Consider the following 229,106-nt stretch of genomic DNA (forward strand, 5'->3'; position numbering starts at 1 on the left):
ACCCTGTGGGAGAGTAGGACGCCGCCGAACAATCATTGTGGGAAAGCCCCGCACCCTTCAGGGTGCGGGGCTTTTCTGCGTTCCGGACCAAATCGGTTCCCGAGGACCGCGGTGCCGGCCGCACTCGACACCCGGATGCCCGGCATGGGCTCGGGAGAGAACCATGCCGGCGGCTCGTAGTGTGAAGGTATGGGCTATGACCTCGTGATCTTCGACAACGACGGCGTGCTGGTGGACAGTGAGCCGATCTCCAACCGCGTCCTCGCCGGGTACCTGACGGAACTGGGGCACCCCACCTCCTATGACGAGTCGCTGCGCGACTACATGGGGGCCGCCGTGCACCGGGTGCACGATCTCGTGCAGGAGCGGACCGGGCAGCGGCTGCCCGAGGACTTCGACGAGACGTTGCACGTGCGGACCACCACCGCCTTCGAACGCGAGCTGCGGCCCGTCGAGGGGATCGAGGACGTGCTCGGCGCTTTGACCGCGCACGGAGTCGCGTACTGCCTGGCCTCCTCCGGGAGTCACGAGAAGATCCGGGCCGGCCATCAGGCGGCCGGGATCGACGGATGGTTCGAGGAGGAGTGGCTCTTCAGCTCGCAGGACGTGGGCCGCGGAAAGCCCGCCCCCGATCTCTTCCTGCACGCGGCCGACCAGATGGGTGTCGCCCCCGCGCGGTGCGTGGTCGTCGAGGACAGCCCCCTCGGGGTGCAGGCCGCGGCGGCGGCCGGCATGGACGTGCTCGGATTCACCGGGATGATGCCGGCCGACCGGCTCCCCGGCGCGACCAGCTGCTTCGGCGACATGAAGGAGCTCATCGGGCTGCTCGGCCTGGACGCCCACTGACCGTCCGGGCAGCGCCCGCCCCCGCCGGTTCCTCGTTCGATCACTGTTCCGAATCGGTATGTGATCTCTCTACCCACGGGTAGTCCGCGCCCCTACGCTGTGCCGCCATGACAGAAGACGTGCGGCTGCGCCGTGGGCGCGGGTCCCTGGGGTTCAGCTTCTTCGTGCAGGGCGTGACCTTCGCGCTCCTCGTGACGCGCATCCCCGCGATCCAGGACCAGTACGGGATATCCGACGGGCTGTTGCCCGCCTTCCTCGCCGCCGTGCCGATCCTCGCCGGCGTCGCCAGCGTCGCCACCGAGCACCTGGTGAAGCGGGTCGCGCCGAGCGTGGTGCTGCGGTGGGCCCAACCCCTGGTGCTGTTGGCGCTGCTCGGCGTCGGGGCCGGCGACCAGATGTGGCACGTGGCCCTGGCCCTGGGGGCGTTCGGGTTCTCCGTCGGGGCGCTCGACGCCTCGATGAACATGCTCGGAGTCAGCCTGCAGCGGACGTACGGGCGCAGCATCATGTTGGGCTTCCACGCCTCGTACAGCCTGGGCGGGATCGTCGGCGCCTCGGCCGCCTGGGCGGGGGCGCACTGGCACCTGGGGCTGTTCAGCAGCTATCTGCCGGCGGTGGTGGTGCTGCTGCCGCTCGTGGTGCTCGGGAGCCGGTACTACGTGGACCGGCCGCAGGAGGCCCCGGCCGAGGCGGGGGCCGAGAAGGGGCTGGGGGTCGGCGGGTTCAAGCTGCTGCTGCCGCTCTGCCTGGTGATGGCGTGCGCGTACATCGGGGACTCGACGGTGTCGAACTGGAGCGCCAAGTACCTCCAGGACGTGCTGGGCAGTTCGGAGCAGCTCGCCACCGTCCCCTACAACGTGTACATGGTGACCACCCTGATCGGTCGGTCGGTCGGTGACCTGGGAGTGCGGCGCCTCGGGGCGGTGGCCGTCGTCCGGGGCGGGACGCTGGTGGCGGCGCTCGGGTTCGGGGTGGTGGCCGTCGCGCCGGGGGCGTGGACGGGGATGCTCGGCTTCACGTTGTTGGGGATCGGGCTGTGCGTGATCGTGCCGCAGACCTTCGCGGCGGCGGGCCGGCTGTTCCCCGGGGCCTCGGCCGACACGGCCATCGCGCGGCTGAACATCTTCAACTACGTGGGATTCCTCGTCGGGGCGCCGCTCGTGGGCGGCATCGGGGACGCCTGGAGCTATCGGGGCGCGATGCTGGTGCCGATGGTGTTGGTGTTGGTGACGTTGTTCCATGCCCGCTCGTTCGGCTCGGACGGTGCCCGATACGGTGTCGGGCATGAGCGGCCGCGGGTTGTTGATGTGGGACGAGGCGGTAACGAGGTATGACTTCGGACCGAGCCATCCGATGGATCCGGTGCGTCTGGCGCTGACCATGGGCCTGGTGCGTGCCTTCGGGCTGGACCGGGAGATGGAGGTACGGGCGGCGCGCGCGGCCGGTGATTCGACGTTGCGGCTCGTCCACCGGGAGGACTACGTCGCCGCGGTGCGCGAGGTGTCGGCGGACCCGGGGGTGGCGGACGGTTCGTACGGGCTCGGGACCGTGGACGATCCGGCGTTCCACGGGATGCACGAGGCGTCCGCGTTGATCGCCGGGCAGTCGGTGGCGGCGGCGGAGGCGATCTGGCGCGGTGAGGCCGGGCACGCGGTGAACTTCGCGGGCGGGCTGCATCACGCGATGCCCGGCGGGGCGGCCGGTTTCTGTGTGTACAACGACGCGGCGCTCGCCGTCGCGAGGCTGTTGGAGCTGGGCGCCGAGCGGGTCGCGTACGTGGATGTGGACGTGCATCACGGCGACGGGGTGCAGACGGCGTTCTGGGACGACCCTCGGGTGCTGACGATCTCGCTCCACGAGCATCCCCGGACCCTGTTCCCCCAGACCGGGTGGCCCGAGGAGACGGGTGGGCCGGACGCCGAGGGGTCGGCGGTGAACGTGGCGCTGCCGGCCGGGACCGGGGACGAGGGCTGGTTGCGGGCCTTCCACGCCAGCGTGCCGGAGCTGTTGGCGGACTTCCGGCCACAGGTGCTGGTGAGCCAGCACGGGGCGGACACGCACTTCGAGGACCCGTTGGCGCACCTCGCGGTGTCGCTGGACGCGCAGCGTGCCGTCCAGGAGGCCTGTCACGCGTTGGCGCACGAGCACGCGGACGGCCGGTGGCTGGCGTTGGGCGGTGGCGGGTACGCGGTGGTGGACGTCGTGCCGCGGTCTTGGACGCACCTGGTGGGGATCGCGGCGCACCGGCCCGTGGATCCCGCGGCGGCGGTGCCGGACGCGTGGCGCGACGAGGTGTACGCGCGGACCCGGCAGCCCGCGCCGCGCCGGATGACGGACGGGCGGACGGTCTCCTGGCAGGACTGGGAGGCGGGCTACGATCCGGCCGACCGGATCGATCAGGCCGTGCTGGCCATGCGGAAGGCGGTCTTCCCGCTGCGCGGGATGCTGACGTAGCGGGCGGGCCAAGGGATGCATCGTTACGCCAACTGTGGGGCTGTTCGCCGGAATTGAGGCTCCGCCAGGTTCGGTGCGGCAGCATCGGCGGGGTGTTGAGCACCGGAGCGTTGCGTGCACATCTGCTGGCTTCCCGGTTGGCCGGGCCGGTCGCCACGTCGCGGGAGGAGAGCCTGCGCAGTTACCGGCTGTTCGCGGCGCGGGATCCGCGGCTGCTGCTGGGGCTGGACCCCGAACGGGGTTGGGGCGAGAGTGATCTCCTGGGGCTGATGGCGGACAAGTGCGGGGTCTCGGCGGACCCGGCGCACGTCAGCGGGCCGGACGTGATCGATCCGGAGCGGACGGTGGCCGCGCTGGAGGCCTTCGCGGGGCGGTTGGGCGAGGCGGCCGGTGCGCGGTCGCCCGTGTTGTTCGCGACCGGTCACCCGCACCGTCTCCTGGGGTTCTACGCCAGTTTGGCCGAGGCCCTGTCGGCGGTGGGATGTGTTGTCCTCACTCCGGCGCGGGGGGTGCGCATCGACATGGCGACCCGGTTCGGCGTACGCCCGCACTGCATCGATTACGTACGGGGAGTCGCATTGGTGCGGGAACCCGGCGCGCGGCCGGCGGGGAGTGCGACCGGCGCGCACACCCATTCTCCGCTGCCGGTTCGGGTCGCGCTGGGGGCGCTCGCGGAGGCCGGCGAGCCACTCCCGGAGCTGGTGGTCGGGGACCACGGGTGGGTCTGCGGTGCAGGTCAGCTGGGTGTGGACGCGATCGGGTTGGCCGATACGGACGATCCGGCGCTGTTCGTCGGCGAGGCCGAGGGGCGGGTCTCGGTGGCCGTTCCGCTTGATGACGCGGTGCGCTCGGACTACTACCGACCGCTCACGCGCTACGTGTTGGGTCGGGCGGGGCTGCCTATGCGCCAGGAGTGGCTGTAGCTCCTCTTCCCCACTCGTATCACACGCCCCTACTCTGGTGAGTGAGCGTGCGACGACGGGGCGTAACCGGAGGGGAAGCCGGTGCCCGTCATGCGCGGAAGGTCAAGGTGTGTCATGGCTGCTGGCGAGAGGCCTCTCAGTGAGGTTCAGTTCCTGACCGTGGCGGAGGTCGCCTCGGTGATGCGAGTGTCGAAGATGACCGTGTACCGCCTGGTGCACAACGGTCATCTGCCCGCCATCCGGGTGGGCCGGTCCTTCCGGGTCCCCGAGAACGCGGTTCACGAGTACCTCCGAGAGTCCTATGTGGGGGTGGAGTCGGCCTGAGAATGACCGGCGATCGCCCTCGGATTACAGGCTCAGAGTTTGGGCGGGTAGGCTAGGCCGACGTAGGTCGTGTGGGCCCAGACGCCCCGCACCGTTCTCCGTCAACGCGGGGATGTTCCGAGAAGTGAGCGAGGGTAGTCGTGGGCTCTGTTATCAAGAAGCGGCGCAAGCGGATGGCTAAGAAGAAGCACCGCAAGCTGCTCAAGCGCACCCGCGTCCAGCGCCGTAACAAGAAGTAAACGGCAGCTGTACGTGTTCTCCGCAGCCCCTCCACCATCCTGGTGGAGGGGCTGCGGTGCAGCCGGGGTACTTCTTCGAGGGAGGCGCTGAGCTCGTGGGGAAGGTCGTGCTCGTCACCGGGGCTGCCCGGCAGCTGGGAGGCCGCTTCGTGCGGCGCATCCAGCACGAACCGGACGTCGAGCGGGTGATCGCGGTGGATGCCGTGAGCCCGCCGCACCGGCTCGGTTCGGCCGAGTTCGTGCGGACGGACATCAGACAGTCGGCCATCGTCCGGGTGCTCGCGGAGCACGCCGTCGACACGGTGGTCCACCTGGCCGTCACCGGGGGCGCCGCGGGGTCGGGCGGTGCGCGCAGCGCCGTCAAGGAAACGAACGTCATCGGGACGATGCAGCTCCTCGGGGCCTGCCAGAAGTCGCCGACGGTCCGCCGGCTCGTGGTGAAGTCCAGTACCAGCGTGTACGGGGGCACCTCGCGGGATCCGGCGGTCTTCACCGAGACCACGCAGCCGAAGTCGCTGCCCGCGGTCGGCTTCGCGAAGGACGCCGCCGAGGTCGAGGGGTACGTGCGGGGCTTCGCGCGAAGACGACCGGACGTGGCCGTGTGCGTGCTGCGTTTCGCGAACATCCTGGGTCCGTACGCGGATTCCGCGCTCGCCGAGTACTTCTCGATCCCCGTGATGCCGACCGTGTTGGGTTACGACCCGAGGTTGCAGTTCGTCCACGAGGACGACGTGGTGGACGTGTTGCGGTTGGCCGCGGGCGAGCCCCGGCGCGGGACGCTGAACAGCGGGACGTTCAACATCGCGGGCGACGGGGTGCTGTTGCTGTCGCAGTGCGCGCGCCGGCTGGGGCGGCCGACGGTGCCGCTGCTGCTGCCCGCGGTGACATGGGTGGGTTCGGCGTTGCGGGCGGTCGGGGTGACGGACTTCTCGCCCGAACAGATAAGGCTGTTGACGCACGGGCGGGTCGTGGAGACCACGCAGATGCGGGACACCCTCGGGTTCGCGCCCCTGTACACGACGGCGGAGACCTTCGCGGACTTCGCCCGGAGTCGGGGGAACGGGCTGCTGCCGCCGGAGCGGGTCGGTCGCACCGTGGACCGGGTGGCGGGCATGCTGAACGCTGACCTGTCGAGTGTGGAGCCGGTGGCCGAGGGAGCGAAGAGATAGTGGCGGACGCGAAAGTCATCCCGTTCGACGAGGACCGGCCGCGTCGGCGGCCGCCGCGGCGGGTGCGCGTCGCGCCACCGGTCGAGCCCGAGCCCGTGGTGGAGCCGGCTCCGGCCGAGCCCGCGACGGGCGGGGCGGGGTGGGACCGGCGGATCGCCGGCGGGCTGGCGTTCCTGCGGCGGCGGATCACCGGGGAGTACGAGGTCGACGACTTCGGCTACGACAAGGAACTGACGGACCAGGTCCTGATGTCCTTGATGCGGCCGTTGTTCGACAAGTACTTCCGGGTCGAGGTCAAGGGCGTCGAGAACATCCCGAAGGAGGGTGGCGCGCTGATCGTGGCGAACCACTCCGGGACGCTGCCGCTGGACGGCCTGATGCTCCAGGTCGCGGTGCACGACCACCACCCGGCGCAGCGGCACCTGCGCCTCCTGGCGGCGGATCTGGTGTTCATGCTGCCGGTGGTGAACGAACTCGCCCGCAAGGCCGGTCACACGCTCGCCTGCGCGGAGGACGCGCAACGGCTGCTGGAGGCCGGGGAACTGGTCGGGGTGATGCCGGAGGGCTTCAAGGGGCTGGGCAAGCCCTTCGGGGACCGGTACAAGCTCCAACGCTTCGGTCGGGGCGGGTTCGTGTCGACGGCGCTGCGCGCGGGAACTCCGATCGTGCCCTGTTCGATCGTGGGGGCGGAGGAGATCTACCCGATGGTCGGCAACGCGAAGACGTTGGCGCGGCTGCTGGGGATCCCCTACTTCCCGATCACGCCGACGTTCCCGTTGTTGGGGCCGCTCGGCGCGGTGCCGTTGCCGACGAAGTGGACGATCCAGTTCGGGGAGCCGATTCCCACGGACGGGTACTCGGCGGAGGCCGCCGAGGATCCCATGTTGATGTTCAACCTGACGGACCAGGTGCGGGAGCAGATCCAGCACACGCTGTACCGGCTGCTGGTGCAGCGGAGGTCCGTGTTCTTCTGAGCGGTTCGAGAGAAGGCCGGAGGGGACTGTCGAGCAGTCCCCTCCGGCCTTTCACTCGGTGTCCTCCGCCTGGATGCCCAGCCCCGGCAGCAGGCCGGGGAGGAGCGGCGGGAGGGTGATGTCCGGCTGCGGGAGATCCGGAGTGGTGGACGGGGGCGGGGTGGACTGGCCTTGCGACGGCGGGTGGAGCAGATCGCCCGTACCGCCGAGGAGTCCGCCGGCGGGGGGCGGGGGCTTGCTGGTACCCGGTGCCGGCGTGCTCGGGGGAGACGCCGCCGGGGCACCCGACGGGGGTGCGGACTTCTGTTTGCCCGCGGGCGTGCTCGGCTTGGCCGAGGTGCCCGGGGTGGAGCCGCGGGTCTGTGCCGGTGGCTTCGGCAGCAGGCCCTGGAGCGGCGCCACGTCCTCGTCTATGGCCTGGAAGACCGACTCCACCTCTCCGCCCACGTCGGTGAGCTGCGCCGGGAGCTTCTCCCGGAGCCGGCCCCACGCGTCGCGGTGGGAGCGGGAGAACGACGAGAGCGTCTGGATCGGTCCGAGGGAACCGTCCCGTTCGTACGCCGCCTGGAGGAGCCGGTGGCCCTCCGCCGCATCGTGTTTCATTCCCGCCAGCGCTCGGCGGATCTCGCCCAGGGACTCGTGGTCCAGTACGCCCGTCCGGCCCCGCTCCATCAGCCTGCGGGCCTCCGACAGCCGGTTCGAGGCCTGGTCCAGGTAGAGCTCGCCCCGGTCCGAATCCTCGTCGGCCATCCCCAGCTTCAGATCCTCCATGCCCCGTTTGACCGGGTAGAGGGAGTCACCCGGTAGGGCGTCCGTGCTGGCAGCGGCCACGCCGCTGAAGGCCCCTGCGGCCACACCCACGGTGAGGCCACCTGCTGCGATGCCCTTGGACCAGCGGGAGCGGGGCCGCAATTTCCGGAGCGAGGTCGCCCGGTGGGCGCCGCGGCCGGTCCGCTGTTCGGGCACCAGAGGGTCGGCGGCGGCGCCTCCGGCCCTCTCCTCCATCACCATGGCCTCCATGGCTGCGACGAGCTGGGCTCGTTGCACCACTTTGACCTCGGGGTCCAGCGTTGGGCGCGGCATTTCGCCGAGCACGCTCGCCAGGGCCAACAACCGGTCGTGGTCGGCAGGTTCGGCAGGTGCCTCGGACTGCTCGGCCGCCGGGTCCGGTTCCGAAAGGTCGGATGGGGTCCGATCCTCCAGGGCCTGGGCGAAGGCGTTCGCCCGCCGGTGCGGAGTCACGTTCGCGATCACTGGCGGCACCTCCTCTCGTCATGACGATCGACTCCCCAAGGTGTCCGGAAGGTTGCCTTCCTTGAGCACATCCACACTTTCGAGTGAGCGGCTTCGGGCAGGGCGTGTCCACAGGGAGCCTGCATTCCGCACAACGAGCGGCGCGGCACTTGGGTTACGGACGAAGGATGATCGGACCACAGCGTCATCAGAGTCATCGGCAGGGTTACGGGGTGTGAGTAGGGCCGCGGTCAGCGGGCGTCGTCCGGGAGCAGGCGGGCCAGGGTGCGGACCGCCCGGTACTGGAGCGTCTTGATGGCGCCCTCGTTCTTCCCCATGACCCTGGCCGTCTCGGCGACGGACAGGCCTTGGAGGAAGCGCAGGGTCACGCATTCCTGCTGTTGCGGGTTGAGTTTCCGTACGGCCTCCAGGAGGGCCGCGTTGGAGAGGGACTCGAGGACGGAGTCCTCGGGGCTGCGCTCCACCTCGTTGGCGTCGAGCATCTCGCCGGTGGTGACCTCCAGCCGGAAGCGGCTGGACTTGAAGTGGTCGGCCACCAGGTTGCGCGCGATCGTCACGAGCCAGGCCCCGAAGTCGCGGCCCTGCCAGGTGAAGGTGGAGATGCGGCGCAGCGCGCGCAGGAAGGTCTCACTGGTGAGATCCTCCGCGGTCGCCTTGCCGCCGACGCGGTAGTAGATGTAGCGGTACACCGTGTCGCTGTACTGGTCGTAGAGCCGGCCGAAGGCCTCGGCCTCGCCGGCCTGGGCTCGTTCGACCAGGTCCATCATGCGGGCCTGGTCGCTGTCCGCCGTGGGGCGGCGGGCGGCGGGCGCGCCGGCGGCGGTGCCGCTTGAGCTTCCGCCCGAGCGGCCGCGTCTGCCCACCGTCGCTCCGCCGTCGGTCAGGGCATAGCAGGGACCGGCCGGGCCGAGGCCGGCAGGGATCGCGGCGAAGGCGGGGACGGCGTACGCGGTGGGGACGAAGCCACGCAGGTGGTCGAGGACCGTTGCGCGCAGCGTAGCCAGGCCCGAGGCGTCAACCCCGACAGGTGGGTACACGGGACTCCCAGAGGCAGAGCTTCCATCACGTGCAGTGCGGGACCGTTCACCCGTCGTGGCGACAGATGGGCGGTGGCATGCGTTTGAGGAGAATAACGCTTCGTACAGGCAGCGCTACACCCAGTTGCTCAAATCACCGGTTACGACACTTCTGTTGCGTGTCGAGGGCATATTCGGTCGCAGATGGTGATCGATTCTTGATCGGTTGGATGCGCGGAATGGAAGCTTCCACAGAGGCTCGCGACCGAGTCGGGTGGGCGGGAGTGCCTCGCCGGGCGCGGGGGTAGGGCTGGGGGAATGGCCGTCGGCCGGGCCGCGCCGGGGCGACGAAAAGCCGCCGGGCACGGGCCGGGCGGCTTTTCGCAGGCGGGGTGAGGGGGCCGGGGCGGGGCGGCTACCTGCGGCGGCGGTGCAGGGCGATGGCGGCGGCGGTGCCGCCCGCGATCGCGCCGACGCCGGCGGCCGCCGGGACGCCGACCTTCACGGCCTTGCGGCCGGTCCGATAGTCGCGCAGCCGCCAGTCGTGGGCGCGGGCATGCTTGCGCAGTTTTGTGTCGGGATTGATCGCGTACGGATGTCCGACGAGTGACAGCATCGGGATGTCGTTGTGTGAATCGCTGTACGCGGCGCAGCGGTCGAGGTCCAGGCCCTCGGCGCCGGCCAGGGCGCGCACGGCCTCGGCCTTGGCGGGGCCGTGCAGCGGTTCGCCGACGAGCCGGCCGGTGTAGACGCCGTCCACGGATTCGGCGACGGTGCCCAGGGCCCCGGTCAGGCCGAGGCGGCGGGCGATGATCGTGGCGGTCTCGACGGGGGCGGCGGTCACCAGCCAGACCTTCTGGCCGGCGTCGAGGTGGGCCTGGGCCAGGGCGCGGGTGCCCGGCCAGATCCGCTCGGCCATGTACTCGTCGTAGATCTCCTCGCCGATGGACATGAGCTCGGACACCCGGTGGCCCTTGACGATGGACAGCGCGCTGTCGCGGGCGTCCTGCATGTGCTCGGGGTCCTCGACGCCGGCGAGCCGGAACCAGGCCTGCTGCCAGGCGAAGCGGGCGAGCTCGCGGCGCTGGAAGAACTCGCGCTTGTAGAGGCCGCGTCCGAAGTGGAAGATCGCGGCGCCCTGCATGACGGTGTTGTCGAGGTCGAAGAAGGCGGCGGCGAGATCGTCGCCCGGCACCGGGAACTCGGGCTCGGCGGGAGCCTGCGGCGCTTCGGCGGCTTCCGCCCGCGCGGCTTCCGCTTGCGCGATCGAGCGGGCGGCGTCCGGCCCGTCCGACGTCGGATCCGGAGCCTCTGCGAAAGGTGGCGCCTCGGCCTGAGCGGTCTTGCGCGCTGCCTCGGCAGAGGCCTCGCCTGCCAGCACGCTCCGCGCGGTCGCGGAGCGCCTACGGGGGGTGAGCCATCCCAGAGCGGCCATGACGCGAGCATAGCCATTGTGTTCGGGAGTTCCCGAACCGATGGGAAACGGAGGCGTGAACTCTGTGGGGCGCGCGGTCGGGTCGCGGGGGCGGTGCGCGGCGGGCGTCGTTCCATACCGGCATGCCGGCGGGCGCCGCCGAGGGGTCCCGGCGGGCGAGGGGGCGCGGGACAATGAGGACATGAGTCCTCTGCTGCGTCGTAAGGAAAAGAAGCGTCCCGAGGAGCGGCTGGTCACGCTGGTCGGGAAGCCGGGGTGCCATCTGTGCGACGACGCCCAGTCGGTGATCGAGGCGGTCTGCGCGCAGACCGGGGCGCGGTGGGAGAAGAAGGACATCTCGCAGGACGAGGAGCTCTACCGGCGCCATTGGGAGCAGATTCCAGTGGTGCTGGTGGATGGTGAACAGCACACCTTCTGGAGGGTGAACCCTGAGCGGCTGCGTCGGGCATTGGAGGGCTGACCCTCCGGGCGGTTACCATCATGGGCGATTTATGGGGACTCGGGGGCGTATCGATGAGGAGTGTGTACCGTTTTGCCCCCCTCGGGATTTGAACGGGTTCGGCCTGTTCCGGGTTCCCGCACCACAGGGTCGACCCGCGTGACCCCGGTCACTTTGCTCGGACAAAGCGGACACAATCTTTGTGCACGCGTTCACAAAGACATAGCCTGCATTCGACGGGGCGGTCCTGGGACAAGTGGCCGCCTGCAGCCCCGCTCATCCCGCAGGAGCATCGTGGCAACTGGCCGAACTCACCGACCGGCGACCCGCAGCCGAGGTATTCCCGAGGCCACTGTCGCCCGGCTTCCGCTGTACTTGCGCGCCCTCACCGCGCTCTCCGAGCGATCGGTGCCCACGGTGTCCTCCGAGGAGCTGGCGGCCGCCGCCGGAGTCAACTCCGCGAAGCTGCGCAAGGACTTCTCCTACCTCGGCTCCTACGGCACCCGCGGTGTCGGGTACGACGTCGAGTACCTCGTCTACCAGATCTCCCGCGAGCTCGGCCTGACGCAGGACTGGCCCGTCGTCATCGTCGGCATCGGCAACCTGGGCGCGGCCCTGGCCAACTACGGCGGCTTCGCCTCGCGCGGGTTCCGCGTCGCGGCGCTGATCGACGCCGACCCGGCCATGGCCGGAAAGCCGGTCGCCGGGATGCCCGTGCAGCACACCGACGAGCTGGAGAAGATCATCGAGGACAACGGCGTCTCGATCGGGGTCATCGCGACCCCGGCCGGCGCCGCGCAGCAGGTGAGCGAGCGGCTCATCGCCGCCGGGGTCACCTCCATCCTGAACTTCGCGCCGACCGTGCTGTCGGTGCCCGAGGGCGTGGACGTGCGCAAGGTCGACCTGTCGATCGAGCTGCAGATCCTCGCCTTCCACGAGCAGCGCAAGGCCGGTGAGGGGGCTGCCGCCGCCGCTGCGGCCGGATCCCTGGCGGACGCCGAGGACACCGCAGCGGGCGCCGCTCCCGCAGCCGCCGTGGTCCCGCCCGCGGGACGCGCCGCCGCCGCCTCGCGCAAGGGCAACCCCGAGGGTGACGTGCCGGCGGTGATGCCGGCATGAGTCTGCTCGTCGTAGGGCTGAGCCACCGCAGCGCGCCGGTCAGCGTGCTGGAACGGGCCTCCCTGTCCGCCGATGCCAAGGTGAAGCTGCTGCACGACACGCTCGCCGCCGAACCGGCGACCGAGGCGGCCGTGCTCGCCACCTGCAACCGGATCGAGCTGTACGCGGACGTGGACAAGTTCCACGCCGGTGTCGCCGAGCTGTCGACGCTGCTCGCGCAGCACAGCGGGGTGGCCCTGGAGGAGCTCACGCCCTATCTCTACGTGCACTACGAGGACCGGGCGGTGCACCACCTGTTCTCGGTGGCGTGCGGGCTGGACTCGATGGTCGTCGGCGAGGGGCAGATCCTCGGCCAGATCAAGGACGCGCTGGCGCTGGGGCAGGAGCAGCACACCGCCGGTCGGCTGATCAACGATCTGTTCCAGCAGGCGCTGCGGGTCGGCAAGCGGGCGCACTCGGAGACCGGGATCGACCGGGCCGGGCAGTCGCTGGTGACCTTCGGGCTGGAGCAGCTGGCCGTCCACGAGCCGGTGGACCGCTGGGCCGCGGGCAAGCGGGCGCTGGTGATCGGCGCCGGCTCGATGTCCTCGCTGGCCGCCGCGACGCTGGCGCGGGTCGGGGTCGCCGAGATCATGGTGGCGAACCGGACCGTCGAGCGGGCGGAGCGTTTGGCCGAGATTCTGGTTGCCTCGGGCACCGGGGTGGCGGCTCGCGCGGTGCCGATGACGCGTGTGGCGGACGAGCTGACACGTGTTGACGTGGTCGTGTCCTGTACCGGGGCCACCGGGCTGGTGCTGACCGGCGACGACGTCGCGGACGCGCTGTCCAAGGGCTCCGCCCCGATCCCCGCGCCGCAGGCGCCGGCGGATCAGGGAGGTTCCCCGGCGGGGTCCGGTGGGCGGGGCTCCGCCCCGGCGCCGGTCTCCGCGCCCCGTACGACGACGGGCTCGGGCACCGTCCCGGGTCCCGCGCGGGACGGGCTCCCCGGCGCCGAGGTCCTGGCGCGGCTGGTGGCCGCCGCCGAGGGCGGGCGCCGACTGGCCGATGCCGGGGCCGCGCGGACCCTGACGGCCGTCGCCGAACGCGACGAGTGCCCGTTGGGGCTGGACACGCCGACGTCCGACGGGCGTTCCGCGCTCACGGGGGTCGACGCCAACGCCCTGGAACTGCACGGCACCTGGGCCGATCAGGGGGAGGCGGCCGCCCAGCGGCAGCCCCGCCGGAGCCGGCCGGCCGTCGTGAACGGCGCGACCGTACGGCTCGCGCTCCTCGACCTGGCCATGCCGCGTGACATCGACGCCGCCGTGCACCGCGTCCCCGGGGTGCGCCTCGTGGACATCGAGTCGCTCGCCGAGGCCTCCGCCGACGCGCCGATGGCCGCCGACGTGGACGCCGTGCGCGCGATCGTCGCGGAAGAGGTGGCCGCGTTCGGGGCCGCCCAGCGGGCCGCGCACATCACCCCCACCGTCGTCGCGCTGCGCGCGATGGCCGCCGAGGTGGTGGCGATGGAAGTGGCCCGGCTCGACGGCCGGGTGCCCGACCTCGACGAGCGGCAGCGGGCCGAGGTCACCCAGACCGTGCGCCGCGTCGTCGACAAGCTCCTCCACGCGCCGACCGTGCGCGTCAAGCAGCTCGCCAGTGAGCCCGGCGGCGCCGGGTACGCCGAGGCGCTGCGTGAACTCTTCGACCTCGACCCTCAGACGGTGGCCTCCGTCAGCCGGGCGGACGCGGCCGATCCGAAGAACGACGACCCAGGACGGGCATCATGAACACACGTCCCGACCAGCCCCTCCGGCTTGGCACGCGACGCAGCAAGTTGGCCATGTCCCAGTCCGGGCACGTCGCCGAGGCGGTGCGGGCGGTCACCGGCCGTCCCGTCGAGCTCGTGGAGATCACGACCTACGGTGACGTGTCCCGCGAGCACCTCGCGCAGATCGGCGGCACCGGCGTGTTCGTCACGGCGCTGCGCGACGCCCTCGTGCGGGGCGAGGTCGACTTCGCGGTGCACTCGCTGAAGGACCTGCCGACCGCGCAGCCCGAGGAGCTGGTCATCGCGGCGATGCCGCGGCGGGAGGACGTGCGCGACGCGCTCGTCGCCCGTGACGGCCTGACCTTCGAGCAGCTGCCCGATGGCGCGCGGATCGGTACCGGTTCGCCGCGGCGCACGGCGCTGCTCAACGCGTACGCCCGGAGCCTGGGCAAGGTCGTCGAGGCGGTCCCGATCCGCGGGAACGTCGACACCCGGATCGGCTTCGTGCGCGACGGGGAACTGGACGCCGTGGTCCTCGCCGCCGCCGGGCTGAACCGGATCGGCCGCGGTGACGAGGCGACCGACCTGCTGTCCGTGGACAACGTGCTTCCCGCACCCGGCCAGGGAGCCCTGGCCGTGGAGTGCCTCGCGTCCGCCACGGACCTCATCGCCGCCCTCGGTGAACTCGACGACTCGTACACCCGAGCCGCCGTGACCGCCGAAAGGTCTCTGCTCGCCGCCCTGGAGGCCGGCTGCAGCGCGCCCGTGGGCGCGCTCGCCGACCTGTTGGTTGACGGGCAGATTGTCAATGAAATGCGCCTGCGGGGTGTCGTCGGAACGCTCGACGGCTCGACGCTTGTGCAGCTGTCCACCACCGGTCCCGTGCCCCAGTCTCACGACGAGGCCATGGCGCTCGGACGCGAACTCGCGGACGAGATGCTGGCCAAGGGCGCGGCCGGTCTGATGGGGGAGCGATCCCTTTGAACCCCTCAATCCCCACCTCCGCTCTTCCGGCGGTCGCCGCCCACGGGCGCGTCACCTTCCTCGGTGCCGGCCCCGGCGACCCGGGTCTGCTGACACTGCGCGCCGTCGAGGCGCTCGGCGCCGCGGACGTGCTGATCGCGGAGCCCGAGGTGCTCGAAGTCGTACGCACCCATGCTCGCGCGGGCGTCGACACGCCGCAGCTGACGGTGGCTGACGAAGTGTCAGCAGCCGCCGGTGTCCCGGTGATCCGTGATGCGGCCAATCTTGTCATGGAGGCCGCGCGGTCCGGCAGGCGGGTGGTCCGTGCCGTCACGGGCGACCCCGGGCTCGACGGCAACGCCGCCGAGGAGATGCTGGCCTGCGCGACCGAGGGCATCCCCTTCGAGGTGGTGCCCGGTGTCGCGACCGCCGTCGGCGTGCCCGCGTACGCGGGTGTGCCGCTGAGCGGCGGCCGGGACTCCAAGGGCACGGACGTGCGCTTCGTCGACGCGCGCAACGCCTCGGCGCGCTGCTGGAGCGAGGTCGGCGCGAGCGACGGGATCCTCGTGGTCTCCGCGACCCTGGAGACCGTGTCCGCGGCCGCCGCCGAACTGGTGTCGGCCGGGCGCAAGCCCGACACCCCGCTCACCGTGACGGTGGCGGGCACCACGACGCGCCAGCGGACCTGGAACGCCACCCTGGGGACCATCGCCCAGGTGTTCAAGCAGGGGAAGGTGCTGCCCTCGCCCGAGGGAGCGCGCCCCGTCATAGCCGTGGTCGGTGAGCACGGCGCGGCCGCGCGTCACGAGGACCTGGCCTGGTTCGAGTCGAAGCCGCTGTTCGGCTGGCGGGTGCTCGTGCCGCGCACCAAGGAGCAGGCCGCCTCGCTCTCCGACCAGTTGCGCTCGTACGGCGCGGTGCCGCACGAGGTGCCGACCATCGCCGTGGAGCCGCCGCGCACCCCGCAGCAGATGGAGCGGGCGGTCAAGGGCCTGGTCACGGGCCGCTACGAGTGGATCGCCTTCACCTCGGTGAACGCCGTCAAGGCGGTGCGCGAGAAGTTCGAGGAGTACGGGCTGGACGCGCGGGCCTTCGCGGGCATCAAGGTCGCCGCGGTGGGCGAGCAGACCGCGGCCGCGCTGGTGGAGTTCGGCGTGAAGCCGGACCTGGTGCCGAGCGGTGAGCAGTCGGCCGCCGGGCTGTTGGAGGACTGGCCGCCCTACGACCCGGTCTTCGACCCGATCGACCGTGTCTTCCTGCCGCGGGCCGACATCGCGACGGAGACGCTGGTCGCGGGCCTGATAGAGCTCGGGTGGGAGGTCGACGACGTGACGGCCTACCGGACCGTGCGCGCGTCGCCGCCGCCGGCGGACACGCGTGAGGCGATCAAGGGCGGCGGTTTCGACGCAGTGATGTTCACGTCGTCGAGCACCGTCCGCAACCTGGTCGGGATCGCGGGCAAGCCGCACAACGTGACCGTCATCGCGTGCATCGGGCCGGCGACGGCCAAGACCGCGGAGGAGCACGGGCTGCGCGTGGACGTGCTGTCGCCGGAGCCGTCGGTGTCGAAGCTGGCGGAGGCGCTGGCCGAGTACGGCGCGGCGCGCCGCGACGCGGCCAAGGAGGCCGGCGAGTCGGTGGCGCGGCCGAGCGAGCGGCGGCCGGGGGCGCGGCGTCGGCGTACGACGTGAGTCGGTTAGGTCGGTTGGATGGTCGGGCGGGGCCCGGGTGCGCAGGCACCCGGGCCCCGTTCGTGTGCGGGCGGCCGATCGGGAAGGGCCGGGCCGCGCACCGTCCACAGGGTGTGCGGCCACAGCACTAGGCTTGGGGCGACTGCTGTCGAAGCTCGAAGAGGCGACTGAAGATGAGCGCGTACGGATCCTTCCCCGGTTCGCGGCCCCGCCGGCTGCGTACGACCCCGGCGATGCGGCGGATGGTCGCGGAGACGCGGCTGCACCCCTCGGACCTGATCCTCCCGGCGTTCGTGCGGGAGGGCATCAGCGAGCCGGTCGCGATCGCGGCGATGCCGGGGGTCGTCCAGCACACCCGGGACACGCTGCGGAAGGCGGCCGTCGAGGCGGTTTCGGCGGGGGTCGCGGGGATCATGCTCTTCGGGGTGCCGGCCGACGAGAACAAGGACGCGCGGGGCACGGCGGGCACCGAGCCGGACGGGATCCTCCAGCTCGCGATCCGTGACGTGAGGGCCGAGGTCGGCGACGACCTGGTGATCATGTCGGACCTGTGTCTGGACGAGTACACCGACCACGGACACTGCGGGGTCCTGGACGAGCACGGGCGCGTGGACAACGACGCGACGCTGGAGCGGTACGCGGAGATGGCGCAGGTCCAGGCGGACGCGGGCGTCCACGTGGTGGGGCCGAGCGGGATGATGGACGGCCAGGTCGGCGTGATCCGTGACGCGCTGGACGAGACGGGCCACGAGGACGTCTCGATCCTGGCGTACACGGCGAAGTACTCGTCGGCGTTCTACGGCCCCTTCCGGGAGGCCGTCGGGTCCTCGCTCCAGGGCGACCGCAAGACCTACCAGCAGGATCCGGCGAACGCCCGCGAGTCGCTGCGGGAGCTGGCGCTGGACCTGGACGAGGGCGCCGACATGGTCATGGTCAAGCCGGCGGGCCCCTACCTGGACATCCTGTACCGGGTCGCGCAGGCCGTGGACGTACCGGTCGCGGCGTACCAGATCAGTGGTGAGTACGCGATGATCGAGGCCGCCGCGGAGAAGGGCTGGATCGAGCGCGACCGGGCGATCCTGGAGACGCTGCTCGGCATCAGGCGGGCGGGCGCGGACACGATCCTGACGTACTGGGCCACCGAGGTCGCGGGGTGGCTGCGCGAGGCGCGGTGAGCGGGCGGACGGTTCGGTGAGCCGGCGGGCGGGTGAGGCGGGTCAGCCCTTGCAGGCCCGGTCGAAGCCGGTGGCGGATCCCTGGTTCCAGCCCTTCCAGTAGGAGTCGCCGTGCTGCTGGGACTTGTCGGCCTGCGGGCGGGTGTCGCAGCTCTTGGCGGCGGCCGCCTTGCCGTCGCGGTAGCCGGCCGTGAAGCCCTGCCGGAATTCCTCCTGGCTGTTCTGCGGGACCTTCGGCGTGGACGTGGGCGAGTTCGGGCTCGGCTTCGCGAGGACCTTGCAGTTGACGAAGATGAAGTTCTGGTCCTCGTTGACCGCGAGGACGGTGTAGTTGACGTTCTTCTGGAAGCGGGTCACCCGGAAGTTGCCGCTCGCGTCGACGTTCAGGGGCTGCGTGCTCTCGCCGTCGTTGAGCGAGCGGGGGGCCGTGAAGCCCTCGCCGGCGATGACGACGGAGCCGGTCGGCCCGGGCGTCACGGTGCAGCTCGCGGCGGGGACCGCCGCGCCGGCGGTGGGCGCGAGGAAGGCGGCGCCGCCGAGGGCGAACGAGGACGCGACGAGCGAGGTGACGGCGACGCGTCGGACGCGTCGAGTGGTGCGGAACATGGGCTGCTCCTGTCGAGGAAGTCGAGGAGATCGGGTGGGGTGGGGGAGTGGCGGGCGGCTCTGCCGGTCGCCGGTCCCCGGGTCCCCTCTTCCATCGTGCGTCGCCCGTCGCGAGCCGGCGACCGCGTAGGGCGACGCACGCCGGCCGGGGGTCGCGGCCCGGCGCGCACGGGCGCACCCTGGAAGCAGGGTGATCCTGGAGGTGGTGCAGCATGTCCACGCTCGTCGGATGGCACGTGGAGTTGGAGTTCACCGAAGAGGGGCACCGCACGGGTGCGGCGGCCATGGTGAGGCTCGCGGACGGCTCCGAGATGAGGGCGCACGGCTACGCCATGCGTCACCCGTCGGATCCGGACCAGCTGCGGGTCGGTGAGGAGATCGCCGGGGCCAGGGCGCTGATGGACCTCGCGGGTCAGATGTTGCAGAAGGCGCACGCGGAGATCGACGAGGCCACGGGACGGCACTCGTATCCGCTCAACCGGTGACCGCGCCCAACCCTCGACCGCGACCCCGTCCCGGCACGCGCGCCGGGACGGGGTCGCGGCGCGCGGCGCGCATTCCAGCGGGCCGCGCCGCAGGGCGCTGCCGAGCACCAGTGGAGGGCCGGCGCCGCCAGGCCGGCCCGACGTGGACCGCGAACATGCCGAGGACGGCCGTGCCGCGGGCCGCGTCGAGCCCGGTGAGTTCGACCCGCTCCCACGGGGAGTGGGAGGGCAAAGCGCGGGCCGAGGTTGCGCGGAAGGCCCTACTCCGTGGCGAATTCCTCGACTTCGCCGATCCCGTCGTCCCCGCCGGTTGCCTCGACGCGGGCCGCGAGGCGGGCCATCGCGCGGGCGAGTTCGGAGGCCGCCCCGACGGGGACGATCGCCGCGCGGCCGGGGACCCGTACGCCGCCGGTCAGGGCGACGCGGGTACCACCGCCCGGTTCGGGCGAGGCGGCCATGCCGATGATCAGGAACCGGCTCTGGAGCCAGCACCACCCGGGGCGCAGCACCCCGCGGAAGTGGGCGCGCGGTCCGTACGTGCTGCGGGCCAGCGCCTCGACCCGGTCACCGGTCACCCGCAGCACGCGCAGGCTGCGCATGTCGGGCTGGAAGCGGCCGAACTCGCCCTCCAGGTCGCCCATCACCGCCCACACGGCGGCCGGTTCGGCCGGCAGGACCCGCTCGACGATCCGCGCCCCGGGCACCCCGGCGGCCATGATCCGCAGCCGCCCCACCTCGTCCACCGTCTCGTCCACCGTCATGAGGACCACGCCTTCCGGAAGCTGGTACGGGCCCGGTGCAGCCGGGACTTGGCGGTGCCGGGCGGCACCCCGAGGAGGGCCGCCGCCGATTCCTCGTCCAGGCCCTCCACGTCCCGCAGCACCAGGACGGCCCGGTGGTCCGGGGAGAGCCGGGCCAGGACGTCGTCGATGTCGGCGGCGAGCTGCGGGTCGCCGCGCCCGGGTACGTCGGCCAGTTCGGCGGGGCGCGCACGGGCGGCCCGCCGGGCGATCCGTACGGCCTCGCGCACCGCGATGGCCCGCACCCAGCCGTACAGGGTCTCCGGGTCCCGCAGCGAGCGCAGGGCCTTGAAGACGGCGATCAGCGCCTCCTGGGTGGCGTCGGGGCCGTCGGCGAGGGCGATCGGGACGCAGATCCGGGCGATGTACGGGGTGAGGTGGTCGAGGAGGTCGTGCAGGGCCAGGGTGTTCCCGGCGCGGGCGGCCCGGGCGAGCGCGACCCCCCGATCGCGTTCGGCCGGGGTCACCGGGCGCGCGCCAGGCGGGCGGCGGCCCAGCCGAAGCCGAGGCAGGCGGGGGTGTAAAGGACGAGGTTCAGGGTGCGGAAGGGGCCGTCGGGGCTGTTGAGGAGCCCGGTCGCCCAGCCCAGGCCCGCGAGGCCGCGTACGGCGAGCCCGGCGGCGACGGCGGCGGTGACCAGGCGGGTGGCCGGGCCGCCCCGGCCGCGGGCGTGCGCGAGGACGGCAGCGGCGCCGGTCAGGGTGACGGCGGCCAGCGGCAGCACGACGGGCGGTCCGAAGGACACCTGCGTGCCGAGCACGGCGAGCGAGAGGGCGCGTTCGTCGGCGGCGGGCCAGGTGGCGCCGGTGGCCCAGTACAGGTGTGCCAGGCCGTCGACGGCCAGCAGGGCGGCCAGCGCGGTGCCGGTGCGGTGTCGGGTGGTGACGTTCATGCGTGCTCCCCCGGGGTGGTGAATGCCAACACCCCGAGGAGGAGGCCGAGGAGGGGAACGTTCCTGTGGGCCGCGTCACAGGGTGGCGGCGGCCCGGGGGCGTTCCCGTTCTAGCCGCGGACCCAGTCGGTCAGGCGGGTCCAACTGTGCGGGGCGAGGGACAGGGTGGGTCCGTGCGGCACTTTGGAGTCCCGCACGTGCACCTGGCCGGCGGCGCAGGAGCAGGTGGCCACCTCGACGCAGGCGCCGCCCTCACTGCCGCTGTAGCTGGACTTGCGCCAGGCGACGGCGACTTCGAGGCAGGCGCCGCCCTCGTCGTTGCTGTAGCTGGACTTGAACCACTTCAATGTGGTGCTCATTGCTCTCCTAGCAGCCTGTCCAACAGGCCTCTCGTCTCATCGAAGTTGAGGGCCTGGGATCGCAGCATCGCATACTTCTGGGTGAGGATGCTGACCTCGTTCGGGTCGCGCACGAGGACGCTGCCGCGCTGGGTTTCGGAGTACGCGAGGTGCTGGTGCTCGGGGGTCTCCAGCAGGATGAACGGGCCGTCGAGACCGGCGTGGGCGGTGATGCCCAGGGGCAGGACCTGGAGGGCGATGCCCGGTCGGTCGGCGCAGGCGCGCAGGTGTCGGACCTGCTCGCGGTAGACCCCGTCACCGCCGATCCGGTCGCGCAGGGCCGCCTCCCAGATCACGAAGCTGAGCGTGGGCGGGGCCGGACGGCGCAGTATCGCCTGTCGCTTGATGCGGCGGGCGGTCTGGAGCTCGATCCAGTCCTCGCCGTGGTACGGCACGCGGCAGCCGAGGACGGACCGCGCGTACTCCTCGGTCTGGAGCAGCCCCGGCACGGTCAGCGTGTCGTACCAGGACAGGGCGAGCGCCTCCAGCTCGCGTTCCATGTACTCCTCCGCCCACGGCGGGATGCTGTCGACCTCCGGCATCTTGTTCGCGGCGACCGTCAGTATCCCGGGCAGGCCCAGGATCCGGTCCATGCGCTCCGCGACATCGGGCATCAGGACACGGCGGCCCTGCTCGATGGAGGCCAGCGTCTCGCTGTCCATCGGCACTTCCAGGGCGAGTGCGCGCTGGGTCAGTCCTTTGGCGAGTCGGCCGGCGGCGACCATCTCGCCGACCATCTTCATCGCGGTCGCATTGGGCCGAGGCCTCTTCCTTGGTGGCATGCAACCGAACTCCCCACCTGCGCCCGAGTGATAGCCGTACCAACCCGTACTCATCGAGGAGTACGGGTCGGTCGTCTCCGCCAGGCTAGTCACGCACCGCGACGATCGCCCCGTGAACGTGAATATTCAACCCGCCCTGGTGCGGGAGCGGTTCTATCCGCGTAGTCGTCAAACCGTGCGTTCGGCAAGGGAGTTCCTGGGCGAGACGCTCGACGCGTGGGAGGTGGCGGGCCGCCGGGACGACCTGTTGCTCTGCGTGAGCGAGCTGGCCACCAATGCCCTGCTGCACGGAGTCCCGCCCGGCCGGGGGTACCGCGTGCGGTTGCTGCGCTTCGAGGGCGCGGTCCGGATCGAGGCGCACGACAGCGGTGGCGGACGGCCCCGGATCGAGGACCGGGACGTGCGCGTGGAGCGGGGCCGAGGCCTGCTGTTGGTCGCGGCGATCGCGGACCGGTGGGGGGTGGTGCCGCGCGTGCCCGGGAAGGTGGTGTGGTGCGAGTGTGACGCATGAGGAGCCCCCGCCGCCCGGGCGGGTGGCGGGGGCTCCCCGTACGGCGGGTGCGCGCGGGTCAGGCGGTGGTGCGGCGACGGCGGCCGGTGCCGGCCACGAGGGCCGCGCCCATCGCCAGGGCCACGCCGCCGGCGCCGAGGGCCCAACTGGTGGCGGGGGAGCTGCCGGTGGCGGCGAGTTCGCCGCCGGTGGAGTCGGTGCCGGTGCCGGTGCCGGTGCCGGTGTCGTTGCCGTCGGTGGTCGGGTCGAGCGGCTTGGAGTCGCCGTCGGGGGTGTGCTCGTTCCCGGTCCCGATGCTCGTGCCCGTTCCGGCCTTGTTGATCGTCGTCAGGATGCCGTCGGAGTGGGACTCGGCGAACTCGCCGGTCTCCTCGTCCACCGTGGCCCAGCCGGCGACGCCGAGGGTCAGGTCTCCGGTCGGGGCGTCGGCGGAGAAGCGGACGCGTACCTGTACGTCGAAGCTCTTGCCCGCCTCGACCGCACCGCCGGCGAGTTCGAAGCCGAAGAAGACGCCGTCCTCGTCGTGGAAGTCCGCCTCGTGCCAGCCCTTCTTGCCGTGGGCGTCCTTGCTGTAGACCTCCAGCCGGATCTGGGAGGACTTCATCGAGACCCAGTCGGGGCGCGCCATGATGAGGGCCAGGTCGAACTGTTCGAGGCGCTGCTTGCCGGCGTTGTCGACGTGGATCGAGAGGTTCTGCCAGTCGGCCCCGGCCGTGAAGCCGCCCTTCGGCACGCCGTTCACGGTGAGGGCGGGGCCCTCGGCGGGCATCGGGAACCCCTCGCCGTCCTCGGCGCCGGCGATCTTGGTGGTGTACCAGGAGGCCGGGGAGTGGGCGACGCCGGTGGCGGTCGTGCTGGAGCCGTCCGTGTAGATCTCGAAGGGCAGGACGGCGATGTCCGCGGCGAAGCTGACGCGCACGTCGAGGGAGTACTTCGCGTCGGCGGCGATCGAGGGGGTCCGGCCCAGGTCGTACTGGATGCCGGGGCCCGTCTCCTCGCTCCGGATCGGCGCGGCGGACTGCCAGGTAGCGCCGCTCTGGCCGGCGGCGCGGTACTCGACCTCGACCTGGGAGGCCTTGAAGCGGCCTTCCAGGTCCATGACCGACAGGTGCGGGACGTAGTTCTTGACGGCGATGTGGCCGCTGTTGTCGACCTTGGCGGTCAGCTCGGTCCAGCCGCCCCCGGCCTGGAAGCCGTCCTTCGGGATGCCCTGGACAGTGACCTCGGGGCCCATCAGCATCGAGTCGAGGAGATCGTCCTCCAGCGGGATCCCGGTCTCGCTCGTCCCCTTCTCGGCCTGCGGGGCCTTGGGGGTCTGCGGGGCCTGGGGTGCCTGGGGCGCCTTCGGCGTCCCGGGTGCCTTCGAGGCCGGCTTGGCCTGATTCTGCTGCTGCGCCGCCGGGGCGTCGTCGGCCGCCGGAGCGGCGTCCTCCTTCGGCGCGGTGTCCGGAACGATCACGGCGGGCTGGTCGGCGGCCATGGCCGGCGTGGCCGCGAGAACGGTCGGACCCGCGACGGCGGCAGCCGCCACCAGGGCCATGCGCTTCAGCTTCACTTCGATTCCCCCCATGCCGGTCACGGACGTTCCGGCCCCGACCCCTTGACTGAACGTGCTCAGATTAGGGCGCGGAGGGGTCCCGAGGGTGGCTCCCGGATCACGATTGATCGACATTCAACTTTCTCAATATGGCCGAAAAAAGACCCCGCCCCCGATATCGGACTACCGGGGGCGGGGTCGTGCGCGTACGGCGTGCGTACGGGGGGTGTCAGAGCTTCTCGGGGGTTCGGATCCCGAGGAGGGACATGCCCTTGGAGAGCGTGCGGGCGGTCAGGTCCGACAGGAAGAGACGGTTCTCGCCCACGACGAGTTCCGGCTCCGGCTTCACGACCGGGCACTCGGTGTAGAAGGTCGTGAACAGCGAGGACAGCTGGTAGAGGTACGCGGCCACCTTGTGCGGGGCGTACTCCGCGGCGGCCTCCTCGATCAGCGCGCCGAACTGGTCCAGGTGCAGGCCCAGCGCGCGCTCGGCCGGCGCCAGCGCCAGCTCCGGGTGGGCCGCCGGGGAACGGTCGCCCGCGTTGCGCAGGATGGACTTGATCCGGGCGTACGCGTACTGGAGGTACACGGAGGTGTCACCGGTGAGGGAGACCATCTGGTCGAGGTCGAACTTGTAGTCGCGGGCGGCCGAGGTGGAGAGGTCCGCGTACTTGACCGCGCCGATGCCGACCTGGAGGCCGTTCTCGACGATCTCCTCCTCGGTGAGCAGGCCGCGCTGCTCGTCCTTCTCCCGCACGACGGTCGTCGCCCGCTCGACGGCCTCGTCCAGCAGGTCCACCAGCCGGACCGTCTCGCCCTCCCGGGTCTTGAACGGCTTGCCGTCCTTGCCGAGGACGGTGCCGAAGGCCAGCTGTACGGCCTTGGTGTCCTCGGTCAGCCAGCCGGCGCGGCGGGCCGTCTCGAAGACCATCTTGAAGTGCAGGGACTGCCGCGCGTCCACCACGTAGATCAGGGTGGTCGCGTTCAACTCGCCCACCCGGTCGCGGATCGCGGAGAGGTCGGTGGCGGCGTAGCCGAAGCCGCCGTCCGACTTCTGGACGATCAGCGGGGTGGGGTTGCCGTCCGGGCCCTTGACGTCGTCGAAGAAGACGCAGAGCGCGCCGTTGGAACGGACGGCGACGCCCGACTCCTCCAGCAGCTTGCAGGTCTCCACGAGCATGTCGTTGTAGCCGGACTCGCCGACCACGTCGGGGTCCTGGATGTCCATGTCCAGCTTGTTGAAGACGGAGTAGAAGTAGATCTTCGACTCGTCCACGAACCGCTGCCACAGCGCGAGGGTCTCCGGCTCGCCGGCCTGGAGGTCGACGACCCGGGCGCGGGCGCGCGTCTTGAACTCCTCGTCGGAGTCGAAGAGCGCGCGCGAGGCCTTGTAGAGCCGGTTCAGGTTGGACATGGCCTCCTCGCCGGAGACCTCCTCGTCCGACTTGTGGTCGAGCTCGTGCGGGTGCTCCATCAGGTACTGGATGAGCATGCCGAACTGGGTGCCCCAGTCGCCGATGTGGTGCCGGCGGACGACCTTCTCGCCTGTGAACTCCAGGATCTCGACCATCGCGGCGCCGATCACGGCGGACCGCAGGTGACCGACGTGCATCTCCTTGGCGACGTTCGGCTGGGCGTAGTCGATCACCGTGGTGCCCGGGTGCTCGGCGAGCGGCACGCCGAGGCGGTCGTCGCTCGCCCGCGCCGCGAGGGTCTCGATGATCGCCCGGTCGGTGATCGTGATGTTGAGGAAGCCGGGGCCCGAGACCTCGATCTCCTTGATCAGGTCACCCATGGGGATGCCCTCGACCACGGTCGTCGCCAGCTCGCGCGGGTTGGCCTTGGCCTTCTTCGCGAGCGCCAGGATGCCGTTGGCCTGGAAGTCGGCCCGGTCGCTTCGTCGCAGCATGGGGTCGGCGCCACCGGCCTCCGGCAGGGCCGAGGCGAGGGCGTCCGCGACGCGCTGATTGACGGAAGAAGCGAGGGAAGGGACCGAGGCCATGAGCTGCCGTTCCTGTGAGGTTGTGCCGGTGGGTGCACTTGGTTGTTCCGACAAATGCCGAGTATCCCACGCGCGACCCTTCGCCTTCGCGGGATATCGGGCGTGGGGAGCAACCTCGGAGCGGCCCGTTCCGTCTGGGAGAATGGCGAAGCCAGCATTCGAGTAGAAGGACGTGTCGTGGCTCAGAGCAGCACCGAGACCGACTGGGTCTCCCGTTTCGCGGACGAGGTCATCGCCGAGGCGGAGCGCCGAGCACCCGGCAAACCTGTCGTCGTCGCGTCCGGACTCTCCCCTTCCGGCCCGATCCACCTGGGCAACCTCCGCGAGGTCATGACCCCGCACCTGGTCGCGGACGAGATCCGCCGCCGGGGCATCAAGGTCCGCCACCTGATCTCGTGGGACGACTACGACCGCTACCGGAAGGTGCCGGCCGGCGTCCCAGGCGTCGACGAGACGTGGGCCGCGCACATCGGCAAGCCGCTGACGGCCGTCCCCGCCCCGGCCGGGTCCGCGTACGGCAGCTGGGCCGAGCACTTCAAGGCCGCCATGGTCGAGGCGCTCGCCGAGATGGGCGTCGAGTACGACCCCATCAGCCAGACCGAGCAGTACACCAACGGTGTGTACCGCGAGCAGGTGCTGCACGCGATGAAGCACCGCGGCGACATCGACGCCGTGCTCGACCAGTACCGCACCAAGCAGAAGCCCGGCGGCAAGAAGCCCCAGCAGAAGCAGGTCGACGAGGCCGAGCTGGAGGCCGCCGAGGGCTCCGGCGCGGCCGCCGAGGACGACGGCAGCAGCGCCGAGGGCGGGTACTTCCCGTACAAGCCCTACTGCGCGCAGTGCGGCAAGGACTTCACCAAGGTCACGTCCTACAACGACGAGACCACGGAGCTGACCTACGTCTGCACCGAGGACGAGTTCACCGAGACGGTCAAGCTCAGCGAGTTCAACCGCGGCAAGCTCGTCTGGAAGGTCGACTGGCCGATGCGCTGGGCGTACGAGGGCGTGATCTTCGAGCCCTCGGGCGTCGACCACTCCTCGCCCGGCTCGTCCTTCCAGGTCGGCGGGCAGATCGTGCACATCTTCGGCGGCGAGCAGCCGATCGGCCCGATGTACGCGTTCGTCGGCATCAGCGGCATGGCCAAGATGTCCTCCTCGAAGGGCGGCGTCCCGACCCCGTCCGACGCGCTGAAGATCATGGAACCGCAGCTGCTGCGCTGGCTGTACGCGCGCCGCAAGCCGAACCAGTCCTTCAAGATCGCCTTCGACCAGGAGATCCAGCGGCTCTACGACGAGTGGGACAAGCTGGAGTCCAAGGTCGCCGACGGCTCCGTGCTGCCGGCCGACGCGGCGGCGCACACCCGCGCCGTCCGCACCGCGGAAGGTGAACTGCCGCGCACCCCGCGCCCGATGGCCTACCGGACGCTCGCGTCCGTCGTCGACATCACCGCCGGGCACGACGAGCAGACCCTGCGCATCCTGTCCGACCTGGACCCGACGTCGCCGCTGACCTCCCTCGACGAGGTACGGCCGCGCCTGGACCGGGCCGAGAACTGGATCACCACCCAGGTCCCGGCCGACCAGCGCACGCTGGTCCGCGAGGAGCCCGACGCCGAGCTGCTGTCCTCGCTGGACGAGGAGGGGCGCGAGTCCCTGCGGCTGTTGGTCGACGGGCTCGACGCGCACTGGTCGCTCGACGGGCTCACCACCCTGGTCTACGGCGTGCCCAAGGTCATGGCCGGCCTGGAGCCCGACGCCAAGCCGACGCCGGAGCTCAAGGTCGCGCAGCGCACGTTCTTCGCCCTGCTCTACCGGCTGCTCGTGACCCGGGAGACCGGACCGCGCCTGCCCACGCTGCTGCTGGCGGTCGGGGCGGACCGGGTGCGCAAGCTGCTGGCCGTCTGAGGCGACCGGGCCGGCCGAGGCGCCGCGTACGACGCGCAAGGGCCCGCACCCCGAGGGGTGCGGGCCCTTCCGCGTGCGTGGTGCGGGTGGTGCCGGTGGTTCCGGGCTCCGGGTTACGCGATGTGCTCGTTCTCCAGGTCGCGCTGGTAGCGCTGCTTCAGCTCCGGCATGAGCCGGCGGATCATCGAGGCGCTGCGCGGGTGCACGATGCCGTGCCGGTCCGAGAGGTGTATGTCCACCTGCTCGGGCGTCGGGAACTGGGAGAACTCGTCGAGGTAGGCGCGGAAGACCTCGTACGCCGCCTCCGCGAACTTCGCCTCGTCGACGTGGGCGGCGTCGGCGTCGGCGTCGGTGTCATCGGCGTCGGCGTCGGCGTCGGTGTCATCGGCGTCGGCTCGGGAGGCCGCGGTCTGCCGGGCGCGGGGGCCCGGGATCGGCAGCTCCTGCTGCTCGGGCCGCCGCTGTTCCTCGGGGCCGGCCGGGGGCATCACCGGGATCGGCTCCAGACCCTCCACGTACTGGGGGTTGTAGCCGCCCTCGTACGCGGCCTGCGGGGCCAGCGGCGCGGCGAACCACGCGCTGTTGTGCGCCGCCGGCATGGCCGTCGGCTCCACCGCGAAGGGCGCCGGGCCGTGGAGGACGGCTCCGGCGTCGGCGGGCTCGGGCTGCGCGGGGCCGGGCTGTCCGGACTGCGGCTGTCCGGGCTGCGGCTGTCCGGACTGCGACTGTGCGGACTGCGGCTGCGGCCCCTGTACGGGTGCCGCGGCCTGCCCGGGAGCGGTGGCGGTGGCCTGCTCGGGTGCCGGGGCGGCCACGGGCGTGGCGGGCGGGCCGGTTCGGGCCGTCGAGGCCGTGAGCGCGGGGGTCTCCGTCAGGGCCTGGGCACTGTGGACCCCGGCCTCGGGGAGGGCCGCCGTGCCGGGAGCCGCCGGGGGCAGCAGCACCGGGTCGATGCCCGCCGCCGCCAGCCCCTCCGGGGCGGTCTGCGCCAGCGGCACCCCGATCCGGGCCAGCCTGAGCGGCATCAGCGCCTCGACGGGGGCCTTGCGACGCCAGGCCCGCCCGTACCGGGCCTGGAGCCGCGCCTGGTATATCAACCGGTCCTGCTCCATGGTGACGGCCTGCTCGTAGGAGCGCAGCTCCCACAGCTTCATCCGGCGCCACAGCTTGAAGGTCGGCAGGGGCGACAGCAGCCACCGGGTGATCCGGACGCCCTCCATGTGCCGGTCCGCGGTGATGTCCGCGATCCGGCCCACCGCGTGCCGGGCCGCCTCGACGGTGACCACGAACAGGATCGGGATCACGGCGTGCATGCCCACACCGAGCGGATCCGGCCAGGCCGCCGCGCCGTTGAACGCGATCGTCGCCGCCGTCAGCAGCCACGCGGTCTGACGCAGCAACGGGAACGGGATCCGTATCCACGTCAGCAACAGGTCCAGCGCCAACAGCACGCAGATGCCCATGTCGATGCCGATGGGGAACACGAGCGAGAAGCTGCCGAAGCCCTTCTGCAGCGCCAGTGCGCGCACCGCGGCGTACGAGCCCGCGAAACCGATCCCCGCGATGACCACGGCACCGGCGACCACGACACCGATCAATATCCGGTGCGTGCGAGTCAGCTGCATCGCGGCCACCCGCGATCCCCTCCCCTTGACGAGCTATGGCAGGCACAGAGTACGGGTGGCGCGCGGATGAGCGGCTGTCAGCCCCACGTCCGTCCCCGACCCCGTTCCCACGGTCATCCTCGCGGTCAGCTCTCCTGGGTGGCCTGCGCGGACGGGGACTGCTCGGGCGTCTTGGACGGCTCACCCGACTTCGACGGCTCCGCGGACGGCTTGGCGGGCGCTTCCTTGCCCGCGGCGTCGACCGAGGCCACGATCTCGCGGGCCGCGACGGTCGCGTCCTGGACCAGCTTGGCGCGGTCCGGGGCGGCGGCGCCCTCGTACGCGGCACCGTTGTAGTCGAGGGTGACCACGACGTTCTGGGCGCGGACCAGAATCGTGTTGTTGAGGAACTCGACGTCCTTCTTCAGGTTGTAGGCCACCGAGGTGCCCTCGTCGCCGATCCCGCCGGCGGGCTCCACCTTGACGTCCTGCGCGCCCTCGGCCGCCTTCGCGCCCTCGACCTGCTTCTTGTACTGCTCCTCGGCGCGCTTGTTGCCGCTGCCGAGCGAGGCGTGCGAGTCGTAGCGGACCAGGGAGATCGAGAGCCAGCGGTACTGCGAGCCCTTCAGGCCGTCCTCGTCCAGGCCGTTCCAGGAGCAGCTGGCGCGGGTGGACAGGTCGTTCGACTTGGTCGCCGTGCCGTTCTTGTCCTTCGCCTCCGGGACGAGCGTCTCGATGGTCTTCGCCTGTATCGCCTTGCACGGGTCGGGCAGCGAGAGGTACGCCACCTTCTCCAGGGCGGCCGAGGCCTTCGGGGTCGGCTTCGAGGACGAGGAGGAATCGGACTTCTTCTTGCCGCTGTCCGAGCCCGAGTCCTTGCCCGAATCGGAGGAGCAGCCGGCGACGGTGAGGATCATCGGGACTGCTGCGCAGGCGAGGACTCGGGTGAGGCGCGAGGCTGATCGGTGCATGGTTCCTTCAGTCGTTGAGGCTCTGCTTGGGGGCGCATTGCGGGCGCGGGACCCGAGCAACGGTAGCTCGACCCGGCGCCCGCCTGCTGTGCGCGCCGTCACGCGGGACCCGTACGCGCCCCGCGGCGGGCCGGGTCAGTCGTTGAAACGCTCGACCAGGGCCTGTGCCAACTGGCGCACGCTGTCCTGGGTTTCCACGCTGGGCGGGACGGCGGCGGGGAGGGCGGGCTGCACGCTGTACTCGACGGTCACGATGACGTTCGAGGTACGGAACACGAGGCGTACGGTCCGGGCCCGGGCGGCGGTGGCGTCGGGGGTGCCGAGCTTGTCCTCGACGTACGCCTCGCTGCCGAGGCCCTCCAACACGCGGGAGCCCAGCTCGGGGGGCGCGGTGGGCGACGGGCTGGCGGACGGGCTGGCGGAAGGCGTACCGCCGGGTGTCCCGGAGGGGCTCGTGCCGGGGGTGCTCGGGGTGCTCTGCGGGGCGCTCGGGGCGGTGCTCGGTGCGGCGTTCCCGGTGGCCGGGGGCGCGATGGGGGAATTGGGCGCGGGGGCCGTCGAGGAGCCCGGGGTGGGGCTGCCCGTGGGCCCGGGGAAGGGCAGGTGGGCTTCGGTGAGGCGCCGTACGAACACCTGGCGCGCCTTGTCGTCGTCGCTCGTGGTGGCGCGGTCGTAGGAGACCACGCGCTCGAACCCGACCGACAGCAGCAGCGTTTCCTGCGGCGTCTGGGAGTTCCAACGGCAGCCGACGCGCCGGTCACCGTCGTACGAGGCGTCCGCGACGCCCGCGTACAGCTTCTCGCGCTGCTCGTCGGTGAGGCTGTCGGCGGCGGGCAGCATGGCCTTGAGCCGCTTCCCGTCGATGGCCTTGCAGGGAGCGGGCAGGCTGCGGTACTTCCCCGGTTGGGCGGGCGCCGCGGAGCTGTCGCCGGCCTTGTCGTCGCTGGTGCTCCCGATGCCGTTCCCGTCGGTGCACCCGGCGAGGCCGGTGACGCCGGCCGCGAGTGCGGTGAGCATTGCGATGCCCGACAGGACCGGGCGTCGTACCGCCTTGCGCTGCACGTCCAATGGCTCCCTTCGACCGGCCGGCCGTCCGGCGGTCAGGAAAATGCGTTGCCGCGACTTGGGCGCGGATGGAAACAATGTCTATCGCACACGCTGGTGCCGGCGCCGGTCCCAAGTCTGATTTGGGATGAAGAGCGAGGCTTTTTGCGTATTGATACTTTCCTGTGGTCAACGGGGTTTTGAGGCTGTTATGTCGTATGTAGAGGTGCCCGGGGCGCAGGTCCCGATCCGGATGTGGACGGATCCGGCGTCCGTCGAGGACAGCGCGATGCGTCAACTGCACAACGTCGCCACCCTTCCGTGGATCAAGGGCCTGGCCGTCATGCCCGACGTCCACTACGGCAAGGGCGCCACGGTCGGCTCGGTCATCGCCATGAAGGACGCCGTCTGTCCGGCGGCGGTCGGCGTCGACATCGGCTGCGGCATGTCCGCGGTCAAGACCTCGCTGACGGCGAACGACCTGCCGGGCGACCTGTCGCGGCTGCGGTCGAAGATCGAGCAGGCGATCCCGGTGGGGACGGGCCTGCACCGGGACCCCGTCGACCCGGACCGGCTGTACGGCTTCTCGGTGCCGGGCTACGAAAGCCTCTGGCAGCGCTTCGACCACCTCGCCGACGCCGTCAAGTTCCGTCGGGAACGCGCCGCGAAGCAGATCGGAACACTGGGCGCGGGCAACCACTTCATCGAGTTCTGCCTCGACGAGGAGGGTGCGGTCTGGCTGATGCTGCACTCCGGCTCCCGCAACATCGGCAACGAACTCGCCGCCCACCACATGGGCGTGGCCCGCGACCTCGCGCACAACCAGAACCTGGTCGACCGGGACCTCGCGGTCTTCCTCGCGGCCACCCCGGAGATGGACGCGTACCGCAACGACCTCTTCTGGGCGCAGGAGTACGCGAAGTACAACCGTGCCGCGATGATGAGCCTCTTCAAGGAGGTCGTGCGCAAGGAGTTCCGCAAGGCGAAGGTCTCCTTCGAGCAGGAGATCAGCTGCCACCACAACTACGTGGCGCAGGAGCGGTACGAGGGCATGGACCTGCTGGTCACGCGGAAGGGCGCGATCCGCGCCGGCAGCGGCGACTTCGGGATCATCCCCGGGTCCATGGGAACGGGCTCGTACATCGTGAAGGGACTCGGCAACGAGAAGTCCTTCAACTCCGCCTCGCACGGCGCGGGCCGCAAGATGAGCCGCACCGCGGCGAAGAAGCGGTTCTCGGCGCGTGACCTGGAAGAGCAGACCCGGGGCGTGGAGTGCCGCAAGGACAGCGGGGTCGTGGACGAGATCCCGGGGGCCTACAAGTCGATCGAGCAGGTCATCGACCAGCAGACCGACCTGGTCAAGGTGGTGGCCAAGCTCAAGCAGGTCATCTGCGTGAAGGGCTGAGCACGATGGTCGGGGCCGGTCGTCCGCCGCACGGCGCGAGCGGGGCGGTGGAGATTCGGCGCGCGGGCCCCGGCGACGGGGACGCGCTCGGAGAGATCCACGCGGCCGCCTGGCAGGCGGCCTACGCCCCCTTCTTCGAGCCGGGGTTCGCGGCGCGCGCCGTGGCCGACCGGCGCACGCGGTGGCACCGGCGGGTCGCGGAGGGGGCGGGGCCCGAGGCGCGGGCCGGGGTCGGGGCGGGCGTGGGGTCCGGGGCGGGCGTGGGGTCCGGGGCTGAGGCGGCGACGACGCTGCTCGCCGTGGTCGACGGCCGCCCCCTGGCCCTTTCCGTGACGCTCCCCTCCGCGGACCGGCCCGACTTCGCGGAGATCGTCAGCTTCTACGCCCACCCCGACGGCTGGGGCACCGGAGTGGCCGCCGCGCTGATGGACGAGACGCTGCGCGGCCCGCGCGCGGACGGGTACGCCGGGGCGCACCTGTGGACCCTGCGCGACACCCCGCAATCCCGCCGCTTCTACGTCAAGTGCGGTTTCGCGGAGTGCGGCACCGCGCGCGCCTTCGACTTCGGGGAGGGCAACCTCCTCGACCAGGTGGAGTACGCGCGTCCGTTGGCCGCGGGCTGAGATCGGGGGCCGGGCGGGCGGCTACAGCTCGCGGTGGACCTTCGTGTTCGAGGCCTGGGCGCGGGGGCGGACCACCAGCAGGTCGATGTTGACGTGGCTGGGACGGGTCACCGCCCACGTGATGGTGTCGGCCACGTCATCGGCGGAGAGCGGCTCCGCGACGCCGGCGTAGACCTTCTCCGCCTTGTCGGCGTCGCCGCGGAAACGGGTCTTCGCGAACTCCTCGGTCTTGACCATCCCGGGGGCGACCTCGATGACGCGCACGGGCTGTCCGACGATCTCCAGGCGGAGGGTCTCGGCGAGCACGCGGGCGCCGTTCTTCGCGGCGACGTAGCCCGCGCCACCCTCGTAGGTGGAGTGGCCGGCGGTGGAGGAGAGCACGACGACCGTGCCGTCACCGGAGGCGACGAGGGCGGGGAGCAGCGCCTGGGTGACGTGCAGCGTGCCGATGACGTTGACCTCGTACATCGTGCGCCAGTCGGCGGGGTCGCCGGTGGCGACGGGCTCGGCCCCGAGGGCGCCGCCGGCGTTGTTCACGAGCACGTCGCAGCGCTCCAGCGAGGCGGCGAAGGCGGCGACGGCGGTCCGGTCGGTGACGTCGAGCGCGTACGCGGTGGCCTGGTGGCCCGCTCCGGTCAGCTCGGCGGCGAGGGCCTCGATGCGGTCCTTGCGGCGGGCGGTGAGGACGACGTGGTAGCCGGCTGCGGCGAGCTGCCGGGCGGTGGCCGCACCGATTCCGCTGCTCGCGCCGGTGACTACGGCGGTTCGGGTGGCCGTGCTCATGGGCGGGGCTCCTCGTTCGATCGTGGGTGCTTCGTGCGTGCTTCGCGTTCGTGGGGCGCTTCGTGCGTACGTCGCGTTCGTGGGGCGCTTCGTGCGTTCTTCGTGCGTACGGACGATTCCCCGCCAGCATAGGCGGGCGGCCGGATGCCGCCGGCTGGCCCCGGGAGCGGCGGGGCACGCCCTCTTTCGTGTGATGGTCCGACCGGCCGGGCCGGGGTCCCGCTAGCGTCCGCGCGAGGAGGTGGTGTCGGTGCGCCGTGGTGCCGTACGAAGTGTGGTGATGGCCGGCCTGCTGGTGCTCGCGGGCGTCGGAGGCGCCGGGAGCGCCGGGGCGTCGGCGGGGCCCGAGGCGGATGTCGCGTACCACGGGAGGGTCTCGCTGACCCACTCGCGGCTGCGGGTCTGGCTGGTCCCGGAGAACGAGGGACCGTCGGCGGTGCCCAACGCGACGCTGCGGATTCGGCTCTCGACCGACCTCGCGGACCGGCAGGAACCGGCGGAGGGCTGTGCCCGGGCGGGGCTGCGCGATGTGGTCTGCGAGACGGGCGCGCTGCCGCGGCACGGCCGGGGGCGGCACATCGGGCTGCTGCTGGCGCTGCGCGAGCCGGCGCCGGAAGTGGTGCTGCGGGTCGACACGGTGTGGAACGGCGGCGCGACCGACCGGAACCACATGAACAACGAGCACGTGGTGCTCGCGCTGGACACGGGCGACTCGTACGCCTTCTGACGCCCTGCGAACGGGCTCGGGGGCGGTGTGCGGGGACCCGCCGCCCGGGCCGTGCGCCCGGCGGCGGGTACTCGGGTACGGGCTTCGGGCTACGGCTTCGGCGGTGTGGACCGGGGGAGCAGCCAGCCGGCGGTGGCCGCCGCGATCTCCGGGTCCGAGGCGTGCTCGGCGCTCCAGGCCAGGTAGCCGTCGGGGCGTACGAGGACGCAGGCCGTACGGTCGTCCGCGCGCCAGTGGTGATGGCTCAGGGGGGTGCCGGGCGGCGTGGCCCGGCCCGCCGGCGTGACGAGGACGAAGCCGCCGGCGCGCAGGGCCTCGTACAGCCGCAGGCCCCCGGCGAGCGGCAGGTCCGGAGCGCGCCGACCCGCGAGCGTGGGGCGGCGGGCGCCGGCCGGCGGCGGGTAGGCGATGCCGAGGCCGGAGAGCGTGGCGAGCGCGCGGTCCTGGGCGGGGCCGACCCGGGCGAGGACCCCCGTGGCGAGCCGGCGGGCGGTGCGCAGGACGGGCCCGCCGACCATGACGGTGCGGACGAGGGCGCCGCTGACGCGCAGCACCCGGCGGCCGACGGGGTGGCGCTCGCGGTGGTAGCTGTCGAGGAGGGCCTCGGGGTCGGGGGCCCGCCCCTGGAGGACGGCGGCGAGCTTCCAGGAGAGGTTGGCGGCGTCCTGGAGGCCCGTGTTCATGCCGAGGCCGCCGGCGGGGGAGTGGACGTGGGCGGCGTCGCCGGCGAGGAAGACGCGGCCGACGCGGTACCGGGGGACCTGGCGTTCGTCGCTCTGGAAGCGGGACGTCCAGCGGGCGTCGTGCATGCCGTGGTCGGTGCCGAGGGCGAGGCGGGTGATGGCGCGCACCTCGTCGAGGTCGACGGGGTCGCCGTCCACGACGGGTGCGGCGGGGTCGTCGGGTGCGGTGGGGTCGCTGTTCTCGACGCGTGCGGCGGGGGTGTCGTGCCGCCAGGCGATGGCGCGGTACCAGCCGTCGCCGAAGGGGACGAGGAAGGCGAAGGCGTCGGCGGTGCCGTTGGCGGTGAGGACGTCCTGCGGCGGGTCGGTGAGACGGACGTCGGCCAGCACCATGGAGCGGACGACGGCCGCCCTGCCGGGGAAGGGGAGGCCGAGGGCCGCGCGGACGGTGGAACGGACCCCGTCGGCGCCGATCACGTGGCGGGCGTGGATCACCTGGTCGCCGCCGTTCGGACCGGTGGCGCGGTCCGTCGGGTGGGCGGTCGCGGTGGCGGGCGCGGGAGCGGTCGTGAGGGTGGTCGTGGGGGTGGTCGTGGTGAGGGTGACGGTGTCGCGGTCCTGCCGGACGCCGGTGATCCGACAGTCGTACCGGATGTGCACACCTGTGGACAGAGCGCGACGCTCCAGGAGTTTCTCTGTCTCATATTGGGGGGTGATGAGCACGAAGGGATAGCGGGAGCGCAGGCGTTGGAGGGAGAGGGGCATGCCACCGAAGGGGCGTACGCGGTCGATCCGTCGGCCGGTGGAGACGAGTTGGTCGGCGAGGCCACGCGCGTCGAGGAGTTCGAGGGTGCGCGCGTGGACGGCGAAGGCGCGGGTGAGGTTGGCGGCGGTGCGGGGGCGTTGCTCGACGAGGGTGACGGAGAGTCCGGCGGCGGCGAGGTCGCCGGCGATCAGGAGTCCGGTGGGGCCTGCGCCGACGACGACCACGTCGACGGTGTCCTTGGCGGCAGCGTCAGTCATGCCCCGGCAGTCTGCCGGCCGAGGGCCCCCGCGGAGCCGATCCAGGCCGTCTCGTCCGGATCTTGTCGATGCGCACCGCGATGAGGACCGCAGAGGGCCGGCGCCCTGCCTGGGCGGCGGCGGTGGCGATGGCGGTCCAGGCGGCGCCCTGCCTAGGCGGTGGCGCTGTCGCCGAATTCCGCGACCGCTTCGTCGACGATCCGTTCCAGGCGCGCGTGGTGGGCGCCACGCCAGTAGACGCGCTCGCAGTCGGCGCACTGGGCGAACACGTCGTAGGAACGCTGGGTGCCGTGTTCCAGCCGGTCGCCCACGCTGTCCTTGTCGGCCGCCCGGAGGGGGCCGTTGCAGGCGGTGCAGCGGGTCCAGGGCGTGAGCGTCGGGGCGAAGCGGCCGAGGATGTCGCGGAGTTGCTCGTCGGGGTTGTCGCTGTAGACGTACGCCCCGGCGAAGATCTCGCGGCGGCGGAGCAGGCCGCGGTCGCGGGAGAGCAGCACGCGTCGCTCGGCCGCCGAGCGGGTGGCGAGGGCGGGGTCGCCGATGTCCTCGTTCTCGTAGGCGGTGTCCACGCCGAGGAGGCGCAGCCGGCGGGCGAGGGTGCCGAGGTGCACGTCGAGGAGGAAGCGCAAGGGGGTGTCGGGGTGGCTCTGCGCCACCTGCTGGGGGCGGTCGACGGCGAAGACCTCGACGGACTCGCCTTCCCGGGGCACGTGGGAGACGGGCACTTCTCGCCCGTCGACGAGGATCCGGCCTACCTCGGTGAGCGGGACGCCGGCCGATTCGACGACGTGGCCGAGGCTGGAGGCGCCGTCGGTCGTCGTCGGCACGCGTGCGGCGCGCCGGCTCGGCGAGGCGAAGACGTGCAGTTCAGGGGCGAGGGTGAGCTGAATCCCGGGTCCGTTCACAGGGCCAGCATGCCACCGGCCGGACGGGGTCGCGGCCGAATTACGCGCCGGGCGGGCGACATGGCGGCGCCCTCGCCGAGACCCCGCCCCGGACGGCGACCCGGCCCCGTCAGCCCCGGGCGTATCCGCGCCGCGGACCCGGACCGTCGCGCCGGGCGGCGCTCCGTGACCCTGGCAGGTCACCCCGTCCCGTGCCCCCGTACCCGCGGAGCGGAACCCGCTCCGTGACCTCGGACACAGGCCGGACCGCCGTGGAGCCGCCGTGGGTGGTGTCAGGGCCAGACGAGGCAGTACGGCTGATGGCCGGCTTCGTGGAGGCGGTGGGAGAAGTCCTGCCACTCGTGGAGCAGCTGGTAGACGTTGAACGCGTCGCGCGGGCCGCCCCGGTCCGGGACGGTGGACCAGATGAAGGCGGCGGCGCCGACCGACTCCTCGCCCACCCCGCGCAGCGGGTCGACCACCGTCATGGGGAGCTTGACCACCGCGTAGTCGGGGTGGAGGACGACCAGTTCGAGCGGCGGCACCTTGTGCAGGGGTATGCCCTCGATGCCGGTGAGGACCATCGCCGCGACCGTCTCCGGCTTGATCTTGGTGAACAGCCCGCCCATGCCGAGCTCGTCGCCGCCCAGTTCCTCGGGACGCATGGTCACCGGGACCCGGGCCGCGGTCGCGCCGTCGGGGGCACCGAAGTACTTGTACGTCACGCCCATGCCGCGCCCCCTGGGGAGGCTGTCGGGCGACCGGATGGGGCCCGGTACGGGATCTGCCGCGTCCGCGGCCCGGCGCCGGTGCTTTCCGCGGCGGCGGGCATCACGGGCGCGCTGCGGGTCCAGGCCGTCCGTGCCCTCGCCCGGTCCACCACCGCGTTGCATATCTCCACCCGACTGGTATTGCCTGCCCCGGCCCCGCGGCCCCCGCCACGCAGCCTGATCATCATGGCAGTGACCTCCCCCGGGGCGGCGCGGTGAAACGCCCGTCCGCAAGTCTGTCGCGGCCTCTGAGACCATGGCTGGTGTGAGCTACCCGTATCCGTATGAAGCCCCAGTCTCGCAGAACCTGTTTACGCGCGCGTCCGTTGTGACGCCCGGCGGCGTGAACTCTCCCGTGCGTGCCTTCCGCGCCGTGGGGGGTACGCCCAGGTTCATGGTGTCTGGTACCGGTCCGTATCTGACCGATGCCGACGGCCGCGAGTATGTCGACCTGGTCTGCTCGTGGGGACCGATGATCCTCGGCCATTCCCACCCGGCCGTGATCGAGGCCGTCCAGGCCGCGGTCGCCCGCGGCACGTCCTTCGGTACGCCCGGCGAGGGCGAGGTGGCGCTGGCGGAGGAGATCGTCGCGCGCGTCGAACCCGTCGAGCAGGTCCGTCTGGTCTCCTCGGGCACCGAGGCGACCATGTCGGCGATCCGGCTGGCCCGCGGGTTCACCGGTCGCGCCAAGATCGTGAAGTTCGCCGGTTGCTACCACGGTCACGTCGACGCGCTGCTGGCCGCCGCCGGTTCCGGCCTCGCGACCTTCGCCCTTCCCGACACCCCCGGTGTCACGGGCGCGCAGGCCGGGGACACGATCGTGCTCCCGTACAACGACCTCGACGCGGTGCGGGCGGCCTTCGCCGCGCACCCCGGCGAGATCGCCTGCGTGATCACCGAGGCGGCGCCCGGCAACATGGGCGTGGTGACGCCGGCCGAGGGCTTCAACCAGGGGCTCGCGGACGTGTGCCGGGAGAACGGCGCCCTGTACATCTCCGACGAGGTGATGACCGGATTCCGCACCTCGCGTGCCGGTTGGTACGGCGTGGACGGGGTCAAGCCCGACCTGATGACCTTCGGCAAGGTCATGGGCGGCGGCTTCCCGGCCGCGGCGTTCGGCGGCCGCGCCGACGTCATGGGCCACCTCGCCCCGGCGGGTCCGGTCTACCAGGCGGGGACCCTCTCCGGGAACCCGATCGCGACGGCCGCCGGTCTCGCGCAGCTGCGGCTGTTGGACGAGGCGACCTACGCGAAGGTCGACTCGGTCTCCGCCCAGGTTCAGGCGCTGGTCACCGAGGCCCTGAGCAAGGAGGGTGTGGCGCACCGGTTGCAGACCGCCTCCAACATGTTCTCGGTGTTCTTCACCGAGAACGAGGTGAAGAACTACGACGACGCCAAGAAGCAGGAAGCCTTCCGCTTCAACGGCTTCTTCCACTCGATGCTGGCACAGGGCGTCTACCTGCCGCCGTCGGCCTTCGAGTCCTGGTTCGTGTCCAGCGCCCACGACGAGCGGGCGATCGAGCGGATCGCGGCGGCCCTGCCCGCCGCCGCCCGCGCCGCCGCGGAGGCCACCGCATGAGCGCCGACGAAACCACCGGAGCCGACGGAACCACCGGAGCCGACGGAACCACCGGGACGGCCGGAACCGCCGGCCCCGCCAACCCCGTCGACATCACCGTCGTGCACCTGATGCGCCACGGCGAGGTGCACAACCCGGACGGTGTGCTCTACGGCCGCCGTGACGGCTACCACCTCTCCGAGCTGGGCCGGCAGATGGCCGACCGGGTCGCGGAGCACCTCCAGGGGCGCGACATCACGCACGTCGTGGCGTCCCCGCTGGAGCGTGCGCAGGAGACGGCCGCGCCCGTGGCGAAGGTGCACGGCCTGGACCTGGCGACCGACGGTCGACTGATCGAGGCGGGCAACGTCTTCGAGGGCAAGACCTTCGGCGTGGGGGACGGGGCGCTGCGCAGGCCGGAGAACTGGAAGCACCTGACGAACCCGTTCAAGCCGTCCTGGGGCGAGCCGTACGTGGAGCAGGTGGTGCGGATGATGAGCGCCATCGAGGCCGCGCGCGACGCGGCCCGCGGTCACGAGGCGGTGGCGGTCAGCCATCAGCTGCCGATCTGGATCGTGCGCAGCTTCGCGGAGAAGCGTCGGCTGTGGCACGACCCGAGGCGCCGTCAGTGCACGCTGGCCTCGCTGACCTCGTTCACGTTCCAGGGCGACAAGCTGGTGTCGGTGGGCTACAGCGAGCCGGCCCGGGACCTGGTGCCGCCGCATCTGTTGGCCGGCGCGAAGCCGGTGAAGGGGAAGTCGAAGGCCTTCGGGGCGTAGGCCCGGGCCGGGCGGGTGTGCGGATCGGTCGGCCGGGCTTCGGGCCGGCCGGTCGACCGCCGTACGGGTCGACCGCCGTACGGGTTGCCCCGTTGCCCCGTTGCCCCGTTGCCCCGTCGCCCCGTCGCCCCGTCGCCCCGTCGCCCCGTACAGCGGTCGGCGGGGGCGGCCGGCGGGCCATGACCTGCCCATGGGTTTCTCTAATTTCATACAAGTCGAGCCCGGCGCGCCGTGTTCGGACTTCATTCGCTTCTGATTGTCCGTTTGTATGACATTTCATGAGCGATGTGTGCAGGACACGGGACTTCACCCGACGCGGCGCGCTCGGCCTCGGGCTCGGCGCCGCCGCGCTGGGCGTCGGCGGCTGTGGTGGCGGCTCCGGTTCGAGAGGCTCCGGGGCGCACCCGGATCCGACCGGCTCCGCGAAACCCGGTCCGCCCGCCGCCAGGCCCATCGGGGACGGTTCCACCGCGAACACCGGTCCCCAGCCGCACCAGCCCCCCGCTCCCGTCCCGCTCCAGCCGGGCGAGACGCCGCCCCAGTTCGTCGTCTTCAGTTGGGACGGCGCCGGCGAGGTCGGCAACGGCCTCTTCCCGCGCTTCCTCAAGGTCGCCAGGGACCACGGCGCGGCCATGACCTTCTTCCTCTCCGGCCTCTACCTCCTGCCGGAGTCCAGGAAGGACCTGTACCGACCGCCGAACAACCCCGTCGGAGCCTCCGACATCGGCTACCTCAAGGACGAGAACGTCCGCAACACCCTCACCCACGTCCGGCAGGCGTGGCTCGACGGCCACGAGATCGGGACGCATTTCAACGGGCACTTCTGCGGCGGCTCCGGTTCCGTCGCCAAGTGGTCGCCGCAGGACTGGCACGACGAGATCGACCAGGCCGTGTCGTTCGTCACGAACTGGCGCACCAACACCGGGTTCAAGGACCTCGAACCGCTGCCCTTCGACTACCGCGAGGAACTCGTCGGCGGCCGCACCCCCTGCCTGCTCGGCCAGGACGCCCTGTTGCCCACGGCGCGCGAGCGCGGCTGGCGCTACGACGCCTCCTCGCCCGGCGGCCTCCAGCAGTGGCCGGCGAAGAAGTCGGGCCTGTGGGACCTGCCCCTGCAGTCCCTGCCCTTCCCCGGGCACTCCTTCGAGGTGCTCTCGATGGACTACAACATCCTCGCGAACCAGTCGAAGAACACCACCAGGGGCGTCGCCGCCAACTACCCGGGCTGGCGCACCCAGGCCACCAGCGCCTACCTCGGCGGCTTCCGGCGGGCCTACGAGACCAACCGCGCGCCCCTCTTCATCGGCAACCACTTCGAGGAGTGGAACGGCGGCATCTACATGGACGCCGTCGAGGAGGCCCTGAAGGGCATGGCGGACAAAAAGGACGTACGACTCGTATCCTTCCGGCAGTTCATCGACTGGCTGGACGTCCAGGACCCCAAGGTGCTGGACCGGCTGCGGGGCCTCGGCCCCGGCCGCTCGCCGGCCGGTGGCTGGCGCACGTACCTGACCGGCGCCTGACCGGCTTCCCGGTTCGCCGTCGGGGGGCGTGGAAGATCCGCGAATGGCCCATGCGAAACTTTTCACATGAGCCTTAGCCGCGCCCCCCGTCGCCGCCGCTCGACCAGCGGCCGCGCCCTCCTGCTGACCGCGGTGACCCTCGCGAGCGCCCTCACCCTTTCGGCGTGCGGCGATTCGGGCGGCGGCAGCAAACCCTCCGGTTCCGCCGGCGGCAACTACGTGACGGGCCCCAGCGGCATCTCCACCGTCGCCAAGGGGGACCGCGCCGAGGCCCCCCTGCTGGACGGGCAGACCGTGGACGGCAAGACCCTCGACGTCACCACGCTCAAGGGCAAGGTCGTCGTCCTCAACGTGTGGGGCTCGTGGTGTCCGCCCTGCCGGGCCGAGGCCCCGTACTTCGCGAAGGTGTCCAAGGCCATGTCCGAGAGCGGCAAGGACGTCGCCTTCGTCGGGCTGAACACCCGGGACAACAGCAAGCAGAACGCCGCTTCCTTCGAAGAGACCTACGGGATCACCTACCCGAGCCTCTACGACCCGGACGGCAAGCTGATGCTCCGCTTCCCCAAGGGCACGCTCAACCCGCAGTCGATCCCCTCCACGATCGTCCTCGACAAGGAGGGCAGGATCGCCGCCCGCACCCTGGTCGCGGTCAACGAGGAACAGCTGCGCTCGATGATCGATCCGCTCCTCGCGGAGAAGTGACCTCGTGGTCTCCGAGCTCCCGCACCTCGTCCTCGCCGCCGAGGCGACCGGCGTGAACACCACCGTCCTCAACGGCGCCCTGCTGCTGGCCCTGCCGCTCTCGCTGTTCGCCGGACTGGTCTCGTTCTTCTCGCCGTGCGTGCTGCCGCTGGTCCCGGGCTACCTGTCCTACGTCACCGGCGTGGGCGGGGCCGACCTCGCCGAGGCCCGGCGCGGGCGGATGCTGGCCGGCGCCGGCCTGTTCGTCCTCGGCTTCACGGCCGTCTTCGTCTCGACGGGCGCGCTCTTCGGGTACTTCGGGGCGACCCTCGCGGAGAACAAGGAGGTCATCTCCAGGTGGCTCGGCGCTCTGGTGATACTCCTCGGCTTCTTCTTCATGGGCTGGATCCCCGGCCTGACGATGCGCGAGTTCCGCTTCCACAGGAAGCCGGCCGCCGGCCTGATCGGCGCCCCGCTGCTGGGCGTGCTCTTCGGGGTCGGTTGGACCCCCTGCATGGGCCCCACGCTCGCGGCGGTCAACACGCTCTCCATCGACCAGGCGACCGCGGGCCGCGGCGCGCTGCTGACCGTCGTGTTCTGCCTGGGGCTGGGGCTGCCCTTCATCTTCACCGCGATCGCCTTCCGCAAGGCGCTCGGTGCGTTCGGCTGGGTGAAGAAGCACTATGCATGGGTGATGCGGATCGGCGGCGGCATGCTGATCCTCACCGGCCTGCTGCTCGTCACAGGATGGTGGGGCACGCTCATCACCGACACGCAGGCCTGGACCGACGGCTTCACGGTGGGGATCTGAGGACTACACGGACATGAGTACGACCGACAAGGCGTCCACCGAGACGCCGCACGAGTCCACCGAGCAGGCCGAGGCGAACGCCGACGCCGCCGCGGGCGCCCAATTGTCCACCGCACCCCTGGAGGACAGTCCCACCGCCCCCGTCGGCATCGGCGTGATCGGCTGGGCCCGCTGGTTCTGGCGGCAGCTCACCTCCATGCGGGTGGCGCTGATCCTGCTCTTCCTGCTGTCCCTGGGTTCCATCCCGGGCTCCCTGATCCCGCAGACCCAGGTCGACGCGATGAAGGTCGCGGAGTGGAAGCGGACCCACGACTTCTGGGTGCCCGTCGCCGAGAGGCTCCAGCTGTTCGACGTCTACAGCTCGGTGTGGTTCTCCGCGATCTACATCCTGCTGTTCGTGTCGCTGATCGGCTGCATCATCCCGCGCACCTGGCAGTTCGTCGGCCAGCTCACCGGCCGCCCGCCGGGCGCCCCCAAACGGCTCGACCGGCTTCCCGCGTACGCGACGTGGCGCACGGAGAAGTCCCCGGACGAGGTGCTCTCGTACGCCAAGGACGTGCTCGGCCGGCGCCGCTTCCGCACCGAGGCGGGCGGGAACTCCGTTGCCGCCGAGAAGGGCTACCTGCGCGAGGCCGGCAACCTGGCCTTCCACATCGCCCTGATCTTCATGCTGGTGGCCTTCGCGGTCGGGCAGCTCTACAAGTCCGAGGGCGGCAAGCTCGTCCTGCGCGGCAAGGGCTTCTCGAACACGCTCACCCAGTACGACGACTTCAAGTCCGGCAGCCTCTTCTCCTCGGACAACCTGCCGCCGTTCTCGTTCACCCTGGACAAGTTCGACGCGACGTACGAGAAGACCGGGCCGCAGAAGGGCACCCCGCGCGACTTCAAGGCGTACGTCACCTTCAGCGAGGGGGCGGACGGCAAGCCGGTCAAGTCCGAGATCGAGGTCAACAAGCCGCTGGAGGTCGACGGCTCCAAGATCTTCCTCCTCGGTCACGGCTACGCGCCGGTCATCTCGGTGACCGACCCCACCGGCAAGGTGATCTACAAGGACGCCGTGCCGATGCTGCCCTTCGACGCGAACCTCAGCTCGTCGGGCGCCGTCAAGGTCACCGACGGCTACAAGAACAAGGACGGCAAGGCGGAGCAGCTCGGCTTCAACGCCATGTTCGTGCCCACCTTCGCGGGTGAGGGCAAGGGCACGATGCTCTCGCAGTTCCCCGCCCTGGACTTCCCCGTCCTCGCGCTCAGCGCCTACCACGGCAGCCTCGGCGTGGACTCGGGTCTGCCGCAGAACGTGTACCAGCTGAACACCTCGAAGATGAAGCAGTTCGAGGACGACAAGGGCGAGCTGTTCAAGCAGAAGCTGCTGCCCGGCGAGACGATGACCCTGCCGAACGGTCAGGGCACCGTGAAGTTCGAGGGCGTCGAGCGCTGGGCCACCTTCTCGGTCACCCAGCAGCCGGCCAACGGCCTGGCCCTCGCGGGCGCGGTCGTCGCGATCGGCGGCCTGGCCGCCTCGCTGTTCATCCAGCGCCGCCGGATCTGGGTCCGGGCGGTCACCGGCAAGGACGGCGTCACCGTCGTCGAGATGGCGGGCCTCGGCCGCAGCGAGTCCGCCAAGCTCCCGGAGGAGCTCGCGGTGCTCTCCGCCGCTCTGCACCAGCAGGCGCCCACCGCGCCCGACCAACCTGTCACGGAACCTGTCGAAGGGGAGCGCGGATGATGACGCCGCTCGCAGCCGCAGCCAACGAGAACCTGGCTCAACTCAGCAACTACCTGGTCTATTCGTCGATGGCGGTCTACACGCTCGCCTTCCTCGCGCACATCACCGAGTGGACGTTCGGCAGCCGCAGCAAGGTCGCCCGCACGGCCGCCGCGCTGACCGCCACCAAGCGTGCCGAGGCCCCCGCCGTGCAGGTGCGGTCCCAGGGCGGCACCGCCGTCCTGGACCGGCCGAAGGTCGTCACCCGGTCCGCGTCCGGCGCGCGCGACGTGCCGGACGGTCCGGGCGCGGCCGGCGGCACCGAGCAGGGAGACCTGTACGGGCGGGTCGCGGTCTCGCTGACCGTGCTCGGCTTCCTCATCGAGGCGGCCGGTGTCGTGACCCGCGCCATGTCGGTGCAACGGGCCCCCTGGGGCAACATGTACGAGTTCTCGGTGACCTTCTCCACGGTGGCCGTCGGCGCGTACCTGGTGCTGCTCCTGCTGAAGAAGAACGTGCGCTGGCTCGGTCTGATCCTCGTCACCACCGTGCTGCTGGACCTGGGCATCGCCACCACGTGGCTGTACACCGACAGCGATCAGCTGGTGCCGGCCCTCCACTCGTACTGGCTGTGGATCCACGTCTCGACCGCCATCTTCTGCGGCGCGGTGTTCTACATCGGCGCGGCCGGCGCGGTGTTGTACCTGTTCCGCGACTCCTACGAGGCCCACCTCGAAGCCGGTCGCACGCCGGGCCGCTTCCGCTCCTCGGTGATGGAGCGGCTGCCCTCGGCGGCCTCGCTCGACAAGTTCTCGTACCGGATCAACGCGGCCGTCTTCCCGCTGTGGACCTTCACCATCGTGGCGGGCGCGATCTGGGCCGGCGACGCCTGGGGCCGCTACTGGGGCTGGGACCCCAAGGAGGTCTGGTCCTTCGTGACGTGGGTGGCGTACGCCTGCTACCTGCACGCCCGGGCCACGGCCGGCTGGAAGGGCCGCAAGGCCGCGTACCTCGCGCTCTTCGCCTTCGCCTGCTGGATCTGGAACTACTACGGCGTGAACATCCTGCTCAGCGGAAAGCACTCGTACGCGGGCGTCTGACGCGGACGTTCGACCGTACGGGCAAAGGCCCGTCGGCGTCACGGCTCATCCGAGCCGCGGCCCCGGCGGGCCTTTCGTCTTCGCTGTGCCGCCGCTCGGGGTGCGGCGGGGGGTCAGGGAGCGGCGGGGTTCACCACACCGGTCGCAGGGCCGGGAGCGGGCCGTCCCCGTGCAGGGCGCGGACGACCCGGGTGAGTTCGCGCCGCAGCGCCGGGAGGTCGGCGGCGCCGCCCAGTTCGGCCTCCAGCTCGTGCATGATCGCGCCCGCGACGCGCAGGTGGTCGTAGGCCATGGGGGTCAGGACCACCAGCTTGCGGCGGCCTCCCCCGGGGTGTGGATCGCGCCGCACGTATCCGCGCCGCTCCAGGTCGTCGACCATCTGCCCGGCCGCCTGTTTGGTCACCCCGAGCCGTTCGGCGAGTTCGGTGGCGGTGGCACCGGACCCCTTGAGGACCTGGAAGGCCATGCCGTGCAGAGGGCGCAGGTCGCCTTCGCCGACGGCGGTGAGCCGGCGGGTGAACTCGGCCAGCAGGAGCTGGAACCCCATGCCGACGAGGAGGGTCAGCTCGATGCCGGGATCGTCGGTCCCGTCGCCGCGGTGTCCGGTGTCGCCGTCGCCGGCTTCGGTTCTGGTCACGGAATCCATGGTGACACGGGTGAGTCAACCTGCTTTACTCGGATCAGCGAGTAAAGCAGCTTTACTCATCTTGAGAGGAATCCGCCGTGCGCGTCATCCACCCTTCCCCCGACCACGTCACCGTCACCCCGAACGCCACGATGACCGGCCACGCCGCCCCCAGCCGGGGCAGTGTCGAACTGAGCACCTGGCAGGTCGACATGCCCGCCGGGAGCGCCGGCCCCGAGCACTCCGTCACCCGCGAGCAGGTGTGGACGGTCACCTCGGGCATCCTGGAGGTCACCTCCGAGGGGCGCACGGAGACGGTCGTCGCGGGCCGGACCCTCGTCCTGCCGCCCGACGTGCCCCGTCGCATCAGCGCCCCCGAACGGTTCGAGGCCCACGTCGCCATGCGCGCCGACGGCATCGTGTCCGTCACCGGCGCGGAAGGCACCCGGACCCTGCCCTGGGCCGTGTGACCGGGCGGAGCGCGGCCGGCCGGGCGCCGCGCGGGGCCGACCCCCGCTGGTAAAATGGGGTGATTTCATGCCGGAAGGGGGGCGGCGAACCCAACGGCTGTGGTGATCGCATGAGGACCTCCCGAGCGGCCTGGCTCGCGGCCTGCGTGGCCCTCGTGATCGCGGGAGGCGCCGTTCCCGTCGGCTCGACCGCCCTGGCCGCGACCGGCCCGCCACCCCCGCCCGCGGCGGCGACGAGCACCCCGGCCCCCGCCGCGTCGGCCCTGAAGCCCATCGACCCGGCCGCCTTCCAGACCGCCGTGGACCGCGCGGCGAAGAAGCTCATGGTGCCCGGCGCGGTCGTCCTGTTGCAGACCCCGCAGGGGACCTTCCGGGCGATCGTCGGCACGAGCGAACTCGGGAAGAACACCCCGCCGGACACGCGCGACCACTTCCGCATCGCCTCCAACACCAAGACGATGACGTCCGCACTGATCATGCTCCTGGCCCAGGACGGCGCGCTCCGGCTCACCGACCCGGTCTCCGACCACGTCCCGGGGGTGCCGAACGGCGCGCACATCACCCTCGCCGACCTGCTGAAGATGCGCAGCGGGCTGTACAACTACACCAACGCGCCCGAGCTCGCGGCCACCCTCGACGCCGACCCGGGGAAGGCCTGGACCCCCCGGGAGGTCCTGGACATCGCGTTCAGGCACCCGCCGAACTTCGCGCCCGACGCGTCCTACGAGTACTCCAACACCAACTACGCCCTGCTCGGCCTGGTCGCCGAGCAGGCCGGCGGTCGGCCCCTGGCCGAGCAGTTCCGGAACCGGCTGTTCGCCCCGCTCGCACTGGAGGGCACCGCGCTGCCGGACATCCACGACCGGTCCCTGCCCGACCCCTTCGCGCACGGCTACATGTACGGCGGATCGTCCTACGCACTGGTCGACAAGCCCTACCCCGCCGAGATGCGCGAGGCGGCGACGACGGGCAGACTCCGGCCGAACGACTACACGTTCCAGAACCCGTCCTACGCCACCGCGGCCGGCGGGGTCGTGTCGACGGCGCGGGACCTGGCCACGTGGATCCGGGCACTGGTGTCGGGCAAGGTGCTGAACGCCGCGACCCAGAAGCAGTGGCTGGGCAGCCCGCAGTCCGAGGGCCCGGACGCGCACGGGCAGGAGTACGGCTACGGCATCGCGCACCAGCGGTTCGCCCCGAACGCCGCCATGTACTACCACGGCGGCGAACTCCCGGGGTTCAACTCCTTCATCGGACACGACCCGGACAACGACGTCACGCTCGTGATCTGGACGAACCTGACCGTGGCGCCCGACGGCCGGGCCACGGCCATCGCCCTGCTGCCCACGATCCTCGACCAGGTCTACGCGGGGCTCGACCTGCCGACCGGCTAGCCGCCGTCCGCGGGTGACCCGGGCCCGGGACCTAGTCCTTGTCGCGGTCGCGGTCGCGGTCCCGGTCCCGATCCCGATCCCGGTCCCGGTCCGTGTCCTTCTCGCGGTCCGTGTCCTTGCGCGCGTCCCTCTCCTCGTCCCGCTCCCTGGTGCGGTCCTGCTCCTCGCGCTCCTCGCGCAGCGAGTTCAGGAACTCCGGGTTGTCGTCGGGCGCGACCCACCGCGTGCGGCGGGCCCGACCGGCGGACGCCTGCCGCTTCTTGCCCGAGTACAGCCAGACGATCGCCCCGACGATCGGGAAGACCAGGACGATGAGGACCCAGACCACCTTCTGCAGGTGCTTGACCTCCTCCTCCGGCGTGTTCAGACAGTCGATGAAGGCATAGACGGTCAGCGCGATGAGAAGCAGGAAGGGCAGATAGCGCAGCACGGTGCGGGACCGACTCCCAGGCAGTGGCGGCGAGGCCGCGTCGGGCCCCGGTGACGCTTCCAGGGTAGAGGGTGACGGATACTGGGCCCCATGGCTTACGACGATCTCCGCTCGCTGCTCCGGGCTCTGGAGCGGGAGGGCGACCTCAAGCGCATCAAGGCCGAAGTCGACCCGTATCTGGAGGTCGGGGAGATCGTCGACAGAGTGAACAAGGCGGGCGGGCCCGCGCTGCTCTTCGAGAACGTCAAGGGTTCGGCGATGCCGCTGGCCATGAACGTCTTCGGCACCGACCGCCGGCTCCTGAAGGCCCTCGGTCTGAAGTCCTACGCGGAGATCAGCGAGAAGATCGGCGGTCTCCTCAAGCCCGAGCTGCCGCAGGGCTTCATCGGCGTCCGCGAGGCCTTCGGCAAGCTCGGCTCGATGGTGCACGTACCGCCGAGGAAGGTGAAGGGCGACGCGCCCGTCCAGGAGGTCGTGCTCACCGGCGACGACGTGGACCTGGACCTGCTGCCGGCCCTCTTCACCTGGCCCAAGGACGGCGGGTCCTTCTTCAACCTCGGCCTGACGCACACCAAGCACCCGGAGACGGGCGTGCGCAACCTCGGCCTGTACCGCCTCCAGCGCCACGACAAGCGCACCATCGGCATGCACTGGCAGATCCACAAGGACAGCCGCAACCACTACGCGGTCGCCGCGGCGAAGGGCGAGCGACTGCCCGTCGCCATCGCCTTCGGGTGTCCGCCGGCCGTGACGTACGCGTCCACCGCTCCGCTGCCCGGTGACATCGACGAGTACCTCTTCGCCGGCTTCGTGGCGGGCAAGCGCATCGAGATGGTCGACTGCAAGACGGTCCCGCTCCAGGTGCCGGCCAACGCCGAGGTCGTCATCGAGGGCTGGCTGGAGCCGGGCGAGATGCTGCCCGAGGGCCCCTTCGGCGACCACACCGGCTTCTACACGCCGCAGGAACCGTTCCCGGCGCTCACCATCGACTGCGTGACGATGCGCAAGCGTCCGCTGCTCCAGTCGATCGTCGTCGGTCGCCCGCCCACCGAGGACGGTCCGCTCGGGCGCGCCACCGAACGCTTCTTCCTGCCCCTGCTCAAGATCATCGTGCCGGACATCGTGGACTACCACCTCCCCGAATCGGGTGGCTTCCACAACTGCGCGATCATCTCGATCGACAAGAAGTACCCCAAGCACGCGCAGAAGGTCATGCACGCCGTCTGGGGCGCCCACATGATGTCGCTGACCAAGCTGATCATCGTGGTGGACAAGGACTGCGACGTCCACGACCTGCACGAGGTCTCCTGGCGGGCGCTGGGCAACACCGACTACTCCCGCGACCTGACCGTCGTGGAAGGCCCGGTGGACCACCTCGACCACGCCTCCTACCAGCAGTTCTGGGGCGGCAAGGCGGGGATCGACGCGACGAGGAAGCTGCCCGAGGAGGGCTACACCCGCGACGGCGGCTGGCCCGAGATGGTGGAGTCCGACCCGGTGACGGCGGCCCTGGTGGACCGCCGCTGGAAGGAGTACGGACTGTGAGCCCGATCGCGGTGGGCGGTCCCGAGCTCTTCATCGGCGACGACACCACCTACGTGGCGCTCGTGCGGCCGGAACTCGACGCGGCGGACGAGGGCGTCCGGGCGGCGGCCGAGCAGGCCGGCGTCTCGCCGGAGGAGTTCGCCGGCCCCGGGAACGTCTGGGCGCTGCTCACCGACGTCGAGGACGGCGACGGCGACGGCTTCGAACTGCCGGGCCTGCGCGACATCGAGGCCGAGGACTTCGCCGAGCGACTGCTCGCCGGCCTCGCCGGGGCCGCGCCGTTCACCGTCGAGGCGGGCGACGTGCTGCGCCTGGACGGCCGCCCGGTAGGCGACGACTGGGCCTTCACCGCCCGCGTCACCCCGCCCGAGGGCCACGACGGCCCGGCCCAGACCCTGGAGACCGGGCCGCTGCCCGGCGCGCGGCTGCTGGCCGACATCGAAGCGTTCCGGAGGAGTCTCGTATGACCTCGGCAGCCGAAGGCGTCGTCGGCCCCGGCCCGGCGCCGCAGGCCGGCAACAGGGCGAAGGCCTTCCTGCGGCTCGTGATGATCGAACACTCGGTCTTCGCGCTGCCCTTCGCCTACATCGCTGCCCTGACCGCGATGTTCGAGCTCGACGGGACCGTGCACTGGGGCAAGCTGCTGCTCGTCACCGTCTGCATGGTGGGTCTGCGGACCTTCGCGATGGCCGCCAACCGGATCATCGACCGGGAGATCGACTCCCGGAACCCGCGCACCGCCGGGCGTGAACTCGTCACCGGCGCGGTGTCGGTGCGGACCGCCTGGACGGGCGCCGGGGTCGCGCTGGTCGTGTTCCTCGGGTCGGCGGCGTTGCTGAACCCGCTGTGCCTGATGCTGGCGCCGCTCGCGGTGGTCCCGATGGTGGTCTATCCGTACGGGAAGCGCTTCACGGACTTCCCGCACGCCATCCTGGGCCTGGCCCAGGCGATGGGGCCGATCGGGGCCTGGCTGGCGATCACCGGCGAGTGGTCCTGGGACGCGGTGATCCTGGGCCTCGCGGTCGGCGTGTGGATCGGCGGCTTCGACCTGATCTTCGGCTGCCAGGACGTGGCGGCCGACCGGGCGGAGGGCGTCCGCTCGGTCCCGGCCCGCTTCGGCATCCCGGCGGCCCTGTGGGGCGCGCGCGGGGCGCACGTGGTGACCACCGCCCTGCTGGCCTGGTACGCGGTGGCGACGGACGCGGGCCCGATCTTCTGGTTCGGTCTGCTGATCGTCGTCGCGGCGTTCCTCTACGAGCACACCATCGTGACGCCGCACGACCTGTCCCGCCTGAACCGGGCCTTCTTCACGGTGAACGGCTTCATCGGCATCGCGCTGTTCGTCTGCGCGCTGCTGGACCTCGTGGTGCGGGGCCTGACGCTCTAGGTCCAGGTTTAGGTCCAGGTCCAGGTCTACGTCCTGTCGTCACAGTGGCGGGCGAGCGCCGGCCGGCGGTCGGGGCGGCGGAGGAACAGGGCCGTGACCACCCCCGTCACGAGGCCGCAGAGGTGCCCCTGCCAGCTGACCCCGGGGGTCAGGGGCAGGATGCCGGCGAAGACGGTGGCGCCCCAGTAGAGGCCGATCGCCAGTCCCACCACGATGCCGAGGGCCTTGCGCTCGACGAAGCCGCGGACGACGACGTAGCCGAAGAGCCCGAAGGCCACGCCGGAAGCACCGGCGGTGAGGGTGTTCGGCGGTGAGATCAGCCAGGTGCCCAGGCCGTCGGCCGCGATGATCAGGGCGCAGACGGCCAGGAAGCGCCGGATGCCGCCGAGGGCGGCGACGAAGCCGAAGACCAGCAGCGGGACGCTGTTGGAGGCCACGTGGTCGAAGCCGAAGTGCAGGAACGCCGCCAGGGGGACCCGCGGGAGGCTCCCCGGGTCGCGCGCCTCGATCCCGTACGCGTCGAGCGCGTGGCCGGTGGCGAAGTCAACCGCCTCTATCAGCCACAGCAGGGCCACCCATCCCAGCATCAACTGCGCGGCGGCCTTGGCCCGGTCGGTCCGGGTCCAGGTCTCGTCCACCCTCGTGCTCACCGCTGCCCCCTCGCCCACGCATCCCACCCCCTGGGACGTGCGGACACCTTATCGAGTGCCCGCGTGCCGTGGCCGGATAGTCTCGGAGGTATGACTGAGGGCAAGCGCACCCCGTGGGTGGTCGGGGTTTCCGGTGCGTCCGGGACGCCGTACGCGGCGGCGGTGATCCGGGGACTCCTCGCGGCGGGGGAAAGCGTGGACCTGGTGGTGAGCCGGGCTTCCCGGCTCACCCTGTTGGACGAGACCGGGATCGCCTTCCGCGACGCGCACTGGCGGGCCGACCTGGCCGAGTGGCTGGGGCGCGGGGCGGACGGCAAGCCGGGCGCCTTCACGGGGCTCGACCTGGACGGCGTGCGCCACTGGGCGGCGGGGGACCTGGCGGCCGGGCCGAGTTCGGGTTCGTACCCCGTCAAGGGGATGTTGATCGTGCCGGCGTCGACGGCCTGCGTGGCCGGGGTCGCGCTGGGGCTGTCGAAGGACCTGCTCCAGCGGGTCGCGAGCGTGACGCTCAAGGAGCGGCGCCGGCTGGTGGTCGCGGTACGCGAGACCCCGCTGAGCGGGCAGACGTTGAAGCAGTTGGTGGCGCTGGACGAGGCGGGCGCGATCGTGCTGCCCGCCTCTCCGGCCTTCTACGCGGGTGCGACGCACATCCAGGATCTGGTGGACTTCGTCGCGGGGCGAGTGCTGGACGCGGCAGGGGTGCCGCACCGGCTGTATCGCCGTTGGGAGGGGGAGCTCGGAGGCTCCCGCGCTCCCCAGGGGGCAGGCGGCGGTGACTAGCGCTTCTTGGCGCTGCGCGGCTTGCGGGTCTTGTCCACGCGGTGTGCGGCGGACGGCTGGTCGGTGCGGGATCGGTTGGCCAGCTCCTGGAGCTGTCGCATGTGCGCGTAGGCCATCTCGATCGTGTACACGGTGAAAACCACTCCTGAAGATCGTCATTGATCTGTTGAAAAGATTCACAGGGTGTTGACCCTGTGTGCCTTAGATTCTATACCTAGACTTGCAGGATCGCCGAATAATGGAAGGCTCCATACAAATGGACACGGTGGACAGGCAGCTCATCCAGGCACTCCGGGAAAACGGGCGTGCCTCGTACGCGGAGCTGGGCCGTCTCGTGGGCCTCTCCGGCCCCAGCGTCACCGACCGGATCAACCGCCTTGAGACCGCAGGTGTGATCACGGGCTACCGCGCGACCGTGGACTCGGCCTCGCTCGGTCTCGGCGTCACGGCGCTGATCGGCATCTCCCTCTCCGACGCCGCGGACCACGAGGACGTGGCCCGCCGGCTCAAGGACCTGCCGGAGATCGAGGACTGCTGGTTCATCGCGGGGGACGACTCCTTCATGTTGAAGGCGCGGGCCAGCGACGTGGACGGCCTGGAGAAGATCATCCGGAGGCTGTCCGGCACCAAGGGCGTCTCCCGCACCCGCACCACGATCGTGCTGTCCACGAAGTGGGAGAACCGGGTCGGGGAGCTGCCCGAGGAGGCCTGAGAGTACGGTGGGTCGCGGCGGGTTGCACGCAGTGCGGGGCACCAGTGCAGTGCGGGACACGCAGGGCAGTGCAGGACACGTAGTGCAGGACACGTAGAGGAGACGACCGGGATGGACGCTGGGCTCAAGCGCGAGCTGGAGGAGAAGGTCCGCTCCGGCGAGCGGCTGACGCGTGAGGACGGCGTCGCCCTCTACGAGACGGACGACCTGGCCTGGCTCGGCGGCCTCGCCCACGAGGTGCGCACGCGAAAGAACGGCGACGTCGTCCACTTCAACGTCAACCGTCACCTCAACATGACGAACGTGTGCACCGCCTCCTGCGCCTACTGCTCGTTCCAGCGCAAGCCGGGCGAGAAGGACGCGTACACGATGCGCATCGAGGAAGCCGTCCGCCTGGCCAAGGCCATGGAGAACGACAACCTCACCGAGCTGCACATCGTCAACGGCCTGCACCCGACCCTGCCGTGGCGCTACTACCCGCGCTCGCTCTCCGCGCTCAAGGAGGCGCTGCCGAGCGTCTCGCTGAAGGCGTTCACGGCCACCGAGATCCACCACTTCGAGACGATCTCCGGGATGTCGGCCTCCGACATCCTGGACGAACTGATCGAGGCGGGCCTGGAGTCGCTGACCGGCGGCGGCGCCGAGATCTTCGACTGGGAGGTCCGGCAGCACATCGTCGACCACCGCACCCACTGGGAAGACTGGTCGCGCATCCACCGACTGGCGCACTCCAAGGGGCTGAAGACCCCCGCGACGATGCTCTACGGGCACATCGAGGAGCCGCGCCACCGCGTGGACCACGTGCTGCGGCTGCGCGAGCTCCAGGACGAGACCGGCGGTTTCCAGGTCTTCATCCCGCTGCGCTACCAGCACGACTTCGTGGACATGAAGGACGGCAAGGTCCGCAACAAGCTCCAGGCGCGGACGACGATGGCGACGGGCGCCGAGGCGCTGAAGACCTTCGCCGTCTCCCGGCTGCTCTTCGACAACGTGCCGCACGTCAAGGTGTTCTGGGTGATGCACGGGGTGCAGACCGCCCAGCTCGCGCTCCAGCACGGTGCGGACGACATGGACGGCTCGGTCGTCGAGTACAAGATCACGCACGACGCCGACAACTACGGCACGCCGAACAAGCTGGGCCGCGAGGACCTCCTGGAGCTCATCCGCGAGGCCGGCTTCCGCCCGGTCGAGCGGAACACGCGCTACGAGATCATCCGCGAGTACCCGGGCCCGGAGGCGGACCTGCGCGAGACGCCGCAGGCGATGCGCGTCTGACGCGCCGCACTCCGAGCCGTTCGTCGGCCCCCGTCAGGCCCCGGTCCCGCAAGGGATCGGGGCCTGACGCGTGTGCGGCCGTCAACCCCGTTGCCCGAAACCTAATGTAATGGCTAGGCTCCTCCAATGGCCCTTACCTACACCTTCGATCCCGTGGTGGACGCGGCCCTGCGCGACGGGATCATCGAACTCTGGACCGACGTCACCAACGCCGGCGGCGCGGTGGGGTTCGTGCCGCCCGTGACCGCCGACGTCGTACGGCCCGAACTGGTCAAGCACCTCGGGGCCATCGCCGAAGGCCGCATGCGACTCCTGGTCGGACGCGACGACGACGGCCGGGTCGCCGCCACCGCCTTCCTCGCCTTCAACGCCCACCGGCTCCAGCGGCACTGGGTCTGGGCGTACACCGTGATGGTCGCCCCCGCGCTCCAGGGCCGGGGCGCGGGCCGGGAGCTGATGGGGGCCCTCGCCGACTCCGCGCGCACCCTCGACGGCATCGAGGCCATCCGCCTCGGCGCCCGCGGCGGCCTCGGCCTGGAGCGCTTCTACGCGGCCTGCGGCTACAAGGAGGTCGGACGCGTCCCCGACGCCATCCGTGTCGCACCCGGCGACGACCGCGACGACATCACCTTCCTGCTGCCGCTGCACTGATTCCCGCTGTCGCCGCACTGACCCCGGCGGGCCGGGGCGGGGGCCGGGCGTGCTTCACTGGACGGGCACGTGCCGACGTACGAAGACGAGAGAGAAGGGGTCACCGTGTCCCTCAAGCCGAGCGCGACGATCCGCTACACCGCGATGCGCCTGGGCATCTTCGTCGGATGCCTCGTCCTCGTCGCCGCACTGGTGCGCCTGGGCTGGGTGCCCTCCGGGCTGGGCGACGCCAACGTCGCGTGGCTCGTGCTGCTCGCCCTCGTACTGTCCGCTCCGCTCTCCTTCGTGCTGCTGCGCAAGCAGCGCGACGAGATGTCCGTGCAGATCTCCGGACGCGTCGCGGGTGCGAAGGACAAGCTGGCCGCGAACCGCAGCCAGGAGGACTCGGCCGACGACGCGGCCCGCGTGAGCTAGTCCTCGGGGCCTCGGGCCCCTGTTGGTTTCATCACACACCGAACCGCCCCAGCAACGGGAATACCGCCCGTAACGCTGGGGCGTTGGTGTTTTCCGCAACGGTCGGCGCGAGCCCAGCGCCGGCTTGGCTCAAAGGGCGCCTTTGAGATTCTCAAAGGAGAAGTGTTAGCGTGTTCAACATGTTGACCACAGCTGCGCACCAGATGACCGCGAGCGTCCCGCTCGTGGCGCGCCTGCACGTCGACCTCTGCCGCCGCGTGTCCGCGGCCTGTTGCTGTCGCTGAACCGTTCACACCGAGTTGAGCTGAATCGATACAGCAGCGGTCCCGGCCGGCCCCCTTCTGGCTGCCGCACCGCATCACCGCAGAACCGCCACCCCGTTTCCCCGTGCGTCCCCCGGAGAGTGTCCGTGTCCGAGACCCCCCAGGCCCAGGCTCCTGCCAAGGCCAGGTTCAAGTTCCCCTTCTGGGCACAGATCGTCACCGGTCTCGTGCTCGGTGTCCTGCTGGGTTGGCTCGCCAAGAGCCAGGACGTCAGCTGGCTCAAGACGACCCTGGAGCAGGTCGGCGACATCTTCGTCCAGCTGCTGAAGCTGGCCGTCGCCCCGCTCGTCTTCTTCGCGATCCTGGTGTCCATCACCAACCTGCGGAAGGTGAACAACGCCGCCCGGCTCGCGTCCCGCACGCTGCTCTGGTTCATGATCACGTCGCTGATCGCGGTCGGCATCGGCCTCGCGATCGGCCTGCTGACCAACCCGGGCGCCGGCACCGGCCTCACCCCGCAGGACGGCAAGCTGCCCAAGCACCAGGGCTCCTGGATCGACTTCCTGACCGGCATCGTCCCCACCGACATCATCACGCCGTTCACCGAGCTGAACGTGCTCCAGATCGTCTTCATGGCCGCCGTCGCCGGCATCGCCGCCCTCCAGCTCGGCAGCAAGGCGCAGCCCGTCCTGAGCCTCGCCGAGTCCGTCCTGGAGCTCCTGCAGAAGGCCCTGTGGTGGGTCATCCGCCTCGCGCCCATCGGCACCGTCGGCCTCATCGGCACCGCCATCGCCACCTACGGCTGGGACCTGATCGGCAAGTACGCCACCTTCACCGCCGACGTCTACATCGGCTCGGCGCTCGTGATGTTCGGCGTCTACCCGCTGCTCCTCGCCACGGTCGCCAAGGTCAACCCGATCCAGTTCTTCAAGGGCGCCTGGCCGGCCATCCAGCTGGCCTTCGTCTCCCGCTCCTCGGTCGGCACCATGCCGGTCACCCAGAAGGTCACCGAGCGCCTCGGCGTCCCGAAGGAGTACGCGAGCTTCGCGGTCCCCTTCGGCGCCACCACCAAGATGGACGGCTGCGCCGCGATCTACCCGGCGCTCGCCGCGATCTTCATCGCGCAGATCTTCGACGTGCAGCTGGGCATCAAGGAGTACGTGCTCATCGCCTTCGTGTCGGTGGTCGGCTCCGCCGCCACGGCCGGTCTGACCGGCGCCACGGTCATGCTGACCCTGACCCTCTCCACCCTGGGCCTGCCCCTGGAGGGCGTGGGCCTGCTGATGGCGATCGACCCGATCCTCGACATGATGCGCACCGCCACCAACGTGGCCGGCCAGGCCGTCGTCCCGGTCATCGTCTCGGCCCGCGAGGGGATCCTGGACAAGGAGGCGTACGCCACCGCCTCGTCCTCCCCGCTCGACGAGTCGTCCGAGGAGCGTGCCGACGAGCGCGCCGAGGCGCCGGTTCCGGTCGCCGCCTGATCGTTCGCCGCTCGCAGGACGCGTACTCATCGCGGCCCCCGCCCCCGTCCGGGCGGGGGCCGCGGTGTTTTCCCGTACCCGGGGCCTGTCCGGTGCCGGTGCCGGTGCCGGTGTCGGTGCCGGTGTCGGGGCCGGGTGCGACGGAGCGGGGCCGGGTGCGACGGGGCGGGGCTGTTCGGGCGAGGTTTTGGGTGGGATTGTTCCCCCGAAAGACCAGGTCGGGGCCGGATCCCGGTCGACCGGGATCCGGTGCGTCCAGATCCTGGTATTTCCAGTACGGAGAGAAATGACCCCTGCCAACCCTCCCTGCCCCCCGTCGCTCGGACGGGTGAACCGTGCCAACTGGGCTGGATATCGGTGGGGTTGCCTGGCATATGCTCGCCGCGACAACTCCAGAACACGAGACGGCCCCCGCCGGGACTGGCATCCCGGACGAGGGCCTGACCATCAAGGAAGCAAACCCTTCCCCATGGATACGCGGCAGCTTAACGCGCCCCCGCGCGCGTCGTCCCGGGTTCGCCCGGTGACTCACCGATCCGGCGTCCAACACGTCACCACCCGACACACCTCGCGCTTCACGGTGGTCGGCAACCACCTCGCCCAGCAACGCGGGCTCTCCGGGCTGGCGCGCGGGGTCGGGGTCTACATCCAGTCGGTGCGCTCCGGTTCGCCGGTCGGCATCGACGACCTGTGCGAGGAGTTCCCGGAAGGTGCGACCCGACTCGCCTCCGCCCTGCGGGAGTTGGAGGCGTACGGGTACCTGGAGCGGCGAGTCGTCCGGCTGCCGAACGGGCGGATGGTGACCCTCACGTACTGGTACAACCAGCCGGGCGCGGTAGCCGAGTCCACCGCCCGAGCCGCGCGGCCGGCGCGATCCCCTCGTGCGTCCGGGGTCTCACGGGCGCCTGGGGCGTCCCGTCCGCCTCGGGTGGGGCAGGTACCGGAGCCGGTGGTGTGCGAGCCGGAGCCGGAGTCGGAGTCGGGATCGGGATCGGGTTTCGAGGAGTCGAGCGCGGATTCCGTCGAGCGGGGGCCGGAGACGGAGCCCGAGCCCGAGCCGGAGCCCGAGCCGGAGCCCGAGACGGAGCCCGAGCCGGAGCCCGAGCCGGAGACGGAGCCCGAGCCGGACGTGGTCCTCGACCCGGTCGCCGTCGACCTGTTGGCGGGGCTGCGGCGCGTCGATCCCCGGCTGCTGCTGTCCGAAGAGGACGTACACCGTCTCGCGCCCCGGGTCGCGACCTGGTTCGCGCGCGGGGTCCAACCGGAGGCGGTCGAGCGGGCGTTGACCTCGGACCTCCCGCACCCGCTGCGGCATGCGGCGTCCCTGCTCGCCTTCCGACTGGAGAAGTCCCTGCCGCCCGCGCTCCCACCGGCCCCGCTCCGACCGCGCCACGTCCCGCCGGACCCGTTGATCACCTGTGACGGCTGTGAACGCTGCTTCCGGTCGGCCGACCCCAAGGCGCTCTGCGGCGACTGCAAGCCCGCCCCGGGCGGGGCCGTGCACGACGACGGTGGCGGCTGCGGCGGGGACGGCTGAGGCGCGCAGGGCTGCGGCGGGGGCGGCCGAGGGTGCCCGGCGCGTAATCGAGGCGCGGTGCGGCGGAGGCTGTGGCAGCCTGGCGGGTCATTCGATCGCCCCGGCGCGGGGCGAGCCGTTCACCCACAGGAGCGACCCCGTGAGTCCGTCCCCCGTACCCCCCTCCCGTGTGACGCCCCTGCTGGAGCAGTTCGACTTCGCCCGCGAACGCCTGCTGGGCCGGATGGCCGGGCCCGTCATGGACAGCGGCGACGGGTCGGACACCGAGGTCGGCCCGATGGGCGACGAGGAGTACTTCTGGGAGCCCGTGGCGGACTGCTGGTCGGTGCGCCGGCGCGCGGACGGTCCGGGGTCGCGGGCCACCCACCTCGCCGGCGCCGGCGAGTGGGGCCGGGACGCCGCGCCCTACCCGCACCCCGCGCCGCCGCCGTTCACCACGATCGCCTGGCGCCTGAGCCACCTCACCGAGATGCTGACGCTGCGGGCCGACCACGTGGCCGGCAGCAGGGCGCTGACCCGGGACGACCACCGGGTCAAGGGTGACGTCGCGGCGGCGGTCGCGGACTTCGAGGCGGCGGCCGCGGCCTGGCAGAAGGCGCTGGCGGGCGTGGACGACGCAGCGCTGGACACCGTGGGGTACTGCACCTACCCGCACGGCAGTGACGCGCAGGAGCCGTTCGTCGACATCGTCTGGTGGGTCAACCAGGAACTCCTGCACCACGGGGCGGAGATCGCCCTGCTGCGCGACCTGTACCGCGCCCGGCGGGGTTGAGGGCGCCCCGGACGCGTGGCGGGGCGGCCGGCGCGGGACCGCGGGGGACGGCGCGGCCGCGGTGTGTGCGTGCTGTGTGCGAGGTGGGTCGGTGCCGGTCAGAGCCTGTGCGGGGGGTGGCCGGCAGGGGTTACCCCTGCGTAAATTACCGGCGGTAACTCCTGCCGAACCTAAGGAGCGCGCGCCGTGGGCACTGTCGTGCAGCAGGCCGGGCCGAAACTGGTCGAACCCGTCAAGACCGTGATCGACGGTGTGGTGCGCGAGGTGGTCGTACCCGCGTTGGTGGGGCCGCCCCCGCACGGGTCGCTCGGGGACATCCCCTTCGACAACGCCGCCCAGGCACCCGGCGAGGCCGTGCTCGCCCGCAAGGGGCCGGACGGCGGCTGGCGCGACGTCAGTGCCGCCGAGTTCGCCGCCGAGGTCCTCGCGGTGGCCAAGGGCCTGATCGCGGAGGGGCTGCGGCCCGGGGACCGGCTCGCCATCATGGCGCGGACCACCTACGAGTGGACGCTGCTGGACTTCGCCGGCTGGGCCGCCGGGCTGGTCACCGTGCCGATCTACCCCACCTCCTCCGCCCTCCAGGCGCGCTGGATCATCCACGACTCCGGGGCCGTGGCCTGCGCCGTCGAGGACACCGTGCAGGCGCGGATCATCAGCGGCGAGCGGGGGAACCTGCCCTGGCTGGCGCACCTGTGGGAGTTCGACACCGGGGCCGTCGCCCGGCTCGTCAAAGCGGGGGAACACATCCCCGACGCGCTGGTGCACGAACGCCGAAGAGGCCGCACGCCCCACGACGTGGCCACGCTGGTGTACACGTCCGGGACCACCGGGCAGCCCAAGGGCTGCGTACTGACGCACGGCAACTTCTTCGCCGAGGTCGACAACGCGGTCGAACTCCTCCACCCCGTCTTCCGGGCCGAGACCGAGGAACCCGCGTCCACCCTCCTCTTCCTGCCGCTGTCCCACGTGTTCGGGCGGATGGTGGCCGTCGGATGCCTGCGGGCGCGGGTGAAACTGGGCCACGCGCCGAGCATCGCCACGGAGGACCTGTTGGCGGACCTCGCCGGCTTCCGGCCGACGTTCCTCCTCGCCATCCCCTACGTGCTGGAGAAGGTCTACAACACCGCGCGGGCCACCGCCGAGCGCATGGGCCGCGCCGCCTCCTTCGACCGGGCCGCGCGCATCGCGCAGCGCTTCGGCGAAGCGGTGGAGGGCAACCCCCCGGGCCTCGGACTGCGCACGGCACGCGCCCTGTACGACCCGCTCGTCTACCGGCGGATCCGCGCGGCCCTGGGCGGACGAGTCCGCTACGTCCTGAGCGGCGGCTCACCCCTGGGACGGCGCCTCGCGGCCTTCTACACCGGCGCCGGGGTCGAGGTCTTCGAGGGCTACGGGCTGACCGAGACGACCGCCGCCTCCACGATCACGCCGCCGCTGAGACCCCGACTGGGCACGGTGGGATGGCCGCTCCCGGGAACGGCGGTACGGATCGCCGACGACGGCGAAGTGCTGCTGCGGGGGCGGCACGTCTTCGCCGGGTACTGGAACGTGGCCTGGGCCGAGCCGGGCGCCTGGTTCCCCACCGGGGACATCGGAGAGCTGGACCGGGACGGTTACCTCACCATCACCGGCCGGAAGAAGGACCTGATCATCACCTCCGGCGGCAAGAACGTCGCCCCGGCCGTCCTGGAGGACTGGCTGCGGGCCCACCCGCTGGTCGGCCAGTGCATGGTCGTCGGCGACAACCGGCCGTACGTGGCCGCCCTGGTCACCCTGGAGCCGGAGGGGCTCGCGCACTGGCGACAGATGCGGAAGAAGACCACGATGCCGATGCGGCAGCTCGTCGAGGACGAGGAACTGCGCGCCGACGTACAGCGGGCGGTGGACGAGGCGAACCAGCTGGTGTCGCGCGCGGAGTCGATACGACGCTTCGTCGTGCTGCCGGGGGAGTTCACGGAGGCACGGGGACACCTGACGCCGTCGCTGAAACTGAAGCGGGGCGTGGTGGCGCGAGAGTTCGACCGCGAGATCAACGCCCTCTACCGAGGCCGCGGCTGAGACGGGGGCGGGGCCGGGTTGCCCCGGCTCTGGGGACCGGGTCGGACGGCGTCTCGGTCGGGCGCGAGATTCTGGCGCTCCTTGATCGGCGGGGCGGGTGTTCATCCGCGGCCGGCGGGGTGGCAATCCGCGCGATGCCTAGTCGCTGGTCGTGCTCTCGGAGCCGGCCGGTTCCGCAGACATCGTGTCGCTGCTCTCGCCCGCCTCGATGGGAGCGTGGCGCCGCCGTCGCAGTTCATCGCGTTCGCTGTCCGGGATCGTCATCGACTCGGCGAGCACGGCTGCGAGCGCGTCCACGGGGCCGCTGTCGATGTCGGCGTGGAAGAGCCACCGGATGTTCTCGTCACGCGTGATGAGGTCGATCGCCGGGCGCGTGCTTCTGTCCTGTGTGGTCGCCGCCCGGACGTATCGCACCCGGTCGATCGGGATGTCTTGACGTATCTCGCCTTGCTCCAGAAACGCGTTCGTCTTGGCGGTGATGATGCGGCGATCCGTGACGGCGACCAGTGTCCTTGCGGCGGCCCTGTCCCTCGCTGCGGCCAACTTCTCCTTCGCCCCGCCGAGGATCGCGGACACCGGACCGAGGGCATCGAGCTGGTCGGGGAAGCCGAGGACAAGGAGGGTTTCACCGTCTTCGAGGAACCATCGCAGGATGCGAAGGAACGGTTCGAGATCCAGCGCCTCGGGGGCGCAGACGACGCCCGGAACCCCGAGCGGAGGGGGCGGTGGACGCAAAGCATCGGCAAGAGGCTCGATCGCCTCCAGGAGACGGGCGGAGGTGAGGCGGGCCGCCTTCGCGTCCTTCCGCTTTCCCGTCAGCGACTGTGACAGCGTGTCGCGTCCCGGGAGTTCGGCGATGGTTCGTAGCTCCCGCGCCAGCGAGTCGACGAGGCTCGTCGTCTCGGCGAGAGCGGAGTCGAGCTCCGTGCGAGTGGCGCGCGCGATGACGTCGACGAGCCGTGCCTCACCTGCGTCCTCACGTCCGGCGACTCTCGCCCTTGCGGCGCGGAGCGCCTGATAGCCGGTCCATGCCTTCACGGAGGACAGGAGAGCGGTGGTGTCGAAGAGGATCGTCTCGGCGTTGGTCTGGAGGTACTCACGACGGTTTCGTGTGTCTGGCCGATCGATCTGCCCGACGTGGCCCCGGACGTTCCGGCGGTAGAGGTCCAGTTGCTTGCGCAGCGACGCTTCACTACCCGCAAGGACGTCCCACAACGAGGCGGGGACCGATTCGACCTCCCGCGCCTGGTCGACTGCACGATCGACGGTGGCGACGAGCCCCGTCAGTTCGGCCCACTGCTCGTTGCGGATGGTTGTGAGCGCCTGGCTCGTCAGTGCGATGTTGGTCCTGACAAGGCCCGTGACCTCACTCAACTGCATCTGAAGGGCGACCATCGCCAGCGCCGGCCCGACCGCGGCAGCGGTCTGCGCCGCACTTACCGCGGTCACGGGGATGAAGCGGGCCTGAGCGAGCCCACCGGAGAAGAGCACTGTTCCGAGGTTCGCGCCGTCCTTGACGGCGAGCGTCCCGCCGGCCTTCAGCAGGGCCTGCGTCGCGTCGCTGATCCTGTAGAGCCCTTGTACGCCGGCGAACGCGGTTCCGAGGCTGCCGGCCACGCTCGCCGTGTCTCCGATCGAGGCGAGGACCGTGGAGATCTGCTCGCGGTCGGCGGCCGACACGAGCCCGAAGTCGAGCAGATCAGGCTTGAGTTCCGCCGGGACCTCACCGAAGACGACAGCAACCCCGGGGAGTACCTCCGCCAGGACCGTCGATGCCGTCGTCGCATCGATCTCCGCACGGGATGTCGGATCGTCCCCGACAGGTGAGTCGGCGGTATCGCTCCGGCCGCTCTCCTCGGGCTCGGCGATCTCCATCGCGTCCGGGTCCTGCATGCGATCTCCTCCCCGCGAGGGCGCACAACGGCCAGACGTCGTCGGCGTTCAGTGCCGAAGTCTACGGTTGGATGCCCTGGAGTCCAGTGGCAATCCGTGTTCCGTTCCGGTGCTCCGCGCACGTTGGAGGATGCACCACGCGACGGGGCCTGTGAGGGCGCCCGGCGCCGCCCCGCCCGCGCCTTCGGCCGGCCGAGCGGGTGGGGCGCGGTTAGGGTGGGCTCGCTGGGTCGGGGGGTTGCCCGAGGAGGGCTCGTGCGCCGTACCCGTAGCTGGTTCCGTGCCGCCGTCGCGGCCTGTGGGCTCGTGCTGGTGTCGCTGGGGGCCACCCCGCCGGCCTCCGACGGTCCCGCGCCGCCCCGCATCCGCTGGGGCGACTGCCCCGAACGGCCGGTACCCGACGGGATGCGGTGCGGGACGCTGGACGTGCCGCTCGACCACGCCGCCCCGGCCAAGGGCACGGTCACCCTGGCGGTGGCCCGGATACCCGCGACCCAGGGCGCGTCCCGCGGGCCGGTCGTGCTGAACTTCGGCGGCCCCGGCGGTCCCGGCATCGCCTCGCTCGCCGCCGACCCCACCCTCTTCGCCGACCTCGGCAAGCACCGCGACCTCGTCACCTTCGACCCCCGGGGCGTCGGGCACAGCGAGCCCGTCTCCTGCGGCGGCTCGCAGGAGACCGACCCCGCGATCGCCCCGCACGACGCCGCCGGCCGGCTCGCCGCCCTGCGGGCCGTGGCCCGGCGGTGCGCGCTGCACTCCGGGCCCGTGCTCCCGTACATCGGCACCGTGAACGTCTCCCGCGACATGGACCTCATCCGCCGGGCCCTCGGCGCCGGGAAACTCGACTACCTCGGCTTCTCCTACGGCACCCGGCTCGGCGCCGTGTACGCCGCGCAGTTCCCCCGCACGACCGGCCGCATGGTCCTCGACGGGGTCGACACCCTGACCGAGCCGCTCGCCGAGCAGGCCCTGATGTCGGCCCGCGGACAGCAGCGCGCCCTCGACCACTTCCTCGGCTGGTGCACCCGCCGGAGCGACTGCGTGTACGGCACGAACACGCGTACCGCCAAGCGCAGGGTCGACGCGCTCGTGGCCCGGCTCGACGGGGACCCGCTGGTCGGGCAGGACGGCTCGCACTTCACCGGGCAGGACGTGGTCGCGTCCGTCGGCACCGCCCTGTACTCGCGCACCCTGTGGCCCGCGCTCGCGGACGGCCTCAAGGAGGTGGAGCGCGGCGACCCGACCGGACTGCTCCAACTGGGTGGCCCGATGGAGCCGCCACCACAGGACGAGGAGGGGAGCCAGGGGCAGGGCCAGGTGAAGGTGCCCTTCGACAACGGGCCGGCCGCGCAGACCGCCGTGAACTGCGCCGACGACCCGGACCGGGGCGACGACACGGCCACCCCGGCGGCGGTCCGCGAGGAGGTCGAGGGCCTGCGGGACGAGTTCCTCGCGGCGTCGAGGATCTTCGGGCCGAACCAGCTGCTGACCGTGCTGTCCTGCTACGGCCGCCCGCCCGGCACGGACTTCATCCGGAAGATCGACGACCCCGGAGCCCCGCGCATGCTGCTCGTCGGCACGCGCGGCGACCCGGCGACCCCGTACGAGTGGACCGAGGAGACGGCCCGGCGGCTGGGCTCGGCGGTGATCCTCGACTTCAAGGGCGACGGGCACACCGGCTACGTGGAATCCCCGTGCGTGCGCGAGTACGCGAACCACTTCCTGGTCGACGGCCGGCTCCCCGCCGGGACGCGGTCCTGCCCCGCCGGGCAGTGAGCGCGCCGGCGGGGCGGGAGCCCGGGGTCAGCAGTTCGCGTGCGTGGAGCGCCCCGCGAAGCGGTCGGCGAGCCAGTTCCCGGCGGCCAGGGACTGGGTGATCACGCCGCTGACGTGCTCACCGACCCAGATGGTGTCGAACTCGACGTTCGCGTCCCGCGCACACCAGTCGGAGCGCAGCCGGCGCCCGACGGCGTACGGGATCAGCTCGTCGCCGAGCGCGTGGTACTGGTACACGGGCGCGGCCGGCGCGGTCCGACCGAGCCGGCTCTGGTTCAGCCGCGCCTGCCAGTCGGGCTGCGCCAGGGGGTCGCGGGTGGTGAGGTCGGAGATCCGCTTGAAGGAGCCGGCGATGGCGTCGATGGCCACGCAGCCCTCCTTCATGCCGCCCACCAGCACCTTGCCCGCCGGGTTCAGATAGGAGTCGAGCCGCAGCTCCGGGAAGGCGGCGTCCTGCCCGGCGGCCGCCATGAAGATCAGGCCGGAGCCGAACGACCCGTTGTTGAAGTCGGCCACCTTGAGCAGGTCGGCCGGGACGCCACCCGTCGCGGTGCCCTTGACCTGCAGCTCCGGGGCGTACGAACCGTGCAGTTCGGCCGCCCAACCGCTCGCCTGGCCGCCCTGCGAGTAGCCCATGATGCCGACCGGGGTGTCCGCCGACAGCCCCGCGCCGGGCAGCCGGGTCGCCGCGCGGGCGGCGTCGAGTACGGCGTGGCCGGCGGAGGGGCCCACCGTGTAGGTGTGCGTGCCGGGCGTGCCGAGGCCCTCGTAGTCGGTGACGGCCACGGCCCAGCCGCGCAGCGTGAGTTGCTGGATGAGGTTGGCCTCCATGGAGGTGCCGTACGGGAGGTTGTTGCTCGGCGCGCACCGGTCGGCCATGCCGACGGTACCGACGGCGTACGTGACGAGGGGGCGCGGGCCGGTCCGGCCGTCCTGCGGCACGATGACGGTGCCGGACACGACGTTCGGGGCCCCGGAGGCCGTGGTCGAGCGGTACTGGATCCTCCAGGCCTTGGTGCCGGTGGGCTGACCGGGCAGCGGGTGGAAGGCGGAGGGGGCGGCGGCGACGATGTCGCCGGGGCGGGCGACGGCCGGGGCGTCGGCGTGCGCGGTGGCGGGGACGAGGGCGGCGAGGGCCAGGGTGGCGACCGCGGCGAGCGCGGTGGCCCGCGGGTGGGCCGGGGTCCGGGCGGGGGTGGGGGTTCGCAAGCGCATGGGGCGGCTCTCCCAGGTGTCCGTGCGGGGGTAGGTGAGGAGAAGGTAGTGACCGACCGGTCGGAACGTCGCTGACCGCGCAGCTCAGCTTTCCTGACCCGGCGTCCCATCCGGCGCCCGCCACGCCCGGTCCCACGCCGGGCCGCCGCGCCTCGATCCCGCCACGCCCTGTCCCACCCACGCCGGGCCGCCGCGCCTCGATCCCGCCACGCCCGGTCCCACGCCGGGCCGCCGCGCCTCGATCCCGCCACGCCCGGTCCCACGCCGGGCTGCCGCGCCTCGTTCCCGCCACGCCCGGTCCCACCCACGCCGGGTCGCCGCGCCCGCACGCGCGAGGACTCGGCGCCCGCCACGTCCCGCGCCGCCCTCGTCCCCGCCGCCGCTGGGGTCTCAGCCGCCCGACGCGATCCGGTAGGCGCCCGGCGTGGTTCCCGTCCACCGCCGGAACGCCCGGTGGAAGGCGGTGTCCTCCGAGAACCCCAGCCGGGCCGCCAGTTCCGCGATCGGCTCCCCGCTCTCCGCCAGCCCCGCGATCGCCGCGTCCCGCCGCACGTGGTCCTTCAACTCCTGGAAGGAGGTGCCCTCCCGGCTCAGTCGGCGTCGCAGCGTCGCCGGGGACACCGCGAGTCGCGCCGCCACCTCCCCCAGCTCCGGCAGCCGGGGCGAGCTCCGCAGCCGCTGCGTCAGGGTCCGGCGGACCTGTTCCGCGACCGTGGTCCCGTACTCGGGCCGGGACAGCAGGTCGAAGGGGGCCCGGCGCAGCATCGCGTCGAGTTCCGCCTCCTCCCGCACGAGCGGGGCGGTCAGCCAGCGCGCGTCGAAGGCGGCGCCCGTGCGGTCCGCCCCGAAGCGCACCGAGCAGTCGAAGAGCAGCTCGTACTCGCCCTGGTGCGGCGGCGGGGGATAGGCGAAGGCGGCGTGCGCGAGGGGGATGCGCCGCCCGATCAGCCAGCTGCTCAGCCGGTGCCAGATCGCCAGCACGCACTCCGTGAGGAAACGTTCCTCGTCACCGTCGAAGGCGTTGCGCACGGTGAACCGCGCCTGCGCCCCGTCCACCTCCAGGGCCAGCTCGGGACCGCCCGGGAACAGCCCGTAGAAGGTTGCCGCCCGCTCCACCGCCGCCCCGAGGTCCCGGCAGCCCAGCGAGGCGTGACACATCATCGCGAAGGTGCCCGGCCGGCTCGGGACGGAACTCAGGCCCAGGAACTCGTCCTGCGTGGTCCGGTACAGCGCACGGAACAGCCGGGCGAACTGCGCGGGAGTGATCCGCGCCCGGTCGTCACCGAGCAACAGCGGTGGGATCTGCGCCTCCTGGAGCAGCGGCACGGTGTCGATGCCACCGCGCCGCGCACCCGCGAGCACGGCGCGCACGTGGTGCACGGTGATCGTCCGCCTCCCCATGGGGTCGACGGTAGCCGCATTGAGCGCCGGGGTCAGCGGTGATGACGCGTCCGGTCATGCCGCCCGGGGCCGTGCGCTGCCTAGCGTCGACGGTACGGACCCCAGGGAGGCGAGGACGATGGACGCGTTGCGACCGCGGACACTGGCGCTGTTCACGGAGTGGACGGCCGAACGGTACGGCTCTCAACCCGCGCTCCGCTTCCCCGCGGAGGGCGGTCCGCGCACCGTCTCCCACGAGGAACTGCGGGCCCGGGTCCGGCGGTCCGGGCGGGCCCTGCTGGGGCTGGGGGTGATGCCGGGCGACCGGGTGGCCGTACTGGCGCAGACCCGGCCGCAGTGGACGTACACCCACTTCGCGATCCTGGCCGCGGGCGCCGTCCTGGTGCCGGTCTACCCCACGGCGGGGGAGGAGGAACTGGCCTGGGTGCTGTCGGACTCCGCCGCGGTGGTGGCGGTCTGCGACGACGCGGCCCAGGCGGCCCGGGTGGAGGCGCTGCGGTCCGAGCTCCCCGCGCTGCGGGCGGTGACACCGATGGACGAGCTCCCGGGCCTCGCGCCGGGAGCGGAGTCCGAACTCCTGGCCCGCGCGCGGGCCGTGGAGCCCGATGACGACGCCTCGATCGTCTACACCTCGGGCACGACGGGCCCGCCGAAGGGCTGCCGGCTCACGCACGGGAACCTCGGCGCGATCCAGGACGCCACCCTTCCGCTGATCCGGGGCGGGCCGGGCGACCGGACGTACCTGTACCTGCCGCTGGCGCACCTGCTGGCACAGCTCATCCAGTTCACCACCCTGCTGGAGGGCGGGGAACTGAGCTACTTCGGCGGTCGGATCGAGGACGTCGTCGCCGAGCTGGCCGAGGCCCGCCCCACCCACCTGCCGTCCGTGCCCAGGCTGTTCGAGAAGGTCCACTCGATGGTGCTGTCGGTGGCCGAGTCCCTGGAGGGGGGCCGGGAGCGTTTCGAGGAGGCCGTGCGGCTGGGCGTGCTGGCGGCGGAGGGGCGGTTGCCGGAGGGGTCCCGCACGGCCTGGGAGGCGGCGGACGGTTCGCTGTACGCGCCGGTCCGCGCCGTGTTCGGGGGCCGGTTGACGTGGGCGCTGACCGGCGGCGCCCCGATCGCCCGGGCCACCCTCGACTTCCTGCGGGCCTGCGGGATCCACGTGTACGAGGGGTACGGGATGACCGAGTCCGCCGGGGTGATCAGTCTCAACCACCCCGGCGCGGTCCGGGCCGGCACGGTCGGTCGGCCCGTCGCGGGCTGCGAGGTCCGCATCGCCGGGGACGGCGAGGTGCTGGCCCGGGGTCCGATGATCTTCCCCGGCTACCACGCGAACGAGGCGGCGACTGCGGAGACGGTCGACGCCGCCGGCTGGCTGCACACCGGCGACCTCGGCGAAATCGACGAGGACGGCTTCCTGTCGATCACCGGCCGCAAGAAGGAGCTGATCATCACCTCGGCCGGCAAGAACATCACCCCGACCGAGGTCGAGTTCGCCGTGCAGTCCTGCCGCCTGGTCTCCCGCGCGGTACTGGTCGGCGACCGCCGGCCCCACCCGGTGGCCCTGATCACCCTGGACGCGGAGGAGGTCACCGCCTGGGCGGCGCGGGAGGGCCTGACCCTCACGGACCCGTCGACCCACCCGGCGGTCCGCGCGCTCGTCGCGGAAGCGGTCGAGGCGGCCAACGCGACGGTCTCCCGTCCGGCGCGGATCCGGGCCTTCCACCTCCTCGCCGAGGACTTCTCAATCGAGGCGGGCACCCTCACGCCCACGCTGAAACTGCGCCGCGCGGCGGTGGCGGAGCGGTACGCGCAGCAGATCGGCGCGCTCTACGCCTGAACCGGGTCCGGCGAGCAGTGCTGTGAACACGGCGGCCAACACGACGGTGGACGGCCCCGGTTCGGGCGCGGGGTGCCCGACCTCTCCACAACTGACGCGGCATCAGATAGACCGGTGTCATGACCGCAGAAGAGCAGGAGCACGCACCGGACACCCACGTCGACGACTACGCCGCGCTCGCCGCCGTCGGCCCCTACGGGGTCCGCCCCGGCCACGCGCTGATCACCATGGTGGAGCCGCACCCGGGACACGAGCACGCGTACAACCGCTGGTACGAGGACGACCACTACTACGCCGGCGCCATGGCCATGCCCTGGATGTACGCCGGACGCCGCTGGGTGGCCACCCGGGACCTCCAGGAGCTGCGCTACCCCGAGAAGTCGGCGGTGGCCCAGCCGGTCGGCGCCGGCTGCTACCTCTCCACGTACTGGGTCACCCGGGGCCGCTACGACGAGCACATGAAGTGGACCGTCGGCATCAACAAGCGCCTCAACCGCGACGGACGGGTCTACCAGGACCGCACCCACGTCTTCACGGCCTTCCAGGACCACGCGGCCACGGTCTACCGGGACGGCGCCGCCGGTCCCCGGGACTTCCACGCCCTCGACCACCCGTACGCCGGCCTGGTCCTCCAGGTCATCGACGCCGACGGGCCCGGGCAGCGGGCGGAACTGCTGGAGTGGCTGCGCGCGCGGGCCCTGCCGAAGCGGCTGGCGGGAGGGCCCGCGGCGATGGTGACGGTCTTCCGGCCGACACCGCTGCCCGGCGACCGGATGACGTACGTCAAACAGGTCGAGGGGGTCGACACCCGGCTGACACTGCTGTGGTTCCTGGAGGCCGACCCGCGGACCTGCTGGGACCGGTTCCGGGGCTGGGAGACCGAGGTCGCGGAGGCGGGGCTGGGGCGGGTGGAGTTGGTGGCACCGTTCGTCCCGACGGTGCCGGGCACCGACCGGTACGTGGATCAGCTGCGCTGACCCCGGTCGCGGACACGACGGAGCCCCCTCGGCCAAGACGGCGGGCCGGTCGAGAGGGCTCCGATGGGCGGTGCGGGTGGTGCCGGCGACGCGGCGGTACGGGTGGTCGGGAAGGTCGCCTCGACGTTCAGACGAGGCGCCCCGGCCGACCCTCGGTGACGTCCGCGACGAACGCGGTCCAGGAACCCGGCGCGAAGGTGAGCGACGGCCCGTCCTGCACCTTCGAGTCGCGGACCGCGATGGATTCCATCACGGGGGACTTGACCTCGACGCAGGCACCGTTTCCGCCGGAGTAAGAGGACTTGGTCCAGATTTCCGTGGCGCCCTGACGAATAGCCATGTTTTTCTCCGGTTCGACGAGTAGTTCCGATGGCGTGTCAACCAATTCCCCGGCTGACGTGATCGACGCTACCCGCACCTTCCGACGGCTGAAGAGGCCGTTCACTCGACCGAGTGGCATATTCAGGTCAGGTCTTATGTGGCCGGGGAGGGACGGTGTACCGTACGGCCCGCCTTTCCACCAGGCCTGATTCCTCCCCTTTTTGCCGTTACTTGCCGGCGTAGTGCTTGATGATCTCCGAGATGAACTGCCGGGTCTGTTCGACATTGAGGGCCTGGGCGCGAAGATGCTCGTACATCACGCTGTACTTCTGAACGTCGTTGGCCTTCTCCAGGTACAGATCGCTCGTGACGCCCTCGATGTAGACGACCGTCGAGTCCGAGGCGTCCGGGAATTCCAGAATCGCGTACTGACCGTTCACGCCGGGGTGCGCCCCCATCGAGAACGGCATCACCTGCACGGTGATGTACGGCTCCTCCGACCGCTCTATCAAGTACTCCAGCTGTCGGATCATCAACTGCGCGTCGCCCACGTGCCGGCGCAACGCCGCCTCGTCGATGACCGCCCACAGACGGAGCGGGCCGACGTCCGGGTTGTTGTTGTCCGTCTCGGACAGCCGCTTCTGGCGGTGCATCCGGACCTGGACCCGCTTCTCCACGTCCTGCGGCGCCGTCTCGGGCAGCGCGCCGCGGATCAGGGCCTGGGCGTAGTCCGGGGTCTGGAGCAACCCCGGGACCATCTGGGGCTCGTACGTGCGCAGGCTGGCGGCGTCCGTCTCCAGGCCGATGTAGACGCTGTACGGGATGTCGCCGAAGGCGTGCCACCAGCCCTGCTGGCGCGAGTCCTTGGCCATCTGCATCAGGGAGTCGACGAGTCTGCGGTCCTCGACCTCGTACACGTCGCACAGGTCGCGGACGTCGCGCTGGCTGATCGAGCGGCGACCGTTCTCCAGTCGGCTGATCTTCGACTGGGAGACGAGGAGGCGCTCGGCGACCTGCTCGGCCGTCATGCCCTTGTCCTCGCGCAACTTGCGCAACTCCATGCCCAGTCGGCGGCGTCGGACGGTGGGATTGACATTGGACGCCACGGGAACGGCACCTCCGCCTTCTTCTTCTCGTTCTGGTTCTGTTTCTGTCTCTCTGCGTGCCTGATGTTCAGCAGACTGCCACCGAAGGGCGTGGTGGCGCTGGGGAACGGACGGGAAAGACAGACGCGCGGGGTGGCGGGACCGGGTGGGCCGGCCCCGCCACCCCGCGCGCTGGCGGTTTCCCGAACCGGGTCTTTGGGGGACGGCCGGTTCCGGCGATGGCGTTCGGTGGAGCGGTGCGCGTGTGGGCCGCGGATGGATCAAGGGGTGTCGCGGGTCCCACGGGTGGTACGGGTGGTGCGGGACGTACGGGTGTTGCGGGACGTACGGGTGTTGCCGGTCCTACCGCCGGTGCCGGTCCTGCGTGTCACGCCGGCCCCTGCGGGTGGTGCTGGTGCTGCGGGTCGTGCCGGTGCTGCGGGTCGTACCCGGCCTGCTCGTCGCTCGGCGGTCAGTGCGCGACCGCACGGGCCATCGCACCCGTCCGACGCGGCTGCATCGGGACACCGCCCGCACCGGTCGCGGAGGTGGCCGAAGCCCGCGCGGCGGATGCCGGCGCCGGCGCGCGGTCACGACGTGGTTGCGCCGCCACCCCGTTCTGGACGTCCATGACGGCGTGCGCCACCAGACCGCCCATGGGGTCGTGCCGGATCAGGTCCCGCAACCGGGACCTGGACGACCGCCCCTCGTTGCCGGGGTACAGGTGCTTGCCGAGTCCGACCGCGTGGGCCAGTGCGGCGAGCGCCGCGGTCCGCGGGTCCGGCGGTACACCGGTGCGGATCGCACTGTCGAGCCGGGCACGGATCTCCCGGCTGATCGCCGTGTCGGTCGCCTGGTAGCGAGTCGTCGGCAACACCCCGCACATCTGTCCCGCGACGGCATGGACCATGCCGCAACGCTCCAGATGAGCGAGGTAAATCTGACGGAGCCCCAGCCGGGGTCCGCCGATCCAGTGGACCGCCCGAACCGGACTGCCGCGCCTGCGCAGCAGTTCCAGTGCGGAGTCCAGAGTCGGATCTCCTGTCGGCCGTGGCATCACCACGGCGATACGATCCCCGTCAGGGGCTATCCGTCCTGCCAGAGCCAGCTCCACTAGCTGTGCCCCGGCCAGGCCGAGGTCGAGCGACTGCGGCTGCGCCGTGGTTCCCGTGGTCGGGTCCAAGGCGAGCAACAGAAGCTCCTCCGGAATTGTTCTGCGGCTCCTGCCCATCCATGCCTCCCCGCGTGGATGAGTGACAGGGTGACGCCTCTCACATTCATCTGTCGAGAGCGCCTGGTCGCTTTATGGGGGAACCTGCAGCTATGTCGTTCTCGTCTGGCGGGTGAGCGATGCCCCCGAGACGGGACACTGTTAGACGGTTCGGACAGCGGCCGAACGTCGATCGAGGAGGAACTGGTGGCGGGCGAGTCCCCCGACAAGTCGGTAGATGAAGGTGCGTCGGGGGCGGCGGACGCCGCCGCGTCCTCCGCGGAACGGGACCCGAGGCTCTCGGTCCTGCGACCGCGCGAGCCGGAGTCCGGCGACCGGGACCCTCTGAAGGTGGCCGTCGCGGCCTGGGTGGCGTCCGCGTCGGCCGACGCGGAGCGGACGACCGAGGGCGAGGCCGAGGGCGAGGCTCGTGCCGGTGCCGGTGCCGGTGCCGGTGCCGGTGCCGGTGCCGATGCCGGTGCTGAGGCTGAGGCTGAGGCTCGTGCCGAGGACGAGGTGGTCGAGGCGGCTCCGGAGCCGAAGGCGTCCTCCGCTCGGGTGGACCCTCCCGTCACGAACGATGCCGCGGGCGCCGCGGGCGCCGCGGGCGCCGCGGGCGCCGACTCCGCGTCTGATTCCGACTCCGCGTCTGATTCCAAGTCTGATTCGGGTTCCGCTTCTGGTTCCGAGGCCGGTTCTGGTTCTGGTTCCGAGAATGCCGTCAAGCCCGTTGCCGTGGAGCAGCGGACTACCGCGTTCGGGGTCGTGAAGCCCGCCCCGAACGCACCCGCCGAGAAGTCGGCCGAGGCCGAGGGGCCGGCCGACAGCGAGCGCACCGCCGTGTTCCGGGCGTTCGGGAACGATGCCCGTGGGGTGTCGAAATCGAAGCCCGAGGCGATGCCCGACTCGGCGTCGGACTCCAAGCCCGAGCCCAAGCCCGAGTCCCGGCCGGACTCCAAGCCGGGTTCCGGTTCGGATTCCGGTTCCGGTTCCACCGCCGGGCGGGGTGGGCCCGTGGACCCGCGTTCCGGTTCGGCGGCGAAGCCGGCCGAGGACAGCGAGCGGACGGCCGTGTTCCGGGCCGTCAAGCCCGGTGCGGCTCCGGGTGGTCCTTCCGCGCCGAAGCCTCCGCAGGCGGACCGGCCCGCGCCTGCGAAGCCGGCCGAGGACAGCGAGCGGACGGCCGTGTTCCGGGCCGTCAAGCCCGGTGCGGCTCCGGATGGTCCTTCCACGCCGAAGCCTCCGCAGGCGGACCAGCCCGCGCCTGCGAAGCCGGCCGAGGACAGCGAGCGGACGGCCGTGTTCCGGGCCGTCAAGCCCGGTGCGGCTCCGGATGGTCCTTCCACGCCCAAGCCTCCGCAGGCGGACCGGCCCGCGCCTGCGAAGCCAGGCGAGGACAGCGAGCGTACGGCTGTGTTTCGTGCGGTGAAGCCGGGTGCGGCTCCGGGTGGTCCTTCCGCGCCGAAGCCTCCGCAGGCGGACCGGCCCGCTCCGCCGAGCACCGCCGGCGGGGAGCGCGCGAGCACCTTCGTACCGTTGCGCGGCGACGGGGCCCGGTCCTCGGCGCCCACCGCGCCGAAGCCCGCTCCGACCGCGCCCAGGCCCGCGACCTCGCCCGCCGCGCCCGCCGGCCCCCGGCAGGACAGCGAGCGGACCACGCAGCAGCCGCTGCCGCCCAAGCCGCCGCTCGACATGCTGGCGGACCTCACGAACAACCCGCCCCCGCCGCCGAGCCCCCTGCGCACGTTCGCGCGCCGGTTCAAGATCTACGCCCCGCTCGTCGCGTTGCTGGTGATCATCCTCGCCGTGGTGCAGCTGGTGCGTCCGCTGCCCGAGCCGCAGCTCAAGATGACGGCGCAGGGTTCGTTCACCTTCGAGGGATCCGCCCCGGTCCTGCCCTGGCCGAAGGAGGGCCAGGGCTACATGGCCGCAGCCGGCCTCGGCACCGTGGGCACCTTCGGGGAGCAGAAGCCGATCGCCATCGGCAGCGTCGCCAAGACCATGACGGCGTACGTGATCCTCAAGGACCACCCGATGAAGAAGGGTGAGAAGGGTCAGATGATCCCGGTCGACAAGACGGCCGTGGACGACGGGAAGAAGGACTCCGAGGGGGAGTCCACCGTGAACACCCTGAAGGTGGGCGACCAGATCTCGGAGTACGACGCCCTCGCCGCGATCATGATCCCCTCCGCCAACAACATCGCGCGGCTGCTCGCGCGCTGGGACTCCGGCGGTGACCAGGAGGCGTTCGTCAAGAAGATGAACGACACCGCCAAGGAACTCGGCATGACCAACACGACGTACACGGACCCCTCGGGTCTGGACGCGACGACGGTCAGCACCGCCGAGGACCAGGTCAAGCTGGGGCTCAAGGTCGTCGAGATGCCCGAGCTGATCGCGATCACCAAGCTGCCGAACTGGACCGACCCGTCCGGCAAGACGTGGCGCAACTACAACGACCTGATCCCGTTCAACGACTCGCTGGGGATCAAGACCGGCTCCACCACCAAAGCGGGCGGCAACCTGCTCTTCGCCGCCCAGAAGCAGGTCGGCAAGACGAACCAGCTGATCGTCGGCGCGGTCCTCGGCCAGCACGGCGTGCCCATCCTCGGCACCGCCATCGCGGCCAGCAAGGACGTCATGCTGGCCACGCAGAAGACGCTGACCGGTGCGCCCGTCGTGAAGAAGGGCCAGGTCGTCGGGTACGTGGACGACGGGCTCGGCGGCAGGACCCCGGTCGTGGTCACCGCCGACGTGCAGGCGGTCGGCTGGCCGTCGCTCAAGGTCAACGTCAAGCTGGGCGAGGGTGGCGGCCCGCTGCCGCAGACCGCCAAGGCCGGCACGGAGATCGGCGTCCTGACCATCGGCGAGGGCGCCAGCCAGGTCAAGGTGCCCGTGGCGCTCAAGCAGGACCTCGTCAGCCCGAGCCTGGGCAGCAAGCTGACCCGCGTCGGTTGATCCGGCCCCGCCCCGACGGGATCGATCCGCCGGGACGGGTTCGTCCAGGCGCTCCGGGCAACCCCGGGGCGCCTGCGCACGTCTAGGAAGCGGGAGCGGGACTCGCACAGGTGTCGGGGAGAGAGCGTCGGTAGTGACCACCGCTGAGCAGTACGGGCAGGAGCAGGAGCAGCGCGGGCGGACCGCGGGCTCCGGCACGACCGACGGCGAAACCTCCCCCGCAGACGGTTCAGGTCTCCGTTCCGGCCCGGACGGCCCGCCGGGCACGGCGCGTCTCGCGCTCCGCTGGGCGCAGGGGCATCCGGTGGTCGTCACCACCGCCGTGGCGGCCGTCCTGCACGTCGTCTGGCTCTTCACCTTCGCCAACAGCGGCGGGGACCTGGCCGCGCAGGACGCCTGGGCCGAGTTCGTGGGCCGGCACCCCGACACGGCGTACAACCTCGCCTGGTACGGCGGGATGCACCCGGTCTCGTACAGCGTGGTGTCCCCGTACCTCATGCACATGCTCGGCGTCCGGACCACGATGATGATCGCCGGGACGGTGTCGGCCGGGCTCCTCGCACTGATCCTGACGCGCTGCCGGGGCGTCGTCCGGCAGCCGCTGTGGCCGGCCCTCGCCGGGGTCTACGGGCTGCTGTGCAACGCCCTGTCCGGCCGGGTGACCTTCGGGCTCGGCGCGATGTTCGCGCTGGGCGCGGTCGCCGCCGTCTTCTGCTGGCCGCGCGGCTGGGCCGAGCGGCGGTGGGCCAAGGCCGCCGTCGCGGCCCCGCTCGCCGGGCTCGCCACCGCCGCCAGCCCGGTCGCCGGACTGTTCCTCGGGGTGATCGCGGCCGCCCTGTTCCTGAGCCGGCGGCGACCGGGCGCGTACACGCTGGGGCTGCCCCCGGTGGCCGTGGTCGGGCTGTCGGCGTGGCTGTTCCCCTTCTCGGGAACGCAGCCGATGAAGATCGGCTCCGCCTGGCTGCCGTTCGTGTTCGGCCTGGCCATCGCCTTCCTCGTGCCGAAGCGGTGGAAGACGGTCCGGATCGCCGCCGGCGTGTACGCGCTCGGGGTGGCGCTGACCTGGCTGATCGACTCCCAGGTGGGATCGAACGTCACCCGGCTCGTCATGCTGTTCGGCGGGGCGGTGCTGCTCGCGGCCCTGCCGTACGAGGTCCCGCGCACGCGCCCTTGGTACGCGCTCCTCCTCGCCTTCGTCGGGCTGAACGTCTGGATCACCACCAACAGCGTCACCGACATCATCCGCACCACGCCGCTGGCCTCCTGGAACCGGGAGCTGGCACCGCTGGTCGACCGGCTGCAGAAGGCCGGCGCCGACCGGGGGCGGGTCGAGGTGGTGCCGGCCAGCAGCCACCGCGAGTCCTCCGCCTTCCCCGCGTACGTCAACCTGGCGCGCGGCTGGAACCGGCAGGCGGACCTGGAGCGCAACCCGCTCTTCTACGACGACACGCTCACCGCCGAGAGCTACCGGGCCTGGCTGGGCCGCTGGGCCGTGCACTACGTGGTGCTGCCCGTCGACACACCCGACGAGGGCGGCAAGGACGAGGCGACGCTGGTGCGCGGAGGGCTGCCGTACCTCCAGCAGATCTGGGGCGACGCGAACTGGCAGCTCTTCAAGGTGCAGGACCCCACCGACCTGGTGGCCGGCCCCGCGACGGTGGTGCGCGCGGGCGCCGACCAGCTGGTCATCGACGTGAAGCAGGCCGGACGGGTCACCGTGCGCGTCCCGCACTCGCCGTGGCTGGGGCTGGTGGACGCCCAGGGCAAGGCGGTGGCGCCCCCGCAGGAGACCACCGCGTCCAAGGCGCGCTCCGCGGCGAAGGAACCCGGCCCGAAACGGTTCGCCAATACCGCGGGGTGCCTGTTCAAGGCGGCTCCGGACGGTCTCGGCGACGTGTGGACCGAGCTGCTGGCGCCGGCCCCGGGGGAGTACCGGGTCGCGGCGAAGTACCAGATCCCGCGGGGAACGCCCTGCCCGGAGGAACTGGTCGACGAGGCCCCGGGGCCTCGGGGACCCCGGGCGCCGGCCGACCCGTCCCGGCCATGATCGAGAGTTTTTACGTTCGGTCCGGGTGCGTGGGGCGATATATCTGCATACGATCCCAGTAGTCCGATTGGGTGCTTCCCGAGGGAGTTGACGGCGGGATGAGCAAAGAGCAGAAGCACGACGTCCAGGCAGTGATCGCGAAGACGACGGAGCAGGCACAACTGCCGCACGCGCCGGGTCACGGCTTCGAAGGTCCGGTCCGCAGCAAGGTCAAGGGCGGAGCCCACACGAAGGCGGCCCTCAAGCGGGCCGGCACTCCGCAGGGCGACCGGATCGGCGAACGCAGCAGAGGCCTGAGCTGACCCCCGTCGGTTGATCACACGGCCCTCCCGGCCCCGTCCGGGAGGGCTCTTCCGTGCCGGGCGGGGGGCGGGGCCCGGCGTCGGGCGGTTGCGGGGGGCGGGTGGCGTCGGGGCGGCGTCGGGCGGCGGCGGGCGGGGCGGCCTCCCTCCCGGAGTACGCCGGGCGGCCCCGGCCCCCCGGAAACGACGAAGACCCCCGGCCGTGATCGGCGGGGGTCTCGCGTCCATGTGCCCTCGGCAGGATTCGAACCTGCGACACCGGCTTTAGGAGAGCCGTGCTCTATCCCCTGAGCTACGAAGGCGGGGATCTGTCGGAGAACATGTCTGAAATTCGCCTCAAGGTAGACGAATCCATCCAGTTGACGCCCCGACAGTGGGGTGATGGTGCTGCCTGCGAGGCTGCGCCATCGCTGGACAGTGTAGCGGGTGGAGCAGTCGAGACAGCCGCCTTGACCGGCGGGCTGCCATCCGGAGATCCGCCGCATGCATGCACCTCAGCGCGGGCGTGCGCGGGGCGCCAGGCCCCAGGCGGTCGCGGCGGCGAACAGGGCCACGACGATGGCGAGGGCGGGGATGCTGTCGGCCGGGTAGAGGGGCAGTGCCCACCAGGAGCCGATGCGATGACCGAGTGGGTCAGGAGGCTGTCCGAGCATCACGTTGGCGATGATGTAGAGGAGTCCGGCAGCCACCGCCGTGGCCTCGTTCGCGATCCGGCGCACCACCAAGGCCAGAGCCAGGACGAGAAGGGTGTTGCGGGCCACGTCCAGTCCCACGGCGGGCGAGGCGGCCAGTAGGAGCGCCGCCCCCGCTGACACCGCTGCCCGATCCAGACGGCGGACCGGTACGACTGCGGTCAGCTCTGCTTCCGGCAGTCGTCGGTCCAAGCAGTACATGACGGCGACACTCATGATCACCGGCACGAAATGCTTGATCTGGGCCATTCCCCCGCCGCCCAGAAGGCTGGGAACGGGCACCGGGCTCGCCCCGATCAGCCAGGTGGTGACGATGAGCGCCAGCACTGCGGGTGCCAAGACCCACCAGCGTCTCACCGACAGCGCGTAGAGCTTCACGAGGCCGCTCCACAGTGTTTCTGCGCCCGCGCGGCCTCGGTGAACCACGCGACCTGCTGTTCCTTGGGGAAGGTCCGGATCTTCGTGATCTCCTGCCATGCCGGGGGCGGGAGCGCGCGCCGTACGTTCTCTTCGTTCGCGCCGACGACGAGTGCGGCCCAGGCTGCGGGCGTGGAACCGGGACGGCGGCAGGGAGTGACCCCGGTGCTCACCGCGGTGCCCGTGACGGCGGATTCCGCCAGGTTGGCCCGGAAGGAGTCGGGGTCCGCCTGCCCGTTGGCGAACGGTGGCGACCAGATCAGTGGCCAGACGCCTGGCTTCAGCGGTTCCTTCGAGGAGGCCAGGAGCAGTTCAGCGGGCATGGGCACTCCCGCGGCGTGCAACGTGGCCAGCGGCTCCGTGAGGTCCTTGCGTATTCCGTCCACGTGGGAGGCGTACTCCGGCGGTAGGCACACTCGGGGCGCGTCGCCGGCGCACACCGGGGTGACGACCCGTGCGTCCGAGGGGCGGAAGTAGCCCCAGTCCGCGACCGCGCCCCGCCCGAGCAGGATCGTGCCGATCGCGAGTGCGACGCCGAGGGAGAGCGCGGAGATCCGCCGCCGGGTCAGGGCGGGAAGCCAGAACGCGAGAACCAGACCGCAGAGCACCGCCCAGGGAATCAGGTACGCGAGCGGCGATCGGGTGTCGGTCGGGGAGGAGAACCCGTCGATGAATCCGCCCAGGTGCCGCAGCCACGGGTTCGACATCCCTTGGGGGAAGGACAGGAACATCCAGCCGCCGATGCCCGCGACGGGGGCGGCCAGGCTGCGGGGAAGGATGTGTCCCAGCCGCCATCCGATGGCGGTCCATCCCAGCGGAAGTACGACGGCATGGGCCACACCCAGCCATCCCCCCGCACCGCTCGGCAGCGTCCCGACGGTGTGTGCGGCCAGCAGGAAGGAGACGACAAGCAGCACCGCCTGGAGTACGACAACGGGGCTGACGCCCCAGACGAACCGGCGCAGCGCACCGCGTGCGGCCGTGGTCGGGAACGCGCCCAGCAGCCGGTGTCGTCCGGCCTCCCACGCCGCGACCGCGGCCACGGAACCGACCACGACCGGCAGGGCCTGGGCGACAGCTTCGCCGGCCTCCGCCCCGTAGGCCGTCGGCACGGTGATGCGGTTGGCGGTGATGTAGAGGCCCGAGTACACCAGGGCGGGCAGCGCCACCCAGGGGGCGGCCGAGGCGCGGAGGTTGCCCCAGGTGATCATTCGGCGGCCTCCAGCAGAGACGCGTACGCGCTCTCCATGCGACGGCCGGGCGCGCAGTCGGGTGCGGCGTGGCTGTCGAACAGCGGCACCGGACCCTGGAATCTCACCCTGCCCGACTCGAGGACGATCACCTCGTCGAAGGCCTGGTCGAGGTCGCCGATGTCGTGGGTGGAGACGATGACGTGCATGGCGCCGCGGAGGGACACCAGCAGGTCCAGGAAACGGCGGCGCTGGTGTGGATCGAGGCCCACGGTGGGCTCGTCCAGCAGCAGCACCTCGGCCTCGTGGACGAGGGCGCCGGCGATGGCCACCCGCTGCTGCTGACCGCCGGAGAGCGTCTTGATGCGGTCGTTCAGCTTGTCGGCGAGCCCGACACGATCGATCGCCGCGGGAGCAGCCGCCCAGGCGTCACGCTCCCGCATTCCTTTGAGCCAGCCGATGTACGCCACATGCTCACGGGCCGTCAGTCCCGGCAGGAAGCCGGGTCGCTGCGGCAGCCACGAGACCTTCCGCCGGTAGGCGCGCGCGTCACGAGAACCACCGGCGGACAGACGACCGAGGCCCACCCGCCCCGATCCCGGCCGCAGCGCGCCCGCACCGAGTGCGAGGACCGTGCTCTTCCCGGCGCCGTTCGGTCCCAACAGGACGGTATGGCCCGGGGCGAACGCCAGATCCAGCCCGGTCAGGACAAGGCGGGTGCGGTGGCTGTAGCGAAACGTACAGTCCTCGTAGAGCAAGGGCATCGAAACCTCGAGTGCGTTGTGGAAAGGCCTGTGCGGCCGGCGGCCCCCGCTGCGCGGGGTGTCAGTCCTCGTCGTCCAGGAGGCCGGACGCGGCCAGCAGGTAGCCGAGTTGGGCCCGGCTGCCGCTGCCCAGTTCCAGGGAGACTTTGCGGATGTGTTCGGCGACGCTGCGGCGGCTCATGCCCAGTCGGCGGGCGATGGAGCTGTCCGTCTCGCCGCCGATCACCGCGCGCAGGATGGTCCGTTGCAGGTCGGAGGTGACGATCGGGCCGCGTGACGCGGAGCCTGGGGGGAGGATCGGCGTGGAGCGTTCCCAGGTCTGGTCGAAGTACCGGGTCAGGAAGCGCACCAGCGACGGGTCGGCGATGTGCAGTGCACCCTCGGCCGGTTCGTCGGACAGTTGGATGAACGCCACGTCCTGGTCGCAGACGATGACGCGTTCGATGATCTCCGCCTGGCTGCGGACCTCGGCGCCGGCCGCCGTGACCTGCTCGATGTACCACATGGTCGGTCGGTGCGTCTGAACGGTGTGTTGATAGAGGGTCCGTTGGCGCACCCCCCGCTCCAGTGCGCGCAGGTCCCGTTCCAGGGCCTCGGTGAGGGCCCCTTCGGGGCGCCCGCCCCCGGGCTGGACGGTGCGCAGTTGCTCCCGGCAGCTGCCGACGGCGGCCTCCAGCGTGGCGCTGATGACGTCCTGGCCGACGAGTCGGACCGGGGCGGGGCGCGCCGCGTCCTGCTCCTGCGCGTACACGGCCTCGAAGACGGACAGGCGGGCCTTCGCGGCGCGGACGGACCGGCGTTGCTCCGCCAGGAGGTCCTCCAGCGGGCCCATCGTGGCGAAGCTCGCGGCGGCGGGTGTGACGGGTACGGCGTACCCGGGGTCCTCGCGGTCCTCCATGACGAGATGGAGCCTCCACAGGCAGGACGGCAGTCCCTCGCGGGGCGCCCGGCCCTCCCGCAGCGCCGTGCGGTAGGCGGTCAGGGCCGCCTTGCAGGGCTGGGGGTTTGGGGGCGATTCGTCGCAATCGCATCCGACTGTGCCGAAATGATCTTGCTTCACAACTGTGCACATTACATTCGTGCAACCCGATATCCCTATGAGCACAGGGCCGGCGGTTTATGTTCGCCAGGCACTCTGCGCGGGGGTTCGAGGGGGAAGCCATCCATGTCTGGTTCGGTTCGGGACGACGCCTCAGCGCCACAGGCCCGTCCGTGACCTCCGGCACGGCTCTCAAGGAGCGTCGGTACCGGATCCTGGTGGCCGGTTACGCGATCTCCTCGTACGGCACCTTCCTCAACCTGGTCGCGCTGAACCTGTACGTGTACGCCGTGACCGACCGCGCCCTGGCCGTCGGCGCGTTCATGACCGTGCGGTTCGCCGCCGGGTTCCTGACCGGCCTGGTCGCGGGGCCGCTCCTGGCCCGGTGGTCCGCCAAGGGCGTCATGCTCTGGGCGAACCTGCTCCAGGCGGCGGCGATGCTGCTCCTCGTGGCGGTACCGGACGACCACCACACGGCCGCGCTGTTCACCGTCTCCGCCGTGGTCGGCGCCGCGGGCACCCTGTTCATGGTCGCGTTCCGCAGCTCCATCCCGCTCATGGTCGGCGAGGGCCGCACCACTTGGGCGAACTCGCTGATGGTCAGCCGGCGTTCCATGGCCATGGTGGCCGGCTTCGCCTCCTCGGGCGTCGTGGTCTCCCTGCTGGGCTACACCGCGGCCTTCCTCGCCGACATGGGCACCTTCCTGGTCTGCGCCCTCACCGTCGCCCTGCTGCCGATGGCCCGGAACGCGGCCGACGGCGTGGGCGCGGAGAGCGTTGCGGGCGCGGAGGACGGCGCGGGCGCCGAGGACGGCGGGCGGGGCGCCCGGGACGAGACGGGGAGGATCCGCTCCTCCGCCGCCCTCGCCGCGCTGGGAGCCGCCCCGGCCCTGCTGTTGATGGTGGCGCTGCGCGGGGTCGACGCGTTGGGATCGTCCTCGCACAACGCCGCCCTGCCCGTGTACTCCACCCGCCTCGACGCCGACTCCCCGGCCGTCTTCGTCAGCGTCTTCTGGTGCGTCTGGGCCATCGGCAACGTCCTCGCCCAGCAGGTGCTGAGCCGGTACGCGAAGCGCACCGAACGCGCCGTCGGATCCCTCGGCTTCGGACTCGGCACCATCGTGATGTCGGCCACCTTCATCCTGGCGTTCGCCGGCTTCCCGTGGGTCGCGACCATCGTGATCGCCCTGCTCGCCGGCGCGGCCGACGGGCTCACCGAAGTCTCGTACACCTCACACCTCCAGACCCTGCCGAGCGGCCTGCGCACCCACGCCTTCGGGCTCTCCGCCACCGTCGAGAACCTCGGCTTCGGCATCGGGATGATCGTGGTCGCGACCGCGCTGGACGCCTTTACCCCGCTGTCGGTCGTCGCCGTCGCGCACGGCGCCGCCATCGTCGTGGCCCTGGTCTTCGTGGCACAGGTGCTCCGGCAGCGCAACGCGTCGCGGAAGGCGACGGCGGAAAGCGACGAGGGAGGGAGCGGCGATGCGGGACCGGCGCGTGGCAGTCATCGGGATGGCGCTGAGGTTTCCGGGGGCTGACACGCCCGAGCGGTACTGGGACGACATCCGCTCCGGCGCCTCGCACGTACGCCCCTTCACCGAGGCCGAGTTCGCGGCGGCGGGGTTACCGGAAGTCCTCTACCGGGACCCGGACTTCACCGGCGCGAGCGCGCTGCTGCCCGACATCGACGGCTTCGACGCGCCCTTCTTCGGGATGAGCGGCCGCGAGGCCACCCTGACCGACCCCCAGCAGCGGCTGTTCCTGGAGTGCTGCCACCACGCGCTGGAGGACGGCGGTCACGCCGGCACCACCGAGCGGGTCGGGGTGTACGCGAGCATCGGCTACCGCCTGTACTCCCTGCACAGCTACCTCGCGTCCCAGATCGGCGAGCCGGCCGGCCCGGACGCCGCCCGCGACTGGGCCGAGGTCAAGCAGATCCAGGTCGGCAACTACGCCGACTTCACCGCCAACCGCGCCGCCTTCCGGCTCGGGCTCACCGGCCCCGCCGTCAACGTCGCCACCGCCTGCTCCAGCGCCCTGGTCTCCGTCCACCTGGCCTGCCAGGCGCTGCTGGCCGGCGACGCGGACCTGATGGTGGTGGGCTCCGCCGCGCTGCACCTGCCCCAGGTCACCGGACACCGGCACGTGCGGGGATCGACGATCTCCCGGACCGGCGCCGTACGGGCCTTCGACGCGGCGGCCGACGGCACGGTCGGCGGCAACGGGGTGGCCGCCGTCCTGCTCAAGCCCCTGGCGAAGGCGCTCGCCGACGGGGACACCGTGCACGGGGTCGTCCTGGGCTCCGCGGTGACCAACGACGGCGCGGACAAGGCCGGATTCGCGGCCCCCGGCGTCGCGGGCCAACGGGACGCGGTGCTCGGCGCACTGGCGAACGCCGGGGTGGGCGCCGACACGATCGGCTACGTGGAGGCGCACGGCACCGGCACCTACAAGGGCGACCCGATCGAGTTCGCCGCGCTCACCGAGGCCTACCGGCGGCACACCGACCGCACCGGATTCTGCGCGCTCGGCTCCACCAAGCCCGCCATCGGACACCTGGACAGCGCCGCCGGCCTCGCCGGACTCATCAAGGCCCTCCTCGTCCTGCGGCACGCCACGATCCCCCCGCTGGTGAACCTCACCCGGCCCAACCCCCTGCTGGGCGTCGAGAACAGCCCGTTCACACTGCCCCGGCGGGCCGCCCACTGGCCCGCGGCCGGACCGCGCCGGGCGGGCGTGCACTCCATCGGCATGGGCGGCACCAACGCGCACGTCATCCTCGAAGAGGCCCCGCCCGCCCCCGCCCGCCCCCAGGCCGGCCCGGTGCCCGCCCTGCTGCCCCTGTCGGCGCAGAGCCCCCGGGCGCTGGAGGACAGCGCCCGGGCGCTGCGCGACACCCTGCGCGCGCGCCCGGACCTCGATCCCGCCGACGTACTGACGACGCTGGCCCTCGGCCGCCGCCACCTGCGCCACCGGCTCGTCGTCACCGCGCCCGCCGGACGCCTGGCCGAGGCCCTCGACACGTACCTGGTGGACCCGGCCCTCGTGGACCCGGCCCTCGTGGACCCGGCGCGCCGCGACGGCGGGGCGGCCGGCGCCGCGACCGGTCGGCCGGCCCGGCCCGACCCGGCCGGCGCCCACCACACCGGAACGGTCGAGGCACAGGCACCGGTCGTGCCCGCGTTCGTCTTCAGCGGCCAGGGCAGCGGCCGGCCCGCGATGGCCGGGGCGCTCGCCGCGCGCTTCCCGCCGGCGGCCGAGGTGCTCCGGGAGTGCGCCCGGATCCACCGGGAGGAGACCGGGGAGGACCACTTCCTCGACCGGATCGTCGCCGGCGAGGGCCCGGGCCGGTGGGACACCGACTTCGCCCAACCGGCGATCTTCGCCCTCCAGGTCGCCCAGGCCCGGCTCTGGCGGCACCTGGGCGTCACCCCGTGCGTCGTCGCCGGGCACAGCGTGGGGGAGTACGCCGCGCTGTGCGTCGCCGGCGCGCTCACGGTCGAGGACGGCACGCGGCTGCTGTGCCGGCGCGGCCGGCTCATGCAGGACACCGAGCCCGGCGCCATGCTGGCCGTGTTCAGCCCCCTGGAACGGGTACGGGAACTGCTCGACGCCCTCGGACGGTCGGCGCACGGCCGCCTCGAACTGGCCGTGTCCAACGGGCCCGCGCAACACGTCGTCGCCGGCCGGGCCGCCGCGGTGGAGGCGGCCCGCGCCTGGCTCGCCGAGCGCCGGGAAGCCTGCGAACCACTGCCCGTCGACCGGGCCTTCCACACCGCGCTGCTCGACCCGGTGCTGGACGAGTTCCGGGCCGTCGCCTCCGAGACCGAACTGCGCCCCGTACAGGTGGACTTCGTCAGCGGACTCGATGGTCGGACCCGAGCCGCCGGGTGGCTGCCCGACGCCGAGTACCTGGTCCGCCAGGCCCGGTACACGGCCGACTTCCACGCCGTGCTGCGCACCCTCGCGCCCGTCGGCGTCCTCGTCGAGCTCGGCCACGGCGCACCCCTGACCGGCCTGGCCCGCCGGGCGGTGCCCGACGCCACCTGCGTCCCCACCCTGCCCGTCCGGCCCGGTGGCGGCGACGATCCGGACGACCCGTGGACCGCGGTGGCCCGACTGCACTGCGCCGGCGTCGCCATCGACTGGGCGGCGCTCCTCGACGGCTGCGCGGGCCGGCGGATCCCGCTGCCCGTGTACCCGTTCCAGCACCGCTCGTACTGGACCGGCCCCCCACCGCATTCCGGCCCCCCACCGCATTTCGGTCCCGCGGCGGACCGCGCACCCACGAACCAAGGCTCCATGGAGGACGGCATGACCGAACGGGACGTACTCACACGCGTGCGCGAACTCACCGCGCGCCACCTCGGCCACGACCTCGCCGAGGTGGACCCCGGGCGGACGTTCATCGGTCTCGGCGCGGACTCGCTGCAACTGATCGGCATGCTGAGGCAGTTGGAGGCCGAGTTCGGGGTACGGCTCGCCATCCGCGACGTGCTGGAGGACGCGGGTACACCGGAACTGACGGCCCGCCTGATCACGTCACGTTCGGCGGCCTCGGCGGCCTCGGCGGCCTCGGCGGGCGCGTCGGGTGCCTCGGTGGGCGCCCCATCGGGCGCGGAGTCCGCCCCGCTGACCGTGCTCACACCCGCGCCCACGCCTGTACCCGTACCCGTACCCGTACCCGTACCCGCGCCCGTCGTGGAGACCGCGCGTCCCTCGGTCACCGATCCCGCGGTCACCGAGTACGCGCACCGGGCGGAGATCGCCGAGCTCCGCCGCCAGATGGACCTGCTGGCCGAGACGCAGGCCGCCATGCTGGTGCAGCTGTCCGAGGCACTGGCCCTGCTCGGCGCCGAGCGCGTCCGATGAGCACCACCGCCGCCGACCGGGCCGCCGCACTCTCCCGGCAGCTCACGGCGCAGCTCGCGGCCGCCAGGGCCCGCCTCACGCCACCGCCACCGCCACCGACACCGCCACCGACACCGACGCCGCCACCGCCTCGGCCGGAGCCGACGCCGCCACCGTCGCACGGCCCGCGCGTCGTCCTGCCCATGGGCTCCGGCATGGCCGGCGACGGCGCGGACACCGCCCAGCGCGCCCACGCCGCCGAGCTCGCCCGCCGCCTGGCCGAGCGCACCCGCACGTCGAAGGAGCTGGCCCAGAGCCGACGGGCCGTACTGGCCGACAGCCGGGCCGTCGTCGGCTTCCGCCGCTCCACCAAGGAGACGCTGTACCCGCTCGTGGCCCGGTCGGCGCGCGGTGCACGGCTCACGGACGTGGACGGCAACCAGTACACCGACATCACCATGGGCTTCGGCTCCCTGTTGTTCGGGCACGAGCCGGAGTTCGTCACGGCGGCCGTGCGCGAGCACCTCGACGACGGCCTGCGGTTCGGGCCCCGGCCGGCCGAGGCCGGCGAGGTCGCCCAACTCCTCGCCGACCTCACCGGCCTGGAACGGGTGGCGTTCGCCAACTCCGGCACGGAGGCCAACTCGGCGGCCCTGCGCCTCGCCCGCGCCGCCACCGGGCGCGACCGCGTCGTCATGTTCCGCGGCTCCTACCACGGCCACATCGACTCGGTACTGGGCCGCCCCGGCCCGGACGGCGGGCGCGCCGTGCCCGTCGCCCGTGGCATCCCGGACAGCGCCGTCGCCGAACTCCTCGTCCTCGAATACGGCAGCCGGGAAGCCCTGGAGACCATCGACGCGCTCGGGGACACCATCGCCGCCGTCATCGTCGAACCGGTCCAGTGCCGCAACCCCGCGCTGCGACCCGTCGAGTTCCTGCGCACCCTGCGCGAACTCACCCGGCGGCGCGGCATCGTGCTGCTCTTCGACGAGATGCTCACCGGCCTGCGCCCCCACCCCCGCGGCGCACAACACCACTTCGGCGTCGTCCCCGACCTCGCCACCTACGGCAAGGCGCTGGGCAGCGGCTTCCCCATCGGGGCGATCGCCGGCCGGGCGGACATCCTGGACGGGGTGGACGGCGGGTTCTGGCGGTACGGCGACGACAGCCGGCCCGAGGTCGAGACCACGTTCTTCGGCGGCACGTACATGCAACACCCGCTGTCCATGGCCGCGGCCAAGGCGGTCCTCACCCACCTCACCGCCGAGGGCCCCGCCCTCCAGGAACGGCTCAACACCAGGACCGACGCCCTCGCCGACGACCTGAACGCCTTCTTCCGGGACGAGGAATTCCCCCTGGAACTGGCCCACTTCGGCTCCATGTTCCGGTTCACCCACCGGGCCGACATGGAACTGCTCTACCAGCACCTGCTGACGCGCGGCGTCTACGTCTGGGAGTGGCGCAGCTTCTACCTGTCCACCGCCCACACCGACGGCGACGTCGAGCGGGTCCGTGACGCCGTGAAGGACTCCCTGCGCGCCCTGCGCGCGGGCGGCTACTTCCCCACCATCCGCCCGGGCCTCCGGTCGAAGCCCCGGCCGGTAGAGCGACCCGCCCGCCCCCGGCCCGCCCCCGACTTCGGGATGTACTTCTTCGGCGACCACCCCGACGCCGGCGACCACCCCGACGCTGGCGACGGGGCCGCCGACGACGGCCGGCACGCGCCGCGACCCGCCGACGCGTACGAGCGGATCATCGAGACGGCCCGCTTCGCCGACGAGCGCGGCTTCAGCTCGCTGTGGGTCCCCGAACGGCACTTCCACTCCTTCGGCGGCCTCTTCCCGAACCCGTCCGTTCTCGCGTCCGCGCTGGCCCGGGAGACCGACCGCATCCGGCTGAACGCCGGCTCCGTGGTCCTGCCGCTGCACGACCCGGTCCGGATCGCCGAGGAGTGGTCGGTCGTCGACAACCTCTCCGGCGGGCGGGTCGGCATCGGCTGCGCCACCGGCTGGCACGCCCAGGACTTCGCCCTCCACCCGGACCGCTTCGTGCGCCGCAAGGAGATCGGGTTCGCCCACCTGGACGACGTACGGACCCTGTGGCGCGGCGGAACCCTGCGCCGGACCACGGGGAGCGGCGCGGAGGTCGAGATCCGCGTCCACCCGCGCCCGGTGCAGGCCGACCCCCCGATGTTCCTGGCCACCTCCGGGCGGCGGGAGTCGTACGAGGAGGCGGCGGAACGCGACCTGGGCATCGTCACCCACCTGATGAACCAGACGATCGCCGAGCTGGCGGAGAACGTCCGCCACTACCGCAAGGTGCGCGAGCAGCACGGCCTCGACCCCGACGCGGGCCGCGTGACCGTACTCCTGCACACGTACCTCGGCGAGGACCACGCGACGGCGCGGGCGCAGGCGCTGGAGCCGATGAGCCGCTACCTGCGGTCCTCGCTCCAGATGCGCTCGGCCGCCGGCGCGCTCGCGAGCAGCCCCCAGGACGTGGCGGGCGCGAGTGACGAGGACCTCGACTACCTCTTCCGCCGGGCGTACGACCGGTACTGCGACGAACGCGCCCTGATCGGTACGCCCGAGACCTGCGCCCCGGTGGTGGAAGCACTGCGTCGGGCCGGTGTCGACGAGATCGCCTCGCTGGTCGACTTCGGCATGCCGGCCGACCTGATGCGATCCGGCCTCGAATGGCTCGACTCGCTGCGGGCACGGTTCCACGACCCCGGCGAGGTTGCGCCCGAGGTTGCCCCCGAGGCCGAAGCCACCGACGGGCCCGGCGAGGTGTCCGCGCCCGCGACCGACGCCCAGCGCCGGGTCTGGCTCGCGTCCCAGCTCATCGGTGACCGGGCCGCGTACAACGAGATCCAGGCGGTGCGGCTGAGCGGCGCCCTGGACGCGGCGGCCCTCGGCGAGGCCATCGCGGGTCTCGTGGAACGGCACGCCGCGCTGCGGACCGTCTTCCGCGCGGGCGCCGGGGACGAGACGGTCCGACAGGTCGTCCGGGCGGACACGGACCTCGTGCTGCGGTCGAGCGACCTGCGGGAGCACGCCGACGCGGACGCCGCCGTCGCCGCCGTCCTGACCGAGGAGAGCACGCGGCCGTACGACCTGGCCCAGGGACCGCTGTTCACCCCCCGCCTGCTGACCCTCGCCGACGACGAGCACGTCCTCGTCCTGGGCATGCACCACATCGTCACCGACGGGCACTCCGCCACCCTGCTCGCGGCCGACCTGGAGGAGTTCTACACGGCCGCCGTCGAAGGCCGCGCCGCCCGCTTCGCGGCGCCCGCCGGCACAACGGTCGGCGCCCCCGAGCCCGAGCGGGACCCGGCCGACCTGCGCTGGTGGCGGGACCGGCTCACCCCGCTGCCGCCCGCGCCCGCCCTGCCCACCGACCGGCCCCGGGGCCGCCGGGTGGCCGGGAGCGGGGCCGCCGCCGAGATCCGTCTCGACGCCGCCCGCACCTCCGCGCTCCGGGAATGGAGCGGGCAGCGGGGCGTCACGCTCTTCGCCACGCTCCTGACCGGCTGGCAGCTCGCCCTGCGCGAACGGTCCGGGCAGGACGAGTTCGTCGTCGGCTCCACCTTCGGCGGGCGCACGCCCGAGACCGCCGACACGGTCGGCTTCCACGTCTGCGTGCTGCCCCTGCGGGTGTCCCTGACGGACACGACGCCCCTCACGGACGCCGTGCGCGCCACCCGCGACGCGCTGTTCGACGCCGCCGCCCACCAACACGTCGACCTCGACGCGCTGATGACGGCCGTCCACCCCGACCGGGGCAACCCACGGCCGCTGATCACCGTGTCGGCCGACCTCGACACCGCCCCGCTGACCCGGATCGACCTGCCCGGACTGCGCGCCCGGGAGGTGCCCGGCGGTACGGAGTCGGCGCCGCTGGAGATGGCCCTGATGGCCATCCGCAGCGGCTCCGGCCTGCGGCTGCGCATCCGCTACGACGCCGATCTCTTCGACGCGGTGACGGTGCGCGCCCACCTGGACGACCTCGACCGGATCCTGGCCGCCATGGCGGGCGGCGCCGCCGAACGGGTCCGGGACACCGCGGCCGTCCCCGCCGCCCCCGTGTCCGCCGGCCCGGTGCCGCAGGAGCTGCGGGCCATCTGGAAGACGGTCCTGAAGGTCGAAGAGGTGCCCGACGACGGCGACTTCTTCGACCTTGGCGGCAACTCGATCTCGGCGATCCGCCTGATCAACCGGGTGCGCGAGACGCTGGACGTCGACTTCCCCATGGCGGACTTCTTCGCGGACGCCAACCTGGGCGCGATGGCCCGCCGACTGGCCGCCGAACAGGCCCCGGCCGGCGAACAGGACCCGACGCCGGGCCGGCCGGCGCGAGCCGCCTCCCCGGGCGACGGCGACAACGAGGTCGTCGAGCGGGCGCCGGTCAGCGACCAGCAGGAGCGGATGATCGCGGGCCACCACACCGTGCCGCAGCCGCAGGTCTGGAACATGCCCACCAGGATCCGGTTCCGGGGCGCCCTGAAACCCGACGCCCTGCGCGCCGCGCTCACCGAACTGGTCGCCCGCCACCAGGGCCTGCGCCTGCGCTTCACCCAGAACCCCGCCGCAGGCCAGAACCCCGCCGCAGGCCAGGACCCCGCCGCGGGCCAGAACCCCGGCCAGGACCCCGGCCAGGCCCCCACCCAGGGGACCGGCACCGATCGGGAATGGTGGCAGGAGGTGCTGCCCGCCCGGCCCGTCCACCTCCCGATCGAGGACCTGACCCGGCTGACCCCCGCGAAGCGGGCCGCCCGGGCCGACCGGGTGTGCCGCCGGCTGGCGGACACCCCCATCGACATCACCCGCTCGACGCTGGCCCCGCCGAGGCTGTTGCGGGTCGCCGAGGACGAGTGGCTGCTGATGTTCGTCCTGCACCACATCGCCGCCGACGGCTGGGCCCACTCGATGCTGGTCCGCGAGCTCGCCGAGCTGTACACCGCCGCGGCGGCCGGCAGGGCGCACACCCTGGCCGCGCCCGCGTCGCAGCCGACGGACTACGCCCGCCACCAGAGGGCGACGAAGGACCCCGCGACCGAGGCCCGACGGGCCGCGTACTGCGCCGCGTACCTCGAAGGCGTACCGACCCGTTCCGACATCCCCACGGACCGGCCCCGGCCCGAGGAACCGAGCGGCGACGGCGGCACGATCCGCGGCGCGGTGCCCGCCGCCGTCCGCACGGCCGTCGAGAAGCTCGCGACGGCCCGGCGGGTCACCCCGTTCGCGGTGTCGGCGGCGGCGCTCGGCGTCCACCTCGCCCGGCTCTCCGGCGTGCGGGACATCCTGCTGAGCGTCCCGTACGCCAACCGCGAGCGGGTCGAGTTCGAATCGCTGGTGGCGCTGACGACGACCGCCGTCATGGTCCGGGTCCGCGTCGACCCGGACGAGAGCTTCGCCGAGCTGGTGAGCCGGACCGGCGCGGAGGCCATGGCCGTCATGGCCAACGTCCTGCCCACCGCGCGCATCATGCAGGCGATGAGGGACGCCGGGGCCACGGAGGTGCCCGACCGGGTGCCGTACGTCCTCGGGTTCCAGAACTACCCCGACACCGACATCGAGATCCCCGGCCTCCACGTGGAGGTGGAGGACCTCGCACCGCCGGTGTGCCGGGCGGAGCTCGTCTTCGGTCTCTCGCCCCGCCGGGACCCGTCCCTCGGCTACCGCACCTTCTTGGAGTACTCGGCCGACCTGTGGGACGGGCGGACGGCCGAGGAACTCCTGTCTTCCTACGCAACGCTGCTCGCAGACCTGAGCGCCCAACCCGACCGTCGGATCGCGGCCCTGCTCAGCACTCAACCGACGCCCCGAGAGGCGGAATCCGAATGACTCTGGTCAACGACCCCAGCCACGCCGAGGACCTGCTCGCCTTCCTGAAGGACAGTTCCTCGCCCTACCACGCGGTGGCCGAGTCCGCCCGCCGCCTCGAGAAGGCCGGCTTCACGGAGCTGAGCGAGACCGAGGAGTGGACCGGCGGCACCGGAGGCAGGTTCATCACCCGCGCCGGCGCGCTCATCGCCTGGTACGTCCCCGAGGGGGCTCCCGCGCACGCGCCCTTCCGGATCATCGGCGCGCACACGGACTCGCCCAACCTGCGGGTCAAGCCCACGCCCGACACCTCGTCCGCCGGCTGGCGGCAGATCGCCGTGGAGGTCTACGGAGGCGTCCCGCTCAACACCTGGCTCGACCGGGACCTCGGCATCTCGGGCCGGATCAGCCTGCGCGACGGCGGCTCGGTCCTCGTCAAGATCGACGAACCCCTCTTCCGGGTGCCGCAGTTGGCGATCCACCTGGACCGTTCGGTCAACGACGGCCTCGCCCTCGACCGGCAGCGTCAGACACAGCCCATCTGGGCCCTGGGAGCCTCGGAGCCGGGCGCGCTGCTGCGCCGGGTCGCCCGCGCGGCCGACCGGGACCCGGACCAGATCCTCGGCTGGGACCTGATGCTGCACGACATCCAGCCCCCCGGACACCTGGGCGAGGAACGCGAGTTCCTGGTCTCCTCCCGCCTGGACAACCTGGTGTCCGTCCACGCGGGCGTCACCGCGCTCACGGCCGCCGCCGAGGCGTACGCGAGGAACACCGTCCCGGCGGAGGGCCTGCGGATCCCGGTGCTCGCGGCCTTCGACCACGAGGAGTGCGGCAGCGGCTCCGAGACCGGGGCCCGCAGCCCGCTGCTGGAGCGGATCCTCAACCGATCCGTCAGCGGTCGCGGCGGCGGTGGCGAGGACTGGTCGCGGGCCATCGCCGGCTCGTTCTGCGTGTCCTCGGACATGGCCCACGCCGTGCACCCCAACTACAGCGAGCGCCACGACCCCGACAACCACCCGCTGCCCAACGGCGGCCCCGTGGTGAAGGTCAACGTCAACCAGCGCTACGCCACCGACGGCACCGGGTTCGCGGCCTTCGCGGCGGCCTGCGAGCGGGCCGACGTGCCGTGGCAGCGGTTCGTCTCCAACAACGCGATGGCCTGCGGCACCTCCATCGGTCCGCTCACCGCCGCCCAACTCGGCGTGACCACCGTGGACGTGGGCATCCCCGGCCTGTCCATGCACTCCGCGCGCGAGCTGGTCGGCGCCCACGACCCCGGGTACCTGACGCGGGCCCTCGCCGAGTTCGTCACGACGGGCTGACGTCCCGTACGCGCAGGGGGCCGCGGCCCCCTGCGCCCCGACCCACGCCCCAGGAGAGACCGAGCATGTCCGCACGAAACGTCGTCGTCAAAGGCGCCGACCCGCGGGACGCCGCCCTGCGCGTCCTGATCCTTCCGCACGCCGGCGGCGGCGCGGCGGCCGGTCTGGCCTTCGCGGAGCACGCCCCGGCCGACTGGCTCGTCGCCACGGCCCGGCTGCCCGGCCGGGAGTCCCGCATTCGCGAGAGCGTTCCCGAACTGCCCGGCCTGGTGACCGACGCCGTGGCCACGCTCCGCTCCCTGCCCGGCACGGCCCCCCTGATCGTCGTCGGGGTGTGCTCCGGGGCGGTCATCGCCCTGGAGGCCGTACGCGCCGTACAGGCCGAGGACGCCGACCTCGTCGCCGGACTGGTGGTCGTCTCCCAGTGGGCGGTGACGGAGAAGCCCGACCCCGACCGCCCCTCCCTGCGCGACACCGACGACCCCGCCCGCCTGCTGGAGATCCTCCGGGAGTTCGGCGGGGTGCCGGGATCGCTCGCCGCCAACCCGGAGATGCTCGGCCTGGTGCTGCCGGCCGTCGTCGCCGACATGGCGGCCGTGCAGGACTACACCTCGGGCCCGGACCCGCTGCTCGCCTGCCCGCTGCTGACCGTGTTCGGGGACGAGGACGAGCTGTGCCCCGACGAGCGGACCGAGGACTGGGCCCTGTTCAGCGAGAACGTCCGCGCCGTCTGGGTACCGGGCGGCCACATGCTCCTCGCGGACAGCCCCGACGCGGTGGTGGACGCCCTCGTCGGCAATCTCGACCAGTTCACCCCGGCCGGGGCCTAGTCCCGCCCGCCTCCGGTCCCGCCCGTCTCCGATACGAGGTCCACTTCCATGCCGACCGTCGCAGTCCCTCCCGAACGCCGGATCGACGAACTCCTCCTGGAGCGGTGGGACCGCCACCCCGAGCACCCCGCGCTGGTGTCCGGCGACACCGTCGTCACCACCGGCGAGCTGCGGGACCGGGTCCTGCTCGCCGCCGCCGCGCTGCGCGCCCGCGGGGTGGGGCCCGGGGACATCGTCGCGATCTACCACGAGCGGTCGGTGGAGTTCGTGGTGGCCCTGCTGGGCGCCGTGTTCGCGGGCGCCGCCCACGCGGCCTTCGACGTGCACGAACCGCCGCGCCGCACCCTGGCCGCGTTCGAGGACTGCGCGCCCCGGGCGGTCCTGGCCGGCGCCGCGTTCCGGTCCCGTTTCGCCGAGGTCCCCGACCTCCTCGTCCTGACCGACGAGGAGTACGCCGACGAGGAGTACGCCGCCGAGGAGTACGCCGCCGAGGAGGACCGGGCGCACCACCCCGAGCGGGACCCGTTCCCCGTCACGCGGTCGGTGGACGACCCCGCGGTGGTCCTGTACACCTCAGGCTCCACGGGCCGCCCCAAGGCCTCGCTGATCAGCCACCGGGCCCTCGTCTCCCGACTGCGGGCGCTCCAGGGCACGCACCGCATGGACGAGCGCGACCGGATCATCCACCACACCGCGTGCACCTTCGACATGTACCTCAGCGAGGTGTACTGGCCGCTGCTGGCCGGCGCGGCCGTCGTGCTCGCCGAGCCCGGCCGCCAACGCGACGCGGACCACCTCGCGGAGCTGATCCGGGACCACGGCGTGACCACGTTCTACTGCGTGGTGTCCCTGCTCGACCTCTTCCTGCTGACCCGCGACCCGGCCGAACGCCTCGACGGCCTCCGGCAGGTCCTGACCGGCGGCGAGCCGCTCCCACCCGAGCTGGTGAAACGTTTCCACGCGCGTTCCACCGCCACGCTCACCAATCTCTACGGCCCCAGCGAGTGCACCATCCACTGCACCGCCTGGGTGTGCCCGCGCGACCCGGACCTCGACACGGTGCTCATCGGCACGGCCGTCGCGGACACCGAGCTGTGGATCCTCGACGGGGCGGGCGTCCCGGTCGCCGACGGGGAACCCGGCGAGCTGTACATCGGCGGCGCCGGCCTGGCCCTCGGCTATCTGAACCGGCCCGAACTCACCGCGGAACGCTTCGTCACCCTCCCGGCCCTCGACCCGCGGGGCCGCCTCTACCGCTCCGGCGACCTGGTCAGGGCCCGCCCCGACGGCGCGCTGGAGTTCCTGGGCCGCGTCGACCGGCAGGTGAAGATCCGCGGGGTCCGCCTCGAACCCGGCGAGATCGAGGCCACCGCCCTGCGGTGCCCCGGGGTGCGGCAGGCGGCCGTGGTCGCGTACGGCTCGGGCAGCGCGAAGCAGCTCGCCGCGTACGTGGTGCCGGACGGGGACGGGGCGGCCGAGGGCCTGCCGGCGTCCGTACGGGAGGTCCTGCGGACCTGGCTGCCGCACTCCATGGTGCCCGCGACCGTCGAGGTGATCGGGGAGCTGCCGCTGACCACGAACGGCAAGCTCGACCGGCTCCTGCTGGAGGAGCGGGCGCTCAAGCGCGCCGCCGAAGCCGCCCGCCCCGGCCCCCGCCCCGACCCCGGTGCCGTCGGCGAGGTCGCCGAGGATCCGGGGGCCCTGGTGTCCCGGGTGTGGTGCGAGGTCCTGGGCGTCGCCGAGGTGGGTCCGGACGAGGACTTCTTCGACCTCGGCGGCGACTCCTTCAAGGTGGTCGCGGTCGTGGAGGCACTCCGGGAGCGCCTGGACGCCGACATCCCGCTGGCGGCCCTGCTGACGGAGCCGACCCTCGCGGAGTTCACCGCGGAACTGCGCCGGATCCTCGACGGGCGGACCGCTAGGGGCGTGTGACGCGCACCTGGAAGCTGCCGTCGCGCAACTCGCCCACCACGGAAACGCTGATGCCGGCCTTGTCGTCGCTGAAGGTCTCGCCCGGCCGGAACGGCGCGTCGGACAGTTCCGCGTGCACGTTGGGCCGCCGGGTACAGCCTCCGCTGGCGTCGGCGCTGTCGGACACGGTGACCGGCCCGCGTCCGGTGTCGATGTCCGAGTCCACCTTGTAGATGAGGACGCCCGGCTTGCAGACGGACTCGTCGTTGCCCGCCTGGGTCCGCACCTCGATCGCGTACCCGACGCTCTCCGACAGCGGTACGAAGGCCAGCTTCGTGCCGCCCCGCACCGCCAGCGGGGACAGCACGTGATCGCTCACCCCGGACTTGGCGGCGCAGCTGATCTGGTCCCCGTCGAGCCAGCCCAGCTTCCACTTGTGCCAGCCCAGCAGGTCGTTGTTGGAGCCCCAGTCCTCGCTCATGATGTCCCAGTGCCCGACCGTGCCGCCGCCGTCGGCGGTGTACAGGTCGGGCAGCCCGAAGACGTGCCCGTTCTCGTGCGGGAGCACCCGGTACCCGGTCTCCCGGTAGGTGCCCGAGCCGTCGTCCTGACGGCTGTAGACGAAGGACGTGTTCGCGAGGGGCACGCCGTCGGCGACCGGGGCCTCGCCGTTGCCGGAGAAGGTCACGGACAGGACGGTGTCCAGGGCCGAGGGCCCGGCGTTCGGGGTGACCAGGATGTTGACGAGGTCGTACCGGCTGAAGTCCACCTCGGAGTCGGCGGCCTTCGCGATGTGCTCCACGAGCCGGCGGTACCCGGGCTCGTAGGGGGAGCCGCGCCCGATGCCGTACGCCGCGAACGGCATCGGCATCCGCAGCCACGTCCTTATCGGCGCCTCGGCCAGGTAGGTCAGCCGTCCGTAGGAGCTGGTGCGAAACCAGTCGGAGGTCTGCGGGAAGAACTCCGACAGCCGGTCCAGGGCCGTGCCCTCGCCCTTGGCGTCGGGGAAGTCGATCATCAGGTTCAGGGCCCGGACCTCGCCGGTCGACCGCGAGTACCCGGGGGGCGTCGGCAGCCCTTCGGACATCTGGACGCCCATGGTGCCCGTGATCCGGCAGGGGGCCAGCACCGATTCGGCGCTCGTGGACACGGGCCCGGCCGCCGAGTGGCCGCGGTGGGACGTCCCGTCGCTCGCCGTCGCCGAGACGCCGAGGGCCAGCGCGGTGAGGCCGATGTACGCGCAGGTGCGGCGTGGTGTGCGTATCCGGTGGCGGGTCTGCGGCATGGAGATCGCCTTCGGGTCCGCGGCAGCCGGCCGGGTCCGGACTGCTCTCCGTTGCCTCACCCTCCGACGGCTGCGGCGCGCTCGCGCGTCGGGAGAGGCCAAACGGGATCCCGGGCCGAGGGGGCCGTGACCCAGGTCACACCAAGGAGTGAAATAACCGGGGACGGGATCCCCGTTTGCATCTACGTCCCACGAAGCGGGGACCGCTTCCCCGTTTGGGGGAGCGCAGCGCCGAGGAGGCCCCGGAATGAAGACCCCCGTCGCCGTCGCCGGCATCGAGGCGAAGGTTCCGCGTCCGCGCGCCGACGCGGTCCGCAACCGCGAACGCATCCTGGCCGCGGCCCGCGAGGTGCTCGTCGAACTCGGCTCGACCGCCCCCTTCGACGAGGTCGCCCGCCGGGCCGGCATCGGAAACGCCACGCTCTACCGGCACTTCCCCGACCGGGCCGCCCTGGTCCACCACGTGGTCCTGTACGTCATGGGCCGCGTCACCGTGCACGCGGAGAACGCCCTCGCCGAGGTCGCGTCGGCCGACGAGGGCGACGCGTTCGCCGCGCTGTGCCACTTCACGCACGCGGCCGCCGACGAGCGCATCGGGGCCCTGTGCCCCATGCTCTCCGGGGACTTCGACCAGGAGCACCCCGAACTCCTCGCGTCCCGGGTCGCCCTGGAGGACGCCGTGCAGACGCTCGTGCTCACCGGTCAGGAGTCCGGGCTGCTCCGCGCGGACATCGGCGCGGGTGACCTGATGGTCGCCCTCTCCCAGCTCAGCCGCCCCCTCCCGGGTACCGGCTGCCCCGACATGGACCGCTTCGTCCACCGCCATCTCCAGCTGTTCCTCGACGGGTTGCGCGCTCCGGCGCGTTCCGTGCTGCCGGGAGCCCCGGCCGCCCTGGGGGACCTCAGGCGGAAAAGCATGTGACGCCATCGGGTCGCACCCTTTAGCGTCGTAAATCCTCCCTAAACCTTGATTTCCAGTCATTCCGCACAGTGAGTGGGTACCCCCATGCCGAAAACAGCCGCGACCCTCGCGCCGGCTGCCGACCCCAGCCGCTGGAAGGCACTCGTCTTCATAGCCCTGGCCCAGCTGATGGTCGTCCTCGACGCGACCATCGTGAACATCGCCCTCCCGTCCGCCCAGACCGACCTCGGCATCTCGGACGGCAACCGCCAGTGGGTCATCACCGCCTACGCGCTGGCCTTCGGCGGTCTCCTCCTCTTCGGTGGCCGCATCGCCGACAAGTGGGGCCGCAAGAACGCCTTCGTCGTCGGTCTGATCGGCTTCGCCCTGGCCTCCGCGCTGGGTGGCGCCGCCACCGGCGAGGCCATGATGCTGGGCGCCCGCGCCCTCCAGGGCGCCTTCGGCGCGCTGCTCGCCCCGGCCGCGCTCTCGCTGCTGGCCGTCATGTTCACCGACGCCAAGGAGCGGGCCAAGGCCTTCGGCATCTACGGCGCGATCGCGGGCGGCGGCGGCGCCGTCGGCCTGATCCTCGGCGGCTTCCTCACCGAGTACCTCAACTGGCGCTGGACCTTCTTCGTCAACATCCCGTTCGCGATCGTCGCGGCCGTCGGCGCCTGGTTCGTCATCCGTGAGCCCGCCGGTGCCCGCAACCCCGCGAAGCTCGACGTCCCCGGCGTGATCCTCTCCACCCTCGGCCTGGTCGCGCTGGTCTACGGCTTCACCCGCGCCGAGTCCGCCGGTTGGTCGGACACCGTCACGGTGACCATGTTCGTCGCCTCCGCGGCGCTGCTCGCGGCCTTCGTCTACGTCGAGTCCAAGGTGAAGTCGCCGCTCCTGCCGCTGCGCGTCCTGCTGGAGCGCAACCGCGGCGGCGTCTACCTCTCGCTGGGCCTCGCCGTCATCTCGATGTTCGGCCTGTTCCTCTTCCTCACCTACTACCTCCAGGTCGTGAAGGGCTTCTCGCCCGTCAAGACCGGCTTCGCCTTCCTGCCGATGATCGCGGGCATGATCACGGGCTCCACGCAGATCGGCGCCCGACTGATGACCCGCGTCCCGCCGCGACTGCTGATGGGCCCGGGCTTCCTGCTCGCCGCCACCGGCATGCTGCTGCTGACGCAGCTGGAGGTCGGCTCCTCGTACCCGGCGCTGATCCTGCCGGCGCAGCTGCTGCTCGGCCTCGGCATGGGCACGGCGTTCATGCCCGCCATGTCCCTGGCCACGCACGGGGTGGACCCGGCCGACGCCGGTGTCGCCTCCGCCATGGTCAACACCTCGCAGCAGGTCGGCGGCGCGATCGGCACCGCCCTGCTGAACACCATCGCCGCCTCGGCGACGACCGCGTACCTGACCGACCACGCGGCCGAGGCCGCGGCGGGCGGCCCGGCCGCGAAGCTGATCCAGGCCCAGGCCATGGTCGAGGGCTACTCCTCGGCCATCTGGTGGGCCGTCGGCATCCTGGTGACCAGCTCCCTGATCGCCTTCACCCTGATCACCACGGGCCGTCCCGGCGCGGGTGGCCCGGTGGCCTCCGGCGAGGGCGCCGAGGCCGAGGTCAGGATCCCGGTGGTCGCCCACTGACCGCGGCGGCACGGGCCCGGGAATGACTGACGACCCCGCTTCGTTCAAATTTGAACGAAGCGGGGTCGGTCTGTTCGGTGCCCCGCCCGACGATCGAGGAGCACCCCGTGACCCGCATGCCGGCCCTGTACCTCAGCCACGGCGCGCCCCCGCTGGCCGACGACCCGGTCTGGCCCGGTGAACTCGCCGCCTGGTCGGCCGCCCTGCCCCGCCCCCGGGCGATCCTGATGGTCTCCGCCCACTGGGAGGAGGCCCCGCTCGCCCTCGGTGCCACCGCACCGGTCCCGCTCGTGTACGACTTCCGGGGCTTCCCCGAGCACTACTACGGCGTGCGCTACGAGGCGCCGGGCGCCCCCGACCTGGCCGCCTCGGTACGGGCCCTCCTGCGGGCGCCGGGCACACCCGTCCAGGACATGCCCGACCGGGGGCTGGACCACGGCGCGTACGTCCCGCTCGTGGAGATGTTCCCCGAGGCCGACATACCGGTCCTCCAGATGTCCATGCCGACCCTGGATCCGACCCGCCTCATGGACATCGGCCGCAGGCTCGCCCCGCTGCGCGACGAGGGCGTGCTGATCGTGGGCAGCGGGTTCTTCACGCACAACCTCGCCGCCCTGCGGCACACCGGCCCGGGCGTGCCCGGCTGGTCCGCCGAGTTCGACGCCTGGGGCCGGGAGGCGCTGGCCGCCTCCGACGTCGACGCCCTGCTCGACTTCGAGACGAAGTCCCCCGCCGGCCGCCTCGCCCACCCCCGCACGGAACACTTCGCCCCGCTGTTCGTCACGCTGGGCGCGGCCGAGTCCACCGGCGACCTCACGGCGCCCCGCACCCCCGTGGACGGTTACTGGATGGGCCTCTCGAAGCGCTCCCTCCAGTTCGGCTGACCCGAGGCCCGAGGCCCGAAGCCCGAGGCAACCAGAGGCCGGCGGCGGCCGTCCTCAGGGTGGGAGTGCGGCCGAGGGCGGCGCTGTTCCGGGGCGAACGTCACCGGGTCGCCTGTGACGGCGGTCTCACGAGCACGAGGGTCGTACCACCACGTGACGACCGGAAGATCGGCCGAGACCCAGGGCCTGACCTGCACCTCTTCGAGATCCGACCGCACCCTGTCCCCTCCGGTGACGGGGCGTGGCGGGGCAGCATACTGCAAGATCTCGGAAAAGAGGGGTCGGCGTGGGAATTCTGTCCCGTTTCCAGTCGTTGTTTCCTTCGAAAGCGGGCACTCGGGAGAGTGTCCGAAGGACGCATCATCCGCACCACTCGGAGAAACACGACGCGTCCGGCAGCCGCACCGCGACCGAACTCATCGCATCGCAAGGGAGCACGCATGGCAACCCGCGCCGTCGCCCGCCGTCAGTCCACGAGCAGCGCTCGCGCCGTGGGCGGGGAGATCGCAGACCGCGACCTGGTCGGCATGTACCTCGACGAGATCGCGCGCACCCCGTTGCTCGACGCGGCCAAGGAAGTGGAGCTCTCGCAGATCATCGAGGCGGGCGTGTACGCCCGGCAGATCCTCGACGACGCGATAGAGCGCACGGGGGAGACCCCGGCCCGCGAGGAGCTGGAGGCGCTCGCCGCCGAAGGCCAGCGCGCCAAGGAAGTCTTCATCCGTTCGAACCTCCGCCTGGTCGTGGCCGTCGCCCGCCGCTACCCGCGCAGCGGCCTGCCGCTGCTCGACCTCATCCAGGAGGGCAACGCCGGCCTGGTCCGCGCGGTCGAGAAGTTCGACTACGCCAAGGGCTTCAAGTTCTCCACGTACGCCACGTGGTGGATCCGCCAGGCCATCACCCGCTCCATCGCCGACCAGTCCCGCACCATCCGCCTCCCCGTCCACCTGGTCGAGGAGCTCGGCCGGATCCGCCGGGTACAGCGCGAGTTCAACCGCGAGAACGGCCGCGACCCGGAGCACGCGGAGGTCGCCGCCGAGCTGGAATCGACGGCCAAGCGCGTCGGCGACGTCCTGGACTGGGCCCGTGACCCGGTCAGCCTCAACATGGCGGTGGACGACGACGGCGACACGCAGTTCGGTGACCTCCTTGAGGACACCTCGGCCATCTCCCCGGAGCAGTCCGTGCTCTCGCTGCTGCGCAGCGAGGAACTGGAGGACCTCCTGGGCAAGCTCGACCAGCGCACCGCGTCGATCATCAAGATGCGTTACGGCATCGACGACGGTCGGGAGCGTACGCTGACAGAGGTGGGCAAGCAGCACGGTCTGACCCGTGAGCGGATCCGCCAGATCGAGAAGCACGCGCTGCTGGAACTGAAGAAGATGGCGCGTGACACCGGCTTCGACGCCGTGGCCTGACCGGCCCGCGAAGGAGCCCCCTCCACGAGCCCCCGGCACCTACCCCCCCCAGGTGCCGGGGGCTCCCTCGTGCCACGCAGCCGGGCCGGGGCCTGGCCCGCGCCCCGGCCCCCTCCCCGGTGCGGAGCCCCCCGGCGCGCCGCCCCCGGCTACGCCCCCGCCGCCGAGCTCAGCCGCTCCGCGAGCCCCCGCGCGCTGTCCGCCAGCGCCGCCGGCTCCCGTACCGCGAACCCCAGACCCGTCAGCGCCAGCCGCGCCGCCACCCATTCGGGCGCCTCCCCGGTGTCGAATCGCACCCGGCAGCCGCCCCGCTCCTCCACGGCGTCCTCCCGCAGCCACCCCGGCAGGGCCTCCAGCGGCGCCGTGAAGGTCACCTCCACCCGGTACGTCTCCCCGCCCCGCAGCCCCCGCCGCACGAACTCCTCCGCCTCCATCGGCAGCACCCGCGCCACGAACCGCGCCCCCGTCGCGAACGGCTCGCTCACCCGGTCCACCCGGAACGTCCGCCAGTCCTCGCGCTCCAGGTCGTACGCCACCAGGTACCACCGGCTCCCGGTGCTCACCAGCCGGTACGGCTCCACCAGGCGCCGCGTGGCCGCCCCGTCCCGGGCCCGGTAGCCGAACCGCAGCCGCTCCGGCCCCGCCACCGCCGCCGCCATCGTCGTCAGGGTCCGCGGGTCCACCGTCGCCCCGTCACCCCGGGACACCGCGACCGTGGCCGACTGGAGGGCGCTCACCCGGCGGCGAAGCCGCGACGGCAGAACCTGTTCGAGCTTCGCCAGAGCCCGTACGGACGCCTCCTCGATCCCCTCGATCGCGTGTCCGGCCCCCGCCCGCAGCCCCACCGCGATCGCCACGGCCTCCTCGTCGTCCAGCAGCAGCGGGGGCATCGCCGCGCCCGCCACCAGCCGGTAGCCGCCCTCCGAGCCCAACGTGGCCTCCACCGGGTATCCCAGCTCCCGCAGCCGGTCGATGTCCCGCCGGATCGTGCGGGCGCTCACGCGCAGCCGCTCCGCCAGCTCGCTCCCGGGCCATTCGCGCGGTGTCTGGAGGAGGGACAGCAGGGTGAGCAACCGCGCCGGGGTGTCGTTCATGGCCCCAGGTTGCCGGCGAAATAGGTCACCGTCTGACCTACATGCCGTCTAGGTTCTCCCCATGAGCACCGAGACAGCCAAGGCATCGCCCGAAAGAGAGAACGGGCCCGTACCAGAAGAGCGGAACGACACCCTCCTTACCGACGCATCCGGCGCCTCAGGCGCCTCAGAGGCCGCGGCCGTCGCGGCCGCCGCCCCCGCCGACCGCCGCCGCTGGCTGGCCCTCGCCATCGTGATGACCGCGGCCTTCATGGACCTCGTCGACGTCACGATCGTCAACATCGCGATACCCACCATGCGCGCGAACTTCGGTGCCTCCACCAGCGCGATCCAGTGGATCACCGCCGGGTACGCGCTCGCCTTCGCCGCAGGCCTCATCACCGGCGGCCGTCTCGGTGACATCTACGGTCGCAAGCGCGTCTTCCTCCTCGGCATCGCCGGCTTCACCGCCGCCTCGCTGCTCTGCGGCATCGCCGCCAACCCCTCCATGCTCGTCGCCTCCCGCGTCCTCCAGGGCGCCATGGCGGCCCTGATGGTCCCGCAGGTCCTGGCGATCATCCACGTCACCTTCCCGCCGCACGAGCGCGGCAAGGTCTTCGGCATGTTCGGCGCGATCGTCGGTCTCGGCGCCGTCTCGGGCCCGATGCTCGGCGCGCTGCTCACCGAGTGGAACCTGTTCGACCTCGAATGGCGCCCGATCTTCCTGATCAACCTGCCCGTCGGCATCGCCGGCGTGCTCCTGGGACGCAAGTTCATCACCGAGTCCAAGGCCCCCAAGGCGCTGCGCCTCGACCTGGTCGGCGTGGTGCTCGCCACCCTGGCCCTGGTCATGCTGATCTTCCCGCTCACCCACGGCCGGGAGAACGACTGGCCGCTGTGGGGCTTCGTCTGCATGATCCTCTCGCCGGTCGTCTTCGCGGGCTTCATCGCCTACGAGAAGCACAAGATCCGCAAGGACGGCTCCCCGCTCGTGGAACTGTCCCTCTTCAAGGTCAAGAGCTTCGCGGGCGGCATCGCCGTCCAGCTGACCTTCGGCATCGCGACCGGCATCTTCTTCCTGGTCTGGACGCTGTACATGCAGATGGGCCTCGGCTGGAGCGCCCTGCGCGCCGGCACCACCGGCATCCCCTTCTCGATCGCCGTCTCGGTCGCCGCGGGCCTGTCCGTCCAGAAGCTCGTACCGCGCTTCGGCCGCAAGGTGCTCCAGGCCGGTGCGCTCACCATGGCCGCGGGTCTGCTCCTCTACATCTGGGAGTCCGACCACTACGGCATGGCGATCGCCTCCTGGCAGATGGCCGCCCCGCTGGTCGTCATGGGCATCGGCATGGGCCTGATCGTCGCGCCGCTGACCGACACCGTGCTCTCGCAGGTGCCGCGCGAGCACGCCGGCTCGGCCTCCGGCCTGATCAACACCACCGGCCAGATGGGCAACGCCCTGGGCCTCGGCCTGACCTCGGTCGTCTTCTTCGGGCTGATCGACGACGACCGGGTCCTGGGCGCCCCGTACGTCGAGGCCTTCCGCGGCGCGCTGTGGTGGGTCGCGGCGGTACTGGTCCTGATCTTCGCGGTGATGTTCATGCTCCCGCGCGCGTCGGTCCCGATGGAGGAGCGCGAGGGCGCCCACTAGCCCCTCTCGTCGCTCGCCACACGTCACGGCGAACGGGCATGTCCGCTCCGAAGAGCAGGCATGCCCGTTTGTTTTGTTTTCACCGGCAACTGGGCGTACCGTGCCAGGTAACAGACACAGTCGGGCATTCGACGGACGTGAACGGACCTGAATCCACGTGTACGCACCTGAACGCCAGCAAGAGATCCTCCGCCTGGCCCGCGAGGCCGGCCGGGTCGACGTCCTCTCCCTCGCCGACCGCTTCCAGGTCACGGCGGAGACGGTGCGACGCGATCTGACCGCCCTCGACCGGGCCGGCCTGGTCCGGCGGGTGCACGGCGGAGCCATACCGGCCGGCCGCCTCGACTTCGAACCCGACCTCACCGAGCGCGAGGCCACCGCCGCCGACGAGAAGGACCGCATCGCGGCCGCCGCCCTCGCCGAGATCCCCGACGGCGGCAGCGTCATCCTCGACGCGGGCAGCACCGTCGCCCGGCTCGCCGCCGCCGTCCCCGTCGAATCGGCGCTGACCGTCGTCACCCACGCCCTGCCCGCCGCCGCCCGGCTCGCGGACCACACCGGCGTCGACCTCCACCTGGTGGGCGGCCGGGTCCGCCACCGTACCCGCGCCGCCGTCGACGCCTGGGCGCTGCGCGCGTACGGGGAGATCCGCGCGGACGTCCTCTTCCTCGCGACGAACGGCTTCACCCCGGACGGCGGACTGACCACCCCCGACCTCGCCGAGGCCGCCGTCAAGAGCGCCGCCATGGCCGCGGCCCGCCGGGTGGTCCTCCTCACCGACTCCTCGAAGGCCGGCCAGGAACACTTCGCGCGTTTCGGCGCCTTCGCCGACATCGACCTGCTCATCACGGACACGGGGCTCGACCCCGCCCACAAGGCGGCGATCGAGGCCGCCGGTACGGAAGTTGCGCTCGTATGATCCTCACCGTCACCCCCAACCCCTCCCTCGACCGGACCTACGAGGTCCCCTCGCTCGACCGGGGCGACGTCCTGCGGGCCACCGGAGACCGGGTCGACCCGGGCGGCAAGGGGGTCAACGTCTCCCGTGCCGTCGCGGCGGCGGGCGTCCGCACGACCGCGGTCCTCCCGCTCGGCGGCGCCCCCGGCGCGCTGATCGCCGAACTGCTGGGCGCGCAGGGCGTGGACGTGACGGCGGTCTCCATCGCCGGCCAGACCCGCTCCAACATCTCCCTCGCCGAACCGGACGGCACCCTGACGAAGATCAACGCGCCGGGTCCGGAACTCGCCCCGCAGGAATCGGCGTTGCTCCTGGAGACGGTCCGCACCCACGACGGCGGCCCCACCTGGATCGCCTGCTGCGGCAGCCTGCCGCGCGGCCTGCGCCCCGAGTGGTACGCCGAACTGGTCGCCCGGGCCCATGAAGCCGGCGCCCGGATCGCCCTGGACACCTCCGGACCGGCGCTCCTCGCCGCCCTCCCGGCCCGCCCCGACGTCATCAAGCCGAACGCCCACGAGCTCGCCGCCGCCGTCGGCCGCCCGCTCGCCACCCTGGGCGACGTGCTCGACGCCGCCCGGGAACTGCGCTCGCTGGGCGCACGGGCGGTACTGGCCTCCCTCGGAGCCGACGGCCAACTGCTCGTCGCCGCCGAGGGCAGCCACTACGGCACCGCCCCGGCCGCCGAGATCCGCAGCAACGTCGGCGCGGGTGACGCCTCCCTGGCCGGCTTCCTGATCGCCGGCGGCGCCGGCCCCGAGGCTCTCGCCTCGGCCCTGGCCCACGGCGCGGCCGCCGTGCAACTGCCCGGCAGTGCCATGCCGACCCCCGCCGACCTGCGCCCCGACGCGGTCCGCGTGACCCGAGACCTGCCGCTGGACCTCCCCCTGACCGAACCCGCCGCGGTCTGAAGCGCGCGAAGGAGCCCGCGATGAGCGAGATGATCACCCCCGATCTGGTCGACCTCGACCTGACCGCCGACTCGAAGGAGGCGGCGGCGCGAGCGCTGGCGCTGCGGATGCTGTCCCTCGGCCGGGTCACCGACCTGGACGGGTTCCTGGCGGACGTGGCGGCACGCGAGGCGCAGATGCCGACCGGCCTGGAGGGCGGGATAGGCATCCCGCACTGCCGCAGCGCGCACGTCACCACCCCCACCCTGGCTTTCGGCCGGTCCGCCGCCGGGGTGGACTTCGGGGCGCCCGACGGCCCCGCCGACCTGATCTTCCTGATCGCGGCGCCGGCCGGCGCCGACGACGCCCACCTGTCGATCCTCTCCTCCCTCGCGCGGCGCCTGATGCGGCCCGAGTTCGTGGCGGCCCTGCGAGCGGCCGGCACCCCGGCCGAAGCCGCCGCCCTCGTCGCCGGCGACGACACCCCCGCACCGAAGCCCGCCGAGACGGCCCCGCAGCCGTCCGCCCCGCAGCCGAACGAACAGCAGCCGTCCGCCCCGCAGTCGAACGAGCCGACGACGCCCGCCGCCCCGCAGTCGAACGAGCCGACGACGCCCGCCGCCCCGAGGGCCGCCGCCCCGACCCCAGAGGCCGCCCCCGACGCCGAAGGCGCGGCGCGCCCGTTCCGGGTCGTGGCCGTCACCTCCTGCCCCACCGGCATCGCGCACACCTACATGGCCGCCGAGTCCCTCCAACAGGCCGCCCGGGCCGAGGGCATGGAGATCCGGGTCGAGACCCAGGGCTCCGCCGGGTTCACCCCGTTGGATCCCGCCGACATCGCCGCGGCCGACGCCGTCGTCCTCGCCCACGACGTACCCGTCCGCGACCGCGCCCGCTTCGCCGGGAAGGCCACCGTCGACGTCGGCGTCAAGACCGGCATCAACCGCCCCGCCGAACTCCTCGCCGAAGCCCGCGAGAAGGCGGCCCGCGGCGAGACGGGGACACCCGCCCCGACCTCCGTGGAACAACAGGGCCGGGAGACCGACGGCCACGGGGCGCGGTTGCGGATCTGGCTCATGTCCGGCGTCAGCTACATGGTCCCGTTCGTCGCCGCCGGCGGGCTGCTCATCGCCCTCGCCTTCGCCATCGGCGGGTACGAGATCAACACCGCCCCCTCCGTGGCCGAGCACTTCGTCTGGACCGAGGCCGCCAGTTGGGCCGCGCTCCTCTTCCAGACGGGCAGCCTCGCCTTCGGCTTCCTCGTCCCCGTCCTCGCCGGCTACATCGCCTACGGAATGGCCGACCGCCCGGGACTGGTCCCCGGCTTCGTCGGCGGCGCGGTCGCGCTCACCATCAACGCCGGTTTCCTCGGCGGTCTGATCGCCGGTCTGATCGCGGGCGGCACCGTCCTCGCCGTGCAGCGGATCAGGATCCCGACCGCCCTGCGCGGGATCATGCCCGTGGTCGTCCTGCCGCTCATCGGCTCCGCCGTGACCGCGTTCCTGATGTTCCTGGTCGTCGGCAAACCGGTCGCCTCACTCCAGAAGGCCCTCACCGACTGGCTGTCCGGGCTCTCCGGCGCCAACGCGATCATCCTCGGCGTGATCCTCGGCCTGATGATGTGCTTCGACCTCGGCGGCCCGCTCAACAAGGTCGCCTACGCCTTCGCCATCGGCGGACTCGCTTCCCCCAACGAAGGCAGCCTGAAGGTCATGGCCGCGGTGATGGCCGCCGGCATGGTGCCGCCCCTGGCTCTGGCCCTGGCCACCACCGTCCGCGGCCGGCTCTTCTCGAAGACCGAACGGGAGAACGGCAAGGCCGCGTGGTTCCTGGGAGCCTCCTTCATCACCGAAGGCGCCATCCCCTTCGCGGCGGCCGACCCGCTGCGGGTGATTCCGGCCGCCATGGCCGGCGGCGCCGTCACCGGCGCCCTCTCGATGGCCTTCGAGTGCACCCTGCGGGCTCCGCACGGCGGCGTCTTCGTCATCCCGCTGATCGGCAACCCGTTCCTCTACCTGGTCGCCATCGCCGCCGGCACGATCACCGCCGCCGGCCTGGTCATCCTCCTCAAGGGACTGCGCGGGCGACCGCAGGCCCCGGCGGACGCCGACGGCGAGGCCGGCGCCGAGAACGCGCCGGTCACCGTCGCCGCCTGACCGCCCGGCCGTACCTCACCGAACCCGCGCGCGGAGCTCCATCGCTCCGCGCGCGGTGGTCTCGCTCTCGTAGACCTCGCACATGTGCCGCCCGTCCGGCGTCGCCGTGTGCTCGACCTCCCACAGGCTGACCTCGGTCCCGTCCAGCAGGACGAACGCGTGCTCGTACAGGCTGAACCCCGCGTCCCGCCCGGACACCAGGCTCCGCCTCCCGCCGAACGCCTGGGTGATCTGGTGCGCGTACGCGGACCGCAGCCGTTCCGCCAACCCCTCGCCCGGCCGGTCCACGTTCTCCGCGCGACGCAGCACCCGCCGGGCGTGGTCGGCGGACTGCTCCACCGTGTACTCCCGGTGCCGCAACGCCGGAGCCGGCGTCGCGAACAGCGCGCCGAGCGAGGCCACGTCATCCGTCGGGCCGCTCCCGGACGCGGACGCCAGATCCCGGGCCACCCGCGCCGGGACCTCGCCGAAGATGCGGGCCACGGCCAGGCAGAGGTCCGACCTGCTCGCGAACACCTCGTGCCGGACGGCCCGATCACCCTCCTGCCGGTACGCCAGCTCCCACAGCGACTCCGAACCCCCGTCGGCCAACAGGTACGTGTGCCAGTGAGTCTCCCGCCACAAACCCGCCGAGGGGCTGTGGTGCGTGGTGGACAGCGAGGAGCTGTGGGCGAGCGCCGTCCCGAGGCGCTCGACCAAGCGGTCCGGCAGATCGAAGGAGTTGAGGGCGCGGCCCAGGAGTCGATCGAGGTGCGCCTCGGTTGTCTCGTACGGATCGCTCAAGGTGGGTCTCCAGGCCGTCGCAGCTTGTCACTTCGCAGAAGCTCAACGTAACGCCTGGCTCTGACATCACGTCCGGGGTTCGGTAAAACGTCCGGGAAGCATCGGGGGTTCCCGCCACCCCTTCAGGTCAACTTGTGTACGAATAGGCATGGTTGGCCCCGGTCTGGGGCATGGCGCGCGACCATGGGTCACATGGCAACGAACACAGTGGGCGTCCCGCGACAGCAGGGCCGCCCCGACACCCGACGCGAGGACCGACCCGACGCCCCCGGACGGGGGTTGGCGTGGCTGCTCGTGCTCACGGGGGCCGCGGGCGTGCTGGCCTCCTGGGTCATCACCCTCGACAAGTTCCTCCTGCTGGAGGACCCGAACTTCAAGCCCGCCTGCAGCCTCAACCCCGTGGTCTCCTGCGGCAGCGTGATGAAGAGCGACCAGGCGGCCGCCTTCGGCTTCCCCAATCCCATGCTGGGGTTGGCGGCGTACGCGGTCGTGGTCTGCGTGGGCGCGGGCCTGTTGGCCGGCGCGCACTACCGGGGCTGGTTCTGGCTCGGCCTGAACGCGGGCACCCTCTTCGGCACCTGCTTCTGCGGCTGGCTGATGGTCCAGTCCCTCTACGAGATCAACGCGCTCTGCCTGTGGTGCTGCCTCGCCTGGGTGGCGACGCTGCTGATGTTCTGGGCGGTCACCGCCCACACCGTCGGGACGGGCATCCTTCGGGCGCCGGCCCCGGTGCGGAGCTTCTTCGCCGAATTCGGCTGGGCACCGCCCGCGTTGCACCTCGGCGTGATCGGCATGCTGATCCTGACCCGGTGGTGGGAGTTCTGGACGAGCTGACGGTCGGCGACACGCGAGGGCCCCGGCAGCTGGTGGCTGCCGGGGCCCTCGTCACATCGCTCCACGGGCACCGACGGCCCGGACGTGAGGGGGAGCGGAGATCAGCTGCCGAGGGAGCCGTTGCCGGACAGGACCGGGATGTTGTCCAGGATGTGCGAGAGCGGCTCGTCGCCCTTGGCCTGGGTGGAGTTCTCGGTGCACTGCTGGTTCTGCGGGTTGGACAGGACGTTGATGTCCTGGACACCGATGTTGAGCAGGGCGACCAGCGACTGGGCGTTGACCTTGGCCGGCAGGCCGATGCAGGGCTTGTTCAGGGTGCCCTGGACCAGGCCGAGCTGCGGGCTCAGGTCGCCGCTGGTCTTCTGGTTGCCGTAGATCTGCGAGGCACCGTTGCCGTTGACGGTGTTGACCCCGTTGTCGTTGCCGATGGCCATGGCCGGGGCAGCGGCGGCAGCGCCCGCGCCGACGGCAACGGCGGAGACCGCGGCGGCGGTCATGATCTTCTTGAGCATCATTGGTCCTTTTGTCGCACGAGTGCCCGCTAGTGGAGCGCCCTGATCAACTGCCCGGTGGCGGGGTTGGTTCCGCTGCTTCACTCAAACGGCCCGCTTGGGGCGCGCTTTTCCCCACCCAGGGTGAGGCGGCTCCGGACGCGTGCGCGAAGGCCGTACGCAGCCCTCAGTGGGGTGGGCCCGCGACGTTCCGGTTGCGGAGTGTGCGAGGTGTTCGCACGGTGGGTAAGGAAGCGGATCGCTCGGGTCCGCATTCGTGCGACCACCAGAAGGAAGATTCATGCACCGCAAGAAGTCGTTCCGCGCCCGCGTCCTCGTCCCCTCTGCCCTCGCGGTCGTCATACTGTCCGGCGCCGTCGCCCCCGCGAGCGCCGCCGACAGCGGTGCGGGCGCGGCTCTCACCCGACGTGTGGAGGCCGTACAGGGACAGATCGAAGCCATCGAGGCCCGCGCGGCCGCGGGGCCCATTGACGATCTGCTCGCCACGCTCCGCACGACGTTGGAGGGGCTGCTCAAGTCCCTGGAGGGCCTGCTGCCGGCCGGGGTGAAGCTGCCGCAGATCCAACTGCCGACGCTGCCCGCGCTGCCGGAGATCCCCACCCTCCCGCAGCTGCCGGTGGAGGTCCCCAAGCTCCCGGCGCTCCCCGCCGTACCGGCCGTCCCGGCGGTGCCCGCGGTGCCCGCCGTTCCTGCCCTGCCGGCGAACCTGGTGCCCGACGTCCCGGAGGTCCCCGACGTGCCGTAGAGCGGCCCGGAAGGGCGCCGTGGTTACGACTATTGGGCTGAACAGGTCTGATTCGGTGCCCACCCGTGTCGTTTGGGAACCAGAACCGTTTCGCTCGGTGTGAGCCCCGGGATCGGGGCAGGACGTCGAAGAGAAGGTGCACTTCCCATGAACTCTGCTGCCAAGAAGGCCGCCGTGGCCCTGGCCTCCGCTGGTCTCGCTGTGGCCGGTGCCGCGGGCGCCGCTTCCGCCGACTCCTCGGCCGAGGGCGCGGCCGTGGGTTCCCCCGGTGTCCTCTCGGGCAACCTGGCCCAGGTGCCGGTCCACATCCCGGTCAACGTCTGCGGCAACTCCGTTGACGTCATCGGCCTGCTGAACCCCGCGTTCGGCAACGTCTGCGTCAACGACTGACGTCAGTCGACCTCGTGACTGTGGGCGCCCCGGCCTCGCCGGTGGCGCCCACGGTCATGTCGCGTCCGGGCGGGTTCAGCGACCGCCGTTGAGGTCCACGCCGCCGAGCGCCGGGGAGGCCTGGGTGGCACCGTTCGCGAGCTTGAGGGTCTCGCCCGGCAGGTCGTTGCGGGCCTTGTTGAGCGTCTGCACGGTGCCGACGACCTTGCCGAGGCTCTCGCCCTGCTCGGCCAGCGCCTCGTTGGGAAGGTTCTCGGTGGCGCCGGTGGTGGCCGTCAGGGCGTCACTCAGTCCCCCGGTCAGGCTCATGGGGGGCATCGCGGCCGGGGCCCCGGCGGCGAAAGAGGGAGACGCGGCGCCGAGGAGGGCCACGGAGCCGGCGACGACAGCGGCGACCTTCGTGAACTTCATTTTCGAAATCCTTTTCCAGCGGCGACCGTCGCGCCGCTTTCGACCTGGCTAACGATTCCCCGCCGATACGGAAACGCGCGACCGAACACGGCAACGGCCGGAGAATCCATCAGGGATTCTCCGGCCGATATCTTTTCTGATTACCGGGATTGCCGGTCAGGCGATACGGGACCTTCGGTACAGAATGGCGCCGCCCAGGATCAGGGCCGAGGCGAGGACGGCCGCGGCAGCCGGTTGACCCGCTCCGGTGGCCGCCAGTTCGCCCACCGCGGCCGGCGCCGGGACGGCGACCATCGGCGGGAGGGCGGGGGCCGGCGCGGTGCCCGGAACCGGTGCGGGCGACACCGGGGCCGGCGCCGGGGGCAGGTGGACGGGAAGGTCACCGCCGGGAACGGCCGGAGGCTGGTCCGCGGGGCGTACGACCTCCGGCGCCGGGGCCGGAAGCGTCACGGGCATGCTGCCGCGCGGCGGCCCGGTGACCTCGTCCTCGAACGACGGACCCGGGGCGGGCGCCGGGAGCGTCTTGGGCTGCTCCCACTCGGGCTCGGGCGCCGGAAGGGTCTTGGGCGCCTCCTGCGCCGGGGCGGGCGCCTCGGGCATCGGAACCGGCCGGGGCAGCGGCTTGGGGGCCGGGTGCTCCGCGACGGGCCCCGGCAACGGGTGCGGCAGCGGCCTCGGCGCCGGGGGCGCCGGGTGGGGCACCGGGGACTGGTGCTCCGCCTGCGGCCGGGGCTTGGGGTTCGGGGGGCCGACCGGCGGGTGGTCGTCGCACTCCTCCTCCGCACTCCCGTGGCCGCCCTCGTCGGACCCGCCGTAGCCGCCCTGGTGACGGGGCTCCGCGTGGCGGGGCGCCGCGTGCCGGGGTGCCGCGTGCTTGGGTGCGGCATGCCTGCGCGCCTGCCTGGGGGGTTCTTCGTCCCGCTGCTGCGGCATCGCGTGCCGACCGCCCCGGCGCTCGTCGAGATAGCGCTCGAACAGCTCGGCGTGCTCGGGGCTGAGGTGGCGCTCGTGGTCGTGGGCGGCGTCGGAGCCGGTGGTGGTGGCGCAGGTGTTGCCCATCGAGGGGTTGAGCGCGGCACCCCCGTCCACGCTGTTGCCGCAGACGTTCGGCGCGAAGGTGATCGGTACCGAGACGCTGTTGCCGGAGAGCACCCCCGGTGAGTGCGAGGCCTCGGACATGGCCGCGGGATGCGCGTGGGCCGCGCCGGTCGCGATCGACAGCAGGCTGGAGGCGGCCGCCGCCGTGAGCATCCCCTTGCCCAGCACCTGTCGGCTCAGTACCTGTCGCATGGGTCCTTCCCTGTCTACCGGCGCTCGGGCCGGTGGTGGATCGAAGGTGGCCTCGGAGTGCACCGCCGTGCACTCCGAGGCCACCCCGAGGAGGTCCGCCCTCGCGGGCGCGGACGCTTCGTCAGGCGTTGACGCAGGTGTTGCCGAACGCGGGGTTCAGCAGGGCGATCACGTTGATCGTGTTGCCGCAGACGTTGACCGGGACGTTCACCGGAACCTGGACGAGGTTCCCGGAGACGACGCCGGGGGAGCCGATGGCCTGGCCCTCGGCGGCCGAGTCGGCCATGGCGGGGGAGGCGGCACCGGCGGCCATCAGAACGCCCGCGGCCAGCACCAGTGCCTTCTTGTACGTCATTTGTTTTCGATCCTTCCCGCAGAGGCGTATCCACTGCACAAATAACAACGAGCGGGTCCGGCAAAAGAAACCGCGAGTTTTGTCGGGCGGCCGCGCATTCCACTCCGATGGCGACGAGCTGAATATCGATCGGGGTACGGAATTGGCGGGCGGATTTCCGGCCGGGCGCGGTAATGCGAGTGCCCTCACACGCGGCGAGGCCGCCGCGACCCGAAGGTGCGGCGGCCTCGTTCCCCGGACTCGGCCGGGGGAATGCCCACGTACGGGGCGGCGGTCAGCTGCCGGCGGAGGCGTTGCCGGAGAGGACCGGGATGTTGCTGAGGATGTGCGACAGGGCCTCGTCACCCTTGGCCTGGGTGGAGTTCTCGGTGCACTGCTGGTTCTGCGGGCTGGACAGGACCGGGATGTCCTGGACGCCGACGTTGACCAGGGCCAGCACCGACTGCACGTTGGCCTTGGCCGGCAGGGCGATGCAGGGCTTGTTGAAGGAGCCCTGGATGAGCGCCATCTGCGGGCTCATGTTGCCGTACGTGGCCTGGTTGCCGTAGATCTGCGCCGAGTTGTTGCCGTTGGCGGTGTTGATGCCGCCGTCGTTGCCGATGGCCATGGCCGACGGGGCCATCGCGGCACCCAGACCCACGACGGAGGCGGCAACCGCTGCGCCGGCTACAAACTTCTTGATCATTGTCGTCCCTTTTTTGCAGGATTGCCCGGTACTGGAGCACCCGGATCAACGGCGCTGCCCCGGCTCGGGTTGCGTGTCTTCACTCGGATGCCGAAGTTTCGGGCGCCGCGGTTGACGTCGGGCGTTGACGTCGGAGGCGTCTGGCGGGGGCGGGTGTCGCGGGTGAGGCCGTTCGTCGGGGCGTCGTCCCCGGCGGGCCGGCCTCTTCCGGAGTCCGTTTTCCCTTTCGGTTCCGAGCGGTGGAGCACCTCCCATAACGACCCGCCCACTTTGAGGGTGCGAGTTATCGCCCAAAAGGCCGTACGAGCGAGTCCGACGTGATTTCCAGCCTGATTTCTGACAAAGTTCACTCCTGTTTTGTTCCCCTGATCGAAAATGGAGACAGGGTCATGGGTTCCTCCCGCAGAATCCTCGGCGCGCTCGGTCTGCTGTCCTGCCTCACACTTTCGGCGAACGTTCCGGCGGCCGGTGCCACGGTCCCCGCCGGCCCCCGCGCCGCCGACGTCACCGTCAAGGAACAGGCCCGGATCCCCTTCACGCAGCGTTACCAGGCCGTGCTGCGCGGCGGGCTGGTCCGGGCGTCGAACTCCGGGATCAGCTGTCGCGGGGAGGAGAACCGGCAGGCCGAACCGTGTGCCGAGGTGCAGCGCGGCGCCGCGGGGGTCAACAGCGACTACGAGATGTTCTACAGCGAGGTCGACAAGGACCCCGACACCTACAACTCCACCCGGGCCGAGCTCAAGGTCCCGCAGGGCGCGAAGGTCGCGTACGCCCGGCTGTACTGGGGCGGGAACCTGCGGGTGGGCGAGCAGAAGCCGCCGGAGGACAACGGTCGCGTGCTGGTCGCCGAGCCGGGCGGCGCGTACAAGGAAGTCCTCGCGGACACCGTGATCGGTCACCACAACGACGCCGGGAGCGATGCCTACCAGGCCTCGGCGGACGTGACCCCGCTGGTCCGCAAGGGCGGCGCGGGGATGTGGACGGTCGCCCAACTCAACATCGCGATGGGGCACTCGGCCGTGGGCGCCTGGGGCGGCTGGACGCTGGTCGTGGCCTACGAGCACCCGCAGGAGCCGCTGCGCCGGGTCTCCGTCCACGACGGTTTCGAGGGGCTGGCCGCAGGGGTGGGCGAGGCGGCCGGGGAGACGGTGGAGGTGGCCGGGCTGGACGCGCCGGCCGGGTCCGCCGGCAAGGCCGGGGTGGTCGCCTACGACGGGGACCGGGGGGTCCTGGGGGACTCGCTGACGGTCACGGCGGACAGCGGTCGGCGCGTGAGTCTCAGTGATTCAGAAAATCCTTTTAATGATGTTATGAATTCCACCATCACGGAATTCGGACGTCCCTCGTTCGTGCGACAGCCCGAACATGTGAATGCCCTCGGATATGACGCGGACGTGTTCGATCTCGGTCCCGCCCTGTCCGGTGGTGCCCGCAGCCTGAGTTTCAAGTTCACGGGCGAAAGTCAGGGCCAATTCCTCGGTGTGCTCTTCGTTCAGACAGACGCGCGCCGCTGAACGTAGGAGATCACTCCACGTGTCGACCAACCGTTCGACGACACATTCGTCCCCAGCAGAACTCCGCACCGTCCTCCACCTCGTCCAACCCGTCGACGGCGGGGTCGCCCGGGTCGTCACCGACCTGGCCCGGGCACAGGCCACCGCCGGACTGCGCGTCGTCGTGGGCTGCCCGCGCGGCGGCCGGCTCGCCGACGACGCCCACGACGCCGGCGCCGAGGTGATCACCTGGCGCGCCGGGCGGTCACCCGGGCCGGGACTGCCCGCCGAGGTGCTCGGCGCCGCGCGGCTGATCCGCCGCGTCCGCCCCGACCTGCTGCACGCCCACAGCGCCAAGGCCGGACTGGCCGGGCGGCTGGCCGTACGCGGCGCCGTGCCCACCGTGTTCCAGCCGCACGCGTGGTCCTTCGACGCGGTGGGCGGGGCCACCGCCGCGCTCGCGCTGCGTTGGGAAAGGTTCGGCGCCCGATGGGCCGACCGGGTGCTCTGCGTCAGCGAGGCGGAACGCCGAGCCGGCGAGGCCGAGGGGATCACCGCCCGGTGGTCCGTCATCCGCAACGGCGTGGACATCGACCACTTCCGGCCCGGCGACGCCGACCGCGACCGGGACCGGGCGGCGGCCCGCGCCGAACTCCCGCTGCCCCCCGAGTTCCGGGGCGACGCGCCGCTCGTCGTCTGCGTGGGCCGGCTCTGCCCGCAGAAGGGCCAGGACATCCTGCTCAAGGCCTGGTCGGAACTGCGGGACACCGTCCCGGACGCCCGACTGGCCCTCGTCGGGGACGGCCCCGACGCCGAACGGCTGCGCCTGGGGGCCCCGCCAGGGGTGCTCTTCGCGGGCGCCGCCTCCGACATCCGACCGTGGCTTCGGGCCGCCGATCTCGTTGTACTGCCGTCGCGGTGGGAAGGCATGGCGCTCGCCCCGCTCGAAGCCATGGCCTGCGGTCGCCCGGTCCTGGTCTCCGACGTCAGCGGTGCCCGGGAAAGCCTGCCGCCCGGCCAGGGACGGCTGTGCCTGGTGCCACCGGAGGACCCGACGGCACTGGCCAAGGCCCTCTCCGGGCTGTTGGCCGAACCGCGGCTGCTCGCCGAACTCGGGGAGCGGGCCCGGGAGCACGCCCGGACCGACTTCGACGTACGGCGGACCACGGACGCGGTCACCGGCCTGTACCACGAACTGCTGGGCAGGCCCCGGCCCTTGAACCAGGAGCGCATCAGCCGATGACGATGGACAGCGCACCCGCCCGGCACACCGGGCAGGGCGGCACGGGGCCCGCCGGAAGCAGCGCCTTCGCGCCCGCGCCTCACACACCAGCCCGCCGTTCCGTGACCGCCATCCACCCCCCGCGCGGGCCCCAGGCCGAACCGGCCAGGACCGCCGTCCGGCCGAGGCGGGCCCGCCGCCGCGACCGGGTCGCAGCGCTGCTGACCACCGACGCGCTGGCCGCCGTGCTCACCGTGTCGGCCGTACCCGGTCTCAACCTTCCCGGGGAGGCCGTCCCGCCCCTCGCGGCCCTGCTCCTCGCGCTGCACGCGCAGGCCGGGCTGTACCGGCCGCGGCTCGCGCCCTCCGCGCTGTTCGAACTGCCCGCGCTCGCCGGTCGGGCCGTCGTCCTGTGGTGCGGGGCCGCCGCCGTCCTCGCGGCCTTCCACCCCGGACGGGCCATGGGGTGGAGCGTGCTGCTCGCCACCGTCTGCCTCCAGGTCCTCCTGGTCTGCGCGGGCCGCGGCCTCGTGAACCAGCTGCACCGGCGGGCCGCGCTGCGGGCACCCGCCTCCGCGCTGGTCGTCGGACCCGGCGCGGGCGCCGGGGCGGTCGCCTCCGCCCTCCACGGGCGCCCCGAGTACGGACTGCGGCCCGTCGGGATCGCCGACACCGGCGCCACCGACGGGGAACACGCCCCCCTGCCGGTGCTCTCCACCCACGAGGACGTCCGGCGCGCCGTCATCCAGAACTCCGTGCGGCACGCCGTCTTCACCCGCCCCCCGGAGGCCGACGAGCGCACCGCCTCGCTGGTGAGGCTCTTCCACGACCACGGCTGCCGGCTCTGGCTCGCCGACCCGGCCGGCACCGCCAAGGTCACCGGCATGCGGGTGGCGCAACCGGCAGACCAGCTGTGGGGGTACGCGGTGCAGCCGCTGCTGCCGCGCCCGTCCCGGCCCCTGGAGCGGTACGCGAAGCGGATCATCGACTCCTCGCTCGCCGCGCTCGCCCTGCTGTTCGCCGCGCCCGTGATGGCCGCCTGCGCCCTGGCCGTACGGCTCGTCGACGGACCCGGCGTGATCTTCCGGCAGGAGCGGGTCGGGCTGTACGGGCGCCCCTTCACCCTGTTGAAGTTCCGCACCCTGAGCGCCGATCCGCACGAGTCCGCCACCCGGTGGACGGTCGCCGGCGACCGCCGGATGAGCCCGGTCGGCTCCTTCCTGCGCAAGTCCTCGCTGGACGAGCTGCCGCAGCTGTGGAACGTCGTACGGGGTGACATGAGCCTGGTCGGTCCGCGCCCCGAGCGGCCGTTCTTCGTCGCCAAGTTCAGCAGCGTGCACCCCGGTTACGAGGCCCGCCACCGGATGCCCGTCGGGATCACCGGACTCGCCCAGATCAACGGACTGCGCGGGGACACCTCCATCGAGGACCGGGCCCGCTTCGACAACCACTACATCGACACCTGGTCGCTGTGGCAGGACCTGTGGATCCTCGCCCGCACCGCGGCCGGGTTCTTCCGATTCCGGCTGGGGGGCAGCTGAGCATGAGCCTTGCCGTATCGAGCCCCCGGGTACGCCCGGACGTGGGCGGGGCGCTGCGCCGGCACTGGCCGCTGCTGCCGCTCGCCGCGACCGTCCTGTTCCTCCTCGCCCCGCTGCCGGCGGGCGACGCCACGACCTCGGGCAAGGTCGGCCCGGCCGACGCCGCCTCGCTGCTGCTCGTCCTCGTGTGCGCCGTACAGGCGCTGCGCGGCCGGGTACGGGCGCTGACCCCGCTCGGCGCGGCCGTCCTGGGGCTGCCCGCCGTGGGGCTCGCGGTCGCGACGGTGACCGCGGGGGACCCGTACGCGGCCCTGCCCGGGTTCGTGCGCTACCTCCAGGTCTTCGTGCTGGTCCCGGCGGCGATCGTGCTGCTGGTGCGCGACGCCCGCGAGTTCCGGCTGGCCGCCGCCTGCTTCGTGGTGCTGGCGCTGGTCCAGGGAGCCGTCGGCGTCGTGCAGTTCGCGACCCGCACGGGCGCCTCGTACCAGGGCGAGGACATCCGCGCCGTGGGCACCTTCGGCCCCGGTGACGTCATGGGCATGGCCACGGTGGTCGCGTACGGGCTGATCGTGGCGACCGCCGCCGCGCTGGCGCCGGGACTGCCGCGCCGGGTCCGGCGGGCGGCGGCCGGTTGCGCGCTCGCCCTGGTCCTGCCGTTGGTGCTGTCCTTCAGCCGGGGCGCCTGGATCGCCACCCTCGGCGCGGCCGTGCTGGTCATGGCGATCGCCGGGATCCGGCGGGCGCTCAAGGTGCTGGTGGCGCTGGTCGCGCTCGGGGTGGTGCTCGTCGGCGGGCTCGGGGTGGGCTCCGAGATGGTCGCGGAACGGCTGACCTCGATCACCCAGGTCTCCGACGCCCCCGACCAATCGGTCACCGACCGCTACACCATGTGGGCCGCCGCCGAGTCGATGTGGCGCGAGCGGCCCGCGGCCGGCGTCGGCCTCAAGGGCTTCCCGGCCAACCGGGACGGCCACTCCGGACTGGCGCTGTCCGCCGGCAGCGACACCGCCGGCGCGGGTCAGGCGTTCATCAAGCAACCGCTGCTGTCCCCGCACAACATGTACCTGCTGGTGCTCAGCGAGCAGGGGCTGATCGGGTTGATCGCGATCGCCGGCGGCTGGGCGGTGCTGCTGGTCGCGGGCGTCCGCCGCTGCGCCTCGGGCCGAGGGGACCTGGACTGCGGGTTGATCGCCGTGGGGCTGCTGGTGTGGCAACTGACCGACTTCCTCTACGCGGACATCGGCGGGCCGTCCACCGTGCTGACCGGGGTGATCATCGGGCTCGCCGCCTGGTGGGCGCTGTCCTCCCGGGGCGACCCGGAGGGCGCCCCCGCGAGCGGCACCGGACGGGGCCGACCGGCCGTCGCGTGGCCGGCCGGCCGATGACGGGCGCCACGCCCCGGCGGCCCGCGGCCGCGGCGACGGACCTCGCCGCGGCAGCGGGCCGTCCGCCGCAGCCGGCGCAGCCGGACGCCGCCCGGGGCGCCGGAGCCCACGGGGACCGGGGCCGGGTGATCGCCTCCGGGGGCCCCGCCGTCGCGGGGGCGACCGCCGCCGCGGAATCCGAGGGCCCCGCCGCCGTCCGGGCGCGAGCCGGGCGGGGATCCGGCTCCGCCGACCCCGGCGCGTCCGCCCCCCTGGGCCGCTACCTCGCCAAGGCCGCCGCCGTCACCGCCGGTCTCACCGCCGCCGGGGCGGTGTTCGGACTCGTACGCGACCAGACCATCGCCCACCTCTTCGGAGCCGGGCACGACAGCGACGCGTTCCTCATCGCCTGGACCGTCCCCGAGATGGCCTCGACGCTGCTCATCGAGGACGCCATGGCGCTGCTGATGGTGCCCGCCTTCAGCCACGCCCTGGCCCGCCGGGCCGCCGACCGGGCCGGGCTCACCCGCAAGGAGGCCCGCGCGCAGGACCCCGTACGGCTGCTCGTGGGCGCGACCCTGCCGCGGCTGCTGGTGCTGCTGGCCGCCGTGGCCTCCGTACTGATCGTCGCCGCGCCGCTCGTCGTGGGCATGCTCGCGCCCGGGCTGCCCGATCCCGACCTCGCCGTCCAGTGCACCCGGCTGACCGCCCTGACCGTGATCACCTTCGGGATCGCCGGCTACTTCAGCGCCGCGCTGCGGGCCCACAGATCCTTCCTGCCGCCCGCCGCGATCTACGTCTCGTACAACGTGGGGATCATCGGCGCCATGGTCGCCCTGCACGCGCTGTGGGGAGTGCGGGCCGCCGCGGCCGGGGTCGCCCTCGGCGGGGCGCTGATGGTGCTCGTCCAACTGCCCGCGTTCATCCGGAACGTGGGCTTCGGACCGTCCCGGGCCAAGGGGGCCCCGCGCAGCCGGCGCGACCGGGACCGGCCCACGCTCCTCGCCTTCGGGCTGATCGCCCCCGTCATCTTCTTCGCCGTCTTCCGGCAGTCCCAGGTCCTGGTCGAACGGTTCCTGGCCGCCTCGCTCCCGTCCGGCGCCATCTCGCACCTGAACTACGCGCAGAAGGTCGCGCAGATGCCCATGGTGCTGTCCCTGATGATCTGCACGGTCACCTTCCCGGTCGTCGCCCAGGCCATGGCCGGCGGCGAACGCGAGAAGGCCCGGCGGCGCGTCGAACGGGACCTGGCCCTCGCCTCCCTCGCCGTCCTCATGGGCACCGCCCTCGTCATCGGGTACGCGCCCCAGATCATCCAGGTCCTCTTCGAACGCGGCGCCTTCACCCACCGGGACACCCTGGCCACCGCCTCGGTGATGCGGGTCTACGGCCTCGGGCTCCTCGGCCACTGCCTCGTCGGGGCGCTGTCCCGGCCCTTCTTCTCGACCGCCCGGCCCACCTGGTTCCCGGCGCTCGCGATGGGAGCCGGACTGCTCGTCAACATCGTCTTCGGAGCCTTCGCCGTCGGCTGGTGGGGGACCTACGGGATCGCCGCCGCCAACGCCGCCGGCATCTCCACGACCGCCGCCCTGCTCCTCACCGGACTCGGCTCCCGGATCGTCGCCATCCAGGTCCGCCGGGTCGCCGTCAGCATCGGCCGCCTCGCGGTCGCCGCCGTCGCGGCCTGCGGCACCGGCTGGATCGCCGGGCCCATGATCCCCGACCCGCTGCTCAGCGCCGCGCTCGGCTGCCTGCTGGTCCCGGCCATGTTCGGAGCCACCGGAATGGCCATGCGGGCACTGGAAGTCACCGTGCTGCCCGCCCAGATCGCCCAGCTCACCTCCCAGCTCACCCAGAGGTTCCGCAATGCCCGCTGACACCGACGCGACGCCCGCCGCCGTGCTGGTCCCCGCCCGCCGGACCGCATCGCCGTGGGTCCTGATGTACCACTCGGTCGCCGAGTTCACCGACCCCGCCGAGGACCCGTACGGGATCACCGTCACCCCCCGCGCGCTGGAGGCCCAGCTGCTGTGGCTGCGCAGCCGGGGCCTGCGGGGGGTCTCCGTCGGCGAACTGCTCCGGGCCCGCGCGGCCGGGCGCGGGGCCGGACTCGTCGGACTCACCTTCGACGACGGGTACACCGACTTCCTCACCCGGGCGCTGCCCCTGCTGAACCGCCTCGACTTCACCTCCACGCTGTTCGTGCTGCCGGGGCGGCTCGGGGTGGACAACGTGTGGGACCCGCTGGGCCCCCGCAAGCCCCTGCTCACCGCCGAGGGCATCCGCGAGGTCGCCGCCGCCGGGCAGGAGATCGGCTCGCACGGGCTGCTCCACCAGGACCTCACCGCCGCTCCCGACGACGTCCTGCGGCAGGAACTGAGCGGCAGCCGCGACCTGCTGCGGGAGCTGACCGGGACGCTGCCCGAAGGGTTCTGCTACCCGTACGGGCACCTCGACGCGCGGGTCGTGGACGCCACCCGGTCCGCCGGGTACGGCTACGCGTGCGCCATCGACCCCGGCCGGCTCGCCGGTCCGCACGCCCTGCCCCGCACGCACGTCAGCCAGGCCGACGGCGGGGCACGGCTGCGGATCAAGCAGTTGCGGCACCGGCTGCGGGAGCTGCGCAGGGGGGTGGCCGCCCGATGAACGCGACGGACGCGATGGACGCGACGAATGCGACGGACGCGATGAAGTCGCTCAAGGTGCTGCACGTCATCACCGGCCTGGGCGTCGGGGGAGCCGAGCAGCAACTGCGGCTCCTGCTGCGCCACATGCCCATGCGGTGCGACGTGCTGACCCTGACCAACCCCGGGCAGGTGGCCGAGGGGCTGCGGGCCGACGGGGTGCGGGTCGTCCACCTCGGGATGAAGGGGAACCGGGACCTCGGGGCACTGCCCAGGATGGTGCGGTTCATCCGGCGCGAGCGCTACGGCCTGGTCCACACCCACCTGTACCGGGCCTGCCTGTACGGGCGGCTCGCGGCCCGGCTCGCGGGCGTGCGCACGACCGTGGCCACCGAACACTCCCTCGGTGAGGGCGAGATCGAGGGCCGCCGGCTCTCGGCCGGCGTCCGGGCCCTGTACCTGGCGGGCGAGCGCCTGGGCTCGGCGACGGTGGCCGTCTCCGACACCGTGGCGACGCGGCTGGAGGGCTGGGGAGTGCCGGCCGCGCGCATCCACGTCGTACCGAACGGGATCGAGGCCGTCCGCTTCCGCTTCGACGACGGCGTGCGCCGGGCCACCCGGGCCCGCGCCGGACTCCCGGAACGGGCCTTCGTGGTGGGCGGGGTCGGGCGGCTCGTGCCGGGCAAGCGGTTCGACGTGCTCGTACGGGCCGTGGCCGCGCTGCCCGGGGCCCACCTGCTGCTGGCCGGCGACGGCCCCGAACGGGCCGCGCTGCGACGGCTCGCCGCCGACCTCGGTGCCCAGAGCCGGATCCACCTGCTGGGGGAGCGGGACCCGCTCGGCGACAGCGCGGACGGGCGGACGCCCGGCATCCCCGCCCTGCTGGCCGCGATGGACGTCTTCGTGTCCCCGTCGCGGGAGGAGGCCTTCGGGCTCGCGGTCGTCGAGGCGCTCGCCGCCGGACTGCCCGTCCTGCACGTCACCTGCCCGGCCATCGACGACCTGCCCGCGGCGCAGGCGCCGGGGGCCCGGCGGATCGGCACCGGGACGCAGGAGCTGGTCGCCGCGCTGCGCGGACAGATGGAGGCGGGAGCCGGCCGGTTGCCGGCGCCGCCCGTGGTGCGGCGGTACGACATCGCGCGGAGCGCGGAGCGGTTGCTCTCGGTCTACGCCGCCGCGTTGGCCCTGCCGCCCGGGGAGGGCCGCGGCCCCGTCCCGGGCCCGGGTGCCGGTTCGGAACCGGGCGGGGTGGGGGCGCTGTCCGCTCCGGGGCCGCTGTCCGCTCCGGGGCGCCGGCCGGGGGTCGTACGCACGCCCGGCCGGGGCGACGGCTGATCAGTCCTACCGCAGGGGCCCCGGAGCGGGGCCGAAGGAAGTTCCCTCCACTCAGGAAGCGAGCACGCACATGGCCGACACCGCCGACCAGAAGAAGTCGGACCAGAAGAGGCCCGATCAGAAGAGGCCCGACCAGAAGCAGCCGGACCAGAGGAAGTCGGACCAGAGGAAGTCCGACCACCGTTCCGCGAAGAAGGCGCGGACGCGGTCGCTGCCGCCGCCGGCGTGGTGGCCGTTGCCCGCCTGCGCGCTGTTGGGGCTGGCCGCCGGCGGCGCGTACGGGGTGCTCAAGGCGCCCGAGTACGCCGCCACCAGCTACGTCGTCGCCGTCCCGGACGACACCACCGAACCGGCCACCGCCCTCGGCTTCGCCCAGGCCTACGCCCGGATCGCCACCAGCAACTCCACCCTCGCCTACGCCCAGCCCCGCGCCGGCGTCAACGCCCACCGGCTGCGGACCCAGGTGCGCGCCGAGACCTCCCCCGAGTCCCCGATGATCGCCATCACCGGCACCTCGAAGAGTCCGGCGGAGGCCGCCGACATCGCGAACGCGGTCGCCGACGCCCTGTCGCTGAGCAGCAACCAGGCCGCCAAGAACACCGGCGTGCAACTGCTGCTGTTCAACCAGGCCGTCGCACCGACCGACCCGGCCTCGGCCTCCGCGTCGCTCAGCGGGGCCGTCGGATTCTGTGCCGGCGGGCTCGTCGGCGGCCTGTGGATGCTGGCCCGACCCGGACGCCGGCGCACCGACGAGGTCGTCGACGAGGTCGTCGAGGACGCGAGCGGCCCCGTGGCCGGCGAGTTCGCGACGCTGCCCGCGCAGGGCGAGCACACCACGGCCAAGGAGAAGGAGTCCGTGCGATGAGTTCGGGCTCCGCCGGGGGCCTGTCGGTGACGCTCTGCCGGGACCCCCGGCAGTTCGCCGCGTTGGAGGAGTCGTGGAACCGGCTCGTCCGCGGCTGCCCCACCGCCACCCCCTTCCAGAGTCACGCCTGGCTGCACTCCTGGTGGCTGTCGTACGGGAAGGAGGGCCGGCTCCGGCTCGTCCTCGTGCGCCGCGGCGACGAGCTGGTCGGCGTCGCCGCGCTGATGCTCGTACACCGGCCGCTGCCGCTGTTGGTGCCGCTGGGCGGCGGGATCACCGACTACTTCGACGTGCTCGTGGACCCCGAGCACGCCGGTCAGGTCGTTCCGGCGCTGGCCCGCGGGCTGCACCGGGCCGCCCGGGGCGCGGTCGTCGACCTCCGCGAGGTGCGGCCCGGGGCGGTCGCCGAGGCCGTGTTCGAGGCCTGGCCCGGGGCCCGGGCCAGGCTCACCGACTCCACCTGCATGGAGCTGCCCGCGCTGCCCTTCGACGAGCTCGTCAGGCGCATGCCCTCCTCCGGTGCCCAGCGGGTGCGGGCCAAGCTCCGCAAGACCGACGCGGCCGGGATCGAGGAACACGACGTCACCGAGCAGGAGGTTCCGCGCGCCGTGCGGACGCTGCTGCGGCTGCACGAGAAGCAGTGGCGCGGACGCGGGGTGACGCCCGAACACCTCAAACCGCGCTTCGCCGAGCACCTGACGCGGGCCGTCCGGCGGATGGTGCGCGTCGGGGAGGGCCGACTCACCGAGTTCCGGCTGGACGGGAACGTGGTCGCGGCCAATGTCACGCTGCTCTCGGCGGCACTGAGCGGCGGATACCTGTACGGGGCCGACCCGGACCTGCGCGACCGCAAGGTGGACATCGCCACGCTGTTGCTGCGCCACGAGGCCGGCCGGGCCCTCGCGGAGGGGCGGCCCGTGGTGAGCTTCCTGCGCGGCAACGAACCGTACAAGAACCACTGGCGGCCCGAAACGGTGGTCAACCAGCGGTTCCTGCTGGCCACCAGCGCGCTCGCGCCCCTGCTGCGACTGCACGAGTCGCAGGTGTCGGGACGCGAGCGGGCGGTGGACGCGCTGCGCGAGGCGCTGCCGGCCGCCAGGGACTGGCGGGCGCGGCTCAACGAACTGCGGGTGCGATGACGGGAGTCACGCGACCTCGCCTAGAAGGGCCAGAAGAAGCCCTTGTTCCAGTCCAGCTTGACGCAGACCGCCTGGTTGCCGACGAGCTTGGACAGCCACTCCCCGAAGTTGAGCGGCACGCACCATTGCGTGTTGTTGACGGGCGGCTTCGGCTTCGGCGGCGTCGGCTCGGCCGGCTTGGGAGTGGCGGCGGGCACGGCCGGGCTCGGTGCGGCCGGGCTCGGTGCGGCCGGGCTCGGGCTCGGCGCCGCCGGGCTGGGGGCGGCGGGGGAGGGGAGGGCCGGGGAGGGTTCCACGACGGGAACCTCCGGGGACGGGCTGACGGGAGCCGGCACCACGGGCGGCTCGACGGAGGGCTCGACGGACGGCTCGACGGGTACGTCCACTGGCGGGACGACGGGCGGCACGACCGGCGGGACCGACGGCGCCTGGGGCGTCGGGACCTGGGGGGTAGGGACCTGGGGGGTAGGGATCTGCGGTGTCGGGACCTGGGGGGTGGGAACGACCGGGGTCGGGACCACGGGCGTCGGGACCACGGGCGTCGGGATGACCGGCGTCGGGGTGGCCGGGGCGGGCTTCTGCGGGGTGAGGGCGTCCTTGAACGCCTTCGCGGCCTGCGGGTTCTGCTTGCACTGCCAGACGCCGTGCGGGCAGTAGTCGGTGATGGTGTGGTAGAGCGGCTTGTGCTGCGCGATCCACTTGAGCATGCGCCGCACGTACTCCGGATTGTCCCCGCGCCGGAACAGGCCCCACTCCGGGTACGAGATCTCCTTGCCGTGTGCCTTCGCGAAGTCCACGTGCTGCTGGAGGCCGTACGGCTGCGAGATCTGGTCGTCGAAGTCCTGCCCGGGACCCTGGTCGTACGAGTCCATCCCGACGACGTCCACCACGTCGTCGCCCGGGTAGCACTTGGTCCAGCCGATCGCGTCCGTCCCCCGGTTCGGGGCGTAGTCGAACTTGAACTCCTGACCGGGCACGGACCGCATCGTGGTGACGACGCGCTTCCAGTACCGCTTCCAGTTCTCCGGGTCGGGTCCGCAGCGGTGGGTGTAGGTGGTGCCGTTCATCTCCCAGCCCAGGACGATGACGGTGTCCGGAACGCCCAGGTCCACCAGCTTCTCGGCCAGCCGCTTGAAGTGCCGGTCGTGGTCGCCCTGCGCCCCCGCCCTGATCAGCCGCGCCACCTGACGGTCGGGCACCCGCTCCTCGTTGCGTTCCTGCATGGGCACGTTGAGGACGAACATCCGGTCGTCCTCCTCTTGGCGCCACTCGGCCCAGTCCGCGAGGAAACCGACGTTCCCTTCGATGCCGGCCCACCGGTCCCCGGGGAGATAGGTGTGTCCGACCCGGATCTCCTTGCCGCCCAGCCAGCGCGACAGGTACGGGATCCGGGCCACCCCCGACGGCCCGTAGTCGAGATAGGCGCCCATGGCGATGTCGGAGCCCTGGGGTGCTTCCTCGTCGGGCGCCGCGAGCGCGGCGCCGGTGGCCAGCAGTCCGGCCGTGACCGTACCGATGCAGGTGCTCGCCAGTCGGCGGCGTGGTCTGGGCATGGCGTCTCCCGAGCTTTCCTGAACCGGTGTGCTTATCAACGACGTTAGGCATCACATCCGATGAACGGCCTGTCCGGTGACCGCTGCGTAGGCCATTCGCAGGTGCGCACCACCCCCGCTTGGTCCGACTAGGTGAAAGACACCGTTTCCATGCACGCGTTCGCCAACCATGTGCCCGCCGTTCTGCTCAGACTCGATCGGAATCCGTTCCACCACGGAACCCTCGGCGCCGTCAGATCCCTTGGGCGCAAGGGCGTGGAGGTCCATGCCGTCGTCGAGGCCGGGGGAGGTCCCGTGAGGCGTTCGCGGTACCTGCGCGCGGTGCACCCCGGGCCGGTCGGAGGGCTCGACCCCGAGGCCCCGCAAGCCCTGCTGGACTGCCTCCTCGCCGTGTCCGAGCGGATCGGGCGCCCCGCCGTGCTCGTCGCGATGGACGACCTGAGCGCCATCGCGGTCGCCCGGATCGCCCCGTCGCTCGACGAGCGGTACCGGATTCCCCATCAGCCCGACGGACTGCCCGCGCGGGTGGCCGACAAGGCCGAACTGTCGCGGCTGTGCGCGCGCTGGGACATCCCGCACCCCGAGACGGTGATTCCGGCGAGCGGGGCCGAGGCGTCCGAGGCCGCGTGGCGGCTGGGGCTGCCGGTGGTGGCGAAGTGGAGCCGGCCGTGGCTGCTCCCGGCGGGCGAGGGGCTGCGGAGCACCACGCTGCTGCACAGCGCGGCCGAGGCGCGACGCCTGTACGAACGCTCGGAGCGGGCGGGCAGCCGGCTGCTGCTCCAACGGTTCCTGCCGGCCGGTCAGGACACCGACTGGTTCTTCCACGGCGCCTTCACGCGGGGCGGACATCCGCTGCTCGTGGGGTCCGGGCGCAAGGAACTGTCCTGGCCGGTACGGACGGGGCTGACGGCCGTCGGACGGTGGCTGCCGGATCCGGCGGTGGAGGAGGCGGGGCTGCGGCTCGCCGAACGGCTGCGCTACCAGGGGATCCTGGACCTCGACTTCCGCCGCGACGAGCGGGGCTGCTTCCGGCTGGTGGACTTCAATCCGCGTCCCGGGGCGCAGTTCCGGCTGTTCACGGACGCGGGCGGGCTGGACGTGGTCCAGGCGATGTACCTGGATCTGACGGGGCAACGGGTGCCGGCGCCCTCGGGCGGGCCGGGCCGGGTGTTCGTCGCGGAGAACTACGCGCTGCTCGCGGCCGTACGCGGACGCCGGCTGCCGCTCGCCCGGCGGCCGGCCCGGGGCGCGGCGCCCCGACCGCACGCGGCTCGGAACCCGTCCCCGGCGGCCGGTGCGGCCCCGGCCGCCGGCGGGCCCCGGGACGGGGTCGTGATCCCGGACCCGGCCCGGCCGGACCGGCCCGGCCGGGCGGCGGAACACCGGGTGGACCAGGGCGGCGCGGCCCCGGACCGGGCGACTGCGGACCGGGCGCCCGCGGACCGGGGTGACGGCGTCGGTGCGGAGTCCGTCGCCGCCGGGTCCGCCGCCCCGGTGGGGGACCCGGCGGCGCGGGAGCGGGCCCCGGGGGCCGGCGCTGCGCCCGGGCGGGTCGCGGCCGGGCCGGTGCGGGCCGGGCCGAGGGACCGACGCGCGGAGGTGGAGGCGGCCTGGTTCGCCTCGGACGACCTGATGCCGTTCGTCGCGATGGTCACCGCCTTCCTGGGCCGGGGCTTCGGCAAGGGGGCCCGGGTCCTTCGGGGCTTTCCCGCGCAGGGCCGGCGTACCGCCCGGGCCGTGGTGCGCGCTCCCCGCCAGCGCGGCCGGGAACAGGCCTCGGAGGGTTCCGGCGGACCGGCCGCGCGCCCGGTCCCGCCGGGGGCGGCCGAACCGGACGAGCTGGTGATCCGGTGACGCGCCTCGCCTCGGGCGGGCCCGCCCGAGGTGTTCGGCCATGACAGCGGGGGGACAGCGATGACACGGATGGACGACCTCGTGGTGGTCGGCGCGGGGCCGTACGGGTTGTCGATCGCGGCGCACGCGGCGGCGGCCGGACTCCGGGTACGGGTGCTGGGGCGGCCCATGGCGTCATGGCGGGACCACATGCCCGAGGGCATGTACCTGAAGTCGGAGCCCTGGTCCTCCAACCTCTCCGCGCCCGGCGGCCGGCACACCCTCGCCGACTACTGCGCGGGCCTGGGCGTGCGGGCCGAGCACGGCGCGCCGCTGCCGATCGGCACCTTCAGCGCGTACGGGCTCTGGTTCGCCGGGCGGGCCGCACCCGAGGCGGAGGAGGTGACCGTCACCGAGCTGGCCCCGCAGGGGGACGGCTTCCGGATCAGGACCGCGCAGGGGCCGCAGCTGTACGCCCGTACCGTCGCCCTGGCGGTGGGGGTGATGCCGTTCGTGAACTTCCCCGAAGCGCTGCGGGAGCTGCCGCCCGCCCACTACTCGCACAGCAGCGGCCACCGCGACCTGGCCCGGTTCGCCGGCCGGGAGGTCACGGTGCTCGGGGCCGGGCAGGCGGCCCTGGAGACGGCGGCCCTGCTCGCGGAGGCCGGGGCGCGACCGTGTCTGGTGGCCCGGCGGACCCGGCTGAACTGGAACACCGTCCCGCAGCCCCTGGAACGGACCCGGCTGCGGTCCCTTCGCGACCCGCACAGCGGTCTGGGCACGGGATGGCGCAGCTGGGTGTGGTCGGAACTGCCGTGGGCCGTGCGCCGGCTGCCCTCGACGACCCGGCAGCGGATCGCCGCCACGGCGCTGGGGCCGGCAGGCGCCTGGTGGCTGCGGGACCGCTTCGAACAGCGGGTACCGGTGCTCCTCGGCCACCAACTGCACCGGGCGGTCGCGACGGGCGACGGGACCCGGCTCCAGCTGACCTCCGCGACCGGGGAGCGCGTCGTCCTGGACACCTCGCACGTCATCTCGGCCACCGGGTTCGCCCCCGACCTGCGCCGTCTGGTCCTGCTCGACGCCGGGCTGCGGACCGCGCTGCGGACGGTGGGCGGTGGCGGGACGCCCGAGCTGAGCGCGGGCTTCGAATCCTCGTGGCCCGGGCTGTTCTTCGCGGGCCTGTTGACGGCTCCCTCATTCGGCCCTTCCATGCGATTCGTGCACGGTGCGGGCTTCACGGCGGGGAGACTGGTGAAGGGAGTCCTGGGGAGGCTCGGCACCCGGGGGCGACTGCCGGGTTCCACCGTCGGCGACCGGCTCGACCGGGCCGCCGCCGGGCACCCCGGGACGTATCCGCGGTGAGGCGCATCCGCGGTGGGACGTGTTCACGGTGAGAGGCGAGAGGGGTCGCGATGGGCACGGAGCGAGCACAGGGCGGCCGTGGCTGGGTACGCATCCCCGCCAGCCGTGCGGAACAGCCGCCGGGCCGACCCAAGGGCGGATCCTTCGGACCCGGTGACCAGTCCACGATCTACCTCTCCCTCCTGTCGCGCTGGCGAGAGGCCGGACGCACCCTTCCGGGGCATCCTGACGAAGAGTGGGAGCGGCTGATCTCCCAGCCGTACTGGCCGGGCCGTTAGGTGGTGTGACGCGTGGCAGCGGCGGAGCGACCCGACAGACCCGACGGACCTGACAGGCCCGGCAGCCCCGACAGCCCCGACAGGCCCGCGCCGGACGGGCCGGACGGCGGCATTGCGGTGACCGGCCCCGGGGAGCGGCTCGCGCTGAACGGCATGGGCAGCTTCGACTGGGACCTGGGCGCGGGAACCCTGTCGCTCGACGAGGCCGGCCTGGTCGTCTTCGACCTGGAGCCGGAGGAGTTCGACCACACCCCGGAAGGCCTGGGCCTGCGGATTCCGGCCGATGACAGCGCGCGGCTCGCGGACACCGTGGTCGGAGTGCTGGACAGCGGTGAGGAGACGTACGGCTCCTACTTCACGGTGCGGCGCCGCGACGGCCGCGACCAGTGGACCCACACCCAGGGGCGGGTGCTGCGCGCCCCCGACGGCCGGGCCCTGCGGATCGTCGGCATCGTCCGGGACGCGACGGCCGAGCTGGCCCACCTCACGGTGCTGCGGAAGCTGGAGTCGGCCCGCGCCCAGCAGGCCACCATCGTGCAGCGGACCACCGAGGCCCTCTCGCGCGCCGTGACCGTGGACGACGTGACGGCCACCCTGACCGGCACGGGAGCCCTGGAACGGCTCGGCGCGGACGGGCTCGCCCTCGGACTGGTCGAGAACGGCGCCATCAAGATCATCGCGTTGAGCGGGGAGTCCCTGGAGATCCTCAACGAGCGCAGGTTCACCCGGCTGGACGGTTCGCTCCCGCTGTCGCAGGCGGTGCTCAGCCGCAAGGCGCGGTTCGTCACCTCGCTCTCCGAGCTGGCGGCCGAGTTCCCGATGTTCACCGACTACCTGAACCGGATCCACTACGACGCGGCCGCCTACCTGCCGCTGATCGCGCAGGCCAAGGCCATCGGCGGGCTGGTCCTCTTCTACAAGCGGCTCAGCGAGTTCAGCCCCGAGGAACGCAACCTCTGCCTCGGCCTGGCCGGCATCGTGGCCCAGTCGCTCCAGCGGGCCCTGCTCTTCGACCAGGAACGGGAGTTCGCCACCGGCCTCCAGGCGTCGATGCTGCCGCGCCGGATCCCCGACATCACCGGCGGCGAGATCGCGGTCCGCTACCACGCCGCGTGGAGCGGGCGCGAGGTCGGCGGAGACTGGTACGACGTGATCGCGCTGCCCCGCGACCGGGTCGGCATCGTCGTGGGCGACGTACAGGGCCACGACACGCACGCCGCCGCCATCATGGGCCAGCTGCGCATCGCGCTGCGCGCCTACGCCGGGGAGGGCCATCCGCCGTCCACGGTGCTGGCCCGGGCCTCCCGCTTCCTCGCCGAACTCGACACCGAACGCTTCGCGACCTGCATGTACGCACAGGTGGACCTGGAGACCGGCGGGGTACGGGCGGTCCGCGCGGGTCACCTCGGACCCCTCATCCGGCACACGGACGGCCGAACGGGCTGGCCCAACGTCCGCGGCGGCCTGCCCCTCGGACTCGCCTCGATCTTCGAGCAGGAGGAGTTCCCCGAGACCCGGCTGGACCTGGTGCCCGGGGAGACCCTCGTCCTGTGCACCGACGGGCTCGTGGAGGAACCCGGCACCGCCATCACCCAGGGCATGGAGGCGCTCGCCCACGCCGTCCGCAGCGGACCCCAGGAGGCCGGGGCGCTCGCCGACCACCTCTCGGACCGGCTCTGGGAACGGTGGGGCTCCGGCGACGACGTGGCCCTGCTCGTGCTGCGCCGGGCTCCCGACCCGGGCACGCACCGGGCGCCCCGCATCCACCAGTACATCCACCAGGCCGACCCCGAGGGGCTCTCGGAGGCCCGCTACGCCCTGCGGCAGGCCCTGCGCGACTGGGGCATGGCGGAACTCGCCGACGACGTGGAACTGGCCGCGGGCGAGCTGCTGGTCAACGCCCTGCTGCACACGGACGGCGGAGCGGTGCTGACCATGGAGGTGCTGCCGGAGCCGGTGCGGCGGATCCGGCTGTGGGTCAAGGACCGCTCCAGCGTGTGGCCCCGCCGGCGCACCCCGGGTGAGTCGGCCACCACGGGGCGCGGGCTGCTCCTGGTCGACGCCCTGGCCACGCACTGGGGAGTGGAGTCCCGGGGCGACGGAAAGGCCGTCTGGTGCGAGTTCGACGCCGGCGGCGGGCGGCGAAGCACGGAGTGACCGGACGGTCACCCCGAGTTGTGGCCGGCCGGAGGGAGCGCGATGATGCCGCCATGGAACGGATTCTGCTGTGCGCCGCCTGAACAGGGGCGCCGTGACGGGCATCCTGGCCCTGCTCCTGCTGGCGGCCGGCGTGCCGAAGGCCGTGGACTGGACGACGGGGCGCCCGCACTCGGACCCCGGCTGTCAGACGGTGGCGTTCATGTCGATGACCGGTGTCGCGCCGGAGTGCCGCTGACGGCGTGGATCCGGTAGCGGCGGCTACCGGACCGGACCGAACCGGACCCTGGGCTGAACCGGACCCCGGACCCCGGACTGAACCGGACCCCGGGCCCCGGACTGAACCGGACTGAACCGGACCAACCGGGCGGTGCCGGCGTCGGGATCACCGGTGGTCGAACACCTCGATGTTCTTGCCGTCCTCGGCGAGGGTGTCGATCGAACGAGGCATCAGCCCGGAGAAGTGGACCTCTTGGAGCTGCGCCACGGCCTCGGCGCGACCGGCATGCAGGCCGGGCGTGAAGCGCACCGAGCCGCGCGCCTCCCAGCGGTGGCGCTCGCCGTCGCAGCGGGCGTCGCCGGCGGCGACGGTCAGGCGGATCCCCTCCTGGATGACGGTCGCCTTCACCTGAACCGCCCCCCTGGGTGACGCGCCCTCGCAGCGGTAGGCCCCGGAAAGGGTGACGGAGCCGTCCTCGGTGATGTGGGCGTAAGGCCGGACGGAAATCTCCTGGTTGAAAACGGTGGCGTTCGCCGGAGCGGTGAATACCGAGGCGGCGGCCAGTGCGGAGAGCGCCGCGAGAGCCATTCGACGGCCGGACGTGACCATTTTTCCTCCAGTGGGAATCGGGTGGCGGGATACCGCCGGAACGCATTCTGGCGGCAGTTGGCGGGCAAGTCGCTCCGCACACTCGTGTCGGTGTGTGCAATTGCCCGCTCGGGCGCGTGAAACTGGCCGGAATGCTTCCCCGCCCCGAAGATCCCCGAAGGGATCCCGCATGCGTCAGCCCGCTTCCGTCCTCGCCGCCGCCGCCCTCCTGCCCCTCCTGCTGATGGGCGCCACCGCCTGCCAGAGCGTGCCCGAAGGGGCCGCCGTGGCCCCCGCGGCCGTCCCCGCCGTCCCGGTGGACGACGGGGTGCCGGACACCGACGGCGACCCGGCCGCACCGGCCCCGGCGGTGGTGCCGGCGACCGCGAAGGACGCTCGTGTGGGTGACTCCGTACGGGTGCAGGGCCGGCAGGTGGGCCGACACCTCCAGGTGGTGCTCAACGCGTACGTGGACCCGGCCGTCAGCGTCGAGAAGAACTTCGCGCCGGCCGCCGGGAAGCGCTGGGTGGCCGCCTCGATGTCGTTCGTCAACGTGGGTGGAGCCTCGTACGGTGCTCTCGGGCGCATGTGGGCGTACGACGGCGCGGGGCGTCGCCACCCGGTGGTGCCCACCGGCGAACTGACCACCGGCAAACCCCTCGTCTTCGATTCGCTGGAGGTCGGTGAGCGGGCCGAGGGATGGGTGGTGTTCGAAATTCCGGAAAGCGCTCGCATCGTGCGGCTCCAGTACCAGGACGCGAACATGCAGACGAATTCCGGAGGGGGATTCTGGGCCGTATAGCCCGCTCGGGTGAAAGGCCGTGAAGGGGGCGGGCGAGAGGCCACTAAGGTGCGGCGCATGACTTCCACCCAAGCCGAAATCGACCGGTCCCAGCTCGGCACCCTTTCCGTGCTCGCCTGGATCGGCGACCCCTCCGAGGGTCACGACATCCCGTACCTCCTCGCCTACACCCTGGGCGACGGCCCGGGCGGCAAGGAGGCCGGCGAGGCGGCCGCCCGAGGCCTCCTGGAGGAGATCGGCCTGCCGATCGGGGACGTGGTCATGGACGGCACCCTCAAGGCGGCCACCTTCCCGGTGAAGATCCTGCTGGCCGACCACCAGATCGCACTGACCCTGCCCGGGCTCAACGCCACCTGCACCGCCCCGCCGGAGTGGGTCGCCGCCGCCAACGAGAGCGGCCAGGCCTACTTCCTGTTCGCCACGCGCGCCTGGCCCGAGGCCGTCCCCGGCCGGCCGGTCTCCGCGGACGTGCTCCAGGCCTTCGCGGGCGACGAGGAAGTACTGACCAGCAGCGCCCACTGCGTGCTCACGGTGCAGAGCCTGCGCGGCTGACACCGCGCGGGCGCCACCGCCCACGTCTCCGGCCGCCGGGCTCCCAGCCCGCCCGGTGGCCGGTTCCGTCTCCGGCGTCCCGTGAAGCCGCGACGGCCGGACGCGGTAGCCGTCAGGGTCGGCCGAGGCAGCCGTCAGGGCTGGTCGAAGGCGAAGCGGAGCGAACGGACCCGGTTGTCGAAGTTCGACCCCGCCAGGTCGGGCAGGCCCACCGCGCGCAGTCCCACCGGCCGGGTCAGCAGTTCGCGGAACAGCGACCTCATCTCCACCCGGGCCAGATGCGCCCCCAGGCAGAAGTGCGGACCGCCGCCGCCGAACCCCAGATGCGGATTGGGCGAGCGGGTGATGTCGAAGGCGTCGGGGTCGGGGAAGACCGCCTCGTCGCGGTTGGCGGAGGCGTAGTACAACACCACCTTGTCGCCGGGCGTGAACAGGTGCCCGCCCAGGGTGTGTTCGGCCGCCACCGTGCGACGGAACTGGATGATCGGCGTCGAATGACGGATCATCTCGTCCACCGCGCCGTCCGCATACGTCTCGAAGTCCGACAGCAACAGATCGCGTTGGTCCGGGAAGTCGGTCAGCAGGGTCAGCCCGTGCGTGATCGCGTTCCGGGTCGTTTCCACGCCGGCCACCATCAACAGTGAGAAGAACGCCCCGAGTTGCCGGGCGCCCAGGGCCTGGCCGTCCACGTTGGCGCAGACCAGCGCCGAGATCAGGTCGTCGGTAGGATTCCTGCGCCGCTCCCGCCCGATGCCCGCGACCATCCGCTGCATTCGGGCCAGCGCGCGCAAGCCGCGCCCCGGCATCCGCAGCCGGGCGGCCAGGCCCCGCTCCACACCGATGTGTTCGGAGGCGTGGTTGACCCGGTCCGCGATCTCGGCCCGGTAGCCCTGCGGGATGCCCATCATGTTGCAGATGACCTCCAGCGGCAGGCGGGAAGCCACCGCCGAGACGAACTCGTCGGGCCGCTCGTCCAGCACGTCGTCCACGATCCTGGCCGCCACCGCGTGGATGTCCTCCTCGGCCGCGGCCAACAGGCGCGGGGTGAAGGCCCGCTGCACGACCTTGCGCAACCGCGCGTGGTCGGGGCCGTCCAAGTTGACCATCGAGTCCCCGAACAACGCCCGGACCCAGCGCGGCGGCTCCGGCGTCGTCACCCCGGGCGCGCTCGCGAACACCTTGGGCAGCCGGCTCGCCTCCTGCACGTCCGCGTGCCGCACCAGGGCCCAGTGGCCCCGATCCCTGCCCTCGGCCACGTACACCGGGGAATCGAGCGCCCGCAGCCGGGCGAAGGCCGCCAGTCGGGCCTCGGGAGGCAACTGCCAGAAGGCCGGATCGGCCAGCTCGGACCCGGGCCCGTCTCCGTACCGCTGTGCCGGAACCGTCATGTCCGCACCTTCTTCCTTCTCGTCGGCAGCACGCCGAATCGCCCCCGACCGTCCTCACGCACCAGAACGCGCCCGCTCGGCCAAGGTCACGCCCGCCGCCACCGTGGCGCAGGCCACCAGACCGACCCACAGCACCGCGTGCTCGCCGGTCCAGGCGCACGCGAGGACGGCCGCCGCCGAGACCGGGAGCACCAACTGCTGCGCCATGCCCCGCTTGAAGTGACGGGAGTGCAGGAACCACACGAAGAGCAGGAACAGCGCCGCCGGGACGGACACCGAGAGGTTCGCCGCCAGGTCGGAGATGTGCGCCTTGCCCACCGCCTGCTCGATCGCCACCTCGATGCCGGCGCCGATCGCGGCCGCCGACGCCAGGATCACGAAGTGTCCGTAACCCCAGGGGATGGCATCGCGGTTGGTGCGCAAGCCCTCGTGCACGGGCACCGCGAAGTAGATCCACCAGGCCGCGAAGACCAGCAGCAGACCGCCCGCGGCGATCGGCAGCAACTCGCCCAACGCCTCGTGCTCGTCGATGGCCGACTGCACGGCGACCGTGCTGGCGGCGATGGTCTCGCCGAGCACGATGATGGTGAACAGGCCGTACCGCTCCGCGATGTGGTGCGGATGCCACGGTGTCTGGTGACCGTGCTCCGCGATGACCGGCACCGCCAGCTCCGCCACCACCATGACCAGGAACAGCCACTGCCGAGCGCTCTCGGGGGCCAGGAGCAGCGCCGTCCAACCCGCCTGGCAGATCAGCAACCCGACCGCGTAGGTGATCGCGCAGCGGCGGGCCGGACCGCGCTCCCCGGCGGCCGCCCGCAGCCACTGGAAGGTCAGCGCGATGCGCATCACCAGATAGCCGATGACCGCGACGGTCCAGTCGTTGTCGTTGAAGGCGCGCGGGATCCCGGCCGAGTAGACGAGTACCCCGGAGATCTGCACCAGGGTCGCGATCCGGTACGGGATGTCGTCGACGTCGTAAGCGGAGGCGAACCAGGTGAAGTTCATCCAGGCCCACCACACCCCGAAGAACACGAAGAGGTAGCCGGCGATGCCGCTGCCCACATGGTCCTCGGCCAGGGCGTGGACCAGTTGGCGCCCCGCCTGCGCCACGCCGACCACGAAGCACAGGTCGAAGAAGAGCTCCAGGGGAGTCGCGGCGCGGTGGCCTTCGTCCCGGCTCCGGGCGGTCATAGGTACGTAGGTCATACCGCCCAGCACACCAGCCGCGCGCGGGTCGGCAGGCGAGGCGCGCGGCCCGCGGCGCCCGCGTACCCCGGGCGGACTCGTCGGGCGAGGCTGCGCGCCGGCTCTCGAAGCCGCGGCTGTCGAGGCCCGGCCTGTCGAAGCAGCGAGGAACCCGGGGCATCGAGCCCCGGAGCTTCGAACCCCGGAATCGGTGGTGGAGCGGCGGTCCTTGGTCCGGTGGCCGGAGCGACCAACGCACTGTGGGAGAGGGGACCTTCTTCCGTCGCCCGCGGTGCGTTCTCCTCTGACGCGAGCCCCCCGGCCCGACGGAACCTGGATGGGTCAGGACCATCAGGACTCCTTCGGTCCCCACCCCCAGCACCCAGGACACGCCATGAGCATCGCCACGCAGGAAGCGCGTTCGGCGACCGGACGCACACAGGCGCCGGACCCGGCGCAGTACCGCCCGGGCCGCCCCATCACGGACTGGACGCCCGAGGATCCGTCCTTCTGGCAGTCCACGGGGAAGAGGGTGGCCACCCGCAATCTGTGGATCGCGGTGCCGGCGCTGCTCGTGGCCTTCGTGGTCTGGCAGGTCTGGAGCATCACGGCGACGAACCTCAAGGACGTCGGCTTCGGCTTCTCGCAGTCCCAGCTGTTCTGGCTGACCGCCGTACCGGGGATCACCGGCGGCACCGCCCGGATCTTCTACACCTTCCTCGGCCCGAGGATCGGGCAGCGCCGCTTCACCGCGCTGTCGACCGTCGTCCTCATCGCGCCGCTGCTCTGGCTCGGTTTCGCGGTGCAGGACACGAGCACCTCGTACACGACGATGGTCGCCATCGCCGCGCTGTGCGGCATCGGCGGCGCGAACTTCTCCTCCTCGCTGTCCAACATCGGCTTCTTCCATCCCGAGCAGGAGAAGGGCAACGCGACCGGAATCAACGGCGGTCTGGGCAACCTCGGTGTGTCGGTCGTCCAACTGCTGACCCCGATCCTGATCACCTCCTCGGTCCTGGCGATCGGTGCGGGCCAGAAGAAGGCGAACGGCTCGGAGATCTACCTCCAGAACGCGGCGTTCGTGTGGGTCCCGGTCCTGATCGTGCTCGCGGCGATCGCCTGGTTCGGGCAGAACGACCTGAAGGTGGCCTCCACCCCCTTCAGTCGGCAGAAGGTCATCTTCAAGCGCAAGCACACCTGGCTGATGACCTGGCTCTACGTCGGCACGTTCGGCTCGTTCATCGGCTTCGCGGCGGCCCTGCCGCTGCTGATCAAGACCACCTTCCCGGCGTACTCGGTGGCGACCTACGCCTGGATGGGGCCCGCGCTGGGTGCGCTGGCGCGCTGGGCGGGCGGTTGGATCGCGGACAAGCTGGGCGGCGCCCGGGTGACGATCCTGTCCTTCGCGGGAATGGCGCTCTCCATCATCGGCGTGATCACCTTCCTGCCGGTCGGCTCCGACCAGGGGTCCTTCCAGGGCTTCTTCCTCTGCTTCCTGGCGGCGTTCTTCTTCTCGGGCATCGGCAACGGGTCGACCTTCCGGCAGATCCCGGTGATCTTTCGTGGGCAGCACCTGAAGGGCCTCGCGGAGGGCACGCCCGAGCACGCGGTCGCGCTGAAGCGGGCCGAGATGGAATCGGGGGCGGTCACCGGATTCACCGCCGCCATCGCCGCCTACGGGTTCTTCTTCATCCCGGCGATGTTCGCCAACTTCGCGGTGACGAGCGCGATGTGGGGCTTCGTGGGCTTCTACGCCGGCTGTGTGATCGTGGCCTGGTGGTACTACGCCCGCAAGGGCGCTGAGGCCCCCAGCTAGTGCTGTGACCGCACCGGGCTCCACCCTCCGAGGCCTTCGAGGCCTTCGATCCCACCGGCCCCACCCCCGCGCTCCGCGCCCGGGTGGGGCCGGACACCGTCGCGGGCGGCCGCGCGGACGGGCCGCGCCGGGCGTCCGGGCGCCCGGGGCCGCGCCCCGGGTCCCGCGTCCCACAGGCCGGTGGGGTCGGATCGGAACGCCGCCCCCGGCAGCCACCACCAGGATTCCCCCGCCCAACGCGTTCGTGCTCGACATGTCGGTCCCCCCATCGCCCCGCGGTCCGCGCCGAACCGCTCCTCCATGCTGCCGGGGACGGTCCGGGTCGTGCCCCGGGCTGTCCACAGGCCCCGCCCGAAGTCGGATTGTCCGACTGCGCCAGAGGTCCGCCAGGTCTCACGCGACCCCCGCCCCACGCGCTATTTGTGAAGACTTTCACAAGCGATCAAGGGTCTTTAGGCCTCCACGAACCAGCAGGTCAAATGGGGTGTACTCGGGGTAGGCCGGCAGGCGGCGGGACTTTCGGGCCTCGGCCCGGGACCAACGCGGGCCCCAATGATCGATCAAAAGGCGTGCAATGGAGGCGTACCAGCAATGAGGCGACTCGGAAGGTGCCGGCCATGACTGCCACCCCTGTGGAGAGCGCGATGGAGAGCACGAGGAACGTCGGAGCCTGGGAAGGCTTCAAGGGCGGCCTGTGGTGGGACGCCATCGACGTCCGCGACTTCATCCAGCGGAACTACACGCCGTACGAGGGCGACGACTCCTTCCTCGCCGGCCCCACCGAGCGCACCACCGCCGTGTGGAAGGCGATCACGGACAAGTTCCCGGAGGAGCGTGAGAAGGGCGTCCACGACGTCGCCCACGACATCCCCTCCACGATCACCGCCCACGCCCCCGGCTGGATCGACCGTGACAAGGACCTGATCGTCGGCCTCCAGACGGACGCCCCGCTCAAGCGCGCGATCATGCCGTACGGCGGCTGGCGCATGGTCGCCGGCGCCCTGGAGACCTACGGCTACCCGGTTTCCGAGGAGCTGGAGAAGGTCTTCACGGACTACCGCAAGACCCACAACGCCGGTGTCTTCGACGCCTACACACCCGAGATCCGCGCCGCCCGCAAGGCCGGCGTCGTCACGGGCCTCCCGGACGCCTACGGTCGCGGACGCATCATCGGCGACTACCGCCGGGTCGCCCTCTACGGCGTGGACCGCCTCATCGCCTTCAAGAAGGAGGAGAAGGAGGAGCTCAACGACCTCCCCGCGGGTGACCGCCCGCTGGAGGAGACGATCCGTCTGCGCGAGGAACTCTCCGAGCAGATCCGCGCCCTCGCCGAGCTCAAGGCGATGGCGGCCTCCTACGGACACGACATCTCGGGACCCGCCACCACCGGCCGCGAGGCCATCCAGTGGCTGTACTTCGCCTACCTGGCCGCGGTGAAGGAACAGAACGGCGCGGCCATGTCCCTGGGCCGCACCTCCACCTTCGTCGACGTCTACCTCCAGCGGGACATCGAGGCCGGCCTCCTCACCGAGGAGCAGGCCCAGGAACTGGTCGACGACTTCATCATCAAGCTCCGCATCGTCCGTTTCCTGCGCACCCCGGAGTACGACGAGCTGTTCTCCGGCGACCCGACCTGGGTCACCGAGTCGATCGCCGGCATGGGCGAGGACGGCCGGCCGCTGGTCACCAGGACCTCCTTCCGCTACCTCCAGACCCTGTACAACCTGGGACCGGCCCCCGAGCCGAACATGACGGTCTTCTGGTCGCCCCGACTGCCCCAGGGCTTCAAGGAGTTCTGCGCCCGCGTCTCGATCGACACGTCCTCGGTCCAGTACGAGTCCGACGAGCTGATGCGCCCGCGCTTCGGTGACGACACCGCCATCGCGTGCTGCGTGTCGGCGATGCCGGTCGGAAAGCAGATGCAGTTCTTCGGCGCCCGCGTGAACCTCGCCAAGACCCTGCTCTACGCCATCAACGGCGGACGCGACGAGAAGTCCGGCGCCCAGGTGGGGCCGGCCACCGGCGCCGTCACGGCCGACGTGCTCGACTACGACCAGGTCATGGCCAAGTTCGACGAGCAGATGGAATGGCTCGCGAGCACCTACGTCCACGCGCTCAACGTCATCCACTACATGCACGACAAGTACGCCTACGAGCGCATCGAGATGGCGCTCCACGACCGTGACGTGCGCCGCACCATGGCCTGCGGGATCGCGGGCCTGTCGGTGGCCGCCGACTCGCTGGCCGCCATCAAGTACGCCGAGGTCACCGCTGTGCGCGACGAGAGCGGACTGGTCACCGACTACACCATCGACGGCGACTACCCGGCCTTCGGCAACAACGACGACCGGGTCGACGCCATCGCGGTGTGGCTGGTCGAGGAGTTCATGCGGAAGGTGCGTCGACACGAGACGTACCGGGGCGCCGAGCACACCCAGTCGGTGCTGACCATCACCTCGAACGTGGTCTACGGCAAGAAGACCGGCAACACGCCGGACGGACGCCGCGCCGGAGAACCGTTCTCCCCGGGCGCCAACCCCATGAACGGCCGCGACACCCACGGCTACGTCACCTCGGCGCTGTCGGTCGCGAAGCTCCCGTACGAGGACGCCGAGGACGGCATCTCGCTGACCAACACCGTCACCCCCGACGCGCTGGGCCGCACCCCCGAGGAGCGGATCGGGAACCTGGCGGGCGTCCTCGACGGCTACATGGCCGTCGACGGCTTCCACATGAACGTGAACGTGCTCAACCGCGACACGCTCATGGACGCGATGGAGCACCCGGAGAACTACCCGCAGCTGACCATCCGCGTCAGCGGTTACGCGGTGAACTTCGTCCGTCTCAGCCGTGACCAGCAGCTCGACGTGCTGAACCGCACCTTCCACGGCGCGCTCTGAAGCCCGATCGAGCGCCCCGACCGAACCGCCCCGTAAGGGCCGCCCCCGACCGCCCGGACACCGGGTCGGCATTCGATTGCGGAGCACCTGTCATGACCGTCCTCCTCGGTACGAGCATCCCCGCCGAAGTCGCCCACGCCCTCCCGACCGGACCCGGCGGTTCCGCCGCGGGCCGGACGCCGGCCGCCGCCGCCACGCAGCGGCCGAGCGAGGGTTCGGTGCACTCCTGGGACCTGTCCACCGGCGTCGACGGCCCCGGTACCCGCTTCGTGACGTTCCTGTCCGGTTGCCCGCTGAGCTGCGTGTACTGCCACAACCCCGACACCATGCGGATGCGCAACGGCAAGCGCACCTCCGCCGAGGACGTCCTCGCCGAGGCACGCAAGTACACGAGGTTCATCGAGGCCTCGGGCGGCGGCGCCACCGTCTCCGGTGGGGAGCCGCTGCTCCAGCCCGTCTTCGCGGGCGAGCTGCTGCACCGGATGAAGAACGAGCTGGGGCTGCACACCGCCTTGGACACCTCGGGATTCCTCGGGGCGCGGGCCACCGACGCGCTGTTGCGGGACGTGGACCTGGTCCTGCTGGACGTCAAGTCCTGGAACCGGGACACCTACCGGAAGGTCACCGGCCGCTCCCTGGAGCCGACCGTGGAGTTCGCCCGACGCCTCGCCGACCTCGGCAAGGAGGTGCACCTGCGGTTCGTCCTGGTTCCCGGGCTCACCGATGCCGAGGAAAACATCGAGGGGGTCGCCTCCTTCGCCGGTTCCCTCGGCAACGTCTCGCGGGTCGACGTTCTGCCCTTCCACAAGCTCGGCGAGGCCAAGTGGGACGCGCTGGACATGAAGTTCACCCTCCACGACACCCCCTCGCCCACCGCGGAGCAGGTCACCGTGGCGAAAGCGATCTTCTCGGCCCAGGGGCTGACCGCCGTGTGAGTACGCGGGGGCCGACGGCTGCGGCAGCGGACGACGCCTCACCCGTACGGCCCATCAGGAACCGGTACAGAACGGGCTGAAATTACACAGACCGCCTAGCGTGGTGCTGTGTCCGAGCCCTCAGATGTACGCGCCGCAGCGCCGCCGCCTCCGCCGACCGAGGCGGCGGCGCCCGCACACCCGCCACCGGCCGAGCGGTCCGTCACCGCACGGGCCACCCTGGCCGGCACCGTCGTATCGCTCCTGCTCGTCATCGCGATCGTGCTCGGCAGCCGTCTGCTGCGCGACTTCGACTCCGCCCTGCTGCCGTACGCCGTCGCCACCGTCTTCCTGGCCTTCGGCGTCGCCTACCGGTACACCGTCTGGGTCTCGGCGCCCGGAGCGCGCCGGCTCTTCAAGAAGGGCTTCGGCAGCTTCTTCTCAGCGGAGAACTTCCGCAAGGCACCCACCGCCCTGCCCCGGATGATCGCCACCTACCTGGGCTTCCAGAAGTTCCTGGGCGCCCGCTCGCGCGCCCGTTGGATCGCCCACCAGCTCATCTTCTGGGGCTGCGTCCTCGCCGCGCTGATCACCTTCCCGCTGACCTGGGGCTGGTTCACCTTCACCGCCGACAGCGGCTCGGGACCCGGCTACGAGATGCGGATCTGGGGCATCAAGGTCCTCGGCTTCGACTCGCTGAACGTCCTCGGCTGGCTGATGTTCCACGGCCTCGACATCGCCGCCGTCCTGGTCATCCCGGGCGCCTCGTACTTCCTGTGGCGCCGGATGAAGGACCGCGGGGCCATGACGGGACAGCGGTTCGCCTACGACCTGCTCCCGCTGCTCTGCCTCATCGTGATCTCCGTGACGGGGCTCCTGCTGACCTTCTCGTCGATCTTCCTGCACGGCGGGGGCTACGAGTTCCTCGCCATCCTGCACATGGTCTCGGTCGTCTTCACCCTGATCTACATCCCCTTCGGGAAGTTCTTCCACATCGTCCAGCGCCCGGCCGCCGTCGGCATGCAGCTCTTCAAGTACACCGCCCGCCGGGACGACCAGGTCTTCGCCTGCAAGCGCTGCGGGGAGCCCGTCGACACCGCCCCGTACGTGCAGAACCTGCGCGGCACCATGCGTGACCTCAAGCTCGACTTCGACGCCTGGGCCGAGTACTGCCCGCGCTGCAAGCGGATCCTGCGCGGAAACGCCTACCTCTCGCACGTCAAGAAGGGCTTCAAGTGACCGCGACGGACCCCGCCAAGGCCGTTCCGCGGCCCGTGCCCGTGCCCCTCGACCCCTCGATCACCCCGCCCGGGACCCGCAACTTCCGGGACGCCGGCGGCATCCCCGCCGACCGGTGGCACGCCGACCAGAACGGCGAGACCCTCGTCCCCACCCACTGCTGCTTCTGCGGGGTGCAGTGCGGGATGTACCTGCGGGTCGACAAGGGCGGCAAGGTCTTCGGCGTGGAGCCCCGCAACCACGACATCAACCGGATGCGGCTGTGCCCCAAGGGCATCAACGCCTACCAGCAGGTCAACCACCCCGACCGGCTCACCTCCCCTTTGATGCGCCGCTCACGGGACGAGGAGTTCAAGGAGTGCTCCTGGGACGAGGCCCTGGACTTCACCGTCTCCGAGATCCGCCGCATCCAGCAGACCCACGGCAACGACGCCTTCGGGCTGCTCGGCGGCGCCAGCCTGTTCTCCGAGAAGACCTACCTGGTCGGCAAGTTCGCCCGGGTCGCACTGAAGACCAAGCACGTCGACTACAACGGCCGCCTGTGCATGGTCAGTGCCGCAGGCGCCAACAAACTCGCCTTCGGCATCGACCGGGCAGGCAACCCCTTCTCCGACATCCTGCTCAGCGACTGCCTCCTCATCGCCGGGTCCAACGTGGGGGAGTGCTTCCCCGTGATGACCCAGTACCTGTGGGGCGCACGGGACCGGGGCGCCTCGCTCATCGTGATCGACCCGCGCGAGACCGCCATCGCCCGCACCGCCGACATCCACGTCGCGCTCAAGCCGGGCACCGACTCCGCCTTCTTCAACGCCGTGCTGCACGTCGTCATCGCCGAAGGACTCGCCGACGAGGCCTACCTCGCCGCCCACGCCACCGGCTGGGACGCGGTCAAGGCGACCGTCCAGGAGTACCCGCCCGCCCGCTCCGCCGAGATCTGCGGAGTGCCGGCCGCGCAGATCGTCCAGGTGGCCCGTGTCTTCGCCGGCGCGGACAAGGCCATGGCCTGGCACGCCCGCGGCATCGAGCACCACTCCCAGGGCGTCGAGAACTGCCTGTCCGTGATCAACCTGTGCGTGGCCACCGGGCACATCGGCAAGCCCGGCGCCGGCTACGGCACCATCACCGGCCAGGGCAACGGTCAGGGCGGCCGGGAGCACGGCCAGAAGTCCGACCTGCTGCCCGGCGGACGCTCCATCACCAACCCGGAGCACCGCCGGCAGATCTGCGCGATCTGGGGCATCGAGGAGTCCGAACTCCCCGGCGCCGGCACCTCCATGATGGAGATGGTCTGGCAGATGCAACGCCGGGAGATCCGGGGCCTCATCGGCATCTGCAACAACCCGTTCGTCTCCCTCCCCAACTACGCCGTGGTCAAGGACGGGTACGACACCGCCGAGTTCCACGCCCAGTTCGACTTCTTCCTCTCCGAGACCGCGGCCAACGCCCACGTCGTCTTCCCCGTCACCACCTGGGCCGAGGACGAGGGGGTGATGGCCAACGCCGAGGCCCGGGTGGTCAAGCACAACAAGGCCCAGGAACCCCCCGCCGGCGTGCGCACCGACACCTGGGTGATCTGCGAACTCGCCCGCAGGCTCGGCGCCGGGAAGCACTTCGACTTCCCCGGCTCCCGCGAGGTCTTCGAGGAACTGCGCGTCGCCTCCGCCGGCACGGTCAACGACTACTACGGCATCACCTACGACCGCCTCGACGAGACCGGTGGCATCGCCTGGCCGTGCCCCACCACCGAACACCCCGGCACCCCGCGACTGTTCGAGGACGGCCGGACCTACCACCCCGACGGCAAGATCCACCTTCAGGTCGTGGAATGGCATCCGCCCATGGACGCCTACACCGAGGAGTTCCCCCTCTCCCTCACCACCGGCCGCACCGTCGCGCACTTCCTCTCCGGCAACCAGACCCGCCGCCTCGGCGCCCTCGTCGAACAGACCCCCCGCCCCTGGGTGGAGGTCCACCCCTCGCACGGCTTCCGCACCGGCGACCCGGTACGCGTCGTCACCCGCCGCGGCAGCGAGGTCTTCCCGGCCCTGGTCACCGAGGCCATCCGCCCCGACACCGTCTTCATCCCGTACCACTGGCCCGTTCCCACGGCCGCCAACGCCCTGACCATCGACGCCCTCGACCCGCGCTCGAAGATCCCCGAGTACAAGGTCTGCGCCGCCCGGATCGAGGCCGCCGAACGCATCGACGAGGTGCCCGCACCACCCACCCCTCCGGGACGCGAGGCCTACCCGCAGGCCCAGGTCTCCCGCACCGACCCCCTGCCCCCCACCTCCCCGCAGGGACGTGGCACGGCGGAGAGGAGCTGACCCCGCCATGATGGGACGCACGATCTTCATCGATCCGGGCCGCTGCATCGGTTGCCAGGCCTGTGTCTCCGCCTGCCGCGAGTGCGACTCGCACCGCGGCAAGTCGATGATCCACCTGGACTACACCGAGCCCGGCATGTCCGTCGCCTCCCTCCCCACCGTCTGCATGCACTGCGAGGACCCGGTCGCGCCCTGCGCCGAGGTCTGTCCCGCCGACGCGATCCTGGTCACCGCCGACGGGGTGGTCCAACAAGCGGACACCACCCGCTGCATCGGCTGCGGCAACTGCGTCAACGCCTGCCCCTTCGGTGTCCCGAAGATCGACCTCCAGGCGAAGCTGCAGATGAAGTGCAACCTCTGCTACGACCGCACCGCCTACGGGCTGGCCCCCATGTGCGCCACGGTCTGCCCGACCGGCGCCCTCTTCTACGGAACCCTCGAAGAGCTCCAGGCCGAGCGCCCCGGCGTACAGGTCGCGGACTCCTTCGTCTTCGGCGACGTGATGGTCAGCACCGGGGTGGCGATGGTCGTCCCCGCGGACAAGGTCCAGTGGCCCGTCCCCGGTGGCCTGCCCGTCGTCGAGATCAATGGAGTCGATGTCCGATGAGCGTGACCGAACGGCCCGCCCCCGGAAACGGGCCCGGGCAGGAGTCCGGCGCCGCCGCCGCCGATCAGCTCCGCGACCGGATCAGCGCGGACTCCCTCACCACCCGCCGGGACTACCTGCGGATCGTCGCCACCGTCTCCGGCGGCCTGGCCGTCGGAGGCGTCGGCGTCGCCGCCGGCATCCTGCACCGGCACGGAGACAGCGAGAGCCTGCCCGAACCGAAGAAGGTCACCGACCGACTCGCGCCCGGCCAGTCCGTGGCCTTCCGCTTCCCCGGCGACGACGACCGGGCCGTCGCGGTACGGCTCGGCGACGGCAGCCTCGTCGGCTACTCGGCCGTCTGTACCCACCTCGCGTGCGGCGTGCTGTGGCGGGAGGACCGGGGGCCCGAGGGGGAGCTCTACTGCCCCTGCCACGAGGGCGTCTTCGACGCCCGCACCGGCGAGGTGACCGCGGGACCGCCGCCCCGCCCCCTCCCCAAGATCTTCCTCACCGAGCAGGCCGACGGCAGCGTCTGGGCCGTCGCGACCGCCCGGTCGGGGGAGCCGGCCAAGGACGCCTTGTGCCGGCAGTTCGGTGACGACCACCCGCTGGACGCCGCGCGACTGGGCTGTCCCGGCACCGCCCGCGCGGCCGAGAGCAGGCGCACATGAGCGATCCGCAGCCGCCCCCGCGTCCGGAGTACCACCCGGGCAGTGCCCAACCCCGGCTCAACCGGCCGGTACACGAGCGCTATCCGCAGATCCGCTCCACCAGCGGTTACGGCGACCCCCGGGTCCGGCACACCGGACCCGGCCCGGGAGCCGGCACCGAACAGGAACCGGAGCGGTCCTCGAAGCTCAACGCCCGTCTCACCCTGGCCCTCACGGTGGTGATCGGCCAGCTCTGGGCCCTGACCGTGACCGTCAACGAGTGGATGGAGGGCAACACCGGCACGGCCTGGTGGGGAGCGGGATTCCTGGTCCTGTCTTTCCTCGTCGTGATCGCACTGTGGCTCCTCGACCCGAAGGACCGATGACCATGTCGATACCCACGCCCACCCCGAACGCGGTGCGCCCGCACCGCGCGGACACCTACAAGCCCGGCGCCACCATCGGCTCTTGGCGGCCCGAGGACGAGGGCTTCTGGCAGTCCACCGGCCGCAAGGTCGCCCAGCGCAACCTCTGGGTCTCGATCCCCGCGCTGATGCTCGGCTTCGTCGTCTGGCAGGTCTGGTCGGTCACCGTCGTCAAACTGAACGACGTCGGCTTCGCCTTCTCCAAGTCGCAACTGTTCTGGCTGACCGCCATCCCCGGTATCACCGGCGGAACCTTCCGGATCCTGTACACCTTCATCGGGCCGATCGTCGGCGAGCGGCGGTTCACCGCCTTCAGCACGCTGATCCTCGTCGCACCGATGTTGTGGCTGGGCTTCGCGCTCCAGGACACCGGGACCCCCTACTGGGAGCTCGTGCTGATCGCGGCCGTCTGCGGCATCGGCGGCGCGAACTTCGCGTCCTCCATGGCCAACATCGGCTTCTTCTTCCCCAAACGCGAGAAGGGCAGCGCCAACGGCCTCAACGGGGGACTCGGCAACCTCGGCGTCAGCGTGGTCCAGTTGGTCGCCCCGCTGGTGGTCACGGCGGCCGTGCTGGGCGCGCCGGCGGGCGGCCCCCAGCGCGACGCGAAGGAGAACACCGACATCTGGCTCCAGAACGGAGCCTTCCTGTGGGTGCCGCTGCTGGTCATCATGGCGTTGCTCGCCTGGTTCCTGATGAACGACCTGAAGGTGGCCTCGGCGCCCTTCAGCCAGCAGAAGATCATCTTCAAGCGCAAGCACAACTGGTTGATGACCTGGCTCTACGTCGGCACTTTCGGGTCCTTCATCGGCTTCGCGGCGGGCCTGCCGCTGCTGATCAAGAACAACTTCGAGTCGCAGGGCTACCAGGCCACCACCTACGCCTGGATCGGCCCCTTCATCGGCGCCCTCATGCGCTGGGCGGGCGGGTGGCTCGCCGACAAGGTGGGCGGCGCCAAGGTCACCATGCTGTCCTTCGTCGGCATGGCCGCCGCGCTGGTGGTCGTGGTCTTCGCCCTGCCCTCGGGCGGTGACCAGGGCAGCTTCTGGGCCTTCTTCCTCGGCTTCCTGGCGGCCTTCGCCTTCTCGGGGCTGGGCAACGGCTCCACCTTCCGGCAGATCCCGGTGATCTTCCGGGACCAGCACATGCGGGCGGCCGAGGGCCAGGGCCCGGCGGCGCAGGACGCCGCGATGAAGCAGTCCGAGATGGAGGCCGGCGCCGTCACCGGCTTCTCCTCGGCGATCGCCGCCTACGGCTTCTTCTTCATTCCCGCGATGTTCGCCGCGATGGCGGTGACCAACGCGCTGTGGTTGTTCATCGGCTTCTACGCCACCTGCCTCGCCGTGTGCTGGTGGTTCTACGCCCGCAAGGGCGCGGAAGCCCCCAGCTGAGCGGGGGCGGGGGCGGAGGCGGCCGTACCCTGGAACCATGAGCACCGCCCCCGCCTCCGACCCGCAGGACGCGCACCACGCGCCCGTGTCCGCGCCCGATCCCGCGGCCCCCGCTGCCCCCGAGGTCAAGCCGAAGCCGAAGGCCAGGCTCGACTTCGACGACCCGCTGGACCGCCAGTCCTCGGACGACACCGACCGGGGATGGGGCGAGCGGGCCCCCGCCGGTGGAAGCGCGGCCGACCTGGCCCGCTTCCTCGACGAGAAGCCCCCGCACCACGTGTGAGCGGGCCGGCTCAGAGCGAGCCGTCGCGCCCCTGCCCGTAACCGGAGCCCTGGCCGTGACCCGGGCCCTGGCCGTAGCCGGAGCCCTGCGCGTAGCCCTGCCCCTGGCCCGGTCCATGTCCGTCGACCGCGCCGGAGCCGGACGACGTGCGCTGCGCCACGAGGGTGTCCCGGATCTCCTTGAGGACCACCAGCTCGGTGATCTCCATCGTCTCCTGCACGCCCTCCTTGGCCTTGCGACGCTGCTCGACCTTGGCGAGGTACTTCGCCATCGGCAGCACCATCAGGAAGTACACGACGGCCGCGGTGATCAGGAAGGTCAGCGTGGCGTTCAGCACGGAACCCCACATGATGTTCACGCCGGTCGGCTCGCCCTTGGCGTTGACCCCACAGGTGTCCTTCAGACACGAGGAGTAGACGTCCAGGTTCTTCGTGCCGACGGCGCCGACCAGCGGGCTGATGATCCCCTTCACGATGGAGTTCACGATGTTGGTGAACGCCGCACCGATGACCACGGCCACCGCGAGGTCGACCACGTTGCCGCGCATCAGGAAGGCCTTGAAGCCTGCCAGGACGCTCTCCTTCTTCTTCTCGCTCACCACTGAGCCTCTCTTCACATCCACAAAGCACGGAACCAACGGTTCCGAAAGCTACGGCAGTCCGGGCCCGGCGTGTCCAATCGGGCGCCACCGCAAGGTGACTTGACTGGGCGGGTGTGCGATTCAGCACAACGTCACCGCCAGCCGGGACACACTGCCCGCTCCCACGAGTGCCCGCGCGGTTTCCCGGGGCACGGAGAGGACCACCAGGGCCCCGCCGGCGCCGTCCCCGACCCCCTGGTCGGGCTCTGGATCGGGGACCCGGGCGACTCGGGCCGCCTCCGCCACCACCCGGGGCGGCCCCGCCCGCTCCGCCGCCACCACGTCCACCCGATCCCCGGGGCGCAACAGCCGCACGGTCGCCGCGTCCGCGATGCGCACGGGGGCCGACACCATCCGCACCACCGCGGGCGGTGGCTTCGCCTCGGGTGGCGCGCCGCCGCGGGAGGCCCGGGCCTCCGTCCCGCCCACGGCCAACAGGGCCGCCACGACGGCCAGTCCGGCCGCGCCGGCCCGTCGCCTGCGCCGCAGGGCGCGCCGCAGCCGGTCCCCGCCCCGCCCCACGCGAAGAGGCGGGAAGAGGGGGACAGGACGCGCGGGGGGACACGCGGAGGAAGCGGGAAGCTGGGAAGCAATCCTGGACATGGTGAACACCGCCGAGTCGATCGTGTGCCGATGCCCGGGCCGACGCCCGGACACCCCTCACGATCCGCCGTCCCGCCCGTCCGCGCTCCCGCCTGTGGACGATCCCCAGGTTGTGGACAACTCCCTCACCCCCACGGGGGACCCGGGGGACCCGGGGGGCGAGGTGCGGGTTGCCCACCCCGCCCACCCGTCACGGCAGTTCGATGCCCAGGTCCCAGCCGTCGTGCGCGTGCGTGCACAGGCAGGCGCGGGACTCCGTCGGGGGCAGGGCCGCCACCGCGTCGAAGAGGACCTCGCGCAGGCGCCCGACGTTCTCGCCGAACACCCTGAGCACCTCGGTGTGGGACACGCCCTCACCCGTCTCGGCGCCCGCGTCCAGGTCGGTCACCAGCGCCATGGAGGTGTAGCAGAGCCCCAGCTCGCGGGCGAGGACGGCCTCCGGGTGGCCCGTCATGCCGACCACCGACCAGCCCGCCGCGGCGTGCCAGCGCGACTCGGCCCGGGTCGAGAACCGAGGCCCCTCGATGACGACCATGGTGCCGCCGTCCACGGGCTCCCAGTCCCGCCCGTGGGCCGCGGCCAGGGCCACGTCGCGGCCGACGGGGCAGTACGGGTCGGCGAAGGTGGTGTGCACGACGTTCGGGACGCTGCCGTCGGGCAGCGGCTCCCCGTCGAAGAAGGTCTGCGCGCGGGACTTCGTACGGTCGACCAGTTGGTCGGGGACGAGCAGCGTGCCCGGACCGTACTCGGTCCGCAGTCCGCCCACCGCGCAGGGGCCGAGCACCTGTCGGACGCCGACCGAGCGCAGGGCCCACAGGTTCGCACGGTAGTTGATCTTGTGCGGGGGCACGGTGTGGCTGCGCCCGTGCCGCGGCAGGAAGGCCACCGACCGGCCGGCCAGCTCGCCCACGTACAGGGAGTCGCTGGGAGGCCCGTACGGGGTCTCGACCCGCACCTCCGTGACGTCCTCCAGGAAGGAGTAGAAGCCCGAGCCGCCGATGACACCGATCTCTGCATTCGCCATGCCGTCACCCTAACCGGGCATGCGTGAGGCCCCGCTGCCCTGAGCGGGCGGCGGGGCCTTACGGAAGACTGACGGGATCAGGCAGCCGAGGTGGAGCTGCCGGCTCCGGACGTCGAGGACGACGAGGCGGCCGGGGCGGCAGCCGTCGAGGGCGTGGACGACGTGGACGCCGGCTTCGAGGCAGGGGTGCTGCTCGACGAGGCGCCGCGGCTGTCGTTCCGGTAGAAACCGGAACCCTTGAAGACGATGCCGACCGCGGAGAACACCTTCTTCAGGCGTCCGTCGCAGTTCGGGCACACGGTCAGTGCGTCATCGGTGAACTTCTGCACGGCCTCAAGGCCCTCACCGCACTCGGTGCACTGGTACTGGTAGGTCGGCACGAATTTCCTCCTGGCACTCTGACTCAATGAGTGCTAACGACGCTCCATGGTGACGTATTCCGGCCGATCAGTCCACCGTCCTCGGGGCGCGGTGACCCAGGCCACGCTCAGACGCTGGTCAGATCACGCTGCCGGCCCCGCCTGGCGGCGGTGTCCGTGACGGTCTCCGGGTCGGTCGCGGAAGCCGTCTCCGGGGCGGTCCCGGCGGCGTTCTCCGGGGTCTCGCGCGGGTCGGTCTCCGCGGCGCTCTCGTGGGTGGACGAGGCGTTCACGATCCGACTCGGCGCCTTCGGCGCGAGCTTGGCCCGCAGGGCCAGCAGGGTGACCAGCGCCAGGGCGGTGGCCGCCAGCGGCACGAGGAAGCCGTACGAGGAACCGTGCGCGTCGGTCAGTCGACCGGCGACGATCACCGCGATGGCCTGCCCGAAGGCGACCGCGCCGGTGAGCCAGGTGAAGGCCTCGGTGCGGGCGTTCGCCGGGATCAGCGACTCGACCATGGTGTAGCCGGTGATCAGGGCCGGGGCGATGCACAGTCCGACGAACAGGCCGAGCGCGGCCAGCAGGACCATCGAGTCGGCGGTCCACAGCAGGGAGGCGAAGGCGGTCAGGCCGATGTAGCCGAACAGCAGCCGGCGGCGCGGGCCGATCTTCCAGGCGATGGCGCCGCAGGCGATGCCGGCGATCATGTTGCCCGCGGCGAAGACGCCGTACAGCAGGCCGTTGGCGCCCGGGTTGCCGATCTCGTTGGAGAAGGCGGCCAGGGAGACCTGCATGCCGCCGAAGACGGCGCCGATTCCGAGGAAGGCGACGATCAGGACGCGCAGGCCGGGGGAGGTGAGGGCCGAGACGCGCTTGGCCTCGCCGGTGACCTGGACGTGCGCCGGGGGCTGGGTGCGACGCTGCGCGGCGAAGAGCAGTCCGCCGAGGAGGCTCAGGGTGGCCTCGGTGATCAGGCCGGCGGCGGGGTGGATGCCGGTGCACAGCGCGGTCGCGAGGACCGGGCCGACGACGAAGGTGAACTCGTCGGTGACGGACTCGAACGCGGCGGCCGTCGGCAGCAGCGGCGAGCCCTCCAGCTTCGCGGCCCAGCGGGCCCGGACCATCGGGCCGACCTGCGGCACCGAGGCGCCGGCGGGGATCGCGGCGGCGGCGAGCGCCCAGATCGGCGCGCCGGCCAGGGCCAGTGCGGCCAGGCCGGTGACGGCGGCGGAGTGGATCAGGACGACCGGCAGCAGGACGGCGCTCTGGCCGTGGCGGTCGGTGAGGTTGCCCATCACGGGGGCGCACAGCGCCATGGAGATGCCGGTGACGGCGGCGACGATGCCGGCGTTGGCGTAGGAGCCGGTGGTGTGCTGGACGAGCAGCAGGATGCTGATGGTCAGCATGCCGAAGGGCAGTCGGGCGGCGAAGCCCGGGAGCAGGAAGCCGAGGGCGCCGGGAGTGCGCAGGAGTTGTCCGTAGCCGGGGCGGGCGGACGTGTCGGTCGTGACCGCGGATGTCACGGCCTGGCCTTTCCGCTGCCTGGTAGAACTCCCCGACTGCGGACGATGCATCACCTTGTGAGCGATCGCACCCGTACATGTGGGAGCCCCGAGAGCTGTCCTCTTGCGCAGAACCGAGTGATACCTGGGCGCCCACTGCGGGAGGGTGCCACGGCCGCTTTGCGGTCGCGCCAGCTCTGCGTCAGGCAGAGTTGGTTCGATGTGGTGTGCCTTCATCGTACAGGGGGATTCCCTATCACGCCCTGTGATTACGGCGACAGGTAGTGCCTTCACCTGGGATTAACTGGAACTTCGCATTCCAAAACCCCTGAATATGGGGATCTAGTGGGGCATACTCCCCCGAAAATGGCCGAATTAGAACGTCACTCTAACGTCGACCTCGCGTGAATCGTCCACTTTCGCGGCGCCCGATCCCGCGGCTCCCGCGGCGTTCACCTTCGCGCGTGCCCCTCGCCCGTCCCCAGCCAGCCCGCGAGCTTGCCGCCCCGCGCCACCGCACGCAGCCGCGCCTCCGCCGCGTCCCGCACCGGGTCCGTCGCCACCACCAGCAGCTCGTCCCCGCGTCGCAGCACGGTGGAGGGCGCCGGTACGAAGCTCTTCGCGTCCCGGACCACCAGCGTGACCGAGGCCCCCGCCGGCAGGCGCAGCTCGCTGACCTCCACGCCGTGCATCCGCGAGGCGGGCGGGATCGCGAACGACAGCAGGTGCCCGCGCAGCTTCTCCAGCGGCGCCGACTCGATGCCCAGGTCGGCGGCGCTCTCGTCGGTGTCCCCGAGCTTCAGCTTGCGCGCCAGCCAGGGCAGGGTCGGCCCCTGCACCAGGGTGTAGACGACGACGAGCACGAAGACGATGTTGAAGACCCGCTCGCTGCCCTCGATCCCGGAGACCATCGGAATGGTCGCCAGGATGATGGGCACGGCCCCGCGCAGGCCCGCCCACGACATCAGGGCCTGTTCCTGCCAGGGGAGGCGGAACGGCAGGAGGGAGACGAAGACCTCCAGCGGCCGCGCCACCATCGTCAGCACCAACCCGATGATCACCGCCGGCCAGAAGTCGTGGACCAGCTCGTGCGGGGTGACCAGCAGGCCGAGCAGCACGAACATGCCGATCTGCGCGATCCAGCCGAGTCCGTCGGCGAACCCGCGGGTGGCCGGCCAGTGCGGCAGCTTCGCGTTCCCGAGCACCATGGCGGCCAGGTACACCGCGAGGAAGCCGGAGCCGTGCGCCATGGCGCCGGCCGCGTACGCGGTGATGGCGATGGCCATCACGGCGATCGGGTAGAGGCCCGAGGCGGGGAGCGCCACGTGCCGCAGTCCGTACGAGCCGAGGAAGCCGACCGCCAGGCCGATCGCGGCGCCGATCGCCAGTTCCAGGGCGATCTCGCCGATCAGTACGTACCACGGGTCCACGGGGCCGACCGTCGCGAAGGCGACCACCAGGATGACCACGGGAGCGTCGTTGAAGCCGGACTCCGCCTCCAGCACACCCGTGATCCGGGAGGGGAGCGGAACCTTGCGCAGTACGGAGAAGACGGCCGCGGCGTCCGTCGAGGAGACGACCGCGCCGATCAGGAGGGCCTGCCGCCATTCGAGGCCGACCAGGTAGTGCGCCCCCGCAGCCGTGACGCCGACGCTGATCGCGACGCCGACCAGAGACAGTGAGATCGCCGCCGGCAGAGCCGGTTTGATCTCTTTCCACTTGGTGCCCAGACCGCCCTCGGCGAGGATGACGACGAGCGCGGCATAGCCGATGACCTGGGTCAGTTCGGCGTTGTCGAAGACGACGTTGCCGATCCCGTCCTGGCCTATCGCGATGCCTATGCCGAGGTAGATGAGCAGGCTGGGAAGGCCGCTGCGTGAGGAGATGCGCACCGCCGCGACGGCGACGAGCAGCACGAGCGAGCAGACCAGCAGTAGCTCATTGAGCGTGTGGACAGTCAGCGGGCGGCCCTTTCCTCAGAGCGCCCGTTGGACCGACGGATCGTTCCTCCCGGGGCGCGTCCGGCAAGTACTTCGTTACCTTACCTAATCTTTGACGATTCCTTGACGCGATAGTCACATTGTGAAACGCGGTAACGGCCCTGTCCTCAGCAGCTCGACCCCTGGCGGATCATCGGACCCGGTCCTGCGCCTATGGTTGCTCCCAGCACTCCCAGGACCACCCTGCCCCTCTAAGGACAGCGATGCCCGCCAACGAAACCGGCCCTTCCGTCAAGAAGAAGGGACGACGCGCACGTCTGATCGTGCTCGTCATGGTCCTGGCGCTCTTGGCGGGCCTCGGCTACGGGGCTTACTGGAGCGTCGACAGCGTGCGCGCCTCCTTCCCCCAGACCACCGGCTCCCTGAAGGTTCCCGGCCTGACCGGGACCGTCGACGTCAAGCGTGACGGGCACGGGATCCCGCAGCTCTACGCCGACAACGACCAGGACCTCTTCCGCGCCCAGGGCTTCGTCCACGCGCAGGACCGCTTCTGGGAGATGGACGTCCGCCGTCACATGACGTCCGGGCGGCTCTCCGAGATGTTCGGCTCCGGCCAGGTCGAGACCGACGCCTTCCTGCGCACCCTCGGCTGGCGCCAGGTCGCCCAGGCCGAGTACGACACCAAGCTCTCGCCGGAGACGAAGAAGTACCTCCAGGCCTACGCCGACGGTGTCAACGCGTACCTGAAGGGGAAGTCCGGCAAGAGCCTTTCCGTCGAGCACGCCGCCCTCAAGCTCAGCGACGACTACGCGCCCGAGCCGTGGACCCCGGTGGACTCGGTGGCCTGGCTCAAGGCGATGGCCTGGGACCTGCGCGGCAACATGCAGGACGAGATCGACCGCTCGCTGATGTCGGGCAAGCTCTCGCCGCAGCAGATCAACGAGCTCTACCCGCCGTACCCCTTCGACCGGAACAAGCCGATCGTCGACGGCGGCGCGGTCACGGGCGACAAGTACGCCCCGCAGGGCCAGGCGGGCAACGGCAACGGCAACGGCAACGGCTCCGGTACGGGATCCGGCAACGGGAACGGCAACGGCGTGGGCTCCGGCTCGCAGGCCTCCGCGAACGCGGGCACCGTCACCGGCCTGGCCGACGACGCCACCGCCCAGGGCGCGGGCGTCGGCCTGCGCACCGGGCTGTCCTCCCTGGCCGACACCCTCGACGAGATCCCGGCGATCCTCGGCCCCAACGGCAGCGGCATCGGGTCCAACTCCTGGGTCGTCGCCGGCAAGTACACGACCACCGGCAAGCCGCTGCTGGCGAACGACCCGCACCTCTCCCCGCAGCTGCCCTCGGTCTGGTACCAGATGGGCCTGCACTGTCGCGCGGCCTCGCCCCAGTGCCAGTACGACGTCGCCGGCTACACCTTCTCGGGCATGCCCGGCGTGGTCATCGGCCACAACGCCGACATCGCCTGGGGCATGACCAACCTCGGGGCCGACGTCACCGACCTCTACCTGGAGCAGGTCAAGCCCGAGGGCTACGTCTACGGCGACAAGGTCGTCCCCTTCGTCACCCGCGAGGAGACGATCAAGATCGCCGGCGGCGGCGAGAAGAAGATCACCGTCCGCACCACGAACAACGGGCCGCTGGTCTCCGACCGCAGCGACGACCTCGCCGGCGTCGGCACCCGCGCCCCCGTCGCCAGCTCCGCCCCCGACCGCGGCAACGGCTACGCCGTCGCCCTGCGCTGGACGGCGCTGGACCCGGGCAAGTCGATGGACGCGGTCTTCAAGATCAACCGGGCCAAGGACTTCAACGGCTTCCGCGCCGCGGCGCGCGACTTCGAGGTCCCCTCGCAGAACCTGATCTACGCCGATAACAAGGGCCCCAACGGGAACATCGGCTACCAGGCGCCCGGCCGCGTCCCGGTCCGCCCGGCGGGCGACGGCCGCATGCCGGCTCCCGGCTGGGACCCGAAGTACACCTGGAAGGCCGGCAACGCGGGGTACATCCCGCAGGACGAGATGCCGTGGGACCTGAACCCGGCCCGCGGCTACATCGTCACCGCCAACCAGGCGGTCGTCGAGAGCGGCACCGGCTCGGGGAAGTACCCGCACCTGCTCACCACCGACTGGGGATACGGCGCCCGCAGCCAGCGGATCAACGACCTCATCGAGGCGAAGACCAAGGACAACGGCAAGATCTCCACCGATGACATGCGGACCATGCAGATGGACAACAGCAGCGAGATCGCCGCGCTGCTGACCCCGATGCTGTCCAAGATCCAGATCTCCGACCAGGACGTGCGCTCCGCGCAGAAGCTGCTGGACGGCTGGAACTACACGCAGGAACCCGACTCGGCGGCGGCCGCGTACTTCAACGCGGTCTGGCGCAACATCCTCAAGCTGTCCTTCGGCGACAAGATGCCGAAGGAGCTGCGGGTCGAGGGCAGCTGCATGAACGTCCGCGGGGAGAGCACCGGCCCCGTCGACGACCTCGCCGAGACGGTCCGCGAGTGCGGTACGCGCGGTCCCGACTCGGCGCAGCCCGACGGCGGCGACCGCTGGTTCGAGGTGGTCCGGCGCCTGGTCAAGGACGAGAAGTCGGCCTGGTGGCAGACTCCGGCCGCGCGCAACAAGCCGGCCACCAAGACCCGCGACGAGCTGTTCGCGCGGGCCATGAAGGACGCCCGCTGGGAGCTGACCGCCAAGCTCGGCAAGGACCAGTCCACCTGGAGCTGGGGCCGCATGCACCAGCTGACGCTGAAGAACCAGACCATCGGCACCGAGGGTCCCGGCTACCTGCAGTGGCTGCTCAACCGCGGCCCCTGGAACCTGGGCGGCGGCGAGGCCACCGTCAACGCCACCGGCTGGAACGCCTCCAGCGGCTACGGGGTGACCTGGGTGCCGTCGATGCGGATGGTCGTGAACCTCAACGACCTGGACAAGTCCCGCTGGATCAACCTGACCGGCGCCTCGGGGCACGCGTACCACTCCCACTACACCGACCAGACGACGCTGTGGGCCAAGGGCGAGCTGCTGGAGTGGCCCTTCGGCAAGGCGGCCGTGGACAAGGCCACGGTCGACACCCTGACGCTGAAGCCGTAAGCGGCGAGGGCTCAGAAACGGATCACCCCCGACGGGGTGGCCACCGCCTGAACGGGGTGGTCGTGCGGTTCCTCCGGGACCCGCGCGACCACCTCTTCGTCGTGGAGGAGCACGACGAGCGCGGGGCGCGCCCCGGCGCGTTCCAGCCGCTCCAACACCCGGTCGTAGGAGCCTCCTCCGCGACCCAGCCGCATGCCGCGCCGGTCGACCGCCAGCCCCGGCAGCAGGACGGCGTCGGCCCCGGTGACCGCGTCGGGGCCGAGCGGCGGACCGGCCGGTTCCAGCAGCCGCATCCTCCCGGGGTGCGCGGCCTCGGCGAGGCTGTCGGGACCCTCGTACACGGCCCAGTCCAGGTCGTTGTCGGGGAGCAGCAGGGGCAGCAGGACCCGCTTGCCGGCGGCCCGGAGGGCGTCGAGCAGTTCCCTCGTGCCGGGTTCGCCGCCGACGGAGACGTACGCGGCCACCGTGCGGGCGTCGGCGAGTTCGGGCAGTTCGAGGGCGGTGCGGGAGAGCGCGAGGGCGGACGCGCGGCGGGCCTCGGGGGACAGGGAGCGGCGGGCGGCGAGGAGTTCACGACGCAGAGTGGCCTTTTCGGTCACCGGTGCCGCTCGGTTCGCAGCGGGGTTTGACGGGTTCTCTACCACGGCTGACTCAAACATCCTTTCAAACCATCCGATAAGCGGTCTTATTTGTCGGAATCTGTCCTGGTGGTTCTGTGGGACCCACTATCGTTCTGCCCATGACTCAGTCGCACCCCGTGATCAAGAAGGCCGTCATCCCGGCCGCGGGCCTCGGCACTCGGTTCCTTCCGGCGACCAAGGCGACCCCCAAGGAAATGCTTCCGGTCGTCGACAAGCCGGCGATCCAGTACGTCGTCGAGGAGGCGGTCTCCGCCGGTCTGGACGACGTCCTCATGATCACAGGGCGCAACAAGCGCGCCCTCGAAGACCATTTCGACCGGAACTACGAGCTGGAATCGGCTCTCATCGCCAAGGGTGACGACGACCGTCTCAAGAAGGTCCAGGAGTCCAGCGACCTCGCGACCATGCACTACGTGCGCCAGGGCGACCCGCGCGGGCTCGGCCACGCCGTGCTCTGCGCCGAGCCGCACGTGGGCCGCGAGCCCTTCGCCGTCCTGCTCGGCGACGACCTCATCGATCCCCGCGACCCGCTGCTGCGCCGCATGGTCGACATCCACGCCGAGACCGGCGGCACCGTCGTCGCCCTCATGGAGGTCGATCCCTCCAGCGTCCACCTCTACGGCTGCGCCGCCGTCGCGCCGACCGACGACCCCGACGTCGTACGGGTGACCGGACTCGTGGAGAAGCCGGACGCGGCGGACGCACCCAGCAATTACGCGGTCATCGGACGCTATGTCCTCAACCCGGCGATCTTCGGCATACTGCGGGAGACCGAGCCGGGCCGCGGCGGGGAGATCCAGCTCACCGACGCCCTGCAGAAGCTGGCCGCCGACGAGAGCGTGGGCGGCCCGGTGCACGGCGTGGTCTTCCGCGGCCGCCGCTACGACACCGGGGACCGCGGGGACTACCTGCGGGCCATCGTCCGTCTCGCGTGCGAGCGTGAGGACCTGGGCCCGGAGTTCCGCACCTGGCTTCACCGTTACGTCACGGAGGAGATGTAGCACCTTGACCAGTTCCGCACCGCAGGGCACCGATCGCGACCGTCTGTGGTCGGTGGACGAGCACCTCGCGGACATCCTCGCCGCCGTCCGGCCGCTGGAGCCCATCGAACTCCAACTGCTCGACGCCCAGGGCTGTGTCCTGGTCGAGGACGTCACCGTGCCCGTCGCCCTCCCGCCCTTCGACAACAGCTCGATGGACGGGTACGCCGTCCGCACGGCCGACGTCCAGGGCGCGAGCGAGGAGTTCCCCGCGGTGCTGACGGTCATCGGGGACGTCGCGGCCGGCAGCGGTGAGCTGCCCACCGTCGGCCCCGGACAGGCCGCCCGCATCATGACCGGCGCCCCGTTGCCGCCCGGCGCGCAAGCCGTCGTACCGGTCGAGTGGACCGACGGCGGGACCGGCGGCGGCGCCGCGGCCGGCATGACCCCGGCCAGCTCCGCGCCCGAGGGCGCGGGCGGCGAGGTACGGGTGCACCGCGCCGCCGAGGACCGGGCGCACGTCCGCTCGCGCGGCAGCGACGTACAGGCCGGGGACCTCGCCCTGGCCGCCGGCACGGTGCTCGGCCCGCCGCAGATCGCCCTGCTGGCCGCCATCGGGCGGGGTACGGTGCGGGTCCGGCCGCGGCCCCGCGTGGTCGTCCTGTCCACCGGCAGCGAACTGGTCCAACCCGGCGAACCGCTGACCGCGGGCACCATCTACGACTCCAACAGCTTCGCGCTGGCCGCCGCCGCGCGCGACGCGGGAGCCATCGCCTACCGGGTCGGCGCCGTCGCCGACGACGCGGACACCCTGCGCTCCACCATCGAGGACCAGCTGGTCCGGGCCGACCTGCTGGTCACCACCGGCGGCGTCAGCGTCGGCGCCTACGACGTGGTCAAGGAGGCGCTGACCGCCGTCGCCTCCGGCGAGGACGACGTGGACGGCGCCGGCATCGACTTCCGCAAGCTCGCCATGCAGCCCGGCAAACCCCAGGGCTTCGGCACCATCGGCCCCGACCACACCCCGCTGCTGGCGCTGCCCGGCAACCCGGTCTCCTCCTACGTCTCCTTCGAGCTGTTCGTGCGCCCCGCCATCCGCATCCTGATGGGCCTGCCGGAGTCCGCCGTCAGTCGTCCGGTGGTACGGGCCGGGCTGAAGGCCGACAAGGCCATCGGCTCGCCGGCCGGCCGCCGGCAGTTCCTGCGCGGCGCGTACGACGCGCGGAGCGCGACGGTCAGCCCGGTCGGCGGATCGGGGTCGCACCTGATCGCCGCGCTGGCGCACGCCGACTCGCTGATCGTCGTACCGGAGGACGTCACCTCGGTGGAGCCGGGGGCCGAGCTGGAAGTGGTCCTGCTCGGCTGAGGTGCCGCGGGTGCGGGTAGCGTGTTGCACCACACAGGCCCTTGCGGGGCCCGGAGCGGGAGCGGCACCAGATATGAGCACGCAGAGCAGGCTGACGCACATCGACGAGGCCGGCGCGGCCCGGATGGTGGACGTGTCGGCGAAGGACGTCACCACCCGGACGGCGCGAGCCAGCGGACGGGTCCTCGTCTCCCCCCGGGTCGTCGAACTGCTGCGGGGCGAGGGCGTGCCGAAGGGCGACGCCCTCGCCACCGCGCGGATCGCCGGGATCATGGGGGCGAAGAAGACCCCCGACCTGATCCCGCTCTGCCACCCGCTGGCCGTCTCGGGGGTGAAGGTGGACCTGAGGGTCGCCGACGACGCCGTCGAGATCCTCGCCACCGTGAAGACCACGGACCGCACGGGCGTCGAGATGGAGGCGCTGACCGCGGTCGCCGTCGCCGGACTCACCGTGATCGACATGGTCAAGGCCGTCGACAAGGGCGCCGTCATCACGGACGTCCGGGTGGAGGAGAAGACCGGCGGCAAGTCGGGCGACTGGACCCGCGCGTGAACGCCCCGCGCGGCGGCGAGGTCCACAGCCACGTGAGCCACGTACCGCCGGTGGCGGGCGAGGCCTGGTCGGCACGGCCCGATGCCCCCGAGGAGCCGCCCGTGACGCGCGCGCTCGTGATCACCGCCTCCAACCGCGCCTCGCAGGGCGTGTACGCCGACAAGGGCGGCCCGCTGCTGGCCGAGGCGCTGGGCGCGCTCGGCTTCGCCGTGGACGGCCCGCGCGTCGTCCCGGACGGCGACCCCGTCGAGCAGGCGCTGCGCGAGGGCGTGGCCGCCGGGTACGACGTCATCCTGACCACCGGCGGCACCGGCGTCTCGCCGACCGACCGGACCCCCGACGCCACCGCGAAGGTCCTGGACTACGACATCCCCGGGATCCCGCAGGCCATCCGCGCGGAGGGCCTCGCGAAGGTGCCGACCGCGGCGCTGTCCCGGGGGCTGGCGGGGGTCGCGGGCCACACGCTGATCGTGAACCTGCCCGGCTCCACCGGCGGGGTCCGCGACGGCCTCGCGGTACTGTCCCGCATCCTGCCGCACGCCGTGGACCAGATCCGGGGTGGCGACCACCCGAGACCATCGGGGAGCGCGAGCTGAACGGCCCGTCCTGGCCCGTGGTGTTGACGGACGGCGACGTCACGCTCCGGCCGATAAAGCTGCGGGACCAGCGGGCCTGGCGCGAGGTCAACCGCCGCAACCGCGAGTGGCTGCGGCCCTGGGAGGCCACGATCCCGCCGCCCGCGCCGTGGGGGCCGGTGATCCACCGGCCGACGTACCGTCAAATGGTCCGCCACCTGCGGGCGGAGGCGAACGCCGGGCGGATGCTGCCGTTCGTCATCGAGTACCAGGGGCGGCTCGTCGGGCAGTTGACGGTCGCCGGGATCACCTGGGGTTCGATGTGCGCGGGCCACGTCGGCTACTGGGTGGACCGCGACGTGGCGGGGCGCGGGGTGATGCCGACGGCCGTCGCGCTCGCCGTGGACCACTGCTTCGCGAAGGTCGGGCTGCACCGCGTCGAGGTATGCATCAGGCCGGAGAACGGGCCCAGTAGACGGGTCGTCGAGAAGCTCGGGTTCCGCGAGGAGGGCGTGCGACCGCGCTACCTCCACATCGACGGGGCGTGGCGCGACCACCTGGTCTTCGCGCTCACCGCCGAGGAGCTCCCGGAGGGGCTGCTGACCCGTTGGCACCGGACGGCCGGACACCGCGGCGCCCCTCCGGAATAGCCGAATCGCATAGAATCGCATATGTGTTCGAATTCTTTGCCGATTCGCCCATAACCTGATCCGAAGAATCACAAAAAAAGTCCGTGATATCAGCGAGATCGTGCGACACACCGGCTCAATTGGCTGATCCGCTCGCCCGCACCCCTCTACGGTGTGTGGTGTGAGCAGCAGCGGCCTCATCTACGCAGTCATTGTGGGGGCCTGGGCCGCCTACTTGGTGCCCATGTGGCTCCGGAGGCAGGACGAGCTGAACGAAGCCCGTCCGACGGAACGCTTCTCCACTGCCATCCGGCTGCTTTCCGGCCGGGCGGGAATGGAGCGCCGTTACGCCAAGGGGCTGCGCGAGCGCGGTGCCGAAGAGGCGGATCCCCAGCCCCATGCGGACCCGGACGCGGCGACGGAGACGGTCAATTCCGTCGACGCCGACGCCCGGGTCCTCGACGTGCCTCCGACCAGGGCGGAGCCCAGATCGGCGGGTGCCGAACGGGCGGAGCGCGCCCGGCGGGAACAGCGCCTCCAGGTGCTCGCGCGCCGCAGGCGCACCACCGCGCTCCTCTTCCTGATCTTCACCCTCGGGGCGATCGTCGCCGCGGTCGGCGGACTGCGCTACCTGTGGGCGCCCGCCCTCCCGGCCCTGCTGCTGAGCACCTACATCGTGCACCTGCGGGTCCAGGAGCGCCGCCGGTACGAGTTCACGATGGACCGGCGGCGCGCGGAGGCCGCCGCACGCCGGCTCCGCGAGAACCGGCCGCACCGCCGCGAGGCCGAGTCCGCCGCCGGCGCCGAACCGGACCCTTCTCCACCGGTCTCCCCGCAGGAGGCCGGTCGGCGCGCGCTGGTCGAACAGACCGACCACGCGGAGTGGGTGGACCAGCAGCGCGAGCGCGAACGCGGTCCCGCCCGAGGTGACAGCTGGGAGCCCGTCCCCGTCCCGCTCCCGACGTACGTGACGGCCCCCGTGGCCCCGCGCGCCACCGGACCGGCGTCCCCGGACGGCTGGAGCGCCACCCGCTCCAGCACCGCCGAACCGACGGAACCCCGACTGCGCGCCCAGCCGGCCGTCCCGGCCCCGGCCTCCGAGCCGGAGCCGAAGTCGGAGCCGAAGGCCCCCGTCACCCCGCGCCCGCGCGGCCGGGACCGGGGCCGTACCCCGCTCTTCGACCAGTACGAGGGCGAGGACCGGCCGCGAGCCGCGAACGAGTGATCGGTGACCTGCGCGGACCCGGGGAACCGGTTTTGGAGCACCCGCGCGGGGATGCTAATGTTTCACACGTCGCAAGGGCCTGTGGCGCAGTCTGGTAGCGCACCTCGTTCGCATCGAGGGGGTCTGGGGTTCAAATCCCCACAGGTCCACAAACGACAGTTCTTGAGTAGCTCTCAGGAACGTTGACGAGATCCCGTCCGATCGCAAGATCGGGCGGGATCTTCGTCGTTTCCGGGGTCGGTCGATGCCGGTTCTGGTGGTGGACGGCCGTGGATGGGGTCCGGGGGATCTCGTCAGCATCGATAGCCGTCGGGGACCTGGAGGAGAGCAACGAAGATCCACACCATGATCGCGGCGCCGGTCATGCCGCCCAGGAGGGCGAGCGTCAGGTTCCACCGTCCTACGTACCCGATGAGCACCCCCCACCACGCCGTCGCCATGATCGCGAGCAGGGCTCCGTGGAAAATCAACGCGAGCCCGTTGGCCGCGCCGTTCACCCCGACGTCGCATGCCCGCCAGGCGGCGGCCAGAAGTACCGACCCGAGTACACCCGTGGCCAAACCGGCCACGGGAGCGACCGCACAGCCCCACTGCCCCCGCGTCACGGGCTCACCGCGTCCGGGCTCGCCCTGTCGCCGAGGGCGCGGCGGGGGGCGTCCGCCGCGCCGGCCCGCGCCCGACGCGTACGCCCGGCACCGCATCCGCCCACGTCAGGGGCGCAGCGGCTTCGTCATGCAGCGGCTGGAGTCGTGGAAGCGGTAATGGCCGAACTTCTCCGACATGGAGTAGCCCGAGGAGCCGTAGAGGGCGATGGCCTCCGGCTGTTGGTCGCCCGTTTCGAGGACCATGCGCGTGCGGCCCGCCGTGCGGGCGTCGTCCTCCAGCACGGCCAGGATGCGGCGGGCCAGACCGAGGCCGCGGGCCTCGGGGACCACGTACATCCGCTTTATCTCGGCGTCGCCGTCCGAGTAGCCCTCCTCGCCGCGGTCCTGGCGGCGCCAGGCGCCGCTGGCCACCGGGGTGTCCGAGGCGTCGTAGGCGAGGAGGTAGAGGCCGTTCGGCGGGATGAACATCGCCGGGTCGAGGAAGGTGGCGTCGCCCTCCCCGTCGTAGCGCCACTGGTACTCGATCTGTACCTGGGCGTCGAGTTTCGCCGCGTCGGGGTGGTCGTAGGCGACGGTGCGCAGGGTTATCCCATGAGACATCCGAACATCGTACGGAACGGTCCCGCTAAGGTGCTGGGATGCTCACCGTGACCTCCGTGAATGTGAATGGGATCCGCGCCGCCGCGAAGAAGGGCTTCGTGCAATGGCTGGCGGGATCCGACGCCGACGTCGTGTGCCTCCAGGAGGTGCGGGCCGAGGAAGCACAGATCCCGGTCGAGGCCCGGGAGCCCGAGGGCTGGCACACCGCGTTCGCGCCGGCCGCCGCCAAGGGGCGGGCCGGGGTCGCGCTGTACACGCGCAGGGCGCCCGAGGCGGTGCGGATCGGCTTCGGCAGCGACGAGTTCGACGCCGCCGGCCGGTACCTGGAGGTCGACCTCCCCGGGGTGACCGTGGCGAGCCTGTACCTGCCCTCCGGCGAGGCGGGAACCGAGAAGCAGGACGAGAAGTACCGCTTCATGGCGGAGTTCCTCGACCACCTCGCCCGCCTCAAGGAGCGCGCCGCCGCCGACGGGCGCGAGGTCGTCGTCTGCGGCGACTGGAACATCTGCCACCGGGAAGCCGACCTCAAGAACTGGAAGACGAACCGGAAGAACGCCGGCTTCCTGCCCGAGGAGCGCGAGTGGCTCGGGAAGGTGTACGAGCAGGCCGGGTACGTCGACGTCGTGCGCGCCCTGCACCCGGACGCCGAGGGCCCGTACTCGTGGTGGTCTTACCGGGGTCGGGCCTTCGACAACGACGCCGGCTGGCGGATCGACCTCCAGGTCGCCACCGCGGGACTGGCCGGCAAGGCCGTGAAGGCCTTCGTGGAACGCGCGCAGACGCATCCCGAGCGCTGGTCCGACCACGCGCCGGTGACCGTCGTCTACGAGCTCGGGGTCTGAGGACGCTGCTCCCGCTGCTGGTGTAGCCGGTCCATCGCCATGGTCAGCTCGGCCTCCACCACGCTCTTGGCGAGCGGGCGCAGGCGCGGGACGGCGTCGTCCGCGATGTGGGTGGAGATGAGCTCGGTGAACAGGGCCGCCATGGCGTCCGCGTGCTCGCGGACCCGGCGGCCCGTCTCCAGCACCGCCGCGAGCGGGACGCCCTCGCGGACCAGGGCCGAGGAGACGTCCAACAGGCGGCGGCTGACGTGCACGATGGCGTCGCCGTCGGTGGCGAGGTAGCCGAGGTCCAGGGAGGCCGCCAGGTTCTCCGGGGTGACCTCGCCCTCGAAGTAGTCGGCCAGGGCCTCGGGGGACAGGCGGACCGGGGTCTCCTCCGACCAGCCGATGCCGAGCAGCTCCCCGAGCTGGCCGACGTCGCGCCCGTTCTCGAAGGCGGCCGTCAGCTCGGCGATGCCGCCCAGGGTGTGGCCGCGTTCCAGCAGGCCGGCGATGGTGCGCAGGCGGGCCAGGTGGTGGTCGTCGTACCAGGCGATCCGCCCCTCGCGGCGGGGCGGCGGGAGCAACTTGCGCTCGCGGTAGAAGCGCAGGGTGCGCACCGGGATGCCGGCCGCCTCGGCCAGCTCCTCCGTACGGTATTCGCGCACGGCTCTCGGCACGGTCGTCGTCCTTGCTTCCGTCTCGTTGTCGGCCACGTGCGCAGCCTAGGGGGTGCGTCGTCGGCCGGGCCGGGCCCGGGGCGACCCGGTCGTACCCGCGGTAACTTTCCGGGCGCGACCCCTACCCATGAGTACGAGGCTGCTCTACTCTCCCGATTGTGCCAGTGATTGCTGGCAGGGTTGCACCGGTGGTTGTGACCGGGCTGGGCTGGGACTGCGGAAGCGGAGGCGGCGGGCATGGGTGGCAAGGGTGACGGCGTGAACGGACGCGAGCACGTGAGGGTGGCGGTGATCGGGTCCGGGTTCGGCGGGCTCGGGGCCGCCGTACGGCTGCGCCGCGAGGGGATCACGGACTTCGTCGTGCTGGAGCGCGCCGATTCCGTGGGCGGCACCTGGCGCGACAACAACTATCCGGGGTGCGCCTGCGACGTGCCCTCGCACCTGTACTCCTTCTCCTTCGCGCCCAACCCCGACTGGCCCCGGACCTTCTCGGGCCAGCCGCACATCCGGGCCTACCTGGAGCAGGTGGCCGACACCTTCGGGCTGCGGCCGCACATCCGGCTGAACTCCGAGGTCCGGCTGATGCGCTGGGACGCCGACGAGGTGCGGTGGGAGATCGAGACGTCCACCGGGAACCTCACCGCCGACGTGGTGGTCTCCGCGACCGGACCGCTGTCCGACCCGAAGATGCCCGAGATCCCCGGACTCGCCGAGTTCCCCGGCAAGGTCTTCCACTCGGCCCGCTGGGACCACGACTACGACCTGCGGGGCAAGCGCGTCGCCATGATCGGCACCGGCGCCTCGGCCATCCAGATCGTGCCGGCCATCGCCCCCGACGTGGACCGCCTCACGCTGTTCCAGCGCACCCCGCCGTGGGTGATGCCGCGCACCGACCGGGCCATCTCCGCCTTCGAACGCCGGCTGCACCGGCAGTTGCCCTTCACCCAGGCCGCCCGGCGCGGGCTGCTGTGGGGGATCAGGGAACTCCAGGTCAGCGCCTTCACCAAGCGGCCGAACCAGCTCGGCCTGGTCGAGTCCCTGGCCAAGGCCAACATGGCGCGTTCGATCAAGGACCCCGTGCTGCGGGCCAAGCTGACGCCCTCGTACCGCATCGGCTGCAAGCGCATCCTGCTGTCCAGCGAGTACTACCCGGCGCTGGCCCGACCGAATGTCGACCTGGTCGCCTCCGGGCTCAAGGAGATCCGCGGCTCGGTGCTGGTCGCCGCCGACGGCACCGAGACCGAGGTGGACGCGATCGTCTTCGGCACCGGGTTCCACGTGACGGACATGCCGATCGCGGACCGGGTGGTCGGCGTCGACGGCCAGACCCTCGCCGACGCGTGGAAGGACGGGATGAAGTCGCTGCGCGGCGCGACGGCCGCCGGCTTCCCCAACTGGATGACGATCATCGGACCGAACACCGGGCTCGGGAACAGCTCGATGATCCTGATGATCGAGTCCGCGCTGAACTACATGGCCGACTACCTGCGGCAGTTGGACACCCTGGGGGGCCGGACCGCGCTGGCCGCGCGGCCCTCGGCGGTGAACACGTGGAACCGGCACGTGCAGTCGCGGATGGAACGGACCGTCTGGAACACCGGCGGCTGCACCAGCTGGTACCTGGACGCCAACGGGCTCAACACGACGGTCTGGCCGGGCACCACCGGCGCGTTCCGGCGCGAGACCCGCACCGTCGACCTCGCCGAGTACGAGGTCGTCCGCAAGGGCGGGGAGCCGCGACCGGCTCGGGTCGCCGCCGCGCCGGCGTCGGGAACCGCACCGGCCACCCCGGTCGCCCCGACCGCCCGCGCCGGCAAGGCCGCGCCCGCGGGCGTCGCGTCCGACGCCGCCGGGCCGGAGACCGCCCCGGCGGCGGCCGTCGCGGCCGAGGGGAGCGCCGCGTGAGCCGCCGACCCGCACACGTCACGACCGGGGCCTACGCGCCGCCGGTCGCGGGCCGGGAACTCACCGCCGTCTCCGCCGACGGGGCCCGACTGCACGTCGAGGTACACGGCCAGGCGAGCGCACCGCCCGTGGTGCTCGCCCACGGCTGGACCTGCTCCACCGCCTTCTGGGCCGCCCAGATACGGGACTTGGCCCGGGACCACCGGGTCATCGCCTACGACCAGCGCGGCCACGGCCGCAGCCCCGTCGGACTCCGGCACACCACCACCGTCCTCGCCGACGACCTGGTGGCCGTGTTGAAGACCACCCTGGCGCCCGGCGAACGAACCGTCGTCGCCGGGCACTCGATGGGCGGCATGACGATCATGGCCGCTGCGGGGCGGCCCGAGTTCACCGATCACGTCGCCGCCGCCCTGCTGTGCAGCACCGGCAGCGCGCGGCTGGTCGCCGAGGCCCTGGTGCTGCCGCTGCGCGCCGGACGCGCGCGGACCCGCATGACCCGTGCGGTGCTCGGCTCCCGCGCCCCGCTCGGGCCGGTCACGCCCGTCGCGAGCAAGGTGCTCAAGTACGCCACCATGGGCCCCGCCACCGCGCCCGACCGGGTCGAGGCCGTCGCCCGCATCGTGCACGGCTGCCCCGCGGCCGTCCGGTACGCCTGGTCGCAGGTGCTGGCCGGCCTGGACCTGGGCGAGGACCTGGCCCGGCTCACCGTGCCCACCGCCGTCCTCGCCGGTACCCGCGACCGCCTGACGCCGATCACGCACGCCCGCGGCCTGGCCGCCGCACTGCCCCACTGCCTCGGGCTCACCGAGCTGACCGGCATGGGGCACATGACCCCGATCGAGGCCCCCGAGGCCGTCACCCGGGCCGTGCGGGAGCTCGCCGACCTGTACGTCGGACCGGGCGCCGACCGCCGCAGCAACGACACACCCTCGAAGGAGAAGACGCCGTGAGCGCTCGCAGGAGTCTGGAAGGTCAGGTCGCCGTCGTCACCGGAGCCGCCCGCGGGGTCGGTGAACTCCTCGCCCGCAAGCTGTCCGCGCGCGGGGCGAAGGTGGCCCTGGTGGGCCTGGAGCCGGAGGCGCTCAAGGAGGTCTCCGAGCGGCTGCACACCGAGAGCGACCACTGGCACGCCGACGTCACCGACCACGAGGCGATGGCCCGGGTCGCACAGGAGGTCAAGCAACGGTTCGGCAAGGTGGACATCGTCGTCGCCAACGCGGGCGTCGCCGCCGGCGGTCCGTTCGTCGACTCCGACCCCGACGCGTGGCGCCGGGTGATCGAGGTCAACCTGATCGGCGGCGCCGTCACCGCCCGGGCCTTCCTGCCCGTGCTGATGGAGAGCCGCGGTTACCTCCTCCAGATCGCCTCGCTCGCCGCGATCACCCCGGCGCCGATGATGACGGCGTACTGCGCCTCCAAGTCCGGGGTCGAGGCCTTCGCGCACTGCCTGCGCGCCGAGGTCGGGTACAAGGGCGTCAAGGTCGGCGTCGGCTACCTCTCCTGGACCGACACCGACATGGTGCGCGGCGCCGACCGGGACGAGGTCATGCGGGAACTGCGGCAACGGCTGCCGTGGCCCTCGAACCGCACGTACCCGCTGGGGCCGGCAGTCGACCGGATCGTGGCCGGCATCGAGCGGCGCTCGCCGCACGTGTACGCGCAGTGGTGGCTGCGGGGCATGCAGGGCATGCGCGGCTATCTGCCGGGGATCATCGCGACCGTCGGGCAGCGCGAGATGGCGCGCTTCGAGCCGAGGCTCGGCGGTGTCTCCAAGGGGCTCGTGGGGGCCGGCGGGGCGGCGGACGAACAGGGGCGCAGCGCGTCCCGCTGACCGTGCCGCCGGCGTTGAAGGTCGCGAAGGGGCGGGACGTGACCGGGCCTTGATCGAACCTCGCCCGGAGCGCGACCGGAGTGCGGCCGAAAAGTGCCCGAAATGCACACTTAACGGCCGCATGGAAGTCTGGGCGCATGTCTATCAGGGAGCAGTTCCAGGACAAGGCGCGAGAACTCGAACGCAGGGCCGCGAAGGCCCGGGAAGCGAGGGACGAGGCGAAGGACGGGCCGGTGGACCCGTTGCCGACGCCGGTGCGGGAGCAGGCCGGCAGACCCGGTGACACGCGCGACCGGCCCTTCGAGGAGTAGGCCGAGGGGGCGGGTCGAGCCCGGTGGGGCGAGGGCCGCGTGACGAGGGCGTGTGACGAGGGCGTGTGACGAGGGGCGGGGCCGCGAACGCGGTCCCGCCCCTTCGACGTACCGGCGCTCCCGCTACGAACCGGCCTCGCGCGGCGGCAACTTCGGGCGGCGCAGGTCCGGTACGTCCGCGTAGCCGGGGGGCACCGCCGCCGGGTCCTGCTCCAGCAGTTCCAACGCCAGGTGGACGGCGTCGTCGAGCTGCGCGTGCCGGCCCTCCGCCCAGTCGAGCGGCGTGCGCAGGATCGCCAGGTCGGGCTCGACGCCGTTGTTCTCCACCGACCAGCCGTACTCCGGGAACCAGGCCGCGTTCATCGGCACCGTGATCACCGTGCCGTCGCCCAGGACGTGTCGGCCGGTCATCCCGACCACCCCGCCCCAGGTGCGCTGGCCGACCACCGGGCCCAGCCCCAGCAGTTTGAACGCCGCCGTGATCATGTCCCCGTCGGAGGAGGTCGCCTCGTCGGCCAGGGCCACGATCGGGCCCCGGGGCGCGTTGGAGGCGTACGAGACCGGCTGGGCGTTGCGCGTCAGGTCCCAGCCGAGGATCGAGCGGGTCAGCTTCTCCACGACCAACTCGCTGATGTGGCCGCCGGCGTTGCCGCGCACGTCCACGATCAGCGCGGGCCGGGACATCTCCATCCGCAGGTCGCGGTTGAACTGCGCCCAGCCGGAGCCGCCCATGTCGGGGATGTGGAGGTAGCCGCACTTGCCGCCGCTGATCTCGCGGACCACGGCCCGCCGCTTGGAGACCCAGTCCTGGTAGCGCAGCGGGCGCTCGTCGATCAGCGGGACGACCGCGACGCGGCGGGCCCGGCCCTCGCCGTCCTGGTCGAAGGTCAACTCGACGGTGGTGCCGCCCGCCGCGTCCAGCAGCGGGTACGGGCCGGTCACCGGGTCCACCGGGCGGCCGTCGATGTGCGTGAGCACGGCGCCCTCGCGGATCCCGGTGCCGGCCAGCGGGGAACGGGCCTTGGAGTCCGAGGACTCGCCGGGCAGGATCCGCTTGATCATCCACGCGCCGTCCCTGCACACCAGGTTGGCGCCGAGCAGACCGATGGCCCGCTGGTAGTGGGGCGGGCCCTCGTTGCGGCGGGCGGGGGACACGTAGGCGTGCGAGGTGCCCAGCTCGCCGAGGACCTCGCGGAGCAGGTCGGCGAACTCGTCGGGGGAGGCGACCCGTTCGACCAGGGAGCGGTACTGGCGCAGCACCCCGTCCCAGTCGATGCCGCACATGTCGGGCTCCCAGAAGTAGGCGCGGATCAGCCGGCCGGCCTCCTCGTACGCCTGGCGCCACTCGGCCGCCGGGTCCACCTCGTGCAGGATCCGTCGCAGGTCCAGGTAGACGGTGGAGTCGCCGTCGCCCGACTCGGTCGCGGGGACGGCCCGCAGGTCGCCGTCGTCGTTGATCACCAGCCGGGTGCCGTCGCCGCTGACCGCGAACCAGTCGAGTCCGGAGGCGAGTTCGCTCTTGCGGGCCTTGGAGATGTCGTAGTGCTCCAGGGTCGGCTTGCCGCTGGTGTCGGCCGGGTTGGCGAAGGTCTCGCCGAGCGCCCCCGAGATCGGCCAGCGCAGCCACACCAGGCCGCCGCCGTTCACCGGGTACAGAGCCGAGTACTTCGACGCCGCGACGGGGAAGGGCGTGACGCGGCTCTCCAGCCCCTCGACCTCCACGGTCACCGAGCCGTCGCCGTCGCCGGACTCGCCCTCCACCGGGTCGAGTCCGCCCGCCGCCGGGCGGCCGTCGGGGGAGAAGGCGAAGGGCGAGGGGGTCGCGGAGGACAGCGGCACCAGGTACGGGCGACAGCCCAGCGGGAAGGACAGGTCGCCGGTGTGGACGTCGTACACCGGGTCGAAGCCGCGCCAGGACAGGAAGGCGAGGAAGCGGCCGTCCCGGGTGAACACCGGGTTCTCGTCGTCGAAGCGGCCGTTGGTGACGTCCACGACCGTGCGGGTGCCGGGGCCGGCGATCCTGGCCATCTTGATCTGGCGCAGTGAGCGTCCGATGCCCGGGTGCGACCAGGTCAGCCAACAGCCGTCGGGGGAGAACGCGAGGTCGGTGACGGGCCCGTTGATGGACCGGATGAGTTCGGTGACCTCCCCGTCGGATTCCTCGGTGGCGTCGATCAGCAGCAGTCGGCCGTCGTTGGAGGCGATGGCGAGCCGCTCCCCGTCCGGGTCGGAGAGCAGTTCCAGTACGCGGCCCAGCCGGCCCGAGGCCAGCCGGCGGGGTTCGCGGTCGCCGGAGGCGCGGGGCAGGTAGGCGATCTCGATCGCGTCCTCCCCCTCCGCGTCCGTCACGTACGCCACCTGGCCGCCGCTGCCGAGCATCTCGGGCAGCCGGGCCCGTACGCCCGGGGTGTCGGCGATGGTGCGGGCCGGGCCGTCGCGGTGGGTGAGCCAGTACAGGCTGCCGCGCACGACGACGGCGCTGGCCCGGCCGGTCGCGTCGACGGAGAGCGAGTCGACGTGGTTGGCGGCCGGCACCTGGTAGGTGCGCCGGCCCGCGCGCGGGCCGCCGAGGCGGACCTCCAGCTTGCGCGGGACGGCGTCCGGGGCGAGGGAGTCCACCAGCCAGAGGTCGCCCGCGCACTGGTAGACGACCCGGGAGCCGTCGCTGGACGCGTGCCGGGCGTAGAACTCCGCGTGGTCGGTGTGGCGCCGCAGGTCGGTGCCGTCGGGGAGGCAGGAGTAGAGGTTGCCGATGCCCTCGTGGTCGGAGAGGAAGGCGATCCGGCCGGCCACGAACATGGGCGAGTCGAGGTGGCCCTCGACGTCCTCCAGCAGTCGGCGGCCGTGCAGCCAGAGCCGGCCGGTGGCGCCGCCGCGGTAGCGCTTCCAGGCGGCGGGCTCGTGCGGGGGCTTGCCGGTGAGCAGCAGGGTCCGGCGTTCGCCGTTCGCTTCCTCGCGCACGGCGATGTCGGAGACCGGGCCCCAGGGGAGCTTGCCGCCGGGGCTGCCGTCGGTGGGCAGGCTGTAGGCCCAGGAGTAGTACGAGAAGGGCTGGGCGTGCGAGGAGACGGCCAGGATGTCGCTGCGGCCGTCCTTGTCGGGCGGGGTCCAGCCGCAGACGCGGGTGTCGGTGGAGCCCCAGTGGCTGAGTCGGCGGGCCGGACCGCCGTCCACGGGCGCGAGGTGGATCTCGGGGTCGAGACTGCGCCAGGTGGTGAAGGCGATGTGTCTGCCGTCGGGGGAGAACCGCGGGTGGCCGACCCGGGTCCGGTCGACAGTGATCCGCCAGGCCCGGCCGGCCGGGCCGTCGGGCGGTGCCAGGGGCGCCACCCAGAGGTCGTCCTCGGTGGCGAAACACAGCAGGTCGTCGTGCAGGTGCGGGAACCGGAGGTACGCGACGTCGTGACTCACCCCCCAATGCTTTCCGCGCGGGAGGGCCCTGGCAACTCGTACAGGTGATCCATGACACCCGAGGAAGCGAAACGGAACGGTTTCGTTTCGTTCGCCGGGGAGGTAGGCTCGGTGGAGTACGAAACCGTTTCGTTCGGATGGGAGGACCGGGGATGCCCGAAGAGGTCGCGTCGCGGCGCAGCCGGATCACCCCCGAGCGGGAAGCCGAACTCCACGGGGCGGTCCTCGACCTCCTCGGCGAGGTCGGGTACGAGGCGCTGACCATGGACGCGGTCGCCGCCCGCACCAAGTCCAGCAAGGCCACGCTCTACCGCCAGTGGGGGAGTAAGCCCGAGCTGGTGGCCAAGGCCCTGCGCTGCACCCAGCCGGTCTCCCTCCGGGAGATCGACACGGGCAGCGTGCGCGGGGACTTCGCCCTGATGGTCGAACACTCCGACGACGCGCAGATGGCCAAGGACACCGCACTGATGCGGGGTCTGGCCCATGCCGTCCACGAGAGCCCGGAACTCCACCAGGCACTGCGCGACCTGCTGGTCGACCCCGAGCTCAACGGCCTGCAGATGATGTTGCAGCGCGGGGTGGAACGGGGCGAGATCGCCCCGGACTGTCCTGCGCTGGACTTCGTACCGCACATGCTCCTCGGGGCGTTCATCGCGCTCCCGCTGATCGAGGACCGGACGGTCGACCGGACGTTCCTCGGCCAGTTCCTGGACGCCGTGGTCTTCCCCGCCCTCGGCGTCTGAGCCCCACGCACCACCTTTTCCGCTGCTCCTGACACGCCGCTCTCGTCGTCGGGCCGGCTCACCACGCCCTGTCCCATCCCACGACCCGAACGGGAGAACCACCGACGTGGCCACCTTCCTCTACCGCCTCGGCAAGGGCGCCTTCCGGCGCCGGCGCCTCGTCGCCCTCGTGTGGGTGGCGCTGCTGTTCGTCGCCGGCTTCGGCGCGGCCTCGGCGTCCGCGCCCACCTCAGGCTCCTTCTCGATACCCGGCACGGAGGCCCAGAAGGCCTTCGACCTGCTGGAGCAGCGCTTCCCGGGCATGGCCGCCGACGGCGCCACCGCCCGTATCGTCGTCAAGGCGCCTGCCGGCGCCAAGGTCACCGACCCGGGCACCAAGGCCGAGGTCGAGAAGATCATCTCCGGTCTGCAGAACGGCCCCGGCGCCGAGCAGATCTCCAAGATCGACGACCCCTACCAGGTGCAGGCCGTCAGCCAGGACGCCTCCACGGCCTACGTCAGCGTCAAGTACGACGTCAGCGGCATGGAGCTGAAGGACGACGCCCGCGACGCCCTGAAGGTGTCCGGCAAGGCCGCCCAGGACGCCGGGCTCACCGTCGAGATCGGCGGCGACGCGCTGATGGCGGCGCCCGAGACGGGCTCCGGCGAGATCATCGGCATCGCCATCGCGGCGATCGTCCTCGTCATCACCTTCGGCTCGCTGATCGCGGCCGGACTGCCGCTGCTGACCGCGCTGATCGGCGTGGGAATCGGTGTCTCCGGCATCACGGCGCTCGCCAACGTGCTGGACCTCGGCTCCACCACCTCCACCCTCGCGATGATGATCGGCCTCGCGGTCGGCATCGACTACGCCCTCTTCATCGTCTCCCGCTACCGCGCGGAGCTCGCCGAGGGCCGGGAGCGCGACGAAGCCGCGGGCAGGGCCGCCGGAACCGCCGGTTCCGCCGTCGTCTTCGCCGGTCTGACCGTGGTCATCGCCCTGGTGGGCCTGGCCGTCGTCAACATCCCGATGCTGACCAAGATGGGCGTCGCGGCCGCCGGCACGGTGGTCATCGCGGTCCTCGTGGCCCTGACCCTGGTCCCGGCCATCCTGGGCTTCGCCGGCAAGAAGGTCCTGCCGGCCGGCGCCAAGAGCAAGCTCTTCGGCAAGGGCAGGCCGAAGGTCGAGGGCGCCGAGCCCAAGGCCAACGGCGGCACCCGCTGGGCCCGCTTCGTCCTGCGCCGCCCGATCATGGTGCTGCTGGCCGGTGTGATCGGCCTCGGCGTGATCGCCATCCCGGCGAGCAAGCTGGAGATGGGCCTGCCGGACGACGGCGCCCAGCCGGTCTCCACCACCCAGCGCAAGGCGTACGACCTGCTGTCCGACGGCTTCGGCCCCGGTTTCAACGGCCCGCTGATGATCGTCGTCGACGGCGACAAGGCGCTCGCCGACTCCACGGCCGACCGGATCAAGGGCCTGGAAGGCGTCGTGGCGGTCACCCCGCCGATGCTGAACAAGGGCGGCGACGCGGCGATCATCAACGTGATCCCGAAGGACCGGCCCTCCTCCGTCGAGACCGAGAACCTGGTCCACGAGATCCGCGACGGCAGCGGGGACGACGTCCTCGTCACCGGCGCCACCGCGATGAACATCGACTTCTCGCAGAAGATGAACGACGCGCTGCTGCCCTACCTGGCGCTCGTGGTCGGCCTCGCCTTCCTGCTCCTGATGCTGGTGTTCCGCTCGATCCTGGTCCCGCTCAAGGCCGCCCTCGGCTTCCTGCTGTCGGTCGTAGCGGCCCTCGGCGCGGTCGTCGCGGTCTTCCAGTGGGGCTGGCTCGGCTCGCTCTTCGGGGTGGAGCAGACCGGTCCGATCATGTCGATGATGCCGATCTTCATGGTGGGCGTGGTCTTCGGCCTGGCCATGGACTACGAGGTCTTCCTGGTCACCCGCATGCGGGAGGCGTACGTCCACGGCGAGCGCCCGGGCCAGGCTGTCGTCACCGGCTTCCAGTACAGCGCGCGGGTGGTCGTGGCCGCCGCGGTCATCATGATCGCCGTGTTCGCGGGCTTCATCGGAGCCAGTGAGCAGATGGTCAAGATGATCGGCTTCGGTCTGGCCGTCGCCGTCTTCTTCGACGCCTTCGTGGTCCGCATGGCCATCGTCCCGGCGGTGCTGGCGCTGCTCGGCCACAAGGCCTGGTGGCTGCCGAAGTGGCTCGACCGGCTCCTGCCCAACGTGGACGTGGAGGGCGAGAGCCTGCGCAAGCACCTCGGCGACTCCGGCGACTCCTCGGAGGGCCCGGACAAGGACCGCGAGCTGGTCAACGCCTGACCCGCGACCCCGTGTCGACGCCTGACCCGCGGGTCACGGTCGCGCGGTCACGGTCGCGTACGAGAGCCGGCCCCGCACCCGAAACACCGGGTGCGGGGCCGGCCCCGTTCGTCCGGCCCCGTTCGTCCGGCCGGCCGGCGCGGCCGCGTTGGGCCTAACGGGTGGCGGGCTCGGCGGCGGGCGTCGCGGCGGGGGCGTACGTACGGCGCAGGAAGCGGCGCAGCGCCGAGAGGTCGAACTGCACCACGGCCACGCCCTCGGGGGAGTGGAACTCGACGACCGCCTGTACCCGGCCGCAGGGCCAGACCCGCACGTCACCGGTCCCGGTCGGGGCGGTCAGGCCCGCCTCCAGGAGGGCGCGGGGGAAGACCCACTCGTTGTCCGTGCCCTCGGGGGACAGGTCGGCCGGGAAGACGATCCGTACGGCCAGCGGCTCGGCGGAGGTGAACCGCAGGAGAACCGGAATGGCCCGGTAGAGCGGATCGTCCGTGATCACGCGGGCGCGTACCCGCTCCTCGACGGCGGTGGTCACCTCGGTCGCGTGGGCATTCTCGGCGGTCGCTGACATCGACACGGCTCCTATAAATCGGAACATATGCGTCCGTATTGTCCCCAGCCTCGCACATTCCCACGAATCCGCGCGTCGCTTTTTGGGGCGCGCACGCTCTTGCCAATGGTTTGCAGGTGGGCACTATTCTTGAACGGTTGAAGATTTTCTCAGCGCAACGACGACCGATCCCCGCGCGCCCCACCGCCATGTGCCCAGCGCCATGAGCCCTACCGCAGGAAGCGGAGCAGACACATGCATGTCCCCGACGGCTTCATCGACGCCCCCGTCTCCATAGCCGCAGGCGTCGCGGCCGCGGGCGCGGTGGCGGTCAGCCTCCGCGGTGCCCGTCGCGAGCTCGACGAGCGCACCGCCCCGCTCGCCGGCCTGGTCGCCGCCTTCATCTTCGCCGTGCAGATGCTCAACTTCCCGGTCGCCGCCGGCACCAGCGGCCACCTGCTGGGAGGGGCCCTCGCCGCGATCCTCGTCGGCCCCTACACGGGCGTGCTGTGCGTGTCCGTGGTCCTGCTCATGCAGGGCATCCTCTTCGCCGACGGCGGCCTGACGGCCCTCGGCGTGAACATCACCGTCATGGGCGTCGTCACCGTGGTGATCGCCTACGCGATCTTCCGCGGCCTGGTCAAGGTGCTGCCCGCCGGCCGGGCCTCGATCACCACCGCCGCCTTCGCCGGAGCCCTGCTCTCGGTGCCCGGCGCGGCCGCCGCCTTCACCGCGATCTACTCCGTCGGGGGGACGACCGACATCCCGGTGGCCAAGGTGTTCACCGCCATGGTCGGTGTCCACGTCCTCATCGGCATCGGCGAGGCCGTCATCACGGCCGCGACCGTGGGCGCCGTCCTGGCCGTCCGGCCCGACCTGGTGCACGGCGCGCGCGGACTGGGCACGCCGCTGAAGCTGCGCGTCGACGGCGTACTGGTCGACGCCCCCGCCGCCGCCCCGGCGCCCGTCGTCGCCGCCCGGTCCACGAAGCCCGTCTGGGTCACCGGCCTGGTCACCGCCCTCGTACTGGCCGGCGTCGTCTCCTTCTACGCCTCCGCCAGCCCCGACGGCCTGGAGAAGGTCGCCGCCGACAAGGGCATCGACGCGCACGTCGAGGAGCACGCCTCCGCGAACTCCCCCGTGGCCGACTACAGCGTCAAGGGCGTCGGCGACGCCCGACTGTCCGGCGGCCTCGCCGGGGTCATCGGCGTCGGCGTGACCGTCGTCGTCGGCACCGGCGTCTTCTGGGTGGTCCGTCGCCGCCGCGCCGAGGACCTGACCGCCACCTCCACCTCCGTGCCCACCGCCTGACATGGGGGCCGGCCACACGCACAAGCTCTACCGGCACGGGCACTCGCCGATCCACGCACTGCCACCGCACTGCAAGCTCGCCGCGACCTTCGCCTTCGTGCTGGTCGTCGTGTCCACACCGCGGGAGGCGATGTGGGCCTTCGGCCTGTACGCGGTCCTCCTCGCGGGGGTCACGGCCGTGGCCCGGATCCCGGCCGGGTTCGTGCTGCGCCGGCTGTTGATCGAGGTGCCGTTCGTCGCCTTCGCCGTGCTCATGCCCTTCGTGGCCGAGGGCGAGCGGGTCGACGTGCTCGGCATGTCGCTGAGCGTCTCCGGCCTGTGGGGCGCCTGGAACGTGCTGGCCAAGGGCACCCTCGGGGTGGCCGCCTCCGTACTGCTCGCCTCGACGACCGAACTGCGGTCGCTGCTCCTCGGCCTCCAACGGCTGAAACTGCCGCCGCTGCTGGTCCAGATCGCCTCCTTCATGGTCCGGTACGGCGACGTGATCGGCGGCGAGCTCCGCCGGATGTCGATCGCCCGGCGCTCGCGCGGGTTCGAGGCGCGCGGGATCCGGCACTGGGGGGTGCTGGCCAAGACGGCGGGCGCCCTCTTCATCCGTTCCTACGAGCGCGGCGAGCGGGTCTACCTCGCGATGGTCAGTCGCGGCTACGACGGCTCCATGCCGGTGATCGACGACGTCGCGGCCACGCGCGCCCAGTGGGCGCACGCCGCCGTGCTCCCGCTGGCGGCGCTCGCCGTCTGTCTGATGGGGTGGACGCTGTGAACGTGATGGGATGGACGCCGTGAACGCCCTCTCGACCCCCGCCCCGCCCTCGCTGGACGTCTCCGGCCTCGCCTACGCCTATCCGGACGGACACCAGGCCCTCTTCGGCGTGAACCTGACCGTAGGACAGGGCGAACGCGTCGCCCTCCTCGGCCCCAACGGCGCGGGCAAGACCACCCTCGTCCTGCACCTCAACGGCATCCTCGGCGGTGGGGTCGGCTCCGTGACCGTGGCCGGTCTGCCGGTGGAGAAGCGGAACTTCGCCGAGATCCGCCGCCGGGTCGGCATCGTCTTCCAGGACCCCGACGACCAGCTGTTCATGCCCACCGTGCGCGAGGACGTCGCCTTCGGCCCGGCGGCCGCCGGAATGCGGGGCGCGGAGCTGGAGCAGCGGGTCCGGGAGGCTCTGGAGCAGGTCGGCATGGCCGCCTTCGCGGACCGGCCGCCGCACCACCTGTCCTTCGGACAACGCCGCCGGGTGGCCGTGGCCACCGTGCTCGCGATGCGGCCCGAGATCCTGGTCCTCGACGAGCCCTCCTCCAACCTCGACCCCGCCTCGCGGCGCGAGCTGGCCGACATCCTGCGCTCGCTGGACGTGACGGTGCTGATGGTGACGCACGACCTGCCGTACGCGCTGGAACTGTGCCCGCGCGCGGTGATCCTCAGCGACGGGGTCATCACCGCCGACGGGAGCACGCAGGACCTGCTGTGCGACGAGGAGCTGATGGGCGCCCACCGGCTGGAACTCCCCTTCGGCTTCGACCCGCGCTCGGTGACACCGCCGGCGGCGGCGACCGCCGCGCCGGGGACCGGGACCCCGCCCGGGGCGGCATAAGCGCCCGAGGTCGGTTGTTGGAGCGGACGTGGAGATCCAGGGTGAGGTGACGGAGGGCTTCGAGGCCGTCCGGGACGCGTTCGTACGAAACTTCGAGGCGCTCGGGGACCGGGGCGCGGCCGTGGCCGTGTACCGCGACGGCCGCAAGGTCGTGGACCTGTGGGGCGGCACGAAGGACGTGGACGGGGCCGACACCGGGGGCTCGGGCGGCGCGGGCACGGAGGGCTCCGGCGGCGCGGCGACCGAGGGCTCCGGCGGCGCGGTGACCTACGGCTCCGCGGCGCCCTGGACCGCGGACACGGCGCAGGTCGTGCGGTCGGCCACCAAGGGCGTGGCCGCGGCCGTCCCGTTGCTGCTGCACCAGCGGGGACTGCTGGACCTGGACGAGCCGGTGGGGGCCCACTGGCCGGAGTTCAAGGCGGGCGGCAAGGAGCGGGTACGGGTCCGTGACCTGCTGGCGCACCGCGCGGGCGTCCCCGCGCTGGACCGGCCCCTGACGCCGGCCCGGGCGGCGGACGGGGAGAGCGGGCCGCGGGCCGTCGCCGCACAGACCGCCTTCTGGCAGCCCGGCACGGACCACGGCTACCACGCGCAGACGTACAGCTGGCTGCTGTCGGAACTGGTACTCCGGGTGACCGGGGAGTCGGTGGGCCGGTGGCTCGCGCGGGAGGTCACCGGCCCGCTGGGCCTGGACTTCTGGATCGGGCTGCCCGACACCGCGGCGGGGCGGGTCGGCAGGGTCGGTCCGGTGGAGCCGCCGGCGTCGGCGGGGGCGTTGCGTACCCGGCCGCGCAGAAACGTTTCGGAGGCCTACGCCGACCCGCACTCGCTCACCCGACGCGCCTTCGGGGCCATCGACCCCCTGCCCGACGAGAACGACCCCGCCTACCGGGCCGCCGAACTCCCCGCCTCGGCCGGGATCGGCACCGCCCGGGCACTGGCCGGCTTCTACGCGGCGCTGCTGGGCGACACCGAGGACGGAGCCCGGCTGTTCACCCCCGAGACCGCGGCCCTGGCGGCCTCCGAGGTGTCCTCGGGCCCCGACCGGGTGCTCGTCGTCAACACCCGCTTCGGCCCCGGCCACATGCTGCACGGCCCGGCCTCCCCGCTGCTGTCCCCGGCCTCCTTCGGGCACCCGGGGCGGGGCGGCTCGCTGGCCTTCGCCGACGCGGAGGCGGGCATCGGCTTCGGGTACGTCACCAACTCCCTGGCCAAGTCGGTCACCGCGGACCCTCGCGCGCAGGCCCTGGTCCGGGCGGTACGCGCGTCCCTCTGACGGTCAGGAGCGCGGCGCGGCGGCGGGGTCTGACGGTCAGGAGCGCGGCGCGGCGGCGGGGTCTGGTCGTCACAGTGGCGCGGCGGCGGGGTCTGACGGTCAGGAGCGCGGCGCGGCGGGCTCGCCGTCAGGGGCTCAGTACCGCGGCCACGATCGGGCCCGCCGCGTCCGAGCCGTGGCCGCCGCCCTCGACCATCGCCGCCGCGGCCACGTCGTCGCTGAAGCCGGTGAACCAGCTGTCCGGGCTCCCCGCCCCGTCCACCTCCGCCGAACCGGTCTTCGCGCCCTTGTCGCCGCCGACCGAGGCCATCGCCTTGGCGCCCGTACCGCTGGTCGCCGTCAGCCGCATCATGGACACCAGTTGGCCGCGCACCGACGACTTCATCGTGCGCGCCGCCGTCGCGGTCGGCCGGCCGTCGAGCTCGGGGGAGACCAGCAGGGGCTGGTGGAACCGGCCGCTGCGCGCCGTCGCCGTGATGGACGCGATGTTCAGCGGGTTCATCGTGATCTGGCCCTGCCCGATGTACTCCGCCGCCGACTCCGCGCCGGTCGTCACCGGGACCTTGCCGTCGAAGGACTTGATGCCCGTCTTCCAGTCCAGGCCGATCCCGAAGACCTCGGTGGCCTCCTTCGACAGTGCGGCGTCCTCGTCGACCTCTTTGATCTGCTTGATGAAGGCGGTGTTGCAGGACCGGGCGAAGCTCGTCGAGAAGTTCGTGCCCTCCGGCAGCCGGAAGTTCTCCAGGTTGTGGAAGGAACGGCCGCCCCAGGACACCGTCTTGTCGCACGGGGCGGGCTTGTCCGCTGCCACCTTGCCCCGGTCGAGCAGCATCGCCGCCGTGACGATCTTCATCGTCGAGCCGGGTGCGCGCGTGCCCGTCATCGCCGCGTTGTAGCCGTCCTTGCGGTTGTTGGCGATCGCCAGGATGTGGCCGTTGCTCGGCTTGACGGCGACCACCGAGGACTCCGGGAACCTGGCCACCGCCTGCTCCGCCGCCGCCTGCACCTTCGCGTCCAGGTACGTCTTGAGCGTGCTCGGCTCGCCCGCCACCAGGGTCAACAGCGTCCGTCTGCCGCCGTTCTGGGCGGTGGCGCCGTCCTGGGTGGTGCTGCCGTCCTGGGTGGTGGCGGTGGCCGCGGCCGGTTCGATCCACACCTCCGCGCCCGCCTTGCCGCCTGCCTTGCTCCCGTAGACCTCGCGCAGTTGGGCGAGGACCGGCCGCAGCGACGGGTACTTCTCCGGAGTCAGCTCCTGGTCGTTGCGGTCCACCAGCTTGACCGGCGGACTGGCCGGCGTGCCCGCGCGCAGCCTCTCGCCGCGCTTGAGGTCCGGGTGGATCACCGAAGCCTGCCAGTCCACCAGGGCCTTGCCGGTGCTGAGGCCGCGGACCACGGTGAGCCGGGACTCGTACGCGAGGGGCTTGGTCGTGCCCTCGTACGTCACCTCGGCCGCGACCTTGAAGGGCACGGTCGTGCCGGTCGGGGTGCCGGGGGTGATCACCGCCTTGGACACGTAGGCCTTGGCCTTGAAGTCGGCGACCGCCGACTGCGCCTCGGACGCGTTGTTCGTCCAGTCGGCCGCCGTACGGTCGTCCCCGGCCGCCCACGCGGTCAGGAAGCCCTTCGCGGCCTCGACGGCCTCCTTCTCGGTGACCGGCCCCTCGCCCCTCGACGCGGTGGCCGACTTGCCGTCGGCCGTGTCGTCCTTGCCACCGCCGGTGTCACCGACCAGTGAGTACATGCCGTATCCGGCACCGCCGACCATCGCGAGGAACACCCCGCCGATGATGGCACCCTTCGCCGCCCCGTTCACTTGCGTCCCTCCCCCGGAACCACGGTTCTCTGAACGTGTTCAAGAACCCCTGGCACGGACATTACGCTGAGCGAGCGGATGTTGCGCATGTTGTTACCGGACCGGAACGTGCCGCCCGTCACACGCCGAAGGCCGCGCCCGGGCCGGGGCGTTGACGCAGGAGGCCGCTCCCCGTACCCGACAACCACGCCGGGCCCGGCACCTGTTGGTGCCGGGCCCGGCGGGGGCTTCGGTCGCTAGACCCAGGTGTCCAGCCACATGCGGCCGCGCCAGGAGTCCATCGGGAGGGACCGGCCCGTGTAGATGGGCCAGAAGTAGATGAAGTCCCGTAGCCTGGGCCGCTTGCCCCCCTGACCAGCCACTACGTCGTCAGCAACGGTACCCAGCAGGTCACTGGGCCGTCTCTGGGCCGTGATCATGGTCCGGAGCGGCCTTGAAGAGCCCGTCCACGGCCTTCCTTGTCCTGCCCTCGCTGCTCGGCATCAGGTGCGTGTACGTCCGCAGGGTGAAGCCGGGGTCCGCATGCCCCAGGTACTGGCTCAGGGCGCGGATGTTCTCGCCAGCGTCCAGTAGGACGGACGCGTAGAAGTGCCGCAGGGCGTGCATGCCGTGCTGCGGGGCGGACGCGTACCGCTCACCGTCTTTGGCCGGAGGGATGATTCCGGCAAGGGCGAGAGCGGGTTTCCACATGTGGTCGTTGAAGTGGCTCACCCGGACGAACGTCCGGCTCGGGCTCGGGAAGATGAGCGACTTCGTCACCGGGGGACCGTCCGGCGTCCGCCAGGGCAGGGTGACCTTGACTGGAGGGTGGAGCTTGGAGTGCGCGCGCAACTCCGCTGCCACCGTCCCCGGGAGAGGGACGGACCGCGCCTTCGCGCCCTTGGGAGGTGCGAAGACGTACTTCCCGCGGATGCGCTTGAGCTGGTGCTCTACACGGAGCCAGGCACCGTCGTAGTCGATCTCCTCCTCGGACAACCCGAACACCTCGCCCTGACGCAGGCCGCAGCCGGCGGCGATGTCGACAGCGGTGCGCAGGTGTCGGGGCAACTTGGCCCGTACCGCGAGTACCTGCGTGGCGGTCCACGGCGTGACGCGGGGCGGGGCGGGCTTCGGTACCTGCACGGATCGGGCCCGGCACGGGTTCTTGGCCAGGAGCCCGTCATCCACGGCGGCGGCGAATGCGGCGCTGACCGTGCCGAAGATGATCCGACGGTGTGAAGAGGCGGGGACGCTCTCCTCCAACTCGCCAAGCCAGGTGCGGATGTGGCCCGGCTGGAACGACGGCATGGGGCGGGTGCCGATGTACGGATAGGCGTGCAGCCTCAGCCGGCGCTCTGCCGCCTCGCGGCTGTTGATCTCCGTGGTGTGGGTCTTTACCCACTTCTCAGCGAACTGGCGGAAAGTGATGCGGTTCGCGCGCGGGTCGACGTACTGCCCCCGGGACATGTCGGCCGCGGTGTCGTTCAGCCACATCTCGGCAAGCCGCTTCTGCTTATCCGGGAAAGACTTGCTCTTCTCGGTGCCGTCCGGGCCGATGTACCGGGCGCGGTACCGCATGCCGAGGCCGTGTCGGTCGCTTTTGACCCGGATGGGCTTTCCCTCGGTGCCGGGTTCGGTCTTGTACCAGCGGTCTTGGATGTGGCCTGCCACGTTGGGGCCTTTCTGGAGACGTAGGGAGGGCGGGCCCAGGTGGGCCCGCCCTCGGCGGTGATGGTGGTGGGTTATGCGGCCTGGCTGATGTCCTTGCGCTTCTGCTCGGCGATCCAGTCGTAGACGTCGGCGGGGTCGTAGCGGGTGTGCTTGCCGACGCGGAATCCGGGCGGGCCGGTGCGCTTCTTGCGCCACTGGTAGAGGGTCTCCACCGGTACGTCGAGGAGTTCGGCGACGTCGTCGGGGTTCAGGTAGCGGTCCGGGAGTCCACCGCGCAGGGTGGCGCGGGGGTCGCTGTGGGCGGGCATTGCTCCTCCAGCGGAATCGGCAGGGTGAGGAGTGCCGAGCCCCGCCGCTGAGGCGGCGGGGCTCCCTGGCGTGTTGGATTTACATTGCGTTGAGTCGCGACTCAAGCGACTCAAAGCGGCTCAGCGGGCGGTTCTGAGCGGGTTGAGTCGCTTGAGTCGCGACTCACGGGAATGTGGAGCGAACTATTTGAGCGTGATCCCGGTGTACGTCGGGACCTGCCGGCCGTACTCGTCCCGCGGGCGTTCCCGGTGGAGCTGGGGCACGACGGATTGGAGGTTGCGGCCGAAGACCTGCTTGGTTCCGGCGCGTACGCCGTTGTCCTCGGCCCACTCGCGCCAGACGTTCCACAGGGCGTCCACGGGCACCGTGGATTCGGGGCCGGTGGTGCAGCGTTCGCGGACGAACGCGCTCGTGGGGGAAGCGGTGTCCTGCATGATCATGACCGCGTCCCGGGAGGATGCGGGTTGGGTGATCCGGCCGGTCCGCTGGAGTCGGGCGAGGCCGTCTAGAGCCCAGTTCAGGATTCCGGGCATCTCCCGCTTGAGGGACTCGTCCAGGGTGGTGTCTTCCTTGCCGAGCCAGGAGACAGTCATGTTGAGGACGATGAACCGCCTGGCGATCACGCCGGAGGAGTCTCCGAAGCTAGGGAGTTCGTTGGTGAGGATCATCAGCCGGGTGGGCAGTTTCCCGGTCCACAGGTCGCGGTACTTCCGGTCGATGTCGATGGTGTCCTCACCGGAGATCGTCAGGAGCCGCTCCACCACCTGACCGCCCTCGTTGCCAGTCAGGCGGGCATCGGAGATGACCGCCAACGGCTTGTCGACCAGGGAGGACAGTCCGAAGTTGGTGCCCAGGCTGGCCAGGGTGGGGCCGGCGATGTTCTTCCTACCGACGAACTCGGTCAAGACCCGGGTGATGGTGCCCTTCCCGGACCGCGTCGGCCCCTTCACGAGGAGGATCTTCTGCTGGTCGGTCCGACCGGACAGGACGTAGCCGAACCACTCCTGCAAGGCCTGGATGGCGCTGGGGTCGTCCGGCCAGAGCTGGTTCAAGAACTTCCCCCAGGCCGGGGCCGTGGCGTCCTCGTCGTAGGCGAACGGCACCGACACCAGGTTGAAGAACCCCGGCGTGTGAGGCAGCAGGGCCCGGTCCCGGATCCGCAGAAGCCCGTTCTCGCACGCCACGATCGGACTCCGGTCCGCCGCGGCCTGGTCCCGGTCGATCCAGGACGGGGCGTCCACCTCCGAGGGCAGGAGCGTGATGGCGGACAGGGCGTCCAGGAGGTTGCTCAACTTTGTTCGGGTGGGCGCCCATTCCCGCACCTCCGGCAAACCGTCCTTGTCCATGCCGGCCACGTAGGTGGCGTGCTCCAACTGCTTGTAGAGGGTGGCGCGCATCTGCTGCTCTTCGAACTCGCGCCAGCAGGTACCGCTCCAGCGCATCCACGCTCCCCGCCACCGCCGGCACAGCAGACGCCCCTCCTGGTCCTCCCAGCCGGGCAGGATCCGGCGTGCGACGGCCATGGGGTTGGTCGGAGCGGGCAGCTCCTTGGCGCGGCTCATGCGGCCTTCCTCCCTTCCTGTGGGGCGATGCGGGGGCATTCGGTGCGGTGCTGCTGGTGGTCGGCGATCAGGGTGAGTGCGCGCCGGTGTCCGGCCGCGAACAGATCCCTGCCGCATGAGCACCAGGACCGGACGGACGGGGTCACGCCGCGGCCGGGGGCGACGGTGTGGAGCCAGGCGACGGGGCGGCGGCCGTCGTCGCCGTGCGGGTCAGGGCGATGGGCAGAAGGGACGCCTTCGGCGACGACCTTCGCCGCACCACGCCCGTCCGCGGCCGGGGCCTGTTCGGCGGGGCGGGGGCCGGTGGTCACGATGCCCTCACCGCCACCGCAGTGAAGCCGTTGGCGACCGCCCGGGCCGCATACGCCTTCGGCACGCCGACGGCGACGGCCGCGTCGATGATGCGGTCCCCGAGGATCTCCAGCCCGCACGGGCCGGGGCAGGCGGTGTGCTGGTTGGCGAGGAAACGTGCGACCCCGTACGCGGTGCTGCCGGCGCCTTGCTCGCGGCAGGCGGCGATCCGGGCGAGACCCCGTTCCAGACCGGTGCGGACGAAGACTTCGGTATGCCGGCATCCGGTGGCCACCGACCGGTCCCAGACGGCGCGGGCGGGGGAGGAAGAGTCCACCTCCACCCGGAGCGGGCGGGTGGTCTCTTCCTTCACGACCAGCGCCCGGACGGCATCCGGCAGGAGCGTGATCGACCCGGCCCCGGGGCCGTACCAGCGGGCGTACTGCATGAAGGACTTGACGTCGATGCCGGGCCGGACCTTGTTGGCGGACCGCATGGCGCCCCGGTAGACCCAGTGCTCCCCGCGGGTCGTCTCCACAACCTTGGTGACAGGAAGGTTCTCCCGAGCCCAGGTCATGGCATCCGCGTTGTCGAGGTCCACGACTGTGAGGTCGGCGCCGCCCGGGTGGTAGCCGACCGCTTCCGCCTGGCGCCAGGCGGAAGCCCACGTCCAGGAGGTAAGAACGTTCGGGGCGGTGGTCGCGGCTGCCCAGCCGTGGCACGGCGCGGGGCACTGGCAGGGGCCGGCGGCCTTCATGTGCGGCCGGTCCCCGCAGAAGGAGCCGGTGCAGGCGGGGCAGTTCCCGAAGGGAAGCTTCCCCTCCCGCAGGGGCAGCGCGGGCAAGCCCATGTCGGCGAGCCAGAGGGCGGTTTGCAGGTTCGGGGGTAAGGCCGCGCGGCCGGGGCCTCGCGGGAAGTCGGTGGTGTGGGTCATGCTGGTCTCTCCAGTTCTTGCGTTCTGGACGAGAGCGGCCCCGCTTCATTGGCGTGAGAGGGGGCCGCTCTCGGCATGTCGGACGGGTGATGCGGAATCCCTGCCGCAGGTGGGGTAGGGAGGCTTGGGCACCCCCCGGCGGGGTACGTGTGGAGGGGGTTTCGGGTGTCTGACCTGGGATGCCTCCCTGCCTCCCTGACAGATCATTTGCCCAGGTCAAGGCCAGGGAGGCGGGTCAGGGAGGGGGTTAGGGACTTCTCCCTGCCTCCCTGACCGTGTGGGGGTGCGGTTCCCTCTACTCGGCGGCGGAAGCGGAACCCGTCTGGGGGCGGCCGGCGATGACGCGGGTGATGCGGTCGCGGCCGATGACCATGCGCCCGTCGGACTTGTACGGTTCGGCGCCGGTGCCGTCCAGGACCCGCTTGAGGTCGAGGAAGGACCAGCCGCCGTACGCGTCCTCGTTCAGCGCGGCCAGCCGCTTGAGGACGTCTTGGGTCAGGACGCGGGGGTTGTCGCCGAGCACGGTGAGGATGTCCGCGAGCGGGTCGACCGCCGGCCCGCGGGTGACGGTGTGGGCGGTGGTGACTCCGTCGCGCAGGGCCTTGGCCCGGTCGGCGACGGCGGTGGCCTGGTCGGTGTCGATGTAGTGGGTGCGGACGGTGATGGAGGCTTGTCCGGCGGGGATGGTGATGCCGTCGGAGGCGACGACCACGGTCCCCTTGTCGAGACCCTGCCGAAGCAGGTGCGGCGCCGCCCCGCCGTCGACGGCCTTGTCACCCAACGCCATACGGGCCTGCGACTCGGTGCCGAGCACGAGGGACACGCGGGTGTGGGCGCCTTCCCGGACGAGCTTGGGAAGGTTCTGGTCGGTGGGGTCCTGCGTTCCCTCCCACAGGACGACGTCCACGGCCCGCCCCTGGTTGTGGATCTTCCGGACGGCCATGAAGTACCGGGAGGTGGCCTTCGATCCGCCGTAGGGGCGCTTGTCATCGCCGACGGCCGGGCACATGAACGCGACCTGCGCCTCATCCACGATGCCGACCAACGGAGGGAAGACGGTCCCGGGCGGGGCCTGGATCCGGCGTTCCATCTCGGCGACCAAGCCCTCGACCATCTCGGTCGCCTCGATCACGTGCTCATCGGTCGGGCCCTGGATGAGGGTGGTGGCGAGGCCGTCGAACATGCCCCAGTCGCCTACGCCCTTGAGGTCGGCGATCCGGAACTCCACCGTGCGATCCAGGGCGAGCCACAACGCCAGTGCGCGCAGCGCGGCGGTCTTGCCCTGGTTCGACAGACCGGTGATCAGGACCATGCGCTGGTAGAGGCTCATGCGTGCCGCGTCGCCGCGCAGGTCCTGACCCCAGGGGGCCTTGCCGGTCTTGTAGTTCGCGGTGGCCGTCTGGTCGGTGACCAGCGGGGACGGTCCGATCGGCTCGTCCAACGCCCCGGAGTCGGCGATCCACAGCCGCACGGTGCGGGCCGCGGTGGGCAGGGTGATGAAGACTTCGTGTTCGTGACGGGCGAGGTTCTCGGCGAGCTTGCGGCGGCGGCCTTGCACTTCGGCGGTCGAGACGCCGGAGGGGAGGGTGACGTCGACTTCCACGCCGCATCCCGCGATCCGGATCGGCCCCAGCATCCCGGCGCCCGCGTCCCCCATCTCCTTGATCGCACCCCGCAGCGGTGCAATGCCGAGATCCCGCAGGGCGGTGACCACGATCGAGGGGGTGATGGGGGCGCCGGCGTCGTCGCGCTGCTGGGCGGGGAGCGCCCACTGGGGTGCGGTCTGCCGCTGACGGCCTACGCCCCACAGGGCCAGTAAGGCCAGCCAAGGGCCGATGGTGACGGCCGGCCCCCACACGATCGTGCCGACGTGGACGATCCAGCGGATCGCCTCGATCACCGCCGAGATCGGGGCGACCACGTCGCGGATGTCCTTGTTGGCGATGGCCAGAACGATCCCCAACGCCAGCAGACCACCCACGGTGAGCCCGGTGCCGAACAGTGCGCTGCGGGCAGCGTCCTGGGGTGCTTTGAGGAGGTCCATGCGGCGGTGATGGCGGGCGGCGCGGAAGCGGGTGAGGCGGTCTTCCCACTCCTTGGCTTCCTCCCAGTTCCCCGCCGCTTCCGCCGCCCGGATCATCCGCTCGTACCGGGATCCGGTGCGACCGTCCCAGGTGCGCTTCGCGGTGATCCGGGTTCCGCCGATCACGTACATGCCGTGCCGGGCCACCAGCCGCGCCGCGGTGCGGGTCCGCTCGTGCGTGACGGCCGTGCGAAGGCCGCGGGCGGTGCGTTTCCACACCCGAACCGGCCGCACACTCTCGGCGGCGGCCGGGGTCGGGGCGGGGTTCGTGTCGGTGGTGGTGGGTTCTTTGAACAGGGGGACGACGTTGTCGGTCATGCTGTGGACTCCTGCTCTCGCCGAAAGGCGGGTGGGTAGGGCCCAGGGGCGGCGCGGTTTCCTTGGCCGGGACGGCCGCCCCTGGGGCACCACTACTTGTTGATGCGGGCCTTGCGCGCGGCTTTCTCGGCCGCCTTCGCGTCCAGCGCCTGGCGCTCTTCGCGCTCGCGGGCGCCGTCGATGATCCGGTCGACCTTCTTCTCCAGGTCGCCCTGGTAGACGGTCTGGCTCGCGATGCCGCGCTTGGCCATGCGGGCCGTGTACCAGGCGATCTGGGCGATCTCGCCGGCGGTGAACTTCGGGTCCTTCGCCATCACGGAACTCCTGCTCTGGGCCGGGCTGTCCGGCTCCCCTTCACCACCCGCTGGGCGGGTGGATCGGGCAGCCGTCAGGCGGGCTGCAGTTCGTGCGTGTGGCACAGGACGGGGCCGATCAGCGGGCTGATCCGGTGGACCGTCCAGCGGCCGGCCGTGAGCGGGCCGGGCGGGACCGCGTCCACGATCCGGCCGGTCCGGCCCGCGGCGCGCGGGTCGTCCTCACATGAAGTGATCAACACTTTGTCCCCTGTCGTGAAGGGCATCCGAACTCCTCGGAACGGGGGAAGGGGTTCAGCCGCGCTTGCGGCGGGTCTTGCGCACGTTCTTGACTGCCTGCGTTCCGGCGTCGCCGCCGACCGCCTTGACGACGCTGTGGACGCCCCAGCCGAGGACCAGGGCGAGGAAGGCCAGGAACGCGATGTTCGCGGCCATCGCGGTCAGCGCGGCGATCAGCAGCGGGCCGAAGTACACGCCGGCCGCGACGGCCCCGGCGCCGAAGCCGGACCCGAGCGCCAGGCGCTGGACGGTTCGGTCGGGGGCGGCGTGGTGGATGTGCTGGTGCACGACCTGCGGCCCCGTGTACGTCTCGGGGAGCTGGTCGGCGTAGACGTGGCGGCCGTCCGGGAGTTGGACGACGCGGGCGGGTTCGGGCAGGTGATTCACGAGCGTCTCCCTTCGAGAAGGCTCACGCGGCCACGGCCGCAACGACAGGGCTCATGAGGGCGTGCATGGCGGCGGTGGCCTGCTGGGGGACGACCCCGTTGCCCAGGGCCTTGAGCTGGGCTGTGCGGGAGAGTCCGGGGACGTCGGTGACGTGACCCTCGGGCAGGCCCATCAGCCACTCGACCAGGGCCGGGTTCAGGCGTCCCAGAGGGTCAGTTGGCCGGGGAGCGGGACGGTCGAGGACGGCTTCCCAGCGGCGGATCGCGGGACCGTAACCGCCCCAGTCAGGGTCGGGTTCCCCCGCCCGAACGTCGCTGATCGCCGTTCGCTGTCCGCCGCGGTCGGGGTGGGGAGCAGGTTGACGATCACTTCGTTGAGCGGTCGGGCGTTGCGGCCCATCAGGTTGGACTTGCCCGAGCGTCCGTCCCGCGCCGCCGGCGTCGGCAACAACCGCACCGTGGTCCGCAAGTCCAAGCCACCCGTGCCGTGCGTCCCCGCCCCGTTCGTGTCCGACGTCCGCGGGGTCGGCAGCAGTGGCCACGACGAAGAGCCGGTTGCGTTGGTGGGGTGCGCCGACGTCGGATGCGCGTACACACGTCCACCGCGCATCGAACCCGAGGGCGGCAAGGTCGGCGAGGACATCGGCGAATCCGAGGGAAAGATGCCCTGCGACGTTCTCAAAGACCGCGTGGCGGGGTCGAAGAACGCCAAGGGCACGGGCGATGTGGGGCCAGATGTGCCGGTCATCGGCGACTCCCTTGCGCTTCCCGGCGGAACTGAACGGCTGGCAGGGGTAGCCCCCGCACACGACGTCGACCGGCTCGACCCGCCGCCAGTCGACCGCGGTCAGGTCTCCCAGGTTCGGGACCTGCGGGTAGTGGTGGGTCAGGATGCGGGAGGCGCCGGGGTCGTTGTCCGACACCCACGCGGCAGACCCGCCCATGACGGTCTGGACGGCCATGTCGAGACCGCCGTAACCGGTACACAGCGAACCGATCCGCAGGCTCATCCGGCCACCGCCGCCGCGGCATCCCGCTCACGTTCGGTCTTCAGCGTCTCGCGCACGATGCGGGCCTTCGCCGGTGAGGTGCGCAGGGCCTTGCGGATGCCCTCGCCGGTCAGCTTCTCGACCGGCCACGACTCCGTCAGACTCCGCGCCTCAGCCAACAACTCGACTTCCGAGCGGGTCGGTCGGGTCGATCGGGCGACCGCGGGGACTCGACCGGTCGCCCGACGCGGACGTGTCGACTCGGCCGCCACCGCCACCAGCGGACGCACCTCGATCGACTCGACCGGAGCGACGAGGGAAGAGTCCACCTCTTCCGTCGGCTCGGACTGCCCGGCCAGGGGTTCGACCTGTTCAGGGGTAGACCGATATGCGGGGGTGTGGGTGGATTCTTGCTTGGCCGGGTCGACTGCCGGGCGGTGGTGGAGGACCTTGGCCACCAGGTCGGAGCCGAAGTAGATCGACCCGACCGGAAGCGACGTCGCCAGCAGCACGAGCGCCCAGTTCGTCAGATTCCCCTCTGCCAGTCGACTCCAGCCGATCGACTCGGCGTGCAGCTCCGGCAGGAGTCCGTGAACGTAGTTCAGGACCAGTGACGCCAGGGTGTATCCGGCGAGGACCCGCAGGGCGAACTTGCGGGCCTCGTTGGTCAGCACGAGGGCGGCGACCAGGGCGAGGGCCATCAGGCCGTCGACCACGAACGGGTACAAGGTCGCTGCGACGTCGTCGGCGCCGATGGCCTTCGCGATGTCCCGCAAGGCGTTCCAGGAGACCCGGAACGCCATGGCGACCACGACGACCAACGCGAGGACAAGGGCGATCTTCGCTGAGCGGTTCATGCCGCGTCACCGGAGGACGGGAGGTGGCCGGCCCGGTTCTCCAGCGCGGTCCACTCGGCCAGCACGCGCCGGCGGGCCCGGCGCAGTCGCTGCCGGTCGACCTCGGTGGGCGTGCGGTCCAGCGTCACGATCTGCGCGTCCAAGAGGTCGCGTTCCGCCAGGATCAGCGGCAACTCGATCTCGATCGCCATCAGCTCCGCGTCCGTCGGCTCCAGGCCGACGGACCACGGGGTAACACGGTCCTGAAGTGGGGCGATGATGTCCACGGGTCTTGCTCCTTCGGTAGAGGAACGGGACCCAACAGCAGCCCCGGCGTTCGAGCGCCGGGGCTGCACTGCGTTGGGGTGAAGCAGGGAGAAGAACTCCGGCTCCCCTCGACCCCGCCCGTACGAGACGGGCAGAGGAGGCAACCGGCCGCGGCAAGGCGGCAAGGTTGAGCAGTACGCATGTCTCCTTCAGGTCTGGGACCTGGCGTAGGCGTATGGAGACGTGACCTTTCGGTCTAAGCCCTCCGGTGAATGACAAGGCGCCGGGTCGCCTCCCCCCGTCCGCTGCGGGGCTCCTGGTGTTCCATGTCGCGCTTAGGAGCGGGCAAACGAGGGCAAACTTGGCCCTGCTGCACCGCTTGTTCAACTTGTCGGTACAAGCTGATGCAGTGATGTTGCACCCATGGACAGTGAGTCGTCAAGGGATTGGGGCCTACATGTACCAACAAGTTGAGCGAGTGCGTCATGATGGGTCCATGAACAAGCAGCCGAAGTACCGTCAGGTGGCTGACGCCCTCCGTCGCGAGATCGATAACGGCGTCTACCCGCCGGGGTCTCGCCTGCCTTCCGAGAGTGAGCTCTCGACGCGATTCGAGGCGTCGAGGAACACCGTGCGATCGGGCCTGAATGCCCTGGTCGGTGAGGGGCTGATCTTCTCCAGCCAAGGGCTCGGCTACGAGGTGCGTAAGCATGAGGTCTTCGAGCTGAACGCTTCCCGCTTCGAGAACTTGACCTTCCCGCAGAACGGCGACGCGTACAGCACGGACGTCACTAACGCCGGGCGTCACCCGACTCAGACGTTTCGCGTCGAGGTGACGCCAGCAACGGACTTCGTCGCCGGACGCCTCAAGGTCGACGTCGGCTCCACCACAGTCTTGCGGTTCTGCCACCGCTTCGTGGACGACGTGCCGTGGTCCACCCAGGCGACGTACTACCCCGACTGGCTTGTGAAGGAGGCGCCTCGCCTCGCCGAGCCTGGGGATATCGCGGAAGGCACGACCCGCTACCTGGCGGCCGCTGGGATTGAGCAGGTCGGCTACTTCGACGAGATCGCCACGCGCATGCCGACTCCTGATGAGTCGCGACTCTTGGACGTGGGAGCTGGCGTGCCGGTGCTGCTCTGGACCCGCACGGGGTACGCGGGCGACAGCGTCATCCGGTGCACGATCACCACGTTCCGTGGAGACCTCAACCGCATGAACTACGAGATCGGCGAGCTTCCCGACCGACTCAAGGATGGGCGCTTGTGATCATCGAGACTGCAACGCCTGATGACCTTCCCAAGCTTCTCGCGTTCCGGAAGGAAGCGGCGGCCTGGCTAAGCGCACTCGGTTCGGATCAGTGGCGTCGTCCGTACCCTGCGGATCGCCTGCTGGCGACCATCGAGACCGGGACGGTCTTCATGGTCCGTGATGGAGGGGCGACCGTAGCGACGATCACTCTCACACCTGCCGCAGAGGAAGGTCTTTGGCTGGACGAGGAACTCGCCCAGCCTTCGATGTTCGTGAACAAGCTGACTGTCGCTAGGGAGTACGCCGGGAGAGACCTCGGGGGGCGCATGCTGGATTGGGCGGGTGATCGGGCGTATCGCGCCGGTATGACCTGGCTGCGCCTCGATGCATGGACGACGAACCAGGGGCTACAGCGCTACTACGTTCGGCACGGCTTCGAGTACGTTCGAACCGTGAGAGAAGGAGGGGCGGTGAATGGTGGGCCCCGCGTCTCAGGGTGGCTTGGGCAGCGTCGAACGCGCCTCGATGAGAGCCACGGTCTTACTGACAGGACGGTGGATTCGCCAACCGCTGTTCGGAAGCGCCATTCGTCGGCAGGCGGAGGTGTTCAGTCCACCTCGTCGTCGTATGACTGCGGCAAGTGACGGACTGATCGCTACTATCACTCTAGTGGGCTAAGTAGAGCGGCCCCGACATTCTAGGGGTGGGCGTGACGGCGACTCGGGGTCTGTTGCGGGCGTACATCGATGAAACCGGCGATCGAGGTATCCAGCCGTCGTCATCACCCTTCTTTGCCTTCGCGGCAGTGGTGACGCCTGACGAGGCAGAGGCTGATCTGCGTGCAGCTATGTCGTCCCTGCGCCGAGACTTGAAGGTTCCCGCGGGCAAAGCGTTGCACTGGAACCAGCACGTCAAAACGCACGCCAGGCGCCAGCACGTCGCCGGAGTCTTGGCCCAGCTCGCCGACGTTCAGTTGATCTACATCATCGTTGAGAAGGCTGCCATTCCCGCGAGCGCGGAGATGAGGCGTGATCACGCGGTCTTCTACAACTACGCGGCTGGCATCGTCACGGAACGGATCCTGCTCTCTGCAGGTAACTGGCCGGGCGGGTCGCGAAACGTTGTAACTAGGTTTGGTCACGTCCGAGGGTTCGACCATCGGAAAACGGAAGCGTACTTCCAGATCAAGAAGACGCTGCCAGGGACCTTCGTGCCCTGGGGCCTGATCAGCGGGCGCGTGCATTTTGATGACCAGGCTGCTTGGGACGGCCTTCAGGCAGCAGACCAGTACGCCGGCATGCTCTGGGCTGCGCTCAAGGCGGATGAATTCGGCGGCCATGACGAGTCCCACCTGATGAAGATCAGGCACCAGATTCGACGTGACCCCGCTGGCAGGTCCCGGAACTATGGCTTCAAGATCCTGGGCAACGAGGCGACCTTCACGGGGCTTCCGTGGTGGCCTCAGGGGGGTCTCTAGATCTGGACAGTGAGATGGGCCGTATGAAGGCCCGGGGAGCTTCAACCGACCAAGTCGGAAGGGTCTGGCAGCAGACCAAGCTTCATCCCCGCGACCGTCACGCGGCCCATCTCGTTGTTTCTACCCTACCGTGTGGGCCCTCGTGCGGCTACGGCTTGCACTGCCGCGACGCTTCGAAAGGTTGCGCGCCGGCCACCCTTGGGCGTCTGGGCCGTCTGTGGGCCGTCGAGGGGCGGCCCAGGACGGCCAGCGACCACCAGCAACAACCACGACGGGCCCGGCACCATCAGGTGCCGGGCCCGTCGTTTGTGCTGCTAGACCCAGGTGTCCAGCCACATCCTGCCGCGCCAGGAGTCCATCGGGAGGGACCGGCCCGTGTAGATGGGCCAGAAGTAGATGAAGTTCCAGACGATCAGCAGGACGAGCACGCCCGCGCCGATCGCGCCGATCGCGCGGCGGCGTTCCGAGGAGCCCGCCGGCCCGAGCATCGCGCCGATCATCATCGCCACCGCCAGGCACAGGTACGGGACGAAGACCACCGCGTAGAAGAAGAAGATGGTGCGCTCCTGGTAGTTGAACCAGGGCAGCAGGCCCGCGGCCAGCGCGCACGCGATCGCGCCCGCCCGCCAGTCGCGCCGGAACAGCCACCGCCACAGCACGTACAGCAGCGCGAAGCAGCCCGCCCACCACAGCAGCGGTGTGCCCAGGGCCAGTACCTCGCGGGCGCACTTGGCGGTCTCCGTGGCCGGGCAGCCGTCCGTGCCGGGCGCGGGGGACTCGTAGAAGTACGAGACGGGCCGGCCGAGCACGAGCCAGCTCCACGGGTTCGACTCGTAGGTGTGGCCCGAGGTCAGGCCGACGTGGAACTTGTAGACCTCGGTCTCGTAGTGCCACAGGCTCCGCAGCCACTCGGGCAGGAAGGACAGCGCGCTGTGCTGGTCGTTCTTGGCGGCCCAGTCGCGGAAGTAGCCGCCCTTGCCGTTGTCCGGGCTGAGGATCCAGCCCGTCCACGACGCCACGTACACCGCGATCGCCACGGGCACCGTCGACAGGAAGCCGGGCAGCGCGTCCCTGCGCAGCATCGCCGCGTACGGGGCGCCCGCCCCGGCCGTGCGGCGCGCGGCCGCGTCCCACAGCACGGTCAGGATCCCGAAGAAGGCCAGGACCACCAGGCCGTTCCACTTCGTGCCGAACGCCAGGCCCAGGCAGACGCCCGCCAGGATCCGGTACGGACGCAGGCCGAGGCGCAGGGTCTGCGCGACGGCGAGGTCCGGGCGGGTGCGTCCGTCCTCGTCCACGGGGAGCGCCGCCGCGAGTTTCGCCCGGGCCTTGTCCCGGTCGACGACCAGCGCCCCGAAGGCCGCCAGGACGAAGAACATCAGCACCAGGTCGAGGAGGGCCGTGCGGCTCATCACCAGGTGCAGTCCGTCCACCGCGAGCAGCGCGCCCGCCAGGCAGCCCAGGAAGGTGGAACGGAAGAGCCGGCGGCCGATGCGGCACAGCATCAGCACGGACAGGGTGCCGAGCACGGCGGTCATGAACCGCCAGCCGAACGGATCGAAGCCGAACATCCACTCGCCGAGACCGATCACCCATTTGCCGACCGGCGGGTGCACGACGTAGCCCGGATCCAGCGGCAACGCCACCCCGTCGGGGTCCGAGAGGATCTGCTTGTCGATGTCCTTGGGCCAACTCGCCTCGTAGCCCTGCCGGATCGTGGCCCAGGCGTCCTTGGCGTAGTACGTCTCGTCGAATATCACCGCCTTGGGGTTGCCCAGGTGCACGAACCGCAGCACGCCGGCGACCAGGGCCACCAGCAGCGGTCCGGCCCACGCCATGACCCGCTGCCAGGTGACCGCCGCCGCGGCCGGCACGCCGAGCGCCGTCCACAACTGTGCGGAGGGCCGGGCGTACGGGGGCACGAGGCGCGTACGGACGTCCGCGTCCGGGGTCCGCGGCGCGTAGCCGAAGCCCCGCAGACGGCGGAGCCAGACGGACGGCTCGGGCTCGGAGTCGCGTCCGCCCGAGGGGGCGGGCGGGGCCCCCGCGGGGCTGGGCGGCGGCGTCGCGGTACTGGTCACCGGGTCATCGTAGGGAACGCGCCCCGGGGAACCCCAGCGCCGGGGCAGTGCGGGGCGTGCCGGGTGGGGCTCCTGAGAGGATGGGCGGGTGACGACTGACCAGCCCCGCGGCGCCGAGACCTCCCCTTCCACCGGTGTGCTCGTGCTCGCCGGCACCCCGATCGGCGATCTCGCCGACGCCCCGCCCCGGCTCGGGGCCGAGCTGGAGCGGGCCGACGTGGTCGCCGCCGAGGACACCCGGCGGCTGCGCAGGCTGACCCAGGGGCTCGGGGTGCACACCACCGGGCGCGTCCTGTCGTACTTCGAGGGCAACGAGTCCGCCCGCACCCCCGAGCTGGTCGAGGCCCTGGAGGCCGGCAAGCGGGTGCTGCTGGTCACCGACGCCGGCATGCCCTCGGTGTCCGACCCCGGCTACCGGCTGGTGGCCGCCGCCGTCGAGAAGGACATCAAGGTCACGGCCGTGCCGGGGCCCTCCGCCGTGCTGACCGCGCTGGCCCTGTCCGGGCTGCCCGTGGACCGGTTCTGCTTCGAGGGGTTCCTGCCCCGCAAGGCCGGCGAGCGCCTCGGCCGGCTCCGCGACGTCGCCTCGGAGCGCCGCACCCTCGTCTACTTCGAGGCCCCCCACCGGCTCGACGACACCCTGGCCGCCATGGCCGAGGTCTTCGGCGCCGACCGGCGGGCCGCGGTCTGCCGCGAACTGACCAAGACGTACGAGGAGGTCAAGCGCGGCGGGCTCGGCGAGCTGGCGGCGTGGGCCGCCGAGGGCGTGCGCGGGGAGATCACGGTCGTCGTGGAGGGCGCCCCGGCCGCCGGACCCGGCGACGTGGACGACGAGGAGCTGGTGCGCAGGGTGCGGGTGCGCGAGGAGGCGGGGGAGCGTCGCAAGGAGGCCATCGCCGCGGTCGCCGCCGAGGCGGGCGTACCCAAGCGGGACGTTTTCGACGCGGTCGTGGCGGCAAAGAACGCGGCACAAAAGGTGCCGGGAATCGGTAAAGAGCCGGCCTGAAAAGCAAAGCTCGGACCGCGCACCGGGCGCTTTCGGACATGACTCGCCCAAAGGCCGTCCAACAGTCGACAGGGCCTGATGCGCTCCCGCCCGAAGAGGCGTCCACTGGCTGTGCACCAGTGGAAAAAGAGGAGCTGGCATGACTGAGATCGCAGACACCCCGGTACCCGGACCCGTCGCCGCCACCGCCGCCCAAACCCCCGTCGTCCCCGCGCCCTCCACGCGCGCCGTCCGGACCGTGCACGAGGCGTATGCGTTCGCCTGCATGAAGTGCGGGTACGGCTGGGAGCAGGGCTACGAGATAGAACACCACGTCGACGGCGAGGGCCGGCCGTTCATCGTCTGCACGGTCCAGGGCGAGCGGGTCCCCTCCCCGCTCTCGAACCCGACCTGCGTGAACTGCGGCGGCCACGTGGTCCGCATCATGCGCGAGGGCCAGGTCAAGTCGGTGCTCGGTACGCTCGACCGCCTCTATCACCACCCCGTCGCCCCCGGCATCGCCGGGCCCGTCCCCGCCGGGGCGAACACCCCGCGCACCCCCAAGCCCCGCACGTCGCCCCCGGCGCCGGTGACCGTGACCGACGGGGAAGGGCGTCGGGGACTGCTGGCCCGACTGACGCGGAGGTTCCGCCGGTCCTGAGCCCGCCGCCGCGCGGGACGCGGGGAGGCGTCCCGGTGCACCGGTCATAAGATCGGCCGTATGAGCCGTACCGCCAACGACGCACCGCCCCCGCTGCCCGAACCGCTGCGGGTGGCGGTCGCCGATTCCCACACCCACCTGGACATGCAGTCGGGCACCGTCGAGGAGGGCCTGGCCAAGGCCGCCTCGGTGGGCGTGACCACCGTCGTGCAGGTGGGCTGCGACGTGTTGGGCTCGCGCTGGGCCGCCGAGACCGCCGCCGCGTACGAGAACGTCCACGCGGCCGTCGCCCTCCACCCGAACGAGGCCCCCCGCATCGTCCACGGCGATCCGGACGGCTGGTCCCGGCAGGGAGCCCGCGCAGGCGGCGGCGACGGCGCCCTCGACGAGGCGCTCGCCGAGATCGAGGCCCTCGCGGCGCTGGACCACGTGAAGGCCGTCGGCGAGACCGGACTCGACCACTTCCGTACCGGTCCCGAGGGCATGGCGGCGCAGGAGCGTTCCTTCCGCGCCCACATCGAGATCGCCAAGCGCCGGGGCAAGGCCCTGGTCATCCACGACCGCGAGGCCCACGCCGACGTACTGCGCATCCTGCGCGAGGAGGGCGCGCCCGACCGCACCGTCTTCCACTGCTACTCGGGCGACGCCGAGATGGCCCGCGAGTGCGCCGCCGCCGGCTACTACATGTCCTTCGCCGGGACCGTCACCTTCAAGAACGCCGCCCCGCTGCGCGAGGCCCTCGCCGTGGCCCCGCTGGAACTGGTGCTCGTGGAGACCGACGCCCCGTACCTCACCCCGGCGCCCTACCGCGGCCGGCCCAACGCCCCGTACCTGATCCCGCTGACGGTGCGGGCCATGGCGGCCGTCCGGGGCCTCGACGAGGACGCCATGGCCGGAGCCCTGGCCGCGAACACGGCGCGCGCCTTCGACTACGTCGCGCCCCCGGGCGCCGCGCTCTGACACACCCGTTCGCCTGACACGCTGCGTAACCGAACGACTTTGGTGCGTGACGGTCGTTCCCGTTAGGGTGCCCTGCCCGAACCAGCGGGGCCGGACCAGTGGAGCGAGCGTCGTGAGCGATACCCAGGGCAGTCACCGCCGTGGCGGTCCCGTCGGCCCCCTCCCGGAGGCGTACCCGGAGCCCGCGACCCGGCCCGGGGCGGGTCCGGAGCCCTGGGACCCGGAACCTCCCGGGCCGCCGGGGCGGTACGGGTCACCGGGGCCGTCGGGACCGTACGGGTCGCACGGGTCGCACGGGTTGCATGGATCGCACGGGTCGCACGCGTCGGCCGGTCCGTCGGGTTCGTCCGGTTCGTTCGGTCCGGCCGGTCCGTCGGGAGGTGAGCCCGTCGCCGCGTGGGACCCGGAACCGGTCTGGCCCGAACCGGCGCGGCCCGGACCCTTCGCGGATCCCGGCGTCGTGACTCCCGCCCCCGTGGACCCGGCGGACGTCACGGTCGCGGCGGCGGCCCTGCCCGGAGCGCCCGTGTCCGGCGTGCCCGCGCCCCGGTCCGCGCGCCGGCGCAAGGCCCCCGAACCGGGGTGGACCCGAGGACGAGGCCGCGGCGCCGACACCCTCCCGTCGCCCTACGACCCGCCGCCCGAGGAGCCCGCGGGCCCGGGCCGTCGACGCCGGCCGGACACCCCGCCCGGACCCGCCCCGGCGGTGTACACGGCGGACCTCGACACCCTCGTGAACCCGGCGGCCCCCGGCTCCGGACGGCGCCGGGGAGCGGACGCCGCCCCCGAGGCACCGGGAGAGCCGGCCGCCGGCCGCCGCAGACGGGCACTGCCCCCCACACTCCCGCCGGGCCCGGCGGGTGCGGGCCCGACCCCCACCGTCGTGGACCCCGTACCCGCCCGGCCCCGCCGCTCCACCGGTGCCGCCGCCGACACCTGGCGGCGCATCGTCCCGCAGGCGCTGGTCGTCGCCTTCCTCGCCGGCGGCACCACCGCCTTCGTCGCCGCCGACAAAGCGGTACGGCTCACCGTGGACGGAGTCCCGAGGTCCCTGCACACCTTCGCCGGCGGGGTCGACGAACTCCTCGCCGCGGAAGGGCTCGGCGTCGGCCCGCACGACCTCGTCGCCCCGGCCCGCGGCAGCGCCCTCGACGACGGCGAGGACATCGTCGTCCGCTACGGGCGCCCCCTGAGGCTCACCCTCGACGGGGAACGCCGCCAGGTGTGGACCACCTCCCGTACCGTCGAGGGCGCGCTGCGCCAGCTCGGCATCCGCGCCGAGGGCGCCCACCTCTCCGCGCCCCGCACCACCCCCGTCCCGCGCAGCGGCCTCACCCTCAACGTCCGCACGGAACGCGGTGTCACCTTCCTGGCGGACGGCCGCGAGACCACCGTCCGCACCAACGCCGCCACCATCCAGGAGGCCCTCGACCAGGCCGGCATCACCCTGCACGGCCAGGACAGCACCTCCGTCCCGCCGACCGCCTTCCCGCGCGACGGCCAGATCGTGACGGTCCTGCGCATCACCGGCACCCGCGAGGTCCGCGAGGAGCGCATCCCGTACGAGGTCGAACGGGTCAGGGACGACAGCCTGTTCGCCGGCACCGAGGTCGTCGAGCGGCCCGGCCGACCCGGCACGCGCCGGGTCACCTACGGTCTGCGCACCGTCAACGGGGTCCGCCAAAAGCCCCGCCGGCTGGCCGACGAGATCGTCCGCGCACCCGTCAACCGGCTCGTGAAGGTCGGCACGAAGGCCCTGCCCGACTCCGTCGCCGGGGCCGACGGCCTCGACTGGGGGGCGCTGGCCCGGTGCGAGTCCGGCGGCCGGGCCGCCGCCACCGACCCGTCGGGGACGTACGGCGGGCTGTACCAGTTCGACGTACGGACCTGGCAGGCCCTCGGCGGGAGCGGACGCCCGCAGGACGCGGCGGGGACGGAGCAGACGTACCGGGCCAAGAAGCTGTACGTGCAGCGGGGGGCGACTCCGTGGCCGCACTGCGGCCGTAGGCTTTACCGGTGAGCACCGCAGAGCAGCAGCCTGAGAGCACGACCCCTGACGCCCTTCTCGGCCCGGCCGACATCCGGGAGCTGGCCGCCGTACTCGGCGTCCGGCCGACGAAGCAGAAGGGCCAGAACTTCGTCATCGACGCCAACACGGTCCGCCGGATCGTCCGCACCGCCGAGGTGCGGCCCGACGACGTGGTCGTCGAGGTCGGCCCGGGCCTGGGCTCGCTGACACTCGCGCTGCTGGAGGCCGCCGACCGGGTCGTCGCCGTCGAGATCGACGACATCCTGGCCGCCGCCCTGCCCGCCACCATCGAGGCGCGGATGCCGGCCCGCAAGGACCGCTTCTCCCTCGTGCACTCCGACGCGATGCTCGTCACCGAGCTGCCCGGCCCGGCACCCACCGCGCTCGTCGCGAACCTGCCCTACAACGTGGCCGTCCCGGTGCTGCTGACCATGCTCGACCGGTTCCCGACCATCGAGCGGACCCTCGTCATGGTGCAGGCGGAGGTCGCCGACCGGCTCGCCGCCGAGCCCGGCAACAAGGTGTACGGAGTGCCCTCCGTCAAGGCCAACTGGTACGCCCACGTCAAGCGCGCCGGGTCCATCGGCCGCAAGGTCTTCTGGCCCGCGCCGAACGTCGACTCCGGACTCGTCTCGCTGGTCCGCCGGGCCGAGCCGATCAAGACGACCGCCTCCAAGGCCGAGGTCTTCGCCGTCGTGGACGCCGCCTTCGCGCAGCGCCGCAAGACCCTGCGCGCCGCGCTGGCCGGCTGGGCCGGCTCGGCGGCGGCCGCCGAGACGGCCCTCGTCGCCGCCGGCGTCTCGCCGCAGGCGCGCGGGGAGTCCCTGACGGTCGAGGAGTTCGCGGCCATCGCCGAGAACAAGCCCGCGGCGGAGAGGCCCGCACTGTGACCGGGCACGCGAGCGACTCCACGACCGGGCACGCGAACGACTCCGTGACCGGGGCCGTCACGGTGCGGGTCCCCGCGAAGGTCAACGTCCAACTGGCGGTCGGCGCCGCCCGCCCCGACGGCTTCCACGACCTCGCCAACGTCTTCCTGGCCGTGTCCCTGTACGACGAGGTCACCGCGACCCCGGCCGCCGGGACCAAGGTGACCTGCGAGGGCCCCGACGCCGATCAGGTCCCCCTGGACCGCACCAACCTCGCCGCCCGCGCCGCCGGGATCCTGGCCGAGCGGGCCGGGCTCACCCCGGACGTGCACCTGCACATCGCGAAGAACATCCCCGTCGCGGGCGGCATGGCCGGCGGCAGCGCCGACGGGGCCGCCGCCCTGGTGGCCTGCGACGCCCTCTGGGGCCTGGACACCCCGATGGCGGAACTCCTCGACATCTGCGCGGAACTCGGCAGCGACGTGCCGTTCAGCCTGGTCGGCGGGGCGGCGCTGGGCACCGGACGGGGCGAGATCCTCACCCCCGTTCCCGCCGGCGCCTTCCACTGGGTCTTCGCCGTCGCGGACGGCGGCCTCTCGACCCCGGCCGTCTTCCGGGAGTTCGACCGGCTCGCCGCCGGCCACGACATCCCCGCCCCGCAGGCGTCCCCGGCCCTGCTGGCCGCCCTGGCCTCCGGCGACCCGGACGCCCTCGCCCCCACCCTGGTCAACGACCTCCAGCCGGCCGCCCTGTCCCTGCGCCCGCAGCTCGCGTCCGTCCTGGCCGCCGGCACCGCGGCCGGGGCCCTCGCCGCGCTGGTCTCGGGCTCCGGACCCACGACGGCGTTCCTGGTCCGCGACCGCGCCGCGGCGGCCGGGGTCGCCGCCGTCCTCGACGCCTCCGGGCTCTGCCGCGCCACCCGCGTGGCCTCCTCCCCGGCCCCCGGCGCGACCCTGCTCTGACCGGACCCGCCCGCCGGCGAGGCCGTGTCCCGGCCCCGCCGGCGGCGGCGGGCGACCGTGGCCCCATGACTGCCACCGCAAGCGAAATGGCCGCGGCCACGCCCGCCACCCGGGACCGGTACGTCGACCTGTTGCGGGTCGCCTCGCCGGCGACCGTGGTCCTCGGGCACTGGCTGATGGCCGCCGTCGGCCCCGACGGCATGGGGAACCTGCTCGGGATCGTGCCCGACCTCCAGCCACTCACCTGGGCGTTCCAGGTGATGCCGGTGTTCTTCTTCGTCGGCGGCTTCTCGCACGCCCTCTCGTACCGTTCCCTGACCCGCACGACCGACGGACCCGTCTACGCCGCCTTCCTGCGCGTCCGGCTCCGGCGGCTGCTGCGCCCCACCCTCGTCTTCGTGGGCGTGTGGACCGCCCTCGCCCTCGTCGTCCAGCTCGCCGGCGCCGACCGCGGCCCGCTCGCCGGCGCCGCGCTGCGCCTGGTGACGCAACCGCTGTGGTTCATCGGGATCCACCTGGCCATGGTCGCCTTCACCCCGCCGCTGCTGAAGCTGCACGAGCGCCACGGATGGGCCGCCTTCGCCGCCCTCGTCGGGGCCGCCGCGGGCACCGACGCGCTGCGCTTCGCGCTCGGCGTCCCGTACGTCGAGTTCCTGAACTTCGCCTTCGTCTGGCTCGCCGTCCACCAGCTCGGCTTCCTGCGCGCCGACGGGCGACTCACCCGCCCCGCCGTCCTCGCCGCCGCCGGCCTCGCGGGCGCCGCGCTGCTCGTCGCGTACGGGCCGTACCCGCTCTCCATGGTCGGGATGCCCGGCGAGAAGGTCTCCAACATGGCCCCGCCCACCCTCGCCCTGCTCTGCCACGGCATGTGGCTGGTCGGCGCCGTACAGCTCCTCGCCCGGCCCGCCGCCGCCTGGCCGGCCCGGCCCCGCGTCTGGCGGGGCGTCGTCGTCGCCAACGGGATCGCCATGACCACCTTCCTCTGGCACCTCACCGCCATGCCGGCCGTGTACGCCCTCCAACTCGGTCTCGGCCTCCGGCTCCCCGAGCCCGCCGGCGCCACCTGGTGGGCGCAGGTCCCCGTCCGACTGCTCCTCGCCGCCGCGCTGACCGGCGTGCTCGTGGCCGCCTTCCGACCCTTCGAGGCGTCCGCGCGCGGCGCCGCCGGCCCCGGATCGGGGCCCCGCGCCGCCCTCGGGATCACCCTCTGCCTCCTCGGGATCCTCGGTCTGTCGACGACCGGCCTCGGGGGCCTGCTGGAGGGCCACAGCGCCACCCTGATCGCCGTTCCGGTCACCGCGCCCGCCGCGATCGCGATGGCGCTCGGCGGGTGGCTCCTGGTGGAACGGTCCGGCTCCCCCCGGAGGGTTAGGCTGAGGGGCTGATCCACACCCCTTCCCTGGAGCGCGTCTGATGGCCGTCAATCTGGTCAATGTCGAGGCAGTCAGCAAGGTGTACGGAACCCGTACCCTGCTCGACGGCATCTCCCTCGGCGTGTCCGAGGGGGACCGGATCGGTGTCGTCGGCCGCAACGGCGACGGCAAGACCACCCTCATCCGGATGCTCGCCAAGCTGGAGGAACCCGACACCGGTCGGGTCACCCAGAACGGCGGACTGCGCATGGGCGTCCTCACCCAGCACGACTCGCTGGACCCCTCGGCCACCGTCCGGCACGAGATCATCGGGGACATGGCCGACCACGAGTGGGCCGGCAACGCCAAGATCCGCGACGTGCTGACCGGCCTCTTCGGCGGCCTGGACCTGCCCGGCTTCGGCCAGGGCCTGGACACCGTCATCGGCCCGCTCTCCGGCGGCGAGCGCCGGCGCATCGCCCTCGCGCAACTGCTGATCGCCGACCAGGACCTCCTCGTCCTCGACGAGCCCACCAACCACCTCGACGTCGAGGGCATCTCCTGGCTGGCCCGCCACCTCCAGGAACGCCGCTCCGCGCTCGTCTGCGTCACCCACGACCGGTGGTTCCTCGACCAGGTCTGCACCCGCATGTGGGACGTGCAGCGCGGCGACGTCCACGAGTACGAGGGCGGCTACAGCGACTACGTCTTCGCCCGCGCGGAGCGCGACCGCATCGCCGCCACCGAGGAGTCCAAGCGGCAGAACCTGATGCGCAAGGAGCTCGCCTGGCTGCGTCGCGGCGCCCCCGCCCGCACCTCCAAGCCCCGCTACCGCATCGAGGCCGCCAACGAGCTGATCGCCGACGTGCCGCCGCCGCGCGACACCTCCGAGCTGATGAAGTTCGCCAACGCACGCCTCGGCAAGACCGTGTTCGACCTGGAGGACGTGACCGTCCAGGCCGGGCCCAAGACGCTGCTCAAGCACCTGACCTGGCACCTCGGCCCCGGCGACCGCGTCGGCCTGGTCGGCGTCAACGGTGCGGGCAAGACCTCCCTGCTGCGCGCCCTCGCCGAGGCCGCCCGCACCCAGGGCGAGGTCCAGCCCGCCGCCGGCACCGTCACCGTCGGCAAGACCGTCAGGCTCGCCTACCTGTCCCAGGAGGTCGGCGAACTCGACCCGTCGCTGCGCGTCCTGGAGGCCGTCCAGCGGGTCCGCGACCGGGTCGACCTCGGCAAGGGCCGCGAGATGACGGCCGGACAGCTCTGCGAGCAGTTCGGCTTCACCAAGGAGAAGCAGTGGACGCCCGTCGGCGACCTGTCCGGCGGTGAGCGGCGCCGGCTGCAGATCCTGCGGCTGCTGATGGACGAGCCCAACGTCCTCTTCCTCGACGAGCCCACCAACGACCTCGACATCGAGACCCTGACCCAGCTGGAGGACCTCCTCGACGGCTGGCCCGGCTCGATGATCGTGATCTCCCACGACCGGTTCTTCATCGAGCGCACCACCGACACGGTGATGGCCCTGCTCGGGGACGCGAGCCTGCGCATGCTGCCGCGCGGCCTGGACGAGTACCTGGAGCGCCGGCAGCGGATGATCGACGCGGCCGCCCCGGCGCCCGCCCCGGCCGCCGCGAAGTCGACGGCCTCCGGCGACTCCCGCGCGGCCAAGAAGGAACTCCAGAAGATCGAGCGGCAGCTCAACAAGATGTCGGACCGCGAGTCGAACCTGCACGCGCAGATCGCCGAGAACTCCACCGACTACGACAAGGTCGCCAAGCTCGACGCCGAGCTGCGCGAACTCATCTCCGAGCGGGACGATTTGGAGATGCGCTGGCTGGAGCTCGCCGAAGACGCGTGATCATCATCTTCCGGCCACGCCGACCGGTCCGATAACGGCCGAGTCACGGGCCGGTCCGCCCTTGGGAACAGGGGCCGGACCGGCCCGACATAAGAACGATGTCAGTGATAGAAAGGTCATCCTCCACCCTCCCTGACCTCCTGACGCCGAAGGTATGCGCTGATGACCGAGCCGCCCCAGCCGCCGAACCAGCCACCCACACCTTCCGGTTACGGACACCTCCCCGGACCGCCACAGCCCGGTTACGGCTTCCCGCCCCAGGGCGCGAACCCGTACGCCCAGCAGCCGCCGACCGTCCCGCAGCACCAGGCCCACCCCGGCTACGGATATCCGCCGCCCATGCCGCCCGGCCCGCCGCAGGGACCCCCGGGCCCCGGCGGGCAGCGCCGGCAGAAGCTGCTCATCGTCGTCGCCGCGTCCGTCGCGGGCGTGCTCGTCCTCGGCGCCGGCGCCTGGTTCGCCTTCGGCAAGGGGGACGACGAGAGCGGCAAGCCCGTCGCGCAGTCCTCGACGCCCGCCGACGCCAAGCCCTCCGCCTCGGCGTCCGTGGACAAGGGCGACGGCAGCGGCAACGGCGGCGGGGACCAGGAAGACCTCAACGCCGGCCGCAAGCAGGGCGAGGACAAGGTCCTCTGGCTCAAGAACAGCAAGGTGGACGGACCCGGCGCCGGCGTCGACGCCGATGGCCAGTGGATCGTCGGCGACACCGTCGTCAAGAGCGTGTGGAAGTCCCTCACGGGCTTCGCCGTCGCCGACGGCAAGGAGAAGTGGACGCTGTCCTTCCCCACCGAGCTGTGCGGGGTCACCCCCGACACCACCACCGACGGCAAGACCGTCGTCATGTTCAAGGACGGCGAGTCGGACAGCTCCACCTGCAACCAGATGCGCCTGGTCGACCTCAAGACGGGCAAGGCGGGTTGGACGAAGGAAGTGCCCAAGGAGGGCCTCTTCGACATCATGACCAGCCCCACCCTGTCCATCACCGGGGACACCGTCGGCGTCAGCCGCGCCAGTACCGCGAGCGCGTTCAAGGTCAGCACCGGCGACAAGCTCTTCGGCAGCGCCACGGCCGAGGGATGCCAACCCGACAGCTACATCGCCGGCAACAACAAGATGATCGCCATCGCGACCTGCTACGACGCGGACCACACCGTAGAGGTCCACGACACCGACCCCGTCACCGGCAAGTCGACCTGGAACTACCGGCTTCCCAAGAACTACGACGTGACGAGCGTCTACTCGCTGGACCCGCTCGTCCTCGACATCGGTGACAAGGACAAGAAGGAACGCTCCATCGTGGTCGTCGGGCCCGACGGCAAGCAGCGCACCAGCGTCTCCGGCGAGGGCAGCTTCGCCGTCAAGTGCGCGGGCGGCGGCCTCTTCGCGTCCGTCCAGGTCTGCCGCAGTGCCGTGGTCGACTCCAACACCCTCTACCTGCCGACCTCCCCGTCCGCCGGCGCGGGCAACGAGATCGTCGCCTTCGACCTGGGCACCGGCAAGGTCAAGTGGCGTGCCCCGGCCGGGGAGAAGCGGACTGTCACCCCCGTCAAGGCGCTGAACGGACAACTGATCGCCTACCGCGCCGCGGAGCAGGACAAGGGCGGCGAGATCCTCACCTATCCCGCCGGCGGCGGCGAGCCCACCGCGACCCTGCGCAACCCGTCGGGATCCGCGGCGCCCGTCGAGAGCTCCTTCTACAACCCGAAGGTCGACTACGTGGACGGACGCCTGTTCCTCTCCGTGACCCACCTGGCCGCCAAGGGCAAGGACGAGAAGCTCCTGATGGTCTTCGGCAAGTGAACGAGTCCGACGACCCGCAACGAAGCCGCCAACCGAGCCGCCAACCGAGCCGCCCACCGAGAGGCAATGGCACCCCATGAGCACCCCGCCGCCCCCCAGTCAGCCGCCGTCCGGCGGCTTCGGCGCCCCGCAGAACCCCCCGCCCGGCGGGTTCTCCACCCCGCCGCTGCCGTCCGCACCGCCGACGGTTGCGCAGCAGCCGTCCACCCCGCCCTCGTACGGCTACCCGCAGCAGCCGCCCTCCGCGCCCTCGTACGGCTACCCGCAGCCCGGCGCCGGCGCCCCGCCGCCCGCCTACGGCCACCCCACCGCCCCCATGTACGCGGCCCCGGCGCCGTCCGGCGGCTCCGGCGGCAACCGTGACAAGCGCAACCAGCTGATGATCGTCGGCGCGGCCCTGCTCGCCATCGTCCTCATCATCGGCGGCGGCTTCTGGTACGTCTCCGGCGACTCCGGCGGCGACACGCCCACCGCGAAGGGCGACCCGACCGCGGGCCCGGGCGACGACAAGGCGGCGGTCGGCGCCGGCGGCAAGGAGAAGGCGCCGGGCAACCCCAAGTCCAAGTCGCTGCTGAACCTGCCGAGCCCCAAGCCGACGGACATGGTCCAGGTCCCCGGTTCCTGGCTCACCGACACCGTCTACGCCAAGTCCGACGTCGGCAAGGTCGTCGGCTACAACCTCGTCGACGGCGGCAAGAAGTGGGAGGTGCCCGTTCCCGGCGAGATCTGCGGCGCCACCCACCACGTCAGCGACAACAAGTCGGCCATCCTCTTCCGGCCCACCCAGCCGACGGCGGAGAGCAAGTACCCGCCGTGCACCCAGGTCGGCGTCATCGACCTGAACGCGGGCAAGCTCCTGTGGTCCGCCAGCACCAAGGGCGCCACCACCGGTGACAAGCCGGCCTCCTTCAGCGAGGTCACCCTCAGCGGCCAGACCGTCGCCGCCGGCGGAACCAACGGCGGCGCGGCCTGGAACCTCGCCGACGGCAAGTCGCTGTGGACCCCCAAGGTCGACGCCGAAGGCTGCTACGACTACGGCTACGCGGGCGGCGAGGCCCTCGCCGTCATCCGCAGGTGCGGCCGCAGCGGCGCCCAGAATCTGATCGCCCAGACCCTCGACCCGGCCACCGGCGCACCCACCTCCTCCTACAAGCTCTCCGACGGCATCGAGTGGGCCTCCATCGTGTCCACGAAGCCCCTGATCATCGGCGCCGACGTCGGCAAGACCGCCAAGAACGCCACCGGCGTCAGCGACCTCTTCGTCATCGACCCCAAGGGCGAGCTGAAGGCCCGCATCGCGCTCAGCTCCGGCAACTTCGCCGGCAAGTGCGGCAGCACCGAGGTCGAGAAGTGCGTCAGCATGCTCGTCGGCAACGGCAAGCTCTACCTGCCCTCGTACGAGCACCAGGGCCAGTCGTCCTACGGCCGCACCAACGAGCTGCTCTCCTTCGACCTGGAGACCGGCAAGCAGACCAGCGACCGCGCCGACGCCGGCGAGAAGTACCTCCTGTACCCGCTGCGCATGGACGGGTCGAACATCATCGCCTACAAGGAGCCCCCGTACGACAAGGGCGGTCAGATCGTCAGCATCGACGGCAAGACGATGAAGGAAACCCTCCTCATGGAGAACCCGGCGGACAAGGAGAGCCGGCGCGCCGAGACCGGTGACTTCTCTCCGGAGTTCTCCGAGTACCGCTACCACAACGGGAAGCTGTTCATCTCGCGCCGGTCGGTGAGCAAGCCGAGCAGCAGCGGCGGCGACCCGGACTACCTGTTCGTGTCCTTCAGCGCGAGCTGACCCCGCCGCGGCACCACCCCGAAGCCCCCGGAAGGCCGTCCTTCCGGGGGCTTCTGCGCGGTAACGAGGACGCCCCGTCGAACAAGCGTGTAGCTTGCCGGGGCAGAAGGAGCGGGGGAGGGTGCCCTCATGGGCGTACGGGTCATGGTGGTCGACGAGCACCGGCTGCTGGCCGAGGCGCTCGCCTCGGCCCTGAAACTGCGCGGCCACCGGGTGCTCGCCGCGGCCGCGCCGGCCGTCGGCGCGGCCGAACTGGTCATCAACCGGTCCCCGGAGGTCTGTCTCTTCGGCACCGCCACCCCCGCCGAGCCCGGAGTCTTCGAGCCCGTCGTCCGCATCAGGCGGGAGCGCCCGCAGATCGCCGTCGTGGTCCTCGGACCGGTGCCGAGCCCGCGCGGGATCGCCGCCGCCTTCGCCGCCGGCGCCTGCGGGTACGTACGCCACGACGAGCGCATCGAGGGCGTGGAGCGGGCCCTCGCCAAGGCGCGGGCGGGGGAGGTCGCGATCTCCCCGCAGCTGCTCCAGGGCGCGTTCGGGGAGTTGCTCAATCCCGCCGCCCAACCCGACGACGAGGGAAGCCGGTTGCTGCGGCTGCTCACCCCGCGCGAGATCGAGGTACTGGTCCGGGTCGCGGAGGGCGAGGACACCCGGCTCATCGCGGCGGGCATGGCCATCGCACCGAGCACCGCCCGGACGCACGTGCAGCGGGTGCTGATGAAGCTGGGCGTGGGTTCCCGGTTGGAGGCGGCCGCGCTGGCCGCCCGTACCGGTCTGCTGGACCGGGCGGTCCCCCCGGCACGGACCGTCCCGCAGCCGTCCGAACCCGGTTGAGCATCCGAACCCGGTTGAGCATCCGAACCCGGTTGAGCATCCGAACCCGGTTCAGCGTCGGGTCGACGATTTCCCCGGAGCGCGTGGATCGGGTAAGCCGGGACCAGCACGCGTTCCCGTGTGCGTCCCCGGCGAGAGGCGGTAGCGAGTGAGCAAGTACCTGGTCACGGGCGGAGCCGGATACGTGGGCAGCGTCGTCGCCGCCCACCTGCTGGAGGCGGGTCACGAGGTCACGATCCTCGACAACCTGTCCACCGGCTTCGGGGAGGGCGTCCCGGCGGGCGCCACCCTGATCAACGGGCGGATCCAGGACGCCGCCGATCACCTGGACCCGTCCTTCGACGGCGTCCTGCACTTCGCGGCCTCCTCACAGGTCGGGGAGTCCGTCGCCGATCCCGGCAAGTACTGGGACAACAACGTGGGCGGTACCCTCGCCCTGCTCACCGCGATGCGCGACGCGGGCGTGCGCAGGCTGATCTTCTCCTCCACCGCCGCCACCTACGGCGAGCCGGTCGACGGGCCGCTGACCGAGGCCTCGGTGACGGCTCCGAGCAACCCGTACGGCGCCTCGAAGCTGGCCGTGGACCACATGATCGCGGGGGAGTGCGTCGCGCACGGCCTGGCCGCGGTCTCGCTGCGGTACTTCAACGTGGCGGGCGCCTACCGGGAGTTCGGGGAGCGCCACGACCCCGAGACCCACCTGATCCCGCTGGTCCTCCAGGTCGCCCTCGGCGAACGCGAGTCGATCGCGGTGTACGGCGAGGACTACCCGACGCCCGACGGCACCTGCGTACGCGACTACATCCACGTCGCGGACCTGGCCGACGCCCACCTCGCGGCCCTGCGCGTCGCGACCGCGGGCGAGCACCTGATCTGCAACCTCGGCAACGGCAGCGGCTTCTCCGTCCGCGAGGTCGTCGACACCGTCCGCCGGGTCACCGGTCGCGAGATCCCCGCCGTCGTCGCGCCGCGCCGCCCGGGGGACCCGGCGGTCCTGGTGGCCTCGGCGCGCACGGCGCGCGAGCGGCTGGGCTGGACCCCGACCCGTTCGGACCTGACCAACATCGTCACGGACGCCTGGAACTTCGCCCGCCGGCCGCGTTCCTGACCGGCCGGCACCCGTCCGCCCGTCCCTGTGGTCCACGCCCCTCGCGCCTCCCCGGCGCGGGGGGCGTGCGCGCGTGTGGGCGGGCGCTGTGTACGGGCGCTCCGCGCGGGCGCCCGGCGTGCGCGAGCCGGGTGAAATGCACCCCGTGCAACTGCCCGTGGCACGAGCCGGTACGGAAAGCCGATTCCGAACCGACCCGATGGTCGGGATCAAGCCACGGCAGGAGCTGTTCTGGACGACCACGCGGGAAAGTTGCTCGAAAAACTTCTGCTATTCGGCCAACCGCGAGACCGTGCCGGCTCTACGCTGAAGCGTGACGCCGGTGGGGGCCGGTGTTGATTCAGGGGTCGAGACAAGTCGGGTACGACGTCCGGTCTGGGTAGTGCAGAGGTGTCTCGGCGGCGGCCGCGGCGACTGCGGATCACCCGGTCCGGGCGCCGTACCCGCCGTCGTCCGTTCCCCGACCCTTGGGGGTTTTGTGGTTCGTATCCGGGTTCTCGTGGTCGACGATCACCGCATCTTCGCCGAATCTCTCGCAGCCGCGCTCGCGGCCGAGCCCGACGTGGACGTGTCCGCGGCGGGCAGCGGTCCGGCCGCCTCGCGCTGCCTCGAACGCGCGGCGGCCGAGGGCCGCCGCTTCGACGTCCTGCTGGTGGACGCCGACCTCGGCGCTGCCGCCGGAGCCGTGCCCGCGCAGCGCGCACCGGGCGCCGGTCCGCCGTCGCCCGGGCCCGGCGCGGACGGGATCGCGCTGGTCGCGGGTGTGCGGGTGGCCCATCCTGGGGTCCGTACGGTGGTCCTCGCCGAGCGCGACGACCCCCGACGGGCCGCGCTGGCGCTCCAGGCCGGGGCCTGCGGCTGGGTGGCGAAGGACTGCTCGCTGTCGCGGCTGCTGGCCGTGATCCGGGGGGTGCTCCGCGAGGAGACGCACCTGCCGCCGGCGCTGCTCACCGGGGTGCTCCGCGAGCTGACGGCGGCGCGCAAGCACCGCACGGACAGCGAACGACTGGTGGAGTCCCTCACGCCGCGCGAGCACGAGGTGCTGCGCTGCATGGTCGCGGGGCTGGGCCGCAAGGACGTGGCCGCGCGGCTGTTCCTGTCCCCGCACACGGTCCGCACCCACATGCAGAACGTGCTGGGAAAGCTCGGGGTGCACTCCACGCTGGCGGCGGTGGCGCTGGCCCGGCGGGCCGGCGTACGACCGGCCGAACTAGCCGGGGATGTTGTCGAACGGAGCGGTCAGCCGGCGTAGCAGCCCGGCGAGGTCACCGCGCTGGCCCTGGGAGAGCTGGGCGAGGATCGCCCGCTCCTGGGCCAGCAGTCCGGCGAGCGACTGGTCGGCGCGGTCGCGCCCCTCGGGCGTGAGCCGGACCAGGACCCCGCGCCGGTCGCTGGGGTCGGGCAGTCGCTCGACGAGGCCCTTCTTGGCGAGCCGGTCGATGCGGTTGGTCATGGTGCCCGAGGTGACGAGGGTCTGCGTCAGCAGTTGACCGGGGGAGAGCTGGTAGGGCGCGCCGGCGCGCCGCAGCGAGGTCAGAACGTCGAACTCCCACGGCTCCAGGCCGTGCTCGGAGAAGGCGAGCCTGCGGGCGCGGTCGAGGTGACGCGCGAGCCTGCTCACGCGACTCAGTACCTCGAGCGGTTCCACGTCGAGGTCAGGGCGCTCTCGCCGCCATGCCGCGACCAGTCGATCGACCTCGTCCTCCATGTCGATCAGTGTAAGGGGTCTGTCGACGTGAAGTCTCTTCAGTTCGAGAATCTCAAGCCTGGATACCTTGCAAGCATGTCTCTTGACGTCAAGATATAAATGGGGCGACGATGGGAAGGGAGGGGCCGAACCGCTTCCGCTTCGGATCGCCCCACCAGCAAGGAGGCCCACCCCATGCATTCCGATACCGCGCCGGCCCGGATCCCCGCCCCCACCTCCTCCTCCGCACCGACCTGGGACCCCCAGCAGTACCTGCGCCACGCCGGGCACCGGGCCCGGCCCTTCCTGGACCTGCTGAACCGCATACCCGAACTCCCCGCCCGGCCGGCCCGGATCGCCGACCTGGGTTGCGGCCCCGGCAACGTCACCGCACTGCTCGCCGAGCGCTGGCCCGAAGCCCGGATCACCGGCTTCGACCTGTCGCCGGAGATGCTCCGACGCGCCACCGACGAGTACGCCGGTCCCACCGCCGGCGGCGGCCGGCTCGACTTCCGCCACGGCGACCTCGCGCACTGGCTCCCCGAGGAGACCTACGACCTGATCGTCTCCAACGCCGCCCTCCAGTGGGTGCCCGGCCACCCGGGCTCCTTCGCCCCCTGGATCAACGGACTGCGCCCCGGCGGCACCCTCGCCTTCCAGGTCCCCGGCAACTTCACGGCCCCCAGCCACCGCATCCTCGCCGAACTGTGCGACACCCCGCGCTGGCGCGAGCGCCTCGCCGGCCACGGCGCGCGCTACATCCACCTGCTGGAACCCGCCGAATACCTCGCCCGATTGATCGAACTCGGTTGCGCCGTCGACGTCTGGGAGACCACCTACCATCAGCTGCTGACCGGGACCGATCCGGTGCTCGACTGGGTCAAGGGCACCGCCCTGCGCCCGGTGCTCACCCGGCTCGGCGACGACCGGGCCGCCGTGGACCTGTTCCTCGACGAATACCGCGAGGCGCTGCGCGAGGCCTATCCGCCCGGCCCGCGCGGCACCGTCTTCCCGTTCCGCCGCATCTTCGCCGTCGCCCGCAAGGAGGCCTGACCGTGCTCACCGCCGTCGACCACGTCCAACTCGCCGCACCACCCGGCGCCGAAGACCTGCTCCGGACGTACTACCGCGACGCCCTCGGCATGTCCGAGCTGCCCAAACCGCCCGTCCTCGCCGGCCGGGGCGGCTGCTGGTTCGCCGCCGGCGCCGTCCAACTGCACCTGGGCGTCGAGGAGGACTTCCGGCCCGCCCGCAAGGCCCACCCGGGACTGCGGGTCACCGACATCGAGGTGTACGCGCGCCGCCTGCGCGAGCACGGCGCCGAGGTCGTCTGGGACGACGACCTGCCCGGCTACCGCCGCTTCTTCTCGACCGACCCCGTCGGCAACCGGCTCGAATTCCTGGAGCCGCACCATCCGGAACCCTGCCTGGAAGCCGCGGGCTGACCCGGCACGCCGACCGACACGACGGCGCCCCGCCACCGGAGACCGGTGGCGGGGCGCCGTTCGTGCACGGGTGTGCGCGGAGGTCAGAGGAGTTCCGCGTACGTGTTCCAGCCGCCACCGAGGGTGGTGCGGCCCTTGAAGGTGTTCAGGCCCTTCTCACCGGTCGCCGAGTAGACGTAGGCGACGCCGGCGGAGTCCACGCCCACCAGATCGGTGCGGCCGTCGCCGTTGATGTCGCCGGCCGCGGTGAGCTTGCCGAAGCCGTTCCAGCCGCTGCCGCCGATCTTGACGCGGTCGCCGAAGGGGGCGGCGGCGGTGCCGGTGCCCGGGTAGGCCCACAGGGCGCCGTCGGTGCCGCGGGCCAGCAGGTCCGCGCGACCGTCGCCGGTCACGTCGCCCGCGCCGATCAGCTTGTTGTAGATGCCCCAGCCGGCGCCGAGCTTCACGCGGTTCCCGAAGCCCTGGCCGTTGCCGCCCTTGCCGGGGTAGAGCCACAGGACGTTGGACTTGTCCCGGGCGAGGAGGTCGCCGTAGCCGTCGCCGGTGAGGTCGCCCACGCCCGCGAAGGCGTTGTAGATGCCCCAGCCGCCGCCGAGGAGGTAGTCGCCGTCGTACAGGTCGCCCTGGTAGCGGTACAGCATGTCCGCGGCGGACGTGGTGGTCAGCGAGGAGGTCAGCAGGACGTCGACCTCGGACACCGGCCAGCCGCCGTCGTCGGAGAGCTGCTCGCGCGGCGCGAACGTACCGTCGCCGTAGGTGCCGTAGCCGAACAGCGTGCCACCGGCGGTGCGACCCCACAGGGAAGCCCTGCCGTGCGCGGGGATGCCGCCCTGGCCGGCGAACAGGTCGACGGACTGCCAGCCCGTGCCCCAATCGTGGCGGTTGCCGAGCACCCCGCTCGCGTCGGCGGCGTACAGGTAGGTCTGGCCGCTCACGGTACGGGCCAGCACCACGCCGCGGCCGTTGCTGTCGTTGAGCGGCAGGAGCTGGTTGAAGCCGTTCCAGCCGGTCCCGGTCTGCACGCTGTCGCCGAAGGGCGCCGCGGCGGAGCCGGTGCCCTTGTAGAAGTACATGACGCCGGCCGCCGTGGTGGCCACGACGTCGGTCTTGCCGTCGCCGTTGTAGTCCGCGCCACCGATGAGCTGGGTGAACGCGCCCCAACCGGCGCCGAGCAGGACCCGGTTGCCGAACGGGACGTCGTAGCCGGCCTTGCCCGTGCCCGGATACAGGTACAGCTGGCCGTCGTTGGTGCGCGCGAGCAGGTCGGCGTTGCCGTCGCCCGTCAGGTCGCCGGCGCCGAACACCTTGTTGTAGATGTTCCAGCCGCCACCGGTCCACGCCGGGTAGCCGGTGCCGGAGGTGCCCGCCTCGGAGAGGGAGAGGCGACCGGTGACCGTCAGGCGCAGCAGGTCGGGCCGGCCGTTGTGGTCGAGGTCGCCGACGGGGATGACGTCCTTGAAGTCCTCGGCGGTGTCCGTCTTCCAGACGTCGTACGTGATGTCCGCCTCGGTGGACCCGGAGGCCTTGAGGTAGGAAGTGCCGCTCAGCCCGCGGTACAGGATGTCGTCGGCGCCGTCGCCGTCCACGTCGAACAGGTTCCAGGCGGAACCGGCGGCGGCGTTCGCGCCGGCGGCGAGGCGCTGCTTCTGCTGCGTGGCGGCCTTCGGCTTGCCCGCCGGCAGGTGCCCGCCGACGCGCTCGTCGGCGGTGACCCTGGGGGTCGGGGTGACGGGCTTCGGCAGCCCGGTCGCCGAGGCCGTGCCGGCCATCAGCATGCCCGTGGCGAGGGCGGTGGCGGTGCAGGCCGCGAGGCGACCGGAGCGCGAGATGCGCATGAAAGACAAGAGGTCTCCCTGTAAAAAAGCAGGCGAAACCGGGTCGAATGTACCCGCGCGGAGGCGCGCTGGAGCGCGTCGCATCGCACGTGAGGTCTCATTCCCCCCCGGGAAGTAACCGAACAGTACAGCCGGGAGGCGCACGGCAGTAGCCATTTGAGGCCCCGTTTTGATCACGTTCAGAACGCCCGGTGCCCGGGCCTCCGGGCCCGGGCACCACCCGCTCCGCGGCGGGCTCGATCAGCTCTTGCGGTGACCCACCAGCCGCGGCTTGGACTCCAGGTTCTCCAGCCCGTGCCAGGCCAGGTTCACCAGGTGGGCCGCGACCTCCGCCTTCTTCGGGCGGCGGGTCTCCAACCACCACTGGCCGGTCAGCGCCACCATGCCCACCAGGGCCTGCGCGTACAGCGGCGCCAGCTTCGGGTCGAAGCCCCGGGCCTTGAACTCCAAGCCGAGGATGTCCTCCACCTGCGTGGCGATGTCGCTGATCAACGACGCGAAGGTGCCCGTCGACTGCGCCACCGGCGAGTCCCGGACCAGGATCCGGAAACCGTCCGTGTAGTTCTCGATGTAGTCCAGCAGCGCGAACGCCGCCTGCTCCAGCAGCTCCCGCGGATGCCCGGCGGTCAACGCGCCCGTCACCCCGTCCAGCAGCTGGCGCATCTCCCGGTCCACGACGACCGCGTACAGGCCCTCCTTGCCGCCGAAGTGCTCGTACACCACCGGCTTGGACACCCCGGCCTTCGCCGCGATCTCCTCCACCGACGTGCCCTCGAAGCCCTTCTCGGCGAACAGGGTGCGGCCGATGTCCAGCAGTTGCTGACGTCGCTCGGCGCCCGTCATCCGGACCCGGCGGCCACGCCGGGGCTTGTCGCTGCTGGAACTGCTGCCGTCGATCGCCACGTCCCCCATCATGCCGCGTTCGAGGACTTTTCCTTGCGCCGGGCGTCGATGCGCGCCTCGGACGGCCACCGCACGTCAGAGGCCCAGCCCAGCTGTTCGAACCAGCGGATCAGCCGGGCGCTGGAGTCCACCTGCCCGCGCAACACGCCGTGCCGCGCCGAGGTCGGATCGGCGTGGTGCAGGTTGTGCCAGGACTCGCCGCACGACAGCACAGCCAGCCACCACACGTTGCCACTGCGGTCCCGCGACTTGAACGGACGCTTGCCCACCGCGTGGCAGATCGAGTTGATCGACCACGTCACGTGGTGCAGCAGCGCCACCCGCACCAGCGAGCCCCAGAAGAACGCCGTGAACGCGCCCCACCAGGACATCGTCACCAGACCGCCGACCAGCGGCGGCACCGCCAGCGAGAACATCGTCCAGTAGATGAAGTCGCGCGAGATCCGCCGGATCGCCGGATCCTTGATCAGGTCGGGCGCGTACTTCTGCTGGTCGGTCTGCTCCTCGTCGAAGAGCCAACCGATGTGCGCCCACCACAGGCCCTTCATCAGCGCCGGCAGCGTCTCCCCGAACCGCCACGGCGAATGCGGGTCGCCCTCGTGGTCGGAGAACTTGTGGTGCTTGCGGTGGTCGGCCACCCAGCGCACCAGCGGACCCTCCACCGCCATCGAGCCCATGATCGCCAGCGCGATCCGCAGCGGCCGCTTCGCCTTGAAGGACCCGTGCGTGAAGTAGCGGTGGAACCCGATGGTGATGCCGTGGCAGGCCAGGAAGTACATGAACACCATCAGGCCGAGGTCCAGCCAGCTCACCCCCCAGCCCCAGGCAAGCGGAATCGCCGCCAGCAGGGCCACGAAGGGGACGGTGATGAACAGCAGCAGGGCGATCTGCTCGACGGACCGCTTGTTCTCGCCGCCGAGCGTCGCCGACGGCTCGGATGAATCGGAGGGCGCGGACGCGTCCTCGATCAGATCGGGACTGATGGTCACAGTGATCCCCTGGGGGGTGAGGGAGACGGCGGGTGCCCTTACGGCGCACCCTACGGACCCGTAAGTTACGGCATCGTAAGTATGGCAAAGGTCCCGTGCGGGGCAAGAGGGCCACGGCCCGCCGGTCGAGTGGACAAACAGCCGCTACCGCCCGGTACGCACGGCTCTGCCGGGGCACCGGCACGGGACACCTATCCTGGTCACGTCGGACAGCGCGGTCCGCACGGGCAGCCCGAGCTGCGCACCAGCGGGGACACCCCCGGACCCAGATCCGGGGAGGCGCCGCGGCGCACGGTCGGGAGCCCACCGCCCAGTAGCGCTCGAACACTGCAAGGAGCCGCACCTGTGAGCAGTGCTGACCAGGCCCCCCAGGCCCCGTCCACCCAGGCCGACACCCACCGGGCCGACACCGCGAACGCGGAGCTGCGCGCGGACATCCGCCGCCTCGGAGACCTCCTCGGGGAGACCCTCGTACGCCAAGAGGGCCAAGACCTCCTCGACCTCGTCGAACGCGTCCGCGCGCTCACCCGCACCGACGGCGAAGCCGCCGCCGAGCTGCTCGGGGACACCGACCTGGAGACCGCCGCCAAGCTGGTGCGCGCCTTCTCCACCTACTTCCACCTCGCCAACGTCACCGAGCAGGTGCACCGCGGCAAGGAACTGCGCGCCCACCGCGCCGCCGAGGGCGGGCTCCTGGCCCGCACCGCCGACATGCTCAAGGACGCCGACCCCGAGCACCTGCGCGAGACGGTCAAGAACCTCAACGTCCGCCCGGTCTTCACCGCGCACCCCACCGAGGCGGCCCGCCGCAGCGTCCTCAACAAGCTGCGCCGCATCGCCGCGCTCCTGGAGGAGCCCGTCACCGGCGCGGGCGACCGCCGCCGCCACGACCTGCGCCTCGCCGAGAACATCGACCTCGTCTGGCAGACCGACGAGCTGCGCGTCGTGCGTCCCGAGCCCGCCGACGAGGCCCGCAACGCCATCTACTACCTCGACGAGCTGCACGCCGGCGCCGTCGGCGACGTCCTCGAAGACCTCGCCGCCGAACTCCAGCGCGTCGGCGTGGAGATCCCGGCCGGCACCCGCCCGCTCACCTTCGGCACCTGGATCGGCGGCGACCGCGACGGCAACCCGAACGTCACCCCCGACGTCACCCGGGACGTGCTGATCCTCCAGCACGAGCACGGCATCACCGACGCCCTCGAACTCGTCGACTTCCTGCGCGGGCTCCTGTCCAACTCCATCCGCTACACCGGGGCCACCGAGGAACTCCTCGACTCCCTCCAGGCGGACCTGGAACGACTCCCCGAGATCAGCCCCCGCTACAAGCGGCTGAACGCCGAGGAGCCCTACCGCCTCAAGGCCACCTGCATCCGGCAGAAGCTCGTCAACACCCGCGAGCGCCTCGCCAAGGGCACCGGCCACGAGGAGGGACGCGACTACCTCGGCACCGCCGAGCTGCTCGGCGACCTCACCCTCATCCAGACCTCCCTGCGCGAACACCGGGGCGCCCTCTTCGCCGACGGCCGCATGGACCGCACCATCCGCACCCTGGCCGCCTTCGGGCTCCAGCTCGCGACCATGGACGTGCGCGAGCACGCCGACGCGCACCACCACGCGCTCGGCCAGCTCTTCGACCGGCTCGGCGAGGAGTCCTGGCGCTACGCCGACATGCCCCGCGACTACCGCGGCAAGCTGCTCGCCAAGGAACTCCGCTCCCGGCGCCCCCTCGCGCCCACGCCGGCGCCGCTCGACGCCGCCGGACAGAAGACCCTCGGCGTCTTCGGCGCCATCAAGGACGCCTTCGAGAAGTTCGGCCCCGAGGTCATCGAGTCGTACATCATCTCGATGTGCCAGGGCGCCGACGACGTCTTCGCGGCCGCCGTCCTCGCCCGCGAGGCGGGCCTCATCGATCTGCACGGCGGCTGGGCCAAGATCGGCATCGTGCCGCTCCTGGAGACCACCGACGAGCTCAAGGCCGCCGACGTCATCCTCGACGCGATGCTCGCCGACCCCTCCTACCGGCGCCTCGTCTCCCTGCGCGGCGACGTCCAGGAGGTCATGCTCGGCTACTCCGACTCCAGCAAGTTCGGCGGCATCACCACCAGCCAGTGGGAGATCCACCGCGCCCAGCGCCGGCTGCGCGACGTCGCCCACCGCTACGGGGTCCGCCTGCGCCTGTTCCACGGTCGCGGCGGCACCGTCGGCCGCGGCGGCGGCCCCTCCCACGACGCGATCCTCGCCCAGCCCTGGGGCACCCTCGAAGGCGAGATCAAGGTCACCGAGCAGGGCGAGGTCATCTCCGACAAGTACCTCGTGCCGTCCCTGGCCCGCGAGAACCTCGAACTGACCGTCGCGGCCACCCTGCAGGCCTCCGCCCTGCACACCGCCCCCCGGCAGTCCGACGACGACCTCGCCCGCTGGGACGCGGCCATGGACGTCGTGTCCGACGCCGCCCACGGCGCCTACCGGGCGCTCGTCGAGGACCCCGACCTGCCGGCGTACTTCTTCGCCGCCACCCCGGTCGACCAGCTCGCCGACCTCCACCTCGGGTCCCGGCCCTCCCGGCGCCCCGACTCCGGAGCCGGCCTCGACGGCCTGCGCGCGATCCCGTGGGTGTTCGGCTGGACGCAGTCCCGCCAGATCGTGCCCGGCTGGTACGGCGTCGGATCGGGCCTCAAGGCCCTGCGCGAGGCCGGCCAGGACATGGTCCTCGGTGAGATGGGAGAGCGGTGGCACTTCTTCCGCAACTTCCTGTCCAACGTCGAGATGACCCTGGCCAAGACCGACCTGCGGATCGCCCGGCACTACGTGGACACCCTCGTCCCCGACGAGCTGAAGCACGTGTTCGCCCGCATCGAGGCCGAACACGAGCTGACCGTCCGCGAGGTCCTGCGCATCACCGGCGGCCACAAGCTCCTGGACTCCCACCCGGTACTCCAGCAGACCTTCGCCGTCCGCGACGCCTACCTGGACCCGATCTCCTACCTCCAGGTCTCACTGCTGGCCCGCCAGCGGGCCGCGGCCGAGCGCGGCGAGGAAGCCGACCCGCTCCTCGCCCGGGCCCTGCTGCTCACCGTCAACGGAGTCGCCGCCGGCCTGCGCAACACCGGCTGACGCACCCCGTACGCGAAGGAAGCCCCCGCCGATCCGGCGGGGGCTTCCTCGTACGACGGCTCCCTCAGGAGTTGTAGGTGGACTGCGCGCGCTCCAGGCCCTCCTGGATCAGGCACTCCACCGCGTCCGCCGACCGGTCGACGAACCAGTCCAGCTCCTTGCGCTCCGTCGACGAGAAGTCCTTCAGCACGAAGTCCGCCACCTGCATCCGCCCCGGCGGCCGACCGATGCCGCAGCGCACCCGGTGGTAGTCCGGTCCCATCGACTTCGTCATCGACTTCAGACCGTTGTGGCCGTTGTCCCCGCCGCCCAGCTTCAGGCGCAGCGTCGGGTAGTCGATGTCCAACTCGTCGTGGACCGCGACGATCCGGTCCAACGGAACCTTGTAGAAATCGCG

At 71.9% G+C, this 229,106-nt stretch carries 200 protein-coding genes, 2 tRNA genes and 1 pseudogene (1 of these 203 running past the window's edge); 127 read left to right on the forward strand and 76 right to left on the reverse strand.

All coding sequences use genetic code 11. The features are described from left to right. The first annotated feature begins 189 nt into the window (after nucleotides 1-189). From ACIRO3_RS20110 to ACIRO3_RS20145, 8 genes are all read left to right on the forward strand, one after another. Nucleotides 190-846: an HAD family hydrolase gene (locus ACIRO3_RS20110; RefSeq protein WP_404138529.1), complete on the forward strand. Its 657-nt coding sequence runs from the start codon at nucleotides 190-192 to the stop codon at nucleotides 844-846. Nucleotides 847-953: 107 nt separating this feature from the next. After that, nucleotides 954-2,180: an MFS transporter gene (locus tag ACIRO3_RS20115; protein ID WP_404138532.1), complete on the forward strand. Its 1,227-nt coding sequence runs from the start codon at nucleotides 954-956 to the stop codon at nucleotides 2,178-2,180. Beyond that, the gene (locus ACIRO3_RS20120) at nucleotides 2,152-3,300 is read left to right on the forward strand and encodes an acetoin utilization protein AcuC (RefSeq protein WP_404139060.1); all 1,149 of its coding nucleotides are present in this window, start codon (nucleotides 2,152-2,154) and stop codon (nucleotides 3,298-3,300) included. The genes ACIRO3_RS20115 and ACIRO3_RS20120 overlap by 29 nt, the downstream gene beginning before the upstream one ends. A gap of 92 nt (nucleotides 3,301-3,392) precedes the next feature. After that, nucleotides 3,393-4,223, forward strand: coding sequence for a phosphatase (locus tag ACIRO3_RS20125; protein ID WP_404138535.1), 831 nt, complete (start codon nucleotides 3,393-3,395; stop codon nucleotides 4,221-4,223). A 114-nt stretch (nucleotides 4,224-4,337) separates the two neighbouring features. Next, nucleotides 4,338-4,547, forward strand: a complete 210-nt coding sequence (locus ACIRO3_RS20130; protein WP_008738568.1) for a helix-turn-helix domain-containing protein — start codon at nucleotides 4,338-4,340, stop codon at nucleotides 4,545-4,547. Nucleotides 4,548-4,687: 140 nt separating this feature from the next. Then, entirely contained in the window at nucleotides 4,688-4,786 is a 99-nt protein-coding gene (locus tag ACIRO3_RS20135) for a 30S ribosomal protein bS22 (RefSeq protein ID WP_003948845.1), read from the forward strand. A 95-nt stretch (nucleotides 4,787-4,881) separates the two neighbouring features. Then, nucleotides 4,882-5,955: an NAD-dependent epimerase/dehydratase family protein gene (locus tag ACIRO3_RS20140; RefSeq protein WP_361780551.1), complete on the forward strand. Its 1,074-nt coding sequence runs from the start codon at nucleotides 4,882-4,884 to the stop codon at nucleotides 5,953-5,955. Then, entirely contained in the window at nucleotides 5,955-6,929 is a 975-nt protein-coding gene (locus tag ACIRO3_RS20145) for a lysophospholipid acyltransferase family protein (RefSeq protein WP_404138537.1), read from the forward strand. Before ACIRO3_RS20140 ends, ACIRO3_RS20145 begins: the two co-directional genes overlap by 1 nt. Nucleotides 6,930-6,980: 51 nt before the next feature. Here the strand turns inward: ACIRO3_RS20145 and ACIRO3_RS20150 are convergent, their stop codons facing one another. The 3 genes from ACIRO3_RS20150 to ACIRO3_RS20160 form a co-directional block, all read right to left on the reverse strand. Next, nucleotides 6,981-8,183 (reverse strand): DUF5667 domain-containing protein, encoded by a 1,203-nt coding sequence (locus ACIRO3_RS20150; RefSeq protein ID WP_361780545.1) that lies wholly within the window; start codon nucleotides 8,181-8,183, stop codon nucleotides 6,981-6,983. Between the two features lie 230 nt (nucleotides 8,184-8,413). Next, entirely contained in the window at nucleotides 8,414-9,220 is an 807-nt protein-coding gene (locus ACIRO3_RS20155; RefSeq protein WP_053682965.1) for an ECF subfamily RNA polymerase sigma factor, BldN family, read from the reverse strand. 394 nt (nucleotides 9,221-9,614) lie between these two features. Continuing rightward, on the reverse strand, nucleotides 9,615-10,634 hold the full coding sequence (locus tag ACIRO3_RS20160) for an HAD-IB family hydrolase (protein ID WP_361780542.1): 1,020 nt from the start codon (nucleotides 10,632-10,634) through the stop codon (nucleotides 9,615-9,617). Between the two features lie 181 nt (nucleotides 10,635-10,815). Between ACIRO3_RS20160 and ACIRO3_RS20165 the strand changes: the two genes are divergently transcribed. From ACIRO3_RS20165 to hemB, 6 genes are all read left to right on the forward strand, one after another. After that, on the forward strand, nucleotides 10,816-11,094 hold the full coding sequence (locus ACIRO3_RS20165) for a glutaredoxin family protein (protein ID WP_361780539.1): 279 nt from the start codon (nucleotides 10,816-10,818) through the stop codon (nucleotides 11,092-11,094). A gap of 273 nt (nucleotides 11,095-11,367) precedes the next feature. Then, complete coding sequence (locus tag ACIRO3_RS20170) at nucleotides 11,368-12,192, forward strand: redox-sensing transcriptional repressor Rex (RefSeq protein ID WP_404138544.1); 825 nt, start codon at nucleotides 11,368-11,370, stop codon at nucleotides 12,190-12,192. Further along, a complete protein-coding gene (locus ACIRO3_RS20175; protein WP_361780533.1) occupies nucleotides 12,189-13,961 on the forward strand; it encodes a glutamyl-tRNA reductase in 1,773 nt (590 codons plus the stop codon). Before ACIRO3_RS20170 ends, ACIRO3_RS20175 begins: the two co-directional genes overlap by 4 nt. After that, a complete protein-coding gene (hemC, locus tag ACIRO3_RS20180; protein WP_361780530.1) occupies nucleotides 13,958-14,926 on the forward strand; it encodes a hydroxymethylbilane synthase in 969 nt (322 codons plus the stop codon). The genes ACIRO3_RS20175 and hemC overlap by 4 nt, the downstream gene beginning before the upstream one ends. Beyond that, on the forward strand, nucleotides 14,923-16,596 hold the full coding sequence (locus ACIRO3_RS20185; RefSeq protein WP_365999873.1) for a bifunctional uroporphyrinogen-III C-methyltransferase/uroporphyrinogen-III synthase: 1,674 nt from the start codon (nucleotides 14,923-14,925) through the stop codon (nucleotides 16,594-16,596). The genes hemC and ACIRO3_RS20185 overlap by 4 nt, the downstream gene beginning before the upstream one ends. 173 nt (nucleotides 16,597-16,769) lie before the next feature. Beyond that, nucleotides 16,770-17,771: a porphobilinogen synthase gene (hemB, locus tag ACIRO3_RS20190; protein ID WP_365999874.1), complete on the forward strand. Its 1,002-nt coding sequence runs from the start codon at nucleotides 16,770-16,772 to the stop codon at nucleotides 17,769-17,771. A 42-nt stretch (nucleotides 17,772-17,813) separates the two neighbouring features. Here hemB and ACIRO3_RS20195 read toward each other — a convergent pair whose 3' ends face one another. Next, nucleotides 17,814-18,377 (reverse strand): hypothetical protein, encoded by a 564-nt coding sequence (locus tag ACIRO3_RS20195; protein ID WP_404138549.1) that lies wholly within the window; start codon nucleotides 18,375-18,377, stop codon nucleotides 17,814-17,816. 212 nt (nucleotides 18,378-18,589) lie between these two features. Here ACIRO3_RS20195 and ACIRO3_RS20200 point away from each other — a divergent pair, with 212 nt between their 5' ends. Then, a complete protein-coding gene (locus ACIRO3_RS20200) occupies nucleotides 18,590-18,862 on the forward strand; it encodes a DUF1876 domain-containing protein (RefSeq protein ID WP_361780519.1) in 273 nt (90 codons plus the stop codon). Nucleotides 18,863-19,122: 260 nt separating this feature from the next. Here the strand turns inward: ACIRO3_RS20200 and ACIRO3_RS20205 are convergent, their stop codons facing one another. The 5 genes from ACIRO3_RS20205 to ACIRO3_RS20225 form a co-directional block, all read right to left on the reverse strand. Next, nucleotides 19,123-19,623 carry a hypothetical protein gene (locus ACIRO3_RS20205; protein ID WP_404138552.1) on the reverse strand — a complete coding sequence of 167 codons (501 nt, stop codon included), beginning with the start codon at nucleotides 19,621-19,623 and terminating at the stop codon, nucleotides 19,123-19,125. Then, on the reverse strand, nucleotides 19,620-20,129 hold the full coding sequence (locus ACIRO3_RS20210; protein WP_404138555.1) for an RNA polymerase sigma factor: 510 nt from the start codon (nucleotides 20,127-20,129) through the stop codon (nucleotides 19,620-19,622). Before ACIRO3_RS20210 ends, ACIRO3_RS20205 begins: the two co-directional genes overlap by 4 nt. Then, nucleotides 20,126-20,554 carry a DUF3995 domain-containing protein gene (locus ACIRO3_RS20215; RefSeq protein WP_404138558.1) on the reverse strand — a complete coding sequence of 143 codons (429 nt, stop codon included), beginning with the start codon at nucleotides 20,552-20,554 and terminating at the stop codon, nucleotides 20,126-20,128. Before ACIRO3_RS20215 ends, ACIRO3_RS20210 begins: the two co-directional genes overlap by 4 nt. Nucleotides 20,555-20,664: 110 nt before the next feature. Continuing rightward, nucleotides 20,665-20,913, reverse strand: a complete 249-nt coding sequence (locus tag ACIRO3_RS20220; protein ID WP_404138561.1) for a DUF397 domain-containing protein — start codon at nucleotides 20,911-20,913, stop codon at nucleotides 20,665-20,667. After that, complete coding sequence (locus ACIRO3_RS20225; RefSeq protein WP_404138564.1) at nucleotides 20,910-21,695, reverse strand: Scr1 family TA system antitoxin-like transcriptional regulator; 786 nt, start codon at nucleotides 21,693-21,695, stop codon at nucleotides 20,910-20,912. The genes ACIRO3_RS20220 and ACIRO3_RS20225 overlap by 4 nt, the downstream gene beginning before the upstream one ends. Nucleotides 21,696-21,909: 214 nt before the next feature. On the opposite strand from ACIRO3_RS20225, the gene ACIRO3_RS20230 reads away from it, so the two are divergent. Then, entirely contained in the window at nucleotides 21,910-22,245 is a 336-nt protein-coding gene (locus ACIRO3_RS20230; RefSeq protein WP_404138567.1) for an ATP-binding protein, read from the forward strand. A gap of 58 nt (nucleotides 22,246-22,303) precedes the next feature. Here ACIRO3_RS20230 and ACIRO3_RS20235 read toward each other — a convergent pair whose 3' ends face one another. Together ACIRO3_RS20235 and argS are read right to left on the reverse strand one after the other, a co-directional pair. Beyond that, complete coding sequence (locus ACIRO3_RS20235; protein WP_404138569.1) at nucleotides 22,304-23,815, reverse strand: hypothetical protein; 1,512 nt, start codon at nucleotides 23,813-23,815, stop codon at nucleotides 22,304-22,306. Between the two features lie 196 nt (nucleotides 23,816-24,011). Next, a complete protein-coding gene (gene argS / locus ACIRO3_RS20240; RefSeq protein WP_404138572.1) occupies nucleotides 24,012-25,784 on the reverse strand; it encodes an arginine--tRNA ligase in 1,773 nt (590 codons plus the stop codon). A gap of 177 nt (nucleotides 25,785-25,961) precedes the next feature. Between argS and lysS the strand changes: the two genes are divergently transcribed. Continuing rightward, nucleotides 25,962-27,689: a lysine--tRNA ligase gene (gene lysS, locus ACIRO3_RS20245; RefSeq protein ID WP_404138575.1), complete on the forward strand. Its 1,728-nt coding sequence runs from the start codon at nucleotides 25,962-25,964 to the stop codon at nucleotides 27,687-27,689. A gap of 113 nt (nucleotides 27,690-27,802) precedes the next feature. On the opposite strand, the gene ACIRO3_RS20250 is transcribed toward lysS, so the two are convergent. From ACIRO3_RS20250 to ACIRO3_RS20260, 3 genes are all read right to left on the reverse strand, one after another. After that, the gene (locus tag ACIRO3_RS20250; protein ID WP_404138578.1) at nucleotides 27,803-29,323 is read right to left on the reverse strand and encodes a DUF2637 domain-containing protein; all 1,521 of its coding nucleotides are present in this window, start codon (nucleotides 29,321-29,323) and stop codon (nucleotides 27,803-27,805) included. Nucleotides 29,324-29,439: 116 nt separating this feature from the next. Further along, on the reverse strand, nucleotides 29,440-30,264 hold the full coding sequence (locus ACIRO3_RS20255) for a DUF3558 family protein (RefSeq protein WP_404138581.1): 825 nt from the start codon (nucleotides 30,262-30,264) through the stop codon (nucleotides 29,440-29,442). A 135-nt stretch (nucleotides 30,265-30,399) separates the two neighbouring features. Continuing rightward, nucleotides 30,400-31,326 (reverse strand): DUF3558 domain-containing protein, encoded by a 927-nt coding sequence (locus tag ACIRO3_RS20260; protein ID WP_404138584.1) that lies wholly within the window; start codon nucleotides 31,324-31,326, stop codon nucleotides 30,400-30,402. 193 nt (nucleotides 31,327-31,519) lie between these two features. Between ACIRO3_RS20260 and ACIRO3_RS20265 the strand changes: the two genes are divergently transcribed. Beyond that, nucleotides 31,520-32,713 carry an RtcB family protein gene (locus ACIRO3_RS20265; protein WP_361780480.1) on the forward strand — a complete coding sequence of 398 codons (1,194 nt, stop codon included), beginning with the start codon at nucleotides 31,520-31,522 and terminating at the stop codon, nucleotides 32,711-32,713. Between the two features lie 47 nt (nucleotides 32,714-32,760). Continuing rightward, on the forward strand, nucleotides 32,761-33,336 hold the full coding sequence (locus ACIRO3_RS20270; protein WP_404138587.1) for a GNAT family N-acetyltransferase: 576 nt from the start codon (nucleotides 32,761-32,763) through the stop codon (nucleotides 33,334-33,336). A gap of 21 nt (nucleotides 33,337-33,357) precedes the next feature. Here ACIRO3_RS20270 and ACIRO3_RS20275 read toward each other — a convergent pair whose 3' ends face one another. After that, nucleotides 33,358-34,119, reverse strand: coding sequence for an SDR family NAD(P)-dependent oxidoreductase (locus tag ACIRO3_RS20275; protein WP_404138590.1), 762 nt, complete (start codon nucleotides 34,117-34,119; stop codon nucleotides 33,358-33,360). 250 nt (nucleotides 34,120-34,369) lie between these two features. Between ACIRO3_RS20275 and ACIRO3_RS20280 the strand changes: the two genes are divergently transcribed. After that, nucleotides 34,370-34,846 (forward strand): hypothetical protein, encoded by a 477-nt coding sequence (locus ACIRO3_RS20280; RefSeq protein WP_361780471.1) that lies wholly within the window; start codon nucleotides 34,370-34,372, stop codon nucleotides 34,844-34,846. Nucleotides 34,847-34,935: 89 nt separating this feature from the next. Here ACIRO3_RS20280 and ACIRO3_RS20285 read toward each other — a convergent pair whose 3' ends face one another. From ACIRO3_RS20285 to ACIRO3_RS20295, 3 genes are all read right to left on the reverse strand, one after another. After that, entirely contained in the window at nucleotides 34,936-36,552 is a 1,617-nt protein-coding gene (locus tag ACIRO3_RS20285; protein ID WP_404138593.1) for an FAD-dependent oxidoreductase, read from the reverse strand. Nucleotides 36,553-36,704: 152 nt separating this feature from the next. Beyond that, nucleotides 36,705-37,454 (reverse strand): Mut7-C RNAse domain-containing protein, encoded by a 750-nt coding sequence (locus ACIRO3_RS20290; protein WP_365999887.1) that lies wholly within the window; start codon nucleotides 37,452-37,454, stop codon nucleotides 36,705-36,707. 272 nt (nucleotides 37,455-37,726) lie between these two features. Further along, nucleotides 37,727-38,164: a hypothetical protein gene (locus tag ACIRO3_RS20295; protein WP_053675327.1), complete on the reverse strand. Its 438-nt coding sequence runs from the start codon at nucleotides 38,162-38,164 to the stop codon at nucleotides 37,727-37,729. A 295-nt stretch (nucleotides 38,165-38,459) separates the two neighbouring features. Here ACIRO3_RS20295 and hemL point away from each other — a divergent pair, with 295 nt between their 5' ends. The 7 genes from hemL to ccsB all read left to right on the forward strand — a co-directional run bounded on the left by hemL (nucleotide 38,460) and on the right by ccsB (nucleotide 46,360). Continuing rightward, nucleotides 38,460-39,782, forward strand: coding sequence for a glutamate-1-semialdehyde 2,1-aminomutase (gene hemL / locus ACIRO3_RS20300; RefSeq protein ID WP_361780462.1), 1,323 nt, complete (start codon nucleotides 38,460-38,462; stop codon nucleotides 39,780-39,782). Nucleotides 39,783-39,892: 110 nt separating this feature from the next. Continuing rightward, nucleotides 39,893-40,540, forward strand: a complete 648-nt coding sequence (locus tag ACIRO3_RS20305; protein WP_361780582.1) for a histidine phosphatase family protein — start codon at nucleotides 39,893-39,895, stop codon at nucleotides 40,538-40,540. A 278-nt stretch (nucleotides 40,541-40,818) separates the two neighbouring features. Next, on the forward strand, nucleotides 40,819-42,063 hold the full coding sequence (locus tag ACIRO3_RS20310; protein ID WP_404138598.1) for a hypothetical protein: 1,245 nt from the start codon (nucleotides 40,819-40,821) through the stop codon (nucleotides 42,061-42,063). Between the two features lie 66 nt (nucleotides 42,064-42,129). Next, the gene (locus tag ACIRO3_RS20315; RefSeq protein WP_404138601.1) at nucleotides 42,130-42,765 is read left to right on the forward strand and encodes a TlpA family protein disulfide reductase; all 636 of its coding nucleotides are present in this window, start codon (nucleotides 42,130-42,132) and stop codon (nucleotides 42,763-42,765) included. Nucleotides 42,766-42,769: 4 nt separating this feature from the next. Then, the gene (locus ACIRO3_RS20320) at nucleotides 42,770-43,555 is read left to right on the forward strand and encodes a cytochrome c biogenesis CcdA family protein (protein WP_404138604.1); all 786 of its coding nucleotides are present in this window, start codon (nucleotides 42,770-42,772) and stop codon (nucleotides 43,553-43,555) included. 13 nt (nucleotides 43,556-43,568) lie between these two features. Beyond that, entirely contained in the window at nucleotides 43,569-45,281 is a 1,713-nt protein-coding gene (locus ACIRO3_RS20325) for a cytochrome c biogenesis protein ResB (RefSeq protein ID WP_404138606.1), read from the forward strand. Beyond that, nucleotides 45,281-46,360: a c-type cytochrome biogenesis protein CcsB gene (gene ccsB, locus ACIRO3_RS20330; protein ID WP_404139063.1), complete on the forward strand. Its 1,080-nt coding sequence runs from the start codon at nucleotides 45,281-45,283 to the stop codon at nucleotides 46,358-46,360. Before ACIRO3_RS20325 ends, ccsB begins: the two co-directional genes overlap by 1 nt. Before the next feature lie 130 nt (nucleotides 46,361-46,490). Here the strand turns inward: ccsB and ACIRO3_RS20335 are convergent, their stop codons facing one another. Then, a complete protein-coding gene (locus tag ACIRO3_RS20335) occupies nucleotides 46,491-46,907 on the reverse strand; it encodes a MarR family transcriptional regulator (RefSeq protein WP_365999929.1) in 417 nt (138 codons plus the stop codon). Nucleotides 46,908-47,083: 176 nt separating this feature from the next. Here ACIRO3_RS20335 and ACIRO3_RS20340 point away from each other — a divergent pair, with 176 nt between their 5' ends. Further along, nucleotides 47,084-47,455: a cupin domain-containing protein gene (locus ACIRO3_RS20340; protein ID WP_404138609.1), complete on the forward strand. Its 372-nt coding sequence runs from the start codon at nucleotides 47,084-47,086 to the stop codon at nucleotides 47,453-47,455. 110 nt (nucleotides 47,456-47,565) lie between these two features. Beyond that, complete coding sequence (locus ACIRO3_RS20345; protein WP_404138611.1) at nucleotides 47,566-48,849, forward strand: serine hydrolase domain-containing protein; 1,284 nt, start codon at nucleotides 47,566-47,568, stop codon at nucleotides 48,847-48,849. A gap of 31 nt (nucleotides 48,850-48,880) precedes the next feature. Here the strand turns inward: ACIRO3_RS20345 and ACIRO3_RS20350 are convergent, their stop codons facing one another. Beyond that, nucleotides 48,881-49,279 (reverse strand): PLD nuclease N-terminal domain-containing protein, encoded by a 399-nt coding sequence (locus tag ACIRO3_RS20350; RefSeq protein ID WP_404138614.1) that lies wholly within the window; start codon nucleotides 49,277-49,279, stop codon nucleotides 48,881-48,883. A 90-nt stretch (nucleotides 49,280-49,369) separates the two neighbouring features. Between ACIRO3_RS20350 and ACIRO3_RS20355 the strand changes: the two genes are divergently transcribed. Genes ACIRO3_RS20355 through mqnP form a run of 3 tightly spaced genes read left to right on the forward strand, consistent with a single transcriptional unit; the run spans nucleotide 49,370 to nucleotide 52,211 of the window. Then, entirely contained in the window at nucleotides 49,370-50,824 is a 1,455-nt protein-coding gene (locus ACIRO3_RS20355; protein ID WP_404138616.1) for a menaquinone biosynthesis decarboxylase, read from the forward strand. Further along, complete coding sequence (locus ACIRO3_RS20360) at nucleotides 50,821-51,291, forward strand: hypothetical protein (RefSeq protein WP_365999894.1); 471 nt, start codon at nucleotides 50,821-50,823, stop codon at nucleotides 51,289-51,291. Before ACIRO3_RS20355 ends, ACIRO3_RS20360 begins: the two co-directional genes overlap by 4 nt. Continuing rightward, nucleotides 51,288-52,211: a menaquinone biosynthesis prenyltransferase MqnP gene (mqnP, locus tag ACIRO3_RS20365; protein ID WP_361780433.1), complete on the forward strand. Its 924-nt coding sequence runs from the start codon at nucleotides 51,288-51,290 to the stop codon at nucleotides 52,209-52,211. The genes ACIRO3_RS20360 and mqnP overlap by 4 nt, the downstream gene beginning before the upstream one ends. A gap of 26 nt (nucleotides 52,212-52,237) precedes the next feature. Here mqnP and ACIRO3_RS20370 read toward each other — a convergent pair whose 3' ends face one another. Then, nucleotides 52,238-52,798: a rhomboid family intramembrane serine protease gene (locus ACIRO3_RS20370; RefSeq protein WP_404139067.1), complete on the reverse strand. Its 561-nt coding sequence runs from the start codon at nucleotides 52,796-52,798 to the stop codon at nucleotides 52,238-52,240. Nucleotides 52,799-52,951: 153 nt separating this feature from the next. On the opposite strand from ACIRO3_RS20370, the gene ACIRO3_RS20375 reads away from it, so the two are divergent. Further along, nucleotides 52,952-53,641: a UbiX family flavin prenyltransferase gene (locus ACIRO3_RS20375; RefSeq protein ID WP_365999895.1), complete on the forward strand. Its 690-nt coding sequence runs from the start codon at nucleotides 52,952-52,954 to the stop codon at nucleotides 53,639-53,641. Here ACIRO3_RS20375 and ACIRO3_RS20380 read toward each other — a convergent pair. Beyond that, nucleotides 53,638-53,772 (reverse strand): hypothetical protein, encoded by a 135-nt coding sequence (locus ACIRO3_RS20380; protein WP_266947896.1) that lies wholly within the window; start codon nucleotides 53,770-53,772, stop codon nucleotides 53,638-53,640. The two genes, ACIRO3_RS20375 and ACIRO3_RS20380, sit on opposite strands and share 4 nt — an antisense overlap. A 125-nt stretch (nucleotides 53,773-53,897) precedes the next feature. Here ACIRO3_RS20380 and ACIRO3_RS20385 point away from each other — a divergent pair, with 125 nt between their 5' ends. The 8 genes from ACIRO3_RS20385 (at nucleotide 53,898) to ACIRO3_RS20420 (ending at nucleotide 62,807) form a co-directional block, all read left to right on the forward strand. Beyond that, complete coding sequence (locus ACIRO3_RS20385) at nucleotides 53,898-54,353, forward strand: Lrp/AsnC family transcriptional regulator (protein WP_053682489.1); 456 nt, start codon at nucleotides 53,898-53,900, stop codon at nucleotides 54,351-54,353. A 111-nt stretch (nucleotides 54,354-54,464) separates the two neighbouring features. Continuing rightward, complete coding sequence (gene mqnE, locus ACIRO3_RS20390) at nucleotides 54,465-55,628, forward strand: aminofutalosine synthase MqnE (protein WP_361780427.1); 1,164 nt, start codon at nucleotides 54,465-54,467, stop codon at nucleotides 55,626-55,628. 126 nt (nucleotides 55,629-55,754) lie between these two features. After that, nucleotides 55,755-56,279 carry a GNAT family N-acetyltransferase gene (locus ACIRO3_RS20395; protein WP_404138623.1) on the forward strand — a complete coding sequence of 175 codons (525 nt, stop codon included), beginning with the start codon at nucleotides 55,755-55,757 and terminating at the stop codon, nucleotides 56,277-56,279. A 144-nt stretch (nucleotides 56,280-56,423) separates the two neighbouring features. Continuing rightward, a complete protein-coding gene (locus tag ACIRO3_RS20400; protein ID WP_361780570.1) occupies nucleotides 56,424-56,693 on the forward strand; it encodes a DUF4229 domain-containing protein in 270 nt (89 codons plus the stop codon). A 403-nt stretch (nucleotides 56,694-57,096) separates the two neighbouring features. After that, entirely contained in the window at nucleotides 57,097-58,440 is a 1,344-nt protein-coding gene (locus ACIRO3_RS20405) for a dicarboxylate/amino acid:cation symporter (protein ID WP_366149367.1), read from the forward strand. 523 nt (nucleotides 58,441-58,963) lie between these two features. After that, nucleotides 58,964-59,977 carry a helix-turn-helix domain-containing protein gene (locus tag ACIRO3_RS20410; RefSeq protein WP_404138628.1) on the forward strand — a complete coding sequence of 338 codons (1,014 nt, stop codon included), beginning with the start codon at nucleotides 58,964-58,966 and terminating at the stop codon, nucleotides 59,975-59,977. A 139-nt stretch (nucleotides 59,978-60,116) separates the two neighbouring features. Further along, a complete protein-coding gene (locus ACIRO3_RS20415) occupies nucleotides 60,117-60,749 on the forward strand; it encodes a DinB family protein (RefSeq protein ID WP_404138630.1) in 633 nt (210 codons plus the stop codon). A 186-nt stretch (nucleotides 60,750-60,935) separates the two neighbouring features. Continuing rightward, a complete protein-coding gene (locus ACIRO3_RS20420) occupies nucleotides 60,936-62,807 on the forward strand; it encodes an AMP-dependent synthetase/ligase (RefSeq protein WP_361780413.1) in 1,872 nt (623 codons plus the stop codon). A gap of 138 nt (nucleotides 62,808-62,945) precedes the next feature. On the opposite strand, the gene ACIRO3_RS20425 is transcribed toward ACIRO3_RS20420, so the two are convergent. Next, entirely contained in the window at nucleotides 62,946-64,700 is a 1,755-nt protein-coding gene (locus ACIRO3_RS20425; protein WP_404138633.1) for a hypothetical protein, read from the reverse strand. Nucleotides 64,701-64,955: 255 nt separating this feature from the next. Between ACIRO3_RS20425 and ACIRO3_RS20430 the strand changes: the two genes are divergently transcribed. Continuing rightward, nucleotides 64,956-66,476: an alpha/beta hydrolase gene (locus ACIRO3_RS20430; protein WP_404138636.1), complete on the forward strand. Its 1,521-nt coding sequence runs from the start codon at nucleotides 64,956-64,958 to the stop codon at nucleotides 66,474-66,476. A gap of 27 nt (nucleotides 66,477-66,503) precedes the next feature. Here the strand turns inward: ACIRO3_RS20430 and ACIRO3_RS20435 are convergent, their stop codons facing one another. Next, entirely contained in the window at nucleotides 66,504-67,691 is a 1,188-nt protein-coding gene (locus ACIRO3_RS20435; protein ID WP_404138639.1) for a lipase family protein, read from the reverse strand. Nucleotides 67,692-68,081: 390 nt separating this feature from the next. Beyond that, nucleotides 68,082-69,092, reverse strand: coding sequence for an AraC family transcriptional regulator (locus tag ACIRO3_RS20440; RefSeq protein WP_404138641.1), 1,011 nt, complete (start codon nucleotides 69,090-69,092; stop codon nucleotides 68,082-68,084). A gap of 118 nt (nucleotides 69,093-69,210) precedes the next feature. On the opposite strand from ACIRO3_RS20440, the gene ACIRO3_RS20445 reads away from it, so the two are divergent. Together ACIRO3_RS20445 and ACIRO3_RS20450 are read left to right on the forward strand one after the other, a co-directional pair. After that, on the forward strand, nucleotides 69,211-70,932 hold the full coding sequence (locus tag ACIRO3_RS20445; RefSeq protein WP_404138643.1) for an AMP-dependent synthetase/ligase: 1,722 nt from the start codon (nucleotides 69,211-69,213) through the stop codon (nucleotides 70,930-70,932). Nucleotides 70,933-71,051: 119 nt separating this feature from the next. Next, nucleotides 71,052-71,909, forward strand: coding sequence for a hypothetical protein (locus tag ACIRO3_RS20450; RefSeq protein WP_365999901.1), 858 nt, complete (start codon nucleotides 71,052-71,054; stop codon nucleotides 71,907-71,909). A gap of 127 nt (nucleotides 71,910-72,036) precedes the next feature. On the opposite strand, the gene ACIRO3_RS20455 is transcribed toward ACIRO3_RS20450, so the two are convergent. The 3 genes from ACIRO3_RS20455 to ACIRO3_RS20465 all read right to left on the reverse strand — a co-directional run bounded on the left by ACIRO3_RS20455 (nucleotide 72,037) and on the right by ACIRO3_RS20465 (nucleotide 74,546). After that, the gene (locus ACIRO3_RS20455) at nucleotides 72,037-72,249 is read right to left on the reverse strand and encodes a DUF397 domain-containing protein (protein ID WP_361780392.1); all 213 of its coding nucleotides are present in this window, start codon (nucleotides 72,247-72,249) and stop codon (nucleotides 72,037-72,039) included. A gap of 208 nt (nucleotides 72,250-72,457) precedes the next feature. Next, nucleotides 72,458-73,336 (reverse strand): helix-turn-helix domain-containing protein, encoded by an 879-nt coding sequence (locus ACIRO3_RS20460; protein WP_404138647.1) that lies wholly within the window; start codon nucleotides 73,334-73,336, stop codon nucleotides 72,458-72,460. A gap of 451 nt (nucleotides 73,337-73,787) precedes the next feature. After that, entirely contained in the window at nucleotides 73,788-74,546 is a 759-nt protein-coding gene (locus ACIRO3_RS20465; RefSeq protein WP_361780386.1) for a GPP34 family phosphoprotein, read from the reverse strand. 714 nt (nucleotides 74,547-75,260) lie between these two features. On the opposite strand from ACIRO3_RS20465, the gene ACIRO3_RS20470 reads away from it, so the two are divergent. From ACIRO3_RS20470 to ACIRO3_RS20480, 3 genes are all read left to right on the forward strand, one after another. Continuing rightward, nucleotides 75,261-77,483, forward strand: coding sequence for a hypothetical protein (locus ACIRO3_RS20470; RefSeq protein WP_404138649.1), 2,223 nt, complete (start codon nucleotides 75,261-75,263; stop codon nucleotides 77,481-77,483). A gap of 133 nt (nucleotides 77,484-77,616) precedes the next feature. Next, nucleotides 77,617-79,530: an MFS transporter gene (locus ACIRO3_RS20475; protein WP_404138652.1), complete on the forward strand. Its 1,914-nt coding sequence runs from the start codon at nucleotides 77,617-77,619 to the stop codon at nucleotides 79,528-79,530. A gap of 98 nt (nucleotides 79,531-79,628) precedes the next feature. Beyond that, a complete protein-coding gene (locus tag ACIRO3_RS20480; protein ID WP_404138655.1) occupies nucleotides 79,629-79,832 on the forward strand; it encodes a hypothetical protein in 204 nt (67 codons plus the stop codon). Nucleotides 79,833-80,061: 229 nt separating this feature from the next. Here the strand turns inward: ACIRO3_RS20480 and ACIRO3_RS20485 are convergent. From ACIRO3_RS20485 to ACIRO3_RS20505, 5 genes are all read right to left on the reverse strand, one after another. Beyond that, a tRNA-Arg gene (locus tag ACIRO3_RS20485) sits at nucleotides 80,062-80,134 on the reverse strand. 192 nt (nucleotides 80,135-80,326) lie between these two features. Then, a complete protein-coding gene (locus ACIRO3_RS20490; RefSeq protein ID WP_404138658.1) occupies nucleotides 80,327-80,902 on the reverse strand; it encodes a hypothetical protein in 576 nt (191 codons plus the stop codon). Further along, nucleotides 80,899-82,152: a hypothetical protein gene (locus ACIRO3_RS20495; protein WP_404138661.1), complete on the reverse strand. Its 1,254-nt coding sequence runs from the start codon at nucleotides 82,150-82,152 to the stop codon at nucleotides 80,899-80,901. The genes ACIRO3_RS20490 and ACIRO3_RS20495 overlap by 4 nt, the downstream gene beginning before the upstream one ends. After that, on the reverse strand, nucleotides 82,149-82,895 hold the full coding sequence (locus tag ACIRO3_RS20500; protein ID WP_404138664.1) for an ABC transporter ATP-binding protein: 747 nt from the start codon (nucleotides 82,893-82,895) through the stop codon (nucleotides 82,149-82,151). The genes ACIRO3_RS20495 and ACIRO3_RS20500 overlap by 4 nt, the downstream gene beginning before the upstream one ends. A 61-nt stretch (nucleotides 82,896-82,956) precedes the next feature. Beyond that, on the reverse strand, nucleotides 82,957-83,793 hold the full coding sequence (locus tag ACIRO3_RS20505; RefSeq protein ID WP_404138667.1) for a LuxR family transcriptional regulator: 837 nt from the start codon (nucleotides 83,791-83,793) through the stop codon (nucleotides 82,957-82,959). A gap of 359 nt (nucleotides 83,794-84,152) precedes the next feature. Between ACIRO3_RS20505 and ACIRO3_RS20510 the strand changes: the two genes are divergently transcribed. From ACIRO3_RS20510 to ACIRO3_RS20535, 6 genes are all read left to right on the forward strand, one after another. Continuing rightward, nucleotides 84,153-85,475, forward strand: a complete 1,323-nt coding sequence (locus ACIRO3_RS20510; protein WP_404139069.1) for an MFS transporter — start codon at nucleotides 84,153-84,155, stop codon at nucleotides 85,473-85,475. After that, nucleotides 85,435-88,809 (forward strand): type I polyketide synthase, encoded by a 3,375-nt coding sequence (locus tag ACIRO3_RS20515; protein ID WP_404138669.1) that lies wholly within the window; start codon nucleotides 85,435-85,437, stop codon nucleotides 88,807-88,809. Before ACIRO3_RS20510 ends, ACIRO3_RS20515 begins: the two co-directional genes overlap by 41 nt. Further along, nucleotides 88,806-94,637, forward strand: a complete 5,832-nt coding sequence (locus ACIRO3_RS20520) for a MupA/Atu3671 family FMN-dependent luciferase-like monooxygenase (protein ID WP_404138672.1) — start codon at nucleotides 88,806-88,808, stop codon at nucleotides 94,635-94,637. Before ACIRO3_RS20515 ends, ACIRO3_RS20520 begins: the two co-directional genes overlap by 4 nt. Continuing rightward, on the forward strand, nucleotides 94,634-95,941 hold the full coding sequence (locus ACIRO3_RS20525; RefSeq protein ID WP_365999908.1) for a M18 family aminopeptidase: 1,308 nt from the start codon (nucleotides 94,634-94,636) through the stop codon (nucleotides 95,939-95,941). Before ACIRO3_RS20520 ends, ACIRO3_RS20525 begins: the two co-directional genes overlap by 4 nt. A gap of 65 nt (nucleotides 95,942-96,006) precedes the next feature. Continuing rightward, nucleotides 96,007-96,771 (forward strand): thioesterase II family protein, encoded by a 765-nt coding sequence (locus tag ACIRO3_RS20530; protein WP_404138676.1) that lies wholly within the window; start codon nucleotides 96,007-96,009, stop codon nucleotides 96,769-96,771. 48 nt (nucleotides 96,772-96,819) lie between these two features. Beyond that, the gene (locus ACIRO3_RS20535) at nucleotides 96,820-98,703 is read left to right on the forward strand and encodes a non-ribosomal peptide synthetase (RefSeq protein WP_404138679.1); all 1,884 of its coding nucleotides are present in this window, start codon (nucleotides 96,820-96,822) and stop codon (nucleotides 98,701-98,703) included. On the opposite strand, the gene ACIRO3_RS20540 is transcribed toward ACIRO3_RS20535, so the two are convergent. Further along, nucleotides 98,690-99,967: a M6 family metalloprotease domain-containing protein gene (locus ACIRO3_RS20540; RefSeq protein ID WP_365999911.1), complete on the reverse strand. Its 1,278-nt coding sequence runs from the start codon at nucleotides 99,965-99,967 to the stop codon at nucleotides 98,690-98,692. The genes ACIRO3_RS20535 and ACIRO3_RS20540 overlap by 14 nt on opposite strands. Nucleotides 99,968-100,214: 247 nt before the next feature. Between ACIRO3_RS20540 and ACIRO3_RS20545 the strand changes: the two genes are divergently transcribed. From ACIRO3_RS20545 to ACIRO3_RS20560, 4 genes are all read left to right on the forward strand, one after another. Further along, nucleotides 100,215-100,889 carry a TetR/AcrR family transcriptional regulator gene (locus tag ACIRO3_RS20545; protein ID WP_404138682.1) on the forward strand — a complete coding sequence of 225 codons (675 nt, stop codon included), beginning with the start codon at nucleotides 100,215-100,217 and terminating at the stop codon, nucleotides 100,887-100,889. An 84-nt stretch (nucleotides 100,890-100,973) separates the two neighbouring features. After that, entirely contained in the window at nucleotides 100,974-102,506 is a 1,533-nt protein-coding gene (locus ACIRO3_RS20550) for an MFS transporter (RefSeq protein ID WP_404138685.1), read from the forward strand. Between the two features lie 116 nt (nucleotides 102,507-102,622). Beyond that, nucleotides 102,623-103,390 carry a dioxygenase gene (locus ACIRO3_RS20555; protein ID WP_404139072.1) on the forward strand — a complete coding sequence of 256 codons (768 nt, stop codon included), beginning with the start codon at nucleotides 102,623-102,625 and terminating at the stop codon, nucleotides 103,388-103,390. A 440-nt stretch (nucleotides 103,391-103,830) separates the two neighbouring features. After that, nucleotides 103,831-104,808: an RNA polymerase sigma factor RpoD/SigA gene (locus ACIRO3_RS20560; RefSeq protein ID WP_404138688.1), complete on the forward strand. Its 978-nt coding sequence runs from the start codon at nucleotides 103,831-103,833 to the stop codon at nucleotides 104,806-104,808. A 149-nt stretch (nucleotides 104,809-104,957) separates the two neighbouring features. On the opposite strand, the gene ACIRO3_RS20565 is transcribed toward ACIRO3_RS20560, so the two are convergent. Next, a complete protein-coding gene (locus ACIRO3_RS20565; protein ID WP_366150150.1) occupies nucleotides 104,958-105,902 on the reverse strand; it encodes a YafY family protein in 945 nt (314 codons plus the stop codon). Between the two features lie 61 nt (nucleotides 105,903-105,963). Between ACIRO3_RS20565 and ACIRO3_RS20570 the strand changes: the two genes are divergently transcribed. The 4 genes from ACIRO3_RS20570 (at nucleotide 105,964) to ACIRO3_RS20585 (ending at nucleotide 111,530) form a co-directional block, all read left to right on the forward strand. Next, nucleotides 105,964-107,529, forward strand: a complete 1,566-nt coding sequence (locus tag ACIRO3_RS20570) for an MFS transporter (protein ID WP_404138691.1) — start codon at nucleotides 105,964-105,966, stop codon at nucleotides 107,527-107,529. A gap of 157 nt (nucleotides 107,530-107,686) precedes the next feature. Then, nucleotides 107,687-108,448, forward strand: coding sequence for a DeoR/GlpR family DNA-binding transcription regulator (locus ACIRO3_RS20575; RefSeq protein WP_365999916.1), 762 nt, complete (start codon nucleotides 107,687-107,689; stop codon nucleotides 108,446-108,448). After that, nucleotides 108,445-109,395: a 1-phosphofructokinase gene (gene pfkB, locus ACIRO3_RS20580; RefSeq protein WP_404138694.1), complete on the forward strand. Its 951-nt coding sequence runs from the start codon at nucleotides 108,445-108,447 to the stop codon at nucleotides 109,393-109,395. The genes ACIRO3_RS20575 and pfkB overlap by 4 nt, the downstream gene beginning before the upstream one ends. Nucleotides 109,396-109,415: 20 nt before the next feature. Then, a complete protein-coding gene (locus ACIRO3_RS20585; RefSeq protein ID WP_404138697.1) occupies nucleotides 109,416-111,530 on the forward strand; it encodes a fructose-specific PTS transporter subunit EIIC in 2,115 nt (704 codons plus the stop codon). Nucleotides 111,531-111,545: 15 nt separating this feature from the next. On the opposite strand, the gene ACIRO3_RS20590 is transcribed toward ACIRO3_RS20585, so the two are convergent. Then, nucleotides 111,546-112,313, reverse strand: a complete 768-nt coding sequence (locus ACIRO3_RS20590; RefSeq protein WP_404138700.1) for a DUF6227 family protein — start codon at nucleotides 112,311-112,313, stop codon at nucleotides 111,546-111,548. 183 nt (nucleotides 112,314-112,496) lie between these two features. On the opposite strand from ACIRO3_RS20590, the gene ACIRO3_RS20595 reads away from it, so the two are divergent. Continuing rightward, nucleotides 112,497-113,147 (forward strand): vitamin K epoxide reductase family protein, encoded by a 651-nt coding sequence (locus ACIRO3_RS20595; RefSeq protein WP_404138703.1) that lies wholly within the window; start codon nucleotides 112,497-112,499, stop codon nucleotides 113,145-113,147. Nucleotides 113,148-113,248: 101 nt separating this feature from the next. Here the strand turns inward: ACIRO3_RS20595 and ACIRO3_RS20600 are convergent, their stop codons facing one another. After that, nucleotides 113,249-113,659 carry a rodlin gene (locus ACIRO3_RS20600; RefSeq protein ID WP_361783972.1) on the reverse strand — a complete coding sequence of 137 codons (411 nt, stop codon included), beginning with the start codon at nucleotides 113,657-113,659 and terminating at the stop codon, nucleotides 113,249-113,251. 280 nt (nucleotides 113,660-113,939) lie between these two features. Between ACIRO3_RS20600 and ACIRO3_RS20605 the strand changes: the two genes are divergently transcribed. Together ACIRO3_RS20605 and ACIRO3_RS20610 are read left to right on the forward strand one after the other, a co-directional pair. Beyond that, nucleotides 113,940-114,404, forward strand: coding sequence for a hypothetical protein (locus ACIRO3_RS20605; RefSeq protein WP_404138705.1), 465 nt, complete (start codon nucleotides 113,940-113,942; stop codon nucleotides 114,402-114,404). A 147-nt stretch (nucleotides 114,405-114,551) separates the two neighbouring features. Next, nucleotides 114,552-114,794, forward strand: a complete 243-nt coding sequence (locus ACIRO3_RS20610; protein WP_053679635.1) for a chaplin — start codon at nucleotides 114,552-114,554, stop codon at nucleotides 114,792-114,794. 75 nt (nucleotides 114,795-114,869) lie between these two features. On the opposite strand, the gene ACIRO3_RS20615 is transcribed toward ACIRO3_RS20610, so the two are convergent. The 4 genes from ACIRO3_RS20615 to ACIRO3_RS20630 form a co-directional block, all read right to left on the reverse strand. Then, entirely contained in the window at nucleotides 114,870-115,205 is a 336-nt protein-coding gene (locus ACIRO3_RS20615) for a hypothetical protein (RefSeq protein ID WP_361783879.1), read from the reverse strand. Nucleotides 115,206-115,361: 156 nt separating this feature from the next. Beyond that, nucleotides 115,362-116,495 (reverse strand): chaplin family protein, encoded by a 1,134-nt coding sequence (locus tag ACIRO3_RS20620; RefSeq protein WP_404138709.1) that lies wholly within the window; start codon nucleotides 116,493-116,495, stop codon nucleotides 115,362-115,364. A gap of 121 nt (nucleotides 116,496-116,616) precedes the next feature. Further along, the gene (locus ACIRO3_RS20625; protein ID WP_404138712.1) at nucleotides 116,617-116,850 is read right to left on the reverse strand and encodes a chaplin; all 234 of its coding nucleotides are present in this window, start codon (nucleotides 116,848-116,850) and stop codon (nucleotides 116,617-116,619) included. Nucleotides 116,851-117,124: 274 nt separating this feature from the next. After that, nucleotides 117,125-117,535 (reverse strand): rodlin, encoded by a 411-nt coding sequence (locus ACIRO3_RS20630; RefSeq protein WP_053679627.1) that lies wholly within the window; start codon nucleotides 117,533-117,535, stop codon nucleotides 117,125-117,127. Between the two features lie 317 nt (nucleotides 117,536-117,852). Between ACIRO3_RS20630 and ACIRO3_RS20635 the strand changes: the two genes are divergently transcribed. The 9 genes from ACIRO3_RS20635 to ACIRO3_RS20675 all read left to right on the forward strand — a co-directional run bounded on the left by ACIRO3_RS20635 (nucleotide 117,853) and on the right by ACIRO3_RS20675 (nucleotide 129,118). Then, a complete protein-coding gene (locus tag ACIRO3_RS20635) occupies nucleotides 117,853-119,049 on the forward strand; it encodes a DUF3344 domain-containing protein (RefSeq protein WP_404138717.1) in 1,197 nt (398 codons plus the stop codon). Nucleotides 119,050-119,068: 19 nt separating this feature from the next. Then, the gene (locus tag ACIRO3_RS20640; RefSeq protein ID WP_404138720.1) at nucleotides 119,069-120,271 is read left to right on the forward strand and encodes a glycosyltransferase; all 1,203 of its coding nucleotides are present in this window, start codon (nucleotides 119,069-119,071) and stop codon (nucleotides 120,269-120,271) included. Continuing rightward, the gene (locus ACIRO3_RS20645; RefSeq protein WP_404138723.1) at nucleotides 120,268-121,791 is read left to right on the forward strand and encodes an exopolysaccharide biosynthesis polyprenyl glycosylphosphotransferase; all 1,524 of its coding nucleotides are present in this window, start codon (nucleotides 120,268-120,270) and stop codon (nucleotides 121,789-121,791) included. Before ACIRO3_RS20640 ends, ACIRO3_RS20645 begins: the two co-directional genes overlap by 4 nt. A 2-nt stretch (nucleotides 121,792-121,793) precedes the next feature. Next, complete coding sequence (locus ACIRO3_RS20650; RefSeq protein ID WP_404138726.1) at nucleotides 121,794-123,176, forward strand: O-antigen ligase family protein; 1,383 nt, start codon at nucleotides 121,794-121,796, stop codon at nucleotides 123,174-123,176. Then, the gene (murJ, locus tag ACIRO3_RS20655; protein ID WP_404138729.1) at nucleotides 123,173-125,032 is read left to right on the forward strand and encodes a murein biosynthesis integral membrane protein MurJ; all 1,860 of its coding nucleotides are present in this window, start codon (nucleotides 123,173-123,175) and stop codon (nucleotides 125,030-125,032) included. Before ACIRO3_RS20650 ends, murJ begins: the two co-directional genes overlap by 4 nt. Next, nucleotides 125,022-125,801, forward strand: coding sequence for a polysaccharide deacetylase family protein (locus ACIRO3_RS20660; protein ID WP_366000131.1), 780 nt, complete (start codon nucleotides 125,022-125,024; stop codon nucleotides 125,799-125,801). Before murJ ends, ACIRO3_RS20660 begins: the two co-directional genes overlap by 11 nt. After that, nucleotides 125,798-127,114 carry a glycosyltransferase gene (locus tag ACIRO3_RS20665; RefSeq protein ID WP_404138731.1) on the forward strand — a complete coding sequence of 439 codons (1,317 nt, stop codon included), beginning with the start codon at nucleotides 125,798-125,800 and terminating at the stop codon, nucleotides 127,112-127,114. The genes ACIRO3_RS20660 and ACIRO3_RS20665 overlap by 4 nt, the downstream gene beginning before the upstream one ends. 70 nt (nucleotides 127,115-127,184) lie before the next feature. Continuing rightward, on the forward strand, nucleotides 127,185-127,979 hold the full coding sequence (locus ACIRO3_RS20670) for a lipopolysaccharide biosynthesis protein (RefSeq protein ID WP_404138734.1): 795 nt from the start codon (nucleotides 127,185-127,187) through the stop codon (nucleotides 127,977-127,979). Further along, on the forward strand, nucleotides 127,976-129,118 hold the full coding sequence (locus tag ACIRO3_RS20675; protein WP_366149111.1) for a GNAT family N-acetyltransferase: 1,143 nt from the start codon (nucleotides 127,976-127,978) through the stop codon (nucleotides 129,116-129,118). The genes ACIRO3_RS20670 and ACIRO3_RS20675 overlap by 4 nt, the downstream gene beginning before the upstream one ends. Before the next feature lie 20 nt (nucleotides 129,119-129,138). Here ACIRO3_RS20675 and ACIRO3_RS20680 read toward each other — a convergent pair whose 3' ends face one another. After that, nucleotides 129,139-130,671 (reverse strand): glycosyl hydrolase, encoded by a 1,533-nt coding sequence (locus ACIRO3_RS20680; protein ID WP_404138737.1) that lies wholly within the window; start codon nucleotides 130,669-130,671, stop codon nucleotides 129,139-129,141. 294 nt (nucleotides 130,672-130,965) lie between these two features. Between ACIRO3_RS20680 and ACIRO3_RS20685 the strand changes: the two genes are divergently transcribed. The 4 genes from ACIRO3_RS20685 (at nucleotide 130,966) to ACIRO3_RS20700 (ending at nucleotide 136,542) form a co-directional block, all read left to right on the forward strand. After that, nucleotides 130,966-132,525, forward strand: a complete 1,560-nt coding sequence (locus tag ACIRO3_RS20685; protein WP_404138740.1) for an ATP-grasp domain-containing protein — start codon at nucleotides 130,966-130,968, stop codon at nucleotides 132,523-132,525. A 69-nt stretch (nucleotides 132,526-132,594) separates the two neighbouring features. After that, entirely contained in the window at nucleotides 132,595-133,869 is a 1,275-nt protein-coding gene (locus tag ACIRO3_RS20690; RefSeq protein WP_404139075.1) for an NAD(P)-binding domain-containing protein, read from the forward strand. 431 nt (nucleotides 133,870-134,300) lie between these two features. After that, entirely contained in the window at nucleotides 134,301-136,304 is a 2,004-nt protein-coding gene (locus tag ACIRO3_RS20695; RefSeq protein ID WP_404139078.1) for a SpoIIE family protein phosphatase, read from the forward strand. 70 nt (nucleotides 136,305-136,374) lie between these two features. Continuing rightward, a complete protein-coding gene (locus tag ACIRO3_RS20700) occupies nucleotides 136,375-136,542 on the forward strand; it encodes a hypothetical protein (RefSeq protein WP_351749977.1) in 168 nt (55 codons plus the stop codon). A gap of 147 nt (nucleotides 136,543-136,689) precedes the next feature. On the opposite strand, the gene ACIRO3_RS20705 is transcribed toward ACIRO3_RS20700, so the two are convergent. Next, entirely contained in the window at nucleotides 136,690-137,133 is a 444-nt protein-coding gene (locus tag ACIRO3_RS20705; RefSeq protein WP_404138743.1) for a DUF6299 family protein, read from the reverse strand. Nucleotides 137,134-137,302: 169 nt separating this feature from the next. Here ACIRO3_RS20705 and ACIRO3_RS20710 point away from each other — a divergent pair, with 169 nt between their 5' ends. After that, nucleotides 137,303-137,914: a DUF4352 domain-containing protein gene (locus tag ACIRO3_RS20710; protein WP_361785884.1), complete on the forward strand. Its 612-nt coding sequence runs from the start codon at nucleotides 137,303-137,305 to the stop codon at nucleotides 137,912-137,914. A gap of 57 nt (nucleotides 137,915-137,971) precedes the next feature. Next, nucleotides 137,972-138,466, forward strand: coding sequence for a DUF5949 family protein (locus ACIRO3_RS20715; protein WP_361785881.1), 495 nt, complete (start codon nucleotides 137,972-137,974; stop codon nucleotides 138,464-138,466). 134 nt (nucleotides 138,467-138,600) lie between these two features. Here ACIRO3_RS20715 and ACIRO3_RS20720 read toward each other — a convergent pair whose 3' ends face one another. Both ACIRO3_RS20720 and ACIRO3_RS20725 read right to left on the reverse strand, forming a co-directional pair. Then, the gene (locus ACIRO3_RS20720; RefSeq protein WP_404138747.1) at nucleotides 138,601-139,854 is read right to left on the reverse strand and encodes a cytochrome P450; all 1,254 of its coding nucleotides are present in this window, start codon (nucleotides 139,852-139,854) and stop codon (nucleotides 138,601-138,603) included. 54 nt (nucleotides 139,855-139,908) lie between these two features. Then, nucleotides 139,909-141,063: a low temperature requirement protein A gene (locus ACIRO3_RS20725; RefSeq protein WP_404138750.1), complete on the reverse strand. Its 1,155-nt coding sequence runs from the start codon at nucleotides 141,061-141,063 to the stop codon at nucleotides 139,909-139,911. Nucleotides 141,064-141,436: 373 nt separating this feature from the next. On the opposite strand from ACIRO3_RS20725, the gene ACIRO3_RS20730 reads away from it, so the two are divergent. From ACIRO3_RS20730 to ACIRO3_RS20775, 10 genes are all read left to right on the forward strand, one after another. Next, the gene (locus ACIRO3_RS20730; RefSeq protein WP_404138752.1) at nucleotides 141,437-142,858 is read left to right on the forward strand and encodes a NarK family nitrate/nitrite MFS transporter; all 1,422 of its coding nucleotides are present in this window, start codon (nucleotides 141,437-141,439) and stop codon (nucleotides 142,856-142,858) included. A gap of 617 nt (nucleotides 142,859-143,475) precedes the next feature. Then, entirely contained in the window at nucleotides 143,476-145,758 is a 2,283-nt protein-coding gene (gene pflB / locus ACIRO3_RS20735) for a formate C-acetyltransferase (RefSeq protein WP_404138755.1), read from the forward strand. Nucleotides 145,759-145,850: 92 nt separating this feature from the next. Continuing rightward, nucleotides 145,851-146,693 (forward strand): pyruvate formate-lyase-activating protein, encoded by an 843-nt coding sequence (gene pflA, locus ACIRO3_RS20740; RefSeq protein WP_404138758.1) that lies wholly within the window; start codon nucleotides 145,851-145,853, stop codon nucleotides 146,691-146,693. 108 nt (nucleotides 146,694-146,801) lie between these two features. Then, complete coding sequence (locus ACIRO3_RS20745) at nucleotides 146,802-147,911, forward strand: MFS transporter (protein ID WP_404138760.1); 1,110 nt, start codon at nucleotides 146,802-146,804, stop codon at nucleotides 147,909-147,911. Further along, nucleotides 147,908-150,238, forward strand: coding sequence for a molybdopterin oxidoreductase family protein (locus tag ACIRO3_RS20750; protein WP_404138763.1), 2,331 nt, complete (start codon nucleotides 147,908-147,910; stop codon nucleotides 150,236-150,238). Before ACIRO3_RS20745 ends, ACIRO3_RS20750 begins: the two co-directional genes overlap by 4 nt. 7 nt (nucleotides 150,239-150,245) lie before the next feature. Beyond that, nucleotides 150,246-150,845 carry a 4Fe-4S dicluster domain-containing protein gene (locus ACIRO3_RS20755; protein WP_329444615.1) on the forward strand — a complete coding sequence of 200 codons (600 nt, stop codon included), beginning with the start codon at nucleotides 150,246-150,248 and terminating at the stop codon, nucleotides 150,843-150,845. Next, the gene (locus ACIRO3_RS20760) at nucleotides 150,842-151,498 is read left to right on the forward strand and encodes a ubiquinol-cytochrome c reductase iron-sulfur subunit (RefSeq protein WP_404138766.1); all 657 of its coding nucleotides are present in this window, start codon (nucleotides 150,842-150,844) and stop codon (nucleotides 151,496-151,498) included. Before ACIRO3_RS20755 ends, ACIRO3_RS20760 begins: the two co-directional genes overlap by 4 nt. Then, the gene (locus ACIRO3_RS20765; RefSeq protein WP_404138769.1) at nucleotides 151,495-151,863 is read left to right on the forward strand and encodes a hypothetical protein; all 369 of its coding nucleotides are present in this window, start codon (nucleotides 151,495-151,497) and stop codon (nucleotides 151,861-151,863) included. The genes ACIRO3_RS20760 and ACIRO3_RS20765 overlap by 4 nt, the downstream gene beginning before the upstream one ends. Before the next feature lie 2 nt (nucleotides 151,864-151,865). Then, nucleotides 151,866-153,293, forward strand: a complete 1,428-nt coding sequence (locus tag ACIRO3_RS20770) for a NarK family nitrate/nitrite MFS transporter (RefSeq protein WP_366149120.1) — start codon at nucleotides 151,866-151,868, stop codon at nucleotides 153,291-153,293. A 37-nt stretch (nucleotides 153,294-153,330) separates the two neighbouring features. Continuing rightward, nucleotides 153,331-153,576, forward strand: a complete 246-nt coding sequence (locus ACIRO3_RS20775) for a hypothetical protein (protein ID WP_404138772.1) — start codon at nucleotides 153,331-153,333, stop codon at nucleotides 153,574-153,576. A gap of 10 nt (nucleotides 153,577-153,586) precedes the next feature. Here the strand turns inward: ACIRO3_RS20775 and mscL are convergent, their stop codons facing one another. The 6 genes and pseudogenes from mscL to ACIRO3_RS20805 form a co-directional block, all read right to left on the reverse strand. Next, nucleotides 153,587-154,174, reverse strand: a complete 588-nt coding sequence (gene mscL / locus ACIRO3_RS20780) for a large conductance mechanosensitive channel protein MscL (RefSeq protein ID WP_404138774.1) — start codon at nucleotides 154,172-154,174, stop codon at nucleotides 153,587-153,589. Nucleotides 154,175-154,297: 123 nt separating this feature from the next. Next, nucleotides 154,298-154,738: a hypothetical protein gene (locus ACIRO3_RS20785; RefSeq protein WP_404138777.1), complete on the reverse strand. Its 441-nt coding sequence runs from the start codon at nucleotides 154,736-154,738 to the stop codon at nucleotides 154,298-154,300. A gap of 271 nt (nucleotides 154,739-155,009) precedes the next feature. Beyond that, nucleotides 155,010-155,843: an S-methyl-5'-thioadenosine phosphorylase gene (locus tag ACIRO3_RS20790; RefSeq protein ID WP_404138780.1), complete on the reverse strand. Its 834-nt coding sequence runs from the start codon at nucleotides 155,841-155,843 to the stop codon at nucleotides 155,010-155,012. A gap of 77 nt (nucleotides 155,844-155,920) precedes the next feature. Beyond that, nucleotides 155,921-156,223, reverse strand: coding sequence for an FmdB family zinc ribbon protein (locus ACIRO3_RS20795; RefSeq protein ID WP_361782728.1), 303 nt, complete (start codon nucleotides 156,221-156,223; stop codon nucleotides 155,921-155,923). A 230-nt stretch (nucleotides 156,224-156,453) separates the two neighbouring features. Continuing rightward, nucleotides 156,454-157,725 (reverse strand): annotated as a pseudogene (locus ACIRO3_RS20800) (MFS transporter); the annotation flags it as partial. Between the two features lie 431 nt (nucleotides 157,726-158,156). Beyond that, a complete protein-coding gene (locus ACIRO3_RS20805; protein WP_404139081.1) occupies nucleotides 158,157-159,665 on the reverse strand; it encodes a potassium/proton antiporter in 1,509 nt (502 codons plus the stop codon). A gap of 242 nt (nucleotides 159,666-159,907) precedes the next feature. Between ACIRO3_RS20805 and ACIRO3_RS20810 the strand changes: the two genes are divergently transcribed. Beyond that, nucleotides 159,908-162,754 (forward strand): penicillin acylase family protein, encoded by a 2,847-nt coding sequence (locus ACIRO3_RS20810; RefSeq protein WP_404138783.1) that lies wholly within the window; start codon nucleotides 159,908-159,910, stop codon nucleotides 162,752-162,754. Between the two features lie 11 nt (nucleotides 162,755-162,765). Here ACIRO3_RS20810 and ACIRO3_RS20815 read toward each other — a convergent pair whose 3' ends face one another. Beyond that, on the reverse strand, nucleotides 162,766-163,398 hold the full coding sequence (locus tag ACIRO3_RS20815; RefSeq protein WP_404138786.1) for a 5-formyltetrahydrofolate cyclo-ligase: 633 nt from the start codon (nucleotides 163,396-163,398) through the stop codon (nucleotides 162,766-162,768). 95 nt (nucleotides 163,399-163,493) lie between these two features. Here ACIRO3_RS20815 and galU point away from each other — a divergent pair, with 95 nt between their 5' ends. From galU to ACIRO3_RS20850, 7 genes are all read left to right on the forward strand, one after another. After that, entirely contained in the window at nucleotides 163,494-164,396 is a 903-nt protein-coding gene (gene galU, locus ACIRO3_RS20820) for a UTP--glucose-1-phosphate uridylyltransferase GalU (RefSeq protein WP_361782737.1), read from the forward strand. A 4-nt stretch (nucleotides 164,397-164,400) separates the two neighbouring features. Next, the gene (gene glp, locus ACIRO3_RS20825; RefSeq protein ID WP_404138789.1) at nucleotides 164,401-165,741 is read left to right on the forward strand and encodes a gephyrin-like molybdotransferase Glp; all 1,341 of its coding nucleotides are present in this window, start codon (nucleotides 164,401-164,403) and stop codon (nucleotides 165,739-165,741) included. Nucleotides 165,742-165,814: 73 nt separating this feature from the next. Beyond that, nucleotides 165,815-166,294 (forward strand): cyclic pyranopterin monophosphate synthase MoaC, encoded by a 480-nt coding sequence (gene moaC / locus ACIRO3_RS20830; protein ID WP_267800008.1) that lies wholly within the window; start codon nucleotides 165,815-165,817, stop codon nucleotides 166,292-166,294. A gap of 50 nt (nucleotides 166,295-166,344) precedes the next feature. Next, a complete protein-coding gene (locus ACIRO3_RS20835) occupies nucleotides 166,345-166,890 on the forward strand; it encodes a molybdenum cofactor biosynthesis protein B (RefSeq protein ID WP_404139084.1) in 546 nt (181 codons plus the stop codon). 17 nt (nucleotides 166,891-166,907) lie between these two features. Continuing rightward, nucleotides 166,908-167,519, forward strand: coding sequence for a GNAT family protein (locus ACIRO3_RS20840; protein WP_366000110.1), 612 nt, complete (start codon nucleotides 166,908-166,910; stop codon nucleotides 167,517-167,519). Nucleotides 167,520-167,679: 160 nt separating this feature from the next. Next, nucleotides 167,680-168,723 carry a hypothetical protein gene (locus tag ACIRO3_RS20845; RefSeq protein ID WP_404138794.1) on the forward strand — a complete coding sequence of 348 codons (1,044 nt, stop codon included), beginning with the start codon at nucleotides 167,680-167,682 and terminating at the stop codon, nucleotides 168,721-168,723. A 75-nt stretch (nucleotides 168,724-168,798) separates the two neighbouring features. Continuing rightward, a tRNA-Ala gene (locus ACIRO3_RS20850) sits at nucleotides 168,799-168,872 on the forward strand. Between the two features lie 144 nt (nucleotides 168,873-169,016). On the opposite strand, the gene ACIRO3_RS20855 is transcribed toward ACIRO3_RS20850, so the two are convergent. Then, complete coding sequence (locus tag ACIRO3_RS20855; protein ID WP_404138797.1) at nucleotides 169,017-169,292, reverse strand: hypothetical protein; 276 nt, start codon at nucleotides 169,290-169,292, stop codon at nucleotides 169,017-169,019. Between the two features lie 141 nt (nucleotides 169,293-169,433). After that, nucleotides 169,434-169,928 (reverse strand): GNAT family N-acetyltransferase, encoded by a 495-nt coding sequence (locus tag ACIRO3_RS20860; protein ID WP_404138800.1) that lies wholly within the window; start codon nucleotides 169,926-169,928, stop codon nucleotides 169,434-169,436. Between the two features lie 38 nt (nucleotides 169,929-169,966). Between ACIRO3_RS20860 and ACIRO3_RS20865 the strand changes: the two genes are divergently transcribed. Then, nucleotides 169,967-170,770: an exodeoxyribonuclease III gene (locus ACIRO3_RS20865; RefSeq protein WP_404138803.1), complete on the forward strand. Its 804-nt coding sequence runs from the start codon at nucleotides 169,967-169,969 to the stop codon at nucleotides 170,768-170,770. Here ACIRO3_RS20865 and ACIRO3_RS20870 read toward each other — a convergent pair. Next, a complete protein-coding gene (locus ACIRO3_RS20870; protein ID WP_361782760.1) occupies nucleotides 170,752-171,465 on the reverse strand; it encodes a MerR family transcriptional regulator in 714 nt (237 codons plus the stop codon). The two genes, ACIRO3_RS20865 and ACIRO3_RS20870, sit on opposite strands and share 19 nt — an antisense overlap. A 222-nt stretch (nucleotides 171,466-171,687) precedes the next feature. Here ACIRO3_RS20870 and ACIRO3_RS20875 point away from each other — a divergent pair, with 222 nt between their 5' ends. From ACIRO3_RS20875 to ACIRO3_RS20890, 4 genes are all read left to right on the forward strand, one after another. After that, nucleotides 171,688-173,334, forward strand: a complete 1,647-nt coding sequence (locus ACIRO3_RS20875; protein WP_404138807.1) for a flavin-containing monooxygenase — start codon at nucleotides 171,688-171,690, stop codon at nucleotides 173,332-173,334. After that, nucleotides 173,331-174,287 carry an alpha/beta fold hydrolase gene (locus tag ACIRO3_RS20880; protein ID WP_404138809.1) on the forward strand — a complete coding sequence of 319 codons (957 nt, stop codon included), beginning with the start codon at nucleotides 173,331-173,333 and terminating at the stop codon, nucleotides 174,285-174,287. Before ACIRO3_RS20875 ends, ACIRO3_RS20880 begins: the two co-directional genes overlap by 4 nt. After that, nucleotides 174,284-175,168: an SDR family oxidoreductase gene (locus ACIRO3_RS20885; protein WP_361782766.1), complete on the forward strand. Its 885-nt coding sequence runs from the start codon at nucleotides 174,284-174,286 to the stop codon at nucleotides 175,166-175,168. The genes ACIRO3_RS20880 and ACIRO3_RS20885 overlap by 4 nt, the downstream gene beginning before the upstream one ends. A 137-nt stretch (nucleotides 175,169-175,305) precedes the next feature. Beyond that, complete coding sequence (locus tag ACIRO3_RS20890) at nucleotides 175,306-175,479, forward strand: hypothetical protein (protein ID WP_366000104.1); 174 nt, start codon at nucleotides 175,306-175,308, stop codon at nucleotides 175,477-175,479. A 123-nt stretch (nucleotides 175,480-175,602) separates the two neighbouring features. On the opposite strand, the gene ACIRO3_RS20895 is transcribed toward ACIRO3_RS20890, so the two are convergent. Continuing rightward, the gene (locus tag ACIRO3_RS20895; RefSeq protein WP_404138812.1) at nucleotides 175,603-178,890 is read right to left on the reverse strand and encodes a S41 family peptidase; all 3,288 of its coding nucleotides are present in this window, start codon (nucleotides 178,888-178,890) and stop codon (nucleotides 175,603-175,605) included. Nucleotides 178,891-179,042: 152 nt separating this feature from the next. Here ACIRO3_RS20895 and ACIRO3_RS20900 point away from each other — a divergent pair, with 152 nt between their 5' ends. Next, nucleotides 179,043-179,633: a TetR/AcrR family transcriptional regulator gene (locus ACIRO3_RS20900; protein WP_404138815.1), complete on the forward strand. Its 591-nt coding sequence runs from the start codon at nucleotides 179,043-179,045 to the stop codon at nucleotides 179,631-179,633. Nucleotides 179,634-179,739: 106 nt separating this feature from the next. After that, the gene (locus ACIRO3_RS20905; RefSeq protein WP_361782777.1) at nucleotides 179,740-181,947 is read left to right on the forward strand and encodes an MMPL family transporter; all 2,208 of its coding nucleotides are present in this window, start codon (nucleotides 179,740-179,742) and stop codon (nucleotides 181,945-181,947) included. A 154-nt stretch (nucleotides 181,948-182,101) separates the two neighbouring features. On the opposite strand, the gene ACIRO3_RS20910 is transcribed toward ACIRO3_RS20905, so the two are convergent. Next, entirely contained in the window at nucleotides 182,102-182,515 is a 414-nt protein-coding gene (locus ACIRO3_RS20910) for an SsgA family sporulation/cell division regulator (protein WP_361782780.1), read from the reverse strand. Nucleotides 182,516-182,749: 234 nt separating this feature from the next. Here ACIRO3_RS20910 and ACIRO3_RS20915 point away from each other — a divergent pair, with 234 nt between their 5' ends. The 4 genes from ACIRO3_RS20915 to ACIRO3_RS20930 are packed head-to-tail and all read left to right on the forward strand — an operon-like array spanning nucleotide 182,750 to nucleotide 186,679. After that, nucleotides 182,750-183,805 carry an energy-coupling factor ABC transporter permease gene (locus ACIRO3_RS20915; RefSeq protein WP_404138819.1) on the forward strand — a complete coding sequence of 352 codons (1,056 nt, stop codon included), beginning with the start codon at nucleotides 182,750-182,752 and terminating at the stop codon, nucleotides 183,803-183,805. A gap of 1 nt (nucleotide 183,806) precedes the next feature. Next, nucleotides 183,807-184,568: a cobalt ECF transporter T component CbiQ gene (gene cbiQ, locus ACIRO3_RS20920; RefSeq protein ID WP_404138821.1), complete on the forward strand. Its 762-nt coding sequence runs from the start codon at nucleotides 183,807-183,809 to the stop codon at nucleotides 184,566-184,568. 10 nt (nucleotides 184,569-184,578) lie between these two features. Next, nucleotides 184,579-185,403: an energy-coupling factor ABC transporter ATP-binding protein gene (locus tag ACIRO3_RS20925; protein WP_404138824.1), complete on the forward strand. Its 825-nt coding sequence runs from the start codon at nucleotides 184,579-184,581 to the stop codon at nucleotides 185,401-185,403. Nucleotides 185,404-185,431: 28 nt separating this feature from the next. Continuing rightward, a complete protein-coding gene (locus ACIRO3_RS20930) occupies nucleotides 185,432-186,679 on the forward strand; it encodes a serine hydrolase domain-containing protein (protein ID WP_404138826.1) in 1,248 nt (415 codons plus the stop codon). 127 nt (nucleotides 186,680-186,806) lie between these two features. Here the strand turns inward: ACIRO3_RS20930 and ACIRO3_RS20935 are convergent, their stop codons facing one another. From ACIRO3_RS20935 to ACIRO3_RS20995, 13 genes are all read right to left on the reverse strand, one after another. Next, entirely contained in the window at nucleotides 186,807-188,492 is a 1,686-nt protein-coding gene (locus tag ACIRO3_RS20935) for a penicillin-binding transpeptidase domain-containing protein (RefSeq protein WP_404138829.1), read from the reverse strand. A 390-nt stretch (nucleotides 188,493-188,882) separates the two neighbouring features. After that, on the reverse strand, nucleotides 188,883-190,142 hold the full coding sequence (locus ACIRO3_RS20940; RefSeq protein WP_404138832.1) for a tyrosine-type recombinase/integrase: 1,260 nt from the start codon (nucleotides 190,140-190,142) through the stop codon (nucleotides 188,883-188,885). 71 nt (nucleotides 190,143-190,213) lie between these two features. Beyond that, entirely contained in the window at nucleotides 190,214-190,450 is a 237-nt protein-coding gene (locus ACIRO3_RS20945) for a helix-turn-helix transcriptional regulator (protein ID WP_385638681.1), read from the reverse strand. Between the two features lie 183 nt (nucleotides 190,451-190,633). Next, nucleotides 190,634-192,013, reverse strand: coding sequence for a phage/plasmid primase, P4 family (locus ACIRO3_RS20950; RefSeq protein WP_404138835.1), 1,380 nt, complete (start codon nucleotides 192,011-192,013; stop codon nucleotides 190,634-190,636). Continuing rightward, nucleotides 192,010-192,324 carry a hypothetical protein gene (locus tag ACIRO3_RS20955; protein ID WP_404138838.1) on the reverse strand — a complete coding sequence of 105 codons (315 nt, stop codon included), beginning with the start codon at nucleotides 192,322-192,324 and terminating at the stop codon, nucleotides 192,010-192,012. The genes ACIRO3_RS20950 and ACIRO3_RS20955 overlap by 4 nt, the downstream gene beginning before the upstream one ends. Then, a complete protein-coding gene (locus ACIRO3_RS20960; RefSeq protein ID WP_404138841.1) occupies nucleotides 192,321-193,238 on the reverse strand; it encodes a bifunctional DNA primase/polymerase in 918 nt (305 codons plus the stop codon). The genes ACIRO3_RS20955 and ACIRO3_RS20960 overlap by 4 nt, the downstream gene beginning before the upstream one ends. Nucleotides 193,239-193,533: 295 nt before the next feature. After that, nucleotides 193,534-195,639, reverse strand: coding sequence for an ATP-binding protein (locus ACIRO3_RS20965; RefSeq protein ID WP_404138844.1), 2,106 nt, complete (start codon nucleotides 195,637-195,639; stop codon nucleotides 193,534-193,536). Between the two features lie 92 nt (nucleotides 195,640-195,731). Next, nucleotides 195,732-195,953 (reverse strand): DUF6257 family protein, encoded by a 222-nt coding sequence (locus ACIRO3_RS20970; protein WP_404138846.1) that lies wholly within the window; start codon nucleotides 195,951-195,953, stop codon nucleotides 195,732-195,734. A gap of 74 nt (nucleotides 195,954-196,027) precedes the next feature. Continuing rightward, nucleotides 196,028-196,219 (reverse strand): hypothetical protein, encoded by a 192-nt coding sequence (locus ACIRO3_RS20975; RefSeq protein WP_404138849.1) that lies wholly within the window; start codon nucleotides 196,217-196,219, stop codon nucleotides 196,028-196,030. 28 nt (nucleotides 196,220-196,247) lie between these two features. Beyond that, nucleotides 196,248-196,619: a DUF6251 family protein gene (locus tag ACIRO3_RS20980; protein WP_404138852.1), complete on the reverse strand. Its 372-nt coding sequence runs from the start codon at nucleotides 196,617-196,619 to the stop codon at nucleotides 196,248-196,250. A 22-nt stretch (nucleotides 196,620-196,641) separates the two neighbouring features. Further along, nucleotides 196,642-197,628 (reverse strand): DNA cytosine methyltransferase, encoded by a 987-nt coding sequence (locus ACIRO3_RS20985; RefSeq protein WP_404138854.1) that lies wholly within the window; start codon nucleotides 197,626-197,628, stop codon nucleotides 196,642-196,644. Further along, nucleotides 197,625-198,464: a DUF2637 domain-containing protein gene (locus ACIRO3_RS20990; protein WP_404138857.1), complete on the reverse strand. Its 840-nt coding sequence runs from the start codon at nucleotides 198,462-198,464 to the stop codon at nucleotides 197,625-197,627. Before ACIRO3_RS20990 ends, ACIRO3_RS20985 begins: the two co-directional genes overlap by 4 nt. Beyond that, complete coding sequence (locus ACIRO3_RS20995; protein WP_404138860.1) at nucleotides 198,461-198,730, reverse strand: DUF6284 family protein; 270 nt, start codon at nucleotides 198,728-198,730, stop codon at nucleotides 198,461-198,463. The genes ACIRO3_RS20990 and ACIRO3_RS20995 overlap by 4 nt, the downstream gene beginning before the upstream one ends. A gap of 476 nt (nucleotides 198,731-199,206) precedes the next feature. On the opposite strand from ACIRO3_RS20995, the gene ACIRO3_RS21000 reads away from it, so the two are divergent. Genes ACIRO3_RS21000 through ACIRO3_RS21010 form a run of 3 tightly spaced genes read left to right on the forward strand, consistent with a single transcriptional unit; the run spans nucleotide 199,207 to nucleotide 201,439 of the window. Beyond that, nucleotides 199,207-199,980, forward strand: coding sequence for a GntR family transcriptional regulator (locus ACIRO3_RS21000; protein WP_404138862.1), 774 nt, complete (start codon nucleotides 199,207-199,209; stop codon nucleotides 199,978-199,980). Further along, on the forward strand, nucleotides 199,977-200,606 hold the full coding sequence (locus tag ACIRO3_RS21005) for a GNAT family N-acetyltransferase (RefSeq protein ID WP_404138864.1): 630 nt from the start codon (nucleotides 199,977-199,979) through the stop codon (nucleotides 200,604-200,606). Before ACIRO3_RS21000 ends, ACIRO3_RS21005 begins: the two co-directional genes overlap by 4 nt. A gap of 59 nt (nucleotides 200,607-200,665) precedes the next feature. Beyond that, nucleotides 200,666-201,439, forward strand: a complete 774-nt coding sequence (locus ACIRO3_RS21010; RefSeq protein WP_404138867.1) for a DUF3800 domain-containing protein — start codon at nucleotides 200,666-200,668, stop codon at nucleotides 201,437-201,439. 314 nt (nucleotides 201,440-201,753) lie between these two features. Here ACIRO3_RS21010 and ACIRO3_RS21015 read toward each other — a convergent pair whose 3' ends face one another. Next, the gene (locus ACIRO3_RS21015) at nucleotides 201,754-203,520 is read right to left on the reverse strand and encodes a dolichyl-phosphate-mannose--protein mannosyltransferase (RefSeq protein ID WP_404138870.1); all 1,767 of its coding nucleotides are present in this window, start codon (nucleotides 203,518-203,520) and stop codon (nucleotides 201,754-201,756) included. A gap of 88 nt (nucleotides 203,521-203,608) precedes the next feature. On the opposite strand from ACIRO3_RS21015, the gene rsmI reads away from it, so the two are divergent. The 13 genes from rsmI (at nucleotide 203,609) to ACIRO3_RS21080 (ending at nucleotide 219,985) form a co-directional block, all read left to right on the forward strand. Next, a complete protein-coding gene (rsmI, locus tag ACIRO3_RS21020) occupies nucleotides 203,609-204,526 on the forward strand; it encodes a 16S rRNA (cytidine(1402)-2'-O)-methyltransferase (RefSeq protein WP_404138873.1) in 918 nt (305 codons plus the stop codon). A 139-nt stretch (nucleotides 204,527-204,665) separates the two neighbouring features. After that, nucleotides 204,666-205,166 carry a hypothetical protein gene (locus ACIRO3_RS21025; protein ID WP_404138875.1) on the forward strand — a complete coding sequence of 167 codons (501 nt, stop codon included), beginning with the start codon at nucleotides 204,666-204,668 and terminating at the stop codon, nucleotides 205,164-205,166. Nucleotides 205,167-205,226: 60 nt separating this feature from the next. Continuing rightward, a complete protein-coding gene (locus tag ACIRO3_RS21030; protein ID WP_404138877.1) occupies nucleotides 205,227-206,126 on the forward strand; it encodes a TatD family hydrolase in 900 nt (299 codons plus the stop codon). Between the two features lie 460 nt (nucleotides 206,127-206,586). Beyond that, nucleotides 206,587-208,146, forward strand: coding sequence for a ubiquitin-like domain-containing protein (locus ACIRO3_RS21035; protein WP_404138880.1), 1,560 nt, complete (start codon nucleotides 206,587-206,589; stop codon nucleotides 208,144-208,146). Then, nucleotides 208,143-209,045, forward strand: a complete 903-nt coding sequence (rsmA, locus tag ACIRO3_RS21040; RefSeq protein WP_351376707.1) for a 16S rRNA (adenine(1518)-N(6)/adenine(1519)-N(6))-dimethyltransferase RsmA — start codon at nucleotides 208,143-208,145, stop codon at nucleotides 209,043-209,045. The genes ACIRO3_RS21035 and rsmA overlap by 4 nt, the downstream gene beginning before the upstream one ends. A gap of 44 nt (nucleotides 209,046-209,089) precedes the next feature. After that, nucleotides 209,090-209,986 carry a 4-(cytidine 5'-diphospho)-2-C-methyl-D-erythritol kinase gene (locus tag ACIRO3_RS21045; RefSeq protein WP_361782880.1) on the forward strand — a complete coding sequence of 299 codons (897 nt, stop codon included), beginning with the start codon at nucleotides 209,090-209,092 and terminating at the stop codon, nucleotides 209,984-209,986. A 65-nt stretch (nucleotides 209,987-210,051) separates the two neighbouring features. Beyond that, nucleotides 210,052-211,371: an acyltransferase family protein gene (locus ACIRO3_RS21050; RefSeq protein ID WP_404138883.1), complete on the forward strand. Its 1,320-nt coding sequence runs from the start codon at nucleotides 210,052-210,054 to the stop codon at nucleotides 211,369-211,371. 28 nt (nucleotides 211,372-211,399) lie between these two features. Continuing rightward, nucleotides 211,400-213,196 (forward strand): ABC-F family ATP-binding cassette domain-containing protein, encoded by a 1,797-nt coding sequence (locus ACIRO3_RS21055; protein ID WP_361782810.1) that lies wholly within the window; start codon nucleotides 211,400-211,402, stop codon nucleotides 213,194-213,196. Nucleotides 213,197-213,358: 162 nt separating this feature from the next. Continuing rightward, complete coding sequence (locus tag ACIRO3_RS21060; RefSeq protein ID WP_404138886.1) at nucleotides 213,359-214,996, forward strand: PQQ-binding-like beta-propeller repeat protein; 1,638 nt, start codon at nucleotides 213,359-213,361, stop codon at nucleotides 214,994-214,996. A 76-nt stretch (nucleotides 214,997-215,072) separates the two neighbouring features. Further along, complete coding sequence (locus ACIRO3_RS21065; RefSeq protein ID WP_404138889.1) at nucleotides 215,073-216,794, forward strand: PQQ-binding-like beta-propeller repeat protein; 1,722 nt, start codon at nucleotides 215,073-215,075, stop codon at nucleotides 216,792-216,794. A gap of 129 nt (nucleotides 216,795-216,923) precedes the next feature. Then, nucleotides 216,924-217,625, forward strand: a complete 702-nt coding sequence (locus ACIRO3_RS21070) for a response regulator transcription factor (protein ID WP_404138892.1) — start codon at nucleotides 216,924-216,926, stop codon at nucleotides 217,623-217,625. Nucleotides 217,626-217,773: 148 nt separating this feature from the next. Next, nucleotides 217,774-218,733, forward strand: coding sequence for a UDP-glucose 4-epimerase GalE (gene galE, locus ACIRO3_RS21075; RefSeq protein ID WP_404138894.1), 960 nt, complete (start codon nucleotides 217,774-217,776; stop codon nucleotides 218,731-218,733). A gap of 478 nt (nucleotides 218,734-219,211) precedes the next feature. Then, entirely contained in the window at nucleotides 219,212-219,985 is a 774-nt protein-coding gene (locus ACIRO3_RS21080) for a response regulator transcription factor (RefSeq protein WP_361782825.1), read from the forward strand. On the opposite strand, the gene ACIRO3_RS21085 is transcribed toward ACIRO3_RS21080, so the two are convergent. Then, nucleotides 219,944-220,441, reverse strand: a complete 498-nt coding sequence (locus ACIRO3_RS21085) for a MarR family transcriptional regulator (RefSeq protein WP_361782827.1) — start codon at nucleotides 220,439-220,441, stop codon at nucleotides 219,944-219,946. The two genes, ACIRO3_RS21080 and ACIRO3_RS21085, sit on opposite strands and share 42 nt — an antisense overlap. A 174-nt stretch (nucleotides 220,442-220,615) precedes the next feature. Between ACIRO3_RS21085 and ACIRO3_RS21090 the strand changes: the two genes are divergently transcribed. Continuing rightward, nucleotides 220,616-221,473, forward strand: a complete 858-nt coding sequence (locus ACIRO3_RS21090) for a trans-aconitate 2-methyltransferase (RefSeq protein ID WP_361782830.1) — start codon at nucleotides 220,616-220,618, stop codon at nucleotides 221,471-221,473. A 2-nt stretch (nucleotides 221,474-221,475) separates the two neighbouring features. Further along, the gene (locus ACIRO3_RS21095; protein WP_361782833.1) at nucleotides 221,476-221,865 is read left to right on the forward strand and encodes a VOC family protein; all 390 of its coding nucleotides are present in this window, start codon (nucleotides 221,476-221,478) and stop codon (nucleotides 221,863-221,865) included. A gap of 83 nt (nucleotides 221,866-221,948) precedes the next feature. On the opposite strand, the gene ACIRO3_RS21100 is transcribed toward ACIRO3_RS21095, so the two are convergent. The 3 genes from ACIRO3_RS21100 to ACIRO3_RS21110 form a co-directional block, all read right to left on the reverse strand. Beyond that, entirely contained in the window at nucleotides 221,949-223,700 is a 1,752-nt protein-coding gene (locus tag ACIRO3_RS21100) for an FG-GAP repeat domain-containing protein (protein ID WP_404139088.1), read from the reverse strand. A gap of 240 nt (nucleotides 223,701-223,940) precedes the next feature. Further along, on the reverse strand, nucleotides 223,941-224,615 hold the full coding sequence (locus ACIRO3_RS21105) for a TetR/AcrR family transcriptional regulator (RefSeq protein ID WP_361782836.1): 675 nt from the start codon (nucleotides 224,613-224,615) through the stop codon (nucleotides 223,941-223,943). Next, nucleotides 224,612-225,592, reverse strand: a complete 981-nt coding sequence (locus tag ACIRO3_RS21110; RefSeq protein ID WP_361782839.1) for a fatty acid desaturase — start codon at nucleotides 225,590-225,592, stop codon at nucleotides 224,612-224,614. The genes ACIRO3_RS21105 and ACIRO3_RS21110 overlap by 4 nt, the downstream gene beginning before the upstream one ends. 345 nt (nucleotides 225,593-225,937) lie before the next feature. On the opposite strand from ACIRO3_RS21110, the gene ppc reads away from it, so the two are divergent. Next, entirely contained in the window at nucleotides 225,938-228,709 is a 2,772-nt protein-coding gene (gene ppc / locus ACIRO3_RS21115; protein WP_404138901.1) for a phosphoenolpyruvate carboxylase, read from the forward strand. A gap of 64 nt (nucleotides 228,710-228,773) precedes the next feature. Here ppc and pth read toward each other — a convergent pair whose 3' ends face one another. After that, nucleotides 228,774-229,106: the 3' portion of an aminoacyl-tRNA hydrolase gene (gene pth / locus ACIRO3_RS21120; protein ID WP_366000089.1), read on the reverse strand. Its footprint extends 258 nt past the window's final position; only the last 333 of its 591 coding nucleotides appear in the window; its start codon lies beyond the right edge, outside the window; the stop codon is at nucleotides 228,774-228,776.

Source organism: Streptomyces sp. NPDC102278 (genome assembly GCF_044766345.1).
GTDB lineage: Bacteria > Actinomycetota > Actinomycetes > Streptomycetales > Streptomycetaceae > Streptomyces.

Coding starts and splice junctions, on each gene's coding strand:
- ACIRO3_RS20110 (WP_404138529.1), top strand. CDS start 190: ATGGGCTATGACCTCGTGATCTTCGACAACGACGGCGTGCTGGTGGAC.
- ACIRO3_RS20115 (WP_404138532.1), top strand. CDS start 954: ATGACAGAAGACGTGCGGCTGCGCCGTGGGCGCGGGTCCCTGGGGTTC.
- ACIRO3_RS20120 (WP_404139060.1), top strand. CDS start 2,152: ATGTGGGACGAGGCGGTAACGAGGTATGACTTCGGACCGAGCCATCCG.
- ACIRO3_RS20130 (WP_008738568.1), top strand. CDS start 4,338: ATGGCTGCTGGCGAGAGGCCTCTCAGTGAGGTTCAGTTCCTGACCGTG.
- ACIRO3_RS20160 (WP_361780542.1), bottom strand. CDS start 10,634: ATGGCCGCTCTGGGATGGCTCACCCCCCGTAGGCGCTCCGCGACCGCG.
- ACIRO3_RS20165 (WP_361780539.1), top strand. CDS start 10,816: ATGAGTCCTCTGCTGCGTCGTAAGGAAAAGAAGCGTCCCGAGGAGCGG.
- ACIRO3_RS20175 (WP_361780533.1), top strand. CDS start 12,189: ATGAGTCTGCTCGTCGTAGGGCTGAGCCACCGCAGCGCGCCGGTCAGC.
- hemC (WP_361780530.1), top strand. CDS start 13,958: ATGAACACACGTCCCGACCAGCCCCTCCGGCTTGGCACGCGACGCAGC.
- hemB (WP_365999874.1), top strand. CDS start 16,770: ATGAGCGCGTACGGATCCTTCCCCGGTTCGCGGCCCCGCCGGCTGCGT.
- ACIRO3_RS20195 (WP_404138549.1), bottom strand. CDS start 18,377: ATGTTCCGCACCACTCGACGCGTCCGACGCGTCGCCGTCACCTCGCTC.
- ACIRO3_RS20200 (WP_361780519.1), top strand. CDS start 18,590: ATGTCCACGCTCGTCGGATGGCACGTGGAGTTGGAGTTCACCGAAGAG.
- ACIRO3_RS20205 (WP_404138552.1), bottom strand. CDS start 19,623: ATGACGGTGGACGAGACGGTGGACGAGGTGGGGCGGCTGCGGATCATG.
- ACIRO3_RS20215 (WP_404138558.1), bottom strand. CDS start 20,554: ATGAACGTCACCACCCGACACCGCACCGGCACCGCGCTGGCCGCCCTG.
- ACIRO3_RS20220 (WP_404138561.1), bottom strand. CDS start 20,913: ATGAGCACCACATTGAAGTGGTTCAAGTCCAGCTACAGCAACGACGAG.
- ACIRO3_RS20225 (WP_404138564.1), bottom strand. CDS start 21,695: ATGAAGATGGTCGGCGAGATGGTCGCCGCCGGCCGACTCGCCAAAGGA.
- ACIRO3_RS20235 (WP_404138569.1), bottom strand. CDS start 23,815: ATGGGGGGAATCGAAGTGAAGCTGAAGCGCATGGCCCTGGTGGCGGCT.
- argS (WP_404138572.1), bottom strand. CDS start 25,784: ATGGCCTCGGTCCCTTCCCTCGCTTCTTCCGTCAATCAGCGCGTCGCG.
- ACIRO3_RS20255 (WP_404138581.1), bottom strand. CDS start 30,264: ATGCACCGATCAGCCTCGCGCCTCACCCGAGTCCTCGCCTGCGCAGCA.
- ACIRO3_RS20265 (WP_361780480.1), top strand. CDS start 31,520: ATGTCGTATGTAGAGGTGCCCGGGGCGCAGGTCCCGATCCGGATGTGG.
- ACIRO3_RS20275 (WP_404138590.1), bottom strand. CDS start 34,119: ATGAGCACGGCCACCCGAACCGCCGTAGTCACCGGCGCGAGCAGCGGA.
- ACIRO3_RS20285 (WP_404138593.1), bottom strand. CDS start 36,552: ATGACTGACGCTGCCGCCAAGGACACCGTCGACGTGGTCGTCGTCGGC.
- ACIRO3_RS20295 (WP_053675327.1), bottom strand. CDS start 38,164: ATGGGCGTGACGTACAAGTACTTCGGTGCCCCCGACGGCGCGACCGCG.
- hemL (WP_361780462.1), top strand. CDS start 38,460: ATGGCTGGTGTGAGCTACCCGTATCCGTATGAAGCCCCAGTCTCGCAG.
- ACIRO3_RS20305 (WP_361780582.1), top strand. CDS start 39,893: ATGCGCCACGGCGAGGTGCACAACCCGGACGGTGTGCTCTACGGCCGC.
- ACIRO3_RS20310 (WP_404138598.1), top strand. CDS start 40,819: ATGAGCGATGTGTGCAGGACACGGGACTTCACCCGACGCGGCGCGCTC.
- ACIRO3_RS20315 (WP_404138601.1), top strand. CDS start 42,130: ATGAGCCTTAGCCGCGCCCCCCGTCGCCGCCGCTCGACCAGCGGCCGC.
- ACIRO3_RS20325 (WP_404138606.1), top strand. CDS start 43,569: ATGAGTACGACCGACAAGGCGTCCACCGAGACGCCGCACGAGTCCACC.
- ccsB (WP_404139063.1), top strand. CDS start 45,281: ATGACGCCGCTCGCAGCCGCAGCCAACGAGAACCTGGCTCAACTCAGC.
- ACIRO3_RS20335 (WP_365999929.1), bottom strand. CDS start 46,907: ATGGGGTTCCAGCTCCTGCTGGCCGAGTTCACCCGCCGGCTCACCGCC.
- ACIRO3_RS20345 (WP_404138611.1), top strand. CDS start 47,566: ATGAGGACCTCCCGAGCGGCCTGGCTCGCGGCCTGCGTGGCCCTCGTG.
- ACIRO3_RS20355 (WP_404138616.1), top strand. CDS start 49,370: ATGGCTTACGACGATCTCCGCTCGCTGCTCCGGGCTCTGGAGCGGGAG.
- mqnP (WP_361780433.1), top strand. CDS start 51,288: ATGACCTCGGCAGCCGAAGGCGTCGTCGGCCCCGGCCCGGCGCCGCAG.
- ACIRO3_RS20370 (WP_404139067.1), bottom strand. CDS start 52,798: ATGCTGGGATGGGTGGCCCTGCTGTGGCTGATAGAGGCGGTTGACTTC.
- ACIRO3_RS20375 (WP_365999895.1), top strand. CDS start 52,952: ATGACTGAGGGCAAGCGCACCCCGTGGGTGGTCGGGGTTTCCGGTGCG.
- ACIRO3_RS20385 (WP_053682489.1), top strand. CDS start 53,898: ATGGACACGGTGGACAGGCAGCTCATCCAGGCACTCCGGGAAAACGGG.
- mqnE (WP_361780427.1), top strand. CDS start 54,465: ATGGACGCTGGGCTCAAGCGCGAGCTGGAGGAGAAGGTCCGCTCCGGC.
- ACIRO3_RS20395 (WP_404138623.1), top strand. CDS start 55,755: ATGGCCCTTACCTACACCTTCGATCCCGTGGTGGACGCGGCCCTGCGC.
- ACIRO3_RS20400 (WP_361780570.1), top strand. CDS start 56,424: ATGCGCCTGGGCATCTTCGTCGGATGCCTCGTCCTCGTCGCCGCACTG.
- ACIRO3_RS20425 (WP_404138633.1), bottom strand. CDS start 64,700: ATGCAGGACCCGGACGCGATGGAGATCGCCGAGCCCGAGGAGAGCGGC.
- ACIRO3_RS20435 (WP_404138639.1), bottom strand. CDS start 67,691: ATGCGCTTGCGAACCCCCACCCCCGCCCGGACCCCGGCCCACCCGCGG.
- ACIRO3_RS20440 (WP_404138641.1), bottom strand. CDS start 69,092: ATGGGGAGGCGGACGATCACCGTGCACCACGTGCGCGCCGTGCTCGCG.
- ACIRO3_RS20445 (WP_404138643.1), top strand. CDS start 69,211: ATGGACGCGTTGCGACCGCGGACACTGGCGCTGTTCACGGAGTGGACG.
- ACIRO3_RS20450 (WP_365999901.1), top strand. CDS start 71,052: ATGACCGCAGAAGAGCAGGAGCACGCACCGGACACCCACGTCGACGAC.
- ACIRO3_RS20455 (WP_361780392.1), bottom strand. CDS start 72,249: ATGGCTATTCGTCAGGGCGCCACGGAAATCTGGACCAAGTCCTCTTAC.
- ACIRO3_RS20465 (WP_361780386.1), bottom strand. CDS start 74,546: ATGGGCAGGAGCCGCAGAACAATTCCGGAGGAGCTTCTGTTGCTCGCC.
- ACIRO3_RS20480 (WP_404138655.1), top strand. CDS start 79,629: ATGAGCAAAGAGCAGAAGCACGACGTCCAGGCAGTGATCGCGAAGACG.
- ACIRO3_RS20495 (WP_404138661.1), bottom strand. CDS start 82,152: ATGATCACCTGGGGCAACCTCCGCGCCTCGGCCGCCCCCTGGGTGGCG.
- ACIRO3_RS20500 (WP_404138664.1), bottom strand. CDS start 82,895: ATGCCCTTGCTCTACGAGGACTGTACGTTTCGCTACAGCCACCGCACC.
- ACIRO3_RS20505 (WP_404138667.1), bottom strand. CDS start 83,793: ATGGAGGACCGCGAGGACCCCGGGTACGCCGTACCCGTCACACCCGCC.
- ACIRO3_RS20520 (WP_404138672.1), top strand. CDS start 88,806: ATGAGCACCACCGCCGCCGACCGGGCCGCCGCACTCTCCCGGCAGCTC.
- ACIRO3_RS20525 (WP_365999908.1), top strand. CDS start 94,634: ATGACTCTGGTCAACGACCCCAGCCACGCCGAGGACCTGCTCGCCTTC.
- ACIRO3_RS20530 (WP_404138676.1), top strand. CDS start 96,007: ATGTCCGCACGAAACGTCGTCGTCAAAGGCGCCGACCCGCGGGACGCC.
- ACIRO3_RS20535 (WP_404138679.1), top strand. CDS start 96,820: ATGCCGACCGTCGCAGTCCCTCCCGAACGCCGGATCGACGAACTCCTC.
- ACIRO3_RS20540 (WP_365999911.1), bottom strand. CDS start 99,967: ATGCCGCAGACCCGCCACCGGATACGCACACCACGCCGCACCTGCGCG.
- ACIRO3_RS20545 (WP_404138682.1), top strand. CDS start 100,215: ATGAAGACCCCCGTCGCCGTCGCCGGCATCGAGGCGAAGGTTCCGCGT.
- ACIRO3_RS20550 (WP_404138685.1), top strand. CDS start 100,974: ATGCCGAAAACAGCCGCGACCCTCGCGCCGGCTGCCGACCCCAGCCGC.
- ACIRO3_RS20555 (WP_404139072.1), top strand. CDS start 102,623: ATGCCGGCCCTGTACCTCAGCCACGGCGCGCCCCCGCTGGCCGACGAC.
- ACIRO3_RS20560 (WP_404138688.1), top strand. CDS start 103,831: ATGGCAACCCGCGCCGTCGCCCGCCGTCAGTCCACGAGCAGCGCTCGC.
- ACIRO3_RS20565 (WP_366150150.1), bottom strand. CDS start 105,902: ATGAACGACACCCCGGCGCGGTTGCTCACCCTGCTGTCCCTCCTCCAG.
- ACIRO3_RS20570 (WP_404138691.1), top strand. CDS start 105,964: ATGAGCACCGAGACAGCCAAGGCATCGCCCGAAAGAGAGAACGGGCCC.
- pfkB (WP_404138694.1), top strand. CDS start 108,445: ATGATCCTCACCGTCACCCCCAACCCCTCCCTCGACCGGACCTACGAG.
- ACIRO3_RS20585 (WP_404138697.1), top strand. CDS start 109,416: ATGAGCGAGATGATCACCCCCGATCTGGTCGACCTCGACCTGACCGCC.
- ACIRO3_RS20595 (WP_404138703.1), top strand. CDS start 112,497: ATGGGTCACATGGCAACGAACACAGTGGGCGTCCCGCGACAGCAGGGC.
- ACIRO3_RS20600 (WP_361783972.1), bottom strand. CDS start 113,659: ATGCTCAAGAAGATCATGACCGCCGCCGCGGTCTCCGCCGTTGCCGTC.
- ACIRO3_RS20605 (WP_404138705.1), top strand. CDS start 113,940: ATGCACCGCAAGAAGTCGTTCCGCGCCCGCGTCCTCGTCCCCTCTGCC.
- ACIRO3_RS20610 (WP_053679635.1), top strand. CDS start 114,552: ATGAACTCTGCTGCCAAGAAGGCCGCCGTGGCCCTGGCCTCCGCTGGT.
- ACIRO3_RS20615 (WP_361783879.1), bottom strand. CDS start 115,205: ATGAAGTTCACGAAGGTCGCCGCTGTCGTCGCCGGCTCCGTGGCCCTC.
- ACIRO3_RS20620 (WP_404138709.1), bottom strand. CDS start 116,495: ATGCGACAGGTACTGAGCCGACAGGTGCTGGGCAAGGGGATGCTCACG.
- ACIRO3_RS20625 (WP_404138712.1), bottom strand. CDS start 116,850: ATGACGTACAAGAAGGCACTGGTGCTGGCCGCGGGCGTTCTGATGGCC.
- ACIRO3_RS20630 (WP_053679627.1), bottom strand. CDS start 117,535: ATGATCAAGAAGTTTGTAGCCGGCGCAGCGGTTGCCGCCTCCGTCGTG.
- ACIRO3_RS20645 (WP_404138723.1), top strand. CDS start 120,268: ATGACGATGGACAGCGCACCCGCCCGGCACACCGGGCAGGGCGGCACG.
- ACIRO3_RS20650 (WP_404138726.1), top strand. CDS start 121,794: ATGAGCCTTGCCGTATCGAGCCCCCGGGTACGCCCGGACGTGGGCGGG.
- murJ (WP_404138729.1), top strand. CDS start 123,173: ATGACGGGCGCCACGCCCCGGCGGCCCGCGGCCGCGGCGACGGACCTC.
- ACIRO3_RS20660 (WP_366000131.1), top strand. CDS start 125,022: ATGCCCGCTGACACCGACGCGACGCCCGCCGCCGTGCTGGTCCCCGCC.
- ACIRO3_RS20665 (WP_404138731.1), top strand. CDS start 125,798: ATGAACGCGACGGACGCGATGGACGCGACGAATGCGACGGACGCGATG.
- ACIRO3_RS20670 (WP_404138734.1), top strand. CDS start 127,185: ATGGCCGACACCGCCGACCAGAAGAAGTCGGACCAGAAGAGGCCCGAT.
- ACIRO3_RS20675 (WP_366149111.1), top strand. CDS start 127,976: ATGAGTTCGGGCTCCGCCGGGGGCCTGTCGGTGACGCTCTGCCGGGAC.
- ACIRO3_RS20680 (WP_404138737.1), bottom strand. CDS start 130,671: ATGCCCAGACCACGCCGCCGACTGGCGAGCACCTGCATCGGTACGGTC.
- ACIRO3_RS20690 (WP_404139075.1), top strand. CDS start 132,595: ATGGACGACCTCGTGGTGGTCGGCGCGGGGCCGTACGGGTTGTCGATC.
- ACIRO3_RS20695 (WP_404139078.1), top strand. CDS start 134,301: ATGGGCAGCTTCGACTGGGACCTGGGCGCGGGAACCCTGTCGCTCGAC.
- ACIRO3_RS20705 (WP_404138743.1), bottom strand. CDS start 137,133: ATGGTCACGTCCGGCCGTCGAATGGCTCTCGCGGCGCTCTCCGCACTG.
- ACIRO3_RS20710 (WP_361785884.1), top strand. CDS start 137,303: ATGCGTCAGCCCGCTTCCGTCCTCGCCGCCGCCGCCCTCCTGCCCCTC.
- ACIRO3_RS20715 (WP_361785881.1), top strand. CDS start 137,972: ATGACTTCCACCCAAGCCGAAATCGACCGGTCCCAGCTCGGCACCCTT.
- ACIRO3_RS20720 (WP_404138747.1), bottom strand. CDS start 139,854: ATGACGGTTCCGGCACAGCGGTACGGAGACGGGCCCGGGTCCGAGCTG.
- ACIRO3_RS20725 (WP_404138750.1), bottom strand. CDS start 141,063: ATGACCTACGTACCTATGACCGCCCGGAGCCGGGACGAAGGCCACCGC.
- ACIRO3_RS20730 (WP_404138752.1), top strand. CDS start 141,437: ATGAGCATCGCCACGCAGGAAGCGCGTTCGGCGACCGGACGCACACAG.
- pflB (WP_404138755.1), top strand. CDS start 143,476: ATGACTGCCACCCCTGTGGAGAGCGCGATGGAGAGCACGAGGAACGTC.
- pflA (WP_404138758.1), top strand. CDS start 145,851: ATGACCGTCCTCCTCGGTACGAGCATCCCCGCCGAAGTCGCCCACGCC.
- ACIRO3_RS20755 (WP_329444615.1), top strand. CDS start 150,246: ATGATGGGACGCACGATCTTCATCGATCCGGGCCGCTGCATCGGTTGC.
- ACIRO3_RS20760 (WP_404138766.1), top strand. CDS start 150,842: ATGAGCGTGACCGAACGGCCCGCCCCCGGAAACGGGCCCGGGCAGGAG.
- ACIRO3_RS20765 (WP_404138769.1), top strand. CDS start 151,495: ATGAGCGATCCGCAGCCGCCCCCGCGTCCGGAGTACCACCCGGGCAGT.
- ACIRO3_RS20770 (WP_366149120.1), top strand. CDS start 151,866: ATGTCGATACCCACGCCCACCCCGAACGCGGTGCGCCCGCACCGCGCG.
- ACIRO3_RS20775 (WP_404138772.1), top strand. CDS start 153,331: ATGAGCACCGCCCCCGCCTCCGACCCGCAGGACGCGCACCACGCGCCC.
- ACIRO3_RS20790 (WP_404138780.1), bottom strand. CDS start 155,843: ATGGCGAATGCAGAGATCGGTGTCATCGGCGGCTCGGGCTTCTACTCC.
- ACIRO3_RS20810 (WP_404138783.1), top strand. CDS start 159,908: ATGCCCGCCAACGAAACCGGCCCTTCCGTCAAGAAGAAGGGACGACGC.
- galU (WP_361782737.1), top strand. CDS start 163,494: ATGACTCAGTCGCACCCCGTGATCAAGAAGGCCGTCATCCCGGCCGCG.
- moaC (WP_267800008.1), top strand. CDS start 165,815: ATGAGCACGCAGAGCAGGCTGACGCACATCGACGAGGCCGGCGCGGCC.
- ACIRO3_RS20860 (WP_404138800.1), bottom strand. CDS start 169,928: ATGTCTCATGGGATAACCCTGCGCACCGTCGCCTACGACCACCCCGAC.
- ACIRO3_RS20865 (WP_404138803.1), top strand. CDS start 169,967: ATGCTCACCGTGACCTCCGTGAATGTGAATGGGATCCGCGCCGCCGCG.
- ACIRO3_RS20890 (WP_366000104.1), top strand. CDS start 175,306: ATGTCTATCAGGGAGCAGTTCCAGGACAAGGCGCGAGAACTCGAACGC.
- ACIRO3_RS20900 (WP_404138815.1), top strand. CDS start 179,043: ATGCCCGAAGAGGTCGCGTCGCGGCGCAGCCGGATCACCCCCGAGCGG.
- ACIRO3_RS20910 (WP_361782780.1), bottom strand. CDS start 182,515: ATGTCAGCGACCGCCGAGAATGCCCACGCGACCGAGGTGACCACCGCC.
- ACIRO3_RS20915 (WP_404138819.1), top strand. CDS start 182,750: ATGCATGTCCCCGACGGCTTCATCGACGCCCCCGTCTCCATAGCCGCA.
- cbiQ (WP_404138821.1), top strand. CDS start 183,807: ATGGGGGCCGGCCACACGCACAAGCTCTACCGGCACGGGCACTCGCCG.
- ACIRO3_RS20925 (WP_404138824.1), top strand. CDS start 184,579: ATGGACGCCGTGAACGCCCTCTCGACCCCCGCCCCGCCCTCGCTGGAC.
- ACIRO3_RS20945 (WP_385638681.1), bottom strand. CDS start 190,450: ATGCCCGCCCACAGCGACCCCCGCGCCACCCTGCGCGGTGGACTCCCG.
- ACIRO3_RS20950 (WP_404138835.1), bottom strand. CDS start 192,013: ATGAGCCGCGCCAAGGAGCTGCCCGCTCCGACCAACCCCATGGCCGTC.
- ACIRO3_RS20960 (WP_404138841.1), bottom strand. CDS start 193,238: ATGACCCACACCACCGACTTCCCGCGAGGCCCCGGCCGCGCGGCCTTA.
- ACIRO3_RS20965 (WP_404138844.1), bottom strand. CDS start 195,639: ATGACCGACAACGTCGTCCCCCTGTTCAAAGAACCCACCACCACCGAC.
- ACIRO3_RS20970 (WP_404138846.1), bottom strand. CDS start 195,953: ATGGCGAAGGACCCGAAGTTCACCGCCGGCGAGATCGCCCAGATCGCC.
- ACIRO3_RS20975 (WP_404138849.1), bottom strand. CDS start 196,219: ATGCCCTTCACGACAGGGGACAAAGTGTTGATCACTTCATGTGAGGAC.
- ACIRO3_RS20985 (WP_404138854.1), bottom strand. CDS start 197,628: ATGAGCCTGCGGATCGGTTCGCTGTGTACCGGTTACGGCGGTCTCGAC.
- ACIRO3_RS20990 (WP_404138857.1), bottom strand. CDS start 198,464: ATGAACCGCTCAGCGAAGATCGCCCTTGTCCTCGCGTTGGTCGTCGTG.
- ACIRO3_RS21000 (WP_404138862.1), top strand. CDS start 199,207: ATGAACAAGCAGCCGAAGTACCGTCAGGTGGCTGACGCCCTCCGTCGC.
- ACIRO3_RS21025 (WP_404138875.1), top strand. CDS start 204,666: ATGACTGAGATCGCAGACACCCCGGTACCCGGACCCGTCGCCGCCACC.
- ACIRO3_RS21030 (WP_404138877.1), top strand. CDS start 205,227: ATGAGCCGTACCGCCAACGACGCACCGCCCCCGCTGCCCGAACCGCTG.
- ACIRO3_RS21050 (WP_404138883.1), top strand. CDS start 210,052: ATGACTGCCACCGCAAGCGAAATGGCCGCGGCCACGCCCGCCACCCGG.
- ACIRO3_RS21055 (WP_361782810.1), top strand. CDS start 211,400: ATGGCCGTCAATCTGGTCAATGTCGAGGCAGTCAGCAAGGTGTACGGA.
- ACIRO3_RS21060 (WP_404138886.1), top strand. CDS start 213,359: ATGACCGAGCCGCCCCAGCCGCCGAACCAGCCACCCACACCTTCCGGT.
- ACIRO3_RS21065 (WP_404138889.1), top strand. CDS start 215,073: ATGAGCACCCCGCCGCCCCCCAGTCAGCCGCCGTCCGGCGGCTTCGGC.
- ACIRO3_RS21070 (WP_404138892.1), top strand. CDS start 216,924: ATGGGCGTACGGGTCATGGTGGTCGACGAGCACCGGCTGCTGGCCGAG.
- ACIRO3_RS21085 (WP_361782827.1), bottom strand. CDS start 220,441: ATGGAGGACGAGGTCGATCGACTGGTCGCGGCATGGCGGCGAGAGCGC.
- ACIRO3_RS21090 (WP_361782830.1), top strand. CDS start 220,616: ATGCATTCCGATACCGCGCCGGCCCGGATCCCCGCCCCCACCTCCTCC.
- ACIRO3_RS21100 (WP_404139088.1), bottom strand. CDS start 223,700: ATGCGCATCTCGCGCTCCGGTCGCCTCGCGGCCTGCACCGCCACCGCC.
- ACIRO3_RS21105 (WP_361782836.1), bottom strand. CDS start 224,615: ATGATGGGGGACGTGGCGATCGACGGCAGCAGTTCCAGCAGCGACAAG.